General features: G+C 70.6%; 207 protein-coding genes, 2 pseudogenes and 2 riboswitches (1 of these 211 cut by a window edge). Of the genes and pseudogenes, 115 read left to right on the top strand and 94 right to left on the bottom strand.

Annotation, left to right across the window (positions count from 1 at the left end):
• The 3 genes from ACGFNN_RS05505 to ACGFNN_RS05495 form a co-directional block, all read right to left on the bottom strand.
• Positions 1-733, bottom strand: the 5' portion of a protein-coding gene (locus tag ACGFNN_RS05505) for a hypothetical protein (RefSeq protein WP_393553226.1). 2270 nt of this gene lie to the left of the window's left edge; only the first 733 of its 3003 coding nucleotides appear in the window; its start codon is at positions 731-733; the stop codon falls past the left edge of the window.
• A complete protein-coding gene (locus ACGFNN_RS05500) occupies positions 733-2595 on the bottom strand; it encodes an HSP90 family protein (RefSeq protein WP_393553224.1) in 1863 nt (620 codons plus the stop codon). Before ACGFNN_RS05500 ends, ACGFNN_RS05505 begins: the two co-directional genes overlap by 1 nt.
• Positions 2596-2714: 119 nt before the next feature.
• Entirely contained in the window at positions 2715-3692 is a 978-nt protein-coding gene (locus ACGFNN_RS05495; protein ID WP_393553223.1) for a hypothetical protein, read from the bottom strand.
• Positions 3693-3919: 227 nt separating this feature from the next.
• On the opposite strand from ACGFNN_RS05495, the gene ACGFNN_RS05490 reads away from it, so the two are divergent.
• From ACGFNN_RS05490 to ACGFNN_RS05480, 3 genes are all read left to right on the top strand, one after another.
• Positions 3920-5020, top strand: coding sequence for a hypothetical protein (locus tag ACGFNN_RS05490; protein WP_393553221.1), 1101 nt, complete (start codon positions 3920-3922; stop codon positions 5018-5020).
• A gap of 259 nt (positions 5021-5279) precedes the next feature.
• Positions 5280-6647: an MFS transporter gene (locus tag ACGFNN_RS05485; protein ID WP_393553219.1), complete on the top strand. Its 1368-nt coding sequence runs from the start codon at positions 5280-5282 to the stop codon at positions 6645-6647.
• Entirely contained in the window at positions 6638-7804 is a 1167-nt protein-coding gene (locus ACGFNN_RS05480; RefSeq protein WP_393553218.1) for an anhydro-N-acetylmuramic acid kinase, read from the top strand. The genes ACGFNN_RS05485 and ACGFNN_RS05480 overlap by 10 nt, the downstream gene beginning before the upstream one ends.
• A 97-nt stretch (positions 7805-7901) precedes the next feature.
• Here ACGFNN_RS05480 and ACGFNN_RS05475 read toward each other — a convergent pair whose 3' ends face one another.
• Both ACGFNN_RS05475 and ACGFNN_RS05470 read right to left on the bottom strand, forming a co-directional pair.
• Positions 7902-8675, bottom strand: coding sequence for an NAD(P)H-dependent oxidoreductase (locus ACGFNN_RS05475; protein WP_393553216.1), 774 nt, complete (start codon positions 8673-8675; stop codon positions 7902-7904).
• Positions 8676-8769: 94 nt separating this feature from the next.
• Positions 8770-9180 (bottom strand): FKBP-type peptidyl-prolyl cis-trans isomerase, encoded by a 411-nt coding sequence (locus tag ACGFNN_RS05470; protein ID WP_393553214.1) that lies wholly within the window; start codon positions 9178-9180, stop codon positions 8770-8772.
• 405 nt (positions 9181-9585) lie between these two features.
• Between ACGFNN_RS05470 and ACGFNN_RS05465 the strand changes: the two genes are divergently transcribed.
• Together ACGFNN_RS05465 and ACGFNN_RS05460 are read left to right on the top strand one after the other, a co-directional pair.
• Positions 9586-10407, top strand: coding sequence for a MerR family transcriptional regulator (locus ACGFNN_RS05465; protein ID WP_393553213.1), 822 nt, complete (start codon positions 9586-9588; stop codon positions 10405-10407).
• Positions 10404-10547, top strand: a complete 144-nt coding sequence (locus tag ACGFNN_RS05460; RefSeq protein ID WP_393553211.1) for a hypothetical protein — start codon at positions 10404-10406, stop codon at positions 10545-10547. Before ACGFNN_RS05465 ends, ACGFNN_RS05460 begins: the two co-directional genes overlap by 4 nt.
• A 210-nt stretch (positions 10548-10757) precedes the next feature.
• Here the strand turns inward: ACGFNN_RS05460 and ACGFNN_RS05455 are convergent, their stop codons facing one another.
• Both ACGFNN_RS05455 and ACGFNN_RS05450 read right to left on the bottom strand, forming a co-directional pair.
• The gene (locus ACGFNN_RS05455; protein WP_393553209.1) at positions 10758-11261 is read right to left on the bottom strand and encodes a hypothetical protein; all 504 of its coding nucleotides are present in this window, start codon (positions 11259-11261) and stop codon (positions 10758-10760) included.
• A gap of 20 nt (positions 11262-11281) precedes the next feature.
• Positions 11282-12307 carry a LacI family DNA-binding transcriptional regulator gene (locus ACGFNN_RS05450; protein WP_393553207.1) on the bottom strand — a complete coding sequence of 342 codons (1026 nt, stop codon included), beginning with the start codon at positions 12305-12307 and terminating at the stop codon, positions 11282-11284.
• A gap of 167 nt (positions 12308-12474) precedes the next feature.
• Between ACGFNN_RS05450 and ACGFNN_RS05445 the strand changes: the two genes are divergently transcribed.
• The 4 genes from ACGFNN_RS05445 to ACGFNN_RS05430 all read left to right on the top strand — a co-directional run bounded on the left by ACGFNN_RS05445 (position 12475) and on the right by ACGFNN_RS05430 (position 17393).
• Positions 12475-13803, top strand: coding sequence for an extracellular solute-binding protein (locus ACGFNN_RS05445; RefSeq protein ID WP_393553205.1), 1329 nt, complete (start codon positions 12475-12477; stop codon positions 13801-13803).
• The gene (locus ACGFNN_RS05440) at positions 13800-14801 is read left to right on the top strand and encodes a carbohydrate ABC transporter permease (protein ID WP_393553204.1); all 1002 of its coding nucleotides are present in this window, start codon (positions 13800-13802) and stop codon (positions 14799-14801) included. Before ACGFNN_RS05445 ends, ACGFNN_RS05440 begins: the two co-directional genes overlap by 4 nt.
• Entirely contained in the window at positions 14798-15646 is an 849-nt protein-coding gene (locus tag ACGFNN_RS05435) for a carbohydrate ABC transporter permease (RefSeq protein ID WP_393553202.1), read from the top strand. The genes ACGFNN_RS05440 and ACGFNN_RS05435 overlap by 4 nt, the downstream gene beginning before the upstream one ends.
• A 73-nt stretch (positions 15647-15719) precedes the next feature.
• Positions 15720-17393 carry a glycoside hydrolase family 13 protein gene (locus ACGFNN_RS05430; protein WP_393553200.1) on the top strand — a complete coding sequence of 558 codons (1674 nt, stop codon included), beginning with the start codon at positions 15720-15722 and terminating at the stop codon, positions 17391-17393.
• A gap of 74 nt (positions 17394-17467) precedes the next feature.
• On the opposite strand, the gene ACGFNN_RS05425 is transcribed toward ACGFNN_RS05430, so the two are convergent.
• Positions 17468-18355: a carbon-nitrogen hydrolase family protein gene (locus tag ACGFNN_RS05425; protein WP_393553198.1), complete on the bottom strand. Its 888-nt coding sequence runs from the start codon at positions 18353-18355 to the stop codon at positions 17468-17470.
• A gap of 162 nt (positions 18356-18517) precedes the next feature.
• Between ACGFNN_RS05425 and ACGFNN_RS05420 the strand changes: the two genes are divergently transcribed.
• The 3 genes from ACGFNN_RS05420 to ACGFNN_RS05410 all read left to right on the top strand — a co-directional run bounded on the left by ACGFNN_RS05420 (position 18518) and on the right by ACGFNN_RS05410 (position 22432).
• Positions 18518-19429 (top strand): LysR family transcriptional regulator, encoded by a 912-nt coding sequence (locus ACGFNN_RS05420; RefSeq protein ID WP_362554557.1) that lies wholly within the window; start codon positions 18518-18520, stop codon positions 19427-19429.
• 118 nt (positions 19430-19547) lie between these two features.
• Entirely contained in the window at positions 19548-20909 is a 1362-nt protein-coding gene (hisD, locus tag ACGFNN_RS05415; RefSeq protein WP_393553196.1) for a histidinol dehydrogenase, read from the top strand.
• Positions 20910-21025: 116 nt separating this feature from the next.
• Positions 21026-22432, top strand: a complete 1407-nt coding sequence (locus tag ACGFNN_RS05410) for an amino acid permease (protein WP_393553194.1) — start codon at positions 21026-21028, stop codon at positions 22430-22432.
• 5 nt (positions 22433-22437) lie between these two features.
• Here ACGFNN_RS05410 and ACGFNN_RS05405 read toward each other — a convergent pair whose 3' ends face one another.
• Positions 22438-23436 carry a LacI family DNA-binding transcriptional regulator gene (locus tag ACGFNN_RS05405; protein WP_393553192.1) on the bottom strand — a complete coding sequence of 333 codons (999 nt, stop codon included), beginning with the start codon at positions 23434-23436 and terminating at the stop codon, positions 22438-22440.
• Between the two features lie 185 nt (positions 23437-23621).
• Here ACGFNN_RS05405 and ACGFNN_RS05400 point away from each other — a divergent pair, with 185 nt between their 5' ends.
• From ACGFNN_RS05400 to ACGFNN_RS05370, 7 genes are all read left to right on the top strand, one after another.
• Entirely contained in the window at positions 23622-24761 is a 1140-nt protein-coding gene (locus ACGFNN_RS05400) for a hypothetical protein (protein ID WP_393553190.1), read from the top strand.
• Positions 24762-24766: 5 nt separating this feature from the next.
• Positions 24767-25462 (top strand): alpha/beta fold hydrolase, encoded by a 696-nt coding sequence (locus ACGFNN_RS05395; RefSeq protein WP_393553188.1) that lies wholly within the window; start codon positions 24767-24769, stop codon positions 25460-25462.
• Between the two features lie 64 nt (positions 25463-25526).
• Positions 25527-26837: a histidinol dehydrogenase gene (gene hisD, locus ACGFNN_RS05390; protein WP_393553186.1), complete on the top strand. Its 1311-nt coding sequence runs from the start codon at positions 25527-25529 to the stop codon at positions 26835-26837.
• Positions 26834-27613: an SDR family NAD(P)-dependent oxidoreductase gene (locus ACGFNN_RS05385; protein ID WP_393553184.1), complete on the top strand. Its 780-nt coding sequence runs from the start codon at positions 26834-26836 to the stop codon at positions 27611-27613. The genes hisD (ACGFNN_RS05390) and ACGFNN_RS05385 overlap by 4 nt, the downstream gene beginning before the upstream one ends.
• Complete coding sequence (locus ACGFNN_RS05380) at positions 27610-28389, top strand: HpcH/HpaI aldolase/citrate lyase family protein (protein WP_393553182.1); 780 nt, start codon at positions 27610-27612, stop codon at positions 28387-28389. The genes ACGFNN_RS05385 and ACGFNN_RS05380 overlap by 4 nt, the downstream gene beginning before the upstream one ends.
• Before the next feature lie 207 nt (positions 28390-28596).
• The gene (locus ACGFNN_RS05375) at positions 28597-29964 is read left to right on the top strand and encodes an MFS transporter (RefSeq protein ID WP_393553180.1); all 1368 of its coding nucleotides are present in this window, start codon (positions 28597-28599) and stop codon (positions 29962-29964) included.
• A gap of 84 nt (positions 29965-30048) precedes the next feature.
• Positions 30049-31047: an ester cyclase gene (locus ACGFNN_RS05370; protein WP_393553178.1), complete on the top strand. Its 999-nt coding sequence runs from the start codon at positions 30049-30051 to the stop codon at positions 31045-31047.
• A gap of 169 nt (positions 31048-31216) precedes the next feature.
• On the opposite strand, the gene ACGFNN_RS05365 is transcribed toward ACGFNN_RS05370, so the two are convergent.
• The 4 genes from ACGFNN_RS05365 to ACGFNN_RS05350 form a co-directional block, all read right to left on the bottom strand.
• Complete coding sequence (locus tag ACGFNN_RS05365) at positions 31217-32521, bottom strand: BNR-4 repeat-containing protein (RefSeq protein WP_393553176.1); 1305 nt, start codon at positions 32519-32521, stop codon at positions 31217-31219.
• A 155-nt stretch (positions 32522-32676) separates the two neighbouring features.
• Positions 32677-33978: an extracellular solute-binding protein gene (locus tag ACGFNN_RS05360; protein WP_393553174.1), complete on the bottom strand. Its 1302-nt coding sequence runs from the start codon at positions 33976-33978 to the stop codon at positions 32677-32679.
• Between the two features lie 62 nt (positions 33979-34040).
• Complete coding sequence (locus ACGFNN_RS05355; protein ID WP_362554531.1) at positions 34041-34961, bottom strand: carbohydrate ABC transporter permease; 921 nt, start codon at positions 34959-34961, stop codon at positions 34041-34043.
• Positions 34961-35887: a sugar ABC transporter permease gene (locus ACGFNN_RS05350; protein ID WP_362554529.1), complete on the bottom strand. Its 927-nt coding sequence runs from the start codon at positions 35885-35887 to the stop codon at positions 34961-34963. The genes ACGFNN_RS05355 and ACGFNN_RS05350 overlap by 1 nt, the downstream gene beginning before the upstream one ends.
• Before the next feature lie 341 nt (positions 35888-36228).
• Here ACGFNN_RS05350 and ACGFNN_RS05345 point away from each other — a divergent pair, with 341 nt between their 5' ends.
• On the top strand, positions 36229-38517 hold the full coding sequence (locus ACGFNN_RS05345; protein WP_393553172.1) for an FAD-dependent oxidoreductase: 2289 nt from the start codon (positions 36229-36231) through the stop codon (positions 38515-38517).
• Between the two features lie 61 nt (positions 38518-38578).
• On the opposite strand, the gene ACGFNN_RS05340 is transcribed toward ACGFNN_RS05345, so the two are convergent.
• Both ACGFNN_RS05340 and ACGFNN_RS05335 read right to left on the bottom strand, forming a co-directional pair.
• The gene (locus tag ACGFNN_RS05340; protein WP_362663386.1) at positions 38579-39367 is read right to left on the bottom strand and encodes an IclR family transcriptional regulator; all 789 of its coding nucleotides are present in this window, start codon (positions 39365-39367) and stop codon (positions 38579-38581) included.
• Between the two features lie 201 nt (positions 39368-39568).
• The gene (locus ACGFNN_RS05335; protein ID WP_393553170.1) at positions 39569-40591 is read right to left on the bottom strand and encodes an acetylxylan esterase; all 1023 of its coding nucleotides are present in this window, start codon (positions 40589-40591) and stop codon (positions 39569-39571) included.
• A 211-nt stretch (positions 40592-40802) separates the two neighbouring features.
• Between ACGFNN_RS05335 and ACGFNN_RS05330 the strand changes: the two genes are divergently transcribed.
• The gene (locus ACGFNN_RS05330; RefSeq protein WP_393553168.1) at positions 40803-41387 is read left to right on the top strand and encodes a DinB family protein; all 585 of its coding nucleotides are present in this window, start codon (positions 40803-40805) and stop codon (positions 41385-41387) included.
• 69 nt (positions 41388-41456) lie between these two features.
• Positions 41457-42218: a GNAT family N-acetyltransferase gene (locus ACGFNN_RS05325; protein WP_393553166.1), complete on the top strand. Its 762-nt coding sequence runs from the start codon at positions 41457-41459 to the stop codon at positions 42216-42218.
• Positions 42219-42454: 236 nt separating this feature from the next.
• Here ACGFNN_RS05325 and ACGFNN_RS05320 read toward each other — a convergent pair whose 3' ends face one another.
• The 3 genes from ACGFNN_RS05320 to ACGFNN_RS05310 all read right to left on the bottom strand — a co-directional run bounded on the left by ACGFNN_RS05320 (position 42455) and on the right by ACGFNN_RS05310 (position 44987).
• On the bottom strand, positions 42455-43612 hold the full coding sequence (locus ACGFNN_RS05320; RefSeq protein ID WP_393553164.1) for an acyl-CoA dehydrogenase family protein: 1158 nt from the start codon (positions 43610-43612) through the stop codon (positions 42455-42457).
• A 115-nt stretch (positions 43613-43727) separates the two neighbouring features.
• Positions 43728-43940, bottom strand: a complete 213-nt coding sequence (locus ACGFNN_RS05315) for a hypothetical protein (protein ID WP_393553162.1) — start codon at positions 43938-43940, stop codon at positions 43728-43730.
• 54 nt (positions 43941-43994) lie between these two features.
• Positions 43995-44987 carry an NAD(P)H-dependent flavin oxidoreductase gene (locus ACGFNN_RS05310; RefSeq protein ID WP_393553160.1) on the bottom strand — a complete coding sequence of 331 codons (993 nt, stop codon included), beginning with the start codon at positions 44985-44987 and terminating at the stop codon, positions 43995-43997.
• 314 nt (positions 44988-45301) lie between these two features.
• Between ACGFNN_RS05310 and ACGFNN_RS05305 the strand changes: the two genes are divergently transcribed.
• From ACGFNN_RS05305 to ACGFNN_RS05255, 11 genes are all read left to right on the top strand, one after another.
• Complete coding sequence (locus ACGFNN_RS05305) at positions 45302-46066, top strand: 3-hydroxyacyl-CoA dehydrogenase (RefSeq protein WP_393553158.1); 765 nt, start codon at positions 45302-45304, stop codon at positions 46064-46066.
• A 103-nt stretch (positions 46067-46169) separates the two neighbouring features.
• Positions 46170-46934, top strand: coding sequence for a crotonase/enoyl-CoA hydratase family protein (locus ACGFNN_RS05300; RefSeq protein ID WP_393553156.1), 765 nt, complete (start codon positions 46170-46172; stop codon positions 46932-46934).
• Positions 46934-48088, top strand: a complete 1155-nt coding sequence (locus ACGFNN_RS05295; RefSeq protein WP_393553154.1) for a CaiB/BaiF CoA transferase family protein — start codon at positions 46934-46936, stop codon at positions 48086-48088. Before ACGFNN_RS05300 ends, ACGFNN_RS05295 begins: the two co-directional genes overlap by 1 nt.
• 320 nt (positions 48089-48408) lie before the next feature.
• Entirely contained in the window at positions 48409-49020 is a 612-nt protein-coding gene (locus tag ACGFNN_RS05290) for a TetR/AcrR family transcriptional regulator (protein WP_393553153.1), read from the top strand.
• A gap of 513 nt (positions 49021-49533) precedes the next feature.
• Positions 49534-50715 carry an acyl-CoA dehydrogenase family protein gene (locus ACGFNN_RS05285; protein ID WP_393553152.1) on the top strand — a complete coding sequence of 394 codons (1182 nt, stop codon included), beginning with the start codon at positions 49534-49536 and terminating at the stop codon, positions 50713-50715.
• On the top strand, positions 50712-52079 hold the full coding sequence (locus ACGFNN_RS05280) for a phosphotransferase family protein (protein ID WP_393553150.1): 1368 nt from the start codon (positions 50712-50714) through the stop codon (positions 52077-52079). Before ACGFNN_RS05285 ends, ACGFNN_RS05280 begins: the two co-directional genes overlap by 4 nt.
• 45 nt (positions 52080-52124) lie before the next feature.
• On the top strand, positions 52125-52943 hold the full coding sequence (locus ACGFNN_RS05275; protein WP_393553148.1) for a crotonase/enoyl-CoA hydratase family protein: 819 nt from the start codon (positions 52125-52127) through the stop codon (positions 52941-52943).
• 103 nt (positions 52944-53046) lie between these two features.
• Positions 53047-53952: an enoyl-CoA hydratase-related protein gene (locus tag ACGFNN_RS05270; protein WP_393553146.1), complete on the top strand. Its 906-nt coding sequence runs from the start codon at positions 53047-53049 to the stop codon at positions 53950-53952.
• Positions 53949-54731, top strand: coding sequence for an SDR family NAD(P)-dependent oxidoreductase (locus tag ACGFNN_RS05265; RefSeq protein WP_393553145.1), 783 nt, complete (start codon positions 53949-53951; stop codon positions 54729-54731). The genes ACGFNN_RS05270 and ACGFNN_RS05265 overlap by 4 nt, the downstream gene beginning before the upstream one ends.
• Positions 54732-54785: 54 nt before the next feature.
• Positions 54786-55586: an enoyl-CoA hydratase/isomerase family protein gene (locus tag ACGFNN_RS05260; protein WP_393553143.1), complete on the top strand. Its 801-nt coding sequence runs from the start codon at positions 54786-54788 to the stop codon at positions 55584-55586.
• A 9-nt stretch (positions 55587-55595) separates the two neighbouring features.
• A complete protein-coding gene (locus ACGFNN_RS05255) occupies positions 55596-56489 on the top strand; it encodes an acyl-CoA thioesterase (RefSeq protein WP_393553142.1) in 894 nt (297 codons plus the stop codon).
• A 39-nt stretch (positions 56490-56528) separates the two neighbouring features.
• On the opposite strand, the gene ACGFNN_RS05250 is transcribed toward ACGFNN_RS05255, so the two are convergent.
• Positions 56529-58079, bottom strand: a complete 1551-nt coding sequence (locus ACGFNN_RS05250; RefSeq protein WP_393553140.1) for a long-chain-fatty-acid--CoA ligase — start codon at positions 58077-58079, stop codon at positions 56529-56531.
• A gap of 351 nt (positions 58080-58430) precedes the next feature.
• Here ACGFNN_RS05250 and ACGFNN_RS05245 point away from each other — a divergent pair, with 351 nt between their 5' ends.
• Entirely contained in the window at positions 58431-59951 is a 1521-nt protein-coding gene (locus ACGFNN_RS05245; RefSeq protein ID WP_393553138.1) for an acyl-CoA synthetase, read from the top strand.
• A 66-nt stretch (positions 59952-60017) separates the two neighbouring features.
• Here the strand turns inward: ACGFNN_RS05245 and ACGFNN_RS05240 are convergent, their stop codons facing one another.
• The 6 genes from ACGFNN_RS05240 to ACGFNN_RS05215 form a co-directional block, all read right to left on the bottom strand.
• The gene (locus ACGFNN_RS05240) at positions 60018-61055 is read right to left on the bottom strand and encodes an MBL fold metallo-hydrolase (protein WP_393553136.1); all 1038 of its coding nucleotides are present in this window, start codon (positions 61053-61055) and stop codon (positions 60018-60020) included.
• Positions 61056-61118: 63 nt separating this feature from the next.
• The gene (locus tag ACGFNN_RS05235) at positions 61119-62276 is read right to left on the bottom strand and encodes a thiolase family protein (RefSeq protein ID WP_393553134.1); all 1158 of its coding nucleotides are present in this window, start codon (positions 62274-62276) and stop codon (positions 61119-61121) included.
• Between the two features lie 93 nt (positions 62277-62369).
• Positions 62370-62513 carry a hypothetical protein gene (locus ACGFNN_RS05230; protein WP_393553132.1) on the bottom strand — a complete coding sequence of 48 codons (144 nt, stop codon included), beginning with the start codon at positions 62511-62513 and terminating at the stop codon, positions 62370-62372.
• Positions 62514-62875: 362 nt separating this feature from the next.
• On the bottom strand, positions 62876-64018 hold the full coding sequence (locus tag ACGFNN_RS05225; protein WP_393553130.1) for an acyl-CoA dehydrogenase family protein: 1143 nt from the start codon (positions 64016-64018) through the stop codon (positions 62876-62878).
• 20 nt (positions 64019-64038) lie between these two features.
• Positions 64039-65241, bottom strand: a complete 1203-nt coding sequence (locus ACGFNN_RS05220) for an acyl-CoA dehydrogenase family protein (RefSeq protein ID WP_393553128.1) — start codon at positions 65239-65241, stop codon at positions 64039-64041.
• Between the two features lie 284 nt (positions 65242-65525).
• Positions 65526-66218 carry a TetR/AcrR family transcriptional regulator gene (locus tag ACGFNN_RS05215; RefSeq protein ID WP_393553126.1) on the bottom strand — a complete coding sequence of 231 codons (693 nt, stop codon included), beginning with the start codon at positions 66216-66218 and terminating at the stop codon, positions 65526-65528.
• Positions 66219-66294: 76 nt separating this feature from the next.
• Between ACGFNN_RS05215 and ACGFNN_RS05210 the strand changes: the two genes are divergently transcribed.
• Both ACGFNN_RS05210 and ACGFNN_RS05205 read left to right on the top strand, forming a co-directional pair.
• Positions 66295-66738 carry a nuclear transport factor 2 family protein gene (locus tag ACGFNN_RS05210; RefSeq protein ID WP_393553125.1) on the top strand — a complete coding sequence of 148 codons (444 nt, stop codon included), beginning with the start codon at positions 66295-66297 and terminating at the stop codon, positions 66736-66738.
• Between the two features lie 306 nt (positions 66739-67044).
• Entirely contained in the window at positions 67045-67668 is a 624-nt protein-coding gene (locus ACGFNN_RS05205; protein WP_393554028.1) for an SMI1/KNR4 family protein, read from the top strand.
• Positions 67669-68154: 486 nt separating this feature from the next.
• On the opposite strand, the gene ACGFNN_RS05200 is transcribed toward ACGFNN_RS05205, so the two are convergent.
• Positions 68155-68922, bottom strand: coding sequence for an IclR family transcriptional regulator (locus ACGFNN_RS05200; protein ID WP_393553123.1), 768 nt, complete (start codon positions 68920-68922; stop codon positions 68155-68157).
• A 275-nt stretch (positions 68923-69197) separates the two neighbouring features.
• Between ACGFNN_RS05200 and ACGFNN_RS05195 the strand changes: the two genes are divergently transcribed.
• From ACGFNN_RS05195 to ACGFNN_RS05185, 3 genes are all read left to right on the top strand, one after another.
• Entirely contained in the window at positions 69198-70775 is a 1578-nt protein-coding gene (locus ACGFNN_RS05195; RefSeq protein WP_393553121.1) for an OPT/YSL family transporter, read from the top strand.
• A gap of 93 nt (positions 70776-70868) precedes the next feature.
• Positions 70869-71939 carry a DUF917 family protein gene (locus tag ACGFNN_RS05190; RefSeq protein ID WP_393553119.1) on the top strand — a complete coding sequence of 357 codons (1071 nt, stop codon included), beginning with the start codon at positions 70869-70871 and terminating at the stop codon, positions 71937-71939.
• Entirely contained in the window at positions 71932-73419 is a 1488-nt protein-coding gene (locus ACGFNN_RS05185; protein ID WP_393553118.1) for a M20/M25/M40 family metallo-hydrolase, read from the top strand. Before ACGFNN_RS05190 ends, ACGFNN_RS05185 begins: the two co-directional genes overlap by 8 nt.
• 466 nt (positions 73420-73885) lie before the next feature.
• Here ACGFNN_RS05185 and ACGFNN_RS05180 read toward each other — a convergent pair whose 3' ends face one another.
• Positions 73886-74311 (bottom strand): secondary thiamine-phosphate synthase enzyme YjbQ, encoded by a 426-nt coding sequence (locus tag ACGFNN_RS05180; protein WP_393553116.1) that lies wholly within the window; start codon positions 74309-74311, stop codon positions 73886-73888.
• Positions 74312-74449: 138 nt separating this feature from the next.
• Between ACGFNN_RS05180 and ACGFNN_RS05175 the strand changes: the two genes are divergently transcribed.
• Positions 74450-75526, top strand: a complete 1077-nt coding sequence (locus ACGFNN_RS05175; RefSeq protein WP_393553114.1) for an NAD(P)-binding domain-containing protein — start codon at positions 74450-74452, stop codon at positions 75524-75526.
• A 419-nt stretch (positions 75527-75945) separates the two neighbouring features.
• On the opposite strand, the gene ACGFNN_RS05170 is transcribed toward ACGFNN_RS05175, so the two are convergent.
• Positions 75946-76578: a hypothetical protein gene (locus tag ACGFNN_RS05170; protein WP_362554620.1), complete on the bottom strand. Its 633-nt coding sequence runs from the start codon at positions 76576-76578 to the stop codon at positions 75946-75948.
• An 81-nt stretch (positions 76579-76659) separates the two neighbouring features.
• A complete protein-coding gene (locus ACGFNN_RS05165) occupies positions 76660-78465 on the bottom strand; it encodes an ABC transporter ATP-binding protein (RefSeq protein ID WP_393553112.1) in 1806 nt (601 codons plus the stop codon).
• A 217-nt stretch (positions 78466-78682) separates the two neighbouring features.
• Here ACGFNN_RS05165 and ACGFNN_RS05160 point away from each other — a divergent pair, with 217 nt between their 5' ends.
• From ACGFNN_RS05160 to ACGFNN_RS05140, 5 genes are all read left to right on the top strand, one after another.
• Positions 78683-79129: a MarR family transcriptional regulator gene (locus tag ACGFNN_RS05160; RefSeq protein WP_362554615.1), complete on the top strand. Its 447-nt coding sequence runs from the start codon at positions 78683-78685 to the stop codon at positions 79127-79129.
• 46 nt (positions 79130-79175) lie between these two features.
• Positions 79176-82118 (top strand): FAD-binding and (Fe-S)-binding domain-containing protein, encoded by a 2943-nt coding sequence (locus ACGFNN_RS05155; protein ID WP_393553110.1) that lies wholly within the window; start codon positions 79176-79178, stop codon positions 82116-82118.
• A gap of 269 nt (positions 82119-82387) precedes the next feature.
• Positions 82388-84226: an ABC transporter transmembrane domain-containing protein gene (locus ACGFNN_RS05150; RefSeq protein ID WP_393553108.1), complete on the top strand. Its 1839-nt coding sequence runs from the start codon at positions 82388-82390 to the stop codon at positions 84224-84226.
• On the top strand, positions 84223-86004 hold the full coding sequence (locus tag ACGFNN_RS05145) for an ABC transporter ATP-binding protein (RefSeq protein WP_393553106.1): 1782 nt from the start codon (positions 84223-84225) through the stop codon (positions 86002-86004). The genes ACGFNN_RS05150 and ACGFNN_RS05145 overlap by 4 nt, the downstream gene beginning before the upstream one ends.
• A 155-nt stretch (positions 86005-86159) precedes the next feature.
• Entirely contained in the window at positions 86160-87521 is a 1362-nt protein-coding gene (locus ACGFNN_RS05140) for an NAD(P)/FAD-dependent oxidoreductase (protein ID WP_362554607.1), read from the top strand.
• Between the two features lie 61 nt (positions 87522-87582).
• On the opposite strand, the gene ACGFNN_RS05135 is transcribed toward ACGFNN_RS05140, so the two are convergent.
• Positions 87583-89118, bottom strand: coding sequence for an ATP-dependent DNA ligase (locus tag ACGFNN_RS05135; protein ID WP_393553104.1), 1536 nt, complete (start codon positions 89116-89118; stop codon positions 87583-87585).
• Positions 89119-89172: 54 nt separating this feature from the next.
• Positions 89173-89964 carry a metal-dependent hydrolase gene (locus ACGFNN_RS05130; RefSeq protein WP_393553102.1) on the bottom strand — a complete coding sequence of 264 codons (792 nt, stop codon included), beginning with the start codon at positions 89962-89964 and terminating at the stop codon, positions 89173-89175.
• Positions 89965-90120: 156 nt separating this feature from the next.
• On the opposite strand from ACGFNN_RS05130, the gene ACGFNN_RS05125 reads away from it, so the two are divergent.
• Together ACGFNN_RS05125 and ACGFNN_RS05120 are read left to right on the top strand one after the other, a co-directional pair.
• A complete protein-coding gene (locus ACGFNN_RS05125; RefSeq protein ID WP_393553101.1) occupies positions 90121-92634 on the top strand; it encodes a DEAD/DEAH box helicase in 2514 nt (837 codons plus the stop codon).
• Between the two features lie 34 nt (positions 92635-92668).
• Complete coding sequence (locus tag ACGFNN_RS05120) at positions 92669-93544, top strand: acyl-CoA thioesterase II (protein ID WP_362554599.1); 876 nt, start codon at positions 92669-92671, stop codon at positions 93542-93544.
• Positions 93545-93611: 67 nt separating this feature from the next.
• On the opposite strand, the gene ACGFNN_RS05115 is transcribed toward ACGFNN_RS05120, so the two are convergent.
• A complete protein-coding gene (locus ACGFNN_RS05115) occupies positions 93612-93839 on the bottom strand; it encodes a DUF6011 domain-containing protein (RefSeq protein WP_393553099.1) in 228 nt (75 codons plus the stop codon).
• A 134-nt stretch (positions 93840-93973) separates the two neighbouring features.
• Here ACGFNN_RS05115 and ACGFNN_RS05110 point away from each other — a divergent pair, with 134 nt between their 5' ends.
• Positions 93974-95404, top strand: a complete 1431-nt coding sequence (locus ACGFNN_RS05110; protein WP_393553097.1) for a DUF2252 domain-containing protein — start codon at positions 93974-93976, stop codon at positions 95402-95404.
• A gap of 111 nt (positions 95405-95515) precedes the next feature.
• Positions 95516-96850 (top strand): chloride channel protein, encoded by a 1335-nt coding sequence (locus tag ACGFNN_RS05105; RefSeq protein WP_393553095.1) that lies wholly within the window; start codon positions 95516-95518, stop codon positions 96848-96850.
• On the opposite strand, the gene ACGFNN_RS05100 is transcribed toward ACGFNN_RS05105, so the two are convergent.
• On the bottom strand, positions 96804-97298 hold the full coding sequence (locus ACGFNN_RS05100) for a hypothetical protein (protein ID WP_393553093.1): 495 nt from the start codon (positions 97296-97298) through the stop codon (positions 96804-96806). The genes ACGFNN_RS05105 and ACGFNN_RS05100 overlap by 47 nt on opposite strands.
• Positions 97299-97455: 157 nt before the next feature.
• Between ACGFNN_RS05100 and ACGFNN_RS05095 the strand changes: the two genes are divergently transcribed.
• Together ACGFNN_RS05095 and ACGFNN_RS05090 are read left to right on the top strand one after the other, a co-directional pair.
• Positions 97456-98007 carry a GNAT family N-acetyltransferase gene (locus tag ACGFNN_RS05095; RefSeq protein ID WP_393553091.1) on the top strand — a complete coding sequence of 184 codons (552 nt, stop codon included), beginning with the start codon at positions 97456-97458 and terminating at the stop codon, positions 98005-98007.
• A gap of 32 nt (positions 98008-98039) precedes the next feature.
• Positions 98040-98528: a glutathione peroxidase gene (locus ACGFNN_RS05090; RefSeq protein ID WP_393553089.1), complete on the top strand. Its 489-nt coding sequence runs from the start codon at positions 98040-98042 to the stop codon at positions 98526-98528.
• A 61-nt stretch (positions 98529-98589) separates the two neighbouring features.
• Here the strand turns inward: ACGFNN_RS05090 and ACGFNN_RS05085 are convergent, their stop codons facing one another.
• Positions 98590-99816, bottom strand: a complete 1227-nt coding sequence (locus ACGFNN_RS05085; protein WP_362555212.1) for an acyl-CoA dehydrogenase family protein — start codon at positions 99814-99816, stop codon at positions 98590-98592.
• A gap of 174 nt (positions 99817-99990) precedes the next feature.
• On the opposite strand from ACGFNN_RS05085, the gene ACGFNN_RS05080 reads away from it, so the two are divergent.
• The gene (locus tag ACGFNN_RS05080; protein WP_362555210.1) at positions 99991-100641 is read left to right on the top strand and encodes a TetR family transcriptional regulator; all 651 of its coding nucleotides are present in this window, start codon (positions 99991-99993) and stop codon (positions 100639-100641) included.
• A gap of 23 nt (positions 100642-100664) precedes the next feature.
• Here ACGFNN_RS05080 and def read toward each other — a convergent pair whose 3' ends face one another.
• The gene (def, locus tag ACGFNN_RS05075; protein WP_365524325.1) at positions 100665-101219 is read right to left on the bottom strand and encodes a peptide deformylase; all 555 of its coding nucleotides are present in this window, start codon (positions 101217-101219) and stop codon (positions 100665-100667) included.
• A 114-nt stretch (positions 101220-101333) separates the two neighbouring features.
• Between def and ACGFNN_RS05070 the strand changes: the two genes are divergently transcribed.
• The 11 genes and pseudogenes from ACGFNN_RS05070 to ACGFNN_RS05020 all read left to right on the top strand — a co-directional run bounded on the left by ACGFNN_RS05070 (position 101334) and on the right by ACGFNN_RS05020 (position 110798).
• Positions 101334-102572 carry a MurT ligase domain-containing protein gene (locus ACGFNN_RS05070; protein WP_362555207.1) on the top strand — a complete coding sequence of 413 codons (1239 nt, stop codon included), beginning with the start codon at positions 101334-101336 and terminating at the stop codon, positions 102570-102572.
• A 34-nt stretch (positions 102573-102606) separates the two neighbouring features.
• The gene (locus ACGFNN_RS05065; protein WP_393553087.1) at positions 102607-103335 is read left to right on the top strand and encodes a type 1 glutamine amidotransferase; all 729 of its coding nucleotides are present in this window, start codon (positions 102607-102609) and stop codon (positions 103333-103335) included.
• Positions 103336-103516: 181 nt separating this feature from the next.
• Positions 103517-104542 (top strand): 6-phosphofructokinase, encoded by a 1026-nt coding sequence (locus ACGFNN_RS05060; RefSeq protein WP_393553085.1) that lies wholly within the window; start codon positions 103517-103519, stop codon positions 104540-104542.
• Positions 104543-104654: 112 nt separating this feature from the next.
• Positions 104655-105605 (top strand): cytochrome c oxidase assembly protein, encoded by a 951-nt coding sequence (locus ACGFNN_RS05055; protein WP_393553083.1) that lies wholly within the window; start codon positions 104655-104657, stop codon positions 105603-105605.
• 75 nt (positions 105606-105680) lie between these two features.
• Positions 105681-105839: a hypothetical protein gene (locus ACGFNN_RS05050; RefSeq protein ID WP_362555200.1), complete on the top strand. Its 159-nt coding sequence runs from the start codon at positions 105681-105683 to the stop codon at positions 105837-105839.
• A 182-nt stretch (positions 105840-106021) separates the two neighbouring features.
• On the top strand, positions 106022-106273 hold the full coding sequence (locus ACGFNN_RS05045; RefSeq protein ID WP_362667831.1) for an HU family DNA-binding protein: 252 nt from the start codon (positions 106022-106024) through the stop codon (positions 106271-106273).
• Between the two features lie 19 nt (positions 106274-106292).
• Complete coding sequence (locus ACGFNN_RS05040) at positions 106293-106679, top strand: SRPBCC family protein (RefSeq protein ID WP_393553081.1); 387 nt, start codon at positions 106293-106295, stop codon at positions 106677-106679.
• 165 nt (positions 106680-106844) lie between these two features.
• Entirely contained in the window at positions 106845-107837 is a 993-nt protein-coding gene (locus ACGFNN_RS05035) for a GlxA family transcriptional regulator (protein WP_393553079.1), read from the top strand.
• Positions 107838-107989: 152 nt separating this feature from the next.
• A pseudogene (locus ACGFNN_RS05030) lies at positions 107990-108614 on the top strand (cysteine hydrolase family protein).
• Between the two features lie 357 nt (positions 108615-108971).
• Entirely contained in the window at positions 108972-109682 is a 711-nt protein-coding gene (locus tag ACGFNN_RS05025; RefSeq protein WP_362555190.1) for a lysophospholipid acyltransferase family protein, read from the top strand.
• Positions 109683-109748: 66 nt separating this feature from the next.
• Entirely contained in the window at positions 109749-110798 is a 1050-nt protein-coding gene (locus ACGFNN_RS05020; RefSeq protein WP_393553077.1) for an NAD-dependent epimerase/dehydratase family protein, read from the top strand.
• Positions 110799-110871: 73 nt separating this feature from the next.
• On the opposite strand, the gene ACGFNN_RS05015 is transcribed toward ACGFNN_RS05020, so the two are convergent.
• The 8 genes from ACGFNN_RS05015 to ACGFNN_RS04980 form a co-directional block, all read right to left on the bottom strand.
• The gene (locus ACGFNN_RS05015) at positions 110872-112434 is read right to left on the bottom strand and encodes an alpha/beta hydrolase (protein WP_393554026.1); all 1563 of its coding nucleotides are present in this window, start codon (positions 112432-112434) and stop codon (positions 110872-110874) included.
• Positions 112435-112603: 169 nt separating this feature from the next.
• Positions 112604-113389, bottom strand: a complete 786-nt coding sequence (locus tag ACGFNN_RS05010; protein WP_393553075.1) for an urease accessory protein UreD — start codon at positions 113387-113389, stop codon at positions 112604-112606.
• Positions 113386-114063, bottom strand: coding sequence for an urease accessory protein UreG (gene ureG / locus ACGFNN_RS05005; RefSeq protein ID WP_362667849.1), 678 nt, complete (start codon positions 114061-114063; stop codon positions 113386-113388). The genes ACGFNN_RS05010 and ureG overlap by 4 nt, the downstream gene beginning before the upstream one ends.
• A gap of 34 nt (positions 114064-114097) precedes the next feature.
• Positions 114098-114763 carry an urease accessory protein UreF gene (locus tag ACGFNN_RS05000; protein WP_393553073.1) on the bottom strand — a complete coding sequence of 222 codons (666 nt, stop codon included), beginning with the start codon at positions 114761-114763 and terminating at the stop codon, positions 114098-114100.
• A 17-nt stretch (positions 114764-114780) separates the two neighbouring features.
• Positions 114781-116502 (bottom strand): urease subunit alpha, encoded by a 1722-nt coding sequence (locus tag ACGFNN_RS04995; RefSeq protein ID WP_393553071.1) that lies wholly within the window; start codon positions 116500-116502, stop codon positions 114781-114783.
• A complete protein-coding gene (locus tag ACGFNN_RS04990) occupies positions 116495-116806 on the bottom strand; it encodes an urease subunit beta (protein WP_362555178.1) in 312 nt (103 codons plus the stop codon). Before ACGFNN_RS04990 ends, ACGFNN_RS04995 begins: the two co-directional genes overlap by 8 nt.
• Positions 116807-116820: 14 nt before the next feature.
• A complete protein-coding gene (locus ACGFNN_RS04985) occupies positions 116821-117123 on the bottom strand; it encodes an urease subunit gamma (protein WP_362555176.1) in 303 nt (100 codons plus the stop codon).
• A gap of 139 nt (positions 117124-117262) precedes the next feature.
• Positions 117263-117883 (bottom strand): TetR/AcrR family transcriptional regulator, encoded by a 621-nt coding sequence (locus ACGFNN_RS04980; RefSeq protein ID WP_393553068.1) that lies wholly within the window; start codon positions 117881-117883, stop codon positions 117263-117265.
• Positions 117884-117992: 109 nt separating this feature from the next.
• On the opposite strand from ACGFNN_RS04980, the gene ACGFNN_RS04975 reads away from it, so the two are divergent.
• From ACGFNN_RS04975 to ACGFNN_RS04965, 3 genes are all read left to right on the top strand, one after another.
• On the top strand, positions 117993-118988 hold the full coding sequence (locus ACGFNN_RS04975; RefSeq protein WP_393553066.1) for an ABC transporter permease: 996 nt from the start codon (positions 117993-117995) through the stop codon (positions 118986-118988).
• 682 nt (positions 118989-119670) lie between these two features.
• A complete protein-coding gene (locus tag ACGFNN_RS04970) occupies positions 119671-119979 on the top strand; it encodes a hypothetical protein (RefSeq protein ID WP_393553064.1) in 309 nt (102 codons plus the stop codon).
• 374 nt (positions 119980-120353) lie between these two features.
• Positions 120354-120518, top strand: a riboswitch (cyclic di-AMP (ydaO/yuaA leader).
• A gap of 3 nt (positions 120519-120521) precedes the next feature.
• Positions 120522-120992, top strand: a complete 471-nt coding sequence (locus ACGFNN_RS04965) for a C40 family peptidase (protein ID WP_393553062.1) — start codon at positions 120522-120524, stop codon at positions 120990-120992.
• An 18-nt stretch (positions 120993-121010) separates the two neighbouring features.
• Here the strand turns inward: ACGFNN_RS04965 and ACGFNN_RS04960 are convergent, their stop codons facing one another.
• Positions 121011-121646 (bottom strand): LysE family translocator, encoded by a 636-nt coding sequence (locus ACGFNN_RS04960; protein WP_393553060.1) that lies wholly within the window; start codon positions 121644-121646, stop codon positions 121011-121013.
• A 72-nt stretch (positions 121647-121718) separates the two neighbouring features.
• Between ACGFNN_RS04960 and ACGFNN_RS04955 the strand changes: the two genes are divergently transcribed.
• A complete protein-coding gene (locus tag ACGFNN_RS04955) occupies positions 121719-122630 on the top strand; it encodes a LysR family transcriptional regulator (protein ID WP_393553058.1) in 912 nt (303 codons plus the stop codon).
• A gap of 34 nt (positions 122631-122664) precedes the next feature.
• Here the strand turns inward: ACGFNN_RS04955 and ACGFNN_RS04950 are convergent, their stop codons facing one another.
• The gene (locus ACGFNN_RS04950) at positions 122665-123096 is read right to left on the bottom strand and encodes an ATP-binding protein (RefSeq protein ID WP_362555162.1); all 432 of its coding nucleotides are present in this window, start codon (positions 123094-123096) and stop codon (positions 122665-122667) included.
• 227 nt (positions 123097-123323) lie between these two features.
• On the opposite strand from ACGFNN_RS04950, the gene ACGFNN_RS04945 reads away from it, so the two are divergent.
• Both ACGFNN_RS04945 and ACGFNN_RS04940 read left to right on the top strand, forming a co-directional pair.
• Positions 123324-124277, top strand: a complete 954-nt coding sequence (locus ACGFNN_RS04945) for a helix-turn-helix domain-containing protein (RefSeq protein ID WP_393553056.1) — start codon at positions 123324-123326, stop codon at positions 124275-124277.
• Positions 124214-124420 (top strand): DUF397 domain-containing protein, encoded by a 207-nt coding sequence (locus tag ACGFNN_RS04940; RefSeq protein ID WP_393553054.1) that lies wholly within the window; start codon positions 124214-124216, stop codon positions 124418-124420. The genes ACGFNN_RS04945 and ACGFNN_RS04940 overlap by 64 nt, the downstream gene beginning before the upstream one ends.
• Here the strand turns inward: ACGFNN_RS04940 and ACGFNN_RS04935 are convergent.
• Positions 124413-125561 (bottom strand): 8-amino-7-oxononanoate synthase, encoded by a 1149-nt coding sequence (locus ACGFNN_RS04935; RefSeq protein WP_393553053.1) that lies wholly within the window; start codon positions 125559-125561, stop codon positions 124413-124415. The genes ACGFNN_RS04940 and ACGFNN_RS04935 overlap by 8 nt on opposite strands.
• 148 nt (positions 125562-125709) lie before the next feature.
• Here ACGFNN_RS04935 and bioB point away from each other — a divergent pair, with 148 nt between their 5' ends.
• The 4 genes from bioB to ACGFNN_RS04915 all read left to right on the top strand — a co-directional run bounded on the left by bioB (position 125710) and on the right by ACGFNN_RS04915 (position 129684).
• A complete protein-coding gene (gene bioB / locus ACGFNN_RS04930) occupies positions 125710-126918 on the top strand; it encodes a biotin synthase BioB (RefSeq protein WP_393554025.1) in 1209 nt (402 codons plus the stop codon).
• Complete coding sequence (locus tag ACGFNN_RS04925) at positions 126911-128230, top strand: adenosylmethionine--8-amino-7-oxononanoate transaminase (RefSeq protein WP_393553051.1); 1320 nt, start codon at positions 126911-126913, stop codon at positions 128228-128230. The genes bioB and ACGFNN_RS04925 overlap by 8 nt, the downstream gene beginning before the upstream one ends.
• A 2-nt stretch (positions 128231-128232) precedes the next feature.
• Positions 128233-128919 carry a dethiobiotin synthase gene (bioD, locus tag ACGFNN_RS04920; RefSeq protein WP_365096148.1) on the top strand — a complete coding sequence of 229 codons (687 nt, stop codon included), beginning with the start codon at positions 128233-128235 and terminating at the stop codon, positions 128917-128919.
• A 78-nt stretch (positions 128920-128997) separates the two neighbouring features.
• Positions 128998-129684: a class I SAM-dependent methyltransferase gene (locus ACGFNN_RS04915; protein ID WP_393553048.1), complete on the top strand. Its 687-nt coding sequence runs from the start codon at positions 128998-129000 to the stop codon at positions 129682-129684.
• 139 nt (positions 129685-129823) lie between these two features.
• On the opposite strand, the gene ACGFNN_RS04910 is transcribed toward ACGFNN_RS04915, so the two are convergent.
• Both ACGFNN_RS04910 and ACGFNN_RS04905 read right to left on the bottom strand, forming a co-directional pair.
• On the bottom strand, positions 129824-130195 hold the full coding sequence (locus ACGFNN_RS04910; protein WP_351279121.1) for a fic family toxin-antitoxin system, toxin component: 372 nt from the start codon (positions 130193-130195) through the stop codon (positions 129824-129826).
• On the bottom strand, positions 130192-130419 hold the full coding sequence (locus tag ACGFNN_RS04905; RefSeq protein WP_362555146.1) for an antitoxin: 228 nt from the start codon (positions 130417-130419) through the stop codon (positions 130192-130194). The genes ACGFNN_RS04910 and ACGFNN_RS04905 overlap by 4 nt, the downstream gene beginning before the upstream one ends.
• A 111-nt stretch (positions 130420-130530) precedes the next feature.
• Here ACGFNN_RS04905 and ACGFNN_RS04900 point away from each other — a divergent pair, with 111 nt between their 5' ends.
• The 6 genes from ACGFNN_RS04900 to mug all read left to right on the top strand — a co-directional run bounded on the left by ACGFNN_RS04900 (position 130531) and on the right by mug (position 136967).
• Complete coding sequence (locus ACGFNN_RS04900; protein ID WP_393553046.1) at positions 130531-130950, top strand: GNAT family N-acetyltransferase; 420 nt, start codon at positions 130531-130533, stop codon at positions 130948-130950.
• Positions 130951-131155: 205 nt separating this feature from the next.
• Positions 131156-132493 carry a hemolysin family protein gene (locus ACGFNN_RS04895; RefSeq protein WP_393553044.1) on the top strand — a complete coding sequence of 446 codons (1338 nt, stop codon included), beginning with the start codon at positions 131156-131158 and terminating at the stop codon, positions 132491-132493.
• Complete coding sequence (locus ACGFNN_RS04890; protein ID WP_362555140.1) at positions 132490-133509, top strand: hemolysin family protein; 1020 nt, start codon at positions 132490-132492, stop codon at positions 133507-133509. Before ACGFNN_RS04895 ends, ACGFNN_RS04890 begins: the two co-directional genes overlap by 4 nt.
• A gap of 375 nt (positions 133510-133884) precedes the next feature.
• The gene (locus ACGFNN_RS04885; protein ID WP_393553042.1) at positions 133885-134721 is read left to right on the top strand and encodes an SGNH/GDSL hydrolase family protein; all 837 of its coding nucleotides are present in this window, start codon (positions 133885-133887) and stop codon (positions 134719-134721) included.
• A 160-nt stretch (positions 134722-134881) separates the two neighbouring features.
• Positions 134882-136324 carry an adenylosuccinate lyase gene (purB, locus tag ACGFNN_RS04880; protein WP_393553040.1) on the top strand — a complete coding sequence of 481 codons (1443 nt, stop codon included), beginning with the start codon at positions 134882-134884 and terminating at the stop codon, positions 136322-136324.
• Positions 136325-136343: 19 nt separating this feature from the next.
• On the top strand, positions 136344-136967 hold the full coding sequence (gene mug / locus ACGFNN_RS04875; RefSeq protein WP_393553038.1) for a G/U mismatch-specific DNA glycosylase: 624 nt from the start codon (positions 136344-136346) through the stop codon (positions 136965-136967).
• A 20-nt stretch (positions 136968-136987) separates the two neighbouring features.
• Here mug and ACGFNN_RS04870 read toward each other — a convergent pair whose 3' ends face one another.
• The 3 genes from ACGFNN_RS04870 to ACGFNN_RS04860 all read right to left on the bottom strand — a co-directional run bounded on the left by ACGFNN_RS04870 (position 136988) and on the right by ACGFNN_RS04860 (position 139262).
• Positions 136988-137428, bottom strand: coding sequence for a hypothetical protein (locus ACGFNN_RS04870; RefSeq protein WP_393553036.1), 441 nt, complete (start codon positions 137426-137428; stop codon positions 136988-136990).
• A gap of 143 nt (positions 137429-137571) precedes the next feature.
• The gene (locus ACGFNN_RS04865) at positions 137572-138324 is read right to left on the bottom strand and encodes an ABC transporter permease (RefSeq protein ID WP_393553034.1); all 753 of its coding nucleotides are present in this window, start codon (positions 138322-138324) and stop codon (positions 137572-137574) included.
• Complete coding sequence (locus tag ACGFNN_RS04860) at positions 138321-139262, bottom strand: ABC transporter ATP-binding protein (protein WP_393553032.1); 942 nt, start codon at positions 139260-139262, stop codon at positions 138321-138323. Before ACGFNN_RS04860 ends, ACGFNN_RS04865 begins: the two co-directional genes overlap by 4 nt.
• A gap of 107 nt (positions 139263-139369) precedes the next feature.
• Here ACGFNN_RS04860 and ACGFNN_RS04855 point away from each other — a divergent pair, with 107 nt between their 5' ends.
• The 3 genes from ACGFNN_RS04855 (at position 139370) to ACGFNN_RS04845 (ending at position 142817) form a co-directional block, all read left to right on the top strand.
• Positions 139370-140542 (top strand): sensor histidine kinase, encoded by a 1173-nt coding sequence (locus ACGFNN_RS04855; protein ID WP_393553030.1) that lies wholly within the window; start codon positions 139370-139372, stop codon positions 140540-140542.
• A gap of 4 nt (positions 140543-140546) precedes the next feature.
• Complete coding sequence (locus ACGFNN_RS04850; protein ID WP_393553028.1) at positions 140547-141197, top strand: response regulator; 651 nt, start codon at positions 140547-140549, stop codon at positions 141195-141197.
• A gap of 462 nt (positions 141198-141659) precedes the next feature.
• On the top strand, positions 141660-142817 hold the full coding sequence (locus ACGFNN_RS04845; protein WP_393553026.1) for an ROK family protein: 1158 nt from the start codon (positions 141660-141662) through the stop codon (positions 142815-142817).
• 138 nt (positions 142818-142955) lie between these two features.
• On the opposite strand, the gene ACGFNN_RS04840 is transcribed toward ACGFNN_RS04845, so the two are convergent.
• Positions 142956-143723: a GntR family transcriptional regulator gene (locus tag ACGFNN_RS04840; RefSeq protein WP_393553024.1), complete on the bottom strand. Its 768-nt coding sequence runs from the start codon at positions 143721-143723 to the stop codon at positions 142956-142958.
• Positions 143724-144385: 662 nt separating this feature from the next.
• On the opposite strand from ACGFNN_RS04840, the gene ACGFNN_RS04835 reads away from it, so the two are divergent.
• The gene (locus tag ACGFNN_RS04835; RefSeq protein WP_393553022.1) at positions 144386-145966 is read left to right on the top strand and encodes an alkaline phosphatase D family protein; all 1581 of its coding nucleotides are present in this window, start codon (positions 144386-144388) and stop codon (positions 145964-145966) included.
• A gap of 225 nt (positions 145967-146191) precedes the next feature.
• Positions 146192-147595: pseudogene (locus tag ACGFNN_RS04830) on the top strand (GNAT family N-acetyltransferase); the annotation flags it as partial.
• Here the strand turns inward: ACGFNN_RS04830 and ACGFNN_RS04825 are convergent.
• Positions 147513-148799, bottom strand: coding sequence for a trans-sulfuration enzyme family protein (locus ACGFNN_RS04825; protein WP_393553020.1), 1287 nt, complete (start codon positions 148797-148799; stop codon positions 147513-147515). The pseudogene ACGFNN_RS04830 and the gene ACGFNN_RS04825 sit on opposite strands and share 83 nt — an antisense overlap.
• 59 nt (positions 148800-148858) lie before the next feature.
• Between ACGFNN_RS04825 and ACGFNN_RS04820 the strand changes: the two genes are divergently transcribed.
• The 3 genes from ACGFNN_RS04820 to ACGFNN_RS04810 all read left to right on the top strand — a co-directional run bounded on the left by ACGFNN_RS04820 (position 148859) and on the right by ACGFNN_RS04810 (position 152110).
• Positions 148859-149392, top strand: coding sequence for an Lrp/AsnC family transcriptional regulator (locus ACGFNN_RS04820; RefSeq protein WP_362553617.1), 534 nt, complete (start codon positions 148859-148861; stop codon positions 149390-149392).
• Positions 149393-149475: 83 nt separating this feature from the next.
• Entirely contained in the window at positions 149476-151161 is a 1686-nt protein-coding gene (locus tag ACGFNN_RS04815) for a DUF885 domain-containing protein (RefSeq protein WP_393553018.1), read from the top strand.
• A gap of 79 nt (positions 151162-151240) precedes the next feature.
• Positions 151241-152110, top strand: a complete 870-nt coding sequence (locus ACGFNN_RS04810) for an ATP-grasp domain-containing protein (RefSeq protein WP_393553016.1) — start codon at positions 151241-151243, stop codon at positions 152108-152110.
• Positions 152111-152128: 18 nt separating this feature from the next.
• On the opposite strand, the gene ACGFNN_RS04805 is transcribed toward ACGFNN_RS04810, so the two are convergent.
• Positions 152129-152611, bottom strand: a complete 483-nt coding sequence (locus tag ACGFNN_RS04805) for a rhodanese-like domain-containing protein (RefSeq protein ID WP_393553014.1) — start codon at positions 152609-152611, stop codon at positions 152129-152131.
• A gap of 92 nt (positions 152612-152703) precedes the next feature.
• Here ACGFNN_RS04805 and ACGFNN_RS04800 point away from each other — a divergent pair, with 92 nt between their 5' ends.
• The gene (locus tag ACGFNN_RS04800) at positions 152704-153150 is read left to right on the top strand and encodes an Lrp/AsnC family transcriptional regulator (RefSeq protein ID WP_365524205.1); all 447 of its coding nucleotides are present in this window, start codon (positions 152704-152706) and stop codon (positions 153148-153150) included.
• Positions 153151-153309: 159 nt separating this feature from the next.
• On the opposite strand, the gene ACGFNN_RS04795 is transcribed toward ACGFNN_RS04800, so the two are convergent.
• From ACGFNN_RS04795 to ACGFNN_RS04780, 4 genes are all read right to left on the bottom strand, one after another.
• Positions 153310-153672, bottom strand: coding sequence for a hypothetical protein (locus ACGFNN_RS04795; protein WP_393553011.1), 363 nt, complete (start codon positions 153670-153672; stop codon positions 153310-153312).
• A gap of 226 nt (positions 153673-153898) precedes the next feature.
• A complete protein-coding gene (locus tag ACGFNN_RS04790; RefSeq protein ID WP_393553010.1) occupies positions 153899-156949 on the bottom strand; it encodes an AAA family ATPase in 3051 nt (1016 codons plus the stop codon).
• Positions 156946-158112: an exonuclease SbcCD subunit D gene (locus ACGFNN_RS04785; RefSeq protein WP_393553008.1), complete on the bottom strand. Its 1167-nt coding sequence runs from the start codon at positions 158110-158112 to the stop codon at positions 156946-156948. The genes ACGFNN_RS04790 and ACGFNN_RS04785 overlap by 4 nt, the downstream gene beginning before the upstream one ends.
• A 133-nt stretch (positions 158113-158245) precedes the next feature.
• Positions 158246-158881, bottom strand: coding sequence for a YigZ family protein (locus ACGFNN_RS04780; protein WP_393553006.1), 636 nt, complete (start codon positions 158879-158881; stop codon positions 158246-158248).
• Between the two features lie 83 nt (positions 158882-158964).
• On the opposite strand from ACGFNN_RS04780, the gene ACGFNN_RS04775 reads away from it, so the two are divergent.
• Together ACGFNN_RS04775 and ACGFNN_RS04770 are read left to right on the top strand one after the other, a co-directional pair.
• Positions 158965-159381 (top strand): CoA-binding protein, encoded by a 417-nt coding sequence (locus ACGFNN_RS04775; RefSeq protein WP_393553004.1) that lies wholly within the window; start codon positions 158965-158967, stop codon positions 159379-159381.
• A 73-nt stretch (positions 159382-159454) separates the two neighbouring features.
• Positions 159455-160261 carry an aminoglycoside N(3)-acetyltransferase gene (locus tag ACGFNN_RS04770; RefSeq protein ID WP_393553002.1) on the top strand — a complete coding sequence of 269 codons (807 nt, stop codon included), beginning with the start codon at positions 159455-159457 and terminating at the stop codon, positions 160259-160261.
• 49 nt (positions 160262-160310) lie between these two features.
• On the opposite strand, the gene ACGFNN_RS04765 is transcribed toward ACGFNN_RS04770, so the two are convergent.
• Positions 160311-160895, bottom strand: a complete 585-nt coding sequence (locus ACGFNN_RS04765) for an XRE family transcriptional regulator (protein ID WP_362553646.1) — start codon at positions 160893-160895, stop codon at positions 160311-160313.
• A 93-nt stretch (positions 160896-160988) separates the two neighbouring features.
• Here ACGFNN_RS04765 and ACGFNN_RS04760 point away from each other — a divergent pair, with 93 nt between their 5' ends.
• On the top strand, positions 160989-161855 hold the full coding sequence (locus tag ACGFNN_RS04760) for an EamA family transporter (protein WP_393553001.1): 867 nt from the start codon (positions 160989-160991) through the stop codon (positions 161853-161855).
• 53 nt (positions 161856-161908) lie between these two features.
• Here ACGFNN_RS04760 and ACGFNN_RS04755 read toward each other — a convergent pair whose 3' ends face one another.
• Positions 161909-162673 (bottom strand): acyltransferase, encoded by a 765-nt coding sequence (locus ACGFNN_RS04755; protein WP_393554024.1) that lies wholly within the window; start codon positions 162671-162673, stop codon positions 161909-161911.
• A 145-nt stretch (positions 162674-162818) separates the two neighbouring features.
• Between ACGFNN_RS04755 and ACGFNN_RS04750 the strand changes: the two genes are divergently transcribed.
• Positions 162819-163352 carry a gamma carbonic anhydrase family protein gene (locus ACGFNN_RS04750; RefSeq protein WP_393552999.1) on the top strand — a complete coding sequence of 178 codons (534 nt, stop codon included), beginning with the start codon at positions 162819-162821 and terminating at the stop codon, positions 163350-163352.
• A gap of 42 nt (positions 163353-163394) precedes the next feature.
• Here ACGFNN_RS04750 and ACGFNN_RS04745 read toward each other — a convergent pair whose 3' ends face one another.
• Complete coding sequence (locus ACGFNN_RS04745) at positions 163395-164054, bottom strand: DedA family protein (protein WP_393552997.1); 660 nt, start codon at positions 164052-164054, stop codon at positions 163395-163397.
• Positions 164055-164189: 135 nt separating this feature from the next.
• Entirely contained in the window at positions 164190-164627 is a 438-nt protein-coding gene (locus ACGFNN_RS04740) for a DUF4442 domain-containing protein (RefSeq protein ID WP_362553753.1), read from the bottom strand.
• Positions 164628-164736: 109 nt separating this feature from the next.
• Here ACGFNN_RS04740 and ACGFNN_RS04735 point away from each other — a divergent pair, with 109 nt between their 5' ends.
• Positions 164737-165765 (top strand): hypothetical protein, encoded by a 1029-nt coding sequence (locus tag ACGFNN_RS04735; RefSeq protein WP_393552995.1) that lies wholly within the window; start codon positions 164737-164739, stop codon positions 165763-165765.
• Positions 165766-165832: 67 nt separating this feature from the next.
• Positions 165833-167143, top strand: coding sequence for an MFS transporter (locus ACGFNN_RS04730; RefSeq protein ID WP_362553660.1), 1311 nt, complete (start codon positions 165833-165835; stop codon positions 167141-167143).
• Here the strand turns inward: ACGFNN_RS04730 and ACGFNN_RS04725 are convergent.
• From ACGFNN_RS04725 to ACGFNN_RS04710, 4 genes are all read right to left on the bottom strand, one after another.
• Entirely contained in the window at positions 167105-167950 is an 846-nt protein-coding gene (locus ACGFNN_RS04725; RefSeq protein WP_393552993.1) for a spermidine synthase, read from the bottom strand. The two genes, ACGFNN_RS04730 and ACGFNN_RS04725, sit on opposite strands and share 39 nt — an antisense overlap.
• A 44-nt stretch (positions 167951-167994) precedes the next feature.
• Positions 167995-168846, bottom strand: coding sequence for a patatin-like phospholipase family protein (locus ACGFNN_RS04720; RefSeq protein ID WP_393552991.1), 852 nt, complete (start codon positions 168844-168846; stop codon positions 167995-167997).
• 67 nt (positions 168847-168913) lie between these two features.
• Complete coding sequence (gene tuf, locus ACGFNN_RS04715; protein WP_393552989.1) at positions 168914-170083, bottom strand: elongation factor Tu; 1170 nt, start codon at positions 170081-170083, stop codon at positions 168914-168916.
• Positions 170084-170174: 91 nt separating this feature from the next.
• A complete protein-coding gene (locus tag ACGFNN_RS04710; RefSeq protein ID WP_393552987.1) occupies positions 170175-170318 on the bottom strand; it encodes a hypothetical protein in 144 nt (47 codons plus the stop codon).
• Between the two features lie 263 nt (positions 170319-170581).
• On the opposite strand from ACGFNN_RS04710, the gene ACGFNN_RS04705 reads away from it, so the two are divergent.
• From ACGFNN_RS04705 to ACGFNN_RS04695, 3 genes are all read left to right on the top strand, one after another.
• Positions 170582-171328 (top strand): TVP38/TMEM64 family protein, encoded by a 747-nt coding sequence (locus ACGFNN_RS04705; RefSeq protein WP_393552985.1) that lies wholly within the window; start codon positions 170582-170584, stop codon positions 171326-171328.
• 171 nt (positions 171329-171499) lie between these two features.
• Complete coding sequence (locus ACGFNN_RS04700; RefSeq protein WP_362553675.1) at positions 171500-172372, top strand: undecaprenyl-diphosphate phosphatase; 873 nt, start codon at positions 171500-171502, stop codon at positions 172370-172372.
• 167 nt (positions 172373-172539) lie between these two features.
• Positions 172540-173319 (top strand): SGNH/GDSL hydrolase family protein, encoded by a 780-nt coding sequence (locus ACGFNN_RS04695; RefSeq protein ID WP_393552983.1) that lies wholly within the window; start codon positions 172540-172542, stop codon positions 173317-173319.
• 2 nt (positions 173320-173321) lie between these two features.
• On the opposite strand, the gene ACGFNN_RS04690 is transcribed toward ACGFNN_RS04695, so the two are convergent.
• Complete coding sequence (locus ACGFNN_RS04690) at positions 173322-177479, bottom strand: molybdopterin-dependent oxidoreductase (protein WP_393552981.1); 4158 nt, start codon at positions 177477-177479, stop codon at positions 173322-173324.
• 216 nt (positions 177480-177695) lie between these two features.
• Here ACGFNN_RS04690 and ACGFNN_RS04685 point away from each other — a divergent pair, with 216 nt between their 5' ends.
• Complete coding sequence (locus ACGFNN_RS04685) at positions 177696-178559, top strand: universal stress protein (RefSeq protein WP_393552980.1); 864 nt, start codon at positions 177696-177698, stop codon at positions 178557-178559.
• Between the two features lie 137 nt (positions 178560-178696).
• Positions 178697-180331 (top strand): apolipoprotein N-acyltransferase, encoded by a 1635-nt coding sequence (lnt, locus tag ACGFNN_RS04680; RefSeq protein ID WP_393552979.1) that lies wholly within the window; start codon positions 178697-178699, stop codon positions 180329-180331.
• On the opposite strand, the gene ACGFNN_RS04675 is transcribed toward lnt, so the two are convergent.
• The 8 genes from ACGFNN_RS04675 to ACGFNN_RS04640 all read right to left on the bottom strand — a co-directional run bounded on the left by ACGFNN_RS04675 (position 180255) and on the right by ACGFNN_RS04640 (position 187443).
• A complete protein-coding gene (locus tag ACGFNN_RS04675) occupies positions 180255-181160 on the bottom strand; it encodes a Gfo/Idh/MocA family protein (protein WP_393552978.1) in 906 nt (301 codons plus the stop codon). The genes lnt and ACGFNN_RS04675 overlap by 77 nt on opposite strands.
• A gap of 212 nt (positions 181161-181372) precedes the next feature.
• Positions 181373-181852, bottom strand: coding sequence for a hypothetical protein (locus ACGFNN_RS04670; protein WP_393552977.1), 480 nt, complete (start codon positions 181850-181852; stop codon positions 181373-181375).
• 75 nt (positions 181853-181927) lie between these two features.
• Positions 181928-182647 carry a uracil-DNA glycosylase gene (locus tag ACGFNN_RS04665; protein ID WP_393552976.1) on the bottom strand — a complete coding sequence of 240 codons (720 nt, stop codon included), beginning with the start codon at positions 182645-182647 and terminating at the stop codon, positions 181928-181930.
• A 91-nt stretch (positions 182648-182738) separates the two neighbouring features.
• On the bottom strand, positions 182739-184319 hold the full coding sequence (locus ACGFNN_RS04660) for an ABC transporter substrate-binding protein (protein ID WP_393552975.1): 1581 nt from the start codon (positions 184317-184319) through the stop codon (positions 182739-182741).
• 118 nt (positions 184320-184437) lie between these two features.
• Complete coding sequence (locus tag ACGFNN_RS04655) at positions 184438-185193, bottom strand: SDR family oxidoreductase (RefSeq protein WP_393552974.1); 756 nt, start codon at positions 185191-185193, stop codon at positions 184438-184440.
• A 22-nt stretch (positions 185194-185215) separates the two neighbouring features.
• Positions 185216-185977 carry a 3-oxoacyl-ACP reductase FabG gene (gene fabG / locus ACGFNN_RS04650; RefSeq protein ID WP_362665119.1) on the bottom strand — a complete coding sequence of 254 codons (762 nt, stop codon included), beginning with the start codon at positions 185975-185977 and terminating at the stop codon, positions 185216-185218.
• A 201-nt stretch (positions 185978-186178) separates the two neighbouring features.
• A complete protein-coding gene (locus tag ACGFNN_RS04645) occupies positions 186179-186562 on the bottom strand; it encodes a DUF3037 domain-containing protein (RefSeq protein ID WP_362665117.1) in 384 nt (127 codons plus the stop codon).
• Entirely contained in the window at positions 186559-187443 is an 885-nt protein-coding gene (locus ACGFNN_RS04640) for a HipA family kinase (protein ID WP_393554023.1), read from the bottom strand. The genes ACGFNN_RS04645 and ACGFNN_RS04640 overlap by 4 nt, the downstream gene beginning before the upstream one ends.
• A 940-nt stretch (positions 187444-188383) precedes the next feature.
• Between ACGFNN_RS04640 and ACGFNN_RS04635 the strand changes: the two genes are divergently transcribed.
• The 8 genes from ACGFNN_RS04635 to ACGFNN_RS04600 all read left to right on the top strand — a co-directional run bounded on the left by ACGFNN_RS04635 (position 188384) and on the right by ACGFNN_RS04600 (position 198584).
• Positions 188384-190399 (top strand): ATP-binding cassette domain-containing protein, encoded by a 2016-nt coding sequence (locus ACGFNN_RS04635; protein ID WP_393552973.1) that lies wholly within the window; start codon positions 188384-188386, stop codon positions 190397-190399.
• A gap of 123 nt (positions 190400-190522) precedes the next feature.
• A complete protein-coding gene (locus ACGFNN_RS04630; RefSeq protein ID WP_393552971.1) occupies positions 190523-191287 on the top strand; it encodes a response regulator transcription factor in 765 nt (254 codons plus the stop codon).
• Positions 191288-191359: 72 nt separating this feature from the next.
• Complete coding sequence (gene wecB / locus ACGFNN_RS04625; protein ID WP_393552969.1) at positions 191360-192514, top strand: non-hydrolyzing UDP-N-acetylglucosamine 2-epimerase; 1155 nt, start codon at positions 191360-191362, stop codon at positions 192512-192514.
• Positions 192515-192595: 81 nt separating this feature from the next.
• Positions 192596-193936, top strand: coding sequence for a glycosyltransferase family 2 protein (locus ACGFNN_RS04620; protein ID WP_393552968.1), 1341 nt, complete (start codon positions 192596-192598; stop codon positions 193934-193936).
• 528 nt (positions 193937-194464) lie between these two features.
• Positions 194465-195679, top strand: a complete 1215-nt coding sequence (locus ACGFNN_RS04615; RefSeq protein WP_393554022.1) for a cytochrome P450 — start codon at positions 194465-194467, stop codon at positions 195677-195679.
• Between the two features lie 126 nt (positions 195680-195805).
• Complete coding sequence (locus tag ACGFNN_RS04610; protein ID WP_393552966.1) at positions 195806-196258, top strand: Rieske (2Fe-2S) protein; 453 nt, start codon at positions 195806-195808, stop codon at positions 196256-196258.
• 73 nt (positions 196259-196331) lie between these two features.
• On the top strand, positions 196332-196793 hold the full coding sequence (locus ACGFNN_RS04605; protein WP_362553727.1) for a pyridoxamine 5'-phosphate oxidase family protein: 462 nt from the start codon (positions 196332-196334) through the stop codon (positions 196791-196793).
• A gap of 327 nt (positions 196794-197120) precedes the next feature.
• Positions 197121-198584 (top strand): cation:dicarboxylate symporter family transporter, encoded by a 1464-nt coding sequence (locus ACGFNN_RS04600; RefSeq protein WP_393552964.1) that lies wholly within the window; start codon positions 197121-197123, stop codon positions 198582-198584.
• 57 nt (positions 198585-198641) lie between these two features.
• Here ACGFNN_RS04600 and ACGFNN_RS04595 read toward each other — a convergent pair whose 3' ends face one another.
• Complete coding sequence (locus ACGFNN_RS04595) at positions 198642-199574, bottom strand: LysR substrate-binding domain-containing protein (protein WP_393552962.1); 933 nt, start codon at positions 199572-199574, stop codon at positions 198642-198644.
• A 73-nt stretch (positions 199575-199647) separates the two neighbouring features.
• Here ACGFNN_RS04595 and ACGFNN_RS04590 point away from each other — a divergent pair, with 73 nt between their 5' ends.
• On the top strand, positions 199648-200658 hold the full coding sequence (locus ACGFNN_RS04590) for a DMT family transporter (RefSeq protein WP_393552960.1): 1011 nt from the start codon (positions 199648-199650) through the stop codon (positions 200656-200658).
• On the opposite strand, the gene ACGFNN_RS04585 is transcribed toward ACGFNN_RS04590, so the two are convergent.
• Positions 200649-201980: an aminotransferase class I/II-fold pyridoxal phosphate-dependent enzyme gene (locus ACGFNN_RS04585; protein ID WP_393552958.1), complete on the bottom strand. Its 1332-nt coding sequence runs from the start codon at positions 201978-201980 to the stop codon at positions 200649-200651. The genes ACGFNN_RS04590 and ACGFNN_RS04585 overlap by 10 nt on opposite strands.
• Positions 201981-202015: 35 nt before the next feature.
• Here ACGFNN_RS04585 and ACGFNN_RS04580 point away from each other — a divergent pair, with 35 nt between their 5' ends.
• Entirely contained in the window at positions 202016-202711 is a 696-nt protein-coding gene (locus ACGFNN_RS04580; protein ID WP_393552957.1) for a pyridoxamine 5'-phosphate oxidase family protein, read from the top strand.
• 150 nt (positions 202712-202861) lie between these two features.
• On the opposite strand, the gene ACGFNN_RS04575 is transcribed toward ACGFNN_RS04580, so the two are convergent.
• The 3 genes from ACGFNN_RS04575 to ACGFNN_RS04565 all read right to left on the bottom strand — a co-directional run bounded on the left by ACGFNN_RS04575 (position 202862) and on the right by ACGFNN_RS04565 (position 205312).
• On the bottom strand, positions 202862-203893 hold the full coding sequence (locus ACGFNN_RS04575) for a DMT family transporter (protein WP_393552955.1): 1032 nt from the start codon (positions 203891-203893) through the stop codon (positions 202862-202864).
• A gap of 67 nt (positions 203894-203960) precedes the next feature.
• Positions 203961-204497: a Clp protease N-terminal domain-containing protein gene (locus ACGFNN_RS04570; RefSeq protein WP_393552954.1), complete on the bottom strand. Its 537-nt coding sequence runs from the start codon at positions 204495-204497 to the stop codon at positions 203961-203963.
• 200 nt (positions 204498-204697) lie between these two features.
• A complete protein-coding gene (locus tag ACGFNN_RS04565) occupies positions 204698-205312 on the bottom strand; it encodes a PadR family transcriptional regulator (RefSeq protein ID WP_362665088.1) in 615 nt (204 codons plus the stop codon).
• A 324-nt stretch (positions 205313-205636) separates the two neighbouring features.
• Here ACGFNN_RS04565 and ACGFNN_RS04560 point away from each other — a divergent pair, with 324 nt between their 5' ends.
• Positions 205637-206437: a phosphotransferase gene (locus tag ACGFNN_RS04560; protein ID WP_393552952.1), complete on the top strand. Its 801-nt coding sequence runs from the start codon at positions 205637-205639 to the stop codon at positions 206435-206437.
• Between the two features lie 58 nt (positions 206438-206495).
• On the opposite strand, the gene ACGFNN_RS04555 is transcribed toward ACGFNN_RS04560, so the two are convergent.
• Positions 206496-207221 carry a DUF2625 family protein gene (locus ACGFNN_RS04555; protein WP_393552950.1) on the bottom strand — a complete coding sequence of 242 codons (726 nt, stop codon included), beginning with the start codon at positions 207219-207221 and terminating at the stop codon, positions 206496-206498.
• Between the two features lie 217 nt (positions 207222-207438).
• Between ACGFNN_RS04555 and ACGFNN_RS04550 the strand changes: the two genes are divergently transcribed.
• The gene (locus ACGFNN_RS04550; RefSeq protein ID WP_393552949.1) at positions 207439-208095 is read left to right on the top strand and encodes a class I SAM-dependent methyltransferase; all 657 of its coding nucleotides are present in this window, start codon (positions 207439-207441) and stop codon (positions 208093-208095) included.
• A gap of 99 nt (positions 208096-208194) precedes the next feature.
• On the top strand, positions 208195-209016 hold the full coding sequence (locus ACGFNN_RS04545) for a PhzF family phenazine biosynthesis protein (protein WP_393552947.1): 822 nt from the start codon (positions 208195-208197) through the stop codon (positions 209014-209016).
• Positions 209017-209065: 49 nt separating this feature from the next.
• On the opposite strand, the gene ACGFNN_RS04540 is transcribed toward ACGFNN_RS04545, so the two are convergent.
• Together ACGFNN_RS04540 and ACGFNN_RS04535 are read right to left on the bottom strand one after the other, a co-directional pair.
• Positions 209066-209845 (bottom strand): CPBP family intramembrane glutamic endopeptidase, encoded by a 780-nt coding sequence (locus ACGFNN_RS04540; protein ID WP_393552946.1) that lies wholly within the window; start codon positions 209843-209845, stop codon positions 209066-209068.
• Positions 209846-209933: 88 nt separating this feature from the next.
• Entirely contained in the window at positions 209934-211439 is a 1506-nt protein-coding gene (locus ACGFNN_RS04535; RefSeq protein ID WP_393552945.1) for a glutamate-cysteine ligase family protein, read from the bottom strand.
• Between the two features lie 493 nt (positions 211440-211932).
• Between ACGFNN_RS04535 and ACGFNN_RS04530 the strand changes: the two genes are divergently transcribed.
• Both ACGFNN_RS04530 and ACGFNN_RS04525 read left to right on the top strand, forming a co-directional pair.
• Positions 211933-212544, top strand: a complete 612-nt coding sequence (locus tag ACGFNN_RS04530) for a hypothetical protein (protein WP_362555937.1) — start codon at positions 211933-211935, stop codon at positions 212542-212544.
• A gap of 287 nt (positions 212545-212831) precedes the next feature.
• Complete coding sequence (locus ACGFNN_RS04525) at positions 212832-213038, top strand: DUF5999 family protein (protein WP_362555939.1); 207 nt, start codon at positions 212832-212834, stop codon at positions 213036-213038.
• A 61-nt stretch (positions 213039-213099) separates the two neighbouring features.
• Here ACGFNN_RS04525 and gcvP read toward each other — a convergent pair whose 3' ends face one another.
• On the bottom strand, positions 213100-215985 hold the full coding sequence (gcvP, locus tag ACGFNN_RS04520) for an aminomethyl-transferring glycine dehydrogenase (protein WP_393552942.1): 2886 nt from the start codon (positions 215983-215985) through the stop codon (positions 213100-213102).
• Between the two features lie 193 nt (positions 215986-216178).
• Positions 216179-216275: riboswitch (glycine riboswitch) on the bottom strand.
• Between the two features lie 133 nt (positions 216276-216408).
• Between gcvP and ACGFNN_RS04515 the strand changes: the two genes are divergently transcribed.
• Positions 216409-216786, top strand: coding sequence for a PRC-barrel domain-containing protein (locus ACGFNN_RS04515; RefSeq protein WP_362555943.1), 378 nt, complete (start codon positions 216409-216411; stop codon positions 216784-216786).
• On the opposite strand, the gene ACGFNN_RS04510 is transcribed toward ACGFNN_RS04515, so the two are convergent.
• From ACGFNN_RS04510 to ACGFNN_RS04465, 10 genes are all read right to left on the bottom strand, one after another.
• Positions 216702-218156 (bottom strand): DNA polymerase IV, encoded by a 1455-nt coding sequence (locus ACGFNN_RS04510; protein WP_393552940.1) that lies wholly within the window; start codon positions 218154-218156, stop codon positions 216702-216704. The genes ACGFNN_RS04515 and ACGFNN_RS04510 overlap by 85 nt on opposite strands.
• 75 nt (positions 218157-218231) lie before the next feature.
• A complete protein-coding gene (locus ACGFNN_RS04505) occupies positions 218232-218849 on the bottom strand; it encodes a MerR family transcriptional regulator (protein WP_362555947.1) in 618 nt (205 codons plus the stop codon).
• Positions 218850-219017: 168 nt separating this feature from the next.
• A complete protein-coding gene (locus ACGFNN_RS04500; RefSeq protein ID WP_014044725.1) occupies positions 219018-219491 on the bottom strand; it encodes a bifunctional nuclease family protein in 474 nt (157 codons plus the stop codon).
• Positions 219492-219544: 53 nt separating this feature from the next.
• Positions 219545-220288: a MerR family transcriptional regulator gene (locus ACGFNN_RS04495; protein ID WP_393552938.1), complete on the bottom strand. Its 744-nt coding sequence runs from the start codon at positions 220286-220288 to the stop codon at positions 219545-219547.
• A 40-nt stretch (positions 220289-220328) separates the two neighbouring features.
• Positions 220329-221105 carry an FHA domain-containing protein gene (locus ACGFNN_RS04490; RefSeq protein WP_393552936.1) on the bottom strand — a complete coding sequence of 259 codons (777 nt, stop codon included), beginning with the start codon at positions 221103-221105 and terminating at the stop codon, positions 220329-220331.
• Between the two features lie 190 nt (positions 221106-221295).
• Entirely contained in the window at positions 221296-222132 is an 837-nt protein-coding gene (locus ACGFNN_RS04485) for a DUF881 domain-containing protein (protein ID WP_393552934.1), read from the bottom strand.
• A 5-nt stretch (positions 222133-222137) separates the two neighbouring features.
• A complete protein-coding gene (locus tag ACGFNN_RS04480; RefSeq protein ID WP_031069011.1) occupies positions 222138-222470 on the bottom strand; it encodes a small basic family protein in 333 nt (110 codons plus the stop codon).
• Positions 222467-223387, bottom strand: a complete 921-nt coding sequence (locus tag ACGFNN_RS04475) for a DUF881 domain-containing protein (protein ID WP_393552932.1) — start codon at positions 223385-223387, stop codon at positions 222467-222469. The genes ACGFNN_RS04480 and ACGFNN_RS04475 overlap by 4 nt, the downstream gene beginning before the upstream one ends.
• A 97-nt stretch (positions 223388-223484) precedes the next feature.
• A complete protein-coding gene (locus ACGFNN_RS04470; RefSeq protein ID WP_362555957.1) occupies positions 223485-225980 on the bottom strand; it encodes a mannose-1-phosphate guanyltransferase in 2496 nt (831 codons plus the stop codon).
• Between the two features lie 111 nt (positions 225981-226091).
• Entirely contained in the window at positions 226092-226700 is a 609-nt protein-coding gene (locus ACGFNN_RS04465; RefSeq protein ID WP_362555961.1) for a CDP-alcohol phosphatidyltransferase family protein, read from the bottom strand.
• Between the last annotated feature and the right edge of the window lie 194 nt (positions 226701-226894).

The following is a 226894-nucleotide window of genomic DNA, read 5'->3' as shown; positions in this document are numbered from 1 at the left end:
ATGCCTGCATGCCGGTGTTCCCCCGGACCCGGCGGTAGCCGGCCAGGTGGTACGAACGGGCGTCGTCGAGCCTGCCGGAGCGCAGCAGGGCTCCGAGCGCCAGCGCCTGGCTCGTCTGGGGCTCCTCGGAGCAGCCGGTCGCCTCGTCGAGGACCGGCCGGAGCGTGTCGAGCGCACCGGCGTCGTCGCCGCCGTTCATCTGATGTGAGGCCAGGTAGCGGGTCTCGCACGCCTCGCAGTCGCTCAGCCCGGTGCGCGGCCGGGTGGCCCACAGGTCGTAAGCGTCGGCGACTCCCACGCCGGTGTGGGCCGCGACGTGGTAGCGCATCGCCGCCACGGGCTGCACACCGTGCCCGGCCTTCTCGTACCTGCGCAGTGTCTCCTCGATCCAGCCCCGTACCGAGGCGAGGGAGACCTCGGGCACGTCGAGCAGCGCGGTGGCCACCCACTTGAACCGCCAGTAGACCTGGTGGGCCTCCCACTCGCTGAATTCCTCGGGGGATTCGTCCCACAGTTTCAGCAGCCGGGCGAAGACCACCGGCGACTTGCGGGACTCCGCGGTGTACTCGTACGCCTCCATCAGTTCCAGAAGAGCGGTGACGAGGACGTCGGGCTTCTCGAACTGGCCCGCCGCTTCCACGATCTCTTCGGCGGTGACGGTGCGCTGGGGGCCGTAGGGGCGGCCGTGGTTCTCACGCAGTGCTTCGATCACGGCCTCGGGGGTGTCCAGCATCAGATGTCCTTCCGGGGCTCGGAGCCGCCCGCGTGCGTGCCGGGGTTGTGCATGGCGTGGGTGAGCAGGCCGATGAAGGCCCGGTTCAGCAGGGCGCTCTCGCTCGCCTTCAGCGGGCGGCGGCTGAGCAGCAGGGCCTGGCCGTACAGTGCCTCGGCCGTGGTGACGGCCAGACCGCGCTCGGAGATCGTGATGGCCTGGCGTACCAGCGGGTTGAGGTGGTTCAGGACCAGCTGGGCGCGCGGTGTCTCGTGCCGCAGGGAGCCGAGGATGTCGGCCCACAGTCCGTCGCTGTCGGCGGCGAGGCTCGACCGGGTCCGCTCGTGACGGGCCTCCCGGTTGTCGAGCAGCAGTGCCGGGGCTGACACCGGCTGGAAGTCGCGGAGCACGACGTCGCAGTCGTGCGCTCCGATCGTCTCCCGGGCGATGAGCAGGAACGCCGCCGCCCGCAGCTCGGCGGTCGGGTCCACCGTGTCCAGATGTGCGGTGACCGCGGACGGGTCGAGGTCGCTCACCGAGGTTCCGGGGCGGATCTCCGGCAGCCGGTGCACGAGGTCGCGGTCATAGGTGTAGCCGCCGTTGACCACGCCCAGACCGGCGGCCGAGGCGATCGGGGCGACCTGCCGGAACTCCTCGACGCTGCGGGTGACCAGGAGGACGGGGTGTGTACGCGCGAACTCCTCGAGTGTGACGTTGCCGTCGGTGGTCTCGAACGGCAGCCACGGGAGCACCACCCGCAGCAGTTCGTCGTCGTAACGTGCCAACGCCTTCACGGCGAGGTGGTGGGTGTCGATGAACCGGTGCAGCAGCGCGGGGTCGCTGGCGGCGAGGCCGGTGAGCCAGTCCCGGATCCGGTCGCCCAGCGCGTCCCTCACGGCGGACAGGGTGCCGTCCTCGTAGAGCGATTCGCGTGAGGCCGTCGGCCGCAGACTCGTGGTGTCGACGACGCAGCGTACGAAGAAGGCCCATTCCGGCAGCAGTTCGGGCGCCTTGTCGGTGAGCAGCATGCCCTTCAGGTGCACCCGGTGTCCGGCGCGCTGGGCCGGGCTGACGGCCGTCGGCAGGACGTAGGCGACGCCGCGCAGGCCGGCTGCCGGGAGGTCCAGCTCGATGGTGTCCAGCGGTGTGAAGTCGAACCGGTCGCGGCAGTAGGCGGTCAGCGCCTCGCGGTGGGCGAGCGGAGAGCGGTGCGTCCGCTCCCACGGCGGGGTGTCGTTGATCCGCTCCTTCCCGCCGTGCGGGTCCACGACGGTGACCTCGTGGCGCAGCAGGCTGCCGTAGTGCCGTGCGAGGTCCACGACCTGACGGGGGCTCGTCCACTCGGCGCTGTCGGCTCGTGGGACGAGCCGCACGGTGGTGCCGGGTTCCGGCACCGTCGAGGCCGGCAGCGTACGGATGGTGTAGCGGCCGTCGGAATGGCCTCGCCACTCGACCGCGGGTGCCTCGGGGTCGGCCGCGGACCGGCTGAGCACCGTGATCTCGTCGGCCACGACGAAGCACGCCAGCAGACCGATTCCGAACTGGCCGATGAACTCCCCGCGGGCGGAGTCGAGTCCGGCGCCGTCCAGTGCGCCGTCGGCGGTCCGCTTGGAGCTGCGGCCGATGGTGGCGAGAAAACGGTGGACGTCGGCTTCGGTGAGTCCGATGCCGTTGTCCGTGACGGTGAGCGTCTCACCGGTGCGCACGGTGATGGCGCCGGGCAGGTCAGGAGTGACGCCCTGACGGGCGGTGATGGCGTCCACAGCGTTCTGCAGCAGCTCACGCAGATAGACGCGGGGACTCGAGTAGAGGTGGTGGGAGAGCAGGTCGACCAGGCCTCGCAGGTCGACCTGGAAGGTGTGGGCGGTCTCGGATGGGGACACCGGGCAGAATCCTTCGGCGGCGCGCCCGCGCCGGTCGACGGCACGGGCGGGAAGACAGAGAAAGGAGGCGGGGCGGACACGATGCCCGTCCCTGCGTAGGCGTACGCCGGAGCAAGAAGTCAGCGTCCGGCGGCCGAGCGGTGCTTGCGGTAGGCCGCGACGGGGTCGGAGCCGTTGATGTAGCTCCAGGGGGACTCCGTGACCCGCCCTTCGGTGGCCTGGAAGCACTCCCGCGCGGAGGCCCGGTCCCCGGCGAGCGAGAACGCCATCGCGAAGCTGTTCAGCAGTTCCAGCCCGGGTCCCGCCCGCTCGAAGTCCGGATGCCGGTACGAGTGCTCCGCCGCCTGCCCGAGCGAGTCCGCCACTTCGCGTGTGCGCATGTACTCGGCGCCGGGCCCGGGGTCCAGCGAGAGCCACTCCTCGATGTGCGCGTCCGGCACCAGCCGGGCGAGCGGTGTACCGCCGGGAGCCCTGGACACGGACTCGCGCGCGAACGCGTGCATCTCCTCGTGGGATCCGCCCCACTTCTTGCATACCTGCTGCAACTGCTGGACGTGCGCCCCCAGGTGGTGCGGATCCCGGCGCACGGCCGCCTCGAACCGGCGGCGCGCGGTGACCTGCCCGATCTCCAGCCCTCGGCCGGTGATCTGGAGGACGTACCAGGGAGAGGTCCAGCCCGGCTCCAGCTCGGCAGCCTCGTACAGCCATCCCTCGGCCTGCCGCAGCCGGGAGTGGAAGACTTCGAACTGCTTGCGCGAGACGTTCTCGGCGCGCGCGGAGGTCCGGGCATCCCAGCCCCAGCTGACATGGCGGATCCCCGCGACGGTCAACGCGTGCGCCGACTCGGGCTCCTTCTGCAGCACCTCGACGATCCACCGTTCGACGCCGGCTGTGTTGCCGACCGCCCACAGGAGTTGTGTCCGGTCCTGGTGTTCCGGACGTGCCTCCAGCAGGCCCCGCACCGTCGTCCAGTCCGCCGCGACGGCCGCCTCGCGCATCCGCGCCACGTCCGGATCGCCGGAGTCCCTCTCCAGCCGCGCCCCCGGCCTGCCGGTCCATCTCCCCAACGTGATCCCCCGATCACGGAGCAACGCCATCGTCCCCACCCCCTGGTCTCTCACAGGGGGCAATTGATCACCCCCTCATGGGGGTAGTGACTATCACGCGCAACCGACATTCGTACATCTTGTCGAGGGCTGCCCCGCACCCGGTCACACCGGTGCCCGCGTCCGACCGTACGGCGCCCTCACTCCCCCTCGGACCTCGCCCCACCGTTGGCCATGACTATTGCGCAAGGTGATCGGCTCGGGAATGATCTCCGGACGTGACCATCCTGCTCGCCGTCGTACTCGGCGTGTTTCTCGTACTGATCTACCGGCTCCTCATCGCCCCTCGCCGCGCCGGAGAGCACTTCGTCGCCTCCGACTACGGCCTCCCGCCACGCGAAGTGCTCGACTCCAGGCGCGCCGGACCACCCCCGCCGGCACGCCGCGCGGAGGAGCGACAGGCCGTCGCCGACGCGGCGTGGGGAGGGGACTGGCAGTCCGCCGCACGGTATGTCCGGACTGCGGGCTCGGACTGGGACGAGCGCTGGGGCCGGCTGGAACTCCTGCAGCACGTCGCCCGTGAGGACGACGCCTGGCTCGGCGCCTGGCTCGACGCCGAGCCCCGGGACTGCGACGCGGCCACCCTCAAAGCCTCCATCATGGTCCACCGCGCCTGGGAGATCCGGGGCAGCGGATACGCCCACGAAGTCATGACCTCGGACATGGAACGGTTCCGCGCCATGCTCCCGGCCGCGATCGAAGTGGCCCGGCAGGCCGCGCTGTACGACCCGAAGAACCCCGGCCCCTGGGTCGTGATGGTCACGGCCGCACGCGGAGCCCAGTACCGGCGCTCGCAGTTCAAGCCCTTGTGGGAAGGGCTGAGTGCCCGCGCTCCCCACCACTACGAGGGACATTGGCAGGCCCTGCAGTACTGGTGCGCGAAGTGGTTCGGCAGCAACCGGCGGATGATGCGATTCGCCCGCCAAGCGGTCCGCAAAGCCCCGCCCGGCAGTCCGCTGGCAGGGATCGGCCTTCACGCGCTGGAGGAACTCACCGAACGGTCCCTCTCCAGCGGGGCGGCCGTCACACCGATGACGAGGAGCCTGCTGAAGCGGATCGCTTCCTCCTTCGACCGTGTCGCACCCGACGACGAGCGCCTTCCGGCGCTGCGCCACCTGCTCGCCCATCACATGCTGCGGTCGATGATGTACGCGGCGGCACTGGAACAGTTCCGCCTGATCGGACCGTGGTGCGGCGCCGAGCCCTGGCGCCGGGACGGCCGACCGGTCTCGGCCTTCGACGCGGCCCGCGGCAGGGCCGCGAAGCTGTCCCGGACCCGTCCCACCCCACAGCCGCCGGTTCACAACATGGGCGGCTGAGAACTGACCGGTGTGCCGCTCCACCTGCCCCTCCGGGAGGACAGAACCTCGAGGGACAGAAGGCACAGGACAGACCGGAGTCTCTGAGGGAAGCCGGGCAGCCGGTGCGTCACCAGGTCCCGCCGACAGCGCCGACCTGCGGACACCACGGAACGTCACCCTTGCCATCGCGACGGTTCATGGTTCAGGCTGGGCGGGAGGTCTAGACAACCCCCCACCTGCCGTCCCCCCACCCGGCACGATCTCGTCCGGAGGCCCCATGAACACGCCCTCCCCCACGTCGTCCTCCCCCGCCTCCTCAGGTCCGCCCCGCCAGGCGCTGGTGGCCGGCGCGGTCGGCAACTTCATCGAGTGGTACGAATTCGGCGTCTACGGCTACTTCGCCACGATCATCGCCGCCAACTTCTTCACCCCCGGCGGGGGAAGCGAGGCCGAGGGGCTCATCGCCGCCTACGCCTCCTTCGCCCTGGCGTTCTTCTTCCGCCCCGTGGGTGCCGCGCTGTTCGGCAGGCTCGGTGACCGTATCGGCCGAAGGCCCACCCTGATCACCGTGCTGCTGATGATGACGGCGGCAACGACGCTGATCGGGGTGCTGCCGACGTACGCGACCGTCGGCGCCCTCGCACCGTGGCTGCTGACGCTCCTCCGGATCCTCCAAGGGCTCTCGGCGGGCGGTGAGTTCGGTGGGGCGGTCGCGGTGATGACCGAGTTCGCCCCGCCCGGCCGCCGTGGCCTGTACGGCGCCTGGCAGTCCTTCACCGTTGCCCTGGGACTGCTCGCCGGTGCCGGGGTGGCCGCGCTGCTCGCGACACTGCTCACAGAGGCCGCCCTGCACGACTGGGGTTGGCGCCTGCCGTTCCTGCTCACCCTGCCGATGGGCGCGGTCGCGCTGTGGCTGCGACTGAAGCTGGACGAGACGCCGAGCTTCGTCAAGGCGTCCACCGCCACCTCGGCCCGGCCCGCGGAGGTGACGCCTCGGGCCGCGGCCGGCGAGACGGCGAAGGCGATCCTGCTGGGTGCCGGACGGCTGATGGGCTGGTCCGCGGCCGGTTACACCTTCCTCGTCGTCATGCCGTCCTACCTGCAGTCCGTGCTGAACGCGAGTTTCCAGCAGGCGCTGGTGGCCACGGTGCTCGCCAACGCCGGCTTCGCCGCGTCGATCCTGCCCGCCGGCCGGCTCAGTGACCGGGTGGGACGGCGTGCGGTGATGCTGACCGGCGCGGTGGTGATCGCCGTGCTTTCGCTGCCGCTCCTCAACCTGCTGCAGGACCCCGGCTCTTCGTCCGTCCTGCGCGGCGTGGCCGTCTTCCTCGCCGGCGCCGCGGTGGGCATGCTCGCGGGCCCCGGACCGGCGATGCTGTCGGAGATGTTCCCGACCTCGGTGCGTTACACGGGGCTCGGGCTCGCGTACGCGCTGTCCAACGCCGTGTTCTCGGGTTGCGCGGGCCTCATCATCACCGAGCTGGTGGAAAGGACCGGGGACGCCGACGTCCCCGGGTACTACGCCGCCGTCACCTGTGCCGTGAGCGTCCTCGCCCTGTGGACGCTGCGCGGCGACGACCACCTCCGCCCGCTGCGCGGTTCGGCGGCCCCGACGAAGACCGAGGAGTCCCCCAAGTGCGTGTGATCGGCCTGATGTCCGGCACGTCCTACGACGGCATCGACGCCGCGGCGGCGGACATCCACCGAGACGGCGAGGGCCTCGTCGTCCGCCCCCTGGGGATGGTCACCGACACCTACGACGAGGATCTGCGCACCGCTCTGACCGCCGCCATGCCCCCGGCACCCACCACCCTGCGCGACGTGTGCGCCCTCGACACCGGAATCGGCCGGGCCTTCGCCCGCACCGCCGCCCGCGCCGACGCCGAGCTGTGCGACGGACGGGCCGAACTCGCCGTCTCCCACGGCCAGACCGTCTATCACTGGGTCGAGGACGGCCGGGTACACGGCACCCTTCAGATCGGGCAGCCCGCCTGGATCGCGGAGCGAACCGGACTGCCCGTCCTCGCCGACCTGCGGACCCGGGACGTGGCTGCCGGCGGGCAGGGCGCACCGCTGGTCAGCCTGGTGGACGCCCTCTGGCTCGCGGGCCGCGGAGGGACGCCCGTCGCCCTCAACATCGGAGGCATCGCGAACGTCACGGCCGTAAGGGACGGTGCTCACCTCGCCTTCGACACCGGCCCGGGCAACGCCCTGCTGGACGCCGCCGTCAGCCACGGCACCCGAGGGCGACTCGCCTACGACGCGGGCGGCGAGCTCGCCGCCCGCGGCCGGGTGCGACCGGAGTTGCTGCGGGCGCTGCTCGACGAGCCGTACTACCGCCTCCCGGCGCCCAAGACCACCGGGAAGGAACTCTTCCACCTGCCCTATCTCCACGACCGGCTGCCCGGTGCGGCTGAGGTTCCGCTGGAGGACCTGGCCGCGACGCTGACCGAGCTGACGGCCGTCACCGTGGCCGACGCTGTTCGAAGCCTGGGCGCGAGCGAGGTCATCGCCTCCGGCGGCGGGATCCGCAACCCGCAGCTGATGCGCGCCCTGCGAGCGGAACTCTCCGTGCCGGTCAGTACCTCGGACGAGCTCGGCCTGCCGTCCGCCGCGAAGGAGGCACTTGCCTTCGCCGTGCTGGGCTGGCTCAGCGTCCACGGCCTGGCCGGCACCCTGCCGTCGTGCACCGGCGCGGACCGTCCCGCGATCCTGGGCTCGCTCACCCCCGGCCGGCACGGTTTCCCCGCGCTCGCGCAGGGCGGCGGGGCTCCGGTCCGTCTCCGTGTCGAGGCGGGCTGAGGGCCACGGGCACATCCGTGCCGCCCCGCGTGCGCACTGAAAGGTGCGCGGCGGGCGGCACGACACCCGGCCGGTGCGGGTCTCCCACAGGTGTGCTTCAGAACTCGGTCCGGTAGTGGGCGGCGAATCCGCTGAGGTGGGCACCGACTTCGGGGCGCAGCACCAGGTTCTCGTCGTAGTCTCCGCCGTTCTGCCTGCGGAAGGGCAACGGCTCGGTCTGCGGGATTTCCCGCAGACGACGGCGCAGGGCGTCCGCGTGGAGGGTGAAGGTGGCGGCGTCCACGCGGTCCGCCCCGTGGACCAGCAGGGGTGGAAGGACCTCGATGCCCGCGTACCACAGGGTGCCGTGCTGCAAGGGGAAGAGCAGGTTGTTGAGTTCACCGTTGATGCCGCGCGGCCCCAGGCTCATCTCGCGGGCGCCCGCGCTGACGACGACCATGGCCCGCTTGCCGGCGAGCGCACCCTCGCCGTAGCGGAGCTGACGGCCCTGGGCGTCGTGGACGCCGAACGCGAATCCGGCGACGAAGACACGGTCGAACCAGCCCTTGAGGATGGCGGGCATGCCGTACCACCAGAGAGGGAACTGCACGATCAAGGTGTCGGCCCAGGACAGCTTCTCGTGCTCGGCGGTGATGTCGGGGGCCAGCGATCCCCGGTGGACGGCCTCCTTCCCCGCCCGGCCGACGATCAGGCGCTCGCCGCAGGCGTGGGAGAAGTCGTCGGCCGTCACGACCGGGTCGAAGTTCATCGCGTACAGGTCGCTCGTGCGCACCTGATGCCCCTGTTCCTCGAGGGACCGTACTCCTGCCCGGTGAAGAGAGCCGTTGAGGGAGCGGGGTTCGGGATGCGCGGTGAGCCACAGGACCTTCACCGTCGGTTCCTTTCTGCCGGGGTCGTGATCGTCCGCTCGTACCCGAAGGACCGTGGGACAGCCCGCACCAGGAAGGGGAGGGCAGCGGCTCGGTTCAGGCCGAGCGGGGATTCGCCCCGGCCGGCCCGCCGACCACGGTGAGCAGGTCGACGACGAAGATCAGCGTCGAGCCCGCCGGGATCAGCGAAGAGGGCGACTGTCTGCCGTAACCAAGACGCGGGGGGACGACGATCTCCCGCCGGCCGCCGGCCCTCATCCCCCTCACCCCCCGGTCCAGGCCCTTGATGGCCTTGCCGCCGCCCACGGCGAACTTGAACGGCCGGTCCTGCTCCCAGGAGGAGTCGAACTCCTTCCCGGACGCGAACGTGACTCCCACATAGTGCACCTGGACGACCCTGCCCGGCTGTGCCTCGGGACCGTCCCCGGCCACCAGGTCCCGAACCGTCAGCTCGGTGGGTGTGGCGCCTTCCGGAACCTCGACCTCGGGCTTTGCCAGTTCACTCATCACGATCCCATCCACTCGCCACCGAAACCCTGCCCCACGGGCAGCCGGAAGCATGACCACGCCATGCGGCAGAACCCACGTGACCTGCACCGGCCGCTGCCGGAGGGACACCGCCAGAGGCGGCTGCCGGGAGGTCGACCACCGACCGTCGAGACTGCGCGCCCACCGTACGAGCGATCTTGGTCAGCCCGGACAGCCCGGCCTCGTCCTCGACCTGGGATTCCGATTCCGATTCACCTGAACTTTCAGCCTATGTCAGCAGCCGAAGGTCACCCATGCGTGCCCCTGTCACACAGCGGCGCCTCACATGACCGGTGCCTGAACTACCGTCGGCGCGGTCGTCACGTGTCGCGTGAGACACCTGTTGACTCTCACACCGTGTCAGGCGCTGAACTCGGAGACATCATGTTCACCATCGGAGACTTCGCCCGGCACGGCCGCGTCTCGGTCCGGATGCTGCGCCACTACGACGCGACCGGCCTGCTGCGCCCGGCCCATGTCGACCCCGCCACCGGCTACCGCTCCTACACGGCAGCCCAACTCACCCGCCTCAACCGCGTCATCGCGCTCAAGGAACTCGGTCTCACCCTCCAGCAGGTCCGGCAGATCCTGGACGAGGAGATCACCACCGAGGAACTGCGCGCCATGCTGCGGCTGCGGCGGACCGAACTGGAGGCGGGCATGGCGGCGGCTGCCGCACGGCTCGTCCAGGTCGAGGCGAGGCTCCGTTCGATCGAGAGCGAGGGGCACATGCCCACGAACGACGTCGTCATCAAGAGCCTCCCCGCGATCCGGGTGGCGGAGCTGACCGCCACCGCCGCGAGCTTCGAACCCGTAGACATCAGTCCTGTCATCGGACCGCTCTACGAGGAGCTCTTCCGGCGCCTGAAGACCGCCGGCATCACACCCTCGGGCCCGGGGGTCGCCTACTACGAGGACGCCCCGGAGGGCGGCGGCCGCATCAGCGTCCACGCGGCCGTCGAGGTTGCCGCACCTCTCCAGGACGGCACCTTCCAGGTACGCGACCTGCCACCCGTCGAACGAGCCGCGACGATCATGCACCACGGCTCGATGGACGCGGTGCTGCCCACAGCCCAGACCCTGGCCCGCTGGATCGACGGCAACGGCTACCGTTCCACCGCGTACCCGCGAGAGATCAGCCTGGAGTGCCCGCCGAACCAGGACGAGTGGGTGACCGAACTTCAGGCCCCGGTCGTCACGCCATGACGCCCCCGGACAGGGCGGAGAATCGGCGGCTCACCGGCCGCGTCCTCGCCGAGACCTCGGACCTGGCCGATCTCTGGCCGGGTCTGGGGCCCAGGGAGTTGCTCGACGGCTCGGGGGACCTGGACCCGGTGGAGGAGTAGCGCACCGAGGTCACTCAGCAGGTCGGAGTGGGCAAGAAGGACGGCCCACGACGAGCGGCTGAAAGCTGTTCGCCCGAGCCTGTGCGTCCAGGACCGGCTCGTCACCGGCCTCCGAGCCCGTTTCCCCGAACCCGTGCGTAGCCGCCGAGCGGTACCGATGCGTCAGGTACCGGTACCGCCCGGCGAGTGCGTGCTCCCCTGCCTTGGAGGTCAGACGAGCTCGGAGAAGAGCGGCTTCAGAGCGGGCCAGCGCTCGGCCGTCGCGAAGACCGGAATGGTGCCGAGGGGTGCCTCGCGGACGACTTCCTGGCCACCCGCGACCGTCTCGCCCGTCCACACGTCGACCCAGTCCGTACCGACGGGAAGGTAAACGGTGCGGTGCGTGGCGCCCTGCTCGGTTACCGGGGCGACGAGCAGCGCCGAGCCGAGCCGGAAGTGGTCCTGGTGGTCCCAGATCCGTACGTCGTCGGTGTGGTCGAAGAACAGTCCGCGCATCAGCGGCTTGTTCTCGGCCAGGCCCGCCTTGGTCTCCTCCGCCAGGTACGGAACGAGCCGTTCGCGCAGCTTGGTGTAGCGGCGGAAGGTGTCGAGGACGGCCGGGTCGCCGGAACGGTCCGCGATGTTCCACGGAGTGCGGTCCCGCAGCGGCAGGCGGTGGTGGTTGAGCCGGCCCCCGGCTGCGGGGCCCCGGGCCTGGAGGGCGCAACCGCCCAACAGCCACCCGTGCAGGAGTGCTACGGCTGCGGGGCGGGCCCCGTGCTACCCCGCGGCACGAGTTCCACCGGGAGCACGACATGGCGTTGCCTGTCCGCCCTCGGGTCCTGGATCACGGCGTTCGCCAATTGGGCTGCGACGACCCCCAGCCGGCGGGCCGGCTGGGCCATGGTGGACAGGTCCCAGGCCCCAGCCATGGCGTGGTCGTCGAAGCCGAGCACGGATATCCGGTGCGGCACCGTCATGTTCGCGCCTCGCAGCACGGTCAGCAGCCGGAATGCGATGTCGTCGGTTTCGGCGAAGATCGCCGTCGGGGGCTCCGGGAGGGACATCAGGCGCCCGACCGCTGCGTCCAGGCTCGGCCCCTGCCACTGTGCGACCTGCCTGACCAGATCGTCGTCGCGGCTCACCCCGGCGCCCGCAAGGGCCGACCGATAGCCCTCGAGACGGGCACGACTGCTCCAGGCGAAACCGGAATCGTCTGCGGGCTCGATGTAGGCGATCCGTCGATGCCCCAGGTTGAGCAGGTGCCGGGTGCCGCGCAGGGCGGCCTCCGCGTCGTCCACGTACACGCTCGCCCGTCCCTCCTCGTGCTGGCTGACGAACACCAAGGGCATCCCCAAGCCGTCCAGACGCTCCCGCTCCTGAGGGGAGAGCGCGAAGCTGACCACGAGCAGTGCGTCGGCGTTGCGGCGGGCGGGCAGGCGGTCGAAGAACTGGGCGCGCTGTTCGGCGGTGGTGACGCTGTACACGAGCATGTCCAGCCCCACGGCGTTCAGTTCGGGTGCGAGGCCGGCGAGCACGGCGCCCAGGAACCAGGATTCAAGGTTCGGCACGAGGACGGCGACTCTGCCGGTCCGCCCGGTGACCAGGCTCGAGGCGCTGCGGGAGATCGCGAACGACAGCTCCCGGGCCGCCTGTTCGACGCGCGCACGGGTCTGCGGGGACACCGTCGACAGACCGCGCAGGGTGCGCGAGACGGTCGAGGGCGACACTCCGGCCCGGTGCGCGACATCCGCCAGCGTGGCACCCCGTTCTCCAGTCATGGACGGGACGCTAACACAGCGATCACACCGCGCCGAGTGCACCGATGGCATCGCTGTCATCAGAACACCTCCCTGTTTACATGCATCGAAACCATTGACACTCCATCTCGGCGATCTTTAACGTGCTAGCGCTGTCATTCGGCAGCGCAAAAGGGGAGGAGCATGCCATGGCCCTGCACCGCAGAAGCCTGCTGGCGGGCATCGGGAGCGCCGTCGCTGCGGGCCTGTTGGCCGGCTGCGGAGGGCGGGATCTCGACGATCTGCTGACGCAGGCCGCCACCGCGTCGAAGAAGCCCGCCAGGCTGACGTGGTGGGTCTCCGAGATCCCCTCACGCCGGGGAGCGGTGGTCGCGGACCTGATAATTCAGGCCTTCGAGCATCGTCACCCCCACCTGCGAGTCTCGAAGATCAACGCACTGTCCACCTCAGACGGCAACCGCAGCGCCATCGCCACCCAACTCGCCGCGGGCTCCCCCCAGCCCGACGTCTACCTGGGTGACACCACCTGGCCCGCCCAGTTCGGCCACTCTTCGCTCGCCCTACCTGTGGACAAGCTGCTGCCTGACGGGTTCTGGGATGCCTATCCGTCCGCCCTCCGGAGCGGTTCCACCTACCGGGACGCGGCGTACGCGGTGCCGTTCTTCCTCGACAGCACCTACCTCTACTACCGCAAGGACCTCCTGGCCAAGCACGGTCTGCGGGTACCCCGCAGCTGGGAGGAACTGCTGCGCACCTCGCAGACGGTACAGCGGGCAGGGGACACGGACGCCGGATTCCTGTGGCAGGCGGCCGTGACCGAGTCACTGACCGCGAACGTCACGGAGTTCCTCGCGGACGCGGGGGCCGCCGTCCTGGACGACCGGGGCCGGGCAGCGCTGCACGGTGCGGGGGCGGAGCGGGCGTTCTCCCTGATGGCGGAGTTCACCAGGAGTGGTGTGACACCCCGGACCGTGACGACCTACCAGGAGTCACACTCCCAGGACGCCTTCGTGAACGGCCGCGGCCTGTTCCTGCGCAACTGGTCCTACGCCTGGGTGAACGCGGCCGCTCCCAAGGTCTCACGCGTCGCGGGCAAGGTGGGTGTCGTACCGCGTCCGGGCTTCGAAGGCACGGGCCGCAACGGTGTCTCCTGCGCCGGCGGCTGGAGCAACTTCGTCAATCCCAGTTCGCGGGAGCTCGGCGCCGCCATGACGTTCGCCCGGTTCTGCGCAGGCGAGGAGGTGCAGCGGCTGCTCGCCCGGGAAGCCGGTGTCATCCCCGCCATGACCTCGGCGCTGACGGGACGCGAGGCCCGTGCGGCGGGCGATCCCACCGTGCTGCGAGCCGCCGAACTGCACCTCGTCTCCCGACCCGTACAGACCCCGCACTATCCGCAGGTCAGCAAAGCGCTCTACATACCGGCCAACGCCGTCGTCGGCGGCGACCTCTCCCCCGCGGCCGGGGTCCGGGCTGCCCAGGCGGGCCTGCGTACCGCACTGGAAGGAAGTGCGCTGTGAGTTCCACGCTCCAGTCGAAGACGATGACGGCGAGAAGCTGGGGCGCGCGCCCCAGCGGGCCGAACGCCGGGCCCGGCCGTCGGAGCGGACCGGCGGAACCACCCCGGTCCGCCTCACGCCGCCGCCGTCGAACCGGGTGGTTCTTCGCCTCCCCGGCCCTGTTGCTCGTCGCCGTGGTGACGGTCTTCCCGGTGATCTTCTCTCTGGTCCTCTCCTTCACCGACGTCCGCCTCGAGTACGGCGGAATACACATCGGCTCTCCGACGCTCGTGCACTACGAGGCGCTGCTGGGCAACCCCGAGTGGTACCGGGCGCTGGGCTTCACGCTCGGCTTCACGGTCGTCTCGGTCCTGCTCGAACTCGTCCTCGGTACTCTCGTGGCGCTGGTTCTGGAGCGGCTCGGCGCCGCCCGCGGCTGGCTCATCGCCCTTCTCCTGCTGCCCTGGGCCCTGATCAACGTCGTCGCCGCCCAACTGTGGTCGTACCTCTTCAACGGGACGTACGGGGCCGTGACCTGGCTTTTCGATCAGGTGCTCGGCACCCAGCCGGACATCCTGGGCCGGCCCGCGCCGGCCATCGCCGCGATGGTGGCCGTCGACGTCTGGAAGACCACTCCTTTCGTGGCGATCGTCGTGCTGGCGGGGCTGATGCTGATCCCCGCCGAGGTGTACGAGGCGGCAGAGCTCGACGGAGCCGGCACGTGGACCACGTTCTGGCGGGTCACGCTGCCGCAGCTGAAGCCGATCGTGGCCATCGCGGTGCTCTTCCGGATCCTGCAGGCGTTCGGCATCTTCGACCTGCCGTTCGTCCTGACCCAGGGCGGGCCGGGCACGGCCACCCAGTCGGTGGCGATGCTCGGATACCGCGTCCTCTTCCAGGACCTCGACTTCGGCGGGGGCGCCGCCGTCGCCGTGTCCACCGCGGCCATCGTCATGGCCTGCTGTCTGTTGTTCCTGCGCGTATTCCGCGCCCAGGCCGATGAGGAGGTCCAGGGATGAGCCGCCACACCCCGCGCTCCGGCGTTCGCCGGTACGTCAACGTCGTCAACGCCGGAGGTCTCCTGATCGCCGCGTGCGCCACGGTTCCACTGCTGTGGATGGTGTCCGCCTCCTTCAAGGGACCCGGCGAGATCAGCGCGACACCACCGACGCTGCTGCCCAAGGCACCGACGCTCGACAACTACACGACCGCGTTCGTGCGCAACGGTATCGGCCACTACTTCCTCAACAGCGTCGTCGTCGCCTGCGTCTCGACGACCCTGATCCTGTCCATGGCCTTTCTCGCCGGATACGCCCTCGCCCGGTTCGGGCTGCGCGGGCGGGGCGCGATCATGACGGCGCTGCTGATGCTGTCGGTGTTCCCTCCGATCGCGCTGCTCGTCCCGCTCTTCCTGATGGAGCGCCAGGCCGGACTGCTCAACAGCTATCCCGGTCTGGTCATCCCGTACGTGGCCCTGAACCTGCCGTTCGCGATCTGGATCATGCGCAACTACCTCAGCAAGATCCCGCGTGAGCTGGAGGAGGCCGCCGCGGTCGACGGAGCCGGGGCACTGCGCACCGCGCTGACGGTGATCCTGCCCCTCGCCCGTCCCGGCCTGTTCACCGCCGGAGTGTTCGCCTTCACCGCGACCTGGTCGGAGTTCCTGCTGGCACTCACCTTCAACGGCGTCGATGACCGGCGCACCGTCTCCGTGGGCATCGCTCTGTTCACCAGCCAGTACCAGGTCCCCTACGGAGTGATCTTCGCCGGCGCGATGGTGGCCACCGTGCCGATCGCCCTCCTGGTCCTGATCTTCCGCAAGTCCGTCGTCTCCGGAATGACCACGGGCGCGGTCAAGGGCTGACCAGCCCGCCCCCATGACACGCCTGCCCGCCCCCGACCCGGGGCGGGCACCGCACCATCCGAAAGGCCCTCACATGCCCCAGCGTCCCCTCTCCGTCGGCACCACCGCCGACGCCGACTGGTGGCGGCAGGCCGTCGTCTACCAGATCTACCCGCGCAGCTTCGCCGACGCCGACGGTGACGGCATCGGCGACATCCGGGGCGTCACCTCCCGCCTCCCCTACCTCGCCGACCTCGGGGTGGACGCCGTCTGGCTGAGCCCGTTCTACCCGTCCGAGCTGGCCGACGGAGGGTACGACGTCGCCGACTACCGTGATGTCGACCCGCGGCTCGGGACCCTGGACGACTTCGACGAGATGGTCACCGAGGCCGACCGTCTGGGTCTGAGAATCATGGTGGACATCGTCCCCAACCACTCCTCCGACCAGCACGTCTGGTTCCAGGAGGCGCTCTCCGCGGCACCTGGCTCGTCCGCCCGCGCACGCTACGTGTTCCGCGACGGCCGCGGTCGGCACGGCGAACTCCCCCCCACCGACTGGCCGTCCAGCTTCGGCGGCCCCGCCTGGACGCGGGTCCCCGACGGCCAGTGGTACCTCCACCTCTACGCGCCCGAGCAACCCGACTTCAACTGGGACAACCCCGAGGTCCGAGAGGACTTCCACACCACGCTGCGGTTCTGGTCGGACCGTGGGGTCGCCGGCTTCCGTGTCGACGTCGCCCACGGGCTCTCCAAGGACCTGGCGGAACCGTTGCGCGACCTCGGCCACGCCCTCAGCTACCAGCCGGACGCGCTGCCCGTCGACGGCAGCCACCCGCTGTGGGACCGCGACGCGGTGCACGACATCTACCGCGGCTGGCGGCGGGTGTTCGACGAGTACCAGCCGCCGCGATTCGCGGTCGCGGAGGCGTGGGTCCGCTCCTCGCGGCGTGCCCCGTACGCCTCCGCGGACGAGCTGGGCCAGGCGTTCAACTTCGATTTCCTCAACACGCCCCTGTGTGGGGGGGCGATGCGGGACACCATCGACACCGCGTTGGCCCACGCGCGCGAGGCCGGGGCCACCAGCACCTGGGTGCTGTCCAACCACGACGTGGTGCGCCACCCCTCGCGTTACGCACTGCCCGCCGGCGTCGGCAAGTCCGGTGTGGAGGCGTGGCTCATGGCCGGTGGACGGGAGCCTGCGGCCGACCTGAACCTGGGTCTGCGCAAGGCGCGCGCCGCGACTCTGCTGATGCTTGCGCTGCCCGGTTCCGCCTACGTCTACCAGGGAGAGGAACTGGGCCTGCCGGAGGTGGCCGACCTTCGCACCGAAGACCTCCAGGATCCGATCTGGGTACGCAGCGGGGGACGGGTCAAGGGCCGTGACGGCTGCCGGGTTCCGTTGCCGTGGACCCGCGAGGGGGCGAACCACGGCTTCGGCGCCGGCGGTTCCTGGCTGCCGCAGCCCGCGGGCTGGGGCTCGTACGCCGCCGACGTCCAGGCCGGTGACAAGGAGTCCGTCCTCGAGCTGTACCGCGCCGCCCTGCGTCTGCGCCGCGACCTGGTGACGGACGAGGCCTTGGAATGGGCAGGCACGGACGCGGACACGGAGCGGGGTCTGCTGCACTTCACCCGCGGCGGCGGCTGGCACGTCCTGGCCAACCTCTCCGACGCGCCCGTCGCGCTTCCTGAGGGCACCGTCCTGCTCTCGTCCGAAGCGCTGTCCCAGGACCGGCTGCCGGCTTGGACGACCGTCTGGACGCACGCCTAGACCGGGTCGCTGATCAGCGCACCGGGGGTGCCGACCGGGTGGGTCCCGGCCGGCACCCCCGGTGTTTCGCCGCCCTACCGCGCCTCGGAGGGGAGCCCCTGCCGCCAGCGTGCCGAGTCGATCCGGCCTCCGTACAGGGGGAGTTCGATCGCGGCCTGACCCACGAGGAAGGGGTCCCAGACCCTGGTGAGCCCCGCGGTGCCGTGGGTGCGCACCCGACGGGCCTCGCCGAGGTCCAGGACGTCCGTGACGATCTGCTGCGTGGCGGACCCCGCTTCGGCGCGCACCCGGCCCTCGGGGTCGATCACGATGCTGCGGCCGACCCCGTCCGGTTGCGCGGCATTGACGCTGGCCATGGCGACCTGGTTCACGATCGCGTTGGCCCGCGCCAGCACCAGCTCCTGGGCGCGGTCGACGGTCGGTGTGCGCACCAGGTTCAGGACCAGGTCGGCACCTTGCCACGCCAGGTGCCGGGTGACCTCGGGGAACCAGGCGTCATAGCAAATGGACAGCCCCACGCGCCCGTACCCGTCCATGTCGAAGACCACGAACTCCGATCCTGGCGCGGTCGTTTCGTAGGGCAGCCAGGGGAAGACCTTGCGGTACCAGGCGACGCGTTCGCCCTCGGGCGAGTACACGGGGGCCGTGTTGTAGATCCGGCCGTCGTCCCCGCGCTCGTAGACGCTGCCCGGCACGAGCCACACGCCGGTGTCGCGTGCGAGCCCGGCGAGGCGGGTGCCACGGGGTCCGTCCAGCGGCTCCGCGGCCGCCGTCATGACCGTACCGGGGTCCTCGTCCGGCCGGTGACCGCACAGGTGCAGCTCCGGGTAGACCAGAAGCCGGGCTCCCGGGTGAGCGCGTGTCGTACGGCGCACGTCTGCCTCGAACGCGTCGAGTGCGCCGTCGTCGGCGTGATGGTGAGCGGCCGACTGGACGAGACAGATCGACAGGGGGCTGGTCATCGGCGGGAGGGCCTTCCGGGCTCGGGCGGTGTACGGGTGAGCCCGGACGAGCCAATCACCTCGGAGACCACGGGACAAGTCCTCCATTTCCTGCGGCAAGCACAGGATTAACCTGTGGTATCGATCGAAGTCACATCCGGCACTCGGAGCAAGGCGGATCACATGACCCTCAACCAGCTGAAGGCCTTCGTGGAAGCGGAGCGGCTCGGCTCGTTCACCGCCGCCGCGCGGGCAATGGACATCGCGCAGGCATCCGCCTCGGAACTGGTACGCCGACTGGAGGCGGAGCTCGACGCGGAGCTGTTCGTTCGGGGCAGCCGCACGCTCACCCTGACCTCGGCCGGACAGGAGCTGCTGCCCTACGCCCGGCAGTCCGTGGACGCCGCCGACAGCGGCACGCGTGCCGTGCACTCCCTCGGTTCGCTGGGCGGCGGAACGGCCACCTTCGGCGTCCTGCGTAATGCCGACTACTACTTGCTCTCCGATCTGGTCCAGCTCTTCCACGCCCGCTACCCCTCGGTGCGGGTGCGGCTCGTGGGACAGAACTCCGCGGAGACCGCGGCCGCCGTGGCGGCGGGTCACATCGAGGCCGGCCTCGTCGTACTCCCCATCGACGACGAGGATCTCCAGGTGACCCCGTTGCTGCGCGACGAGGTGTACTTCGTCAGCGCGCGCGAGGAGCGCGTCCGGACACCCCTGACCATCGACGACTTCGCGAGGGCACCCCTGGTCCTGTACGACGCCCACTACGGCTGGCAGGACCCGACACGGCGGCAGCTCGCGGAGCGCGCCCAGTTCGCCGGGGTCCGCATCGACCCGCTGATCGAGCTCGAACACGTCGAGTCCGCACTGAAACTGGTGGCGAGCGGGGTCGGCGACACCATCGCCAGCCGCGCGGTGGTCGACAGCCCCGCCTTTCCCGCTGGGCTGCACACGGCACCCTTCGCGGACCCCCTGTATGACACCATCGCGCTGGTGCGGCGCCGGGGGCACCCGCTTTCGCGCGCCACGCGCGAACTCGTCCGCATCGCCGAGGACACCCTGCGCGAGATCCGCGTCGCGCGCAGCCTCTGACGGCCCGCCCTCGTGGCGGCCTCCGGGCGGCTCGACCCTCAGGCACAGGAAAACCCTGTAGCTCAGACAGGACTCGCCCCTCTAGTCCTGTGACATGGATCCATCTAGCGTCCTCGCCATGCAGATCACGCACGACGAAGCACAGGCCCTCCCTCCCCTCAAGTGGCTCAAGAAGCCGTCCGTCGACGGCCCGCCCGCCCAGCGCGACCCCAAGGTCGTCGAGCGCGTCTCCGAGATGCTCAAGGAGATCGAGCGCAAGGGCATGGACGCCGTCCGCGCCTACGCCCAGGAGTTGGACGGCTGGTCCGGCGATCTCGAGGTATCCGCGGCGGAGCTGAAGAAGTCGGGGGACACGCTGCCTCCGGACGTCCGCACCGCCCTGGAAATGGGCTACGAGCGCACCCACCGGTTCGCCGCGGCGCAGCGCGAGCACCTGACGGACTTCGAGATCGAACTCGCCCCCGGTGTGCGGGGCGGCCAGCGGTACGTGCCGGTCTCCCGCGTCGGCGCCTACCTCCCGGCCGGCCGGTTCCCGCTGCTCGCCAGCGCGTTCATGACGGTCAACGTCGCGAAGACGGCGGGCGTCCCGACGGTGGTGGCCTGCACCCCGCCGTCGGGTGAGCACGGCGCCCACCCGGCGGTGCTGTATGGCGCCTACCTCTCCCGCGCCGACCGGGTGTTCGCACTCGGGGGCGTCCAGGCGCTGGGCGCGATGGCGTTCGGGCTGCTCGGTGAGGCTCCGGTGGACATGCTGGTCGGCGCCGGCAACGCGTTCGTGACCGAGGCCAAGCGCCAGCTGTTCGGCCAGGTCGGCATCGACCTGCTGGCCGGCCCCTCCGAGGTCGCGGTCATCGCCGACGGGTCCGCCGACCCGGAGTGGGTGGCGGCGGACCTGCTGGGGCAGGCCGAGCACGGCCCCAACTCCCCCGCCGCGCTGATCACCACGTCCGAGGAGACGGGACACGCCGTCATCGCCGAGATGGAGCGCCAGCTCGCCTCCCTCACCACCCGCGACATCGCCGGTCCGGCGTGGCGCGACTTCGGTTCCGTCATCGTGGTGGAGGACCGGGACGCCGCTGTCGCGGTGGCGGACGTCATCGCGCCGGAGCACCTCGAGATCCACACCGAGGACGACGACTTCTACCTGGAGAACCTCTCCAACTACGGATCGCTGTTCATCGGCCGGTGGTCCACCGTCGCATACTCCGACAAGGGCATCGCGGGGACCAATCACGTACTGCCGACCGGCAAGACCGCGCGCTACAACGCCGGCCTCTCGGTCTCGCGCTTCCTCAAGCCGCTGACGTACCAGCGCGCCGCGAAGGAGGGCACGGCGCAGCTCGCCCCGGCCGTGGAGCGGATCTCCGCCTTCGAGGGTCTCGCGGCCCACGGCGCGACCGCGACGCTGCGCATCGACAGGATCGGCCGCACCTCCGGCGCGTTCGACGCCGTACCCGCCGCGCTGCGCGAGCAGCTCTGACAGCCGCCTCACCGCCGGGCCGGGGACAGCGGAGCCGTCCCTGGCCCGGCCTCTCGCGGGCCTGCGCCTCGTCCGGGCGCGGCTCCCCCTCGTACGCGAGCGAAGGATCCTCATCCATGCAACCCCCCTCGTCCGAGCAGGTACCCGCCACCGGAGCCACGCTCACCCAGGGCCTGAAGGGCCGCCAGATCACCATGATCTCCATCGGAGGTGTGATCGGCGCCGGCCTCTTCGTCGGCTCTTCGGCCGCAGTCGCCTCGGCCGGCCCGGCCGTGATCATCTCGTTCCTCCTGGCCGCCGCCCTGGTCGTGCTCGTCATGCAGATGCTGGGCGAGATGGCCGTCGCCAACCCCGACACGGGGTCGTTCTCCACCTACGCCGACCGGGCGCTCGGCCGCTGGGCGGGCTTCTCCATCGGCTGGCTGTACTGGTGGTTCTACATCCTCGTCATCCCGATCGAGGCGATCGCGGCCGGGGAGGTCGTATCGGGGCTGACCTCGGTCCCCAGCTGGATTCCGGCACTTGCCGTGATCCTTCTGCTCACGGGCAGCAATCTGCTGGCGGTGCGCAACTACGGCGAGTTCGAGTACTGGTTCTCGCTGATCAAGGTCGTCGCGATCGTGGCCTTCCTCGTCCTCGGGGTACTGGCCGTGCTCGGGCTGCTGCCCGCGTCCGACACCCACGGGGTGTCGAACCTGTGGAGTCACGGCGGCTTCGCCCCCAAAGGTGTCACGGCGGTCCTGGCCGGCCTCCTCACCGCCATGTTCAGCTTCCAGGGAAGCGAGATCGTCACGATCGCGGCGGCGGAGTCCGAGGAGCCTCGCAAGAACATCAAGAAGGCGATCCGCGCGGTGGTCTGGCGTCTGGGCCTCTTCTACATCGGCTCGATCCTCGTCGTGGTCTGTCTCGTGCCCTGGAACGCCGACGATCTGGCTGCAGGTTCCTATCAGGCCGTCCTGGACCGGATGAATATTCCCGGCGCCGCGCGGATCATGGACGTGGTGCTCGTCGTCGCGGTGTGCAGCTGCCTGAACTCCGCGGTCTACACGGCCTCACGGATGCTCTTCTCGCTGGCCGGGCGGGGTGACGCCCCTGCCGCCTTCGCCCGGACCTCGCCCCACGGGGTGCCCCGCAACGCGGTGCTCGCCTCCACGGTGGTCGGGATCGCCGCGGTGATCGCCGACTATCTGCTGCCCGAGGTGTTCTCCTACCTCATCGCCTCCAGCGGGGCGATCGCGCTGATGATGTACATGGTCATCGCTCTGACCCAGTACGCGGTGCGCCGCAAGGGCGGCCGGCCGGCCGAGGTGCGCATGTGGGGCTTCCCCTATCTGACGCTCGCCACGATCGTCTTCATCGCCGGGGTGCTGGTGCTGATGGCCGTACTGCCCGGGCACCGGCTGGAGCTGTGGCTCTCGCTCGGACTCGCGGCCGTCCTGGCCGTCGTGGGCGTGGTGCGCCAACGGCGTCTCGGGGAATCCCGCACCGACGCCGCACCCGTGGGCGTGGCCTCCCGGTCGTGACCGGTTCAGCGGGCCGCTGAGTGAGTGGCCCTCGGGACGAACTCGGTCGGCAGGACGAGGCGTTCACCGGCCGAGTCGACCTCTCCGCCGATGCGACGCACCAGCAACCGGGCTGCCTGGCAGGCGAGTTCTCGCAGATCGTGCCGGACGGTGGTCAGCCGGAACACCTCCCACGCCGCCATCGGCAGATCGTCGAAGCCGATGACCGTGAGATCGTCGGGGACCTTGACGCCCGCCGCCAGCGCGGCGTTGAGGACGCCGATGGCGACCACGTCGTTGCCGCAGAACACGGCGGTGGGCGGTTCGGCCGCCGCCAGCAGGGCGGGCAGCGCCGCGTAGCCGGTCTCGTACTCGAACGGTCCGCGAACCACCCGGTCCTCCGGCAGTCCGATGCCCGCGTCGGCGAGCGCCAGCCGGAAGCCCAGTTCACGCTCGCGGCCGGTCGTGGTGTTGGGCGCGCCGAAGACGCCCGCGATCCGGCGGTGGCCGAGCGCGACGAGCTCCCTGGCGACCAGGCGTCCACCGCCCTCGTTGTCGACGACCGAGGCGAAGTCGCCCGGCCGGCCGGTGTCCCGGTTCAGGAAGACAAAAGGCACTCCGCGCCGCTCCAGCAGTGCGGGCAGGTGCGAGTCGGTGGTGGCCGTGGCGAGGACGACGCCGTCCAGTGACTGGTCCAGAAGGCGCTCCTCGGCGACGGCCTCGTCGGAGCGCTCCGTGAGCAGCATCATCCGGTAGCCCAGCTGCTGCAGTTCGTCGTGGAGCGGGGCGACGACGTGCGGGTAGAACGGGTTCGTCACATCGGTCACGATGACACCGATGCGTCGGGTTGCCCTGGTCGACAAGGTGCGGCCCGCTTCGCTCGGGACGTAGTTGAGCGCCTCAGCGGCCCGCCTGACCTTCTCACGCGTGGCAAGGGACACGCGGGGGTCGTCGCGCAGAGCGCGGGAGACCGTGGGCTGCGAGACACCTGCGAGCCTCGCCACGTCGTGACTGGTGATCGCCAACACTCTCTCCTCGTCGACACCGCGTGCGGCCGGGACCGGTCCCGCGAGCACTCTCAGTATACGTATGCCTCACGTCGCGCACCTCTCGACCGGGTGCCGTGAAATCGGCTTTCACTCTTGACAAGTCGCACCACAGAGGCCTGTCATAGCAATGCATACGTATTCCAACACTTCAGGGAGTCCTCATGCCCGATGTCGTCGTGTCCACCTCCGAGCTGGAGCAGCGCACGGTACGCCGGAGCGACTTCGTCTCCTGCAACCAGGCTTTCATCGACTGCCGCACACCCGGATCGGACCGGAAGGAGAACTACGCCATGATCGGTCCGGGCGTCTCGCAGTCCTCCGGTCAGCACGTCAACCTCCGGCTGCCGCACGGCTACAACATCGGCGCCGCGGCGATGCCGCACGGCATCACCAACAACCTGCACCTGCACTACACCGCCGAGGTGTTCGTCTGCACCGACGGCGAGTACCTGCTGCGCTGGGGCGCCGACGGCAGCGAGGGCGAACTTCCGCTCAAGGCCGGCGACATCGTGTCCGTGCCCACGTGGATCTTCCGTGGTTTCACCAACACCGGTCCGGACGACGGCTGGCTGTTCACCGTCCTGGGCATGGACGACACCGGGGGCATCATCTGGGGCCCGTCCGTCCTGCGCGAGGCGGAGCGGCACGGTCTGTACCTCACCGCCGACAACGAACTGGTCGACACGGTCGCCGGGGACACCCTCCCGGCGGAGTCCGAGCTGATCACACCGATGGCGCAGGAGAGCATCGACCGGCTCCGCCACTACAGCGCGGAGCAGATGCGCCGCCGGGTCGCCGCGGCAGACGATCTCGTGTGGTCGCGGCGCCCCTTCCTGGACAGCGCCCTGCCCGGCGGCGGAGCGCGGCTGAGCTGCGTCATCGGCTACGGCATGACCGAGGACCCGCACCAGGAGCCGAGGGTGTTCAACCCCCACGGTCACAACCTCGCCTGGCTGCGCGCCGAGTCCGGCCAGGGAATGTCGGCCCACCGCCAGCACGAGACCCAGACCCTGATCGTCAAGGACGGTCTGTGGGAGGTCACCCTCAACCGCACCGACCCGGTCTCCGTACGCCTGGGCCCGCGCGACATGCTGTCGGTGCCGCAGGACGCCTGGCGCACCCTGCGCAACGTCGGCGACCAGGAGGGAGACCTGCTGGTGGTCAACTCCGGTGACGGCCGGGTCCGTCTCGAATGGGACGACGAGGTCCTCAAGGCCGCCGCAGACGCGGGTCTGGGCGTGGACCACAACGGGTACGTCGCCCCCTACGCGCTGCTGCCCCGCTCCGCGCGCCGCTGGTGACCGGCGTGCCGCTGCCCCTGGTCGTGGTACCCGGCATGCTCTGCGACGCGAGCCTCTGGGCGGATGTGACGTTTCCCGCGGGCCACACCGTCCATCACGTCGCACTGCGGCGCCCGGACATCACCGAGCTCGCCGACGACGTTCTGGACGCGACGGAAGGCCCCTTCGTACTCGTCGGCCTCAGCCTGGGCGCCATAGCCGGATTCGAGGCGCTGCGCCGGGCCCCGGAGCGCGTGGCCGGGCTGTGCGTGATGGCGACGAACGCCGCCGGGCCCCGCCCGGAACAGCACGCCGCCTGGCGTGAGCTCGACTCCCTCGTCGCGGCCGGCCGGTTCCCGGACGTGGTGGAGCACACGCTGCCGGACATGTTCCCCGACCGGCACCCCTCCTCTGCGGGCGCCGAGCGCTACCGCCGCATGGCACAGTCCGTGGGGCCCTCCGCGGCACGCGCCCAGCTCGCCGCCCAGACCACCCGGCAGGACGCGTTCGCGGCGCTCCGCACCGCGCGGTGCCCCTCCGTCGTCCTCGCGGGCGGCCGGGACACGCTGTGCCCGCCGGCCTTCCACCACTCCATCGCCGGCGCCCTGCCGAACGCCCGCGTCCTCGAACTGCCCGACGCCGGGCACCTGGTGCCCTGGCAGCGTCCCGACGCCGTGTCCGCCGCACTGCACGAGGTGGCCGCTGCGGCCACCGCCCGGTGACCTCGGCCCCACCTCGCAGAATCCCGCAATCCCTGTCATCAGTGCGCTGAAGAGAGAAGCCGTCATGCCCCGATTCCTCAAGTCCCCCGTCCCCCGTTCACAGGTGACCGCCGCCCGTGCGGACGTCACCGACCGGGTGCGCACGATTCTCGACGACATCCGCGAGCACGGCGACGAGGCTGTGCGCCGGTACTCGGAGAAGTTCGACAACTGGAGCCCGGAGTCCTTCCGTCTGTCGCCCGAGGAGATCGAGCGCATCGTCGCCGGTGTCCCGCGGCAGACCCTGGACGACATCCGGTTCGTGCAGAAGCAGGTACGCACCTTCGCACAGGCCCAGCGGGATTCGATGCTCGACGTCCAGATCGAGACGCTCCCCGGTGTCCGCCTCGGCCACCGGCACGTCCCCGTCTCCGCCGCCGGTGCGTACGTGCCGGGCGGCCGTTACCCGCTGACCGCGTCGGCCCATATGACCATCGTGACGGCCAAGGTCGCGGGCGTACCCCGCGTCGCCGCCTGCACACCGCCCATCCGGGGCGAGATCCCGGCCGCCACGGTCGCGGCGATGCACCTGGCCGGCGCCGACGAGATCTACCTGCTGGGCGGCGTCCAGGCGGTCGCGGCGCTGGCCGTGGGCACCGAGTCCATCCCCGGCGTACCTATGCTGGCGGGGCCCGGCAACGCGTACGTCGCCGAGGCCAAGCGTCAGTTGTTCGGCGAGGTGGGGATCGACCTGTTCGCCGGGCCGACGGAGATCCTCGTCGTCGCCGACGAACAGGCGGACCCTTTCGTGGTCGCGGTCGACCTGCTCTCCCAGGCCGAACACGGGCCGGACTCCCCCGCCGTGCTGGTCACCACATCCGAGGCGCTGGCCCGCGAGGTCGAGCAGCACATCGAACGGCTGCTGCCCGGCATGCCGACGAAGGATTACGCCGAACCCGCCTGGCGCGACCACGGGGAGATCGTCGTGGCCGACACACTCGACGAAGCCTTCGGTATCGCCGACTCCTACGCCAGCGAGCACGTGGAGGTGCTGACGGAGAACCCACGACAGGCGTTGGAGAAGATGCACGACTACGGCGCGCTCTTCCTAGGGGAGGGCACCTGCGTCAGCTACGGCGACAAGGTCATCGGCACCAACCATGTGCTGCCCACCCGCGGCGCCGCCCGCTACACGGGTGGCCTGTGGGTCGGCAAGTACCTCAAGACCGTCACCTACCAGGAGGTCACCGACACCGACTCGTCCGCGCTGCTGGGCGAGGTGTGCGGGCGTGCCTCCCGTGTCGAGCTCTTCGAGGGGCACGCCCGCTCGGGTGACGTCCGAGCCGCGAAGTACGGCGCCCGTGCGCTGCCGTGGAACGAGGAGGCAGGCGCGTGACCTCCAGCAGCACAGCGCCGCTCGCCGGGCGGACCGCGCTCGTCACCGGGGGCGGAAGCGGCCTGGGCCGGGCCGTCGCCCGGTCGCTGGTGGCCGACGGCGCCCGAGTGGTCATCACCGGACGGGACGCGGAAGCCCTGAAGCGCACCTCCGACGAGCTCGGACCCGACCTCGTCCTGCCCCGGGTCTGCGACGTGTCCCGCCCCGCGGAGGTCGAGGCGCTGGCCGAGGCCCTCGCGGACCTGGAGATCTCGATCCTGGTCAACAACGCGGGTGTCGCGGGGCCCGTGGCTCCACTGACCGACATCTCGCCCGAGGAATGGGACGAGGTCTTCGACGTGAACGTCCGCGGCGTGTTCCTGATGTGCCGGGCCTTCCTGCCCGCAATGACCCGCCGCGGCTCCGGCGACGTCATCAACGTCGCCTCGGTGTCGGGCAAGCGGCCGCTGCTGCGGCGCACCCCCTACTGTGCGTCCAAGATGGCGGTCATCGGCCTGACGACGACGCTGGCGGGCGAGGTGGGACCGGCCGGGGTTACGGTCAACTCCCTCTCTCCTGGCCCGGTTTCGGGCCCACGTATGGAGCGCAACTTCCGACTGGAGGCCGAGCGCACCGGAAGCAGCTACGCCGAAGCCGAGGAGGCGTTCGTCTCCCGCGCGGCACTCGGCAGGATGGTGACCGAGGACGAGGTGGGTGAGGCGGTGACGGCGATGCTCCGGATGCGCGGCTTGTGCGGCGCCGACATCGACCTGTCTGCCGGGATGGTCGCACGATGACGGTTTCCCGCACGCCCCGCCGGAGTCTCAAACAGCGTCTGGCGGAGGGCGAATCGCTGCGTGGAGCACTCCTGCGGCTCCCCTCGGAGACTCTGGTGGAGATGGCCGGCGTCGCCGGTCTGGACTACGTGGTCATCGACTGCGAGCACGGCCCCGCGGACACGGCCCTGCTCCAACAGCACATCATGGCGGCCGAGGTCCACGGGATCGACGTACTCGTACGCGTGGGCAGCGCGGAGCCCGCGCTGGCGCTGCGCGCCCTGGATCTGGGCGCGGCAGGCCTGATCCACCCGCACGTGGACAGTGCCGAGGACGCCCGAAGGGCGGTGGCCGCCAGCCACTACCCGCCCCGGGGCGGGAGGGGCTTCGCCACCTACAGCAGGGCGGGCAGGTTCGGCACGGTCGGCGCGGCCGACCACCTGGCCGCCTCCCGCGAGACGCTGGTGATCGTGATGATCGAGACGCGGCGCGCCTGCGCCGCCGCGGAAGCGATCGCCCGCACCGAGGGCGTGGACGCGGTCCTGGTGGGCCCCGCCGACCTGGCCGCGGACTGCGGCTTCCCTCCACCGGGGGAGGTCGACAGCCTGGTCGGTCAGGCGCATCGGGCAACCGCGGCGTGCGGGCGCACGGTGATGACGATCGTTCCGGGCCTCGATGCGGCGCGGGAAGCCGAGGAGACCGGCACCCGACTGGTCGTCTTCAACCTCGCCCAGGTGCTGATGGACACCTTGGGAGCTCTCGTGCGGCCGGAGGCGCCCGCACGACCCCGCGGCTGAGTGTCGTCGGTCGGGAGGGTCCGCGCAGCCTCGCCGGAGCCGGCCGCCGGGCCGTCCCGCGGGGATGCCCTCCCACGCCCCGGGCACCTCAGGAAGACCTGTGGTTCTCCCGTCGCCACCTCTTGACGGCCCACTGCCGGAACTCTAACGTTCTCGCTCAGTTCATACGTATGCATCACTCCCACCCACCGTGCGATCGGAGCAGCCATGTCCTCTGCAGCGCCACCCCGCACAGCCCCCGCGCCCGCACCCTCCGCAGCCCAGAAGAAGCGTGCGATCCGCCGGGCCATCGGCGCGGGCAGCATCGGTAACTTCGTCGAGCAGTTCGACTACGGCCTGTACGGCTACATGGCCCCGATCATGGCCCCCGCGTTCTTCCCCGAGAGCGACCGGACCGTGGCGGTGCTCGGCACCTACGCGATCATCGCCGTGGCGTGCCTGTTCCGCCCGCTCGGCGGGACACTGCTGGGCCGCTGGGGCGACCGGGTGGGCCGCAGGAAGACACTGCTGTGGACTCTCGTGGCCATGGGTACGGCCACCGCCCTGGTCGCCGCTCTTCCCACCTACCACCAGGTCGGCATCCTCGCACCGCTGCTTCTGCTGGTGCTCCGGGTCGTACAGGGCACCGTGTCCGGCGGGGAGTACGTCGGTGCGGTCGCCTTCATCGTCGAGTGGGCCGAACCCGACCGCCGGGCGTACTACACCTCGTACGCCTCGAACAGCTGTTTCGTCGGCACGCTCGCCGGCGCCGGAGTTGCCGCGCTGACCAGCTGGGTCTTCGACGGCCCCACCCTGGACACCTGGGGCTGGCGCGTGCCGTTCCTGCTGGCCGTCCCGCTCAGCCTGGTCGGCCTGTGGATGCGCAGCCGCATAGCGGAGAGCCCGGAGTTCGTGCGGGCCACGGAAGACGGCGCCGACGTCGTCGAGTCTCCCGTCCGCGAGGCCCTGCGCTCGCAGTGGCGCCCCATCCTCGTCTTCTGCGGAATCTCGATCATGTGCGCGATCCTGTCCTACACCTGGGTCACGTTCTATCCGCAGTACCTGACGGACTCACTGGGCCTGCCCCGCTGGATGGGCCTGGCCTCCAACGCCATCTCGATAGCGGTCCTCATCCCGACCCTGCCGCTGGCCGGCAAGCTCTCGGACCGTATCGGCCGCAAGCCGATGCTCATCACCGGCGCCATCGCCTGCATCGTCCTGGTCCCCCTGGCGTTCCGGGTCGGCGAGGAGGGCACGTTCGGCGCGGCGGTCGCCAGCCAGTTGATCTACCTGGTCCCGGAGTTCTTCCTCACCGGCATCGTCACGGTCTGCGCGGCCGAACTCTTCGCCACCCGAACCCGGTTCAGCGCCAGTGCCATCGCGTACAACAGCTCGTTCTCCATCTTCATGGGGATCACCCCGTTCGTCGCGACACTGCTGGTCGACACGTTCGGCACGATCTACGCCGTGTGGGCCTACCTGGCCGTCGGCGCCGCCCTGGCCCTCGTCGTCGTGACCTGTTTCATGACGGAGACCTACCGGAGCCAGCTTGGCGCGGACAAGTTCCCCCGCCAAGGGACACCACAACCTGTCTGACCACGGTCGGCAGGCTTGCCCCGAACCATCTTCATCCGCCAATCTGTACATACGCATTCACGTCGCAATCGGAACGGAAGCACCATGGCCCTGGACCCTGTCGCGTACCTCCCCTACGAGGACCCGGACGACTTCATCCGCGAGGTGACCGACCGCATCTGGGTCGAGCGCGACATCGCCCACATCGTCGACAACTACGAGCCCGACTCGATCGTGCACACCAGTCTCGGGACCGTCGTGGGCCGTGACGGCGTCATCGAGGGCAGCACGATGCGGATGGCCGCGGTGCCGGGCCACATCGGGCAGGCCGAGGACGTGGTGTGGGAGGCGCGCGGTGACGACGCCTTCCTCAGCTCGCACCTGGTCTTTTCCGCCGACGAGCACCTCACCGACGGCCGCAACATCCGTGTCCGCAAGCGCACCGTCGCCAACTGCCTCTACCGACGCGGCCGGATGGTCGAGGAGTGGGTGGTGCGCGACGACCTGGCGGACTGCCTGCAGCTCGGCATCGACCCGGACGAGGCCGCGCGCGGCCTCACGTTCCAGGGTTACAGCGGTTCGATGACCGAGGAGCCGCCCAAGGACGTCCTTCTGGAAGGCGTCAGCGGCCCGCGGCCCGACGACTTCCGTCCCGAGTGCGAGATGGTGCTGGACTTCATCGATCAGGTCTGGTCGCAGCGGCAGCTCAACAAGGTCAACGACTTCATGGTGCGCGACCTCTTCCTGCACACCATCGGTGACCGCACGGTCATCCGGCCGGAGCGCTACCAGGCGGACCTTCTGGAGATGGTCGGCCCCTTCCCTGACGCACGCTTCGCCGTCCGGGACGTACAGGCCCACCACGCCGAGCGGTACGCGGGCCTGCGCGTGGCCGTGACATGGACCATGCACGGCACGTACCGCGGGATCCCCGCGTTCGGGCCGCTGACCGGCCGGCCGGTCACGGTTCTGGGCGTCTCCCAGTTCCTCATCCAGGACGGCCGCATCGTGAAGGAGGTCCGCGTGTACGACGAGATCGCGCTTCGCGCCCAGATCAACGCCGGCCGGAGCGACGACACGGAGGTCGCGGCCAACATCTACTGACCGCTCCCGTTCTTGCGGGATGCGGGCCGGCCCGGCGCGGCACTTGAACCCAAGTGGCGGAGCCGGGCCGGCCCACGCCCGCGCGCACGGCCACCACGACGTGGGCACCGGTCGGCGGGAAGAGCCCGGCTGTCCGGTGACGGGCTCCCCGCTCCGAGCGAGGCTGCCCTCAGCGCAGTCCGTAGTACAAGGCGTTGTGAGCGGTGTCCGGCAGGTAGAGCACGTCCCGGCCGTCCGAGTCCCGTCGCACCGCGAGCCGGTCCGCGCTCACACCCGGCGCGGCCGACTGCGCGATCCAGGCGCCGTCCGCCGACTGGGTCGCCGAGAAGACCCGGTCGGTGCCCGACGTGGTCACGTAGTAGACGCGTTTGGTGTCCGTCTCGTCCCAGGTGATGCCGAGAGCGGCAGCGGTCTGTCCGCCGGCGTACACCGTCTTGCCGACCCAGCCGCCACCGCTCGGATAGGCGTAGTACACGCGGAAGTTCCCGCCGCTGTCCGCCGAGCGGTAACGGTAGGCGATCTTCGGGGTGGAGCCGTCGAGGGTGAGCTTGGCGCTCTGCACTGCGGGGCCGGTGTAGGCGTTGTCGGCGCTCCACTCCTCGCCGACGGTGAGGTCTTGGACGACGTCGGAGGTGGCGGGCGTGACCGGGGTGGTGACGGTCGTGTTCGTACTGTCGGCGAAGGCGCCGGTCGACGGGTCGTAGGACAGGTAGGAGAGTTGGTGGCGGAACGCCGTCGCCGGTGCTTTCGCCCACTCCCACAGGAGGTGTACCCGGCCGGAGGCGTCCACCGTGAGGTCGTCGGGGTACGCGGAGCGGTACAGCGCGCTCGCGAAGGTCGCGACGACGCTCCAGCGGGAGTTGGCGTTGTCCCAGCGGTACAGCTTGCCGGGGCGCTGGTCGTTGCCGGTCCCGACGCGGGCGGCCAGGTACAGGTCGCCGTTGGGCGCCGTGGTGACGACCGGGTAGGTGATTCCCACTCCCTGATCGGGCAGTTCGGACGCGTGATCGCTGACGTCACCGCCGGGGGCCTCGGTACGGAAGTAGCGCCAGGAGTCGGCGTGCATGGAGGTGAAGACGTGCAGTCGGCCGCTGCCGTCGCGGGCGATCGACGGCTGGTTGTGGCCGTTGTCGTCGGGGAACTCGGCCTGCTGCCCGTCGCTGTTCAGCAGCGGCAGCCTGCTCCAGACCCCGTCCGGGTCGCGCCGCGCGATGGCGGGCCGGTGGGTCGCGGCCGTCGAGCCCGGCTCGTTGAAGGCGAAGTACGTGTACTGTCCGCGGCCCTTGTACGTGGCGACCGGCGTCCACCAGGCGGCCTGGTTCGACGTGTCCATCGCGTACGGGACCTTCTCGATCACCGTCGCCGCGGCTGCCGTTGTCCGCGCGGTGTCGGCCCCTGCGGCCGGGGCGGGCAGGAGGAGAGCGGCCAGGGCCGCGGCAGTGGCGGTGCAGGTGCGTACCGTGGGACGTCGCAAGATGAGCTCCTTCGCAAGTGCGCGTGCGGGCGTGGGAGACGACGCGTACGGGAGCGGCCCGGGGCCGACCGGCTCGGTCGTCGTGCGGGGGCGGGGTACGGAGCGGACCCGGCGAGGTGTGCGGCGCTCGCCGGGCCCGGTCACGCTGTCGGGCCTCAGCGCTTGATGAGCGCGGCGGCCTCCTCGCCTGCCTGCTTCATCGCGTCCTTCGGCTTCGCCGTGCCGACGAGGACAGCCTGTACCTGCTTGGCGACGGCCTCCTCGATCTGGGCGTTCTGCGCGAACTGCCAGAAGGGGCTGCCGGTCGCCGTCTTGGTGATCTTCTCGGTCCACTCCGTGGTGAAGGTGTCCTTCGCGACCTCGGGGGCCGCCAGGCCCGCGGTGGTGGACGGCGGCAGTGCGCGCGCGGCGAAGTACTCGGAGGTCGTGGCCTGGTCGGTGGTGGTGTGGAGGGCGAACTCGGTCGCGGCCTCCTGTCCCTTGCCCTGCACGATCGCGATCACACCGCCCCACAGCAGCGCCTGGGGCGTGTCCCCTGCCTTGAGCACCGGACGTTCCATCGGCTGCATGGCGTCGGCCAGCGTCTTGTCCTTGGACTGGGCGGAGGTCACGCCCTTGCCGATGATCGCGTCGTCGTAGAACGCGGCCTTGCCCTGCCCGAACAGGGCGCGCGCGTCGAAGCGGTCCACGTCTGCGGCGATCAGCTTCTCGTCATGCAGCTTCTTGTACCAGGTGACGGCGTCGACGGAGGCGTCGTCGCCTATCGTGACCTTCCCGCCGTCGAGCAGCTTGCATCCGAAGGTCTGCATCCACGGGAAGATGTCCTTGAGCTGCGCGACCTTGGTGGCGGCGGCGTACGGCACGACTCCCCCGCCGAGCCCCTTGAGCTCGCGCAGGGCGGCCTCGAACTCCTCGACGGTGGTGGGGTGCTGCTTGATGCCGGCCTTCGCCAGGAGCTTGGAGTTGGCGATCACACCGATCGATCCGGTGTTCCAGGGCAGCCCGTACTGCTTGCCGTCGTACATGCCGCTCTTGAGCGCCACGTCCGTGTAGCCGCCCTTGCCGGCCACCGATCCGAGGTCGACGAGCTTGCCCATCTGCGCCATCGCGGCGAGCCAGGCGATGTCGAGGTGCACCGCACCTGTCGTCTCGCCGCCGCCCAGCTTGAGGGTGAGCTGGCTCAGGTATTCGTTGTACGGGTAGGAGACCGCGCGGATCTTCGACTTCTCGGCCTTCTCCCACGCCGCGATGATCTTCTCGATCGAGGGCTTGGCCGCCTCCTCGTTGAGCGACCAGGAGGTGAAGTCGAAGTTCTTGGACTTCGGGTCGCCGCCGTTCGAGGACGAGCCGGCGCCGGACGGCGCACAGGCGCCGAGCACACCGGCGCCCGCTGCACCGAGCACGCCGATGCCGAACATGCGCAGTGCGCCGCGCCGGCTGATGCCAGAGGTGGTCATGATCTCTCCAGGGGATGTGCGGGAAGGAAGGAACGTGAGGGGCGCGGAGCCGGCCCGCGTATTCAGCTCTTGACCGAGCCTGCGGTCATGCCGCCGACGAGGTATCGCTGCAGGAACATGAAGGCGACGATCACGGGGACCGACACCACGAGTGAGGCGGCCATCAGCTGGGGCCAGGCGGTCTGGAACTCGCCGATGTAGGTCGAGACGAGCCCGGGAGGCAGGGTCTGCTTCTCCTTGTCGGCCAGGGTCAGCGCGAAGATGAAGTCGTTCCAGCCGCGTACGAAGGCGAAGAGCCCGGCGGCGATCATCCCCGGGGCGGCCAGCGGCGCCACGACGGAGTGGAGCGTCCGCCACCGGGACGCGCCGTCGATGGCCGCCGCCTCCAGCAGGGCGTCCGGGATGGTGTCGAAGATGCCCTTCAGCATCCAGACGCACAGCGGCATGGTGAACGTGGTGAAGGAGAGCACCAGCGCGGTGTACGTGTTGAGCAGACCGAAGCTGGAGAAGACGGTGTAGAGCGTCACCAGCAGAAGGGCCTGGGGGAACATCTGGGAGGCCAGCACCAGGTGCATCAGCGACCGCCGGCCGCGGTAGCGGAACTTGGAGAACGAGTAGCCCATGTATGTGGCGACGACCACGCTCAGTACGGCGGTGATCGAGGCCACGATGAGCGAGTTGATCATGTACTTGATCAGCTGGTCGTTCTCTGCCAGGGCGGTGAAGTTGCTCAGGGTGAGGTCGGTGGGTATCAGCTTGGGCGGGAACTGGAAGGTCGACTCGGGTGTGCTCAGCGCGGTGGCGAGCAGCCAGTAGACCGGCAGCAGTCCGAACGCGCCGATGACGACGACCGCGCTCCAGGCCGCGATCCGCGAACGCAGCAGGTCCTTGCGCATACGGCGTCGGACGGTGCGTCCCGCCCGGGTGGCGGACTGCTGCGGCCGGTCGACGGCGGACAGCGGGGTGGAGGTGGTGGTGCTCATCAGGCGTCGCCCTTCCGCTCGGTGATCCTGAGGTAGACGGCGACGAGGAGGAGCAGGAGCAGCATCCACAGTCCGCCCAGTGCGGTGGCCCGTCCGATGTCGAAGCCCTTGAAGGCGGTCTGGTAGACGGCGGTCGCGAACGTCTCGGTGGTGCCCGCGGGTCCGCCGCCGGTGAGGACGTAGATGGTGTCGAAGTGCTGGAAGTTCCAGATGAACTCCAGCAGGAGCACGATCGAGGCGACGCCGCGTACCTGCGGCCAGGTAACGGCGAAGAAGCGCCGGACCGAGCCTGCCCCGTCCATCGAGGCCGCCTCGTGCAGCTCCTTGGGCACGGTCTGCAGTCCGGCCAGGAGCATCACCATCATCCAGGGGAAGCTGGCCCAGGTCTTGGTGACGATCACGGCGAGCATCGCCGTGCCGGGCCGGCCGAGCCAGGCCACGGACTCGTCGATGATTCCGGTCTCCATGAGGACACCGTTGAGCACCCCGTAGTTCGCGTTGAAGATCCACATCCAGAGGAAGGAGACCACCACGCCCGGGATCACCCAGGGGAACAGGAACAGACCGCGCAGGAAGCCGCTCGCCTTGAGCCCGGTGTTCAACGCGAGCGCGAGCGCGAAGCCGATCACGAAGGGGACGAGCGTCGCACCGACGGTGAAGACCAGCGTCTGCTGGAGGATGGTGAGGAAGTCGCCGTCGAGCCAGTAGGTGAAGTTGTCCAGGCCGACGAACTCCCTTCCTGGAAGCCGCAGATCCTGCCTGAAGAACCCGGTGAACAGCGCCGACAGCAGCGGATAGAAGATGATCGCCGCGAACAGGGCGAGTCCCGGCGCGGTCAGCAGCAGGGCGAACGCACCGTTGGAGAGCCGTCCCCCGGTCCGGTCGCGGGGCGGGGGCGCCTTCTGGGGAGGTGCGGCCGTACTCATGGGTCTGTCCTCTCAACTGGTGACGGGAGCGCCGGAGCCCTGCGTCGTCGTCCCTGCTGCAATGAATGCAAGTTGCAGCATGCGGGATCGTTCTCCATATCGTGCGATGGCGTCAACCCTTTTCGTCGGTGAATCGCCGATTCTGTGCAGGGTCGGCGAACACACTCCACCTGCCCCGAACTTGCACAACGGCTCACGACGGCCAGGTCGGTGGCCGCAATCGGAACTTACAACGCATCCCATTGGTTGAACAGTGGTTGCACAATATGGATGTGATGTACGTTCAAGGCCGCTCCGCTGCGGCGGGGAGTATCCGAGCGTCACACCAAGGAGGCCGCACCGTGCGGGAAGAAGAGGTCCATTACGACATCGCCGTGATCGGCGGCGGATTGGCGGGGACCTGCGCGGCCATCGCTGCGGCCCGGCTCGGCCGACGCGTCGCCCTGGTCAACAACCGGCCCGTCCTGGGCGGCAACGCCAGCAGCGAGATCCGCGTCTGGGTCTGCGGCGCCACCGCACACGGCGTGCACCGCTGGGCCCGCGAGACCGGGATCATGGGCGAGCTGTACACCGAGAACCAGTACCGCAACCCCGAGGGCAACCCCCACTACTGGGACCAGGTCGTCCTGGACGCCGTCCGCGCCGAGCCGAACATCGACCTCTACCTCAACACCGACGTACGCGAGGTCGACGCGACCGGCCCCGCCGACAACCGCGAGGTGCACTCCTGCACCGGCTGGATGATGGGCTCGGAGCGCCGCATCACCTTCCACGCGCGCCAGTTCCTCGACTGCACCGGGGACGGCCTGATCGGCCACCTCGCCGGCGCCCGCTACCGCATCGGCCGTGAGGCGCGGGCCGAGTTCGACGAGCCCTGGGCGCCGTCCGAGGAGGACCATGCGCTGCTCGGCTCGACGATCCTCTTCCACACCAGGGACGCGGGCCGGCCGGTGAAGTTCGTACCGCCCTCCTACGCCAAGGACTTGTCGACGACGCCCATCCTGCGCAACCGCATCCTGCGCACCGGCGACAACGGCTGCGACTACTGGTGGATCGAGTGGGGTGGCGAACTCGACACCGTCCACGACAACGAGCGCATCCGAGACGAGCTCCAGTCCGTGGTCATGGGCGTCTGGGACCACATCAAGAACTCCGGCAACTTCCCGGACGCGGCGAACCTCACCCTCGAATGGGTGGGCAGTCTTCCCGGCAAGCGCGAGTACCGCCGCTTCCTGGGCGATCACGTCCTCACCCAGCAGGACATCCTCCAGCAGCGCCGGTTCGAGGACCGGATCGCCTTCGGCGGCTGGTCCGTCGACCTCCACCCGGTACAGGGCATGTACGCCGAGGAGCCGGGCGCGCGCCAGCGGTACGCGGACGGCATCTTCCACATCCCCCTGCGCTCCCTCTACTCGGCGAACGTCACGAACCTGCACTTCGCCGGGCGCAACATCTCCGCCACCCACATCGCCTTCGGGGCCACCCGTGTCATGGCCACCTGCGCGACGCTCGGCGAGGCCGCGGGCACCGCCGCGGCCCTGTGCGTCTCCGAGAACCTCACGCCGCGGGAACTCGCGACCAAGCACGTGGACCTGGTTCACCGCACCCTGCTGCGCCAGGACGCCTCCGTGATCGGCCTCGCCGACGAGGACCCGGGAAACCTGGCGCGGACGGCCCGCGTCACCGCCTCCACCCACCTGGCCCGACTGGCCGCCGAGCCCACGCCGGAAGCACCCGGAACCCCGTACCCCCTCACCCGTGACCTCGCGCTCCTGCTGCCGGTCGACCCGGCACTCGACGCGGTCGACCTGCTCGTCCACGGCGCCCCGGACGAGGCGGCCCGTGAGCTCACCGTGGAACTGTGGAGCACGGAACGGGCCGAGAACGGGGTCCCTGCCGACCGTCTCCTCTCCACCGCGGTCACCGTCCCGCCCGGCGGCCCCCACTGGGTCACGGCCCGCCTCGGCCACCACCCCGGGACACCCCGCAACGTCATCGTCATCGTGCGGGCCTGCGCCGACACCGCCCTGGTCCTCCTCCCCGAACGCACCGACGGCGTCCTCGCCCTGCGCAGGAAGGCCGAGGGGGACGCCGGGGTCGACCACGACATCCCGGAGGAGGAGGGCCAACTGGTTCTGGAATGGCAGGCCCGAGGCCTTCGCCGGCAGACCTTCGCCTTCCGGGCGGCCCCCGACACCGGAGCCTTCCGCCCCGAACGTGCGGTGGGCGGGTTCCAACGCCCCTACGGCGGGCCGAACATGTGGTCCTCCGAGCGGGGGGACGACTCCCCCTGGCTCCGCCTCGACTGGCACGGCGAGCGGGAACTCACCGAGATCCGCCTGGTGTTCGACGACGACGTCGACGAGTACCTCAACAACCTGCACCGCCACCGCACCCCGTACGAGGTCATGCCGGAGCTCGTACGCGACTACCGCGTCCAGAGCCGTGACTCCGCCGGTACCTGGCACACGCTCCTGACGGTGTCGGACAACCGTCGCCGCCACCGCGTACACGCCCTGGAGGCACGGGAGGGCGGCCCCGTACGCACCGACGCGCTACGGCTGTTGGTCGACGCGACGCACGGGGCGCGGCACGCGCACGTGTTCGCCTTCAAGGCCTACGGCGCATAGCCGGACGGCGAAGGGGGGTGGGAAGGCCGGCCGGCCTTCCCACCCCCCTTCGCCGCGTGTGTCAGAGCGCGCCGAGCGCCTGACTGATGGCGTCGGCGGCCTCGATGACCTCGCGCACGAGGGCGAGGCGCTGCCCGTCGGTGTCGGTGCGGTCCCCGAGCACCGAGCTCGGACCCCAGAGGGAGATGGCGGCGACGATCTCCCCCGAGGCGTCGCGCACCGGCGCGGCCAGGGAAGCGCGGCCCAGGGCGCGCTCCTCGGCCTCGACGGCGTAACCGGTGCGCCGGACGGTGTCGATCTCGGCGTCGAGGAGGTCGTGGCTGGTCGTCGTGTACTCGGTGTGCGCGTCGAGAGGATCCCCCAGCAGCTTGCGACGCTCCTTGGGGCCGAGGCCGGTGAGCAGACACTTGCCGATGCTCGTGGCATGCAGCGGTGCGGTGTGTCCGGCCTGCGTGTAGGACTTGGGCGCGCGGGTGCCCTCGAAGTTGCACAGGAACATCAGCTCGCCGCCCCGGCGTACGGCCACGTTGGCCCCGAGCCCGGTGCGGGTGGCGAGGCCCTGGAGCACCATGCGGGCGGCCCTGTGCACGGGGTGGCGGTTGGTGGCGGTGGCGGCCAGCGGGAGAAGACCGAGGCTGAGGCGGTAGAGATTGCTGACCGGATCGCGTTCGACCATGTCGAGGCGTTCCAGGGTGGACAGCAGCCGGGAGGTGGTCGAGGATCCCAGTCCGGTGAGCTCGGCGACATCGGAGACTCGGAGTTCGGGCCGGCCGGAGTCGAGTGCGCGCAGCACCGAGACCGCTCGTTCGACGCTCTGGTTCGTCCCTGCATCGGTCGCCCGCGTGACCATGACCCTCCTCGTTCTGCAAATCCCTTGCACATTCTGCATCACCATATCGCGCGCGGTCGACGCCCGTACCGGAATTCGGCGACCGCGGCGGCTGCACGGCGCCCCGGGGGCCGGACGCAGATGGTCTCGCGGAACCGCCAGGTCACGGTGCGGGCACCCGTGAGCGATTCGACCTGGCGGATCCGGTCGTACGGCAGCCGGTCAAGCCGTGGGGCCCGGCGACACGGGGTCCGCCTCGGACAGGAAGTGGCGCTGAGCCTCCTCCAGGGCCGCCGTCTCGGCCGGCTCGCCCGGGTGGTCGAAGTGCCCCGCCCGGAGAACCAGGAGTTCGCGCGGCCCGGCCAGTGCGTTGTACACCGCGAACTGTCCGGGCGGGGGCACATGGGGATCGAACAAGGCTGCGGCCACATGTACGGGGATCTCGAGGTACCGGGCCGCCGTCGCGGCGTCGAAGTACGCCAGGACGTCCAGCACCGAGGGCTCCTCGGCGAACCGCGAACGCACCGACTCCCCGCTGCCCGTGCACGGAAGGGTCACCCGGAGCGGGTGGTTGCCGAAGGTCGGCACGGTCAGCCCGGCGGCCTGGAATCGGGCGTCCCAGGGGAGCGCGAGCGCGCCGATACCGCCGCCGAAGCTCGTGCCCAGGTACGTCAGCCGTCCGGCGGCCTCCGGCACCAGCAGCTGCAACGCCGTGGCCGCGCACCAGACGTCCGCCACGCACCCACCGATGAGGTATGACTCCCGGGCGCCTATGCCGTGCAGGACGTGCCCGGCCGACTTCGAGGGAACGTCCGGCAGCAGGCTCCGTGTCCCGAGCCCGCGCAGACAGGGCCAGATGGCCGCGGTCCCGGGCGGGGACTGCCGGAGGTCCGGGGCCGCCCGGCCTCCATATCCGTGAGTCGAGACGCAGCCCTGGGTGACCCGGCCACCGAGAGGGACGGTCAGCCACCCGCCGATGCGGACGCCGTCGACGGACATGTACGAGACGTCGGCGACCCGCATGCCGTCCACCGTGGTCCAGGGGCCCTCGATCCGGGGCGCCGTGTCCACACGCATCGCACGCGCGTGGCGCTCCCGCCAGAAGTCGGCGAAGTCGTGCGGGCCCTGCGGCGCCTTCACGGCGAGGAGGCGGGTCAAGTCGTAGCCGTGGGTGGGGTCGAAGGGGAAGTCGTGGGGCGGCGGGCTGAGTTCGCCCAGGTCCGTCGTGAGCGGATGGGTGGACAAGATCTCTCCTTGTTCGGTGTGCGTGGTGACCAGCAGGTGTCCGGCACGGTCGCACTGCGCAACGTACGCGACTCCGGCGGCGCCCGGCCCGCCCGACTCGGCCTGGGCCCCTGCCCACCACCCGTGTCTGCTCCCCGTCTTCGAGGCCGTCCCGGTGGCAGCGCCCACGGGATCTTGAGACCACGAACACCCCGTGGCAGGCTCGTGCCGCATGATCGATGAATTCGCGAAGGACAACCTGCACGGGAGACTGCGGCGGGACCGCGAGGCGCTGCTCTGGAAGCTCGACGGCTTGTCCGAATACGACGCCCGCCGGCCTCTGACAGCCACCGGCACCAACCTCCTGGGCCTCGTCAAGCACGTGGCCGCCGTCGAGGCAAGGTACTTCGGCGAGGTCTTCGACCGCCCATTCCCGGAATCGCTGCCCCGGTGGCAGGACTCCGACGGCAGCGACCTGTGGGCGGCCGAGGGCGAGACCCGCGATGGGATCATCGGCTTCTACCGGCGGACCTGGGAGCACTCGGACGCGACGATCAACGAGCTTTCCCTCCTCACCCCCGGCCACGTGCCGTGGTGGCCGGAGCCCTATTCGCACCCAAACCTCTTCGCCGTCCTGGTCCATGTCCTCGGCGAGTCCAACCGGCATGCAGGGCACGCCGACATCCTTCGCGAGGGCCTCGACGGCCGGACCGGGCTGCGCCCCGAACACGAGCAGCGGATCGACGCCGAAGCCCGTGCGGCCCACCGCGCCAGGATCGAGCACGCCGCCAGGTCTGCCGCACCGGTCGAGGCGTAGAGGTTGCCTCACATGATCGATGTCCGCGAAGTCGGACCATCGTTCCGCGCTGCCTGGTAGGCATGGTGTATGCGGGAACTCGATTGCTTGGGCGAGGTCGAGCAAGCCTCGGACGACGACTCGCCGGTGGTCTGGGCCGCGCAGGGGCAGGAAGGCGGGGCACTGGGGCCGGACGTACGGGCCTGGCGTCATCGCGGAGCCCTGGTGGTGGCCAGCCCGAGCCTGCAACAGAACCGGCTCATGGTCAGCGGGGACACCGCGGACGCGGCAGCGCTGGTGCGACGGGTCCTCGAGGAGGTTGGAGCGTCCTACCGGCTGCTGGGAGAGGCGGTCCTGGTCGACGAACTGGTGCGGCAGGTGCCCGGCCTGGTGCCGGTGCACCAGTTCTACTGGATGGAGACCACATCCGCCTCAGGCGTCGACGCTCCGGAGGTCCGGTGGCTGGACGCTCACGAGGAGAGGAGGGCAGCCTTGCTGTTCGACCGCTTCTTCCCCGACTCCTACGCACAGCCTGGACGCGCCGGAGTACGCCGATGGGGCGGCGTCGTCGGCGAGGTGGACGGGGGTGGCGAGCCCCGGCCGCTGGCCGTCGCGGCAGACGCGTGGTCCGCGCAGGGGTGTGGGTTCATGGGCGGGGTGATCGCTCATCCCTCCGTCCGCCGCCGCGGGCTCGCGCGGGCCGTGTCCGGGTTCGTCCTCGACGCCCTCGTACGCCGCTACGGTCGTGCCGCGCTCATGGTGATGGCCGGTAACACGCCGGCCATTGCCACGTACGAGCGCCTGGGCATGGTGAAGCGTCGCTTCGGAGCAGCGCGGCTCCAGGCCGGATGAGCGCCGGCCGACACCCACCGCGTCAGGATCTCCCCTCGCGAAGTGGTGCGTTGCCCGATCAGATGTCGCGAGATTCGGTTGGTGAAATCCATCGACGACGGATGGACGAGCAGGCACAGCTCCTGGCAGACCGGCGGTGTCCGGAGTGACACCGTGGCTTGCCAGGAGCCTGCCCTTCCCTCAGAGCACACCAACTGACACACCTCACACACAGGTTGACGGATACCAGGGCCGTGTCACAGGCCGATCGACTTGGCGATGATGGTCTTCATCACTTCGTTGGTGCCGCCGAAGATCCGCGAGACGCGGTGGTCCGCGTACAGACGGGCGATCGGGTACTCAGTCATGTAGCCGTAACCGCCGTGCAGTTGCAGGCACTTGTCGATGACCCGGGCGGCCGCCTCGGTGCAGAACAGCTTCGCCTTGGCCGCGTCGGATCCGCTGAGCTCACCCGCGTCGTGCAGTTCCAGCGCCCGGTCGGCGTAGAGCTGGACGGCTTCCGCCTCGGTGGCGCACTCGGCGAGGACGAACTTGGTGTTCTGGAACTGGGCGACCGTCTTGCCGAAGACCGTGCGCTCCTTGACGTACTCGGTGGCGAAGCGCAGTGCGGCCGTCGCGGCGGCGGCGCTGCCGAGCGCGATGGACAGCCTTTCCTGCGGGAGGTTGTGGGAGAGGTAGGAGAAGCCCTGCCCCTCCTCGCCGAGCCGGTCCGCCACCGGCACCTTGACGTCGGTGAAGGACAGTTCGGCCGTATCGGATGCCTTGAGGCCGATCTTCTGGAGCTTGCGGCCGACGGCGAACCCCTCGGACGTGGTGTCCACGCACAGGATGGACAGACCCGCGCGACGGTCCTGCGGGTCGAACGGGGCGGTGCGCGCCACGACCAGGATGAGGTCGGCCAGCGCTCCGCCGGTGATGAACGTCTTGGCGCCGTTGAGGACGTAGTGCGCTCCGTCGGCGGACAGTTGGGCCTTGGTCTGGATGTTCGCCAGGTCCGAGCCGGTGCCGGGCTCGGTCATCGCGATCGCCGTCATGAGGTCGCCGCTCGCGAAACCGGGCAGCCAGCGCTGCTTCTGCTCCTCGGTGCCGTACTTCATCAGGTAGGGCAGGATCAGGTTGGAGTGGACCGAGTAGTTACCGAAGGAGACGCCGACGCGGGCCGTCTCCTCCATGACGATCGCGGCGAACTTGAAGCTGCTCTCGGCGGCGCCGCCGTACTCCTCAGGCACCTGGATGCCCAGCACGCCCAGCTCTCCGAGCCTGCGGTAGAAGTCCCGCGGAGGGTGGCCCTGCTCCTCCCATTCGTGGTGGACCGGCACGACCTCCTTCTCTATGAAGTCCCGCAGCATCTGGCGGAATGCCTCGTGGTCCTCGTCGTACACAGAAACGCGCACAGCAACCCCTTCGTCCCGTGAGCTTGACGTGATGGCGCCCGAAGGCGCGTGATGGCTGGTCATGGTGTGCTTCGGTGGGCGCGGGCGGCGTTCGGTGCCTGCCGCGGGTGCGGTTTCATCCGGGGCCCTCGACCTGGCGAACGCGGCGCTGCCGGTAGAGCTGCTCCTGTGTGAGGCTCGCGCGCAGGACTCCGTCGACGGTGCTGACCGTGCCGGTGTACCAGCCGCGTCCGCCCGCGACCGTGTGCGGGACCAGGTCGAGCAGCACCCAGTCGTCGAGCCGGGCCGGCCGGTGGAACCACACCGCGTGGTCGAGGCTGCGGGGCACCGGTCTGTGCGGCGGGCGGGAACGCACCCGTACGGAGAGGACTCCGCGCTCTCGTCATGACGCGGGCACCGCACTCGGCGCGGTCATCGCGGCGAGTCTGCCCCCGATGATCTCGGCGGCCTCCCGGACGATCTGTCCGATCAGTTCGGCGCAGGTCGGGATGGAGTGGATCAGGCCCTGCACCATTCCGGCGGACCAGATGCCGTGGTCGAGGTCTCCGGTCTCGTAGACCCGCACCCCGCGGGCGCCGGCCACCAGTTCGCGGACCTCGCCGAACGCCGCGCCTTCCGCAAGGCGCTTCACGACCTCGCGGCTGACCGCGTTGTCCGCGACCCTCGCGGTGTTGCTCAGCTGACGGAGGATCAGCTGGGTGTTCCGCTCATCGGCCTCGACCAGACGGTCCTTGACCTTCTGGTGGATCTCGGACTCGACGGTCGCCATGAACCGCGTCCCCATGGTGATCCCGTCCGCGCCCAGCGCCAGCGCGGCCACCAGGCCGCGTGCGTCGCCGAAGCCGCCGGAGGCGATCACCGGGATGCTCAGCGCGTCGGCTGCGGCGGGGATCAGTACGAGGCCGGGGATGTCGTCCTCACCGGGGTGCCCCGCGCATTCGAAGCCGTCGATGCTGACGGCGTCCACGCCCAGCCGCTCCGCCTTGATCGCGTGCCGCACACTGGTGCACTTGTGGATGACCTTGATCCCGTGGGCGTGGAGGTGCTCCAGATGCTCCACCGGGTTCGCCCCCGCGGTCTCCACCACAGGCACGCCCGAGTCGATGATCGCCTGCCGGTACTCGGCGTAGGGCGGCGGGTCGATGGCCGGCAGGATCGTCAGGTTCACCCCGAACGGCTTGTCGGTCAGCTCCCGGCAGCGAGCGATCTCGGCCCGCAGGTCGTCCGGGGTGGGCTGGGTCAGGGCGCCCAGGAATCCAAGCCCGCCCGCGTTGGCCACCGCCGCGACCAGCGGCGCTCGGGAGACCCACTGCATACCGCCCTGGACGATCGGATGCTCGACCCCGAACTCCTCGGTGAACCTGGTTCTGATCACGTTCAGCACCCTTCAACTAAACGATCGTTCGATGGGCACCCTTCCAGTCCCACCATGAAGATGTCAACGCACCGACCGGACCAGGTGCCGCGCAATGGCCTCCAAGCCCCCAAAACCCGCCGCTGACCACTCCGTTGACACCGCCATGGCCCTGTGGTTGCCTGAGGGCACGTTGCAGAACGATCGTTAAGTCGGCAGGCCGGATGATGCCCTGCCAGCCCCTCCACCGCGAGCGGCCTTCGCCTGTCGCAGAGGCTCCCACCCGGCCGTACCTTCGTGGCAGCCGCCACATCGCGAAGAAAGTGGGTTGGTTCATGCGCAGCGACGGCGTTTCCGCTCTTGTCACCGGTGGGGCCTCCGGCCTCGGTCTGGCCACCGTCAAGAAGCTGCTGGCATCGGGGGCCGCCCGGGTGGTGCTGCTCGACCTGCCGTCCTCCGACGGCGACTCGGTGGCCAAGGAACTCGGCGAGCGAGCCGTGTTCGTCGCCGGTGACGTGCGCGACGAGGCGGCGGTGACCCGCGCGGTGGAGGCCGCGGCCGAGGAGGCGCCCCTGCGGGTGGCCGTCAACTGCGCCGGCATCGGCGACGCGGGCCGCACGGTCGGCAAGGAGGGTCCGTACGAACTGGAGCGTTTCACAGCGGTGGTGACGGTCAATCTGATCGGCACCTTCAATGTGATCCGGCTGGCCGCGGCGAAGATGGTCACCAACGAGCCGCTGGACGGCGACCGCGGCGTCGTCGTCAACACCGCGTCCGTAGCGGCGTTCGACGGGCAGATCGGCCAGGCAGCGTACTCCGCGTCCAAGGGCGGTGTCGTCGGCATGACCCTGCCGATCGCACGGGACCTGGCAAACCGTCAGATTCGGGTGACGACCATCGCGCCCGGCCTGTTCGACACCCCGCTGCTCGGCAGTGCCCCGCAGGAACTGCGTGACTCGCTGGGCCGGCAGGTGCCGCACCCGTCGCGGCTCGGCACCCCGGACGAGTACGCCTCGCTGGTCGCGCACATCGTCGACAACCCGATGCTGAACGGCGAGGTCATCCGGCTCGACGGCGCCATCCGCATGGCCCCGAGGTAGCCCGCCCCGTCCGGTCCTGTCCGCCGCGATCCGGCGGACAGGACCGATCACCCCCTTGCCGTTCCCGGCCGTGCGCGGCCGCCGATCCCGTCCGGAGCCAGAGATGTCCGATGCGGTCCACACCGAGTTCTCCGACGGCGTCGCCGTCATCACGATCAACCGCCCCGAGGCCCGTAACGCCGTCAATCTGAGCGTCGCCGAGGGCATCGCGGCCGCGCTCGACGCGCTGGACGCCCGCGACGACCTCACCGTCGGCATCCTCACCGGCGCCGAAGGCACTTTCTGCTCCGGGATGGATCTGAAGGCGTTCCTCACGGGTGAGCGGCCCAGCATCGAGGGGCGCGGTTTCGGCGGCCTCACCGACGCCCCTCCGCGCAAGCCGCTGATCGCGGCGGTGGAAGGGTACGCGCTGGCAGGCGGCTGTGAACTCGCCCTCGCGTGCGACCTGATCGTGGCCGCCGACAACGCCAAGTTCGGCATTCCCGAGGTCAAGCGCGGCCTGGTCGCCGCCGCGGGCGGTCTCCTGCGGCTCCCGCAGCGTCTGCCGTACCAGATCGCCATGGAACTGGCCCTGACCGGCGCCTTCCTCGACGCCCGGCGCGCCCACGACCACGGCCTGGTCAACCGGATCACCGAGCCCGGTGGCGCGCTGCACGGGGCCCGCGAACTCGCCGCCGCCGTCGCGGCGAACGGCCCCCTCGCCGTCTGCGTCAGCAAGGAGATCGTCCAGGGCTCCGCCGCCTGGCCCGCCGCCGAGGCCGGTGCACGTCAGAAGGTCCTGGTGGAGCCCGTCTTCGCCTCCGCGGACGCCGAGGAGGGCGCCCGCGCCTTCGCCGAGAAGCGCGCGCCTCGGTGGACGGGCCGCTGATGGCCGCCACACCCGCCCCGCCCGGCGGACCGCTCGCCGGGGTACGGATCGTCGAGCTCGGCGGTATCGGACCCGTCCCGTTCGCCGGGATGGTCCTCGCCGGGCTCGGTGCCGAGGTGATCAGGATCGAGCGGCCTGGCGTACGTCCCGGCCCCGCCGACACGGTTCTCCTGCGCGGCAGGCGCTCGGTGGCCGTCGACCTCAAGCACCCCGAGGGCGCTGCCGCCGTACAGCGCCTGACCGACTCCGCCGATGCCGTGACGGAAGGGTTCCGGCCGGGTGTCGCCGAGCGTCTGGGCCTGGGTCCGCAGGACTGTCTGACCCGCCACCCGCGCCTGGTGTACGGGCGGATGACGGGTTGGGGCCAGGACGGTCCGCTCGCCCAGGCCCCGGGCCACGACATCAACTACATCGGCCTCACCGGTGTGCTGCACGCGATCGGGCCGGCCGGCGGCGACCCCGTCCCGCCGCTCAATCTGGTCGGCGACTTCGGCGGCGGCGGGATGCTGCTCGCCCTGGGCGTCGTCAGCGCGCTCCTGCACGCCCGCGCCACCGGCACGGGTCAGGTGGTGGACGCCGCCATGACCGACGGCAGCGCCCTGCTGCTCGCCATGACGCACGGGTTCCTGGCGGGCGGGCTGTGGCAGGACGAACCTGGCGTCAACATCTTCAGCGGCTGCGCGCCCTTCTACACGACGTACCGCTGTGCGGACGGCCGCCATGTCGCCGTCGGGTCGATCGAGCCGCAGTTCTACGCCGACCTGGTGCGCGGCCTCGGTCTGGCGGACGACGCCGAGTGCGCCGTCCAGGGCGGCCAGGAGGCCTGGCCCGCCGTACGGCGGCGGTTCGCCGAGGTCTTCGCGACGCGTACGCGGGACGAGTGGGCCGAGCGCTTCACCGGCACCCAGGCCTGTGTGACCCCCGTGCTGTCCCTGACGGAGGCCGCGGAGCATCCGCACAACGTGGCCCGCGGCACCTTCCTCGACACGGACGGGCCGCTGCGGCCCGCCGCGGCGCCCCGGTTCTCCGTGACCCCGGCCGCATCCCCCGTCACCGCGCCGAAGGCGGGCGAGGACACCCGCGACGTGCTGGCCGGCGCCGGCCTTGTCCCGGCCGAACTCGACGGGCTCGCCGAGCGCGGGATCATCGCATGATCCTCGCTCCTGGCGGGGCGCCCTTCGTCCACGAACAGCCCGAGTGGCCGGGGTGACCACCCTCAAGGGGCAACCCCGTATCCCCCGATCCTGCCCGGCGTCTGGCCGACCTTGGGCAGCTCAGAGCCATGGTGTAGCCGTATACGCCGCTGCCGGCCGGTCCTCCGCCGGCCGCCCGCCCCGGGCACTCCGCCCGGATCGACGCCGCCCGTCCAGGAGCGGCTTCGGCAGCTCCGCCGCGCCGCTATCATGGGGCGGCAGTGTACGAACGTTCGGCCAGCCCAGTGGCTTCCCGGCCGCCCCTGTGTGATCGGAGTACCGTGCCCACGCGACCCACCGGTTATCAGGCCATCGTCGAGGCGGCCCGCGAGGAGATCGCCGAACGCGGTTACGGCGCGGCCTCGATCCGGGACATCGCCCAGCGTGCCGGTGTCAGCCTGTCGGCGCTCTACTACTACTACAAGAGCAAGCAGGAACTGCTCGTGGCCATCCTGGACGAGGCCCACGAAGCCTTCTTCACCGCCTGCGGGGAAGCCCTGGAGCGGGCGGGAGACGACCCGGCCGAGCAGTTGGAGGCCCTCGTCACGGCCACGATCCGGTACCGCACCTCGCACCGCGTCAAGAGCAGCATCATGGAGACCGAGCAACGCAGCCTGGAGCCTGAGCACTTGGCGCGCTACCGCAAGAACGCGGAGCAGGGCACCCAGCAGTTCCGTACGGTGATCGAGCGCGGGGTGGCGGAGGGGATCTTCCTGACGCCCTACCCCGATGACAGTCGTCGTGCGGTCATCGCCATGTGCAATGCCGTGGCCCAGTGGTACCGGCCGGGGGGCGAAATCACCGTGGACGACCTCATCGAGCGCTACGTGTCCCTCGCGCTCACCGTCGTGGAGTACCGTCCCCGCGCCCCACGGCGGGCCGCCCGCGGCTGACGCCCCGGGACCGTCCGGCCCGGCGCCCCGGCGATCACGCCCGGCCCCGGCTCATCACCCCTTCGCCGAGGAGACGTCGGCACGTCGTGCCCGTCTCGCGCACCGCGTGCTCCGGCGTCCTCGACTGTTTCCACCAGAACGGCGGCCGCTTGCACTCCGGGGGTTGTGCTTCGGACGAGGCCCAACTTAACGTTCGTTCATCGACGTACCGGTTCTCCGTACAGGCCTCTGTGGCCTCGGGACCCGGTCGTTCGGCAGCCGTCGACGGGAGTACCGCGTGTCCTTCGTGACCGACCCACCTGTTTCATGCGGTACCCGCGCCGCGCCCGGGACCGCTCTCCGCGCGGGCCGCCACCTCGCTCTCGCCCACTGAAGGCGCACCTGCGCGAGGCATCCCGTGATGCCTCCGGGACCCCCTGAACCCCGTCGCCGCGCTCTGAAGCCTGATCGCTCCCCGACGCTTCCCGTCCCCCACCCTTCCGATCCTCCCGACGCAACCGGACGGAACCACACATGTCAGACGAGATCATCGACCTGCGCACCCGGATGGCCGCCTTCATCAACGACGAGGTCATCCCCGCCGAACGAACGCTCGCAGGCCGCACCCCCGAGGCGCGGGACGCGCTCACCGCCCTTCAGGACCGGGCCAGGAAACTGGACCTGTGGATACTCGGTCACCCGGTCGAACTCGGTGGCAAGGGGCTGCCGTTGTACGAGTTCGCCCTGCTCAACGAGATCATCGGGCGTTCCGAGTACGGTCAGATGGCCGTCGGCACGTTCACCATGCAGGATTCCATCATGCTCGACCTGTACGCCTCCCGGGCGCAGCGCGAACGCTGGCTCAGGCCGCTGGCCAACGCCGAGATCAGCCCGAGCGTCGGTCTCACCGAGCCGGAGGTGGCCGGCTCCGACCCGACCCGGATCGCGACGACAGCGGTGCTCGACGGCGACGAGTGGGTGATCAACGGGCACAAATGGTTCACCACCGGAGCCAGCGGGGCTGCCTTCACCACGGTCTTCGCCCGCACCGAGGAGAACCCCGCGACCCCGCACGGCGCAGTCTCCGCGATCATCGTCCCGGCCGGCACCCCGGGTCTGGAGATCACCCGCGTCCTGGAGACGATGGGCGACACCGAGGGCGACCACTGCGAACTGCGGCTGACCGACGTGCGTGTCCCCGCCGACCATCTGCTCGGCGAACGCGGCAAGGGCTTCACCATCGCGCAGCGACGCCTGGGTCCAGGGCGCATCTTCCACTGCATGCGTTGGCTCGGACAGGCGCAGCGGGCCTTCGAATTGATGGTCGAGCGGGCCAACACGCGTTACGCACACGGTTCGCTGCTCTCCGAGAAGGGTGAGATCCGGCGCTACATCGCCGAGTCGGCCGCCGAGATCCAGGCTGCCCGGCTGATGACGCTGGACGCGGCACGCCGCTACGACCAGGACGGCCAGGCCCGTCTGGAGATCAGCCTGGTCAAGTTCTGGGGCGCGCAGGTCCTGCACAACGTCGTCGACCGCGCCATCCAGGTGCACGGCGCGCTCGGCGTCACCGCCGACACCCCGCTGGAGGCCATGTACCGGCGCGCCCGTTACGCCCGTATCTACGACGGACCCGACGAGGTGCACCGCATGGTCGTCGCCCGCAAGCTGCTCGCCGACGTGACGAAGGCGCCGTGGGCGGGGCTGCCCGCGTGAGCACACCACACGACGACATCCAGGGGTGGCTGCGGGACCGGCTGGGTTCGCTGTGGGGCGCGCCCGTGACCATCCAGGGCATGCGGCGCCTGTCGGGCGGCGCCAGCAGGGACACCTGGTCCCTCGACGCGACCACGGCCGGGGGCTCCGCTCAGCCGCTGATCCTGCGCTGCGACCCGCTGGTCAAGCCGAGCCCAGAGGTGATGGCGCGGGAGGCAGCGGCGCTGAGCGCCGCTGCCAAGGCCGGTGTGCCGGTGCCGCGTCTCGTGGATCACGGCACCGGGCTCGGCCGTGCCTATCTGCTGATGGAGCGCGTCGAGGGCGAGACCATCCCGCGCCGGCTGCTGCGCGACGAACGGTTCGCGGCGGTGCGCCCGAAGCTCGCGCGCGAACTCGGCCGGGTCCTCGCCCGCATCCACAGCCTCCCCCCGGCCGCCGTCCCCGATCTGCCCGAGGCCGATCCGCTGGACCACATCACGTCCGTGTACCGGGAGTTCGACGACCCGCGCCCGGCCGTCGAGCTCGGTCTTCGCTGGTTGTCCGACCACCGGCCGCCGTCCTCCCGCCGGGCCTGCGTCGTGCACGGGGACTTCCGCAACGGCAACCTGATGATCGACGAGTCGGGCATACGTGCCGTCCTCGACTGGGAACTCACCCATGTGGGCGACCCCGTCGAGGATCTGGGCTGGCTGTGCGTCAAGGCGTGGCGGTTCGGGTCCGCCGAGCCGGCCGGCGGCTTCGGACCGCGCGAGGAACTCCTCGCCGGGTACGCCGAGATCGCGGGTGACCGGCCCAGCTCGGCCGAACTCCACTGGTGGGAGGTGTACGGGACGCTGCGCTGGGCGGTGCTCTGCCGGATGCAGGCCGACCGGTTCCTGTCCGGCGCCGAACAGGACGTGGAATACGCCGTACTGGGACGCAAGGTCTGCGAGCAGGAGTACGACGTGCTGCTCGCGCTCGGCCTCGTCGAACCAGGCACGCTTCCCGACGTCCTCGACAGCCGCGACGACACCGCCGCCGCTCCCCCGCACGACCGGCCCGGCGCCGACGCGCTGCTCCGGTCCGTGCAGGTCTTCCTCACCGAGGAGACCACGGGCGACCCGCGGCTGCGCTTCCTGTCCAAGGTGGCGGCCAACGCCGTCGCCATCGCCCGCCGCGAGGCCCTCCTCGCACCCGCGCACACCGAAGCCCATGCCCGCCGCCTGGCCGCGCTCGGCCGGCGCGACGACCGCGAGCTCGCCGAGGCGATCCGCGACGGCGCCGTGGACCCCGGCGACCCGGCGGTCCTGGTGGCCGTAAGGGGCGGCGTCACGGACAAGCTGGCGGTCGCCAACCCCGCGTACGCGGCGCAGGCGGCACGGTGACCGCCACCCCTAACGCGTAGCGACAGAAACCGAGGGAGCACACGTATGAGCAGCACGGAGACGGCCCGGAGGGTGACCGTCAGCGTGGCCGACGGGGTCGCCGACGTACGGCTGAACCGGCCCGACAAGCGCAACGCGCTCGACCCGGCCATGTTCGAGGCACTCGTCACCACGGGTGAACGGCTCAAGGGGCAGGTGGGCGTACGTGCCGTGGTCCTGTCCGGCGAAGGTCCCGACTTCTGTGCCGGCCTCGACTTCGCCTCCTTCCGGGCGATGGGCGACGGCGAGCGGCTGTCCGGTCTCGCCGAACTCCCGCCGTCGGACGGCCCGGCGCAGGCGGCCGGGCAGCGCGCAGCCCATGTGTGGGCCGAACTGCCGGTGCCGGTGATCGCCGCGCTGCGTGGCAACGCACTCGGCGGCGGACTGCAGATCGCCCTCGGCGCCGACATCCGGATCGTCGCGCCGGACGCCCGGCTCAGCGTGTTCGAGGTGGCGTGGGGCCTGGTCCCCGACATGACGGGCACGCAGCTGCTGCCGGAACTGGTGGGCCGCGACGTGGCGAAAGAACTCACGTTCACCGCCCGTGACGTCAGCGGCGAGGAGGCGGCCCGCATCGGCCTTGCCACGTACTGCGCCGATGATCCGCTCGCCGCCGCCCTGGAGACCGCCGGCCGGATCGCGCGGCAGAGCCCGGATGCCGTGCGCGCGGCAAAGCGCCTCCTCGACCTCGCGGGCCGCGCCGATCTCGCGACCGGCTTCGCCGAGGAGCAGAAGGAGATCGGAGCCCTCATCGGCAGTCCCAACCAGGTCGAGGCCGTCACCGCGCGCTTCGGCAAGCGGGCGCCGCGCTTCACCGACGGCTGACCTGCCGACGTCGCCCGACCGGCAGCGACCAGCCGGAGCCGACCCGCAGCGACCACCCTCGACGCCACCACCCCATTCTCACGGGGACCTTGGAGAGCACCGCATGACCGAGTCCGCATCAGCGACCGACTTCACTCAGATACGACTGCGCATCGCCGACCAGATCGCCACCATCACGCTCGACCGGCCCGACCGGCTGAACGCCTTCACCCGCACCATGGCCACGGAACTGATCGCCGCGTTCGACGCGACGGACACCGACGACAGCGTTCGGGCCGTGGTCATGACCGGTTCGGGTCGCGGGTTCTGCGCGGGCGCGGACCTGGAGGGCGGCGCGGCCACGTTCGATCACCGGGCGGCCTGGAAGGTCGTCGACCGGACGGACTTCGGCACCATCGACGGCGTGCCACGCGACGGCGGAGGCTGTGTGGCCCTGCGCATCGCTGCGAGCGTGAAGCCGGTCGTCGTGGCCTTCAACGGCCCTGCGGTGGGCGTCGGTTCGACGATGACCCTGCCGGCCGACGTCCGGATCGCCGCCGAGTCGGCGCGCTTCGGCTTCGTCTTCGCGCGCCGGGGTCTGGTCCCCGAGGCGGCGTCCAGCTGGTTCCTGCCTCGCGTCGTGGGCATCTCGCAGGCGATGGAGTGGGTGGCGACCGGCCGGGTGTTCGGCTCGGCGGAGGCCCTCGCGGGAAAGCTCGTCTCCCGCGTCGTCCCCGACGACGACCTCCTGTCGACGGCGTACGCCGTGGCCCAGGAGATCGCCCGGAACACCTCGGTGGTGTCGGTGGCCTACTCGCGGCGGCTCATGTGGTCGATGCTCGGCGCGGCCTCGCCGTGGGACGCTCACCGGCTCGACTCCGAGGCCATCTTCCGGCTCGGGCAGGGGCCGGACGCCGCAGAGGGCGTCACGTCCTTCCTGGAGAAGCGCCCCGCGAAGTTCCCCGCGCGGCTCGCCGACTACGCCGATGTCCTTCCCTCGTGGCCCGGCCGGCCGGAGGACGTGCGATGAGCGCGGCGCCCGGCTCCGGCTTGTTCGACCTGTCCGGCCATGTCGCCCTCGTCACCGGCGGCAACTCCGGCATCGGCCTCGGCATGGCCCACGGCCTCGCCAGGGCCGGTGCGGACGTCTGCGTCTGGGGCACGAGCGCCGAACGCAACACGACTGCGGCCGGCGAACTCGCCGGGCACGGCGGCCGGGTGGCGGCCGTGCGCTGCGACGTGGGCGACGAGGAAGCAGTCGCCACGGGGTTCGCAGAGACCCTGGAGCGCTTCGGCCGGGTCGACTCCTGCTTCGTCAACGCGGGGGTGAGCGGGCGGATCACCCCGTTCACGGAGCTGAGCCTGACCGAGTTCCGCCGGGTGATGCGGGTGAACCTGGAAGGCTCGTTCCTGACCCTGCGCGCCGCCGCCGCGCACATGGTGGAGCGCGGGGGCGGTGGTGTCCTCGTCGGCACGTCGAGCGTGTCGTCGATCCAGGGAAGTCCTCGCAACCAGGCCTACGCGGCGAGCAAGGCGGGACTGACCTCGCTGCTCCAGGGCTGTGCCGTCGAGTTCGCACGCCACGGCATCAACACCCACTCGTTGCTGGTGGGTTGGACCGAGACCCCGCTCGCCTCGGACACCTTGCACAACGAGACCTTCGAACGCAACGTGATGCGTCGCATGCCCCAGCGGCGCTGGGGCGACCCGTCCGACTTCGCGCGCCTCGCCGTGTATCTGGCCGGCGGAGCGGGCGGCTTCCAGACCGGGGACACGATCGTGGTCGACGGCGCGTACTCGATCTTCTGACGGACCACCTGAACCGACCATCATTGAAGTGATCACGAGGAGCGTGACGACGTCATGGCCGAAGAGCCCGTAGCACCCGTACTCCTGGACGAGTTCAAGGACGGCGTGCGGACTCTGACCCTGAATCGCCCGGAGAAGAAGAACGCCGTCGACGCGGAGCTGTGGCAGGCGCTCGGCGAGGCGTTCACCGCCTGCAGGACCGACCCCGCGGTGCGCGCCGTGGTCCTCACCGGTGCCGGCGGCGCCTTCTGCGCGGGTGCCGATCTGACCGCGCCCAGCGATCCCGGGACCCACCCGAACGCCCGGATGCGCATGGTCAACGACGTGGCACTGCTGCTGCACGAGCTGCCCGTGCCGACCATCGCCCAGGTCGACGGAGTAGCCGTCGGCGCGGGCTGGAACCTGGCCCTGGGCTGCGACCTCGTGGTCGCCACTCCGCGCTCCAGGTTCTCCCAGATCTTCGCCAAGCGGGGTCTGTCGCTCGACTTCGGCGGATCGTGGCTGCTGCCCAAGCTGGTGGGTCTGCAACAGGCCAAACGGCTCGCACTGCTCGCCGAGATGATCGACGCGGCCGAGGCCCATCGCCTCGGCCTGGTGACGTGGGTCGTGGGGCCCGACGACATCGACGCGTACGTCTCGGACCTGGCCGGCCGGCTCGCCGCGGGCCCTCCGGTCGCCCTGGCCCAGAACAAGGCACTCCTCAACGAGAACGCGGACCGGACTCTGCGCGACGCCCTCGCCGCGGAGGCCCGCACCCAGGCGATCAACTTCGCCACGGTGGACGCCCCTGCCGCGTTCCTCGCCTTCGCCGAGAAGCGTGAGCCCGACTTCACGGGCCGGTGGGCCGTGGGATAGGAAGCACCCATGACCGACACGGAGCGGGACCCCACGACGATCGCCGGTTTCGTCGATCTGCTCAGGCTGAAGGAGCTCGACGAGAACCACTTCCACGGCTGGTGTCACGCGGGCGCCAAGATGCGTGCCTTCGGCGGCCAGGTCGCGGCGCAGGCACTCGTCGCGGCAGGGCGTACCGTCCCCGAGGGCCGAGGGGTGCACTCGTTGCACGGTTACTTCATGCGGCCGGGCGATCCGACACGGCCGCTGACGTACGCCGTGGACCGCCTCCGTGACGGCCGGTCCTTCTCGACACGTCATGTCACCGCCCTCCAGGACGACACCGCCGTGTTCACCCTGTCCGCGTCGTTCAAGCTCCCGGAGGAGAGCGCGGGACGGCAGCGTGCGATGCCCGGCGTGCCGCCGCCCGAAGCGCTGCCCGACCCGTCGGACGCCTGGTCGGGGGAGGCCTCCCAGGGATACTGGGGTGCCGTCGGGCGCTACACCTTCGACATGCGGTTCGCGCCCGAAACGTCCGGGGAGGTGACGGACCCCGGAACCACGCGGCAGTACGTCTGGCTGCGCACCGCACAGCGGCTGCCGGAGGACGATCCACTGCTGCACGTCTGCGCGTTGGCGTACCTGTCGGACCTGAACCTCGCGTCGACGGCGGCGCTGCATGTGCGACCGCCCCGCCACCTGCGCGGCGGTCCTTCGCGTGTCGCCGTCGCGTCCCTCGACCACGCGATGTGGTTCCACCGGCCGTTCCGTGCCGACGACTGGCTGCTCTTCGCGCAGTCGAGCCCGACGGCCGGCGACGGGCGCGGCCTCGCGCACTCGGACATCTTCACCCACGACGGCCGGCTGGTCGCCTCCGTCACCCAGGAGGTCCTGATCCGGCACCGGCCGCGTGCCGGTGGCTGACGGCGCGCGGCCGGCCGTCCCGAAGGGCGCCGGGCCTGATCAGGCGCCGTACTGCTCGCGCAGCCTGAACTTCTGCACCTTGCCGCTCGCGTTGCGCGGCAGGGCTTCGACGAACACGACGGACGTGGGCTTCTTGTACGAAGCCAGCCTGCCTCGGCAGTGTTCGACGACGTCCTGCTCCGTGAGCTTCGCCCCGTCGGCAGGCACGATGATCGCGCGCGGAGTCTGCACCCACTTCGGGTGGTCGACTCCGATGACCACCGCTTGGGCGATGTCGGGATGGGTGTCGAGCACGGCCTCGACCTCGGCGCAGTAGATGTTCTCGCCACCCGAAATGATCATGTCCTTCTTGCGGTCGACCACGTAGATGAACCCGTCGTCGTCCATCCGGCACAGATCGCCCGAGTGGAACCAGCCGCCCTTGAAGGCCTCTTCGGTCGCCTCGGGCTTGTTCCAGTAGCCGAGCATCGCCGTCGGGCCCCGGTAGACGATCTCGCCGACCTCGCCGCGGGGCACGTCCCGCATCTCCTCGTCGACGATGCGCACCTCGATCCCCGGCAGCGGGGTGCCGACCGAGCCGAACTTCCGCACGGCGTCCTCGGCCCGCAGAAGGGTGGTGACCGGGCTCATCTCGGTCTGCCCGAACGCCGTGTACGCGGGGGCGTCGGGGAATTTGTCCTGCAAGGCCTCCAGCACCGAGGGCGGCGCGACGGACGCGCCCCAGCTCGGGGCACGCAGGACGAGATCGCGGTCCTTGAGGCCGGGGAGCGCGCAGATCGCCTGCCACTGGCTCGGCACCAGGAAGCAGCTGGTGATCCGCTCCCGCTCGAGTTGGTCCACGAACGCCGCCGCGTCGAACACCGGCGAGGAGTCGATCACCACGCGGCCGCCGTCGACCAGCCCGCGCAGGGACAGGTTCAGGCCCGCGATGTGGAACATCGGCACGCCGAGCAGCGAGCTGTCGGGCTCGCTCGGGATTCCGCCGACCACGGCGATGTTGAGGAGGGTGCCCATGACCAGGTTGAGATGGGTCAGGACCGCGCCCTTGGGACGGCCTGTCGTGCCCGAGGTGTACATGATGTACGCCGGGTAGGTCTCCGGGACGTCGATACCGGGGTCTTCGGGTGAGGCTCCTGCGAGGGCGGTCTCGTACGCCTCGGCGTCCGGACCATAGGCGGCCGGGTCGTCGGTGACCAGGACGGTGGCGGGACCGTCCAGCTCGGCGGCGGCCGCGACGCAGGTGGGGGCCGTCTTCGCGTCGCAGACGAGGGCGCGGGCGCCGCAGTCGGCCAGGATGTAGGCCACCTCGTCCGCGACCAGCCGGAAGTTGACCGGCACTCCGATCGCGCCGAGCCGGGCGGCGGCCAGGAAGCACTCGGCAAGTTCGATGCGGTTGTACATGACGATCGCGATCCGGTCGCCCGCGCCGATGCCTCGCTCGGCGAGCGCGTTGGCCAGTCGGCTGACACGTACGTCGAGTTCGGCGTAGGTGAGCGAGCGGGTCCCGTGCACAAAGGCGGTGCGCTCGGGGAACTTGCGTGCGTTGCGAGCCAGTTGTGCGCCGAAGGACATTCGGCGGGCTGCGGACATGGCAGCGTTGTCGGGCGACTGCACAGGCTTATCCCTCTCCGTGCGTTCCGGGCGGAGCGGCGCGCCGGCTCCCGGCTTGAGCACGGAGAGGCGCATACCAAACGATCGTTAAGCTAACAGCCGCAGGGCTCCACCGACAGGGGTCGCGCACGGACCGATCCGTCCAGACCGTCGCGATCGGTGTCGCCATGGCGCACCACCACGGGTTCGACCGGGCCGGGCCGAGGTGCGTGGTGCCGTGACAGCCCCGTACCGCACGCCCGTTGACACTGTTTCGCAGCCCCGCCTACGGTTCACCTGATCGTTCGTTCAATTCCCTGCCCCTGTTCCGCACAAGCCCAGGAGGCATGCGTGTACCCCGGTGTGTACGCACGAACCGCCCCCGACCGCCCTGCCGTGATCATGGCGGTCTCCGGGGATCGACTGACCTACGCGGAGCTGGAGAGCCGCTCCGTACGCCTGGCTCGCTTCCTGCACGAGGCGGGACTGCGGAAGGGCGACACGGTCGCCCTGCTCAGCGACAACACCGTGCACAACTACGAGGTGTACTGGGCGGCGATGCGCTCCGGCCTCTACCTGACCGCCGTCAACCACCACCTCACCGCCGCCGAGGCCGCCTACATCGTCGAGGACTCCGACGCCCGCGCCCTGGTGGTCTCGGCCGGCGTCGCGGACCTGGCCCGACAGCTGCGCGGCGAGCTGTCCGGGCCGGAGGTCCGACTCGCCTACGGCGGCAAGGTGGAGGGCTACGAGGACTACGAGGCGGCGGTCGAGGGCGCTTCCGCCGAACCGCTGCCGGAGCAGCCGCGCGGTGCGGACATGCTGTACTCCTCCGGCACCACGGGTCGCCCCAAGGGCATCAGGCCGAGCCTTCCCGAATACCGGCTGGGCGACGAAATGGACCAGCTGACCCTGCTGGTGCAGGCTCTGTACGGCGTGGACGAGAAGACCGTGTACCTCTCCCCCGCGCCGCTGTACCACGCCGCCCCGCTGCGCTACGGAGCCTCCGTGCACGCGCTCGGCGGCACGGTGGTCGTCATGGAGCGCTTCGACGCCGAGAAGGCGCTGCGGGCCGTCGAGGAGCACCGGGCGACGTTCAGCCAGTGGGTGCCCACCATGTTCGTACGGATGCTGAAGCTGCCGCGGGAGATCCGCGAGCGCCACGACCTGTCCAGCATGAAGGCCGCCGTGCACGCGGCCGCCCCCTGCCCACAGGACGTCAAGCGCGCGATGATCGACTGGTGGGGCCCGATCGTCTGCGAGTACTACGCGGCCACCGAGGGCAACGGCATGACGTTCGCCGATTCCACGCAGTGGCTGGAGCGACCGGGCACGGTGGGCAGAGCCGTCCTCGGCAGCCTGCGGATCTGCGACGACGAAGGGCGCGAGGTGCCCACCGGCCAGGCGGGCACGGTCTACTTCGAGCGGGACGAGATGCCCTTCGAATATCTCGGCGACGCGGAGAAGACCCGGGAGGCGCAGCATCCCGAGCACCCGAACTGGTCGACCATCGGTGACATCGGCAGGGTGGACGAGGACGGCTGGCTGTATCTGACCGACCGCCGCTCCTTCATGATCATCTCCGGTGGTGTGAACATCTATCCGCAGGAGGCCGAGGACGCCCTCGCCCTCCACCCGGCCGTCCTGGACGTGGCCGTCATCGGCGTCCCGCACCCGGAGATGGGCGAGGAGGTCAAGGCCGTCGTCCAGGCCGCGCCAGGCATCGGGACGGGCCCCGCCCTGGAGGCGGAACTCCTCGCGTACGTGCGGGAGCGGATCGCGCACTACAAGGCCCCGCGCAGCGTGGACTTCGTGGCCGAGCTGCCCAGGACACCCACGGGCAAGCTCATGAAGCGCAAGCTGCGCCAGTGAGCCCAGGACCCGGCTGCGAAGGCCGGTGGGCACGAGCTCGTGCCCACCGGCCTTCGCGGTCGGGTCCTACACCGCGCTCCAGCGGACCGGCCGCCGGCCCGTGCGTCGTACTTCTCCGCGGTTGGCGAGCAGAACGAGGTGGGCCACCGTCTCGGCGAGCGCGAAGCTCTTGCTCGCCGGGTCGAAGGCCGCCCACGGCCGTGACCACTCCAGTTCGGCGGCGAGCTGCCAGGCGGTCGCCGCCGGGTTGGCCCGCACGGCCGTGTACAGCTCGGCGAGCCGCTCCGCATGGTGCCCCGCGATCGCCGCGAGGCGCCCGTCGAGCTTGCGGAAGCGGTACTCGTGGGCCGGCATGACCTCGTCGACGTCGAGTCCCGCGAGGCGGTCGAGCGACCGCAGGAAGTCGGCGAGCGGATCGCCTTCGGTACGCGAGTGAACGGCGATGGCGGGCGTGATCCGGGGCAGCACGTGGTCTCCGGAGAACAGCAGCCTGCGGTCGGGCTCGTAGAAGCACGAGTGGCCGGGGCTGTGGCCCGGCGTCCAGATCACCTCCAGCTTCCGGTCGGGAAGCCGCACCGTCTCGCCGTCCTCCAGCAGCACGTCCGGGACGGCGGGGCGGGGTCCGCGGTGGATCCCCATGGCCTCCACAACGGTGCGGGCCTCGCTCGCGGGCAGCCCGTGCATTTCGAGGTGGTCGCCGAGCACCCGGCCCAGTTCATCCGACGGCGGCAGATCACGCACGACCGCCGCGTCCAGGGAGTGCATCGCGATCCACGCGCCGGACACCTCCCTGATCCGGCCCGCGAGGCCCAGATGGTCGGCGTGGTGGTGGGTGACCAGGACCGCGCGCACGTCCTGGACGGACCCGCCGAGGGAGGCGATGCCCTCGGTCAGGGCTCGCCAGGACAGGTCGTCGTCCCAGCCGGCATCGATCAGGGTGAGGCCGTCCCGGCACTCGATCGCGTAGACGAGGACATAGCGCAGAGGGTTGTCCGGGATCGGCACCGGGATCGACCAGAGGCCGGGCCCGACGCGCTCCACGGGTGGCAAAATCTTCGCCTGCCACGCCTGCCACTGGGTGTTTCCGGTGATCTCGATCGTCATGTGCGTCCTTCTGCCTTCTTCGCCCTTCGGCGTCCTTCGTCGGAAGCTGAACCGGGTTCGCTCTCAGAGCAGTTCGAGCACGGTGGCGTTGGCCATGCCGCCGCCCTCGCACATCGACTGCAGTCCGTACCGGATGCCGTTGTCCCTCATGTGGTGCACGAGGGTGGTCATCAGGCGGGCGCCGGAGGCGCCGAGAGGGTGGCCGAGCGCCATGGCGCCGCCGTTGGGGTTCAGCAGGTCGTAGTCGGCGCCGGTCTGGCGCTGCCAGCCGAGCGAGACGGAGGCGAACGCCTCGTTGATCTCGTACGCGCCGATGTCGGCGTGGGTCAGCCCGGCCCGCTGGAGCACCTTGGCGGTGGCGGGGATCGGGCCCTTGAGCATGGTGACCGGGTCGACGCCGGTGACCGTGCCGGTGTGGAAGCGGGCGATCGGGGTCCACCCGTTGCGGGCGGCGATCTCGGAGGTGGTGACGAGCAGGGCGGCGGCGCCGTCGGATATCTGCGAGGCGTTGCCCGCGGAGATCACGCCGCCCTCCTTGAACGGGGTGGCCAGTTGGCCGAGCTTTTCCAGCGTGCCGCCGCGGCGCACCCCCTCGTCGGTGTCGACGACTGTGCCGTCGGCGAGCGTGACCGGGGCGATCTGCCCCTTGAACCGGCCCTCGTCGATCGCGCGGACCGCCCGCGCGTGCGAGTCGAGGGCGTGCTGGTCGAGATCGGCGCGGGTGAGCCCGAACTCCTCGGCGATCATCTCGGCGCCGATTCCCTGGTTGAAGACGACGTGGTCGTAGCGCTCCCCGACCAGCGGGCCGAACGGCTTGCCGAAGTTCTCCCCGCGTGTCGAGCCCATCGGGACCCGCGACATGACCTCGACGCCACCGGCGATCGCGATGTCGTACTGTCCGGCGATGACGCCGGCGGCGGCCTGATGCACGGCCTGCTGGGACGATCCGCACTGGCGGTCCACCGTGACGCCGGGCACGCTCTCGGGCCAGCCCGCCGCGAGCACCGCGTACCGACCCACACAGCCCGCCTGCTCGCCGACCTGGGACACACAGCCCCAGACGACGTCGTCGACGGTCACCGGGTCCAGGCCGTTGCGCTCGGCGAGCGCGCCCAGGACGTGGGCGGACAGGTCCACCGGGTGGATCCCGGACAGTGCGCCGCCGGGCTTGCCCTTGCCGACCGGGGTGCGCACGGCGTCGACGATGACTGCATCTCGCATGGTGTGACTCCTGTTCCGATGTCCTGATGAGGTCCGACACGCCCTGCCGGGAGGGAGGGTTCCGTCGGGAAGGTGGGACGGTTCCGGGGCCGGTCAGCCGGAGAGCGGCTTGCCGAGGGAGCCTGGAGCGATGGTGGCCCCGCGGATGCGAACGGCCGCCGGACGCCGGGCGGATGTCGGGCGGCGCCCGTGGACGCCGCCGGTGGTCGCTGCGGAGGAGTCGGTTTCGCTCTGCACGCCTTCCCTCTCCTCACGTGTCCTGCGTCGGCCGTGCGAGGCCTTGGCCCTTACGGCCCCGGCGACGCGACATGGCCCGCCTTCAACTGGCTGAACGATCGTTAAAATATGCCCGCACATGATGCCCTGTCCATGGTGTGCCGCACATCGCCCTCGCTTCGGGGGTCCCTGCACGTCCTGCACTGAACGCTCATTCAGTGAGCAGTGAGCCTTCCGGACGGGCTCCGGGAGGCGGAGGGACGCGTACACACCGAGCGGCGGCCCCACGCGATGTGCCCGGACCGGCGTACCGCCGGTCCGGGCACATCGCTGCGTGACGGGTCCGAGCTCCCGGGATCGGACCGTTCCGCGCTCATGAGGCGTCAGGTGGCGGGCTGTGGCTCCGTGGCAGCGATGCCGATCCTTCGCAGATGGTGATCGGCGGGCCCGAACATCGCGTCGATCGTGAGGATGCGCTTGTACAGGTGCCCGACCGGTAGTTCGTCGGTCATTCCGACGCCGCCGTGTGTCTGAATCGCCGCTTCGCCGATCAGCCGGCCGAGCCGCCCGGTCTGCGCCTTCAGCACGGCGATGTCCCGCGTCCCGGCCCGGCCCGCCTCGGCGAGGGCCGCGGTGTGCAGCAGGGTCGCCCGCGCCTTGACGTAGGCGATCTTCATGTCGGCGAGTCGGTGCGCCACCGCCTGGAAGGTACCGATGGGGACGCCGAACTGTTCGCGTGTGAAGGCGTATGCGGCGGTCGTGCGCAGGAGTTCACCCATGGCGCCCACGGACTCGGCCGCCAGTGCCACGATCGCGCCGTCGACGGCGTCGCGGATCACGTCGTGAGCGTCCTCCGCGAGGAGGGCGTCCGGGCCGACCTCGAGCGCGTCGAACCGCAGATGGGCGGCGCGGCGTCCGTCGAGGGTGACGAACGGGGTGGCGGTGATGCCGGTCCCCGCCGTGTCGACGACGAACAGAGCGAGACCGTCCCGGTCGCCCGGCTCACCGGCCAGGCGCGCGGACACGACCAGGGTGTCGGCTCCGTCTCCGTGCAGCACGAGCTTCTTCTCGCCGGTCAGCAGGTAGCCCTGAGGCGTCCGCCGGGCCCGGGTGCCGATCAGTGCCGGGTCGGCGGTGCCCTGCCCCTCTTCGTGGGCGAGTGCTCCGATGGCTTCGCCCGATGCGATCCGCTCCAGCCGACGGCCCGCCTCCGGGTGTTCCGGCAGGGCGGCCAGCACGCCACCGGCGAGCACCACCGACGCTGCGTAGGGCTCCACGAGCAGGTGAGCGCCGAACAGCTCGCCGACCGCGACCATGTCGACGACCGAGCCACCGAGGCCGCCGCGCCGCTCGGGGAACGCCAGCGCGTGGAGACCGAGCTCGCCCAGCTCCTGCCATACGTCCCGCGACCAGCCGAGCGAGGACGTGACGATCTTCCGCCGGTCCTCGAAGGCGTAGTTGCGCTGGAGGTACTGGGAAACGCTGTCGCGCAACAGGTGCTGTTCGGCTGTGAAGTTGAAGTCCATTCGGTTCTCCGATCGATCCGTCAGGGGCGCAGAGTGCGGGCGATCAGATCGCGCTGGACCTCATTGGTTCCCGCGTAGATGGATACCGCGCGGCTGTTGAGGTAGTAGGGCATCGCGATCAGCGCCAGGTCGTCGCCGAGCGGGGCGACGTCCGATCCGACGCGGAGTGCCTCACGCTGGTCCCCCAGTGCGTCAAGACCTGCCACCTGGTTCATCAACACCGAGATGCGCTGGGTCAGTTCGGAGCTGATCACCTTGTTGAGCGAGGGGTACGCCATGTCCCGCGCGGTCTCGTGCCCGCTGATGGCCAGCTTCTCGAAGTGCTCGTAGGAGGCGACTTCGGCCTCCAGCTCGCCGAGGTCACGCTGGAACACGGGGTCCTGGGCGAGGGTGCCGCCGAATCCGGAGGGGGCGGCGGCGGCAGCGGAGCGGATCACGTCGAGCCTGCGGCGCAGCATCGGGCTCTGCGCCGAGCCGCCGCGCTCATGCTTCAGCAACTGCTTGGCGACCGCCCAGCCTTCGTTCTCCTCGCCGACCCGCCCTGACCTCGGAACGCGGACGTCACTGAAGAAGACCTCGCACTGCTCCGGGGCACCGTCGATGCCGGTGATCGGGCGCACTTCCAGGCCGGGGTAGTCCATGCGGTCGAGCAGCAGGAAGGTGATGCCCTGCTGCTTCCTCTGTCCGCGAGCGGTGCGGACGAGCAGGAACATCCGGTTGGCCTTGTGGGCGTAAGTCGTCCATGCCTTACTTCCGTTGAGGATGTAGTCGTCGCCGTCGGGGACCGCCGACAGGCTCAGCGAGGCGAGGTCGGAGCCCGCGCCCGGTTCGGAGTAGCCCTGGGTCCAGTAGTCCTCGCCCGCCAGGATCCCGGGGAGGTAGCGGGCCTGCTGCTCCGGGGTACCCGCCTCCATGAGCAGGGGGCCGATCATCCGCAGACCGTTGGGCAGCAGCGGCGGCAGCCCGCGCTTCTGGTACTCCTCGGCGAAGACGTAGCGTTGCTCGACCGACCATCCGGGTCCTCCGTGCTCGACCGGCCAGTCCGGGGCGGCCCAGCCGCGGCTGTGCAGGATTCTGTGCCAGGCCATGACCTGGTCGAACGGGCCGAAGACGCTCGTGGTCTTGCGGCCCGCCTCACGGATCTCAGCGGTCGGCGCGGTGTCCAGGAACTCCGCCACCTCCTGTCGGAACTTCTCGAGGTCGGCGTTCGGCTCGATATCCATGTGCTCGGGTCTCCCTCCTCGTCGAGGTGGTGGACCGGACCGATGCACCGGCCGGTCCTTCCCCTCCATGACCTTCGACTGCACCCTGTCGAGCGAGCCCGATCAAGCTAGCGGCTCCGCGCTCGCGGGAACATATGCGTGCACGAACCAACGACATTGGCGCGTGCCGTCGCAGCAGCCGCCGGGCCCAGCTCTCGCACAGGCCTGGCCGGAGCTGGACGAACCCCCTCGCTCGGTCCGGCCGGCGATCCGAGACGCGAGGGAGCCCGCGGCCTCGCCTCCCACTACCCGTCCGCGCATCCCCCGACGTGGCGCATCTCAGCAGAGTGGTGAACGCCGCCGAGTGACCCTTCCGGGCTCCCGGTGCGCGCCTGCAGCCCGTCGCGGACGACCGCTCGGGCGCGCTTCGCGGAGTCAGGGTGGCCGTCCAGGTGCTCCAGCATGCGGCAGGTGCCCACCAGGATCGCCGTCAGTTCCGGCACCTCCAGGTCCCGTCGTACCACACCAGCCTGCTGAGCGCCGTCGAGGAGCGCGATGAGTACCTCACGCAGGGCACGCCCGGCTTCGGAGGTGGCGGCGCGCACATCGACTCCCGCATCGGCGAGCGCCGCGGCGAAGGCATTCTTGACCGGAGACTGATCCAGTATCAGGTCGAAGAACGCGAAGAGAGCGTGTGTCGGCCCGGTCTCGGCCATCAGGCGTTGCCCCTCCTCGGCCAGCCGTTCCAATCGCCGGACGAGCACCGCTTCGAGCAGGGCTTCCTTGGTGGGGAAATGCCGGAACACGGTGGCGATACCGACCTTCGCCTCCCGGGCGATCTCCTCCGTCGACGCACCAGTGCCCCGCTCAGTGAAGACCGCCTCGGCGACCTCCAGCAGTCGTGCCCGGTTTCGCCGCGCGTCGGCACGCAGGGGCTTCGCGCCAGTGGTGAGTGGATTCTGATCGGTCGTCAAGTCATCCTCGCCATGCCTGGACAAACGGAGTCACGCATCCGTATCGTCGGAAACGGAGTTGCCTATCCGATTGTAGGCGGCGCAATCACGGAGGTCAGCCATGTCTGCACCAGCTACGCCCCGCGAGGTCTTCGGGCGGTTGATCGGCCTCATCTCGGCAGGCAGGTGGAGCGAACTCACCGAGCTCTACGCGGAGGACGCCGATGTGGAGATCGTCTTCTCGCCGGTTCCCCCACGCCGCATCCAGGGCCGGGCGGAACTCCGTAAGCGCTTCGCCGCCCTGGGGGCCGCCGACGCGATCCGCATGCGCGCAGAGAACATCCACGTCCACGAGACCGGCGATCCCGAGGTGGTGATCGCCGAGTTCGACTACGAGGGCCTGTACCCCGCCACCGGCCGCACCTTCCGCACCGCCAACATTCAGGTCCTGCGCGTCAGGGACGGCCTGATCATCGAGACCCGCGACTACCACGACCACCTCACCTTCGCCGCGGCGGACGGACGCGTGAGCCAGTTGCTCGCCTCGATGGATCGGCAAGGGTGACTGACAGACGCCAGGCGCATGCGACCGGTGTCCGGTGCGCTGGGCGGGCGATGCGGGCATGCGCGGGCGCGGCCGCCGCCTCCCCCGGCGTCTCTGCGGCACGGCGTCGTCCCGCGACTACAGCTCGGGCCGCATCTTGACCGGGACGGGCCACATCTCGTTCAGCAGCCGCAGAAATGTCTGCTCGCCCACCAGGGGAACGCCTTCGCCGACAGCCCTGCGCAGTTCGGCGGTCCCGCAGCCAGGAATACTGGCGAGGCTTCGATCCGCTTGCCAGATGTGGGGCAGGATGGCGCCGTGACACGGATGATCTTGCCCCCGTCGGAGTCCTGGCGTCTGATCGACGCCTGGCTGGCGGCGCACGTGAGCTCTGATTTCGCACTCCTCAATCCGCCGGCGACACCTGACGAGATTCGGCATGCGGAGCGGATTCTCGGCGCCCCGCTGCCTGGTGATCTTGCTGAGTCTCTGCGATGTCACAACGGCGTGAGTTCCTGGGCATCCATCCTGCCTGAGCAGTCCCCGCTGGCGGTGAGCGGCATCCTGGAACATCGACAGACCTGCATGACCATCGCGGCGGAGAACGACGGCCTGACCCCTCGCCCGTGGGAAGACGAGCCTTGGTGGCACCCGCTCTGGGTTCCCTGGGCTGAGAGTGCCGACGGTGCGGCGCAGGTGATCGACCAGCGTCCGGGCCCGGACACGGGGCGTCTCGGCTGGGCAGGCCACAGCGGCGGCGGCGACTTCACCGATTCCTGGCCTGATCTGGCGAGCCTTCTCCACGCGGTCGCGCTGGCACTGCACGAAGGCGGAGACGTCCGCGGGCTGCACCCCTACCTCACCACTGAAGGTGGCTTGTGGTGGGACGAAGGGGACTGCTCCGAGCTGAACGGTCGCCCGCTCAGGGCCGCCCCATTCGGGCTGCACTGAGAACTCCTGACGAATTGAGCTTCGAGGTGGTTGGATCCGCCTGGTACTGGTGATCTGAGAGCAGACACCATCTGATCACCGTCGCCACCGGCATCCCCTCGCAGCCACCCTGACCGGCGGCGACCGCAACGAGTCACCCAGCTGATCCAGCTCCTCCGAGCCGTGCCTCCCGTGTGTGGCAAGCAAGCCGGCCCCGGCGCCGCCCGGCCGCGGCTACGACCACGACAAGTACCGCCGCCTGGTCTGGGACCTCGGAGCGCCTGACCGGGCGGGCTGCCGGAAGAAGCCGACCGGCCATGAGAGGGCATTTCGAACCGGTGACCCAGATTCTGGCGTTGGCTCGGGAACGGGGTGCTGTCCTGACAATCGCATGGTGCTTGTGCGGCTTCTCAGCTTCACATCCCACCACCCCGGCAGCGAGCGCACGGCCGACGGCGACGACGCTCACTGCGAGGCGATCCGGCGGTCTCGCTGACCACGTGGACGTCAGCCGCCCTCGAACGCGAGCCACGAGGGATCGCCGATGTGCTTACCGACACGCGAAGCGGCGTCGCGGACCGCCGCGCCGCATCGGGCCACCAGGGCATCGTCCCGGTCCCGGGCAGGGAACGCCAGACCGATCCCGAGGATCTGTCCCGTGCCTGGATCCGCCACCGCCGAAGCGGTCCCCGCCACGCCGGGGACGAACTCGTCGTGGGAGAAGGCCCAGCCGTCGCCGCGGATGCCGTCGAGCTGACGGAGCAACTCCTCCTGGCTGCGCGGCGCTTGACCGATGGGGTCGAAGGTGCCGCCGACGCGCGTCAGTACTTCGGCATCGCTCAGGCGCGACAACTGCACGCGCCCCATCGAGGTCGAGTAGGCGGGCGCCCGCGTCCCGACCGGCGTGTACGCCTGCAGGGTGCCGGTCCGCCCGGTGCGCATGTGGATCACGAGCGAATCGCCGCCGTCGAGCATGACGACGTAGCCGGTGTACCCGATCTCGTCGACCAGCTTTCCGAGCTCCTCCTCCAGAAGCGTGGGCGCCGACCGCGAGGCGCGGAAGTGGTACGAGGCCTCCACGACGACGGGGCCCGGGCGGTAGGCCCGCGTCACCGGATCGCGTTCCAGAAAGTCGTGCTCCGCCATCAGCGCGAGCGTCCGGGACACCGAACTCTTAGGCAGGCCGAGCCCGTTGGCGATGTCCATCACGGTCAGATCGCGACGCATCCGCGACATGAGCCGAAGCACGTCCTTCGCCTTGACCAGCGAGCTCACGAGCCCTCCCCGTCCCCTCGGTTTCCTTGCAGCGCGCTCTCACGCGGCACGGACACCGTAATTCAAGCCTTGACATCGACACCCTCCCAAGTGACTAATGTTCCAAGAATTAGATCTGGGTTGCATTTTTTGCAACTTTGAAGCTTGGCCGTCCAGAACGGTCATCGGCTTGAGGGGAGGACCGAGTGGCCGACCAGAGAGCAGTGACACGTGGGAAGCCGTCCGTCCCGGTGAGGCACCCGCGCGCACTGGCACCGGCGAATCTGGTGTTGTCCGTGGTGGTGAGCGTGTTCGGCGCCGTCGTCGGGATACAGGTGCTGACGACTCTGGGGATCACTCCGAGCACATCACTCATCGGTGCGCTCGTCGCGATGACCCTGGCGCGCATTCCTCTCGCGGTGTTCCGTCACTATCGCTCGGCGCATGTGCAGAACCTCGTGCAGACCAGCATCTCGTCAGCGACCTTCGGGGCCGCGAACAGCCTGTTTCTGCCGATCGGCATCCCGTTCGTCTTCGGGCTGCACGACATGGTGGTCCCGATGCTGATCGGCGTCTCCTGCGCGCTGCTGTGGGACGCATGGCTGCTCTACCAGATGTACGACACGCCCGCGTTCGCCGCGTCCAACCCCTGGCCGGTGGGCATTGCCGCGGCCGAGGCGATCAAGGCCGGCGACGAGGGCGGCCGTCGCGCCGCGATCCTCGGCGGCGGCCTCGCCACCGGAATCCTGGGCGCGTGGCTCTTCGCCTTGCCGATGTCGGCGTTCGGCGTCGCCATGATCGGCGGGGTGGGCGCGATGGTCGCGTTCGGCCTCGGGCTCCTCACCATCTGGTACGTCCCCGGCCTGACGGACTGGAACCTCTCGGCCGACTACGTACCGCACGGCATGATGATCGGCGCCGGCCTCGTCGCCCTGGTACAGGTCGGCCTGCTGGTGCGCAGGGAGGGCCGCGCCGCGCGCTCCGTCGCGCACCCTCAGGACGGCGCCGCGCCCGACGACACCCGCGGGGGCGACGCCGCGGGCGGCCGAACGCCCGTCGCCGCGGACACCCTCGGCCGCTCGCTCGGGACCGGCCTGGCGGGTTACCTGGTCATCGCCCTCGGGCTCTCCCTGGGCACAGGGATCGTGACCGACATGAGCACACCGATGCTGATCGGATTCGTGCTGTACGCCGGGATCGCGGCTCTGGTCCACGAACTGCTCGTCGGTATCGCGTCGATGCACTCAGGATGGTTCCCCGCGTTCGCGCTCGCCCTGATCACACTCCTGCTCGGCATCCTGATCGGCTTCCCGCCCGAGGCCCTGGTCGTGCTGGCCGGCTTCACGGCGGCCACAGGTCCGGCCTTCGCCGACATGGGCTACGACTTCAAGGCGGGGCACCTGCTGCGCGGCCAGGGGGCCGACCCCGCCTTCGAACTGGAGGGCCGTAGGCAGCAGCTGATCGCGGGAATGATCGGCTTCGCCGTCGCCATCGTGGTGGTCCTCGCGTCGTACCGCATGTTCTTCGACAACGGGCAGCTCGCTCCCATCGACGCCGCGTATGTGGCCGCGATCAAGGCGGGCATGTCGTCACAGACCGCCTGGCACCTGGCGTTGTGGGCGATTCCCGGTGCACTCCTGCAGATCATCGGCGGCTCCCGCCGCCAGCTCGGTGTCCTGTTCGCCACAGGACTCCTCATCGTCACCGCCTGGGCCGGCTGGATGATCGTCGCCGGACTCGTCGTCCGACTGATCGTGACCCGCATCTACGGCCGGGCCGCCAGGGAACACCTCGAAGTCTTCGCGGGCGGCGTCATCGCCGGCGACGCGCTCTACGCGTTCGGGAACGGCGTCCTTCGCGCCACCAGGTCCTGAACGTCCCGGTCCACATTCCTCTTTTCCGAATCCATCGCACAGCCCGTTCTCCAACTCCCTTGCCAGCCCCTTTTCCGACTCCGGAGGCAGAACATGAAGCGTGACCTGACCATTGAGGACGTCGAGCCGGCCCTGATCGGCGGCGCGATCCTCGGCGGCGGCGGTGGCGGCATCGTCGAGACCGGCCGCGAGGCCGTCCGCGTCGCCATGGAGGTCGGCACGCCACAACTGTGGAGCGCCGACGAATTCGCCGAGGACGACCTCACCGCCACGATCGCCCTGGTCGGCGCCCCGGCCGCGCCCAACCCCCTGGTCCTGCCGCGGCACATGCTGCGCACCCTGGAGCTGCTCCGCGAGCAGCTTCCGCCGCACCAGAGGCTGGCGGCACTGCACTGCAACGAGAACGGGGCCTACACCACCTTCAACGGTTGGCTTCACTCCGCCCTCACCGGCCTGCCGATCATCGACTTCGCGTGCAACGGCCGCGCTCAGCCGACCAGCGTCATGGGTGGCATGGGCCTGCACCTGCGCGAGAACTACCAGTCCCTGCAGGCCTTCGCGGGCGGGCACCCGGACAACTACGTCGAGGGAGTCCTCACCGGTGCTCTGGAGAGCACCTCCGACCTTGTCCGCCGGGCGTCGGTGGCCGCGGGCGGCTGGATCGGCGTGGCCCGCAACCCGGTGACGGTCGGCTACGCCATGGAGAACGGCGCCCCCGGCGCCATCAGCCAGGCCATCGAGCTGGGCCGCGTTCACATCGAGGGTGGCGTCGAGGCGACGGCGAAACACCTGGGCGGCCGGATCGTCGCGGAGGGCACGGTCAAGGACTTCCGCCTCGTCCCGTCGGGCGGCCGCGACCACGGCCTGGTGGCTCTGGACAACGCCGAGGCGACAACCGTGCACTTCATCAACGAGTACATGGTCCTCACCCACGACGGTGCCCGGATCTCCCGCTTCCCCGAGCTGATCATGACCTTCGCCGAGGACGGGCGTCCCGTCACGTCCGGCGAGATCGCCGTCGGCGACCGGATCACCGTCATGGTGGCGCCGGTGGAGAGCCTGATCCTTTCCAAGACGATGTTCATGCCCGACCTGTACGAGCCGCTGGAGCAGTCCATCGGGTTCCGTTTCGCTCCGGGCACCGAGGACCTCGCCCATGCCTGAGCAGTCCGACGTCCAACTCGATCCCGGCCGGGCCTTCGCGTTCTGCCGCGACCTGTGGAACGACTCCCTCCTCGCGGAACTGTCCGCCTTCATCGAGGTCCCGGCGCTCAGCCCGGCCTACGACCGGGACTGGGAACAGCGCGGCCTGCTCGACCAGACGGCCGCCGACCTCGCCCGCTGGGCCGAGTCGACGCCGGTCGAGGGTCTGACCGCCGAAGTCCTCCGGGAGCCCGGACGCACTCCCGTGGTGTTTGTCGACATCCCCGGCACGGGAGAGGGAACCATCCTCTTCTACGGTCACCTCGACAAGCAGCCGGGCGGCCAGGGCTGGGGCGACGGGCTCGGCCCGTGGAAGCCGGTCTTCGACGGCACACGGCTGTACGGCCGTGGGGGCGCCGACGACGGCTACGCGGCGTACGCGACACTGGCCGCGGTCATGGCCGTCGACGACCAGTCGGCGCCCCGGCCGCGTTGTGTCGGGGTCTTCGAGACCGCGGAGGAGTCCGGCAGCCCGGACCTCGACCACTGGCTCACCGTCCTCGCGCCGCGCATCGGGACCGTGGACCTGCTGATGTGCCTGGACTCGGGTGCGGGTGACTACGACCGGCTCTGGCTGGTCACCTCGCTGCGCGGGCACTGCGGCGGACGCCTCGACGTTCAGGTGCTCGATCAGGGGGCGCACTCAGGTGACGCCGGCGGCGTGGTCCCCTCGTCCTTCCGAGTGCTGCGCAGGCTGCTCGACCGCCTGGAGGACAGCGACACCGGCCGCCTCCTGCCCGAGTCGTTCAACGTGGCGACTCCCCCGCAGCGGCGGGCACAGGCCGAGCAGGCGGGAGCCGTCCTCGGTCGGCGCATCGCAGAGCGCTTCTCCTGGCACGGCTCGGCCGGCCCGGTCACCGAAGACCCGGCGGAGCTGCTGCTCAACCGTGCCTGGCGGCCGAGCCTCTCGGTCACCGGCGCGGACGGGCTGCCGCACGTCGCCGAGGCCGGGAACGTGCTGCGCCCGAGCACGGGCGTCAAGCTCTCGCTGCGGCTACCGCCCACCGTGTCCAGCGCAGCTGCCGTACGGGAGTTGCAGACCCTGCTGGAGGCGGATCCGCCCTACGGCATGCGGGTACGGTTCACACCGGACACCGTCCTCGCCGACGGATGGAACGCGCGGGAGATGCAGCCATGGCTGCACGACGCTCTCGACCGGGCCAGCCGGGACCACTACGACGGCGCCGGGCTGGCAATGATCGGCCAAGGCGGCACGATCCCGCTCATGGGCATCCTGCAGCGGCACTACCCCGACGCCCAGGTCCTGGCCTGCGGAGTCCAAGGACCCGGAACGAACGCACACGGGCCGAACGAGTCGCTGCATCTGCCCTACACACACCGGCTCACGGCCAGCCTGGCATCCGTGCTCCCCGCACTGTGCCGGCAGGCCGGTACGGACACTCGGAAACGCTCCGGAGCCGGACCCGCCTCGGGATCCTGACCGGTCCGTTCCGGCAGATCCTTGTGGCTGTCGGCGTCGCTCGCTCCGCCCGACGCCGGCAGCCGGAGCGAGCATCGCGCAGGCCTGTTCCGACACAGGAGCATCTCGGTCACGCCGCCGGCCATCTCGGACTTCAGCAGATGAGCGATCATCTCGGCGGTCGGTGCGGCCGGAGTGCACAGCCGACCATGTCGTGGCCTGTCACGCTGGTGTGGTTCCCGGGCTCTTCCTCGGGATCGTCCGGCGCTCAACCGGCGACCTCGATCTCCCTCAAAGCCTCGTCGTCGCCTGGCTCCAGCACTTCGATCGTGAGCTAGAAGCCGTCGGAGTCGTACGGCTCCGGAGGTCGTGGCTTCAGATCCCGCCCCCGACGGGGCTGGTGCATGCTGGCCAGCAGGTTGGGCACGCGGCTCGATTGTCCGGTTGGTTCGGCCGGACTTCCCGACCATCGTGCAGCCAGCTCGGCTCACCCACCGAAGAAGCTCAACCGAACGTGACGGTTGGCATTGTCGACGTTGGTATCCACCAGACAAACCGACTGCCAAGTCCCGAGCTCCAGCGCCCCGCCGATCACGGGCAGGGTAGCGTGCGGTGGCACCAGGGCGGGGAGCACATGGTCGCGGCCGTGGCCCGGGCTGCCGTGGCGGTGGCGCCAGCGGTCGTCGGCGGGGAGAAGGGTCTGCAGAGCGGCGAGGAGGTCGTCGTCGCTGCCTGCGCCGGTCTCCAGGATGGCAATCCCGGCCGTGGCGTGGGGGACGAAGATGTTGAGCAGGCCGTTCCGCCCGCGAGCGGTACGGGCGAGGAAGGCGGCGCATTCGTCCGTCAGGTCCATCACGGTTTCGGTCCGCCCGGTCGTCAGGCTGAGGACATGGGTGCTGAAGGTGTCGGCCATGGGCCCATTGTCCCGTCCGGCGCCGGACGCGCCCGACATCCGGGCATCGCCCCGGCCGGCCCAGCACCCGGCGCGCCCGAACGGCCTCCCCGAATCCTGTACGGGAAGATCCTGAGCTCCGCCGTAGTTAGTGGAAGCGTGAACAACTTCGGGACGCGCGAGCTGGACGTGGTCGTCATAGGCGCCGGGCAGGCCGGCCTCTCCGCCGCCTACCACCTGCAGCGCTCCGGGCTCCGCCCGGACCTGGACTTCGTCTTGCTCGATCACGCCTCCGGGCCGGGCGGAGCGTGGCAGTACCGCTGGCCGTCCCTGACGTACGGCAAGGTGCACGGCATGCATGCGCTGCCCGGCATGGAGCTGACCGGCGCCGACCCCGACCGGCCCTCCTCCGAGGTGATCTCCGCCTACTTCGATTCCTACGAGCAACGGTTCGACCTCCGGGTGCACCGCCCGGTCGACGTCGGCGCCGTGCGCGAGGGCGACGGCGGGCGACTGCGCGTCGAGACGTCCGAGGGCGTCTACGCAGCACGCGCCCTGATCAACGCCACCGGCACCTGGGACCGGCCCTTCTGGCCCCGATACCCGGGCCAGGAAGCCTTTCGTGGGCGCCAGTTGCACACGGTGGACTACCCGGGGCCCGCGGAGTTCGCCGACCTCCGGGTGATCGTCGTCGGCGGTGGCGCCTCGGGCACCCAGCATCTGATGGAGCTCGCCGGGGTGGCGGCGGAGACGTTCTGGGTGACGCGGCGGCCGCCCGTCTTCCGCGAGGGGCCGTTCGGCGAGGAGCAGGGGCGGGCCGCGGTGGCCCTGGTGGAGGAGCGCGTACGCCGAGGGCTCCCCCCGCAGAGCGTGGTGAGCGTGACCGGGCTTCCGCTCAACGACACCGTGCGACGCGCCCGCGACCAGGGGGTCCTGGACCGCCTCCCGATGTTCGACCGGATCACCGAGGACGGGGTGGCCTGGGACGACGGGCGGACCGTCGAAGCCGATGTGATCCTCTGGGCGACGGGCTTCAGAGCCGCCGTCGACCATCTGGCGCCGCTGAGACTCCGCGAGCCGGGCGGCGGTATCCGCGTCGAGAACACCAGGGCGGTGCGTGACGCGCGGGTTCATCTGGTGGGGTACGGGCCTTCCGCAAGCACGATCGGCGCCAACCGGGCCGGCCGCGCCGCGGCCCGCTCGGTCACCCGGCTGCTCGCGGGCGTTCCTGCCTGACCCCTGACCCGGCCGCCTCGCGAGTGTTCGTGCCCGACCCGACCGCCCCTCATGCCGTCGGTGCTTCGGGCGTCCAGTGAATTGCGCCCCACCGGCGCCCCTGAGGGCACACCAGCACACAGAACACACGAACAAGGGATCGGGTGTTCGCTCGAACGCGTGGCCGTTCCGGGATTGATTGCTCAACTGCCGCCAGGCGGTTGATGATTACTACACGCACACAGCGGGCTGCAGACCGCTACCGCGTAAGTCCCACAGATATGCACCACGCACTAGGAGAATGACAGATGAACTTCCTGACCAACCTGCTTGCCGGCGTCGTCCACTTCGTGGGTTGGCTCGTCTGACCGTTCCTGCACCACAGCGCCGTCGCTCCCCGTCCCACGGGAGCGGCGGCGCTGCCGTGTGTGACGCCTGACTCAGAGTCGGGGGTCCCTGGGAACGGGCCCGGCGAACGGCGGCTGCGCGGCGAAGGACGGTTCCACCGTGACCGCTTCGGCAAGCGCCTCAAGCGTGCGGCGGACCCGGGTGAGCGGATGCTCCGGGAACTCCTCGTCCCACCGGGCGTGGTCTGCGGCGTGGAAGGGCAGACCGCCCTGCACGTCGGGAGCGTAGGGGTGCGGCCGGAAGTACGCGTCGGGACCGACCTTGGCCATCACGACGGCTTCGCGCATTCCCGTCATGCCGCGCTCCGGAGCCTGGATCTTCACCACCGTGCTGCAGTCCCGCCGGGGGATCGTGAAGCTTCCTATGAAGACCTGCCCACTGGGCTGTTGAGGCAGAGGCAGCTTGAGGATCTGTCGCAGTGCCGGCAGCCCTCCCAGCTTCTTCACCGACGCCTCGATCAGTCCGCCGCCCGCCTGCGCCGTCCAGTGAGTGAGCGTGGTGCGCAACGCGGGGCCGTCGTCCAAGGCCGCCGGAAGGTCCGGCGGCAGGGCGAAGTAGTGCAGCGACACGACGTCGCCGTTGTCGTCCGTCCAGGCGTCGACGTTCTCGTCGCCGGTGTCCAGCCTCTGGTATCCGGGGAGTTCGACCCCGAGCAGTGCCCTCATGGGTGGGGATCATGCCGCACCGACCCGGGTCCGCCGTCTGCGGGGCGGGATCTGCGGTCGGGCGGGCGGGGTGCGGGTAGCTCAGGTGGCGGACGGAGCCAGGGTGCTGTCTCTCCGGATCAGGGCGGCGTAGCCGCCGTCCATGGCAAGCAGTTCCTCATGTGTGCCACGTTCGGAGGCGCGGCCCTGATCCAGTACGACGATCTGGTCCGCGTCCCGGACGGTCGAGAGCCTGTGGGCGATGGTGAGCGTGGTGCGGCCCTTCGACAGTGCGTCGATGGCCTGCTGAACGGCGTGTTCCGTGCGGGTGTCGAGAGCGCTGGTCGCCTCGTCGAGGATCAGCACCGGCGGGTCGCGCAGGATGGTCCGGGCGATGGCCAGTCGCTGCTTCTCGCCTCCTGAGAAGCGGTAGCCGCGTTCGCCGACGAGGGTGTCGTAGCCGTCGGGCAGTCCTGCGATGTGGTCGTGGATCTGCGCCGCACGCGCCGCGGCCTCGATCTCCTCCTCGGTGGCGTCCGGCTTGGCGAAGCGCAGGTTCTCGGCGACCGAGGCGTGGAAGAGGTAGGTCTCCTGGGACACGACTCCGACCGCCCGGGCGAGTGTGTCGAAGTCCAGGTCCCGGACGTCCACTCCGTCGATGGTGACCCTGCCTCCGGTGACGTCGTAGAGCCGCGGCACCAGGTAACTGAGCGTGGACTTCCCGGAGCCCGTGGGGCCGACGACGGCGAGACTGCTCCCGGCCGGCACGGTCACGTCGATACCGCTGAGTGTCCGGCCGTTGTTCTCGTCGTAGCTGAAGGTGACGTCCTCGAAGGCGATCTCACCGCGGATCTTCTCGAGCCTCACCGGCTTCTCCGGCTCGGTGATGTCGACGTCGAGGTCGAGGTACTCGAAGATGCGCGCGAACAGGGCGAGGGACGTCTGCATCTGCACCCCTGTCGAAAGCAGGCTCACCGCCGGCCGGAACAGGCCCTGCTGGAGGGAGACGAAGGCGACGAGCGTGCCGATGGAGACGGCCGTGACGCCTGACTGCAGGGTGAGACCCGCCGCCCAGTAGATGACGGCCGGCATGGCGGCCATGACGATGCCGATGGTGGACATCCGCCAGCGGCCGGCCATGTTCGAGCGCACCTCGAGGTCGACCAGGCGCTCCGACTCCTCGGCGAACGCCTTGGTGAGCGAGTCGGACCGCCCCATCGTCCGGCCCAGCAGAATGCCGCTGACCGAGAGCGACTCGGTGACCGTGGCGGCCATGGCGGCCATCTGCCTCTGACGCTGCGTGGTGATCTTCTTTCGCTCACGCCCCACCCTGCGGCTGATCCATACGAAGACGGGGAGCAGGAGTAGGGAGACGACGGTGAGCCGCCAGTCCAGCGCCAGCATCGCGACCACGGTGGCCACCACGGAGGTGAGGTTGGAGACCAGGGAGGTCGCCGTGGAGGTGACCGTGGCCTGCATCCCGCCGATGTCGTTGGCGATGCGGGACTGGACCTCGCCGGTGCGGGTCCGGGTGAAGAAGGCGAGCGGCATGCGCTGCAGCTGGGTGTAGACGGCGGTGCGGAGGTCGTGCATGACCCGCTGTCCGACCGTCGTGGAGATCAGGGTCTGCAAGACGCCGAAGACGCTGTTCATCACGGCGGTGAGGATCATGCCGAGTGCGAGCAGGGTGAGCAGGCCCGTCCGCCCCTGGGGGATCGCGGTGTCCAGCACCTCTCGGAGCAGGAACGGCGAGGCGACCGACACCAGGGAGGACGCGCCGACGAGCAGGCCCACGACGGCGAGTCTGCCGCGGTAGGGCTTGAAGAGCCGGAAGATGCGGCGCAGCTCCGCGGGTGGCTGGTCCGGGACCGCGGCCGGGGGTGTCCAGATGGGTTCGTCGGGTTTCATGGGCTCCTTCAAGAGCGTGCGGGGACCGTGCGGATCGTATGCAGAGGTTCGGCCGTGCGCGACTGCCGCGCCCCGGCCGGTCCGGGATCCGGCGGCGGGCCGGTGTGAGCCGGTCGGCCGGGGTCCGGTTCGGGTATCGGGCACGGATGCCGATTTTGAGAGCTTAGCTCACTGTTACCTCTGTTCACAATGAACGACGTCCTGATATTGTTCCCGTATGGACTCCCCAGATTCCGACGGCATGCTCGCCGAGCAGTTGCTCCGGCTCACCCGCCGCCTGCAGCGCATCCAGAGCAGGCAGCTGGAGCCGATCGGCATCACCCCGGCCCAGTTCCGTCTCCTGCGCGCGACCGCGCACTACGACGGGCCGCCCCGGATGGCCGATCTGGCCGAGCGCCTGGACGTCGTCCCCCGTGCGGTGACCACACTGGTCGACGGCCTGGAGGCGAGCGGACGGGTGCGGCGCGCACCGGACCCGACCAACCGCCGGGTGGTCCGGATCGAGATCACCGAGGAGGGCAGGGCGGTGCTCCGTTCGATGCGCGACGCGCGGAAGGCGGCCGCGGAGGAGATCCTGACTCCGTTGACCGCCGAACAGCGCGAGGTGCTCGGCGGGCTGCTCACCGCTCTGGTCGACGGGATGCCGGAGCGCCGCCGCTGCTGAGTGGCGTGGGTCCAACCGCCGGGCCGCGCCGTCGAGGGGATCTGACATGCCGCTGCTGAAGCCCGGATTCGACGCCCTGCGCCCGACCGCCGACCGGTCGGCGTCCCCCGATCGGGTGCCCGGTTCGAAGGCTTCCGGGTCCCCGGCCGATCTGCGGGCGGGGCTGACCGCCCTGCTCGGCCCGCAGAAGGTGCTGTGGAAGGTCTCCGACCTCGTGCGGTACGCCTCCGACGCCAGCCCCTACCGCTTCGTGCCGCAGATCGTGCTGCTCCCGGAGGACCTCGACGACATCTCGGCGATCCTCTCGTACGCGCACGGCAACGGCCGCAATGTGGTCTTCCGGGCCGCGGGCACCAGCCTCAACGGTCAGGCGCAGGGGGAGGACATCCTCGTCGACGTGCGCCGGCACTGGACAGGCGTCGAGGTGCTGGACAACGGTGCCCGGGCACGGATCCGTCCCGGCACGACGGTGATGCGGGCCAACGCCACGCTCGCCCGGCACGGCCGGATCCTGGGGCCGGATCCCGCCAGCGCCATCGCCTGCACCATCGGCGGTGTCGTCGCCAACAACGCGTCGGGGATGACGGCGGGCACGAGCAGGAACTCCTACCGCACGGTCTCCTCGCTGACCTTCGTACTGCCGAGCGGCACGGTGGTCGACACGGGCGAGGCCGGCGCCGACGAGCTGCTCCGTCAGGCGGAACCGCGTCTCTGCGAGGAGTTGCTGTCCCTCAAGGCCGAGATCGAGTCCGACGAGGGAATGACCGCTCGCATCCGGGCCAAGTACGAGATCAAGAACACCAACGGGTACCGTCTCGACGCGTTCCTCGACGGGGCGACGCCCGTGGAGATCCTGCGCGGCCTCATGGTCGGGTCCGAGGGAACCTTCGGCTTCATCTCCGAGGTCGTCTTCGACACCCTGCCCCTGGACCGGCACGTCTCCTCCGCCCTGTTGTTCTTCCCCTCCCTCACGGCGGCGGCAGCCGCCGTGCCGGGGTTCAACGAGGCCGGGGCGACAGCGGTCGAGCTGATGGACGGCAACACCCTGCGCGCCTCCGTCCGGGTGGAGGGCGTCCCGGCGGACTGGGCGGGCCTCCCCCAGGGGACGACGGCCCTCCTGGTGGAGTTCCGGGCGCCGGACGAGGAGACGCTGACCGCATGCGAGCGGGCCGCCTCGTCCGTGGTCGCGGATCTCGACCTCGTGGTCCCGGTCCTCTCCGTGACCAACGAGTTCACCCGGGACGCCGGCACCGTCTCCGGGTACTGGAAGGCACGCAAGGCGTTCGTCACCGCGGTCGGCGGCTCCCGTCCGTCGGGCACGACACTGATCACGGAGGACTTCGCCGTCCCGCCCTCCCGTCTGTCGGAAGCCTGCGAGGCGCTGCTCGCCCTCCAGGCAGTCCACGGCTTCGACGCGGCCGTGGCGGGGCACGCCGCGCACGGCAATCTGCATTTCCTTCTCGCCTTCGACGCGGGCAAGCCGGCCGATGTCGACCGGTACGCGGCGTTCATGGACGAGTTCTGCACACTCGTCGTCGACCGTTTCGACGGATCGCTGAAGGCCGAACACGCCACCGGACGCAACATCGCGCCCTTCCTGGAGCGGGAGTGGGGGCCGACGGCCACCGAGCTGATGTGGCGTACCAAGCAGGCGATCGACCCCGACGGCGTGCTGGCACCCCGTATCGTCCTCGACCGGGATCCACGGGCTCATCTGCGCGGGCTCAAGACCATTCCCAGGGTCGAGCCGGTGGCCGACCCCTGCATCGAGTGCGGCTTCTGCGAGCCGACGTGTCCGAGTGAGGACCTCACGACGACGCCGCGGCAACGCATCGTGCTGCGCAGGGAGATGATGCGTCAGCCGGACGGCTCCCCGGTGGAGACCGAACTGCTGGACGCCTACGGCTACGACGCGGTGGACACCTGCGCGGGAGACTCCACCTGCAAGCTCGCGTGTCCTGTCGGGATCGACACCGGCGCCCTCATGAAGGACTTCCGGCATCACCGGCACACCCCCCGTGAGGAGCGTGTCGCGGCTCTGACGGCGAGGCACTTCAAAGTCGTGGAGACCGGCGCACGGCTCGCCCTGGGTGCGGCCGCCTTCCTCACACGCCATGCCGGCGACCGGCCGCTCGAGGTCGTGACCCGCCTCGTCCGCAAGGCCGTCAACCCGGATCTCGTCCCCGAATGGCTGCCGGGGACTCCTGGCCCCGCCTCACGCGCCCTGCCGGCCACCTCCAGGGCCGGGGCGAGCGCCGTCTACTTCCCGGCCTGCGTGAACCGTATCTTCGCCGGTCCGGACGGAGCGGGGTCGCTTTCGCTCGCCGAGTCGGTGGTCTCCCTGTCCGCGCGGGCGTCGAAGCCCGTATGGATCCCCGAGGACGTCGCCGGAACCTGCTGCGCGACGATCTGGCACTCCAAGGGGTACGACAGCGCGAACGCGGTGATGGCGAACCGTGTCGTCGAGGCCGCCTGGGGCTGGACGGCCGGCGGCGCCCTTCCGCTGGTCGTCGACGCGTCGTCCTGCACACTGGGACTGGCCCACGAGGTCGTCCCCTACCTCACCGACGAGAACCGGGCGCTGCACGAGGAGCTGACCGTGGTCGACTCGCTGGTCTGGGCGGCGGACGAACTTCTCCCCCACCTGACGGTGTTCCGCAAGCAGGGCTCAGCCGTGCTGCATCCCACGTGTTCGATGGAGCATCTGGGCGATGTTGCGCATCTGCGCGCGCTGGCCGAGGCCTGCGCCGAGACCGTGGTGGTGCCCGACGACGCGGGCTGCTGCGGGTTCGCGGGTGACCGCGGCATGCTGCACAAGGAGCTCACCGACGCGGCGACGGCCAAGGAGGCGGCGGAGGTCAACACCCGGGAGTACGACGCCTATCTCTCGGCGAACCGTATGTGCGAGATCGGGATGGACCGAGCCACCGGCCACCGCTACCACTCGGCGCTCATCGAGCTCGAACGAGCGACCCGGCCCACCGTCTGAACCTGCGCGGGCGCCGCGTCACCCACCCAAGGCACGCACGAGTGGCGGCTCCCGCCTCGGTCTCTCCCTTGGGGCCCCGCCTCGCCCCGCGATGCGGGGCCGGACGGCGAGGAAGCACGGCCGGCGTCTCGGACGTCCCCGCCGCCCACGCGCGGGACCGAATAATCGGTTGCCCGGCACGGGACCAGGAAGCGAACCTTGGACGGTTTGGTCCCCCCACTGTTCCACGGGGTTTGTCACAAAACTCCGCTTCCGACCCTTGGGACGTCATGCAGATTCGCGATCTTCCGTATTCGGATCCCGGCGATCCCGACGTACGGTCGGGCCCCCGTTTCCTCCTCTGGCTCGGGCGGCGTCAGCTTTCCGGTCAGCTCAAGTCCCTCTCCTGGGGGCTGCTCCACCAGTGCGCGCTGGCCGGCCTCCCGCTGGCGGTCGGCCTGGCCGTGCAGGCCGTGATCGACCGCTCCGGTGAGGACCTGGCGAGGGCGGGTGCCCTCCTCGTCGTCCTGGGCGCTCTCATCGCGGTGGGCGACACCATGCTGCACCGCACCGCGGTGACCAACTGGATCACCGCGGCGTCCCGGGTCCAGCAGCTGCTGGCCCGCAGGACCGCCGAGTTGGGTTCGGCCCTCACGCGGAGGGTCGCCGCCGGTGAGGTGGTCGCCGTCTCCACGGGCGATGTGGAGAAGATCGGCTGGTTCGTCGAGGCGCTGTCACGGTTCCTGGCGGCTGCGACGGCGCTCGTCCTGATCTGCGTCGGGCTGGTGCTCTATCTGCCCGCGCTCGGCGTACTCGTGGCGGTCGCGACCCCCGTCCTGGCGCTGGCAGTCCTGCCGCTGCTCCCCCGCGCCACCCGCCGTGCGGACCTGCAGCGCGAGAAGGCGGGCCGGGCCACGGAGCTGGCCTCCGACACGGTGGCCGGACTGCGGGTGCTGCGTGGTATCGGCGGCGAGGAACTCTTCCTGGGCCGTTACCGGCGGGCCTCCCAGGAAGTCCGTCAGGCAGCGGTGCGCAGTGCGCGGATGTGGGCGCTCATCTCGGCGATCCAGGTGTTCCTGCCGGGCGTCCTGCTCATCTCGCTGGTCTGGTACGGCGCGACACTGGCCCGGGACGGCCGGATCGACGTCGGCCAGCTGGTCACCGTGTACAGCGCGGCGACCCTGATGCTCTTCCCGCTCCGCAACGTCGAGGAGATCGCGATGGCGTACTCCTTCTCACGGCCGTCCGCGCAGCGCGCCGTCCGTGTGCTGTCCCTGCGCCGCAGCAACGCGGCACCGGCGGCGCCGGCGGAGGTACCCGGCGGTGATCTGTACGACCCGGTCACCGGGCTGATGGCACCACGGGGCCTCTTCACCGCGGTCGTCTGTGGCGATCCCGACGAGGCGGGGCGGCTGGCGGAGCGCCTCGGCGGCCACGCCGGGCACGGAGAGGAGAACGGCCCCCTCCCCTCCGTACTGCTCGGCGGGGTACCGCTGGACGAATTGCCGCTCTCGACGGCACGGACCGCGGTGCTCGTGCAGGACAAGGACCCGGTGCTGCTCTCCGGGACCCTGCGGGATCTGCTGGACGTGCCGTCCTCGAAAAATGTGACGGCCCATGAGGCGCTCGACGCCGCGCAGTGCGGCGATGTACTGGACGCACTGGCGCGGGCTTCGGCCGACCCGGACGGCGACCCGATGAACACCCGGATCACCGAGCGCGGCCGTTCACTGTCCGGCGGTCAACGACAGCGGCTCGCCCTGGCCAGGTCGCTGGTCACCGACCCGGAGGCACTGGTGCTCGACGAACCGACCTCGGCCGTCGACTCGCACACGGAGGCCCGGGTCGCGGCCGGGATCGAGAGGCTCCGCAGGGGGCGTACGACCGTGGCGTTCGCCTCGTCGCCGTTGCTGCTGGACCTCGCCGACCGTGTGGTGCTGCTGCACGGGGGCACGGTCGTCGCGGCGGGCACGCACCGCGAACTGCTGCGGAAGGAACCGCTGTACGTGGCCGTCGTGACGCGTGAGACGGAGCACGACAGCACAGATCCAGTACCACCGGACGGGGTCGGCGCGGTCGAGGGCCTGCGGTCCCGCCGTGCGGCCGAGGAAATCGAGGAGCGAGCATGATCGGCCTGGCACCACCGGAGTACGACCCGGCCGCACCCGAGTCGGCGACGACCCTGCCGGTCGGTACGCCGACGACCGTAAGGGCGTACGTGAAAGCCCTGTTGAGGCGGCATCGCAAGCCCTTCGCCGTACTGGTCGCCACCAACGCGGTCGCGGTCATCGCGTCGATCACCGGGCCCTACCTGCTCGGCGGGCTCGTGGAGGACCTCTCCAACGGCGTGACGGACCTCCATCTGGAACGCACCGCCGCGGTGTTCGCCCTGGCGCTGGTCGTGCAGGCCGTGTTCACGCGGACCATGCGTCTGCGCGGGGCAGTGCTCGGCGAGGAGATGCTGGCCGACCTGCGCGAGGACTTCCTCGTGCGGTCGGTCGGGCTGCCCCCGGGCGTCCTCGAACGTGCCGGCACCGGTGACCTGCTGTCCAGGATCACGACGGACATCGACCGGCTCGCCAACGCGATGAGGGAGGCGGTTCCCCAGCTGGCGATCGGCGTCGTCTGGGTGGGACTGCTGCTCGGGGCTCTGACCTTCACCGCCCCGCCGCTCGCGCTCGCCGCGCTGATCGCTGTTCCGGTGCTGGTCACCGGCTGCCGCTGGTATTTCCGGCGGGCTCCTTCGGCGTACCGCTCGGAGGCGGCCGGGTACGCGGCGGTGGCGGCGGCACTCGCCGAGACGGTGGACGCCGGACGGACCGTGGAGTCGCACCGGCTCGGTGCCCGCAGGGTCGCCCTGTCGGACCGGCGGGTCAAGGAGTGGACGGCCTGGGAGAGGTACACCCTCTTCCTGCGCTCGGTGCTCTTCCCCGTCATCAACACCACGTATGTGACGATCCTCGGCGCGGTGCTGCTGCTGGGCGGCTGGTTCGTGATCGAGGGCTGGATCAGTGTCGGGCAGCTGACGACGGGGGCTCTGCTGGCGCAGATGATGGTGGACCCCATCGGTCTGATCCTGCGCTGGTACGACGAGTTGCAGGTCGCCCAGGTGTCCCTGGCGAGGCTCGTGGGAGTGCGGGAGATCGAGCCCGACGCCGGGGACGAACGGGTCGGCCCCGAAGGGCGGCGGATGCGCGCCGAGAAGGTGCGGTTCGGGTACCGCGAGGGGGCCGACGTGCTGCACGACGTCTCCCTCAGCCTCTCCCCCGGCACCCGGCTGGCGCTGGTCGGGCCGTCCGGCGCGGGGAAGTCGACGCTCGGCCGGCTGCTGGCCGGGATCTACGCGCCCCGGGAGGGATCCGTCTCGCTGGGCGGCGCCGAACTCTCCCGGATGACGGCGGAGCAGGTCCGCACCCACGTGGCTCTGGTCAACCAGGAGCACCACGTGTTCGTGGGTTCGCTCCGGGACAATCTCGCGCTGGCCCGTACGGACGCCGGGGACGCGGAGCTGTGGGCCTCGCTCGCGGCGGTGGACGCGGACGGCTGGGCGAGGGCGCTGGACGACGGTCTGGACACCGAGGTCGGCTCCGGAGGGCTGGCCCTCACCCCCGCGCAGGCGCAGCAGATCGCCCTGGCACGCCTGGTGCTGGCGGACCCGCACACGCTGGTGCTGGACGAGGCGACGTCTCTGCTCGATCCGCGGGCGGCCCGCCATCTGGAGCGTTCACTGGCACGGGTGCTGGACGGCCGGACGGTCGTGGCGATCGCCCACCGGCTGCACACCGCACACGACGCGGACGTCATCGCGGTGGTCGAGGACGGACGGATCAGCGAACTCGGCAGCCACGACGAGCTGGTGGCCGCCGGCGGGGCCTACGCGGCTCTGTGGCGTTCCTGGCACGGCTGACCAGGGGCGGACCTCGTTCGGTCTGCTCACCGGAGGGGGCCGGCCGCCTCACAAGAGGCGGAGTCGGCCCCCTCCGGTGAGGATGAGGGAGTGACTGGCTCCGGATACGGGGCAGGCGAGCGATGACCGCGTAAGCCCGAGAAGGGACGCACACCGTGGCACGACCCAGGATCCTCGTTGTCGGCGCCGGCTTTGCCGGGGTCGAGTGCGTGCGCCGGCTGGAGCGCAGCCTCGCCCCCGGAGAGGCGGACATCGCGCTCGTCACCCCGTTCTCGTACCAGCTGTATCTCCCGCTGCTCCCCCAGGTCGCCTCCGGGGTGCTCACCCCGCAGTCGGTCGCGGTCTCGTTGCGCCGCAGCAGGCGCCATCGCACCCGGATCGTGCCCGGCGGGGCCATCGGTGTGGACACCAAGGCGAAGGTCTGTGTGGTCCGCAAGATCACGGACGAGATCGTGAACGAGCCGTACGACTACATCGTGCTGGCCGCCGGCAGCATCACCCGGACGTTCGACATCCCGGGGCTGGTCGACAACGCCAGGGGCATGAAGACCCTCGCCGAGGCGGCGTACATCAGGGACCACGTCATCTCCCAGCTGGATCTGGCGGACGCGAGTCACGACGAGGAGGAGCGGGCGTCCCGGCTGCAGTTCGTGGTCGTGGGCGGCGGGTACGCCGGTACGGAGACGGCCGCGTGCCTGCAGTTGCTCACCACCAACGCCGTCAAGCACTACCCGCGGCTGGATCCCAAGCTCATCAAGTGGCATCTGATCGACATCGCGCCGAAGCTGATGCCGGAGCTGGGTGACAAGCTCGGCCGCAGTGCCCTCGAGATCCTGCGCAAGCGCGGCATCGAGGTGTCGCTGGGCGTCTCCGTCGCCGAGGCCGGCCCGGACAAGGTGACCTTCACGGACGGACGCGTCCTGCCCTGCCGCACGCTGATCTGGACGGCGGGGGTCGCGGCGAGTCCGCTGGTCGCGACGCTCGACGCCGAGACGGTACGCGGACGTCTCGCCGTGACCCCGGAGATGACCGTGCCGGGTGTCGACGGCGTGTTCGCGCTCGGCGACGCGGCGGCCGTACCGGATCTGGCCAAGGGTGACGACTCCATCTGCCCGCCGACCGCGCAGCACGCGATGCGCCAGGGCCGCAAACTCGCCGACAACATCATCGCCTCGTTGCGTGGCCGTCCCCTGTCGCCCTACGTCCACAAGGATCTCGGTCTGGTCGTGGACCTCGGAGGCCGGGACGCGGTGTCCAAGCCGCTGGGCATCGAGCTGAGCGGCATGCCGGCGCAGGCCGCGGCGCGTGGTTACCACTGGGCGGCTCTGCGGACGAACGTCGCCAAGACCCGGGTCATGACCAACTGGCTGCTCAACGCGATCGCCGGGGACGACTTCGTCCGCACCGGTTTCCAGGCGCGTAAGCAGGCGACGCTGCGGGCGTTCGAGTACACCGACGCCTATCTCACGCCCGAGGAGATCCGCGCGCACACCGCGGGGGCGGACGCCCGCGGCTGACCGGCCTCTCCTCCGGCCCCCGCCCCGCCGGGCGGGGGCAAGGGCGTGTCCTCACACCCGCTCACACCCGGCGGGAGAGAACCGTGTCGACGGTGTCCGCGTCGGCCGGCCGCTTGTCGTCGCGGTAGCGGAGCACCCGCGCGAAGCGGAGTGTCACACCCGCCGGGTAGCGGGTGGATGTCTGGAGGCCGTCGTAGGCGATCTCGACGACGAGCTCCGGGCGGACGGTCACCACGTGCCCGTCGTCTCCCGTGGACAGCTCCCGGAGGCGCGCGGTCTGCCAGGTGAGCATCGCGTCCGTGAGCCCTTTGAAGGTCTTGCCGAGCATGGCGAACGTGCCGTCCTCCCTGCGTGCGCCCAGGTGCAGGTTGGAGAGCTTCCCGGTGCGCCGGCCATGGCCCCATTCGGCTGCCAGGACCACCAGGTCGAGGGTGTGCACGGGTTTCACCTTGAGCCAGGAGGCACCCCGCCGCCCCGCGCTGTAGACCGACGTGGCGCCCTTGACCACGACGCCCTCGTGGCCGAGGGCGAGGGTGGCTTCGAAGAACGCCTCCGCGGCCGCGCGCTGCTCCCCGTCCTCGGCGTCCTCCACGACCACACGCCGTACGCGCATCGCTTCGGGGACCAGGGCGGCGAGCTCGCGGTGGCGTTCGGTGAGGGGGAGGTCGAGGAGTTCTCGTCCGTCCACGGAGAGCAGATCGAAGAAGACGGGGACCACGGGGACGGCACCCGCCGCTCCGGCGACGTCGCGGCGCGAGCCGAGGCGGCCCGCGGTCTCCTGGAACGGCCGGGGTCTGCCGTCCGCGCCGAGGGCGATCGCCTCGCCGTCGAGGATGAAGCGGTCGGCGCGGAGACCGGCGACGGCGGCGGCGATCTCCGGGACGCGGTCGGTGATGTCGTCGAGGGTACGGGTGTGGACCCGCACCTGTGGGCCGTCCCGGTGCACCTGGACGCGGATGCCGTCCAGCTTCTCCTCGACGGCGCACGGTCCCAGCCGCTCGATCGCCTCGGTGACGGCGCGCGCCGAGTGCGCCAGCATGGGCTGCACCGGCCGGCCGACGGTGAGCCGGAAGGACGCGAGGGCCGCCGGGCCCTCGGCGAGCACCGCGCGTGCGACCGGTCCGAGCGCTCCGGCGAGCATGACCGCGCGCCGTACCTCGGCGGCCGGCGCCCCCGCGGCGTCGGCCAGGGCGTCGACCGCGAGGGCGTCCAGCGCTCCCTGGCGTACCTCTCCGGTGAGCAGTCCCCGCAGGAAGTGCTGTTCGTCCTCCGTGGCGGCGCCCAGGAGCCGCGCCAGCCGCTCCTTGCGGGCGGACTGCGAGCCGGGTCCCTTCAGGGCGCCGATGGCCGTCAGCTCCGCGTCGGTCTCCGCCACCGTCAGGGAGGGGGCGTCGGCGGGTGTCACGGGCCCGCGCAGGGCGCTCCAGCCGATCCCCAGCCGCCCCTGCGGGAGCCGGCCCGCGAGATACGGGATGACCACCGGGACGTCCTCGGGCTCCGCGTCCCGAAAGATTCCCGCCAGCAGGGCGGTCTTCCGGGACCTGGCCGATGTCGCGGCCACTTCCAGGGACACGTGGGCGAGCCGGGCGAGCAGCATGCGGCCATGGTCCTACGGCGGCGGGCCGGACGCTCCCGGAACAGCGGCAGGAGGTCAGATGACGTTCAGCGCCGCCGCGGCGCCCACGCCCCCGAGGATCATGAAGGCGGGCATCAGCACCTTGAGCTCCACCCAGCTGCCGGCCCTGAAGCGCATGGCCTTCGGCGGCCCGAGGGGGTACCAGCGCTTGCGGCCGAGCGGGATCGGCCACAGGATCGGGCAGCCCGAGACCGTCAGCGCGTCCCCGATGTCGTGGACGAGCGCTCCGAGGATGATCGGCAGGCCGAGCCAGAGGTACTCCTGGCCAGGCGCGTCGAAGAGCCAGTCCGCGCCGTGTCCGGGCTTGTCCAGGACGCCCGCGAGGATCCAGGCGCTGGTCGCGCCGAGGAGCCAGACGAGGACGTCGCTGGAGACCCGGGCCGCGCGCCACAGGAGCCCTTCGACGGCGAGGACGAGGTGGACGAAGAGGATCGCCAGGACCGCCCACCGGCCGCCGGTGACGGCTGTGACGGACGCGGCCGCCCCGCACAGCACCGCCCACAGCCAGGTGTGGGTGAGAGTGCGGTGACCTCCGGTCCTGCGTGGGTCGCCCGGGCCCTTGGTCGCCTTGTAGACCGCGTAGGAGAGCTTGTCGACGATCTCGCAGACGGCCTTGGAGACCGGCCCGAAGGCACGCGAGATGGTGGCGGACTTGTGGTCGAGGTCCGGGGCGAGTGCCGCCCCCGCGGTGATCAGGGCACCGACGACCAGGACGGGCCAGGGCATGGTGTGGCCCGCGGCGGCCGCCGCGGCGCCCACCCCCAGCCAGGCCGCCGCCCCTGACAGAGAGTGTGCCGGTCCCATCATGGCTGTTCGCGCCCCCATCGTGATTCGGCCGTGCGTTCAGGCCAGGCCCCCATTGGCTGTGCGGGACAGCCGAGTTGAGTGGGAAGCGTATCGTCCGTGATCTTCGCCCCGTCCGCCGGTTCCCTCATCCGGGCACGAGGCAGGCAAGATGGGGGCGTGACCCTTATCGATCAGCTCCCCCCGACCGCCGACCCGGACGCCCTCTTCGAGTCCTTCTCGTCATGGACCGAATCACAGGGCATCACCCTCTACCCGGCTCAGGAGGAGGCGCTGATCGAGGTGGTCTCGGGGGCGAACGTGATCCTCTCCACCCCCACCGGCTCCGGAAAGAGCCTGGTCGCGGCCGGTGCGCACTTCACCGCACTGGCCCAGGACAAGGTCACCTTCTACACCGCGCCGATCAAGGCGCTGGTGTCGGAGAAGTTCTTCGACCTGTGCAAGCTCTTCGGCACGGAGAACGTCGGCATGCTCACCGGCGACGCCTCGGTCAACGCCGACGCCCCGGTCATCTGCTGCACCGCCGAGGTCCTCGCCTCCATCGCGCTGCGGGACGGCAAGTACGCCGACATCGGCCAGGTCGTGATGGACGAGTTCCACTTCTACGCGGAGCCGGACCGCGGCTGGGCGTGGCAGATCCCGCTGCTTGAGCTGCCGCAGGCCCAGTTCGTGCTGATGTCGGCGACGCTCGGTGACGTCTCGATGTTCGAGAAGGACCTGACCCGGCGGACCGGCAGGCCCACGTCAGTGGTGCGTTCGGCGACGCGGCCGGTGCCGCTGAGTTACGAGTACCGGCTGACGCCGATCACCGAGACGCTGACCGAGCTGCTGGACACCCGGCAGTCGCCCGTCTACATCGTGCACTTCACCCAGGCGGCGGCGGTGGAGCGCGCGCAGTCGCTGATGAGCATCAACATGTGCTCGAAGGAGGAGAAGGAGAAGATCGCCGACCTGATCGGCAGCTTCCGCTTCACCACCAAGTTCGGCCAGAACCTCTCGCGCTACGTCCGCCACGGCATCGGGGTGCACCACGCGGGCATGCTGCCCAAGTACCGCCGCCTCGTGGAGAAGCTCGCCCAGGCGGGCCTGCTGAAGGTGATCTGCGGGACGGACACCCTGGGGGTCGGGGTCAACGTCCCCATCCGCACGGTGCTGTTCACCGCGCTGACCAAGTACGACGGCACCCGGGTGCGCACCCTGCGAGCCCGGGAGTTCCACCAGATCGCGGGGCGCGCCGGGCGGGCCGGCTTCGACACCGCGGGCTTCGTCGTGGCGCAGGCCCCGGAGCACGTCATCGAGAACGAGAAGGCCGTCAAGAAGGCCGGCGACGACCCGAAGAAGAAGCGCAAGGTGGTCCGCAAGAAGGCCCCCGAGGGATTCGTCGCCTGGTCGGAGACGACCTTCGACAAGCTGATCCAGTCCGAGCCGGAGCCTCTGACCTCACGCTTCCGCGTGACGCACACGATGCTGCTCTCGGTGATCGCCCGACCGGGCAATGCCTTCGAGGCGATGCGGCGGCTGCTGGAGGACAACCACGAGCCGCGGCGTGCGCAGCTGCGGCACATCCGCCGGGCCATCGCGATCTACCGTTCGCTGCTCGACGGCGGCGTGGTGGAACGGCTCGACACGCCCGACGCGGAGGGCCGGATCGTGCGGCTGACCGTCGACCTCCAGCAGGACTTCGCGCTGAACCAGCCGCTGTCCACGTTCGCGCTGGCCGCGTTCGACCTGCTGGACGCGGAATCCCCCTCGTACGCCCTGGACATGGTCTCCGTCGTCGAGTCCACGCTGGACGACCCGCGGCAGATCCTCGCCGCCCAGCAGAACAAGGCACGCGGTGAGGCCGTCGGGCAGATGAAGGCGGACGGGGTCGAGTACGAGGAGCGCATGGAGCGGCTCCAGGAGGTCACGTACCCCAAGCCGCTGAGCGAGCTCCTGTGGCACGCCTACGACGTGTACCGCACCAGCCACCCGTGGGTCGGGGACCACCCGGTGTCGCCGAAGTCGGTCATCCGTGACATGTTCGAGCGGGCCATGACCTTCACGGAGTTCACCTCGAACTACGAGCTGGCACGCACCGAGGGAATCGTGCTGCGCTATCTGGCGAGCGCGTACAAGGCCCTGGAGCACACCATCCCGGACGACCTGAAGTCCGAGGACCTGGAGGATCTGATCGCCTGGCTCGGCGAGATGGTGCGCCAGGTGGACTCCAGTCTGCTGGACGAGTGGGAGCAGCTGGCCAATCCGGAGGTGGAGACGGCCGAGCAGGCTCAGGAGCGGGCCGACGAGGTCAAGCCGGTCACGGCCAACGCCCGCGCGTTCCGGGTCCTGGTGCGCAACGCCATGTTCCGGCGGGTCGAGCTGGCGGCTCTGGACCGGGTGCGCGACCTGGGCGAGCTGGACGCCGACGCGGGATGGGACGAGGACGCCTGGGGCGAGGCCATGGACGCCTACTGGGACGAGCACGACGACCTGGGCACCGGTCCGGACGCCCGGGGCCCGAAGCTGCTGAAGATCGACGAGGACCCCGGGCACGGCCTGTGGCGGGTGTGGCAGGCCTTCGCCGACCCCGCGGGGGACCACGACTGGGGAATTCGTGCGGAGGTCGATCTCGCGGCCTCCGACGAGGAGGGCCGGGCCGTCGTCCGGGTCACGGCCGTGGGCCGGATGTGACGGCGCACCGGCCAGGAGAGTGGAGAAGAACCGCATGACGAACCCCGCCGACAGCCTGGTCGATCTGCTCGACCTGGAGCGGATCGAGGTCAACATCTTCCGCGGCCGCAGCCCCGAGGAGTCCCTGCAAAGGGTCTTCGGCGGTCAGGTCGCCGGGCAGGCACTGGTCGCGGCCGGCCGCACGACGGACGGGGACCGTCCGGTGCACTCGCTCCACGCGTACTTCCTGCGGCCGGGACGCCCCGGTGTGCCGATCGTGTACGACGTGGAGCGGGTGAGGGACGGGCGTTCCTTCACCACGCGCCGGGTCACGGCCGTGCAGCAGGGCCGTACGATCTTCAACCTGACGGCGTCGTTCCACCGGCCCGAGGAGGCGGGGTTCGAGCACCAGCTCCCGCCGGCGCGCGTGGTGCCCGATCCGGACGAGCTGCCTACGGTGGCCGACGAGGTCCGGGAGCACCTGGGCGGTCTGCCGGAGGCGCTGGAGCGGATGGCCCGGCGTCAGCCCTTCGACATCCGTTACGTCGACCGGCTCCGCTGGACCCGTGAGGAGGTCCGGGACGCGGACCCGCGCAGCGCCGTGTGGATGCGGGCGGTCGGCCCGCTGGGCGACGACCCGCTCGTCCACACCTGCGCGCTGACCTACGCGAGTGACATGACGCTGCTGGACGCGGTACGCATCCCCGTCGAACCGCTGTGGGGCCCGCGCGGCTTCGACATGGCCTCGCTCGACCACGCGATGTGGTTCCACCGGCCGTTCCGCGCGGACGAGTGGTTCCTGTACGACCAGGAGTCGCCGATCGCGACCGGGGGCCGAGGGCTCGCCAGGGGGCGGATCTACGACCGTCAGGGGCAGCTCCTGGTGTCCGTGGTGCAGGAGGGACTGTTCCGGAGGCTCGGCGACGCGTAGGGCGTTCAGGCACCGCGCTGTCCCTGCCCGCTCGGGCCCCGGGCGGCGTCCGGGCGGCAGGGACGGATCAGGTGCCCGGAAGCGGTTCCTGTTCCACCTCGTGGCGGCGGTGCCGGATGTCCGGGCCCGGAGGGTGCAGGGCGGCGTCGCATGCGGGGCCGAGCCCCGTTCGGCGTGACTCGGTGCTGGTGAGGGGACGGCCGCACAGGGCGCACCGCACCGCGCGGTGGCCTGCGGGGCGCAGCGGCTCGGCGATCGGCCCGGGAACGCCGGGGAGGGGCTCGGGGGTCTCCACGGGTGCATCCTCTCAGGTGACCTGGGCATGGGCACCCGGCTCCGGAGGGCTCGGGCGGCCGGATCCGGCCCGGGCCGCGATGATGGGGTTACGGGCCGCCCGGACGGCCCGGCGCACCTTCCAGGAGGGCCGTCATGCCCGAGGAAACCGTCTCACCGCTCCGCGCGTCGCCGGGCGCGACACCCGAGGAACGGGCCGCGCTCGGCAAGGCCGCACGCAAACGGGCACCCCGCTCAGGCCATCGCGCGTACGAGCCGGCCGCGGGGCGGCCGGACCCCTTGGAGATCCTGGAAGCCCAGTCGGCCGCCCGGGTCCAGGAGCTCGTCCCCATCCGGTACGGGCGGATGACCGAGTCCCCGTTCCGCTTCTATCGCGGGGCCGCGGCGATCATGGCCTCCGACCTGGCGGGAACACCTGACTCCGGAATCCGCGCACAACTGTGCGGAGACGCCCACCTGCTGAACTTCAGGCTGCTCGCCTCCCCCGAACGCAATCTGCTCTTCGACATCAACGACTTCGACGAGACGCTGCCGGGCCCCTGGGAGTGGGACGTCAAGCGGCTGTCGGCCAGTCTCGTCATCGCCGGGCGCGCCAACGGCTTCGACCGGGAGGAACGGGCCGGCGTCGTCCGGGCCGCGGTGCGGTCGTACCGGGAATCCATGCTCCGTTTCGCCGGCATGCGCAACCTCGAGGTCTGGTACACGAAGATCGAGGCCGACCTCCTGGCGTCCCTGGCCGCCGACCGGCTCGCCGCCGGAGGCCGTCGGCGAGTGGCCCGGGCGACGGAGAAGGCACGCGGCCGGGACAGTCTGCAGGCGTTCGCCAAACTCACGGAGGTACGCGACGGGCGGGTCCGGATCGCCGCCGACCCCCCACTCCTGGTGCCGGTCGGCGACCTGCTGCCTGATGCGGAACGCCGTGTGCGGGAGGGGCAGTTCACTGACCTGATCCACCGGTACGGACACAGTCTGCCTTCGGACCGCAGGGCGTTGCTCGCCGACTACCGGCCGGTGGACATGGCCCGCAAAGTCGTCGGAGTGGGGAGTGTCGGCACCCGGTGCTGGATCATCCTGCTGCTGGGGCGGGACGGCGACGACCCTCTCCTCCTGCAGGCCAAGGAGGCCGACACCTCGGTGCTGGCGCCGCACGTGGGAGCGAGCGCCTACGGCAACCAGGGCGAGAGGGTCGTGGCGGGACAACGGCTCATGCAGGCCGCCGGCGACATCTTCCTGGGCTGGGAGCGGATCGAGGGTATCGACGGCAAGCTCCGCGACTTCTACGTACGCCAGTTGCGCGACTGGAAGGGCATCGCCCGGCCGGAGCTGATGGTGCCTCGCGACATGTCCGCCTTCGGCGAGTTGTGCGGGACGACGCTGGCCCGCGCGCACGCCCGGTCCGGCGACCGCATCGCCATCGCGGCGTATCTCGGCCGGAGCGATGTGTTCGACCGGGCGCTGCAGGAATTCGCCGAGCTGTACGCCGACCAGAACGAGCGGGATCACCGGGCTCTGGTCGGCGCGGTGGCCGCGGGGAGGCTGCCGGCAGCCGAGGACGGCCCGAGGTAGCGGGCGCCGACAGCGGGTACATCACGGGACATAGCATCACATCGTGGTATCACCAGGGGACCCGGTGAGGTGCGGAACCGGCCGGGAACCGACCTTGAGGAGACCATGCCCATGTCCGCCGAACCGGCCGCGGCGTCCGGCCCGGAGTCGCCGGATCCGCTCACGGTGATCCGTTCCCGGGAGTACGTGGCCCACCTCGTCCTGGTGGCCGCCCTCGGCGTACCCATCTCGGCCGCGGCCTTCGGGTTCCTGGCGCTCGTCCACGAGATCGAGTCCCTCACCTACAAGGACCTGCCCCGTGCCCTCGGTTTCGACGGGACACCGAACTGGTGGCCGGTACCGCTGCTCGCCCTGTCGGGCCTGCTGACCGGGCTGGCCATCCGTCACCTTCCGGGTACGGGCGGGCACAAACCGGCCGAGGGATTCGTGAACAGCGGGGCCCCCACGGCCGCGGAGCTGCCGGGGGTCGCCCTTGCCGCGCTCGCCTCGCTCGGGCTCGGCGCGGTGCTCGGCCCGGAGGCACCACTGATCGCCCTGGGGGGCGGACTGGCCGCGTACGCCGCCCGACTGGTCAGGCCCGGCATCGCACCGAGAGCCGGCGCACTGGTGGCGGCGGCCGGCAGCTTCGCCGCGGTCAGCGCACTGCTGGGCTCGCCACTGCTCGGCGCCTTCCTGCTGATGGAGGCGTCCGGCCTCGCGGGGATGACACTCGGCCTGGTGCTCGTGCCAGGGCTGCTGTCGGCAGGCATCGGGGCGCTCTTCTTCGTGGGCCTGGGGTCGTGGACCGGGCTGGGGACGTACTCCCTCACACTCCCCGACGTGCCTCACACCACCGACCCCTCTCTCTCGGAGTTCGGCTGGGCCATCGCACTCGGCGTCGTCGCCGCCTTCGCCGGACTGGGCATCAAGCGGCTGTCCCTGTCGGTCCAGGAGCGGGTCGACCGGCGCCGCGTCGCCTGGACGGTGGCCATGGGGCTCACGGTGGGCGTCCTCGCCCTGCTGTACGCCGAGAGCACGGGGAGGAACGGATCCGAGGTGCTGTACTCCGGCCAGGACGATCTGGGCGGCCTGCTGGCCGGCGAGGCGACGTACACGGTCGGGACGCTTCTGATCCTGGTCGTCTGCAAGGCCCTCGCCTACTCCGCGTCCCTGAGCGCGTTCCGGGGCGGGCCCATCTTCCCGGCGATGTTCCTCGGAGCGGCGGCCGGGCTGGTGTTCTCACACCTGCCCGGCCTCCACTTCGTCCCGGGATTCGCGATGGGGATCGGCGCCATGTGCGTGGCCATGCTGCGGCTTCCGATGACCTCGGTCCTGCTGGCCACACTGCTGCTGGGCGCCGAGGGCGTCACCGTGATGCCGCTCGTCATCGTCTCGGTGGTGGTCTCCTACGTCCTCGTCCTCAGGCTCGAACGCCCTTCTGCGGCCCCGCGCACAGCGCCCAGATGACGAAGACGTTGATCGCGATGAGGATGAGGGACCAGAAGGGGTAGTACGGGAGCCACATGAAGTTGGCGAGGGCAAGGAGCCCGGCGAGCACGACTCCGACGCCGCGGGCCCAGAGCGCACCGCTGAACACGGCGAACCCGGCGACCACGACGACGATGCCGAGGATGAGATGGATCCAGCCCCAGCCGGTCAGGCTGAACTGGAACACGTAGTTGCGGGTCGAGACGAACAGGTCGTCCTCCGCGATGGCCGCGATGCCCTCGAAGATCGCCATGGCGCCACCGAAGATCATCATCACACCGGCGAACACGGTCCAGCCGGACGCGGCCGCGCTGCCCGTCGCCGCCTTACCGGCGCTACCTCGGCCGGCGGTCCCTCGGTCGGCGGTCCCCCGCCCCGCCCCGTCGGCGCCATGGTCCCCTCGCGCCCCCGTCGTACTTCCAGACATGTCAGCCTCCTCGGCTCCACGTTTCGACGTCCGACATAAGCTGAAGTGACGCTTATGTGCCGTTCATCAGCCTGACATGCCATCACCCTGTCGGCGCGCGGAGGGACACTCCTGCATCTCCCTGAACCGTCCCACCCGAACGCGAAAGGACCACTCGATGACCGAGATCACCCCCGTGTCCGGCCCCGAACTCGTCACGTACGCCGACGAGCTCGCCGCCCTGCTGATCGAGGCGGTGGACGGCGGGGCCTCCGTGGGGTTCCTCGCCCCGCTGGAACGGACGACGGCCGCCGCCTGGTGGCGGGAGCGGGCCGCCGCTGTGGAGTCGGGGAGCCATCGGATCTGGGTCGCCAGGGACGACCAGCGGGTGGCCGGCACCATCAGCCTGGTCAGGCAGCCCTTGCCCAACGCCCGGCATCGCGCGGAGATCGCCAAACTCGTGGTCCGGCCTTCCGCGCGCGGCCGCGGGGTCGGCCGCGCGCTGCTCGACGCCGCCGAGCGGTCCGCCACCGCGGAAGGACTGACGCTGCTGGTCCTGGACACCGAGACGGGGAGCGACGCGGAACGGCTCTACCGGTCGGCGGGCTGGACCGCCTGCGGATCCGTCCCCGACTACGCGGCGGACCCGTACGGCACGCTCAGGGCGACGACGTTCTACTACCGGACGCTGGGCCCCGCGGAGGCCTCCGGTGAAGGGACGTCACAATGAAGGGTCAGGCCACGCCCAGAAGGAGACAGCCCATGACCCTGCACGACATCCCGCTCCGCACCCTCACCGGCGAACCGACCACGCTGGGCGCGTACGCGGGCTCCGCCGTCCTGGTGGTGAACGTCGCGTCGAAGTGCGGCCTCACCCCGCAGTACGCCGGTCTGGAGAGGCTCCAGAAGGAGTACGCGGACCGCGGGTTCACCGTCCTCGGAGTGCCGTGCAACCAGTTCATGGGCCAGGAGCCGGGCAGCGCCGAGGAGATCCAGACCTTCTGCTCGACGACGTACGGGGTGAGCTTCCCGCTGCTGGAGAAGACCGACGTCAACGGGGAGGACCAGCACCCGCTGTACGCGGAGCTGACGCGGCTCGCGGACGCCGAGGGCGCGGCCGGCGACGTCCAGTGGAACTTCGAGAAGTTCCTGATCTCCCCCGCGGGTGAGCCCGTCGCCCGGATCCGCCCCCGCACCGAGCCGGAGGACCCGGCGGTCGTCGCGGCCATCGAGGCGCAGCTGCCCCGCTGAGAAAGCGGTCGGGGGCCGGACCACGCACCGTGGTCCGGCCCCCGAGTCCTGCGGGGAAGCCTCAGCGGATGGGCATCCCCGACAGGGTGCGGGCGATGACCAGGCGCTGGATCTCGCTCGTGCCCTCGAAGATGGTGTAGATCGCGGCGTCCCGGTGCATGCGCTCGACCGGGTACTCACGGGTGAAACCGTTGCCGCCGAGGATCTGCACGGCCTGCGCCGTGACCGCCTTCGCCGTCTCACTCGCGTACAGCTTGGACATCGAGCCCTCGGCCGCGGTGAACGGCTTGCCCGCGCTGGCCATCCAGGAGGCGCGCCAGACGAGCAGCCGGGCGGCGTCGATGCGGGTGCGCATGTCGGCCAGCTGGAAGGCGATGCCCTGGTTGTCGATGATCGGGCGGCCGAACTGGGTCCGGGTCTTCGCGTAGTCCAGCGCCACCTCGTAGGCGGCGCGGGCCGTGCCCACCGCCATTGCCCCGACGGCGGGCCGGGAGGCCTCGAAGGTCGCCATCGCGGCGTTCTTGACGCGCTCGCCGCCGGACCTGGCCCGCTCCCTGGCGCGGGCGAGGCGCTCGTCGAGCTTGTCCTTGCCGCCGAGCAGGCAGTGGCCGGGCACCCGGACGTCCTCCAGGACGACCTCCGCGGTGTGCGAGGCGCGGATGCCGTGCTTCTTGAACTTCTGGCCCTGCGAGAGCCCGGGGGTGGCCGGCGGGACGATGAACGAGGCGTGCCCCTTGGAGCCCAGTTCCGGGTCGACCACGGCGACGACGACGTGGACGTTGGCGATGCCGCCGTTGGTCGCCCAGGTCTTGGTGCCGTTGAGCACCCATTCGTCCTTCGCCTCGTCGTAGACCGCGCGGGTCCGCATGGAGGCGACGTCCGAACCGGCGTCGGGCTCGGAGGAGCAGAAGGCGGCGACCTTCACGTCGTCGGCGTCCCCGTACATCTGGGGTATCCAGGTGCCGATCTGCTCCTCGGTGCCGTTGGCGAGGACGCCGACGGCCGCGAGGCCCGTCCCGACGATCGACAGGGCGATGCCCGCGTCACCCCAGAACAGTTCCTCCATGGCCATGGGGATGCCCAGCCCCGTAGGGTCGAAGAACTGCTGGGCGTAGAAGTCGAGGGAGTAGATGCCGACCTTGGCGGCCTCCTGGATGACGGGCCAGGGCGTCTCCTCACGCTCGTCCCACTCCGAAGCGGCCGGCCGGATCACCTCGGCGGCGAATCCGTGCAGCCAGTCACGGACCTGCTTCTGGTCGTCGTTGAGCTCGAGCGTGAACTCGGCCATGGTTCCCTCCATGCACTTCCGGATCAAACCGTTACTAGCGGTAACCGCAGTCTGTTACCAGCAAGTAGCCTCTGTCAACCGACCGGCGACGGATCCGCGCCGGTCGGAGCAGGGTGTTACGTTGCCCGGGCGTGACGAGATCGCAGGACAGCCGGGTGGGGCGGGAGAGACGACATGGAGACCACACGAGGGGCCGAGCGGCAGCGGACTGCGGCCGAGCGCCGCCGTCGGGAGCTGCTGGAAGCCGCGGACCGGGTGGTGCTCAGGGACGGCCCCAAGGCGTCGATGAACGCCATCGCCGCCGAGGCGGGCATCACCAAGCCCATCCTCTACCGGCACTTCGGCGACAAGGGCGGCCTCTACCGCGCCCTCGCCAAACGTCATACCGACGCCCTGCTGAGCGCGCTGAGAGCGGCGCTCGACGCGCCCTCGGAGAGACGCGAGCGCGTCGAGGCGACGCTCGACACCTATCTCGCGGCCATCGAGGCACGCCCGCAGGTCTACCGCTTCCTCATGCACCCGTCCGACGACGCGGCCCCTCTTCCCGAGCAGGGCTTCGACGTGGGCCGGCACTCGGCGCCGCTGCTTCGGCGCCTGGGCGAGGAGCTCGGCAAGGTGATCGTGGAGCGTGTCGACCTGGGACCGGACAGCGAGCAGATGGCCCGCATCTGGGGTCACGGCATCGTCGGCATGATGCACGCCGCGGGTGACTGGTGGCTGGGCGACCGGCCGTGCTCCCGGGAGCAACTGGTACGCAGCCTCGCCGACCTCCTGTGGGGCAGGCTGGCCGAGGCGGGCGACCTGCCCGGAGGCCGCGGCTTCTGAACCCTTTCCCGCCGGTGCGCGGATCAGCCTCCGGCGGTCGTACGGGCCCACGGGGCGCGCCGGGCCGCCCGCAACGCCCTCGTACGGCGCAGGCCCGTCAGCCGGTCGGTGTAGACCGTCCCGTCGAGGTGGTCGCACTCGTGCTGCAGGCACCGGGCGAACCAGCCGGTTCCGGTGACCCGCACCGGGTCGCCGGTCAGTGTCCGGCCCTCGACCACCGCCCGGTCGAAGCGCGGCGTGCCGGCTTCCAGCCCCGGGAGCGAGAGGCAGCCCTCCGGCCCGCGTACGGTGATGCCGTCCGCCTCGACCAGTACCGGGTTGACGATGTGGCCCACGTGCCGGACCTCGTCGTCGTCCGGGCAGTCGTAGACGAACACCCTGAGCGGAAAACCGATCTGGTTGGCGGCCAGCCCGACGCCGTTCGCCGCGTACATGGTGGCGAACATGTCCTCCACGAGCACGGCGAGCGACGGGCCGAAGTCGGTGACCTCGCCGCAGGGAGCGTGGAGCACGGGGGCGCCGAACAGGCTCATGGCCCGAACGCGTCCGGAACTGCCGGGGATCGGGCGGTTTCGCATGGGGAGAAGCGTACGTTCCACGTGACCTCCACGTTCCCCGTGGTGCCGAGGTGCGGGCGGCGGGCCGGACATCGATAGGCTGGGTGCGGACTTACGCAAGGAGGATCTAGGACGATGGCAGGCAACACGGAGCCGTTGTCGCCGCGGGCCAAGCTCGCCGTGACGGCGGGCAAGGCCGCGGCGGCGGTGTCGCGCGCCGCGGGGCGCGGCAGCGGATCGGTGATCGGCGGCCGGGTGGCGCTCAAGCTCGACCCCGACCTGCTCGGGCGGCTGGCGCAGCACCTGGACGTGATCCTCGTGTCGGCGACGAACGGCAAGACGACCACCACCCGGCTGATCGCCGAGGCACTCAGGGCCGCGGGGCCCGTCGTGTCGAACGCGCTCGGCGCCAACATGCCCGCGGGCATCACCTCCGCCCTCGCAGGGGGGTCGGACGCGCGGTACGGCGTGATCGAGGTCGACGAGAAGTATCTCGCCGGTGTGGCGCGCGACACGACGCCCAAGGTGATCGCGCTGCTCAACCTCTCCCGCGACCAGCTGGACCGTGCGGCGGAGACCCGGATGCTGGCGGAGAAGTGGCGTGAGGGCCTGTCGGGCTCCAAGGCCGTGATCGTAGCCAACGCCGACGACCCGCTGATCGTCTGGGCGGCTTCCTCCTCCCCCAACGTCGTGTGGGTGGCGGCCGGGCAGGCATGGAAGGACGACGCCTGGTCCTGCCCCTCCTGCGGTGGTGTGATGCAGCGCCCCGGTGACGACTGGTTCTGCGGCGAGTGCGGCTTCCGCCGCCCCGCGCCGAGCTGGGCGCTGAACGGCGACTACGTCCTGGACCCGCACGGTTCCGCGTGGCCGATCCACCTCCAGCTGCCGGGCCGCGCCAACAAGGCCAACGCCACGAGCTCGGCGGCCGTGGCCGCCGTCTTCGGTGTACCGCCCCAGGTCGCGCTGGAGCGCATGTACCAGGTGCAGGCCGTGGCCGGCCGCTACGACGTGGTCAGCTTCCTGGGCCGTGAGCTCCGGCTGCTGCTGGCGAAGAACCCCGCGGGCTGGCTGGAGACGTTCTCTCTGATCGACCCGCCGCCCACGCCGGTGATCCTGTCGGTGAACGCCCGCGGCGCCGACGGCACGGACACCTCCTGGCTCTGGGACGTCGACTACACCCAGCTGCACGGTCACCCGATCTTCGTGCTCGGCGACCGCAAGCTGGACCTCGCGGTCCGGCTCGAGGTGGCCGGTCTCGACTTCCGCGTGTGCGAGACCCTGGACGAGGCCGTCCAGATGTCCCCGCCCGGCCGTATCGAGGTCATCGCGAACTACACCGCCTTCCAGGATCTGCGCCGTCGTGTCGGCAACTGACCCCCGCGCGGGCAACCCCCGGAGAGGACGAAGCATGAGCAACAACAGCCTGCGGCTGGTGTGGGTCTACCCGGACCTCCTCAGCACCTACGGCGACCAGGGCAACGCCCTCGTGGTGGAGCGCCGGGCGCGCCAGCGCGGTCTGGATGTGTCGCGCGTGGACGTGCGCAGCGACCAGCCGATTCCCACCTCGGGCGACATCTACCTGGTGGGCGGCGGCGAGGACCGGCCTCAGCGGCTGGCATCCGAGCGGCTGCGCCGGGACGGAGGGCTGAACAGGGCGGCGGCCAACGGGGCGATCATCTTCTCCGTCTGCGCCGGCTACCAGATCCTCGGCCACGAGTTCATCAACGACCTCGGCGAGCGGGAGCCCGGCCTCGGGCTGCTCGACGTCGTCTCGACCCGCGGTGAGGGTGCCCGGTGCGTCGGCGACGTGCTCGGGGACATCGACCCGAACCTCGGGCTGCCGCCGCTGACCGGTTTCGAGAACCACCAGGGCATCACCCATCTCGGGCCGACGGCCCGCCCGTTCGCCCGGGTGCGGTTCGGCCGGGGCAACGGCACGGGTGACGGGACGGAGGGCGCGTACAACGACACCGTCTTCGGTACGTACATGCACGGCCCCGTGCTCGCGCGGAACCCGCAGATCGCGGACCTGCTGCTCAAGCTGGCCCTGGACGTGAACGCGCTGCCGCCGAGCGACGACCGGTGGTACGAGGCGCTCCGCGCCGAGCGCATCGCCGCGGCGACGCAGCCCGCCTGACGCGTCACGAGGACCGGCCCTTCCTGGGCCGGTCCTCGTGTGTGCGGCCGGTGTACACCCGGTGGACGTCCAGCAGTCGGACAGCGGGTTCGGTCCGGCCACCCCGCGCCGGTAGGGTGGCGGGGATCCAACCGGACGACGTGGTCCGGCGTCGGCCCACGTTGCAAAGGTTTCCCGGGCAATGCGAATTGGTGTGCTCACCTCCGGCGGCGACTGCCCCGGCCTCAATGCCGTCATCCGTTCCGTCGTCCACCGTGCGGTGGTCGACCACGGCGACGAGGTCATCGGCTTCCACGACGGGTGGAAGGGCCTCCTCGAGTGCGACTACCGCAAGCTCGACCTCGACGCGGTCGGCGGCATCCTGGCCCGCGGCGGCACCATTCTCGGCTCCTCCCGCGTCCAGCCCGCGCATCTGCGTGACGGCGTGGAGCGCGCGAAGGGCCATGTCGCCGATCTCGGCCTGGACGCGATCATCCCCATCGGCGGCGAGGGCACCCTCAAGGCCGCGAACCTGCTCTCCGAGGCGGGTCTGCCCATCGTCGGTGTGCCCAAGACCATCGACAACGACATCGCCTCCACCGACGTGACCTTCGGCTTCGACACCGCCGTGGGTGTCGCCACCGAGGCGCTCGACCGGCTGAAGACGACCGCCGAGTCCCACCAGCGGGTGCTGATCGTCGAGGTCATGGGCCGGCACACCGGGTGGATCGCCCTGCACTCGGGAATGGCGGCCGGCGCCCACGCCATCGTCGTGCCCGAGCGCCCCTTCGACATCGACGAGCTGACCTCGGTGGTCGGCCGCCGTTTCTCGGACGGCAAGAAGTTCGCGATCGTCGTCGTGGCGGAGGGCGCCAAGCCTCGTGAGGGCTCCATGGAGTTCAACCAGGGCAAGAAGGACATCTACGGCCACGAGCGCTTCGCCGGAGTGGCGACGCAGCTCTCCGGCGAGCTGGAGCAGCGCCTCGGCAAGGAGGCCCGCCCGGTGATCCTCGGGCACGTGCAGCGCGGCGGCACCCCGACCGCGTACGACCGCGTCCTGGCCACCCGCTTCGGCTGGCACGCGGTGGAGGCCGCCCACCGCGGCGAGTTCGGCATGATGACGGCCCTGCGCGGGACGGACATCACGATGGTCCCGCTGGCGGCTGCCGTGGAGACCCTGAAGACGGTCCCGGCCGAGCGCTACGCCGAGGCGCAGGTCGTTCTCTGAGCGCTACGACGCCTCGTGAACCGCCCCCGGCCGCACCTGCGGCCGGGGGCGGTTCTAGTCTGGACCGGACAACCGGCACGAATCGGGGGATGCCCCCGGCGGGAGTGGACAGATGGATCACAGCGGGCACGGCATGGACATGGACCTGCCGCCGTTCACGCTGGGACGTGGGCTCGAGTTCTCCGCGGACCCGTTCTTCCTGATCGGCTGCGTCGCGGCACTCGCCCTGTACGGCTACGGGGTACTGCGGCTGCGCGGGCGGGGCGACGCGTGGCCGGTGAACCGGACGGTGCTCTTCGTCGTCGGTGTGCTGTCCATCGCCCTGGTGATGTGCACGGGACTCAACGACTACGGCATGGTCATGTTCAGCGTGCACATGATGCAGCACATGGTGATCAGCATGGTCTCGCCCATCCTGCTGCTGCTCGGCGCCCCGGTGACCCTGGCGCTGCGTGCCCTGCCGGTCGCGGGCCGGGGCCGGACGGGACCGCGCGAGCTGCTCCTCAAGCTGCTGCACAGCCGCTACATGAAGATCATCACGCATCCGGCCTTCACCATCCCGCTCTTCATCGCGAGCCTGTACGGCCTGTACTTCACCCCGCTGTTCGACTTCCTGATGGGGTCGAAGACCGGCCACATCGCGATGATGGTGCACTTCCTGGCGGTCGGCCTGGTGTTCTTCTGGCCGATCATGGGCGTGGACCCCGGCCCCCACCGGCCCGGCTACGTGATGCGGATGCTCGAGCTGTTCGCCGGCATGCCCTTCCACGCGTTCTTCGGGATCGCGCTGATGATGGCCAGCCAGCCGATGGTGAAGGTGTACGAGAATCCGCCGTCCTCGCTCGGGATCGACGCGCTGAGCGACCAGAACGCCGCGGGCGGGATCGCCTGGGCCTTCAGCGAGATCCCCTCCGTGCTGGTGCTGATCGCGCTGGTCTTCCAGTGGTACCGCTCCGAACAGCGCACAGCCAAGCGTTCCGACCGCGCGGCCGACCGTGACGGGGACCAGGAGCTGAAGGCGTACAACGCCTATCTGGCGTCGTTGCAGGCGCGCGGGCGGTAGCGGTGTAGCGGTGGAACCCCCCAAGGGGTGACCATGTCCTCAACGGCCGTGCGGCCGGGTGAGGAGCGTGTGCTCATGCCTGGAACCACGAAAACCATGGGAGTGCTCACCATCGGAGCGCTGGTCGCCGTGACCGCGTACACGGTGGCGCTGGGGAGCAACGGCTGGCTCTGGTTCGGCTGGGTGGTCCTGGGCCTGGCCACCCTGGGGATGCTGGCCACCCGCGACACCTGAGGGGCACGGACCCGGCGGTCCGCGCGGCTCGCCGGGTCCTCGCGTACGGCGGAACGCTGCGCGTGCGAGTGTGCTGCCGCGGTGCGAGCATGATCCGTGGTGCGGAGTGCCGTTTCAGGCACGCCGTTCATCGACCACGGCGCGCTCGGTCGCGCCCATGCCGGCGGAAGCGGGTGTCTCGCATGGACAGGTCCGGACTGATCGAGGCGATCGGGCGCAGAACGGCCGACGGGGGCGAGATCCCGGCGGCCGACATCGGCCGGTTCGTCGACGCCCTTTTCGGCACCCTGGGCGAGGCCGGGGTGATCGCCGAGGCTCTCAAGGCGGGCAGGACGGTCACCCTCGTGGGCTTCGGCAGCTTCCACGACGTCGGCGGCGAGGCCACCCTGCGGCCTGGCAAGGCCCTCAACGAATTCATCCACCACCAGGCTTGAGACGGGGGACGGCGGGATCGTGACCGTCCTGACGCTGCGGGCGCAGGGCTCCGCGCCGGCCGAGGAGGTATGGCTCCGCTACGTCACCCCCGCCCGGTGGCCGTCGTGGTCACCGCAGATCAGAGCGGTACGTGGAGTCGGCGAGCGCCTCTCGCCGGGGGCGCGTGGCGAGATCGTCTCCCTGTTCGGTGTGACCGCGAGGTTCTTCGTGGAGTCCGTGGACGAGGCGCGGTGGAGCTGGGTCTGGCGGGTGAGGGCCGGGCCGGTGCGGCTGCGTCTGTCCCACGAGGTCGCGCGCCGGGCGGGCGGATCGGCCACGACACTCCGGATCGAGGGCGGTGTGCTCGCCGTCGCCGCGTACGCGGGTCCGGCACGGCTGGCTATGGCGCGACTCGTCCGCGCGTGACCTGCGGTCCGGGATCGGCCGGAGCGTCCCGGAGGGCCGTGCGTGACCTGGCGTCCGGGATCGCCCGGAGCATCCCGAAAGGCGGGGCGGCACCCGGGAGGCGTGTCCGGATGTGACAGGAAACCGTCATTGCGGCCCTGACGCGGGGGCGGCGAGGATGAGGGCATGCCCCTCACCCACCGCGTCGTGATCGCGGTCTTCCCCGGCGTCGACCTGCTCGACGTCACCGGCCCGGCCGAGGTCTTCGCCCTGGCCAACCGGGAGGCCGCGGGCCACACCCCGTACCGGGTGCTCCTGGCGGGCCCGGCGGCCGGCCCGGTGCGTACCTCGGCAGGGGTGCGACTGCTGACCGATCTGACGTTCGACGAGGTGGGCGACGGGGCGGACACCCTGGTGGTCCCCGGCGCCGCCGACCTCACGGAGGACGGCCCCACCGCGCGCGTCGATCCCGAGGTCGTGGCCTGGGTGAGGGCCACCGCGCCGCACGTCCGGCGGATCGCCTCGGTCTGTGTGGGCGCCCATGTCCTGGCGGCGGCCGGTCTGCTGGACGGAAGGACGGCGACGACCCACTGGTCGACCGCCGCGCAGCTGGCCGCCGATCATCCGGCGGTCACGGTCGATCCCGATCCGATCTTCGTCCGCGCCGACCACGGCCGGTTGTGGACGGGGGCCGGTATCAGCGCCTGCCTGGATCTCTCCCTCGCCCTGGTGGCCGAGGACCTCGGGGAGTCGGTGGCCCTGGCCGTGGCGCGCCAACTGGTGATGTTCCTCAAGCGGCAGGGCGGTCAGAGCCAGTTCTCGGTGCCGATCAGCCGTCCCGCCTCCTCCCGCAGGGACATCGACGAACTGCGGTCCTGGATGGCCGGCAACCTCGACCAGGACCTCTCCGCCGGGGCGCTGGCCGACCGTATGCGCCTGAGCGAGCGGCACTTCGCCCGGGTCTTCAAGCAGGAGACCGGGACCGGTCCGGCCGCCTATGTGCAGGCGGCCCGGGTGGAGGCGGCGCGGCGGCTCCTGGAGAGCACCGACCACTCCCTCGGCCGGGTCGCGGCCTCCACCGGGCTCGGTTCGGTGGAGACCCTCCACCGGGCGTTCGGGAGGCTGCTCGCCACCACACCGTCCGCCTACCGCCGGCGCTTCAGGACCGCGTCGGTCTGAGATCTGTCCCGCCGTACCCGGCGGGACGGCCCTCGGACGTTCCGAACCGCAGCACAGCCCCTCGGCTCCGGCCGAGGGAGCAGCACAGCCCCTCGGCTCCGGCCGAGGGAGCAGCACAGCCATGCCGAAATCCCGATCCGGAAGGACCCACGATGACCAGCACCCAGCCGTCCACGCCCCTGCGCACTCTCCTCGGCCTGGACGACACCCCTCCCCGGCTGAGCCGGTCGGCTCTGATCATGATCGATTTCCAGAACACCTACCGGGGCGGAGTGATGGCCCTGGAGGGTGCCGAGGAGGCCGTCGCAGCCGGCGCCCGTCTGCTGACGCGGGCCCGCGCGGCCGGGACCCCGGTGATCCACATCGTCCACGACGGTGGTGAGGGCTCCCCCTACGACATCCGCGCGGATATCGGCGCCATCAGCGAGGAGGTCGCCCCGCTGGCGGGCGAGCCGGTCGTGGTCAAGCAGCACCCCAACGCCTTCCACGCCACCGGCCTGGAGAAGGTGCTCACCGACCGGGGCTTCGGGGCGGGCGACGGCGGAAGCCTGGTACTGGCGGGCTTCATGACGCACATGTGCGTCAACTACACCGCCCAGGAGGCGTTCAACCTCGGATACCGCCCCACGGTCGTCGCCGACGCGACCGCCACGCGGGCGCTCCTCTCCCCCCGACGGCACCCTGGTGGAGGCGGCGACGCTGAAGGCCGCCGCGCTGACCATGCTCACCGATGTGTTCGCCACCGTGGTGGCGACCTCCGGCGTGCTGCCCGACTGACCGGGTGCCCGCCGCGGATCAGGCAGGATCCGCCCAGTGGTTCACCGGCGCGAGGCCGATGCTGCGGCCGTCCCGCCCGAGTATCCGGCCGACGTAGGGCCCGCGGACCGCGGGCCCTCGCGGGGACATCCTCGCGCCGCGGGGCTACGGATGTCCCCGAAACGAAGCTACGATCGATCATCCATGGGACAGACGGGCGTATACGACCGCCTGCTGACGTCATATCAGGTGAGAGGCCGAGGAGCGGGTACCCGTCCCTGAAGGCCGGATCGGCGGCCGACCGGGCCGGATCCGATCGCACGTGTGGCCTCGCGGAACGCGGCCACCAGCCCGGTCCGGAAGGCTAGGAGAGAAGCTGTGTTCTATTACGTACTGAAGTACGTCGTCCTGGGCCCCTTGCTGCGTCTGGTGTTCCGTCCCCGCATCGAGGGGCTCGAGCACATCCCCGACGACGGCGCGGCCATCGTGGCGGGCAACCACCTCTCCTTCTCCGACCACTTCCTGATGCCCGCGATCCTCAAGCGGCGTATCACCTTCCTCGCGAAGGCCGAGTACTTCACCGGTCCCGGCATCAAGGGGAAGCTGACCGCGGCCTTCTTCCACAGCATCGGGCAGATCCCCGTGGACCGGTCCGGGAAGGAGGCGGGCCAGGCGGCCATCCGTGAAGGGCTCGGGGTGCTGGACAAGGGTGAGCTGCTCGGCATCTACCCGGAGGGCACCCGCTCGCACGACGGACGTCTCTACAAGGGCAAGGTGGGCGTGGCGGTGATGGCGATCAGGGCCGGGGTCCCGGTGATCCCGTGCGCGATGGTCGGCACCTTCGAGATCCAGCCGCCCGGCCAGAAGGTGCCCAAGGTCAAGCGGGTCACCATCCGGTTCGGGGAGCCGCTGGATTTCAGCCGCTTCGCCGGGCTGGAGGATCAGAAGGCGGCGATCCGGGCTGTGACGGACGAGATCATGTACGCCATCCTCGGCCTCTCCGGGCAGGAGTACGTCGACGAGTACGCGGCGAAGGCCAAGGCGGCGCAGGCCGAGGAGTCCAGGAAGCTCCCGCGGCGCTCACGCTGAGCGGGGAATCTGCTGCCGGCAGATCGCCCTGTCCGGGCGGCGGGAACAGCCGTAGCGTCTGGGTCCATGAGCAGAGGACGGGCGTTCGTACTCGGTGCGACGGGACAGATCGGCAGGGCGGCCGTGCGTGCCCTCGCCCAGGACGGCTGGGAGGTGACCGCGGCCTCGCGGGGAGGGGGCCGCGACAGCGGATGGGACGCGGGCGTCCGCGATGTGGCGCTCGACCGCGAGGAGGCGGGCGCCCTGGAGGCCGCGCTCGGCGACGGCTGCGATGTGCTGGTCGACATGGTGGCGTTCGGGCGTGACCACGCGGCCCAGCTGATCGGACTGGCGGACCGGGTGGGGTCCGCGGTCGTCGTTTCCAGCGGCGGCGTCTACGAGGACGGCCGGGGCCGCAGCTTCGACACCCAGGAGCAGCCCGACGGTTTCCCGGAGTTTCCGGTGCCGGTCCCGGAGACGCACCGGACCCTCGCTCCGGGGGACACGACCTACGGAACGCGCAAGGTCAGGCTGGAGCAGGAGTTGCTGGCGTCGGGAGACGCCTGGCCGGTGACCCTGCTGCGGGCGGGAGCGGTCCACGGGGAGCACTGCCGCACACCGCGCGAGCTGTACTTCGTCAAGCGGGTGTTGGACGGGCGCAGACGGAGGGTGCTCGCCTACGGCGGCGCGAGCCGTTTCCATCCGGTCCATGTGTCCAACGTCGCGGAGCTGATCCGGCTCGCCGCGCTGCGGCCGGGCTCCCGGGTGCTCAACTCGGCGGATCCGCAGGCACCGACGGTCGCCGAGATCGGCGTGGCCGTGGACGAGGTGCTCGGCGTGGAGACGGAGACGGTGCTGATCGAGGGGGCTCCGCCGGAGGGCGTCATCGGCAGCACGCCGTGGAGCGGTGCCCGTCCCGTCGTCTACGACATGTCCGCCGCGGAGCGGGAGCTGGGGTACCGGCCGGTGACGGGGTACGCCGAGTCGTTGCCCCGTACCGTCGAGTGGCTGGCCGGGCAGCTGGACGGCCGGCACTGGACGGAGGCCTTCCCGAAGATGGCAGCCCATTACGGCGAGGCCCTGTTCGACTACGCCGCGGAGGACGCCTGGCTGGAGAAGCACGGCCACGGGGCGTGAGACCGCCGCCGCGACCGGGGGTGAGCGGGCGGCCGCCGGGATTCATCGGCCGCCCGCTCACGTCAGGGGGTGATCAGGGCTTCGGCGTGGCGTGCGGGGTGCACGTCACATCGCTCCGGTCGGTCCTTCCGGTGAGCAGATAGGTGTCGACCCGCTCGTTGATGCACGGGTTCACGAGCCCGGTGACGCCGTGCGATCCGGCGTCCTTCTCGGTGATGAGACGGGAGCCCTTGAAGCGCTTGTGCAGCTCGACGGCGCCCTCGTAAGGGGTGGCGGCGTCACGGGTGGACTGCACGATCAGCACCGGCGGGAGTCCCTTGCCGGTCCGGACGTCCAGCGGCGTCTGCTGCTGGGACGGCCAGGTGGCGCAGGGCAGGTTCATCCAGGCGTTGGCCCAGGTCATGAAGGGGTGATCCTTGTGCAGCCGGGTGTTGTCCCGGTCCCACTTCTTCCAGCTGGTGGGCCACTTGGCGTCGGCGCACTCGACCGCCGTGTACACGGCGTTGCTGTTCTCCGCGCCGATGTTGCCCGCGGTGTCCGACAGATCGGGTGCGGCCGCGTCGATCAGCGCCTGGGTGTCGCCGCCCAGGTAGTCGCTCCAGATCTGGGCGGTGGGCGCCCAGGCCGAGTCGTAGTACGGCGCGCTCTGGAAGAACCCGATGAGCTCGGCGGGTCCGACGACGCCACCGATGGGGTTCTTCTTCGCGGCCGCGCGCAGGGTCAGCCACGCCTTCTCGACCTTCTCCGGCGTGTCGCCGATGTGGTAGGCCGCGTCGTTCTTGGCGACCCATGCCTTCCAGTCGTTCCAGCGGGTCTGGAAGGCGACGTCCTGGCCGAGGTTGGCCTCGTACCAGATGTTGTCCTTCGCGGGGTTGACCACGCTGTCGACGATCATGCGGCGGACGTGCGAGGGGAAGAGGGTCCCGTAGACCGCGCCCAGGTAGGTGCCGTAGGAGACGCCCAGGTAGTTGAGCTTCTTCTCCCCGAGCGCGGCTCGGATGACGTCGAGGTCGCGCGCCGTGTTGGGAGTGGTCATGTGCGGCAGCATCTCGCCGCTCCGCTCGGCGCAGCCGTCGGCGTACTCGGCGGCCAGCTTGCGCTGGGCCCGCTTGTCCGCCTCGCTGTCCGGTACCGGATCAGCCTTCGGTGCCTTCACGAACTCCTGAGGATCGATGCAGGAGATGGGCGCCGAGTGGCCGACCCCGCGCGGGTCGAATCCGACGAAGTCGTAGGACTGCGCGACCTTCGTCCAGAGCGGGTTCTTGGTCACGATGCGCTTCGGGAACGCCATGCCCGAGCCGCCGGGGCCACCCGGGTTGTAGACGAGGGCGCCCTGTCGCTCGCTCTTGGTGCCGGTGCTGACGTGCCGGTCGACCGCGAGCTTGATCTGCTTGCCGTTCGGCTTGCTGTAGTCCAGGGGGACGCTCACCCAGCCGCACTGGATGGGTGCGGCGATCGCCCAGTCGGCCGGACAGTCCGTCCAGTCGATGCCCGTCCTGGCCGCCCTGGCCGCGGCGATCTGCACGCCTTGGGCCTGCTGGTCGCCCTGGTGCCGGCTGTCGGCACCTGCGGCCGGTGCGGCTATCGCTCCCGCTATGAGCGTCCCCGCGATCAGAGTGCCGGCCGAGCCGAGCATCGCTGTGCGCTTCACGTGGAACCTCCCCCTGTGTGTGGCGCGGCCCTTGGCTGCGCGTCTGTTCCTGTCTCCTGGCGGATCCTTTCGTCTGTGGGGTTGCTGAGAACAGGGCGTACAGGTGTTTCTTTACCGAACCAATAACCGGTACCGCCTGTCCCGCTGAGCGAACTCAGGTCTTACGCAGCGGCTTTGCCCCCTTCAGAAGCCCTTCGAACGCCTCGTCCAGAACGGCGCGCAGGAGCCGCGCGTCGGCGGCGAGCGCGGTGACGAGCACGGCGGGACCGGCCAGCGGGGTGAGCGCGGCGCTCGGACCCATCAGGCACGGCTCAGGAAGGTACTGCTCGAACATCGGGTCCACCACAAGGAGTTGCCCTACGGCTCGATGTCCGGCGAGGACTGCCGCACCGTCCCAGCCTCGTGGTGCGCCCGGCCCGTAGGTCAACTGCTGGTCGAGCAGTGGCCTGCCCGACCTGCGTACCGTCAGGCGGCTCGAGAGACGGCCGGTGCTCTCGCCGTGCCGGCCGAGGATCAGTTCCTCGCGCAGCGCCAGCCGTGCCGTGGGGGCGAGTTCGGCGCGGGTGGTCATGTCGAGCGTGCTGCCGGAAGCCGAGATGAGCTGTTCGGGGAGCCAGTGGAGCTCGGCCTCCTCCCCCACGGTCAGCCGGACGTCGTACGAGGCGGGGCCGATGTCCGTACGCGGTCCCGGCAGGGCCACGGTGGCGGCGGCCGAGTCGACCGTGACCCGTGCGCCGTCCTCGGTCCGCACCTCGACGGCGAGGCGGTCACCGGCGAGGGGAGCACTCATGGCCCCGACCACGGTCACGCGTGCGCGGGCGGGGTCGGCGGATCTCGTCCTGCGCAGGGCCAGCGGCCCCTCGCTCTCGAGCACCGGGAGCGAGGTGGACCCCCGCCCGTCGGCGGCGGCCGTGATCCGCGCGGTGGCGGTGACGCTCACGCGGCCCAGTCCGCGAGCCGTGCCCGCACCCAGTCGGCGACGGGGGCGACGCCCTCGGGGCCGGTCAGGGAGGTGAAGACCACGGGGAGCTCGCCGCGCTGCTCAGCGGCGTCGCGCCCCATCTGCTCCAGGTCGGAGCCGACGTAAGGGGCGAGGTCCGTCTTGTTGATCACGAGGAGGTCGGCGGTGGTGACACCGGGGCCGCCCTTGCGCGGAATGTCGTCGCCGCCCGCGACGTCGATGACGAAGAGCTGGGCGTCGACGAGGCCCTTGGAGAAGGTCGCGGTGAGATTGTCCCCGCCCGACTCGACGAGGATGAGGTCGAGGGGGCCGACGGAGTCCTCCAGATCCTCGACGGCTTCGAGGTTGGCGGAGATGTCGTCCCGGATCGCGGTGTGCGGGCAGGCTCCGGTCTCCACCGCCTGGATGCGCTCGGGCGGCAGCACGGCGTTGCGGAGCAGGAAGGCAGCGTCCTCGCGGGTGTAGATGTCGTTGGTGACCACGGCGATGGACAACTGGTCGCGCAGGGCGCGGCAGAGCGCGGCGACGGTGGCCGTCTTGCCCGATCCGACGGGGCCTCCCAGGCCGATGCGCAGGGCCCGCCGGGTGCCGTCGGGACGTGCCGCGTCGGCGCTGACGGCGGCGGGGGCGTGGTGTGCGTGGTCGAGATGCATGGGCATGACTCCTGGGATGGCGGAGGGGCGGGGGTCAGGACGCGAAGAGGCGTACCGGCCAGGCGGCGTGTGCCTCGGCGGAGATGTCGAGCAGGGGGGCGGAGGCTGCGGGCAGTGAGTCGATGCCGTGCCGCGCCGCTTCAGAGGCCTGCTCGGCGATCCGGTCGAGATCGGGGGTGAGCCCGGCGAGGACGGCGGTGGCCTCGAACGGGTCGAGGGAGAGCAGCCGGACCACTGCGGTGGCGGGTCCGCTGACGGATTCGTAGGCGACGCAGTGGGCCGCGTCGAGAGGGCCCAGGCCCGCCGCGCGTGCGGTGAGGCCGAGGACGACCGGCTGGTGCGCGCCGCGGGGTCTGGCCTCGGCGAGCGCGGTGAGCTCGGGGCTGGGCCAGGTGGCCCGTGCCGCCCGCATCATCTGCCGGCCGAGCTTGCGCGCGGTGGTCCGCAGTGCGGGCGAGGGCGTCCGTGCGTCCGCCGCCTCGTCGAGGGCGAGCGGGTCGTGGCCGTGGGCGGCGGCCGCGGCCAGGGCCGCGGAGGTGAGCCCGCTGGTGTGCAGTCGGCCCCGGCAGAACTCGGCCAGGCCTTGGGCGTCGCGGATACGTCCCGCCTTGACGGCCGGCTCGGCGCCACCGGAGTGGGCGTGCCCACCGGCGGGGAACCGGCCGTCTGCGAGGACGAGCAGTGCTGCTCGCGTCGTCATGAAGTGCTGTCCTGCCCTCAGAAGAGGAAGTAGCGCTGAGCCATGGGGAGTTCAGCGGCGGGGGCGGGCTCGACCAGGTCACCGTCGATGGTCACGGCGAAGCTGTCGGGGTCGACCTCGACCCGTGGCAGCGCGTCGTTCTCCCGCATGTCCGCCTTGGTGACGCCGCGGGTGCTGGTGATGGGCACGAAGGCCTTGCCGAGGCCCAGACGACCGGGCAGGCCGGCTTCCATGGCGGCCGAGGAGACGAAGTTGAACGAGTTGGAGGCCGGCGCCCGGCCCACGGCGCCGAACATGGGGCGGGGCATGACCGGTTGCGGGGTCGGGATCGAGGCGTTGGCGTCGCCCATCTGCGCGTAGGCGATCTGGCCGCCCTTGATCACGGTCTGCGGCTTGACCCCGAAGAAGGCCGGCTCCCACAGCACGAGGTCCGCGAGCTTGCCGGTCTCGACCGACCCGATCTCCCGGTCCAGGCCTTGAGCCACCGCGGGGTTGATGGTGTATTTGGCGACATAGCGACGTGCGCGGTGGTTGTCGGCGGCACCGTCGCCGGGCAGCGCGCCACGTCGCCTCTTCATCACATGGGCGGTCTGCCAGGTGCGCAGGACGACCTCTCCGATACGGCCCATGGCCTGGGAGTCGGAGGAGATGATCGAGATGGCCCCGAGGTCGTGGAGGATGTCCTCGGCAGCGATCGTGGAGGGCCGGATCCGGGACTCAGCGAAGGCGAGGTCCTCGGGCACCGTCGGGTTGAGGTGGTGACAGACCATCAGCATGTCGAGGTGTTCCTCGATGGTGTTGACGGTGTGCGGCCTGGTCGGGTTGGTGGAGCTCGGCAGGATGTACGGCTCCGACACCACGCTGATGATGTCGGGAGCGTGCCCGCCGCCCGCACCCTCGGTGTGGTACGAGTGGATCGAACGCCCCGCGATGGCGGCCAGGGTGTCCGCGACGAATCCGGCCTCGTTGAGGGTGTCCGTGTGGATGGCGAGCTGAGCCCCGGTCTCCTCGCAGACGCTCAGGCAGGCGTCGATGACGGCCGGTGTCGCGCCCCAGTCCTCGTGGATCTTGAAACCGAGCGCTCCGGCCCGAAGTTGGGAGTGCATCGCCTCGCGAGACATGGTGTTGCCCTTGCCGAGGAGGCCGATGTTGACCGGGTAGCCGTCGAGTGCCTCGAACATCCTGGCAAGGTGCCAGGGGCCGGGGGTGATGGTGGTGGCTTTGGTACCTTCGGCCGGTCCCGTCCCGCCTCCGACCAGCGTGGTGATGCCGGATGAGAGCGCCTGGTCGATGAGGGTCGGTGAGATGAAATGGACGTGGGCGTCGATGGCTCCGGCGGTGAGGAACTTGCCGTTGCCCACGATGATCTCGGTCTCGGGCCCGATGACCAGGTCGGGGTGGACCCCGTCCATGGTGTCCGGGTTGCCGGCCTTGCCGATGCCGGTGATCCGTCCGTCACGGATACCGACGTCGGCCTTGACGATCCCCCAGTGGTCGATGACGATCGCGCCGGTGATGACCGTGTCGGGGGCGCCCTCGGCGCGGGTGGTGCGCGCCTGCCCCATCGACTCTCGAATGACCTTGCCTCCGCCGAACACGGCCTCGTCACCGGCGCGTCCGGGTCCGCCGGACCGGTCCTCCTCGATCTCGACGACCAGGTCGGTGTCGGCGAGCCGGATGCGGTCGCCCTTGGTCGGCCCGAAGAGGTCGGCGTAGACGGGGCGGCTGAGCTCAGGCATCGAGGGGACCTCCGGTGTCGCCGCGCAGTCCGGGGACGATGCGCAGGCCTGCGAGCGGGACGAGTTCGACGTCGACGGGGATGCCGGGTTCGAAGCGCACGGCGGTACCGGCGGCGATGTTGAGGCGCAGCCCGTGGGCGGCCCCGCGGTCGAAGTCCAGGCCGGGGTTGGCCTCGGCGAAGTGGTAGTGCGAGCCGACCTGGACGGGCCGGTCGGCGGCGTTGAGGACGGTCAGCCGGGTGACGGGCCGGCCCTCGTTGAGCGGCACCGGCCCCTCCGCGTACAGGATCTCTCCGGGAATCATCAGCCGCTCCCCCGTCAGACGATCGGTTCGTGGACGGTGACGAGCTTGGTGCCGTCGGGGAACGTGGCCTCGACCTGGACGTCGTGGATCATCTCCGGGATGCCCTCCATGACGTCGTCCCGGGTGAGGATCTTCCGCCCCGATGCCATCAGTTCGGCCACGGTCCGGCCGTCGCGGGCGCCTTCCAGGAGGTGCGAGGTGATCAGCGCGACCGCCTCGGGGTGATTCAGCCTCAGCCCACGCGCCCTGCGCTTCTCCGCCACATCGGCGGCCACATGGATGAGCAGGCGTTCCTGTTCGTGCGGAGTCAGTTGCACGCTTCCACCCTCTTCGTGTTCCGCCCGGTACCTGCCCCGGGCGCAGCGGGACCCTATCCCGGCTTCAACACTCTGTTGAACGATGAAGAGGATTCCGCGACCAGGTATTGCACGTTAGGGCGCAAGTTTTTCCGGCGCGTTAACTGATCTTTTGCGGATCCATGGACATCAGCCCGCGAAGCCCGTTCTCCAGGACCTCGGGCCCCGCCCCACCGAACAGCGCCTCCTGCGCCAGGAAGCCTTGCGCGGCGGCGATCATCGTGCGCGCGACGTCGTCGGCCGGCACGTCGGAGCTCATGGCGCCGGCCGCGCGATAGACCTCGACCAGCCGCACCCAGGCCACACGCATGGCTGCGTACCCCTCGCCCAACGCCGTCGCGAGGTGCTCGTTGCGCATGGTCTCGGCCCACACCTGGACGACGAGCATGGCGCAGGCGCGACGCTCGAGTCCGTACATCCCCCCGTCGAGGGCGCCACGGAGCACCCTGCCCAGAAGCACGTCGGGGGCGGGTGGCGGCGTGAGGTCCGCCGCCTGCTCGAAGGCACCGCTGATGCGGCCGAACGCCTCCGCGGCGATGGCGGCGATCAGCTCCTCCTTGCCCGTGAAGTAGCGGTAGACGGCGCCCGCCGAGAGACCGACCTCCTTCAGCACGTCCTGCATGGAGGTGCCGTGGAAGCCGTTGCCGGCGAAGCAGCGCGCCGCTCCGGCAAGGATCTGCCGACGGCGGGCGTCGAGGTGCTCCTGGGATACACGTGCCATGACCCCAACTTAAAACGAACATTCATTCTTGACAACGGAGGAGGGTGACGGCGACAGTGGGAGTGTCAGTAAAACGAACGATCATTCTCTTTGAATCGAGGAGCACGCCATGCCTGCTGCAGCGAACCGTCGTGCGGTGGCGGCCATCCTGCTCGTGCCCCTGATCGCGACCCTCGCGCTCTGGGCCTTCGCCTGGCCGGCGTCCAGGATCGCGCCGCGCGATCTGCCCGTGGGCGTCGCCGGAGCGGCCCCCGCGGCGGAACAGATGGAGAAGCGATTCGAGCAGCGTCCCGGCGCCTTCGAGATCCACCGCTACGACGACGCGGACGCCGCCCGTACCGCGATCGAGGACCGGGTCGTATACGGCGCGGTGGTGATCACGGAGCAGGGTCCGCAGCTGCTCACCGCGTCGGCAGCGGGGCCGGTCGTCGCCCAGCTCCTGACCGAGGCCGTCGGGTCCGCCGCACCGCCCGGAACCGAGGTCCCGGTCACGGATGTCGTCGCGGCGCCGAGGACCGACCCTCGCGGCAGCGCTCTCGGGGCGAGCATCCTGCCGCTGGCGATCGCGGGCGTGGCCGCCGGTGCGGTCGTGACCCTGCTCGGACTGCGAGGCGTCCGGGGCATCGGGGCCCTGGTAGGCGGGGCCGCCCTGGTCGGGATCGCCACCGTGGCCGTGACCGACAGCTGGCTGGGCGTGCTCACCGGGGACTGGTGGACCGAGGCCGGCGCCGTCGGACTGACCGTACTGGCCATCGGAGCGCCGGTGGCCGGCCTCGCCGCGCTGATCGGAACGCCGGGCATAGGTCTGGCGGCCCTGCTGATGGTGCTGCTGGGGAACTCGTTCTCCGGCGTCACCAGCGCCCCCGAACTGCTTCCGGAACCGGTCGGCGTCCTCGGCCAGTGGCTGCCGCCGGGCGCGGGCGGCACGTTGCTGCGCTCAGTCGCGTTCTTCGACGGGAACGCCTGGGCCGCGCCCACCACGGTCCTGGCGGCCTGGGCCCTGTTCGGCCTGGTCGCGGTCCTGGCAGGCGGTCGCGGCAGCGGCCGTACGCAGGCCGCGCCGCGGACCACGGCCGGCAAGCGCGAGGCGGCCCTCGCCGGCTGAGGGGACCCGGCACGACGGAGGCCGCGTACTCCCCGCCGAGATGCGGGCAGTACGCGGCCTCCGCGGCGAGCACGCCCGTACGGGCCGTCAGTCGTCCCGGTCGGAGCCTCGGCGCTCAGCGGCGATCTCGAGCACCGGCCTTCGGCGGACCGCGCGCATCACCCGCCCGGCAGACCGGTCGGCGTCCGGTCCGGCCGGCGGTTCATTCCGATGGGGCGCGCCGCCCACCGGGCCGGTAGGCCTCTGAAGCAACTTGCCCGGCGGGACGTTCACGGCGACGACGGCACTCCACGACACCACGCGATACCTGACCTGCGAGGTGGAGGTTGCCGCCCGGGGCGGCCGTCCGCGTACTCCTCGGGGCGGGCGCGCCGGTGCACCGACATGCCCCGCCCGGAGCGCGGGTAGTCATCCAGCAACCCGCCCTGGGCCGCCCTGGGCGAACTCGTACAGGGCCGGCCCTCCGGCCTGGACGTCCACGTGGGCGAGTTGGCCCGCGAGCACGAACCGCTCACGGCCGTACCGGCCCGCCTCACAGGCCGTTCGCACCGGGAGATCAGCAGGGCATCGAACGGGACACCGTCCTCGACGACGCCCCGGCCGCGCTCGCGTTCGGGCTGGTGGACCACGTACCGGAAGCGCAAGCCGCCCCAGCCGCCGCAGCCCGCGAGGTGAACGCCCGATGCTCCCTTCCTCGTTCCCGCCGCTCCCCGCCCTGACCCGCGCCGAGGCCGAGTTCGTCGACTGCTACCTGGAGGTGCTCGACCAGGTCGGCCGCATCAACCCGGCTCGCGACGGCGACACCTACCGAGCACTCAGAGCCGCACAGGCCCTCGCGTCGCGGGCCGTCGCGCTGCGCGAAGCGCTCGCGTTGATGCACGAACGGGGCGAGTCGGAGATCCACGCGGAGACCCTGGCGAGGGTTCTGCGGATCCTGGACGGGGAGCGCCGCGCGGCGCGGGTCGCCGTCCCGCCGACTGCTTCGGACTGAATCCGGAGCCACCGGATCGGGCCCGTGGGTCGGCCTTTCGGCGGTTTTTCACGACACGCCCGATGGTGCGACGAGTTTTCCTCGCTCGTTCAGCGTAGGAGGTCCCCCTCACGAGGGACAGATCAACTTGCGTGACGGGCGCGGCCACGTACCGGAATCAACAGCTCCACCGCTGGTACACGGCCGGTGGGGCGCCAGGACGAAAAACTCGGCCCACGTCCGCCCACTCGATCGGACGAGCAACGACGAATGACACATATCGACATTTCCAAGAGGAAATCCGGCAGACCTTGCGTAAAGATCCCTGGGACGACAAGAGCCCCCGCCACCGCGGCGGGGCGGTCCGGGCGGACGCCGAGTCCTGCCGCCGCCCGGATGACTGGTCGACAGAAGTGGATCGGCAGGAGTGGAGGACCCGAGCACAACGGGCCGGCCGGAGTTCCGGACGGCCCTCGGGGTGAAGCCGCACCGCGCGGCCGGGCAACTTCGCCAGCCCGAACCCGACAGGTCATCCTTCACAGGCGGCTGACGAAGGGTTGCGCATGACTGCGCAGGTTCATGTCCCGTCTCTGTTCGCCCGGGTCGGCACGGCCTCGGTTCTCGCATTCGCCGTAGGCACCACGATGCTGGCCCCCGGATTCGTGAACGACGCCGAGGCCGCCGCTCATTCGGCCACAGCGCTGAAGATCGCCGCCTCCAAGAAGGGCGCTCCGTACAGATGGGGAGCCACCGGCCCCCATCGCTTCGACTGTTCGGGGCTCACGCTCTACTCGTTCAGGAAGGCCGGGAAGAAACTCCCCCGCACGGCCCAGCAGCAGTACAACAAGACCCGCCATATCTCCAGGTCGCAGCGGCAACGCGGCGACCTGGTCTTCTTTCACGCGGGGCGCAGCGTGTACCACGTGGGCATCTACGCGGGGAACGGAAGGATCTGGCACTCGCCGAAGACCGGGGCCGTGGTCCGGCTGGAGAAGATCTGGTCCGGAAACGTCTGGTACGGGAGGGTCCACTGATCCTCCCGTCCACCCGGTTCAGTGCAGCAGGGGCCCGGTCACCAGGACGAGTCCCAGCGCGGTGAGCGCCGCGCCGCTGCCGCCCTCGACGACCCGGGCGGCACGCGGCCGGCGCAGCCACGGGCCCAGTCGGTCCACCATCAGGGCCACGCCCGGGAACCAGACGAGCGCGAGCAGCACGACCACCGAGGCCAGGAGCAGTGTCCTGGGCAGCGGTGGTGTGCCGTCCGGTACGAACTGCGGGAGGAGGCTGAGGAAGAGTACCGGCGCCTTCGGGTTGAGGGCGTTGGTAAGGAAGCCCTGGCGCAACGACCGTCCCGCTCGCGGCGCCACCTCTCCCCCGGTCTCCGGCCGTGCGGCCTCCGCGGACCTCCGGCGCACCGCGTGGAGACCGCTGAGGCCGAGGTACAGCACGTACACGCCGCCGAGCAGTTGTACGGTGCGGAAGAGAGCGGGCATCGTGACGAGTACGGCGGCGAGTCCGGCGACGGCCAGCGTCGTGTGCACCACGAGACCACCGGCGACCCCGACCGCCGTGGCCAGGCCGGACCGGCGGGATTCGAGCGAGTTGCGTACGACCACGGCGAAGTCGGCACCCGGAAGGGCGACCATTCCCGCCGCCACCGCGACGAATGCGAGCAGTTGTGCGTCCATACGTCCACACTGACGGCGCCAGGCCTTTAGCGTGTACTTGGAATCTTCTGGGTCTGCCAAAAGGAACGCTTAATGTACGACCCGACGCGGCTCGCGGCCCTGGTCGCCGTGGCCGAGGCCGGCTCGATCACACGCGCCGCCGCGCGACTCGGTTACACCGCTCCCGCGCTCTCCCAGCAACTGGCCAAGCTGGAGCGGGAGGCGGGAGCCGAACTGCTCGTCCGGCACCATCGCGGCGCGCGTCTGACGCCGGCCGGTGAGCTGCTCGCAGGGCGGGCTCGGCGAGTGCTGGACGAGATGGACCAGGCTCGGCACGAACTGGCCCGCCTTGCAGGGCTGTCGGGGGGCCGGCTGCGGGTCGGCACCTTCGTGACGGCGGGGATCCATCTTCTGCCGCCGGTACTGAGCGCCTTCCGAAGGGCGCACCCCGACGTGGAACTGGCCGTCACCGACTACGAACCACCCGCCGGGGTCGCCGCCGTGGCGGCGGGCGACGCCGACCTGGCCCTGACGCACGCCTACGAACCCGCGGCCGCCGAACCGCTGCCTGCGGGAGTGACCGCCGAGCTTTTGCTCGTCGAGGAGTTGGTCCTGGTCACCGCGCCGGGACAGATCCTGTCGGAAGGCAGCGGCCCCCTGCCGGTCGCGGAGCTGGCGGGCCGCCCGCTGATCAGCAGCGCACCCGATCATCCGCCACGACGCGGGGTGGAGCGGGCGCTGGCCGACGCGGGCGCCACCACCGCCGTGGTCTGCCGGTCGCCCGGCTACGCCCTGGTGTGCGCCCTGGTGAGCGCGGGCCTCGGGGTGGCGGTCGTACCCGAGATGGTGGCCTCGATGTCACCGACCCCCCTCGCCGTGCGCCGTCTTGAGCCCTCGGCGTTCCGGCGGACCATCTCCGTCGTGCACCGGGAGGACCGGAACGCCGCCGCGGCGTCACTGGTCGCCCTGCTGCGCAACGGTTTCGGGAGGGCCGGCACCCCATGAAGCGGTATGGGCAAGGCGGCCGCGGGTGGACCGGTCAGGCCTGCGCGGGCACCGGCCACGGCAGTGCGATGGACACGGTCTTGCCCCCGTCCGGTGTGGGCGTGACGGTGAGCCGGCCGCCGTACTCCTTCGCCAGGGTCCGGATGATCACCATGCCGCGTCCGTTGTCCTGCCGTACGGCGGCGGGCAGCCGTTGGGGCCAGCGTGGGTGACTGTCCGTCACTCCGAGGCTGAACTGTCCGTCCTCGTCGAGACGGAGCCCCACGGTGAAGGTGGGCGACTGCCCGAAGGTGTGCTGGACGGCGTTGGTGGCGAGTTCCGACACGATCAGCCGGATGGTGTCGGCGGCGTCGTCCTCCTCCGCGAGTCCCCATTCGAGGAGGATCCGGGCCACATATCTGCGGGCCACCGAGACCGAGGCCGGATCGCTCGCCAGAGTGACGGTTGCTTCCTGATGGTCTGCCATGGCGACGCCGTCCCTTTCCCACCCTGACCGCCACGCGGCCTGGACTGTGCTTCGCGCCAGACTGCCACCGATACCGTCCCCCATGACGGCGATCCACCAAGATATGCATATATCTGTCGCCCATTACGGTGAACTATGCCCCGGGGACGGCGTGCGGACGCGACACTGGCCCCTTTCCAGTGCCGGACCCGTCGGGACCGGCTCTCCGTACAACGGGAGGAGGCGCCATGCGCAACGGCCCCGCGGTACGCCGCCGCAAACTCGGGGAGGAACTGCGCGCCCTGCGTCACACCACGGGCCTGACGAGCCGGGAGGCCGCAGCGGCCCTCGGCTGGCACCAGTCGAAGGTCAGCCGCATCGAAACCGGCGCCAGCGGGGTGACGCCCGGTGACGTGGCACGGTTGCTGGACGCGTACGGCGTGCGGGAAGGGCAGTTGCGCTCGCTGCTGCAGACCCTCGCGGGCTCCGCCGGCGGCGGGGGGAACGGTTGGTGGCACGCCTATCGCGGGCTCATTCCGCCCCAGTACCGGGACTTCATCAGCCTGGAGTCGCAGGCCTCGTGGGCGCGCACCCTGGAGACCTCGGTGGTACCGGGTCTGCTGCAGACCGCCGACTACGCCCGGGCGGTCACCCGTTCCTCCCTGGACGGGCTCCCGTCCGCACAGCTCGATTCCCTCGTGGAGGTGAGACTCGCCCGGCAGAGCGTCCTGAGGGCGCCCCGGCCACTGCGGCTGAGCGCGGTGCTGGACGAGGCGGTACTGCGCCGAGAGGTCGGCGGGCCCGATGTGATGAGGGAGCAATTGCGCCATCTTGCGGAGACCGCTCAACTTCCCCACGTGACGCTGCAGTTACTCCCGTTCGAGAACGGCAGCTATATCGGCCTCTCAGGGCCTTTCGTTATTTTCTCTTTTCAGACCACTTCAGACCTGGACGTTGTCGTTCTTGACCACCTCACGAGTAGCCTCTATCTGGAGCGGAGAGAAGACCTTGAGGCGTACAGCTCGGCCTTCCGCACGATGCAGGCCCACGCACTGTCGCCGGAACGCTCGCTGGACCTGATCGCCCGGATCGGCCGCGGCGGTCGGGAAGAGCCCGCAGACCGCCCGAGGGGGGCACCATGTCCGACCGTCCCGCAGAGTATGCAGCCGGATGGCGCCGCAGCAGCCGGAGCACCGGGATGAACAACTGCGTGGAGACCGCGCGCCTCGCGGACGATCAGCTCGCCGTACGGGACTCCAAGGCCACGGCTCTGCCGCCACTGCGCTTCTCCGCCGCCGCCTGGACCTCCTTCGTCTCCGGCCTGCACGGCTCGCGGGTCAGCTGACCGGCAGGGGTGCCGTCGCCACGAGCGTCTCCACCGCGGTGTCGATCTGACTGTCCGTGAGGTCCGCGCGCGCTGTCAGCCTCAGCCGGGAGATCCCGTCCGGGACCGAGGGCGGGCGGAAGCATCCCACGGCGAGACCGGCCGTTCGGCAGTCGGCCGCCCAGCGCACCGCGGTCTCCGGCGAGGGGGCCCGGAGCGCCACCACCGCGGCGTCGGGCCGTACCGACCGCAGTCCATGTGAGGTGAGCCGGCCGTGCAGCTCGAGCGCGACGGCGCCGACCCGGGCAGCACGCCCCGGTTCCCGGCGCAGTACGCGAAGAGCGGCGAGGGCTCCGCCCGCCGCCGCCGGGGCGAGACCGGTGTCGAAGATGAACGTGCGGGCCGTGTTGACCAGATGACGGATGACCGGGGCGGGGCCGAGCACCGCCCCACCCTGGCTGCCGAGCGACTTGGAGAGGGTGAGCGTGGCGACGATCCCCTTCCCGCCCGCGATCCCGGCCGCCGCGAGCGCACCGCGTCCGCCCTCCCCCATGACGCCCAGGCCATGCGCGTCGTCGACCAGGAGCGCCGCGCCCGCCTCCCGGCACACCTCGGCGAGCACCGCCAGCGGGGCCGCGTCCCCGTCGACCGAGAACACGGAGTCGGTCACGGCCAGCGCGCGTCCTTGGTGACCCGCCAGTGCGGTGCGCACGGCCCCTGGATCCGCGTGCGGCACGACGGCGGTGGCCGCCCGGGAGAGACGGCAGCCGTCCACGATCGAGGCGTGGTTCCCGGCGTCCGACACGATCAGTGAGTCCCGCCCGGTCAACGCGGTGAGCGCGGCGAGGTTCGCCGTGTAGCCGGAGGAGAACACCAGAGCTGCTTCGAACCCGCAGAAGTCGGCCAGTTCCCGCTCCAGTTCGGCATGGAGCGCGGTGGATCCGGTGACGAGCCGCGAACCGGTGGCCCCCGCGCCCCAGGTGCGTGCCGCCTCGGCGGCGGCGGCTGTGACCTCGGGGTTCCGACTCAGCCCCAGATAGTCGTTGCCGGCGAGGTCCAGCGGCCCCTGGTCGGCAGGCCGCGGGCGGAGCGTGCGGACGAGCCCGGCGTCGGCACGCCGCCGGGCCTCGTCGTCGATCCAGTCGAACGGAGCGTAGGACATGAGTGCGGGTCCCTTTTTTTGTAGGCAGCTCACAGACCCTAACCGGGTGCGCAACGGCCCAGGGTGTGGCAATACACACAGCATCCGCCGCCTCTCCTGTCCGGTTCCTCCTTGGCTGATGGCGGTGCCGTACGTCAGGATCAACGCCATGGACCTGCTGAACACGCTGGTGGAAAAGGGACTGCGGCGCGAACTGCCGACCCGTGACGAAGCGCTCGCCGTACTGGCGACGTCCGACGACGAACTGCTCGACGTGGTGGCCGCGGCCGGGAAGGTGCGCCGCCAGTGGTTCGGCCGGCGCGTCAAGCTCAACTACCTGGTGAACCTGAAGTCGGGGCTCTGCCCCGAGGACTGTTCGTACTGCTCGCAGCGGCTCGGCTCGAAGGCCGAGATCCTCAAGTACACCTGGCTGAAGCCCGACGAGGCGAAGGCCGCCGCGGCAGCGGGGGTCGCGGGCGGCGCGAAGCGCGTTTGCCTGGTGGCCAGCGGCCGCGGGCCCACCGACCGGGACGTCGATCGCGTCTCCCGGACCATCGAGGCCATCAAGGAGCAGCACGAGGGCGTCGAGGTGTGCGCCTGCCTCGGCCTGCTCTCGGAGGGCCAGGCGGACCGGCTGCGCTCCGCGGGCGCCGACGCGTACAACCACAACCTCAACACCTCCGAGGGAACGTACGGCGACATCACGACCACCCACACCTACGCCGACCGGGTGGACACCGTCCAGCAGGCCCAGGCCGCCGGGCTTTCGGCCTGTTCCGGGCTGATCGCGGGCATGGGCGAGAGCGACGCCGACCTCGTGGACGTGGTGTTCTCCCTGCGTGAGCTGGACCCCGATTCGGTGCCGGTCAACTTCCTGATCCCGATGGAGGGGACGCCGCTGGCGAAGGACTGGCACCTCAGCCCGCAGCGCTGCCTGCGCATCCTCGCGATGGTCAGGTTCGTGTGCCCGGACGTGGAGGTACGGCTCGCCGGCGGCCGCGAGGTTCACCTGCGTTCGATGCAGCCGCTCGCCCTGCACCTGGTCAACTCCATCTTCCTGGGCGACTACCTGACCAGCGAGGGACAGTCAGGACAGACCGACCTCGACATGATCGCGGACGCCGGTTTCGAGGTGGAGGGCTCCACCACCAGGACCCTCCCGGAACACCGCGCGGCGGAGGCCGGAAGCTGCGGCTCCCACGAGGGCGGCTGCGCGCCGTGTGGCGAGCCCGCGGCGGCGGCCGTACCCGCCCCGTCCGTCACGGCGGGCGCGGACACGGCCGTCGACACGACGGCCCCTGACCCCGGGCCTGTGCGTACGGATCTGGTCGCCGTTCGCCGTCGCGGCGCCGGGACGGATCTCGCGCCCAATGCCTGATCCTCTCCGCCCCGGCACGATCACCCCGGCCGAGCTCCGCGCCCTGGACCGGGCACATGTCTGGCACCCCTACGGCCCGATGCCCGGCCGCCAGGAACCCCTGATCGTGGAGTCGGCTTCCGGCGTTCGGCTGAGACTCGCCGAACCCGCATACGGGCAGGGCGAGTTGGTGGACGGCATGTCCTCCTGGTGGTCGGCCGTGCACGGGTACAACCACCCGGTGCTGAACGAGGCGGCGCACCATCAGCTGTCCCGGATGAGCCATGTGATGTTCGGCGGGCTCACACATGAGCCCGCCGTCCAGCTCGCGACCCGACTGGTGGAGATCACCCCGGCCCCCCTGCGGCATGTGTTCCTGGCGGATTCGGGCTCGGTCTCCGTCGAGGTCGCGGTGAAGATGTGCCTGCAGTACTGGCGTTCGGCGGGGCGTCCCGCCAAACACCGGCTGCTCACCTGGCGCGGCGGATACCACGGGGACACCTGGCAGCCGATGTCGGTGTGCGATCCCGAGGGCGGGATGCACGAGCTCTGGTCGGGGGCGCTCCCTCGGCAGATCTTCGCCGACGCCCCGCCCGACGGCTTCGACGCGGAGCCGGACGAGGCGTACGCCCGGCACCTGCACGAGTTGGTGGCCGCCCACGCCGACGAGCTGGCCGCGGTGATCGTGGAGCCGGTCGTGCAGGGGGCCGGCGGGATGCAGTTCCACTCCCCCGGCTATCTGCGGGTGCTCCGCGAGGCCTGCGACGCCAACGACGTACTGCTGGTGTTCGACGAGATCGCGACGGGATTCGGACGTACCGGGGAGTTGTTCGCGGCGGACCACGCCGGGGTCTCGCCGGACGTCATGTGTGTCGGCAAGGCGCTGACCGGGGGCTACCTGACGCTGGCGGCGACGCTGTGCACCTCACGGGTGGCCGAGGGCATCTCCAGCGGCGACGTTCCCGTACTGGCGCACGGACCCACCTTCATGGCCAATCCCCTTGCCGCCGCGGTGGCCTGCGCGTCGGTCGATCTCCTTATGAGCCAGGACTGGCAACTGGAGGTCAAACGCATCGGGGCCGGGCTGCGGGCCGGGCTGGCAGAGGCCTCCGGCCTGCCGGGAGTCCGCGACGTCCGGGTACTGGGCGCGATCGGCGTCGTACAGCTCGATCACGAGGTGGACATGGAGGCTGCCACCAGGGCCGCCGTGCGCGAGGGCGTATGGCTGCGGCCGTTCCGCGATCTCGTGTACACGATGCCGCCCTACGTGACCGGCGACGACGATGTGGAACAGATCTGCCGGGCCGTGTGCGCCGCGGCGAAGGAGGGCTGACCATGACGATCCTCGTGGTGACAGGTACGGACACGGAGATCGGCAAGACCGTCGTGACAGCGGCGGTCGCCGCGGCGAACCACGGCTTGCGGGTCGCGGTGCTCAAGCCCGCCCAGACAGGTCTCGCCCCCGGCGAACCGGGCGACGCGGCAGAGGTCGCCCGGCTGGCCGGGAAGCATGTGACCGCGGTCGAACTGGCCCGCTTCCCTGAACCGTTGGCGCCCGGAACAGCGGCGCGCAGGGCCGGCCTGCCGCCGGTGCGCCCCTTCGAGATCGCCGAGGCCGCCCAGAAACTGCAGACCGAGCACGACCTGGTGCTCGTCGAGGGGGCGGGCGGACTGCTCGTACGTTTCGACGACGAGGGCGCCACCCTCGCGGACGCCGCACGGCTGGCCGCGGCACCGGTCCTGGTGGTGGCTCGTGCGGGGCTGGGCACCCTCAACGCCACGGCACTGACGACCGAGGCCTTGCGGACACGAGGGCTCATGTGCCGGGGGGTGGTGGTGGGAAGTATGCCCGCCGAGCCCGATCTGGCCGCGCGGTGCAACATCGACGACCTTCCGGTCGCCTCGGGCGTCCCGTTGCTCGGTGCGGTGCCCGCCGGTGCCGGAGCGCTGGAGCCCGGCGACTTCCGTTCCCGGGCGTCGAGTTGGCTGGCAGCGGAACTCGGCGGGAATCGTCACCCCTGACGGGCGGCTGAGCGGGCGCGCACGGGGGAGAATCGAAGGAGAGCCGTACCTCACGTGCCCTCCGAGGAGGTCCGAATCATGCGTCGGCCAGGTACACACATCCCCCGGGACTCGGTGCACCACCCGGTGTTCGCCCGCTTCTACGCCCGAATGAGCGTGACTGCCGACCTGAAGGGTGGTGTGGCGGAGCGCCGCGACGAGCTGCTCGCCGGCCTCTCCGGCCGCGTCATCGAGGTCGGGGCGGGCAACGGCCTCAACTTCTCCCACTACCCCGGTGCGGTGTCCGAGGTGGTGGCGATCGAGCCGGAGCGCAGCCTGCGTCAGCTGGCGGTCCGCGCGGCACTGCGGGCGGAGGTTCCGGTCGATGTGGTGCCGGGCACCGCGGAGGCGCTGCCGGTCAAGAGCGAGGCGTTCGACGCGGCGGCGGCTTCGCTGGTCCTGTGCACCGTACGGGACCTTCCGAGGGCTCTGGCCGAGATCAAGCGCGTGCTGAGGCCCGGCGGTGAGCTGCGCTTCTTCGAGCACACCCTGGCATCCGGCCGGACGCTCGCCACCGCACAGCGCGTGGTGGACCGCACCTTCTGGCCGCCGCTCTTCGGAGGCTGTCACACCGCCAGGGACACGGTCGCGGCGATCGAGGAGGCGGGGTTCGAGGTGGGCGTGTACCGCCGCTTCCACATCCCGGACGGGGGTGTGCGGCTGCCGAGTTCCCCGTGCGTACTCGGCGTGGCGCGCCGCTCGGCGGTCGTGGACCGGGCGGCGTGAACCGCCTGAGCTCCGGTGATCACGACGCATCCGGCGAGATCAGGAGGAACAGCCGTGGTGGTCGCGTTCGCTCGCCGGGCGGAGTGGGCTCGGCGGAGGAGGCGGCCGTGCCCGGGAGCGGGCGGAACGCCGGTCCCTCTCACAGGCTCCACCGGCGCAGTTCCTCGGCGATGGCCCGGACGTCGGCCTTCCCCTCCTTGACCAGCCTGGCCAGGTCACGCACCTGCTCGGGAGAGGTGATGACCTTCAGCCCGGACGCGACCAGATATCCGTAGGCGACGGCGGAGGCGAACATGGCGTTGGAGTGCTCGAGTGCGGGCACGTGGAGGAGAAGCTGCAGCATGGCGGCCGCCCGGGAGTGCGGGTCGCTGTAGACGGGGCTGCCGAAGATCTCCGCCTCGTGCCGGCTGACCGCGGCCACGAGCGCGCCCCAGTCGACGACCTGCGGATCACCGGGCGTCTTGTGCTCGGCGACCATGAGAAGCCATGAAAGGTCGATCTGGAGATTCAACGGGTGCCTTTGCGCTCCGGGCCGAACTCTTCGGCGAACACCGACTCGTACTGCTTCATGAAGTCGGCCGCGGCCTCGACGAAGGTGTGTCCCACCTCGCCCGCATCCTGCTTGACGAGCTCTTCTATGTAGCGGTTCACGCTGATCCCCCGCTGCAGGGCGCGCTGTCGCGCCGCCTCGGCGGTGGCCTCGTCGACTCGGACATTCAGCTGGGTCTTGGGCACACCCACACGCTAGCGCGCGGACGCTAGCACCCGCAAGACGGAGCACCTCGACGCCCCGGAAACAGCGAAAGGGACTGGCGTCGCCCTCCGGACCTCTGCTTGGCTCCCCTTATGAACGATCTTGAAATCCGCCGCGCCACCACTGCCGACATCGACGCCGTGCTGGACTTCTGGCGTATCGCCGCGGAGGGAACAAGCATCACCGACGACCACGACGGGGTCGGCCGGCTGATCGCACGGGACCCGGAGGCACTGATCCTCGCCCTCGGCGACGGCCTGATCATCGGAAGCGTGATAGCCGGATACGACGGCTGGCGATGCTCCGCCTACCGGCTCGCCGTGCACCCGGACCGCCGCAGGCAAGGCATCGCAACCACCCTGATGACCGCGGCGGAGCGGCGTTTCGCCGCTCTCGGGGGGCGGCGGGTCGATGCGATGGTGCTGGAGTCCAACACCCGGGCCCATCACGCCTGGGGGTCGGCCGACTACCATCGCGAGGACCACTGGCGGCGCTGGGTCAAAACCCTCTGAGGCGACAGGACCCGGCACCCCCCGGCCAACCGCGCACCGGGCGCACGATCAGTCAATTTTGCCGATCCTTTACTATGGATTCTCGACCGTCCGACCCTTTCGAAAGGTGTGAGCGTCCGCCCATGGGCGAGCCTCCCAGTAGTAGACCGCGCCGACATCGCGCGAACCGTCCGCCCCTGTTCGATCATGGGACGGAGGTGAACCGATGACCGAAGTACTCCTGCTCCTCGTGGCGGTGCTGCTCTCCCTCGCCTGCGGTGTGTTCGTGGCGGCGGAATTCTCACTGACCACGGTCGAGCGCGGCGAGCTCGAACGATCGGTCGAGCGCGGCGAGCGCGGCGCGGCCGGCGCCCTCAAGGCCGTACGCAGCCTGACCTACCAGCTCTCAGGCGCCCAGCTCGGAATCACCGTCACCAATCTGGTCGTCGGTATGCTCTCCGAGCCGTCCATCGCCAAGCTGATCCGGGGCCCGGTGGAGGCGACCGGGCTGCCGCCAGGCGTGGCCTCCTCCCTCGCGCTGGTCATCGGTACAGCCCTGTCCACCGTGGTGCTGATGGTGGTCGGTGAGCTGGTCCCCAAGAACTGGGCGATCTCCTCACCGCTGGGCGTCGCCCGGACGGTCGCCACACCGCAGCGCGTCTTCACCGCCGTCTTCCGGCCGTTCATCAGCCACCTCAACAACACCGCCAACCGCATCGTGCGGCGCTTCGGCCTCGAGCCGGCGGAGGAGCTGGCCTCGGCCCGCAGTCCGCAGGAACTCGTGGCCCTTGCCCGGCACTCCGCAAAGGAGGGGGCGCTCGAGGCGGATACCGCCGAGCTCTTCGTACGCACCCTCAACCTGTCCGAGCTGACCGCCGAGAACGTGATGACGCCCCGAGTCCAGGTCACCGCCCTCGAGGTCCAGGCGACCGCCGAGGACGTCGCGAACGCCACCAGGGCCACCGGTCTCTCCCGGTTCCCGGTCTACCGGAACAACCTGGACTCCGTCGTCGGCGTGGCGCACATCAAGGATGTCCTGGCCGTCCCGGCGGAGGAGCGCCCGCGCAAGCGCGTGTCGGAGATGCTGCGGGAGCCGATTCTCGTGCCCGAGACCCTGACGGTGGACCGCCTGCTTGACCGGCTCTCCGGGAAGTTGGCCATGGCCGTCGTCATCGACGAGTACGGCGGCACGGCAGGTGTCGTCACGCTGGAGGACATCGTGGAGGAGGTCGTCGGCGAGGTGCGGGACGAGCACGACCCCCATGAGACCCCCGACCTGGCGGCAGCCGGTGAGGACGCGGACGGACGGACGCTGTGGTCCGCCGACGGCGCCGCCCGTACGGACCAGCTGCGCGCGATCGGGCTGCGGGTGCCCGAGGGCCCCTACGAGACCCTGGCCGGGCTCATCGCCACGGAGGTCGGCCGCATCCCCGTGGCCGGTGACACCGTCGAGCTCACCGGCTGGCGGATCGACGTGGTGGACGCCTCCGGGCATCGCGCCGCCCGTGCGCTGCTGCACGCGCCGCTGCCCGGTGACGACGACCTGACGGAGGAGGAACGATGACGGCGGTCCAGCTCTTCATCGGCCTGCTGACCCTGGTCGTCAACGCCTTCTTCGTCGGTGCGGAGTTCGCCCTGATCTCCGTGCGCCGCAGTCAGATCGAGCCTGCGGCCGAGGCCGGTGACAAGCGTGCCCGCAGCGTGATCTGGGGCCTCGAGCACGTGTCGGCGCTGCTTGCGGCGGCGCAGCTGGGCATCACCCTCTGCACCCTGGTCCTCGGAATCGTGGCCGAGCCGGCCATCGCCCATCTGCTGGAGCCGGTCTTCGACTCCGTGGGCGTACCGCACGGGCTCGTGCACCCCATCTCGTTCGTGATCGCCCTGACCGTCGCGACGTACCTGCACATGCTGCTGGGCGAGATGGTTCCGAAGAACATCGCGCTGGCCGAGCCCGCGCGCACCGCACTGCTGCTCGGACCGCCGTTGGTGGCCCTGGCCAAGGCGCTCAAGCCGGTGATCTTCACGATCAACGCGTTCGCCAACACCCTGCTCAAACTGCTGCGGGTGGAGGCCAAGGACGAGGTCGCCGCGACGTTCTCCGACGACGAACTGGCTCGTCTCGTCAAGGACGCCGAGGACTCCGGCCTCGTCGACGACCGCTCCGCCGACCGCCTGCGCCATGCTCTGGAGCTGGGCCGCCGACCGGTGCGGGACGTGGTCCTGCCGGTCGACCGGGTGCTCTACACCCGGGTCGGCACGACTCCGGAGGAGCTCGAGCAGCTCTCCCACCGGTCCGGGTTCTCGCGCTTCCCGGTGATGGACGGTGAGCAGCGCATCATCGGCTATCTCCACGTGAAGGACGCCCTGGACGCCGCGCCGCGAGATGTGCCGTTCCCGGTGACGGCCCTGCGTCCGATCGCCCGGGTACGGGAGGCCACCCCGCTGGACGACGTGCTGACCGCGCTGCGCCGGAGCCGAACGCATCTGGCAGCCGTGCTCGACGAGGACGGCCGGCTGACCGGCATGGTCACGATGGAGGACGTCCTGCGTGAACTGGTGGGCCGCCCGCAGGCACGCTGACAGTCGTGCGCATGGGAGCGGGGACGGGGTTCGGCCGAGGTCGAGCCCCATCCTCGCGCTCGGATCCGGCCCCCCGACCGCTCGGCCCGGCTGGTCCACCTGCGCGGGGCGCTCCAGATGCTCGGGCCCATAGGTCCGTCCGCCCGGCCCGGATGCCGGGGCCTCACCGACCAGCCCGGTGGGTTGTCAGGCTCTCCCCAGGCTCGGTCCTTGCGCGTGAGGCCCGGTCTTGCGCGCAAGCCCGGTTTCGGGTTCCCCACAGCCCGGCCGTCCGCTCGCTCCCGCTGCGTGCCTCTGCGCCCCGCGCACCAACGCCATGAAGTGGTTACTCCCGCGCGGGCTGCCTCCTGCTTTCGCAGTAAAATCGAGCTCGCCATGGAATTGAATGCCTCTTACACCAGTCTTGTCGCGGTCGGCGACTCGTTCACCGAGGGCATGTCGGACCTGCTGCCCGACGGCTCCTACCGCGGCTGGGCCGACGTGCTGGCCACTCGTCTCGCGACGACCACGCCCGGATTCCGGTACGCCAACCTCGCCGTACGGGGAAAGCTCATCGGGCAGATCGTGGCCGAGCAGGTTCCGGTGGCAGCGGCTCTCCAACCGGATGTCATCACCCTGGTCGGTGGCCTCAACGACACCTTGCGGCCGAAGTGCGACATGGGCATGGTGCGCGCACGGCTGGAGGAGGCCGTGGAGATCCTCGCACCGTCGTGCAAGACCCTGGTCCTCATGCGCAGCCCGGGCCGGAACGGTCCGGTGATGGAGCGCTTCCGTCCCCGGATGGAGGAGCTGTTCTCACTGGTCGACGACCTGGCCGCACGCCACGGTGCCCTGGTGACCGACCTGTACGGAGCCCCGTCGCTGGGCGATCCGCGGATGTGGGACGTCGACCGGCTGCACCTGACGGCCGAAGGGCACCGCAGGGTCGCCGAAGCGGTCTGGCAGACGCTGGGCCTGCCCGCGGAGAGCGACTGGCAGGATCCGTTGCCCGCCTCGGCACCCGCACGCTGGGTACGACGGCGCATCGAGGATGTCAGTTTCGCCCGTCAGCATCTCGTGCCCTGGATCGGGCGACGCCTCACGGGCCGTTCGTCCGGCGACGGCCGGGCGGGGTCGCAGTTCGACGCGGAGCTGGGGAAGGCCTTCTGGATCACCCCTCAGGAACTGGGAACGCCTGGCCCTGTGACCGGCTGGCGCCGCCTGGACGGCTGAAAGCTGGTTGACCGGTGACAGGTGACGCCGCCTGGACGGCCGGCCGGACCTGTTGCTCCGGCGTCGCCGCCGCGGGCGTCGGTCACCTGTGCCGTTCGTAGGAACCCACAGACCGGCCCGCGGCACGGACCTGCAGAAACCGCCAGTAGAATCAGGACACGTGACTGCTGTGTCTGCGAAGCCTCGCATCCCCAATGTCCTGGCCGGCCGCTATGCCTCCACGGAGCTGGCCGTCCTCTGGTCCCCCGAGCAGAAGGTGAAGCTGGAACGTCAGCTGTGGCTGGCGGTGCTGCGCGCTCAGAAGGACCTCGGGATCGAGGTGCCGGACACGGCTCTGGCCGACTACGAGCGTGTCATCGACCAGGTCGATCTCGCTTCGATCGCCGAGCGTGAGAAGGTCACCCGGCACGATGTGAAGGCCCGTATCGAGGAGTTCAACGCCCTCGCGGGTCACGAGCAGGTCCACAAGGGCATGACGTCCCGGGACCTCACGGAGAATGTCGAACAGCTGCAGATCCGGCTGTCCCTCGAGCTGATGCGCGACCGCACGGTGGCGGTTCTGGCACGGCTGGGCAAGCTCGCCGGCGAGTACGGCGAGCTGGTCATGGCCGGCCGCTCGCACAACGTCGCGGCACAGGCGACCACACTCGGCAAGCGCTTCGCCACCGCCGCCGACGAGCTGCTGGTCGCGTACGGGCGGCTGGAGGACCTCCTGGGCCGTTATCCGCTGCGTGGCATCAAGGGCCCCGTCGGCACCGCCCAGGACATGCTGGACCTCCTCGGTGGCGACGCCGACAAGCTGGCCGACCTGGAGCGCCGCATCGCCGGCCACCTCGGCTTCGCTCACGCTTTCACCTCGGTCGGGCAGGTATACCCGCGTTCGCTCGACTACGACGTGGTGACCGCCCTGGTGCAGCTCGCGGCGGCACCGTCGTCCGTCGCCAAGACCATCCGGCTGATGGCGGGCCACGAGCTGGTCACGGAGGGCTTCAAGCCGGGCCAGGTCGGCTCGTCCGCGATGCCGCACAAGATGAACACCCGCTCCTGCGAGCGCGTCAACGGCCTGATGGTGATTCTGCGCGGCTACGCGTCGATGACCGGTGAGCTGTCGGGCGACCAGTGGAACGAGGGGGACGTTTCCTGCTCCGTCGTCCGCCGCGTGGCGCTGCCTGACGCGTTCTTCGCGTTCGACGGCCTTCTGGAGACCTTCCTCACCGTGCTCGACGAGTTCGGTGCGTTCCCCGCCGTGGTTGCGCGCGAGCTGGATCGGTACCTCCCCTTCCTCGCCACGACCAAGGTCCTGATGGGCGCGGTGCGGGCCGGCGTCGGCCGCGAACTCGCCCACGAGGCCATCAAGGAGAACGCGGTGGCTTCCGCCCTCGCCATGCGGGAGCAGGGCGCGGAGCGTAACGAGCTGCTGGACAAGCTGGCCGCGGACGAGCGGATTCCGCTGGACCGTGGGCAGCTCGACGCCCTGATGGCGGACAAGCTCTCCTTCACCGGTGCGGCCGGTGACCAGGTCTCCGCCCTCGTGTCCCGGATCGAGGAGATCGCCAAGCAGCACCCCGAGGCTGCCGCGTACAGCCCGGGCTCCATCCTCTGATCGCTGCCGCTCCTTCCGGATGACTCCCGACGAACTCCAGGCCGCCCGCGACCGCGTCGTCCCCGACGTGGTCGCGGGCGGCCTGCGTGTCCTGTTCTGCGGGATCAATCCGAGCCTGATGACGGCAGCGACGGGTCACCACTTCGCCCATCCGGGAAACCGCTTCTGGCCGGTGCTGCACCGGTCGGGGTTCACTCCCAGCCAACTGAAGCCATCACAACAGGACCAGTTGCCGGGGTACGGCCTGGGCATCACCAACGTGGTCGCCCGGCCCACCGCGAGGGCTGACGAGTTGGAGGCGGAGGAGTTCCGCGTGGGCGGCAGGGTGCTGTCGGCGAAGGTGGGGAGACTTGGCCCGACATGGCTGGCGGTCGTCGGTGTCACCGCCTACCGGACGGCCTTCGGCGAGCGGCGCGCCGGAATCGGGCCGCAGGAGCGTGTCATCGGAGGAGCCAGGGTCTGGGTACTCCCCAACCCCAGTGGCCTCAACGCCCGTTGGACGGTGGACACGATGGCGGAGGAATACGCCCGCCTGCGGAGCGCGGTGTATCGAGCTTCCTCGTCGGAGCAGCGGGACGGCGACCCCGGCACGGCACACGACGGCGGGAGCCGTTCTGGGCGGCGCCCGCTTCCCGGTCAGTGAGCCGCTGCTTCCGGGACCGTTCAGCAGGGCGGATCGATCACCGTGACCAGGATGCCGAGCTCGCAGCCCGGCCCGCCGTCCTCCAGGTGGAGCACCAGAGCGATCCATCGGTCTTCCGCCCTCCACAGGCGGAGATATTCGCAACCGGCGACGATGTCGGCCCATGGCTCGATCATCTCCTCTCCTGCCATCATCCGTTCCTGTGCTCTCCAGAGGCTCACGACCTGTGGCTCGCCCCAACGCAGGTTGAGCAGCGTGAGCAGGGCGTCATGTTCCGCCGCGCACTGAGCGCGGAGATCGAGCCCGTCGGCCTCGTCCGAATCCCCGAGAGCGTGGTCTCCGTGGAGGAGGGCCGTGTGATAGCCGGGTCCACTGACTCCCGATCCCGACGGAACGCGCTCGGGTGGGAAGTCCTTTGCGCGCATCCCGTCGATGAGGCGGAGGTGATGTGCAGTGGTCATACCATCAGTAAACAGGCCGCCACCGACACATGGCGCCTCCGGGGAGCGACCTCGCCGGACGCCTGGCTCGCAGTGCGGCTCCATCCTCGGGAGCCGCATCCTTGTTCTCCTGGAAGGGGGTGGCCCCTTCGGGTGTGGTTTGGTCAGGCATCCCTTCTCTTCATGCACCACCAGCCTGCCGTCAGTGCCGCAGCGGACCAGACCGCGGCCACCGCCAGCCCGGCCCAGGGGCCCATCACGCCCTGAGGGCTCTCATGCAGCACCAACTGTCCTGCCTGGAACGGAAGGTACTGTGCGGCGTTTCCCGCCACATCCCCCAGCACGAACGAGGCCACCAGCAGCACGGGTATGAGCAAGCCGAGAACCACCGCGGCGTTGCGCAGAACTGCTGTCAGTCCGGCGGCAGCAAGGGCCATGAGCGCGAGGTGGACACCGCCGCCGACCGCTGCACGCAAAGCACCGGGATGTCCGAGGCCGATCGCGTGATCTCCCATGAAGGACTGCCCCACGAGAAACGTGGCGAAGCTCGTGATGAGCCCCACGAGCAGAGCAAGAGCCCCGATCACCGACATCTTGGCGCCGTACAGCAAGCTGCGGCGGGGGACGGCAGCGAGCCAAATCCCCAGAGAACCGTTCGCGTACTCCGAGGCCAGGGCGGTGGCCCCGAAGTTGATTGCCGCGACTTGGGCGAAGTTCAGCGCGTAGAAGGCGGAGAAGACCGGCTCGAAATCCGGTCCCGACGCATCTGACTGCCCCACCGTGGCGAACACGGCAACGGTGGCGGTGAGTGTGCCAACGAAGATCGCTGCCAGAGATCCCGTAACCGCTCTCACCGATCTGATTTTGATCCACTCGGAGCGCACGAGCCGCGTCATCGGCAAAGTCCTGATGCTCATCCGTCCCTCCGCCCGCGGCTGGAGTGAGGTGATGCGAACTCCGTTTCCGACATGGTGAGATCGAGGTAGGCCTGTTCCAGACTCGGCTGTACCGGTGTGAGTTCGAGAATCGGGATCGACTCCGAGGCGATTTCCGGACTCAGATCCTCTGCCCTCACGCCCTCGACCAGCCAACTCCCGTCGGCTTCCCTCACAGGCTCGTGACCCCTGCGAGCGAGAAGCTCATGCAGCCGGGTTCGCGCGGCCTCTGTGGTGCGTATCCGAACTGCGGGTCGGCCGCGAGCGGCCAGGAATTCGTCTGTCGACAGGTCGGCGAGGAGCCGGCCACGGGCGAGAACAATCAGATGGTCGGCGAAGGAGGAGACCTCGTGCATCAGATGGCTTGAGACGAGGACCGTGCGGCCCTCCGCGGCCATGGTGCGCATCAGTCGGCGAATCCAGATGATGCCTTCTGCATCCATCCCGTTGGACGGTTCGTCCAGGAGCACGACTTCCGGCTCTCCGAGCATCGCCGCAGCGATCCCGAGGCGCTGCCGCATGCCGAGCGAGAACGACCTGATCCTCTGCCCGCCGACCGATGACAAGCCCGTGTCCGCGAGGACGGTCTCCACTCGTCTCGTGGCGATGCCGTTGCTCGTGGCCAGAGCCAACAGGTGGCTGCGGGCCGTGCGTGAGCCGTGTGCCGCCCGGGCGTCGAGAAGGGAACCGACGTGCTGCAGCGGATTGTCCAGCGAGGCGTACGGTCGGCCGCCGAATGTCGCGGTCCCGGACGTAGGGCGGTCCAGCCCGAGAAGGAGTCGCATCGTGGTGGACTTGCCGGCGCCGTTGGGGCCTAGGAACCCTGTCACCCGGCCAGGACGCACACTGAAGGTGAGCTGGTCCACGACCCGTGTGGGCCCGTAGTCCTTGACGAGTTCGTGCGCTTCGATACCGATCATGTGCCCAGCGTGTCCGGTGTCGCAGGACCGGCACCTCCCCAATCCGAGGGGATCGTCTCCCCCGCTGGGGGGAGCCGCCGACTGCCCGACGCTGACACGATGGTCACATGCGTCACCCGTTCCGGCCGCTGGCCGCTCCCGTCACGTACAGCCGCTGGCTCCATCTCCTCATCCCGTGCGCTGTCGTCAGTGTGTGGATGTTCGTCTCGTTCGACACCCCCTGGATGCCCTGCGTCCTCGCCGTGCCTGCCGGGCTGCTGCCGGCGATCCGCCTTGCCGAAGGGGTGCAGGCACAGCTCCTCCTCACTCCTGGCGAGCGCGGCCGGGCGGATGCCTCCATATCTGCCGCGCCTTCCGTGAGTTGGGCTGATCGCTGGTGCACGGTTGCCTGGCTCGAGGTGAGGTTGCTCCTCGCCACTGCTGCGGGCTTCGCGACCATCTGGCTTCCGGCAACCACATTCGACCTGGTCTCCTACTCCATCAGTGCGGAGCCGAGCATGGGCTGGCTGACCGACTTCCTCGGAGCGCGATGGCTGTGCGCACTGCTCGCCCCTCTGCCTCTGCTGATCCTGCTCGGGCTGATCATCCTGTGTGGTGAGGTGGCGACTGCGGCGGCTCGCAGGCTGCTCGGCCCCTCCCCGTCAGAGCGGTTGACCGCCCTCGAGAAGCGCACGGAACAGTTGCTGGAGCGCAATCGGATCGCACGCGAACTGCATGATTCGATCGGGCATGCTCTGACGGTGGCTGTAGTACAGGCGGGCGCCGCAAGGACGTCGGACAGCCCTGAGTTCACCGCGCGGGCACTTGCGGTCATCGAGGAAACGGGGCGCAACGCCCTGGAGGATCTGGAGCGCGTCCTCAAGGTACTGCGGGAGTCCGATGCCCCTGTCAGCTCGCAATCCACGATGAGCGAAGCGGGTCGGCTACTGGAATCGGCTCGCGCCTCAGGTGCGAAACTCGATGTGGAGATGACAGGGCGGCTGGATCTGCTTCCCGGCACAGTGTCCCGTGAGGGCTACCGCATCCTCCAGGAGTCCCTCACCAATGTGCTGCGTCACGCCCACGGTGTTCCCGTTCGGGTGAGAATCGCGGTGAGGGAGGAAGAGTTGGAGCTGAAGGTGACCAATCCGCTCCCGGCCTCGCCCTGTACGCCGAGCGGCGGCAGTGGCCTGCGAGGCATACGGGAGCGGGCAGCCCTGCTCGGTGGCAGGGCCAGAGCCGGCCAGCACAAGGGGGACTGGATCGTGCAGGTGCGTCTCCCGACGGACCGCATAGGCTGAACCAGTGCCCTATACCGTGCTTCTGGTGGACGACGAACCCCTGGTGCGCGCGGGGCTCCGCGCCATCCTGGAGGCTCAGCCCGACATTGAGGTGGTGGGAGAGGCCGCCGACGGCGCGGCCGTGATTCCCCTCGTGCGAACGCTCCGGCCGGATGTCGTGGCCATGGATGTACGCATGCCGCTGATGGACGGAATCGAGGCAACTCGACTGGTACTGCGCACCGTTGTGGATCCACCGAAGATCCTGGTGGTGACCACGTTCGAGAACGACGAGTACGTGTACGAGGCGCTGCGCGCGGGCGCGGACGGATTCCTGCTCAAGCGAGCCCGACCCGCCGAGATCGCTCACGCCGTCCGGCTGGTGGCGGAAGGAGAGTCCCTGTTGTTCCCGGCCGCCGTCCGGCAGCTCGCGGCCCGGTACGGTACGGATGAGGCGCGGAACGCCCTGGACCGGGCCGCACTCACCGACCGCGAGGCCGCAGTACTCCTACGCATGGCCAGGGGACTGTCCAACGCCGAGATCGCCACAGATCTCGGGGTCGGGGTGGAGACGGTGAAGACTCATGTCAGCGCGGTCCTGGCCAAGTTGGGGGCACGGGATCGCACACAGGCCGTGATCGCCGCTTACGAGTCCGGGTTCGTGACCCCTCACTGACCGGGCAGCCCCGCCGGACGCCGGATTCTCCTCGGGCACAGCCGGACGCCCGATACTCCCCGGAGCCGCACTGGCCCGGCTCTGAGGAGGATTCCCCCCTCAGCCGACGAGAGGTCGAGAGGACACTGACGCGAGAGCCGGCCGGCAGCGACCGCGCCTTCCGAGGACGGCCGGCCCGCCGTGCGCCTCGGTCCTCCCGGCGATTCCATCTCAGCTGCCCCGCTCACCGTCTCTCGTCCGCCCCTCCCAGAACCGCCGGCGGACTCCGCCCTCTCCGATCCACACGGGAGAGGAAGGCGCTGCGGCCAGAACCCCCGGGCGGGCCGAATCGCCGAGGCGCCGAGCCGGTTGTCGGGCCTCGGTGGACGCCTTCGGGGCCGCTCCGACGCCGGGTGCTTGCCGCCGGGATCGGGGCAGCGAGTACGATCCGGCAGAAGTGCGCACGACCTGGGAGGACAGACGGTGGCCCGACTGAGCGGTGGGGACCCCTCTCTGCTGCGGAGGATCAATTCCGCCGTGGTGCTGCATGCCCTGAGAGGGGCGGACTCACCCACTCTCACGGACCTGACGAGGATCACCGGGCTGTCCCGGCCCACGGTCGAAGGTGTCGTCGAAGGGTTGTTCGCAGAAGGGCTCGTCGTGGAGGCGATGCCCGACGACGGCGGAGCGAAGCGGCAGGGCCGTCCCGCTCGGCGGTTCCGCTTCCGGGCCGAGGCGGGATATCTGCTGGGCGTCGAGATCGGCTCGCACCGCGTCTCCGCACTGCTGTCCGGGCTGGACGGCCGAGTCGTCGGCGCGGGCTCTCGCGATGTGTCGGAGACGCTCAGCGCGGACGAGAGAATCGAGCAGGTCAGGCTGGTCATCGCCGACGTGCTCAAGCGCACGGGTGTGGCGCGCAGCAGTCTGCGTGCGGTCGGCGTGGGCAGTCCAGGCATCGTCGAGGCCGACGGCACCGTACGCCTGGGGACCGCGTTGCCGGACTGGACCGGGCTCGCGCTCGGCGAGAAGCTGCGTCGCTCATTCAGGTGCCCGGTTCTGGTCGAGAACGACGCCAACGCCGCTGCTGTGGCTGAGCACTGGAAGGGTGCGGCAACCGATTCGGACGACATCGTCTTCGTCCTGGCAGGTCTGAGCCCGGGCGCGGGTTCCCTGATCGGTGGTCGCCTCCACCGTGGCTTCGGAGGCGCGGCCGGCGAGATCGGCGCTCTGCACCTGCTGGGGCGGGACGTCACCCCGGAGCACCTGCTCTCCACGACGGACACTCCGCTCGAGCCCCTGGACGAGCCCGCGGTAACCGCCGTCTTCGCGAAGGCCAAGGAGGGGGATGCGGGTGCGCAAGCCGCTGTCGCACGCTTCATACAGCGCCTGGTGCACGACGTCGCCGCGTTGGTGCTGGCCCTGGACCCCGAGGTCGTCGTGATCGGAGGGTGGGCGGCAGGCCTGGACGGGGTACTCGATCCGCTCCGCGACGAGCTGGCCCGATACTGTCTGCGGCCGCCTCGGGTGGCCTTGTCGCTCCTGGGAGAGGCCGCCGTCGCCACCGGAGCACTGCGACTCGCACTCGACCACGTGGAGGAGCAGCTCTTCGCCGTGGAGGCAACAGTCACGGCCCGCCGCTGACACGCGACGGGCCGCACGGGCGGATCAAGCTGTTCTCGAAGCCGGGACGGCCGACGCGGAGAAGGTCGCTCTCCTGCCGTCGGTCGTGTCCCTGCGCCGACGGTGCGCCGGGAAGCCCGGCACGCCGTCGACGGATCGTCAGGAGGCCTTGCGCTCCTGCTGGTCGTGGCTGATCTCCAGCGCCCCGGAGTCCCCGAAGGTGAGGCGGCAGGTGTCAGCACGGTACGTGGCGACGGAGACGGCACACGTGCTGCCGACCACGTCGAAATACCGAGTGGTGACGACGAGGACAGGGGCGCCAGGCAGCCTGTCGAGCTCCTTGGCGTCGTCCGCGCGGGCCGATCCGAGCTCGACGGAGCGGTCCTGTCCCCCGATGCCGACCCGGTACAGCTCCCGCAGGACGCTCCTCGCCCGTGCGGGCCCCGACGGAACTTCGATCGCGGAGAGCTCGGGTACGGACGACACGGGAACGTAGAGGAGTTCCGCCGCCACGGCCTGTCCCTGCGCCACACGGATACGGCGCACCATGTGGACGGGTTCGCCCCCGTCCACCTCGAGCAGAGCGGCGACGGCGGCAGGCATCTCCGTGACGGTGCACTCGACGGGCTGCCACGCCTCGTCGTCACCACCGTCGAAACCCTGCTGTGCGGTGGCGACGGCCACTCCCACGCGGGGAGGTGCGACGGTCGTCCCGACTCCGCGTCGCCGCTGCAGCCTGCCTTCGAGCTCGAGTTGTTCCAGCGCCTGCCGGAGTGTCGCCCGGGCGACACCGAAACGCGCTGCCAGGTCCCGCTCGTTGGGCAGTACCTCTCCCACCGCGAAGTCCGAGTCGAGTGCCTCACTGAGCACGGTCTTGAGGTGCCAGTATTTCGGCTCCTGCACCGATTCCAGCTGCGTGGTCCCCACCCTGTCCTCCGCATCCGCCGGTGGCTTTTCCGCGATGTTGTTTATTAAAGGTTCCTGCCTATCCTTCAGACCTTAGGGCGGCGAAACACCTTGGTCAAGACCAATCCTCATCCGGTGACGGAGCGGAACAGCTCGCTGGCGCAGAGCGTTCACAGGACGTTCGTACGGCCGTGAGGCCTGGCAACACGAAGCCGTGCGCCGGACACCTCGGCGTTCCCCCAGCCAGGACGACGGCGCCGCTGCAGGAGCCGACAGGAGGAGCGGAGACCTACGGCGCCCCTCTCCTCACCTCTCCTCGAATCGGACCTCTCCTCGGAACAGAGCCTCTCCGCGGAACGGAACCTTTCCGTGGATCGGACGGACCGGGGGCAGCCCCGAACGACTGCCGAACCGCGACAACGGCGACCCACGCCGGGTTCGCCCAGCCGGCGTGCCGGACGCACCCCCACGCTGGGTCCGTGGTGACCGGCACCTGGCCGGCGGGCGAGGCTCACCCACATGGCCCATCGGAGGCTTCGGCCACATGACGGTGATGAAGCCTCAAACATGCTCTGTTCATCTCTGGTTGGGCTGATCGCCGCCGCGAGCGACTAGGCATGGTCCCGCAACCGACCGCAGGATCTCGCCCCCACAGCACTCCTCACTCCCACGAAGGCGAATCGATGTCGAACCGTCCGCACGTCCCGGTCCCTCGTCGCCGCACCGTGCTGCGGGGTTCGCTCCTCGCCTCGGCGGCGGCCGCCGTGCCTGCGGCGTTCGCCGCGGCACCCGCCTTCGCGCTGTCCGGCCGGCCGGACGCGGCCTGGGGTGTGCAGGTGGGTGACGTGACGGCCACCTCGGCCCTGGTGTGGGTACGCTCCGACCGGCCGGCCCGCATGACGGTCGAGACCTCGGCGTCCGAGTCCTTCCGCCGGGCCCGCACCTGGCGCGGTCCGCTGATCGGCGCCCAGTCGGACTTCACCGGGACGACCGCGCTCCACGGGCTGCCGCCGGGCGAGCAGATCCACTACCGCGTCACCCTGGCGGACCCTCACGACCCCCGCCGCACCGGCAGGCCCCTGTACGGAACCTTCCGCACCGCTCCCGCGAGCCGACGCGACGGGGTCCGCTTCCTCTGGTCGGGTGATATCGCGGGGCAGGGCTGGGGCATCAACCCGGACATCGGCGGCTACTGGATCTACGACGAGATGCGCCGTCTCGCCCCGGACTTCTTCCTCTGCAGCGGGGACAACATCTACGCGGACGGCGTGCTGGAACCGAGCGTGACACTGCCGGACGGCAGGACCTGGCGCAATGTCACGACCCCCGAGAAGTCGAAGGTGGCCGAGACCCTGGACGAGTACCGGGGCAACTTCCGGTACAACCTGCTCGACGACAACCTCCGGGCGTTCAACGCTCAGGTGCCCTCGATCATCCAGTGGGACGACCACGAGGTGCGCAACAACTGGTATCCGGGGCAGATCCTCGACGACGTCCGGTACACGGAGAAGAACGTCGACCTGCTCGCGGCACGTTCGATGCGGGCCTTCCGCGAGTACTTCCCCGTGTCCACCCTGTGGGCGCCGTCATCCGAACGGCGCATGCACCGCGTCGTACGTCACGGTCCGCTGCTCGATGTGTTCGTGCTGGACATGCGCTCGTACCGCGACGCCAACTCCCCCAACAGGCAGCCGGACGACACCACCGGCATCCTCGGATCCGGGCAACTCCAGTGGCTGAAGCACGAACTGTCACGGTCCCGCGCGGTCTGGAAGGTCATCGCCGCCGACATGCCGCTGGGACTGGTCGTCCCGGACGGAGCCACGGACTACGAGGCCGTCGCCCAGGGCGATCCGGGCGCGCCTCTGGGCCGCGAGCTGCAGATCGCCGAGCTGCTGCGGTACGTCAAGCACCGGCGCATCACCGGCACGGTCTGGCTGACGGCCGACGTCCACTACACCTCGGCCCAGCACTACTCACCGGAGCGCGCCGCCTTCAAGGACTTCGCCCCGTTCTGGGAGTTCGTCTCCGGGCCGCTGGCGGCTGGCGGCTTCCCCGCCAACGCCCTCGACGGGACCTTCGGTCCTGACCGGGTCTTCGTCCGGGCTCCGGACCGGGCGAACGTCTCGCCCATGGAGTCTCCGCAGTTCTTCGGGCAGGTGGATATCGACGGCGGGAGCGGTGAGCTGACCGTGCGGCTCCGCGCCCAGGGCGGATCGGTGCTGTTCAGCAAGGTGCTGCAACCCGGGCGCACCGGGCAGTGAGCCGGCGATTCCCGGATGGACCCATGGGCGTTTCGCCCACCTCCCACCCCTGTGACGGAGCAGGCGGAACGGGCGGTGCCGCCTCGGCCGGTTGCGCGGACGGAGCTCAGGGTGCCACCGGAACCCGAAAAGGTACCGAAGGGACCAGATCCACACGTAACCCATCAGTCACAATGCGTTCGTGATCAGGCAACACCGTTCGGCCACAGTAAAGACATGACTGACGTGACATCCGCGAAGAGCGCCCGCCGTCCGCACCACTGGCGGCGGGATCTGATCGAACTTGCAGCCCTGTTCACCGCCGTGGCCGTGGCCGACGCGATCGCCAACCTCATCGGGCACCAGCCCGACGGCCCCTATCTGCTCATCGCGTCCGCCGTGGCCCTGGTGGCCACGGCCACGTTCCACACGTGGTGGGCGCGCAGGCACAGTCACGCTCCACCCCCGGCCGATGCCGGCGGCCACGCGGCCGGCGGTGCGGGTCAGGACGTCGCCTCGACGGAGGATGACGTCCCTGCCGAGACGGTGCTGTGGCGTATGCGGACGACCGTCCGGGACGCGCCCGGCACCCTGGCCGCGCTCTGCACGGCCCTGGCCCGACACAGGATCGACATCCTCACCCTGCAGACCCACCCGCTGGCCGAGGGCACCGTGGACGAGTTCCTGCTGAGGGCCCCGGCGGCCCTGCCCGCGCAGCAGCTGACCCGGGAGATCGCCGCCGCCGGCGGCACCTCCACGTGGATCGAGCGGGCCGACGCGCACGATCTGGTGGACACGCCCACCCGTGTGCTCGGCCTCGCCACCCGCACGGCCCTGGACGCGGCCGAACTCCCGCTCGCCCTGCGGCAGCTCCTGGGCAGGTGCACCATCCACTCGCTGCCCGCGCTGTCGATCACCGGCCGCCCCACAGGGGAGAACGCCCCGGTCGAAGGGGTTCTGGAGGAGACCGTGATGCGCCTGCGCGACCCGTCGGGCGGCGTCATCACCGTGGAGCGTCCCTACCTCCCCTTCACTCCCACGGAGTTCGCCCGCGCCCGGGCGCTGGTCGAGCTCGACGCACGGCTCGGCCCGCGCGTACCCCGCAGCGAGGACATCCTCACCCTGCCCGAGGGCAACGAGATCACCGTGCGCCGGGCGGACCGGAGCGACCTCGAAGCCGCTCTCGCGATGCACGGCCGCTGCTCGGACGGGACCCTGGGCCTGCGCTACCACGGTCCGGTCCGCGACGCCGACCGGTATCTGGACCACCTACTGAGCCCGCGCTTCGGGCGCACCCTGGCCGTCCAGACGGCGTCCGGCAAGCTGGTCGCCCTCGGGCATCTGCTCTGGGACGGCGACGAGACCGAGGTGGCGCTCCTGGTCGAGGACGACTGGCAGCGCAGGGGCATCGGCGCCGAGCTCCTCCGCCGCCTTGTGGCTCTGGCCGTCGAGGCGGGCTGCGAGAGCGTGTACGCGGTGACGCAGGCTCACAACACGGGCATGGTGGCCGCGATGCGGGCGCTCTCGCTGCCCCTCGACTACCAGATCGAGGAAGGCACCCTGGTCATCACGGCCCGACTGGCCCCGGTTCCCGCTCCGTCCCCGGACCTTCGGACAGTGGAACCGGTGACACGGTCGGGCGTGCCGTCGGCGCAGCGACCGCTGCCCGGTTCCGGCCGGCCGGAACGGCGTCCGGGGCACTGAGCGCCTGACAGAGATCCGCCCAGATGTCCTCGACGTCCTCGAGGCCGACGGACATCCGAAGCAGCCGGTCGCCCACACCGGCGGCCCTCCGGTCTCCCTCAGCCACGATGCGGTGGCTGATGGAGGCCGGATGCTGTATCAGGGTGTCCACGCTGCCGAGGCTCACGGCGGGCGTGATCAGGCGGACCGCGCCGATGATCCGGTGGGGGTCTCCGAACACCTCGAAGGACACCATGGCTCCGCCGACCCGCGGGTAGTGCACGCGCGCCACCCTCGGGTCGGCCGAGAGCCTGCGGGCGAGTTCCGCCGCCGAGGCCGACGCCGCCCTGACCCGCACGGGCAGGGTGGACAGCCCGCGCAGCAGCAGATATCCGGCCATCGGGTGCAGCACCCCTCCCGTGGCGAACCGCACCTGCCGCAGGGTCGCGGCGAGCTCCTCGTCGCAGGCGACCACTCCGCCCATCACGTCACCGTGACCGCCGAGGTACTTGGTGGCGCTGTGCAGTACGAGCCGGGCGCCCAGTTCGAGGGGCCTCTGCAGGACAGGGGTCGCGAAGGTGTTGTCCACGAGGAGTGGCACCGAGCCGCAGGAGTGGGCGGCGGCTCTGATGTCGATCTCCGCCAGGGTCGGGTTGGCGGGTGTCTCGATCATCACCAGACCGGTCTCGGGGCGGATCGCCTCGGCGATGCCCGCCGGATCCGTCCACGTCACTTCGGTGCCGAGCAGCCCGGCGCCGAGAAGGTGGTCGCTGCAGCCGTAGAGCGGGCGCACCGCGACCACGTGCCGGAGCCCGAGACTCGCGCGGGCCAGGAGTACCGCCGTGAGCGCCGCCATTCCGCTGGCGAATGCCACGCCGGCCTGGGCCCCTTCCAATCGGGCCAGTGCCGTTTCGAAGCGTGCCGTCGTCGGGTTGTCGAGCCGCGCGTACACGGGCGGCCCGTCGGGCCGGGCCCCGGTCGCGGCGAAGGCGTCGATGCGCTCGGCCTCGCCGCGTGAGTCGTAGGAGGGGTAGGTGGTGGACAGGTCGATCGGCGCGGCGTGCAGGCCGCGAGAGGCGAGGTCGTCGCGTCCGGCGTGCACGGCTTCGGTGGCGAGCGCCCTGGACGGGAAGGTGGGCCGGGGTGTCAGCGAGGTGACTTCGATGTCCATGCCAATAGACTGAACACCGAACGGGAGAACGGGGGAGATCGCCGTGCTACGTTCGCCCGATGCCCGAATCAGTCGCACTCGATCCGGTCGATCTGCACATTCTGCGTGTCCTGCAGAACGATGCACGGACGACGTACCGGGAGTTGGCCGCCGAGGTCGGGGTGGCGCCGTCCACCTGCCTTGACCGTGTCGCGCGGCTGCGCCGCTCGGGCGTGATCGTCGGGCACCGGCTGCGGCTCGATCCGGCCAAGCTGGGCCGTGGGCTGGAGGCACTGCTGCTGGTCCAGGTCCGGCCGCACCGCAGGGAACTCATCGGCCCGTTCGTCGAACGGATCAGGGCGTTGCCCGAGTCCCGGGCGTTCTTCCACCTCACGGGGCCCGACGACTACCTGGTGCACGTGGCCGTGGCCGACCCGACGGACCTTCAGCGCCTGGTCCTGGACGAGTTCACCTCACGACGTGAGGTGGCACGCGTGGAGACCCGCCTCATCTTCCAGCAGTGGGAGTGCGGGCCGCTGTTGCCACCGGGGCCGGGCACCCGGCACCCCGCGGGCCCCGAGGAGATCGCCGCTGGTCCGCCACACCTCGAGTGAGTCTCCTTCGGCCTGATCGGAAAGAAACGGCCAAGTCCGGTTCCCCCGTGACGGGAAGGGCCTCCTCGTACGAGGATGTCCACATGTCAGACACACCGAGCAGCGCACTGCCGCGCCAGGTCGCCGACGCCTACGTCGACGCCTACATCGATCTCGACCCCATCACCGGTACCTATCTCGGTGTCGCCGAAAGCTCCCGCAAGCTCCCCGACTTCTCACCGGCGGGCCAGGCCGCCATGGCGGCTCTCATCCGCGAGACCCTCGCCCAACTCGACGCCGCGGAGCAGGTGCCGGGTGCGGACACGGACGAGGAGAGGCGTTGCGCCCGGCTGCTCCGGGAACGCCTGACCGCCGAACTCGCCATCCACGAGGCGGAGGAAGGACTCAGGGCCGTATCCAACATCCACTCCCCCGCCCACAGCCTCCGTGACGTGTTCTCGGCGACGCCGACCGCGACGGACGAGGACTGGGCCGCTGTCGTGGACCGTCTTCGGGCCGTCCCCGCCGCGCTGGAGGGGTACCGCGCCTCGCTGGCTCTCGGTCTGGAGCGCAAGCTGTACGGCGGACCGCGGCCCACGGCGACCTTCGTCGAGCAGCTGGGGACCTGGGCGGGCGAGGACGGCACCGGATTCTTCCAGGACTTCGTGTCGGCCGGCCCCGCTTCCCTGCGTGCGGAACTGGACGCGGCGGCCGGTCAGGCGGCCTCGGCTCTCGTGGAGCTCCGTGACTGGATGCGGGACGTGTACGCCCCGGCGATCGAGGGCGCCCCGGACACGGTCGGCCGCGAGCGCTACGCCCGCTGGGCGCGGCAGTTCAACGGCACGGACCTGGATCTCGACGAGGCCTACGCGTACGGCTGGTCCGAGTACCACCGGCTGCTGGCGGAGATGAGGAGCGAGGCGGAGAAGATCCTTCCCGGGGCGGGCCCCTGGGAGGCTCTGGCCCATCTCGACGTGCACGGCAAGCACATCGAGGGTGTGGAGGAGGTCCGGACCTGGCTCCAGGGCCTGATGGACGAGGCCATCGAGGCGCTCGACGGCACCCACTTCGAACTCGCCGAGCGGGTGCGGAAGGTGGAGTCGCGGATCGCTCCGGCGGGTGGCGCTGCTGCCCCGTACTACACCGGCCCCTCCGAGGACTTCTCACGGCCGGGCCGCACATGGCTGCCCACCATGGGCGAGACCCGCTTCCCCGTCTACGACCTGGTGTCCACCTGGTACCACGAGGGTGTTCCCGGCCACCACCTGCAGATCGCGCAGTGGACCCACGTCGCCGACAGCCTCTCGCGTTACCAGGCCTCGGTGGGCCAGGTCAGCGCCAACGCGGAGGGCTGGGCGCTGTACGCCGAGCGCCTCATGGACGAGCTGGGATACCTGCCGGACGCCGAGCGCCGCCTCGGCTACCTGGACGCGCAGATGATGCGTGCCTGCCGTGTGATCGTCGACATCGGCATGCACCTGGAGCTGGAGATCCCCGCGGACTCCCCCTTCCACCCCGGCGAGCGGTGGACGCCCGACCTCGCCCAGGAGTTCTTCGGCAGCCACAGCGGGCGCCCCGCCGACTTCGTGGAGAGCGAGCTGACCCGCTACCTGTCGATGCCAGGGCAGGCGATCGGCTACAAGCTGGGCGAACGCGCCTGGCTGCTGGGCCGGGAGAACGCGAGGAAGGCGCACGGCGAGTCGTTCGACCTCAAGGCCTGGCACATGGCGGCGCTCTCCCAGGGGTCGCTCGGTCTGGACGACCTCGTGGACGAGCTGTCCCGGCTCTGACCCGATTCCGCCGGGGGCGTGCCCGTCCGCACGCCCCCGGCTCCTTCTCCCGTCACCGAAGTCCTGAAGGACCTGCCCCATGGCCGAGACCGGTTTCCTGTTCTGCTGCGACCCGTTGCGGCCGAGGCGCACGGACCCGGAGTTCACCCGCGAGGCGGCCGCGGCACGGCAGGCCGGGGCTCGGATCTCCCTGATCGACCATGACGCCCTGCTGGCGGGTGACGTCGGCAGCGCGGTCGACAGGGTGCCTCGGGACTCCGGTTCGTACCGGTACCGCGGCTGGATGGTTCCCTCCGGTCGTTACGCGGAGTTGGAGCTGGCCCTCGCGGACCGCGGCTGCTCGCTCCGTACCGGTGGGGCCGACTACCGTGCCGCGCACGAGCTCCCCGGCTGGTACGAAGTGTTCGAGGAGCTGACGCCTCGCACCGTCTGGCGTCCTCTGTCGCCGGGTGAGGCGCTCCCGGGGGCCGATGTCTGGGCCGGCCTCGCCCAGGACCTCGGATCCGGCCCCGGGATCGTCAAGGACTTCGTGAAATCACGTAAGCACGAATGGGACGAGGCGTGCTTCGTGCCGGAGCTCGCTGACCGGGACAGGCTGGCGTCGGTGATCCGGCGGTTCGTCGAACTGCAGGAGGACTCCCTGGCCGGCGGGGTGGTGCTGCGCGCCTTCGAACCGTTCGTACCCGGCGGCGAGGCACGCGTGTGGTGGGTGGACGGGGAGCCGGTGCGTGTGACGGCGCATCCGGACACCCCGGACCTGCTTTCGGCGCCACGGCTGGACGCCGTCGGTGAGGCCGTCCGCACGCTCGGCTGCGGATGGGTGACCACCGACCTGGCGCTCCGGGAGGACGGGGTGTGGCGGGTGGTGGAGGTCGGCGACGGCCAGGTGAGCGGTCTGCCCGCCGGCGACGACGGCGGGAGCCTGTTCGGCCTGCTGCTCGGGCCCTGAGTCCCGTCGCCCGGCGCCTCAGCAGCCGCAGTCGTCGGCGTCCACCGGTGCGGTGAGCGGGTCGGCGGCGCGGCGGTCCGCACCCTCCCAGGTCTCGAAGGCGAACCCCTCGCGTACCCAGTACTCGAATCCGCCGAGCATCTCCTTTACCTGGTAACCGAGTTCGGCGAGAGCCAGCGCCGCCCGAGTGGCGCCGTTGCAGCCTGGCCCCCAGCAGTAGGTGACCACCGGGACGGCGGGGTCGAGCAGGGCGGCCGCCCGCTCCGCTATCAGCGCGGTGGGCAGATGGACGGCACCGGGGACGTGCCCCTGGTCCCAGGAGGCGGTCGAGCGGGAGTCCAGGACGACGAATCCGGGGTCCCCGCCGTCCTCCAAAGCGCTCGCCACATCGGACACGTCGGCGTGGAAGGCGAGCGAGGCGGCGAAGTACGCGGCCGCAGCCGCCGGGGATGCGGGCGGGACACGGAGAACAGGGTTGCCCGTTGCGGTCTGTGAGGTCATGACCAAAACCTAGGGTTCATCCGGGGCTCCTGGAAGGGGTGATCCCCGGCACACCCCTTGTTCCGCAGGGACTTTCCCGGTTGTCTGACCGCATGACCGATGATTTCCCGGACGCCACTGACTGGCGCATCCTCGACGTCCTGCAGCGCGACGGACGAGCGACCTTCGCCGAGCTCGCCCGCGCGGTCGCCATGTCCCCGAGCGCCGTCACCGAGCGGGTACGCCGCCTCGAAGAGGCGGGCGTGATCAGCGGCTACTCGGCGGTGGTGGACCCGGAGCGGCTCGGCCTGCCGATCCTGGCCCTGGTCCGGCTGCGGTACCCGAACGGAAACTACAAGCCCTTCCACGACCTGACGGACACGACCCCGGAGATCGTGGAGGCCCACCATGTGACCGGGGACGACTGTTTCGTCCTCAAGGTCACCGCTCGGTCGATGCGGCACCTGGAGGAGGTCACGGGGAGGATCGGCGCCCTGGGTTCCGTGACCACCAGCATCGTGTACTCCTCCCCGCTCCCCCGGCGGGCGATCAGCCGCTGAGAATCCCGGCCGTCCGGTGGGACCATCACAGCGCCCGTTCCGCTCCTTCACCATCCAGGGGCTGTCCCGCGCTCCGGTCCAGGACATCCGTCACCGACCGTCTTCGAGAACGCCCCCGCCCCGGAGCGGCCGGACCGGCGCATGCCACGTGCTCCGGGTTCAGATGTCGGGATCCGCTCCCCGGCCGGGCGCCCGTTTCCGTGCGGGCGGGTAATCGATCGGCTCGGCGTTCCAGTACCAGTCCTCGCCCTGGTGAACGGCCCGACCCGGAACGGGGCTGGGTCCGCCGTCGCGGCCGGCGTGCCGGAAGACGAGGACGATCACCCCGGCCAGGAAGACGACCATGCCGAGGGCGACCCACGTCGCCGGGTCACCTTCGGCGAGTCGCGGCCCGGCTCCTGTCCACAGGAAGCGTCCGAGCCTCCAGGCCGCCACCACCAGCACATACCCGAGCCCCACGGCGAAGGGCAGAAAGAGCAGCCCGACACCGAGACAGGCCCTGTTCGTGTTCCCGCGTCCCATCGCGGCCCCCTCGTCACCCTGACGGGGGCATACCCGCCCGGGCAGGCCGGACACCGGATGCCGGGGAATCGCACTGCGGCCCGGCACGGGCGACCCCAGGCCGGTTTCGCCGGACCGCACCACCGTGAGTGCCCGGGCCGCCGGGCGGAGGCCACTGCCCGGCGCCGATCAGGGCTGGGAGACACAGGGGTGAGGACTGCCCAGGGGGACCGGATGGGCGGTGGCCTCACACGGGTGGGTCGGCCATCGCCCCGCGCTGGCGCACGACCGATCCCGTCCGTCCCTTGACGACTTCCAGTTGGGCCGGGATGCGGCGCCGCAGGTCTCCGACATGGCTGACGATGCCCACGCTGCGGTCCCGTTCACGCAGTGAGTCGAGGACGTCGAGCACTTCGTCCAAGGTCTGGTCGTCGAGGCTGCCGAAGCCCTCGTCGATGAAGAGCGTGTCCAGGCGCATCCCGCCCGTCTCGTCCGTCACGACGTCGGCGAGGCCGAGGGCCAGGGCGAGCGAGGCGAAGAAGGTCTCCCCGCCCGACAGTGTCGCCGTGTCACGCTCCCGGCCCGTCCAGGCGTCGACGACGTGCAGCCCGAGTCCCGCCCTGCGCCCCCCGCTCCGCTCGTCGGAGTGGACGAGGGTGTAGCGCCCCGCCGACATCCGCCTGAGGCGAGCCGTCGCCGCCGCGGCGACCTGTTCGAGGCGGGCGGCCAGTACGTACGCCTCGAGACGCATTCTGCGTTCGTTGTCGGCGGAGGTCCCTGCGGTCAGGCCGGCGAGTCGGGCCACCCCTTCGTACTCCTGGCGCAGCGGCCCCAGGGACCGCACCTCCTCCTCGGCCCGCCGTGAGAGCCGGCTGAGTTCCGAGCAGCGCTCCCGTGCCGCGGAGTGCGTGCCGGCGGTGTCCCGTACCTGCCTGGTGGCCAGGTGGTACGCGGCCTCCGCGGTGTCGGGGTCGGCCGGGGGGAGCGCGGCGGCGTCCCGGGCGTCGGTCTCGGCGAGCCGGTCGGCGACGGCGGCGGCCTCGGTCTGCCAGGCGTCGATCCGGTGCTGGAGTTCGCGTTGCGCGTCGTCGCCGAGGAGCTTGGCGGCGGCAGCGCGCGGTGTGTCGAAGCCGGCCTTGAAGGCGGCGTCGGCCAGCCGGCCGTCGGCTTCCTTGAGCCGTTCGGCAGCGGTGTACTCGGTCCGGAGCGCCTCGGCGGCGGCGGAGAGCTGACGGGCCCGGCGCTCGATCAGGGCCGCTCGGTCGGCCACCGTCTTGCACTCGCCGCGCGCCCTGACCAACTCGTCCTCCAGCATGAGCTGTTCACGTTCCAGAGCCTCTCGCTGGGAGGTGCGGGCAGCCACGCGCCGTTCCGCCTGCTGCCGCTCTTCGAGCCGCCCGAGATGCTCGCGCTCGGCGGCGGCGAGCGCTTCCCTGGCCGCGTGGCTCCGCGCGGCCGTACGGTGCGCGTCGTCGTGTTCCCGGGTCAGACGGTCGAAGACCTCCTGCAACCCTGCGACGGTGACGGGTTCCCGTGATTCGGAGGATTCCGCTCCGCCGTCCGGGCCCTCGGCCTCCGTGCGGGCGGCCGTCAGACGTTCCCGCAACAGGCCGAGTTCGTTCTCGGCCTCGGCGCGGGCACGGTCCGCCCGTTGGTGGGCGGCGAGCGCCTCCTCCTCGGTGGCGCGGTCCACATGCCCCTCACCCGCCACGGCAGGCTCGGGGTGGGCGGCCGAACCACACACCGTGCAGGGCTCCCCGTCGACGAGCCCGCCCGCGAGCTCCGCCGCGATGCCCCGCAGCCTCTGCTCCCGCAGCGCGAGCCACGTCTCGTGGGCCCGCACCGCGTGTTCCCGCGCCACGGTCAGGGCTTCCGCAGCCCCCTGTTCCCGCACACCGAGCGCGTCACGCCGCCGGGCAGCCTCCAGCCGCCTGCGCGCGGGCTCCAGCCGGCCGGCGATCTGTTCCGCGCGGGTCGCGGCCTCCTGCGCGCTCTCGACGCGCCCTCTGAGCACGTCACGTTCGGATTCCCAGCCGGCCAGCCACTGCGCCGCCTCCTGGATCACCTCGTCATCGGCGCGGGACTGCCGGTCGAGGGCGCTCAGTTCGGCGTCGATGCGTCCACTGCGCAGCTCGGCGCGGCGCGCGGCGTCGAGCTCACCCAGCTGAGCACGGAGTCCTCGCTCCTCGTCCGCCAACTGGTCCGGCCCCGCCGCCGCGAGTGCGGGGGGCAGGCCCGCCGAGGTGCGCTCGCGCGTCACGACCGCGGCACGGTGGGCGCGTTCGGCCTCGTCGCGCAGTTCCAGGGCCGGGGCGACCAGCTCCGCCTTGCGCGCACGGGTCAGTTGCTCGTGGCAGCGGTCGCGTTCCGCGCGGCGTTCCTCCAGTCCCGCCGCGCGTCGACGGGTCTCCTCATGGCGTTCCTGGAGCCTGGCGAGCCGACGCTCCGACTCGAGGGCCTCGCGTGCCACGGTGCCGCGTTCCTCCGCGGCGGCCAGGGCGCACCGGGCGATATCGAGGCGCTCCCCCGCTCCGGCTCGTGCCACGGCTGCCCACCGCAGCACGCCCTGGGCGAGCCCGGGCTCACCGGCCCGCGTCTCCGGCGGCGGGGCCTCGTCGGCCACGGGACCCGCCGCCTGGGCGATGCGCTGGGCGAGTGCGAGGATCTGCTCGTCGGCGGCCTTCACCCGGGACTCGGCCGCCCGGCGGAGTTCGGCGAGGCGTTCCTCCACGGCTGCGAACCGGCGGGTGTCGAAGAGCCGGCCGAGCAGTTTGCCGCGCGCTTCCGCGTCGGCGCGCAGGAACCGCGCGAAGTCGCCCTGGGGCAGCAGGACGACCTGGCAGAACTGGTCCCGGCTCATGCCGAGGAGCCCGCCGATCTCCTCACCGATCTCCTGGTGCGAGCGGCTGAGCGCCGTCCAGCCGTGCTCGGGGTGGTACTCGCGGAGCCAGCTCTGCGCCTTCTCCGTCGTGAAGCCGCCGCCCCGCTTCTTGGGTCGGGGCTGTGCCGGCCGCCTGGTCACTTCGAGACGGCGTCCCCCGACGGTCAGCTCGAGACTCACCTCGGTCGGCCGGTCGGCGGGGGCGTGGTCGCTGCGCAGGGAGGTGCCCGGGCTCTGCCGGGAGCCGGGGACCGTGCCGTAGAGGCCGTAGCAGATGGCGTCCAGTACGGAAGTCTTGCCCGCCCCTGTCGGGCCGTGGAGCAGGAAGATGCCCGCGGAGGACAGTGCGTCGAAGTCGACCTCCTGGGTGACTCCGAAGGGCCCGAACGCGGTGACGGTGAGCCTGTGCAGTCTCAACGGGACACCTCACCGACGGTGTCGGCGACGCGTACGTCGTCGAAGGCGGCGCGCAGCACCGTCCGCTCCCTCTCGCTGGGGCCGCTCCCGCCGCGGACGTGTGCGACGAAGTCCTCGGCCACCTGGTGGTCGTCGCGGCCCTCGAGCCGCTGGGCGTAGGAGGCGAGCGGGTCCTCGGCGGCACGTTCGGGGTCGAAGACCAGGCTCAGGGTGTGCGGGAAGCGTTCCAGCAGACGCGCCATCGGCTCGTCCGGGCGCGCGGGGTCGGTGAGGGTGACTTCCAGCCATGCGTCCCGGTGCCGTTCGTGGGCCGGGTCCTCCAGCAGTTCCTCGATGCCCCCGCGAATTCTCGCGAGCGGGCGCGGCACCGGGCAGTCCACTCTGTCGGCGGTGAGCGACCCGTCGGAGGCGAGGTCGATCAGCCACATCGTCTTGCGGTGAGCGTGTTCCGAGAAGGAGTAGGCGAGCGGGGAACCCGAGTAGCGCACGCGCTCGGTGACCGTCTGGCAGCCGTGCAGGTGGCCGAGGGCGGTGTAGTCGACGCCGTCGAAGATCCCGGCGGGGACGGCCGCGACTCCGCCGACGGTGATGTCGCGCTCGCTGTCGCTCGGTTCGCCGCCCGCGACGAAGGCGTGGGCGAGGACGACGGAGCGGGTGCCGTCGGGTCGGGTGGCGAGGTCGGCGCGCACCCGGTCCATGGCCGCGGCGAGGACCGCTTCATGGCTCGTCCGCGCCGCGCCCAGGCCGTCCCTGACCAGGGCGGGCTCCAGATAGGGAAGCCCGTAGAACGCCACGTCGCCGTCCGTGTCGCGCAGCACGACGGGGGTGGCGCAGTGGTCCGGGTCGGTCCGCAGGTGGATGCCCGCCCGGGCGATCAGCCCCGCGCCGACACCGAGCCTGCGGGCGGAGTCGTGGTTGCCGGAGATCATGACGGTCGGGACCCCGGCATCGGCGAGGCGGTGCAGCGCGTCGTCGAACAGTTGCACGGCGGAGAGCGGCGGGACGGCACGGTCGTACACGTCGCCCGCCACGACGACCGCGTCGACCGCCTGCTCCCGCACCGTCCTGACGAGGTGGTCGAGGAAGGCGGCCTGGGCGTCGAGCATCGGCACGCGGTGGAAGGACCGCCCCAGGTGCCAGTCCGAGGTGTGCAGAATCCTCATGCCGTCACCTCGACCGCTCCGACCTTCATGTCCCTGTTCCTCCGCCCCCGGCACACCGGAAGGTCCGGCATCCAGGCCGTCGCGGCTCTCCGCACGGCCGGATCCACGCTACTGCCGCACTGTCCCTGATCCCTCATCCGGTCCCGGCGTCCCCGTACGCCTCGCCGCCCAGTTCCAGATGCGCGGAGCCCGCCGTGGCGTCGGCGAGCCAGGCCCTGAAGGCGTCGACCTCCGCGTCGGGCAGGCCGATGGCGATGGAGACGTATTCCGCGTAGGTCACATCGTGGACGGCGGTTCCGGTGGCCCGCAGATCGTTCTCCAGCTTGCCCGCGCGCTGGTGGTCGACGGTGACGGTCGCGAGGCGGTACCGCCGGCGGGTCGTGGTGCCGAGCGCGTCGAGCGCTTCGCCGACCGCTCCGCCGTAGGCGCGGATGAGTCCTCCGGCGCCCAGCTTCACACCACCGAAGTATCGGGTGACGACCGCGACGGCGTACCGGACCTCGCGTCGCATCAGCATCTGGAGCATGGGGACACCCGCGGTCCCGCCGGGCTCCCCGTCGTCGGACGCCTTCTGCACGGACGCGTCGGCGCCGACCACATACGCGTAGCAGTTGTGGTTGGCGGTGGGGTGTTCGGCGCGGACACGGGCGATGAAGTCCTGCGCCTCCTGCTCGGTGGCGGCGGGTGCGAGCGCGCAGAGGAAGCGCGAACGGCTGACCTCGGTCTCGTGCACACCTTCATGGGCGACTGTCCGGTACTGCTCCTGCATCGGTCCACCTTATGCGCCCGCGCGCCGGGTCACTTTCACCCTTCCGTGGGGAATGGCCGGGCGGGGGCATCCGTTGTCCGGGCATGTACGCAGACGATGAGACGGTGCGGGCGATCCTCCAGGACACGGGTGACACCTGGGCGGTGGTCGGCCTGTCGGGCAACCGGTCCCGCGCGGCCTACGGCGTGGCCGAGGTCCTCCAGCGGTTCGGCAAGAGGGTGGTCCCCGTCCACCCCAAGGCCGAGACCGTCCACGGCGAACAGGGGTACGCCTCGCTGGCGGAGATACCGTTCCCGGTCGACGTGGTGGATGTCTTCGTCAACAGCGACCTGGCGGGAGCGGTCGCCGACGAGGCGGTGGCGGCCGGGGCGAAGGCCGTGTGGTTCCAGCTGGGGGTCGTCGACGAGGAGGCGTACGCGCGAACCCGCGCGGCGGGGCTCGCCATGGTGATGAACCGCTGCCCGGCGATCGAGATACCCCGCCTGAGTCCCGTGCGCTGACAGTTCCCCGGCGGCGGATGCGCGGTCGCGGGTTCCGCGGGCGTGGTGTCGCGGACGGGCCCGGGCGAGGACAATGCGCTCCGTGACAGAGCATCTCGTCCTCGGTGACCAACGCACCTCCACCCAGCTCGTCCGGCTCGGTGTCAGGCGGGGCGGCGTCCTGCTGGTCCATGCCTCGATGCGCTCCGCCGGCGGGGACGCGTGGCGCATGGCGGACGCCCTGCGCCGCGCCGTGGGGCCGGAGGGCACCCTGGTCGTGCCCACGTTCACCCCGGAGAATTCGGACACCTCGCGGACGTACCGGGAGCGGGTGAGCGGGCTGACCGATAGCGCCCGTGCCGCGGTGCGGGCGGCGATGCCACCGTTCGACCCGGCGCTCACCCCCGCCCCCTCCATGGGTGTGCTCGCCGAGACGGTTCGGCTCACCCCCGCCGCACTGCGAAGCGCCCACCCGCAGACCTCGTTCGCCGCGCTGGGCCCCGCCGCCGGGAAGCTGCTCTCCGGGCACCGTCAGGACTGCCACCTGGGGGAGGACTCCCCCATGGCCCGGCTCTACGAGGCGGACGCGCAGGTTCTGCTGCTGGGCACGGGCTTCGGGAGCTGCACCGCCTTCCACCTCGCGGAGTACCGGCGCCCCACCCGGCCGCGGCGCCGCTACCGCTGCGTGGTGGCGCGAGGCTCCGGGCGCCACTGGTGGGAGTACGAGGACATCGCCCTGGACGACGGGGACTTCTCGGCCTTGGGCGAGGACTTCGTCCGCTCCGGGACGGGCGAGGTCTCGGTCGGCCGGGTGGGGTCCGCACGGAGCCACCTGTTCCCGTTTCGCACTGCCGTGGACTTCGCCACGACGTGGCTGGAGGCCCACCGCCACGGCCGCTGAGCGTCGGCCTCGCCTCCGGCCGACCTCCGGAACTCCCCGGAGCCGAGTGCTACCTGCCTTCCCGGTGGACCGGCGGGATCGAGACCGCCATGGTCAGGTCGGTGGGCTCGGTGCCGTCGTTGCGGTAGCTGTGCGGGACGTGGGCCTCGAAGGTGGCGGAGGTGCCGGCGGGCAGCAGGTGGTCCTCCCCGTCCACGGTGAGGGTCAGTTCACCGGTCGTGACGTGGAGCAGCTCGACCGTTCCCTCGGGGTGCGGGTCGGAGGCGCTGCCCTCACCGGGCATCAGGTGCCACGACCAGAGTTCGACCGGCCCCCTGGCGTCCGTCCCCACCAGCAGGGTGGTCGAACTGCCCGACTCGGTCGACCACATGCGCACCGCCTGGCTCGCGGGGACCAGGCGCACCTGGGTGCCCTGCTCGTAGTCGAGCAGTGTGGTGATGCTGACCCCCAGCGCGTCGGCGAGTTTGACGGTGGTGCCCACGCTCGGGTTCGTCCTGGCCTGCTCGATCTGGATGATCATGCCGCGGCTGACACCCGCCCGGGCGGCGAGAACGTCCAGCGTGAAACCGCGCTCGCCTCGCCAGCGCTTGAGATTCCGGGCGAGCGACTGGGTGAGCTGATCGAGGTCAGACACATTCCGTCCAATATTCTGAATGACAGAGTCGAAAATACTGCACTACGGTGTGGTGGACCCACCGACCACCGCACTGTACTGCGAGGCGCCCCGATGACTGCACTGTTCGCCCTGGCCACAAGCCTGCTGTGGGGGCTGGCGGATTTTGGTGGCGGCCTGCTCACCCGGCGTGCGCCCGCCCTGACGGTGGTGGTCGTCTCCCAGTGCGTCGCGGCCGCGGTACTCGGGGTCGTGGTGGCCGCGACGAGCGGCTGGAGCGAGGCCGGGCCCCGGCTCTGGTTCGCCGTCGCCGCCGGAGCGGTGGGCCCGGTGGCCATGCTCAGCTTCTACAAGGCTCTGGCACTGGGGCCGATGGGAGTCGTCTCCCCTCTCGGCTCGCTCGGCGTGGCGGTACCGGTGAGCGTGGGCCTCCTCGTCGGCGAGCGCCCCGGGATTCTGCAGTTCGCCGGGGTGGCCGTGGCCGTCGCCGGAGTCGTCCTGGCGGGTGGACCGCAGTTGCGCGGCGCACCGGTACAGCGTCAGGCCGTCGCGCTGACCCTGCTGGCGGCCTTCGGTTTCGGAGCGGTGATGTCGCTGATCTCCGAGGCGTCCACGACGGTGCCCGGACTCTTCCTCGCCCTGTTCGTCCAGCGCGTCACCAACATCGTGGTCGGCGGAACGGCCCTCTGCGTGTCCGTGCGCAGGGGCGGCCGCGCACTGCCGCGTGAGGGTGGACTCGGCGCCGTGAGGTCGGCGCTTCCCGCCCTGGCGTTCGTCGGGCTCGCCGATGTGGCGGCCAACGGCACGTATTCGATCGCGGCGCAGCACGGGCCGGTGACGGTGGCCGCGGTCCTCGCCTCGCTCTACCCGGTGGTGACGGCGCTGGCCGCGCGAGGGGTCCTCGGCGAGCGGCTCCGGGGTGTCCAGGCTGCGGGGGCGACCCTTGCCCTGCTGGGAACGGTTCTGCTGGCGACGGGCTGACCGCTCGCTGCGGCCGGGCGGTGGGCCTGCCCGCGAGCCCCAGGCCGTCTGCGCTACGGGCCGGGCCGGACGCCGTCGCCCGGCTCCTCCGCCAGAAGGGCGACAGCGGCCAGCTGCTCCGGCGTCACACCGTCGGGGATGGGCATCGGCGCCGGGGTGCGCAAGGGCGGCTGCCAGCCGGTCTCAGGATCCCAGCTGCGCACCACCCGGGCCGGCGCCCCCGCCACCACCGCGTGGTCCGGGACATCTCCCCGGACGACGGCTCCGGCGGCGACCACCACATTGCGGCCGAGCCTGGCGCCGGGAAGGATCACCGCGCCGGTGCCGATCCAGCAACCGGGCCCGATCACCACGGGTTCCATACGCGGCCACTGCTTCCCCACCGGCTGGTCGCGGTCGTCGTAGCTGTGGTTGGTCGAGGTGATGTAGACGTACGGTCCGCAGTAGGTGTCCGAGCCGATGGTCACGGAGGTGTCGGCGATGACATGACTGCCCCGCCCCAGCACCACGCCGTTGCCCAGTGTGAGGACCGTCTCGGATCCCAGGTCCAGATCGGGCATCAGACCGGCCGTGAGGGTGACCTGCTCTCCGATGATGCAGTGGTCGCCGAGCTCGATCCACTCCTCGCCGAAGACGGTTCCCTGCGGGAAGGCGAGCCGTGTTCCGGCGCCGATACGACGGAATCGCAGCCTGCCGGGGTGCTCCGCGGTCACGGCCCCCGTCTCCTGGACCCAGGACCAGACTCGGTGGACGACGCGGGACATGACACCACGCCGCCGGCTTGCCAGGGAGGGGAGCGGGCTCCGGTTCTTCGGCACCCGCTCACGGTAGTCGGCCCGGCGGGGGCGGTCCGGGCAGTCGGCTGTGATGTTCACCCCACCCGTCGTCACCTGCGGGACCGTCCACTACGGTTCGTGCCGAGCAAGGGTGCCGAGGGCACCACACCCCGGAGGAGGAGCGGACATGGCGGAGCAGGCACTGGTCGTGGGCATCGGCGGCAGGGAGCCGGACATCGACGCGGACGCCTTCCTCGCTCCCACCGCCGTCGTCGTCGGCGAGGTCACGATGGCCGCGGGCTCAAGCGTCTGGTACCAGGCGGTTCTGCGTGCGGACTGCGGCCCGATCTCGCTCGGGCCCGACAGCAACATCCAGGACAACTGCAGCGTGCACACCGACCCGGGGTTCCCGCTCACGGTCGGAGCCCGTGTCTCCGTCGGCCACAACGCCGTCCTGCACGGGTGCGTGATCGAGGACGACGTCCTGGTCGGCATGGGCGCGACCGTGCTCAACGGCGCTCACATCGGCGCGGGTTCGCTGATCGCCGCGCAGGCCCTCGTACCCCAGGGGATGCAGGTGCCCCCGGGCTCGCTGGTCGCCGGTGTCCCCGCGAAGGTGCGGCGGGAGCTGACCGCCGAGGAACGCGAGGGCATCGCCTTCAACGCCGCGGGCTACGTCGAGCTGGCCAAGGCCCACCGGGCGGCGCACCAGGAGGGCTGACGCGGGCCGCTCCGGCGGTTCCGTACGGGCTTCGCCGACCGGTCAGTCCGCGGCGCGCACGGCGTCCGCCTCCGACAGCACCGGGGTGTCCGCGTGCGCGGCGGCCTTCTTGGCACGGTTCTTCAGGACCAGCATCGAGATCACGCCGATCATGACGGCGGCGAGCAGTCCCAGCCAGGAGAAGCGCTTGAGCCACGCCTCGGCGACGACCCCCACCGAGTAGATGACGGCGGTGGTCCCGCCCGCCCAGACGATCCCGCCGAGCACGTTGGCGATCAGGAACTTCCAGTACGGCATGCGCAGCACCCCTGCCAACGGGCCCGCGAAGATCCGCAGGAGCGCGACGAACCGTCCGAAGAAGACGGCCCACATGCCCCACTTCTCGAACGACCGCTCCGCCAGCGCGATCTGCGGTGCCCCGAAGTGCTTGGGGAACTTCCCGCCCAGCCAGGCGAGCAGTGGGCGGCCCCCCTTGCGGCCGATGGCGTAGCCGACCGAGTCCCCGATGATCGCGCCCGCCGACGCACAGGCGCCGAGCACCACGGGGTCGATGTCACCGTGCTGGGAGGCGAGCAGCGCAGAGCTGACGAGGATGATCTCGCCGGGCAGGGGGATGCCGAGACTTTCGAGCCCGATGACCACCCCCACGAGAAGGTAGATGCTGACCGCCGGTACGGTCTCCAGCCACTCCTGGACGTGCAACGCCGGCCCCTCCCGTAAGAAATCTCCGCCGTGCGCCACAGGGGGCGCACGGCGGGAAGCCTACCTGGCCGGGCTCGCGAAGGCGCCGCCGAGGCCCTCGTCCTGAAGGCGGACCGACGGCGCCGCGCGTGGGGTTCAGCTGTTGGGCCGCAGCGTCCAGACCACGCTCATCTCGCTGGTGACGGCGCCGTCGGCACGCCGGATCTCCACGCTGACGGGGAATTCCGGGCGCTTGCCCTCGTCCAGCTCCGCGACGACCTCGGCCACCGGGCGGCCCAGCACCGCGGTCGCTGTGAGTTCGCCCATGGCGACCTTCTTGAAGGCCATCTCGGTGGTGACGGGCAGCGGGACGGCGCGGGTCATCTGGTCGCCGAAGGCGGCGACAACGATGGCGCCACTGGCGGATTCGGCGAGCGTGAACATCGCTCCGGCGTGAGGTCCACCGAGGTGGTTGTGGTAGTCGGCACGGTCGGGGAGCGAGAGGACGGCGCGCTCCGCGGTCGTCTCCAGGTACGTGATTCCGAGCGTCCGGACCATCGGGACGCTCGCGGACAGGATCTCGCCGACCGTCATCTCTTCAGTGCTCATGGGCGTGATGTTACTAGCGGGTAGCAGTCTTTGACCATCCCCTCACAGGGGCGCCCGTAGCAGCGGACGCCCCGTCCCTCTATGGTTACTGGCCATGTGGCCAGGACAGCAGCCGCCCGGGGGCGAGCAGAACCCGCAGGACCAGAACCAGAACCCGTACCAGCAGCCGGGGTACCAACAGCCCAACCCGTACCAGCAGCCGGGTTATCAGCAGCAGGGCCAGCCGGGATACCCGCAGCCCAACCCGTACCAGCAGCCCACGGTGCCGCAGTACGCGGTGCCGGGCGGCCCCGGCGGCCCGCAACGCGACGACAGGAAGAAGACGACCGTCGTCGCCGTCGTCGCGGCCACCGCGGTCGTCGTCGCCGCGGTCGTCACGGGTGTCGTCGTGATGAACAAGAAGGACGACGGCGGCTCCTCGGTGGCCGGCGGGAAGTCGTCCTCCTCGCCATCGGCGAAGCCGTCCGCCACCGGCTCATCCCCGGCCGCGAACCCCCGGGGCGGCGAGGAGGCCGCACCGACGGTGCCGGGCTGGAAGGTCGTGACCAACCCCAAGTGGGGCACGCAGTTCGACGTTCCCGGTGACTGGGAGGTCGCGAGCACCGGGACGATCTCGGGCTTCGAGGACGAGAAGGACCCCACCGGCCCGCCGGCGGTCGGCTTCTCCGCTCCCGCCTTCTACAAGAGCAAGTGGTGCGTCGACGACAGCGACAAGGACGGCTCCAAGGAGGACACGGGCCTCGCAGGCGTCGGCACCAAGGGCGGCCAGGGCGCGAAGAGCACCGACGAGGCCGCCACCAACGAGGCTGCCAACTGGGTCTGGGCGGCCTACGCGCAGACGGACCCGAAGTCGAAGGTCAAGACCGTCAAGGCCAAGCCGTACACCACCAAGTCGGGCCTCACGGGCAGTGTCGTCACCGCCACCGCCTCGGAGCTGGCGAACAAGGACAAGTGCGACACCGACGGCAAGTCGATCGCCTTCACGTTCAAGAACGCGAAGGACGAGTACGCGTCGTGGATCCTCTACGCCAACGCGGGCGTCGACGACGAACTCCCGGACGCCACCATCCAGAAGATCCTCAGCACGGTGCGCCTCGCGGAGGGTACGGAGACCTCGTCCTGAACCTCGGCCCGCCGGGCCCGAGGCCGTCCATTTGGCGAGAGGGGGTCGCTGCGGGGATAGTCCCCTGGTGACCTCCGCACCCTCCTCCGTCTCCCCCGCGTCCCGCCCCCTTCCGGCGGGACGGAATTTCGGCCTGCTGACAGCCGCCGCGATCATCACGAGCCTGGGTTCCAACGGCGCGTTGATCGCGGCGGCTTTCGCGGTCCTGGAGTCGGGCGGCGACGCCGCCGACGTCGGCCTGGTCGCCGCGGCGCGTACCGCCCCGCTGGTGCTCTTCCTCCTGGTCGGCGGCGCGGTCGCGGACAGACTGCCGCGCCACCGGGTGATGGTGGCCGCGAACACGCTGAACTGCCTGTCGCAGGCCGTGTTCGCCCTGCTCGTCCTGACCGGTTCCGCGGAGCTGTGGCAGATGATGGTGCTGACCGCGCTCTGCGGTACCGGCCAGGCCTTCTTCGGCCCCGCCTCCGAGGGCATGCTGCTGTCCAGCGTCGGACCCGAGCAGGCGGCCCGGGCCTTCGCCTTCTTCCGCATGTCGATGCACGGCGCGGCCATCGGTGGCGCCGCTCTCGGCGGCGCCATGATCGCGGCCATGAACCCGGGATGGGTGCTGGCCGTGGACGCGGCGGCCTTCGCGGTCGCCGGTGCGCTCCGGGCATTTCTGGACGTGGGGCACATTCCTCCGCGCGCCCAGGGCGGCGGGCTGCTCGCCGACCTCCGGGAGGGCTGGAAGGAGGTCGCCGGGCGCCCCTGGTTCTGGGCCGTGGTCCTTCAGTTCTCCGTGGTCGTGGCGGTGGTCGGTGCGGCGGAGGCCGTGTACGGGCCGCTGGTGGCCCGGGACGAGCTCGGTGGCGCGCGCCCCTGGGGGTTCGCCCTCGCCTCCTTCGGAGTCGGCACCCTGGGCGGCGCCCTGCTGATGATGCGCTGGAAGCCGCGGCGGCTGCTGCTGGCCGGCACGCTCTGCGTCTTCCCGCTGGCGATGCCGTCCGCGGCGCTCGCGGTCCCGTTGCCGGTCGTCGGCCTCTGCGCGGTGATGTTCGTGACCGGGATCGCCATAGAGGTCTTCGGGGTGTCCTGGATGACTGCGCTGCACCAGGAGATCCCGGAGGACAAGCTGTCGCGGGTCGCCGCGTACGACTGGTTCGGCTCGGTGGCCATGGTGCCGCTGGCGACGGCGGCGGCCGGGCCGGTGGAGACACTCGTCGGCCGCAGCGCCGCCCTGTGGGGCTGTGCCGGGCTGATCGTGCTGGTGACCGCGGGGGCTCTGCTCGTCCCCGACGTACGCAATCTGACACGCCGGGGCACGGTGGCGAAGGTCAGCGTGCCTGAGCCTTCCCAGGCGTCAGCCGATGCTGAAGGCGCCCTCGGGGGGCTGAGGTGAGGCCACGGCCTCACTGTCACGGACCGGCACCGCGTCACCGATGAACCGGTCGAGCGCCGCGCCGTGCTCGACACGTGCCGGGAACGCGTCGGAGGCGCACCGCCTGGTGAGCTCGGCGATCCCTAGGGGGACGCGCGAGGCCAGCAGTACGGCGTTGCCGAAGCGGCGTCCGCGCAGGACCGCGGGCTCGGCCATCAGGGCGAGCTCGCCGAAGACCTCGGCGAAGTTGGCCAGCTGTGAGCGCAGGAAGACGAAGGGCGCGCCGTCCGCCAGGTTGGCCGCGTAGACGCCGTCCTGCCGCAGGACGCGGCCCGCGGCCCGCGCGTATTCGAGCGAGGTCAGATGGGCCGGGACCCGTGAGCCCCCGAACACGTCACCGATCAGCAGATCGGCGGAGGCGGCGGGGACGGCCTCCAGCCATTCCCGGGCGTCGGTGGCGTGCACCGTGATCCCGGACCGCTCGGGCAGCGCCAGGTGCTCGCCCACCAAATCCACGAGCCCTTTGTCCGCCTCCGCCACCTCCTGCCGCGAGCCCGGGCGGGTCGCGGCGACGTAGCGCGGCAGTGTGAGCGCACCGCCACCGAGGTGCGCCACGTCCAGCGGCCGCCCGGGCGGGGCGGTGAGGTCGACGACGTGGCCGAGCCGGCGTACGTACTCGAACTCGAGGTGCTCCGGTGCGTCCAGGTCGACGTACGACTGCGGGGCGCCGTCGACGGTGAGCAGCCAGGCCCGGTCCCGGTCCACATCGGGCAGCAGCCTGGCTGTGCCGTGGTCGGTGTCGCGGAGTACGGGGATCGGCTCGTTCACTCCCTCATTGTCACCGGCGCCGGCCGTGTCCCCGACCGTCCGGCTCAGCCGTTCCACACCGCGGCGACCGCTTCGGTGTGCGCCGCGGACTGGGCGAGGCCCGCCCTGGCCGCCGCGGCACGGCGTGCGGGGTCCAGGGAGTTGTGGCCCACCGCCTTCTTGCTGCCCGCGTCCGGGGTGATCACCTCGACGCGGGCTCCCGCCGCCTCCAGGTCGGCGGCCTGCGCCCTGGGAGCGGCGATCACCCGGGTGCCGGTGGCGGTGGGGGCGATGACGACGACCCGTTCGTAGCCCGCCGCGAGATGGGCGTTGGCCGTGGAGTGCACTCCCCCGTCGATCCAGGTCCCTCCTCCGGCGCTGACGACGGGCCAGACCAGGGGGATCGCGCAGCTGGCCGTGACCGCCTCGGCGAGCGGGACCCGGCCCGCCCTGTCGAAGGTGTGCAGCCTTCCGGTGGACGCGTCGACGGCGGTGACGAGCAGGGGCCGTTCCGGCCAGTCGGCCGACGGGAGCCGCCCGGCGATCATCGCCAGTCGTCGGGCGCCCGTCGCGACGGTCCGGCTGTCCCTGGCCGCAGCGCCCAGCCTCCTCCCGTACTCCTCCGGAGTACGGGAGGAGAGCACCGCTCTCGCGTAACGCAGGAGCGTGACGGGCCCCGGCCGGGCCGCGGCCCTTCTGTCGTCCTCCGGGTCGGCGAGCTGGCGCTCGTAGAGGTCGCCGACGGCTACGAGTCCCGAGGCGAGCTGAGCCCCGACGAGAGCTCCGGCCGAACTTCCGACGATCAGGTCTGCGGTGGAAAGGTCGACGCCGGCCTTGGCGAGTCCGTGCAGGATCCCGGTTTCCCATGCGGTGCCGGTGACTCCTCCGGCACCCAGGACGAGTGCTGTGTCTGCCATGTGCCCCAGTCTGCATCAGGCGGTGTGGCCCGCCCTCCCGGGGCGGGGAGGGCGGGCCACGTGGAGCTCAGAGCAGACCGGTGACCGCACCGGCGCCGACGGTGCGTCCGCCCTCGCGGATCGCGAAGCCGAGGCCGGCCTCGAGCGGGACGTCACGCCCCAGCTCGACGGTCATGGTGACCGTCTCCCCGGGCCGGGCGACGGCCGCATCGCCCAGGTCGACGTCCCCCACGACGTCCGCCGTGCGGATGTAGAACTGCGGCCGGTATCCGGTCGTGACGGGCGTGGTCCGGCCTCCCTCCCGCCCCGACAGGACGTACACCTGCGCGGTGAAGCGCCGGCTCGGGGTGACGCTGCCGGGCTCCGCCACCACATGGCCTCGGCGGACACGGTCGCGCTCGACGCCTCGCAGCAGCAGCGCGACGTTGTCGCCGGCCTCCGCGGACTCCATCGGCTTGCCGAAGGTCTCCAGGCCGGTGACGACGCTCTCGACGTCCGCGCCGAGCACCGACACCCGGTCCCCGACCCGCACCGTGCCACGCTCCACGGCGCCGGTGACGACGGTGCCGCGGCCGGTGATGGTCAGCACGTTCTCCACGGAGAGCAGGAACGGCGCGTCGGTGTAGCGCACCGGCATCGGTACGTAGGTGTCGACGGCGTCCAGCAGGCCCTCGACGGCCGCCGTCCAGCGTGGGTCCCCCTGGAGCGCGCCGAGTCCCGACACCCGTACGACCGGCACCGTGTCCCCGCCGTAGCCGTGCGCGGACAGCAGCTCGCGGACCTCGAGCTCCACCAGGTCGGTGAGCTCCGGGTCGCCGGCGTCGGCCTTGTTGAGGGCGACGACGATGTGGTCGACCCCGACCTGACGGGCCAGCAGCACGTGCTCCGCGGTCTGCGGCATGATCCCGTCGAGCGCCGAGACCACGAGGATCGCCCCGTCCAGCTGCGCCGCCCCGGTGACCATGTTCTTGATGTAGTCGGCGTGACCGGGCATGTCGACGTGCGCGTAGTGCCGGGTGTCGGTCTCGTACTCGACGTGCGCGATGTTGATGGTGATCCCCCGCTGGGCCTCCTCCGGGGCTCGGTCGATCCGGTCGAACGGCACGAAGGTCCCGGTGCCGCGGTCGCTCAGCACCTTGGTGATGGCGGCGGTCAGCGTGGTCTTGCCGTGGTCCACGTGGCCCATGGTGCCGATGTTGAGGTGCGGCTTGGTGCGCACGTATGCCGTCTTGGGCATGGCTCGTCCTTGGTGTTCGAAGCTGAGAGAGAAGACCCCAGGGCCCCGCCGACCCTCCCCTTGCGGGGTCCGCCGGACTGTCGGGGGAGGGTCAGCTTCGGGCGCCGCCGAAGGGCGCCGTGGCAGCGGTGAACGCCGCGTCAGTTGCTGCCGCGGGTGCGGTCGCGGGGATGACGGCAGCCTTCGGCGTGGCCGCGACTGCGGACCGCGCTGCGAGGAAGGCGTACCGGAACATGCCCTGATCATGGCGGAGCGGTGCGACGGCGTCGAATGCTTTTCGCGTGGCGGCCGCGAGCCGGGGAGCGGCGACGACTCCGCCGCGGGCCGGGCGCTGTGGACGCGCCCTCACCTTCCCTCGACGGCCGCCCCGGGCAGCCGTTCTCGCGCAAGGTGCCCGTGCGCGGGGGAGGTTGTGGCGCACGGTACGGGACACGTGATGAGTCGGCCGTCACTCGCACATTACGGCGATCACACACACGTTTCGGTTACGCTCCCCAGATGTTCGACCCCGTCCCCGCAACACGGCACTCCGGCGGCCTCGCATTGCGCTGTACGAGGGCGCTGCTCTCCCCCTGGTCCCGGCTCTCCCTGCTCGTGGTGGTCCTGCTGGCCGCCGCCGTCACCATGCTGCGGTTCGAACCGCAGCGGCTGCTGGCCTCCGGCTGGCCACCCCAACTGACCGGCTCCGCCGCCGCGATGCTGTTCGGGCTCGCGTACGGCGTGTGCACCGTGGCCTTCGTGCCGCGCCCGCTGCTCAACCTGGCTGCCGGGGCGCTCTTCGGCGCCCAGACAGGTCTCGCCGCCGCACTGGCGGGGACCGTGCTCGGCGCCGGCGTCGCCTTCCTCCTCGGCAGGGTGCTGGGGCAGGACGCGCTCCGGACGCTGTTGCGCGGCAAGTACCTGAAGGCGGCGGACGGGCTGCTCAGCCGCCACGGATTCAGATCCATGCTCGCCCTGCGGCTCTTCCCCGGGGTCCCGTTCGCCGCGGCCAACTACTGCGCGGCGACGTCCCGCATGGGTTACCCGCCGTTCCTCCTGGCCACCGGACTCGGTTCGATCCCCAACACCGCCGCCTACGTCATCGCGGGCAGCACGGCCTCCTCGCCGACCTCGCCGGTGTTCCTGGCCGCGATGGGCTTCATCGTGCTGTCCGGTGCGGGCGCCGCCCTGGTCGCGTGGCGCAGGCGGCACCGGCTCGGCCGGGCGGCGGGGGCAGCGCACATGGAGGCGGGCGGCGCGGCGTAGCAAGGGGCAGGCGGGACTCCGTTCACCCGCAGGCGATACGCTGCGCGCAACCGACAGAGGATGTCCGGGGCCGTGGCGTCCCGTCCCCCTTTCTGACCGCATACGCACGTTGCCGACGGCCCACGCGTCCGTCGGCCGTTGCATGAGTACCTCCGGGATGGCCTAAGCCCCATGAGCTGGTTCGAATCATTCGTCCTGGGCCTCGTTCAGGGACTGACCGAGTTCCTGCCGATCTCCTCCAGCGCCCATCTGCGGCTGACCGCGGCTTTCGCGGGCTGGCACGACCCGGGAGCCGCGTTCACCGCCATCACCCAGATCGGCACCGAGGCCGCCGTCCTCATCTACTTCCGCAAGGACATCGCCAGGATCGTCTCCGCCTGGTTCCGGTCCCTGACCGACAAGGCGATGCGCAGTGACCACGACGCCCAGATGGGCTGGCTGGTCATCATCGGCTCGCTCCCCATCGGCGTCCTCGGTCTGGCCTTCAAGGACCAGATCGAGGGGCCCTTCCGCGACCTCCGGCTGATCGCGACGACCCTGATCGTCCTCGGTATCGTCCTGGGTGTCGCCGACCGGCTCGCGGCGCGTGACGAGACCGGCGGCAAGCACCGGGCGATCAAGGAACGCAAGTCGCTGAGGGAGCTCGGCGTCAAGGACGGTCTGATCTTCGGCTTCTGCCAGGCGATGGCCCTGATCCCCGGCGTCTCCCGCTCGGGTGCGACGATCAGCGGCGGTCTCCTCATGGGGTACACCCGTGAGGCGGCGGCCCGGTACTCCTTCCTGCTGGCGATCCCCGCGGTGCTGGCTTCGGGCGCGTTCGAGTTGAAGGACGCGGGCGAGGGGCACGTCTCCTGGGGGCCCACGATCTTCGCGACCGTCATCGCCTTCGCGGTCGGCTACGCGGTGATCGCGTGGTTCATGAAGTTCATCACCACCAAGAGCTTCATGCCGTTCGTGATCTACCGCGTGCTCCTCGGCATCCTGCTGTTCGTCCTCATCGGGGCCGGTGTGCTGAGCCCGCACGCGGGCGAGTCGGCGGGCTGACGGAACGCCTCTCGGAGGTGGCTCCCGGACCCGGTCGGGTCCGGGAGTCAGTCATTTCGCCGATGACGTGGCGGCGTGGCGGCGGGAGGTTGGGAGGCGGTCGCCCGGTAGTGGGGCGGCCGTCGACAGCCACCCCGCTTTCCCCACCACCGGGAGTCCATATGCCCATGTCCCGTTCGGCCGGCGCCGCCCTCCTCGCCCTCGCCCTCGCCTCGGTCGCCGTTCCGGCCTCGGCCGCACCCTCCACCACCTCGGCGGGGGTGAACTACGTGGCCCTCGGCGACTCGTACGCCTCCGGAACCGGCGCGGGCGACTACTCCGATCTGGCGTGCACCCGCAGTCGCAACGCCTACCCGGCGCTCTGGGCCGACGCCAACGACCCGGCCTCGTTCACCTTCGCCGCCTGCGGCGGTGCGAAGATCCCCGATGTCCTCGACGACCAGATCGGCGAACTGGACGCGGACACCACGCTGGTGAGCCTGAGTATCGGGGGCAACGACTCCGGTTTCGCCTCGACCATGCTCAGCTGCCAGTACTCCACCCAGTCGGCATGCGAGCGGGCACTGGAGACGGCCGGCGAGTACGTCGTGAACGAGCTGCCGGGCGAGCTGGACGGCCTCTACGCGACCGTCCGCGCCCGCGCTCCGCACGCGGAGGTCGTGATCGTCGGCTATCCGCACCTCTACAAGGAGGGTGGTCTCTGCCTGGGCGGCCTCAGCTCCGCGAAGCGCTCGGCCGTCAACCAGGGGTCGGACCTCCTGAACGAGACCATCGCGGACCGTGCCAGGGCGGCCGGGTTCGCCTTCGCCGACGGCAGGCCGGCCTTCGCCGGGCACGAGATCTGCACGAGCGACGCGTGGATCAGCAGCTCGAACGTCCACCCGACGGCCGAGGGCCACGCGTCCGCCTACCTCCCGGCCTTCGGTGCGGCGGTCGCGGCGAGCTGAGCTCAGTAGACGTCGCGCACGTACCGCTTACCGGCGGACAGTTGTTTGACGTACGCGGCGGCGGCGTCCTCCTGGAGTCCGCCGTGGGCCATCGCGATGTCGCGCAGGGCACGGTCCACGTCCTTCGCCATCCGGGAGGCGTCGCCGCAGACGTAGAAGTGGGCACCGTCCTGGAGCCATGACCAGAGCTGGGCGCCGTGTTCCCGCATCCTGTCCTGGACGTAGACCTTGGCTCGCTGGTCACGGGAGAAGGCGGTGTCCAGCCGGGTGAGGGTGCCTTCCCGTCTCAGTGCGTCGAGCTCGTCCCGGTAGTAGAAGTCGGTCGCCTCGCGCTGCTCCCCGAAGAACAGCCAGTTGGGCGCCCGGTGGCCCAGGGCCCGGCGCTCGCCGAGGAAGCCGACGAACGGGGCGACCCCGGTTCCGGGACCCACCATGATCATGGGGGTCGCGGGGTCGGCCGGCGGCCTGAAGTGAGTGGCTCGCTGGACGAAGAGCGGGACGGTGCTGCCCTCTTCGGCGTCCGCGAGGAAGGTGGAGGCCACGCCCTTGCGGAGGGTGCCGTGGCGGTTCTCGTAGCGGACGACCGAGACGGTCAGCCTGACCAGACCCGGGTCCGTGAGAGGACTGGACGAGATGGAGTAGAGCCTCGGCCTCAGGCGGGTGAGGGTCTCGGTCCACTCGGCGGCGGTCGCGCGCACCGCGTGCTCGGCGATGACGTCGACCGCCTGCCGCCCCCAGGTCCACTGCGCGAGTTCGCCCTTGTTGTCCGGGCGCAGAAGCTTCTTGAGGGTGCGGTCCCGGGTGCGCTCGGCGACCAGTCGCAGCAGTCCGGGTGTGATCCTTGCGATGTCCAGGTGGCGGTGGAGTGCCTCGGAGAGGGGGACGGATCCGACGCCCTGCACGTCGACGGGCTCTGCCGGGTCCAGACCGGTGACGGCGAGCCACTCCGACACCAGCCCCGGGCAGTTGAGGGCCTCCACGCCGAGCGCGTCGCCCGCGTCGTAGGTCAGGGGGACGGGGCTGTCCTGGGCGTCGAAGGTGAACCGCCGCACTTCCTTGGTGGCGCCGGGGAGGCTGAGCAGTTCGTTGCCCACGAGCCGTCCCGTCACGGTCCTCGCCGCACGGGCCGGTACGGGCGGCGCGGCAGACGGTCCCATGGGGGCGGGCGGCACGAGGACGGGCGGCACGGGGGCGGCGGCCGGGGCAACTCCCAGCGCGGCGGAGACCTCGTCGAGCCACCGCCCGGCCTGTGCCTCGTAGTCCGGTTCGCAGTCCGTTCGGGGCACGAGGCGTAGGGCACCCAGTTCGCCGAAGCGTTCGTCGAGCCGTCTTCCGTGGCCGCAGAAGTCGTTGTAGGAGGAGTCCCCGAGGGCGAGCACGGCGTAGCGGACGCCGTCGAGCCGGGGCGTGTCGGGGGTGTTGAGGGATTCCCAGAACCCTGAGCCGTTGTCGGGGGCGTCACCGTCCCCGAACGTGCTGGTGACCACGAGGAGGTCGGCCGTGCGCGGAAGTCCGTCGAGCGGTCGCTCGTCCATCTCGACGAGGGTGGCCGCGCGGCCCTCGGCGATCAGCCGTCGTGCCGCCTCGGCGGCGACCTCCTCGGCGTTGCCGGTCTGCGAGGCCCACAGGACGACGACCTCGCGTGCCGGCCGGTCCCCCCTCACCGGGGTCTGCGCCTCCCCATGGTCGGCGGGCCGGGCGTACATCCCTGCCAGCACCCCGTTGACCCACAGGGCGTGATCCGGGTGGAAGGGCGCGTTTCCGGGCAGTACCGGGGCGCCGTCCACCGGCCGCGTGGCCAGGCCCGCGAGGAAGCCGGACAGATAGCGGCGTTCGGTGCCGGTGAGGACGGGAGGGGCCGTGTCCACGATGCCGAACACTTCGGCGGACGGGGAGGGTGACGCGGTGGCGTCCACCAGGGCAGGAACCTCGGCCGCGGGCAGCGGGACGGGTACGGGTTCGACGGCCGCGACCTTGGCGAGGGTCACCGCGCAGACCTTGAACTCGGGCTGGAGGGAGACCGGGTCCACGGCGTCGTTGGTGACGGCGTTCACGCTGAGGTACTCGCCGAAGAGGTCGTTCCAATGGAAGGGCGCGAAGCAGTCGCCGGGCCTCACTCGGTCGGTCACCACGGCGGGGAGCACGGCCCTGCCGCGACGCGATGCCACCTCGACCGAGTCCCCTTCCACGATCGCGAGGGCGGCGGCGTCCCGCGGGTTGATCTCCACGAACGGGCCGGGGTTGAGCTTGGTGAGCTTGGCCACCTTCCCCGTCTTGGTCAGGGTGTGCCACTGGTGCTGCAGACGGCCGGTGTTGAGCACGAAGGGGAAGTCGTCGTCGGGCAGCTCGGCCGCCGGCATGTGCGGGCGGGCGTGGAAAATCGCGCGGCGGCTCGCCGTGGGGAAGGCCAGCCGGGGGACGCTCCCGTCGGGGCGTACGGCCAGAGTCTGGCTGACTCCGTCGTTGAGGTAGCGCACCGGGTTCCGGGCCGGGCCGTCGGGGGATGCGCTCGGCCACTGCACGGGGGTGCGGCGCAGCCGCTCGTAGCTGACTCCCCGCAGGTCGTAGCCGGTCTTGGGGTTGTGGGCGCGCTTGAGCTCCTCGAAGACCTCCTCGGCGCTGTCGTAGCGGAAGGCGTCCTCGTACCCCATCTCGCAGGCGATCTCGGCGATGATCCGCCAGTCCGGCCAGGCCTCGCCCGGGGGATCGAGGGCCCTGGTGGCGAGGGTCAGATTGCGCTCGGAGTTGATCATGACGCCCTCGGCCTCGGCCCAGAGTGCGGCAGGCAGGGTCACATCGGCGTAGGCGTTGGTCTCGGTGTCGGCGAACACGTCCTGGGTGACGACGAAATCGGCCGCCTCCAGCCCCTCGATGACGGTGCGCCGGTTGGCGACGGAGGCCACCGGGTTGGTGCAGATGATCCAGCAGGCCTTGATCGCGCCTTCCGACATCCGCCGGAACATGTCGACCGTCCCGGCACCCGGGGCGTCCGTACGCAGGGTTCCGGGCTCCAGACCCCACAGCTCCTCGATGTGGGCTCGGTCGTCCTCCGCCCCGAGGACTCGCTGGCCGGGGAGTCCTGGGCCCATGTAGCCCATCTCCCGGCCGCCCATCGCGTTCGGCTGGCCGGTGAGCGAGAAGGGGCCGCTGCCGGGCCTGCAGAGGGCGCCCGTGGCCAGGTGGAGGTTGATCAGGGCATTGGTGTTCCAGGTGCCGTGGGTGCTCTGGTTGAGGCCCATCGTCCAGCAGCTCATCCACTCCCCCGCCTCCCCGATCCACCGGGCGGCGAGGCGGATGTCTTCCTCGGGGACGCCGGTGATCTCCGCGACCACGGCGGGCGGGTAGTCCCGCAGGAACGCGGGCATCGCCTCCCAGCCCTCGGTGTGCTCGGCGATGAACTCCGGGTCGGTGTGGCCGTTCTCCACGAGGAGGTGCAACAGGCCGTTGAGCAGGGCCAGGTCCGTACCCGGGCGGACGGGCAGGAAGAGACCGGCCTTCTCGGCGGTGGCGGTGCGCCGGGGGTCCACGACGATCAGCCGGGCCCCGGCCTTCACCCGTTCCATGAGGCGGAGGAAGAGGATCGGGTGGCAGTCCGCCATGTTCGAGCCGATGACGAGGAAGGTGTCGGCGTGGTCGAAGTCCTCGTACGAACCGGGCGGGCCGTCGGCGCCGAGCGAGAGCTTGTAGCCGCTGCCCGCGCCGGCCATGCAGAGCCTGGAGTTCGACTCGATCCAGCTGGTGCGGACGAAGCCCTTGGCGAGCTTGTTGGCCAGGTACTGCGCCTCCAGCGTCATCTGCCCGGAGACGTAGAGCGCGAGCGCGTCGGGCCCGTGCTCGTCGACGATCGCGCGCAGCCGCCTCGCGGTCTCCTTGACCGCGGCCTCCGTGGACAGCGCCGCGGGCTCCTCGCTGCGGTCGGCCCGTACCAGAGCCGTGGTGAGCCGGCCGGGCGCGGCGAGCATCTCGGCGCTCGTCGCTCCCTTGGTGCAGAGCCTGCCGCCGTTGGTGGGGTGGTCCTTGTCGCCCGTGGCCTTCAGGACCTTCCGGCGGCCGTCCGGCCCGCTGCCGATGTCGAGGACGATGCCGCAGCCGACGCCGCAGTACGAACAGACCGTCCGCGTCCGGGAGGGAGCGTCCGGCTGCGGATCCGGTGCGTTCATGGAGTCCCTTCCCGAGGAGCGGTGGTACCACGAAGGTAGGAAACGTCCGTTTCCCGGGTGTCACACCGGACGATCAGGCGTGGTTACGTCCCCTGCACAGACTGCGGACCGCTGCGGTGAGGCCCGCCGGGCTTCCGGGATGCGATCGGGCGATAATCACCTTTCCGGGCTTTTCGACCCGGCCCGGGAGTTCCCTCGATCGCCCAGGAGGCCCGTATGAGCGCCGACGACCTTCCTGTCATCGCGGCGGTGGACGGCTCCACCCACGGATGGGAGGCACTCGACTGGGCCGCCGCCGAGGGGCTGCGCCGGGGGTTGCAGTTGGTCATCGTGCATGTGCGTCCGTACACCGGGCGTACGGTCGCGGAGAGCGATGTGCGGGAGGCCGAGGAACTGCTCGGCGAGGCCGTGGCACGTACCTCGCGGTCCGCTCCCGGGCTCCCCGTCTCGACCCTGGCTCCGCTGGACTTCCCCTCGGCCGCGCTCACCTCGCTCAGCCGGGACGCCTCCATGGTCGTGGTGGGATCCCGTGGTCTCGGCGGATTCCGGGCCCTGATGATCGGTTCGAACAGCCTGGCAACCGCCTCCATGGCGCACTGTCCCGTGGTCGTGGTGCGCACCGGCCGGAGCGACGAGGACGCGGGCGGTTCTCCGGAGTCCGCGAAGGACGTCGTGGCGGGGGTGGCGGCGGACGAGAGCAGTGGGGCGGTCCTGGATTTCGCCTTCGAGGCGGCGGCCTCTCGTCCCGGCGCACGGCTGAGGGTGGTGCACGGATGGACGATGTTCTCGTCGCTGCTGTCGGGAGGCCCCGTCTTCGACAGTGAGGCTGCATCGGCCTCCGCCGACCTGGCGCTCGCCGAGCTCACCGCGGGCCGGGGCGAGAGCCATCCGGAGGTGCAGGTCGTGCGCGAGCCGGTGCGGGGCTCGGCGTCACGGACCCTGGTCACCGCTTCGGCGACGGCCGCGTTGACCGTCGTCGGGCGGCGCAAGGGCGGTGAGGCCCTCGGACTCGGTCTCTCCCCCGTGGCGCAGACGACCGTGACCCACGCCCTCGGCCCGGTGGCCGTCGTCCCCGCCTGATCGCCCGTCCGGGACGTAGGCGGCTTCGCCGCCCGCCTCCGGGGTACCGGCCCCGGTGACGGCGGCACGCCCCCTGTGCGCTGCTGATCTTCTGGACCACACTGGGAACGGACGGACGAAGGGCGAGGAGGGCACGCATGCCGATGTGGGGCGGGCGGCGATCCGGCGTTCGGGCCGGCGGGGACGACGGGCGGCCGTACGAACGGCTGCTGCGTTCCCGGGTCGGCCGCGGAGCCACCGCTCTGTGCGCGGGGGCGCTGCCCGCCCTGGCGTTCCCGGCGCCCGCCCTCTGGTGGTTCGCGTTCGTGGCGCTGGTGCCCTGGCTGCTGCTGATCCGGTCGGCCGGCACCGGGCGTCGCGCGGCGGTGGACGGCTGGCTCGGGGGCACCGGCTTCATGCTCGCCGTGCACCACTGGCTGATGCCGAGCCTGCACGTGTTCATCCTGGTGCTCGCGGCCCTGCTGGGGCTTCTGTGGGCACCCTGGGGTCTGCTGGTGTCCCGGCTGCTGAGCGGCTCACCGTCGGTCCCGCGTGCGGTGGCCGCGATCGCCGTGGTGCCCTCGGGATGGCTGATGATCGAGCTCGTCCGCTCCTGGGAAGGGCTCGGTGGGCCCTGGGGTCTGCTGGGCGCGAGCCAGTGGCAGGTCCCGCTCGCGCTGCGCACCGCTTCGGTGGGCGGGGTGTGGCTGCTCAGTCTGGGTGTGGTGGCGGTGAACACCGTGCTCACCGTACTGATCGCGCTGCCCGCGGCCCGGCGCGCGGCGGGGGCCTGTGTGGTGGCGGGCGCGGTCGCCGTGGGTGTGATCGCCGTGTGGGCGCCGCGCCCCGAGGAGACCGGCAGGACGAGGATCGCGGTCGTCCAGCCGGGCGTGGTCGACGGCCCCGGCAGCGTGGAGCGCCGGTTCGCCCGCAGTGAGCAGCTGACCCGCGAACTGGCCGGCCGTGAGGTGGACCTCGTCGTCTGGGGTGAGAGCAGCGTGGGCGTCGACCTGTCCCGGAGCCCCGGCACCGCGGACCGGCTCGCGGCGCTGTCGCGTCTGGTCGGGGCGGACCTGCTGGTCAACATGGACGCCCGGCGTACGGAGGGGCCCCACAGCGCGGGTATCTACAAGTCCGCCGTACTGGTGGGCCCGCAGGGTCCGACCGGTGACCGCTACGACAAGATGCGGCTGGTGCCGTTCGGTGAGTACGTGCCGGCCCGCGGGGTGCTCGGCTGGGCGACCTCGGTGGGAAAGGCGGCGGGCGAGGACCGGCTGCGCGGCACCGCGCCGGTGGTGATGGACGTGCCGGGGGCCGACGGCCTGCGCGTCGGCCCGCTGGTGTGCTTCGAGTCCGCCTTCCCCGACATGAGCAGGCAGCTGGTGAGGGACGGCGCGCAGCTGCTGGTGGCGCAGTCCTCGACCTCCACCTTCCAGCACAGCTGGGCACCCGCGCAGCACGCGTCGCTGGCCGCCCTGCGTGCCGCCGAGACCGGCCGCCCCATGGTGCACGCCACCCTCACCGGCGTGAGCGCGGCGTACGGCCCGCGGGGGGAGCGGGTGGGCGCGCCGCTCGGTACCGACACGGCCGGGGCGGCCGTCTACGACATGCCGCTCAGCCGCGGGACCACCCTCTACGTCCGGCTGGGTGCCTGGCCGGTGTACGGCGCGCTGGCGGTCCTGGCCGTGTTCTTCGGAGCCGCGGGTGTGCGGGCCGTCAGGACGCCCGCTCCGAGGCCTCCAGAAGGATCCGCTCGCACAGCCGGTGGGTCTCCAGGGCGTCCTGCGCGCTGAGCACCGTCCCTGCCCGCACGGCGTCCAGGAAGGACAGCACGCTCTGCTCGATGCCCCGCTGCCGGGCGACCGGCACCCAGTCCCCGCGCCGGCGCAGGGTCGGCTGACCCTTGTGGTCGACGACGTCCGAGAGATTCAGGATCTGCCTCTTGGAGTCCTGCCCCGAGACTTCGAGTACCTCCTCGGTCGACCCGTTGAGCCGGTTCATCATGCCGATCGCCGTGAATCCGTCACCGGACAGCTGCAGGACCACGTGGTGCATGAGGCCGTCGGCGATCCTCGCTCGCACGACGACGTCGGACACCGGGCCGGGGGCGAGGAATCGCAGGGTGTCGACGACGTGGATGAAGTCGTCGAGCACCATGGTCCTCGGATCCTCCGGGAGCCCCACCCTGTTCTTCTGCAGGAGGATGAGGTCACGCGGGTGCTCGGCGCACTGTGCGTAGGCGGGCGCGAGCCTGCGGTTGAAACCCACGGCGAGACCGGTGCCCCGTTCCTCCGCGAGGGTCACCAGCCGCTCGGAGTCGTGGAGTTCGTATGCGAGCGGCTTGTCCACGTAGGTGGGGACACCCGCCTCCAGCAGCCTGCCCACGATCTCGGCGTGCGCGGCGGTCGGTGCGTGCACGAACGCCGCGTCCAGGCCTTGCCCGAGAAGCGTGGTGAGGTCCTGGTGACGGTGCGCCGGGGGGATCCGGTGCGCCGCGCCGACGGCTTCGAGCGTTGCCGGGGTGCGGGTCTGGAGGTGCAGTTCCACACCGGGCAGTGCCGTGAGTACCGGCAGGTACGCCTTCTGAGCGATGTCGCCGAGTCCGATGCAGCCGACCTTCACGAGGTTCTCCCTGTCGCCTTGACCAGGGGCTTTTCACGGTCGTGTCCTCTGCTCCCCCTGGTCACGGCAGCATACGTGCGCCGCGGCGGCTCCCGGTCGGAGATTGCCGTCGAACGTGCGCAGGACGATCCCCGGGCCGAGGCAGGAGGCGGCGGACATCAGGCCGGGCGCGGAGGGCCACGGCCGGGGTGGACGAGAGCCGCGTCAGCCGTTCATCCGTCGGGCGTGCCGCCCCGGAGCCGCTGCTCCATCCGCCCGAGGAACGCGCGGACCGTATCGCCGTAACCGTCGTCCTCCAGCACCCCCGCCGTCCCCCACGCACGGTCCAGATGGATACCGGCCGCCTCGAAACGCTGGAGCTTGACGTAGTCCGCCGCGAGGTTGAGATGCAGCAGGGGCACGAGCGCCCGCACGGCGGACGCGTCCCGTTCGGCCGCCGGGCCACCTGTGGGGGCCTCCGCCGCCGTCAGCGCCCTCAGGTCCCATGCCAGCTCGTCCCCGGGATCGTCCTGGGTGTCCGCCATGTAATGCGCGAGGGTGCAGCGGTGCAGGGCGTCGCCGCACTCCCCGATCTCCGACCAGAGGGCCCCGAACCGGTTCCGGGCTTCCTCCCGGTCCCCGGCGTGGAGCAGCATGATCGCCTGACCGATCCTGGTCATGACGGTGTCCCCCGACATCTCCCGCTGCTCCACGTCAGAGGTCTCCCTGGTCAACGCCCGGCCTGTTCCGGTCGCTCAGACGCTAGCCGCAGGCACCGGGAATCAGGCTCAGGCGCGGGCCTCGGCCGCCGGCCGGGTCACCTGCTCGCCCAGGTCCGGGATCCGCCAGTCGATGGGCTCGTGCCCCTGGGCGGCGACCGCGGCGTTGATCTGCGTGAAGGGACGGGAGCCGAACCACTTCTTGGCGGACAGCGGGGAGGGGTGCGCGCCCTTGACCACCACGTGACGGTCCTGGTCGATCAGGGGAATCTTCTTCTGGGCGTAGTTCCCCCAGAGCACGAAGACAGCCGGGTCGGGCCGCTCGGCCACCGCACGGATCACCGCGTCGGTGAACTTCTCCCAGCCCTTGCCCTTGTGCGAGTTGGCCTGGCCACCGCGGACCGTGAGCACGGCGTTGAGCAGGAGAACGCCCTGCCCGGCCCACGGCATCAGATATCCGTTGTCCGGGACGGGCAGGCCGAGCTCGTCGTTCATCTCCTTGTAGATGTTGCGCAGCGAGGGGGGTGTTTTGACCCCGGGCCTGACCGAGAAGCAGAGCCCGTGTCCCTGGCCCTCGCCGTGGTACGGGTCCTGGCCGAGGACCAGCACCTTGACCTGGTCGTAGGGGGTGGCCTCCAGGGCGGCGAAGACCTGGTCACGCGGCGGGTACACCGGCCCTTCGGCCCGCTCCTTCTCGACGAAGTCGGTGAGCTCCTCGAAGTAGGGCTTCTGAAGCTCTTCGCCGAGTACGCCGCGCCAGGATTCGGGCAGCAGGTCGGTGTCGGTCACGTCCACAACCTCCGGTAAGCAATCGGTTCTTGTCCACAGAACCTACCGGGAGCCACTGACATCGACACCGGACCGGCCCGCCGCAACCCTCCTACCAGCTGGTCTTGCGGTACAGCTCCCACATCTGCATGACCGTCTGGGGGTCGAGAGCCCGCTCACCGCCGCCTATGTCCTCCCTCGACGCGACGTAGAGCTTGCCCTGCCACAGGGGCAGCAGGCGCACGTCCTTGACGAGGATCTCCTGGGCTCGCTTGAACTGCTGGGAGACCGCGCCGCGGTCGCTCTCCTCACGGGAGGAGGGCAGCAGCTCGTCGGTGATCTCACGGTTCAGGTACGGCATGCCGGTGACGCTCTCCTGGCCCACGAAGGGCGCGACGAAGTTGTCCGGGTCCGGGAAGTCGGGGAACCAGCCACGCCCGAAGACCGGGTACTGGCCCTTGGTGAAGCCCTCCTGGAAGGACTTCCAGGGGGCGCTCTTCAGCGTGATCCGGAAGAGGCCGGACGCCTCGAGCTGGCGCTTCAGCTCGGCGAACTCGGGGGCGGTGGAGGAGCCGTAGCGGTCCGTGGTGTACCACAGGGTCATCTTCACCGGCGCGGTGATGCCCGCGTCGGAGAGTATCGCCCTCGCCTTGCCGACGTCCGGGTCACCGTAGGTGTCGAAGAAGCTGGTCGCGTGCCCGGCGATGCCCTTGGGGACCATCGAGTAGAGCGGTTCGGCGGTGCCCCGGTAGACCTTGGCGACCAGGGCGTCGCGGTCCACGAGCTGGGCGATGGCCTGGCGGACGGCGGGCTTCCCGGCCGCCGGGTCCTTGGGGTTGAAGACGAGGAAGCGGATGTCTGCCCCGGTGGACTCGACGACCTGAAGGCCGTTGTTGTCCTTCTTGTTGTCCTCCAGACCGATGACCTCCTCGGCGGTCAGACCGCGGTAGGTGGCGTCGATCTCCTTCTTCTTCAACGCGTCGACCATGCGGGCGGAGTCGTCGAAGTAGTGGATCGTGACCGCGTCGTTCTTACGCTTCGCGAACCCCTTGTAGCCGGGGTTCCTGGTCAGCTGCGCCTGCTTGCCCGGCTCGTACGAATCCAGGACGTAAGGTCCCGATCCGGTGACCTTGCCGTCGTCGCGGACCCGGTCCGCCGGGTAGTCGCCGGGGGCGACGAGCGACATCGCCGGGGTCGCCAGGATGAACGGGAAGGTCGCGTCGGCCTTGGAGAGGTGGAAGATGACCGTGTCGTCGCCCTTGGTCTCCACCCGGTCGAGAGATCCGAGGAGGCCGGCGGGACCACCCTTGACCTTGATCTTCGATATGCGGTCGATGGAGTACTTCACCGCCTCGGCGTCGACCTTCTCACCGTTGGAGAACGTCAGTCCGGAGCGCAGTTTGCACCGGTACGCCATGCTCGTGGCATCGGTGAACCGGCATTCCTCCGCCGCGTCGGGATCCGGGCTCGTGCTGCCGGTCGGGAAGCTGACGAGGGTCTGGAAGACGTTCCTCATCAGCTCCCAGGAACCGTCCCAGGCGGCCGCGGGATCGAGGGTCGAGGGCGAACTCGTCGTTCCGACCGATATCTTCTGATCGACTTCCGAGCTGCTGTCGGACAGCAGACCGCAACCGGTCAGCACAGAGAGGGAAGCAAGGGCTGCAGCAACCTGCAGGCCGGCCCGGTAGAACACGTGCACGCTCCTCGATCAGCCGTGGGTCGGCAGACCATATCGCAGTGCCCCGCCGGAGCAATCCGCAGGCCCGGCGGGGCACTTGACTCAATCAGGACCAAACCGACGCAGTCCTACCTCAGGCGACGCCGGCGTTCAGGAAAATACCGCCGTCGACGACGAGCGTCTGCCCCGTGACCCACTCGGACTGCCCGGAGGTGAGGAACGCGGCCGCGCCCCCGATGTCCTCGGGAACACCCAGACGCCCCAGCGGATAGGCGGCGGCGGCCTCGGCCTCCCGGCCCTCGTACAGCGCCTCCGCGAACTTCGTCTTCACCACGGCCGGCGCGATCGCGTTGACCCGCACGACCGGCGCGAATTCGTGCGCCAGCTGGAGGGTCAGGTTGACCATGGCGGCCTTGCTCATCCCGTAGGCGCCGATGAACGGCGACGCGGAGACACCCGCGACCGAGGCGATGTTGACGATCGCACCGCCGTTCTCCCGCTGCCACGCCTTCCAGGTCTGCTGGGCGAACCCGAGCGCCGAGATCACGTTGGTCTCGTAGACCTTGCGGGCGACGTTGAGGTCGAGCTCGGCCATCGGCCCGAAGACCGGGTTGGTACCGGCGTTGTTGACCAGGTAGTCGACCCGTCCGAACGACTCCATGGCGCGCTCCACCGCGGCAGCCTGGTGGGCCTCGTCGTGGGCCTTGCCCGCGATTGCGACGGCACGGTCGGCGCCGAGCTTCTCGACGGCCTCCTTGAGGGCGTCCTCGCCGCGGCCGGTGATCACGACGCGGTCGCCCCGGGCGACGAACGCCTCGGCGATGCCGTACCCGATGCCCCGGCTCGCACCGGTGATCAGCGCGACCTTGCCACTGTCCTGCACAGTCATGTTGTCCGCAGCCCTTCCGGGGTCAGTTGAGCGGTCCGCCGGCGACGTACATGACCTGGCCGGACACGAAGCCCGCGTCCTCACCCGTGAAGAAGGCGATCGCGTTGGCGATGTCCTCGGGACGCCCCACGCGCTGCACCGGGATCTGCGTCGCGGCGGCCGCCTGGAACTCCTCGAAGCCCATGCCGACCCGTGCGGCCGTCTGGGCCGTCATCTCGGTGACGATGAAGCCGGGCGCCACGGCGTTGGCGGTCACGCCGAACTTGCCGAGCTCCTTGGCGAGAGTCTTGGTGAAGCCCTGGAGGCCCGCCTTCACCGCCGAGTAGTTCGCCTGACCGCGGTTTCCGAGCGCGGACGAGGAGGAGAGCGAGACGATCCGGCCGAACTTGGCCTCGACCATGTGGGACTGGACGGCCTTGGCCATCAGGAACGCACCCTTGAGGTGGACGTTCATCACCATGTCCCAGTCGGACTCGCTCATCTTGAAGAGCAGGTTGTCGCGGAGCACGCCCGCGTTGTTGACGAGGATCGTCGGTGCGCCGAGCTCGGCGGCGACCCGCGCGACGGCGGCCTCCACCTGGGCGCTGTCCGACACGTCGCAGCCGACGGCGATGGCCTTGCCCCCGGCGGCGGTGATCTTCTCGACCGTGTCCTTGCACGCCGCCTCGTCGAGGTCGAGTACGGCTACGGCGCGGCCCTCGGCCGCCAGACGTACGGCGGTGGCGGCGCCGATGCCCCGTGCCGCTCCCGTCACGATGGCGACGCGCTGCTCGGTGGTGGACATGCTTGGTTCTCCTCGCCCTTGGATCGCGGCTCAGCGGACGTCAGGAAGTTCCCGATAACTGAGCAACCGCTTAGTACCTTCAGCAGACGAGACGCTAGAAGCCCTGGCACCCGGTGTCAACGGCCCACGGGTGTACGGGCGTATGTCACACCTGTCGGCTCCGCCCGCCGTACGGCCGGGGAAGGCGGAGCCGACAGGGATTCAGCGCACCATCAGGTCGAAGAGCCGCTCGACCTCGGCCTCCGGGTCGGCGGTCAGACCGCTGTGCACCACGCCCGGCTGGACGACCGTGGATCGCGGCGCGATCAGCCAGCGAAAGCGCCTGCCCGCGTCGTCGCCTGCCGCCTGCCCCGCCGCCTCACCGCCGCCGCAGACGCCTTCCACGGCGCGCAGCGCCGCCCGCACACCGCGCACGTCGGCCTGCGGATCCAGCGCCATGAGCTTGCCCTCGTCCAGGTGCGTCCGTGCGGCGACGAACGACTTCGCCCGGCAGTAGACGAGCACCCCCGCGTTGAAGCACTCGCCGCGCTCGACGCGGGGAACGACGCGGAGTACCGCGTACTCGAAGACATCTCGCCCGCTCATCGGTCGCCGCCCTTGCCGTCTCGCGCCACGCCTGTCCGCGTCTCGCGGTCCTTCCTGGTGGGGTGGGGCCAGGCCGCCAGGTGATCGGTGAGCCACCCCGGGACCTGGGAGGGACGGGGCTTCGACGGCCCTTCAAGGACGATGCGCCGGTGAATGCCCTCGGCGCGGGCCAGCAGCGGCTCCACGTATGCCCTGCGCAACTGGTCGGTGGTCTCGAATCCCGGCTCGCCCTCCAGCCAGGCGTCGGGGACCTGCGCCGTCACCTCGGCGAGCAGTGCCTCCGTGACGAGCGGGGCGAGCTCGGCCGCCGCGGTGGCGATGTCGGGTCCGAAAGGCGCGAGGACATGGTCGGAGGCGTTGTAAGGCTTGGCCGCGGAGGCCTGCGCTCCGGGCCAGTTGTGGTGCCAGATCATGGTGGCGCCGTGGTCGATCAGCCAGGGCTCGCCGTGCCATACGAGCATGTTGGGGTTCCGCCAGGACCGGTCCACGTTGTTGATCAGGGCGTCGAACCAGACCACCCTCCCCGCCTCCGCCGCGGAGACCTCGTAGGCGAGGGGGTCGAAGCCGATCGAGCCGGGCAGGTAGTCCATCCCGAGATTCAGCCCGGCGCTGGCCTTGAGGAGCTCCTGCACCTCCTGGTCCGGCTCGGCGAGCCCGATGACGGGGTCGAGCTCGATCGTCACCAGCTCCGGGACACGCAGCCCGAGCCTCCGGCCGAGCTCCCCGCAGATGACCTCGGCCACCAGCGTCTTGCGCCCCTGCCCGGCCCCGGTGAACTTCATGACGTACGTGCCGAGATCGTCGGCCTCGACGATCCCGGGGAGCGATCCGCCCTCACGCAGAGGCGTGACATAGCGGGTTGCTACGACCTCTTCCAGCACTTTCTCAGGCCACCCATTCTCTTCGACCTTGCAATCCACGGACGACTTCTCCGGGGCCTGGAGGCGGGCATCACCGGTCGACGACGAGGGGAATCCGTGGAGCCCCGGCCGGCGAGCCGGTCTCCCCGCCCCGATCGGACCGTCGACGGCGCCGCGCCCCATGCTGCCTGCTTCCGGCATGAAGTGAGCATAGTAACCGAGGGTGACCGTCAGGCGATGAGCGCCCGAGCCATCGGCCGACGTCACGTCGGAGTCCCTGTCTCCGATGTTTCGATGGGCAGGAGTGCCGAATCGCTCGGAAAGCGTCCACGAAGACCACCAGGAGGACGAGGAGCGAAGGTTACCGAGGTTGACGGTCCAGCCGAGGCCGACGCGACGGGCCGCCATTCGCCGGGTCGCCGGTGTCCCCGGAGCCCGGACATCCGGTCGGCCTCCGCGGCAGGTCCGATCGCCGCCCGAGCCTTGCCCCGGCACCCGCGCCTTCTCCCCCGAAGTGCGCCCCTCACGACGCCGTCCGCACGAGGCCGCTCGGTCGTGCCATGCATGACCGATCAGACGGCACTCGGCATCCTCCTCCAGGGTTACCGCGACCCACACGATTGATCGAACACAGCATCACGGCCCGCCGCACCCTGCTGTCACACGCCGAATCCCCATCAGTCGGAATCCAGTTCGAGGAATCGCCCGCCCTCACCCGTTACGGCGACAGAAGAACCATCGTTACCCGATCACCTGTCCGCATTTCGTTCCGAGGAGGCCCGATGCATCCCGTACACCGCTCTGTGCCCTTACACCCTGCGTTCGAAAATGCCACCGCCGTCCACACCGCCGACGGGAAACCCCGGCCGACCGCCCGGCCCCACCCTTCCGCCGTCCCCCGACCGCCCGACCACGGTCCGTCCCACCGGAGCGCGAGCCGGGATCAGAAGGGAGGCCGCGAGTGAAGCGGTTCCTCGGCAAGGTCCGCATGGCGGAGCCTCAGATCTCGGATGCGGAGCGCGAACTCTTCGGCGGGCCGCTGCGCTACGACACCGGCTGGGCCCGGCACGAGCACGCGAACCTGGACCTGACCATGCGCTCGGCACTCCGTCAGATGCCCGCCCTGATCGGTGCCACGCTGCGGATGGCCTGGAGCGCGGACCGACGCGCGCTGTCGGCGGTGGCGGTCAGCGAGCTCGGCCAGGGCGTCGCCGCCGCGGTGGGCCTGCTCGCCGTCAACGCGGTCATGCACGCGCTCCTGGGAGCCGGAGACGCCGTCGGCCGACTGCACGCCCTGCTGCCCGGTCTGGTGGCCGCCGCGGCCGTCGCCGTGGTGAACTCCGCCCTGGCCGGCTGGTCGACATCCAGGGCGGGGCGCCTGGAGCCCAAGGTCGAGCGAACCGCCACCACGCAGTATCTGGCGGCGGCGACCGCCGTCGAGCTCGAAGCCATCGATGATCCGGACTTCCGCCGCCTCCTCGACATCGCCCAGTACGGACCCGCCTCCGCACGGCGCATGATCGGAGCCTGTGTCTCGGCGCTGAACAGCGGCATCTCGCTGATCGCCACCGCCGGGGTCCTGACCGTGCTGCACCCGGCGCTGCTTCCCATGCTGCTCGTCATCGCGGCACCCCGGGGCTGGGGGACCATGAGGGTGGCGCAGGAACGCTATGTGTCCATGATGAGCTGGGTCGAACACCTGAGGGCCAGCCGGCTGATCGGCAGTCTGCTCACCGAACGGACGGCGGCACAGGAAGTACGCATCCATGCCGTCGGTCCCTTCCTCCTCGACCGATACCGGAGCATGGCCACGAGCGCGGAAGCCGAACAGGAACGCCTGGCGTCGAACAAGGCGGTCACCGAATGGTTCGCCTCCGCGCTGTCGGGCCTGGCGATGGCCGCCACCTACGGGACCATGATCTGGCTGATCATGGCCGGTCACATGAGCCTCGCCGTCGCGGGCACCGCCGTGATCGCGGTGCGGACCGGATCCGCGAGCCTCGGCGCCCTGGTGATGAACGTCAACCAGTTGCACGAGGAGTCCCTCTACGTCAGGGACCACGGACAGTTCCTCGTCGAGGCCGCACGGCGGGGCATCCCGCGGACCGGCGGCCCGGTACCCGCCCAGGTCGGCCAGGTCTCCCTCGACCACGTCACCTACCGGTATCCCGACCGCGACACACCGGCCCTCGACGACGTGACGCTGGCCTTCCCCATGGGGGCGGTCACCGCCGTGGTCGGCGAGAACGGTTCCGGGAAGAGCACCCTGATGAAGATCCTCTCGGGTCTGCTCCTCCCACACGCCGGGACCGTGAGGTGGGGAGCGGCCGACATCACCGAACTGGACCGTGCGCAGGTCTTCGACCGTGTATCGCTCCTCACACAGGACTTCCAGCGGTGGCCCGTGACCGCCGCGATGAACATCCGCATCGGCCGTCCCGGCCATGCCTCCTCGCCCCGCGACCTGCAGACATCCGTCGACTACGCCGGAGCGGGTTCCGTCACCTCCAAACTCCCCAACGGTCTGGACAGCATGCTGGGGCGCATGTTCCGCGGAGCCATCGAACTCTCCGGCGGCGAGTGGCAGAAGGTGGGGCTCGCACGCACCCACTGGCGCAGTTCGACGGCAGGGACGGACGGTGTCCTCATCGTCGACGAACCCACCTCCGCCCTCGACCCCGAAGCCGAGATCGAAGCATTCGACCGCATCCGGCGCCTGGCCGCCCCACACCGTGCCGTCGTCCTTGTCACCCACCGCATGTCCGGTGTCCGCCACGCCGACCGTATCTACGTGCTCGGCGGCGGGCGTCTCGTGGAGCACGGCACACACGACGAACTCATCGCCACGGGCGGCCGGTACGCCGCCATGTTCGACACACAGGCGGCCCAGTACGCCCCGGCCCCCGACATCCCCAAGCCCAGCACCCCCGTCGCACCCACCAACCCCACCAACCCCACCGTTCCGGACCCCGCGTGACCCGCTCCCCCGAAAGGGCGGGTGTGCGGTGCCCTCATCTGCGGCCCCGCCCCGCCCCTGCTTGACTGGGCGGGGCGGGGCCGGGACAGCGCCGGTCCGTACACCCCAGGACGGCGGTGCACGATGCCCAAGCTGCTGATCGTGGACGACGACGACGCGTCGGTGCGCGCGCTGCGTGAGGTCCTCGTGCGGCACGGGTACGACGTGGTGGCCGCGGCGGACGGGCGCGACGGCCTTCGGCTGCTGTTCGAGGAGACACCCGACCTGATGATCCTGGATCTGCTGGTGTCCGGTCTGAACGGATGGAGGGTCCTGGCGCGCGCCCGCGACATGAGCGATCTTCCGGTCCTGGTGCTGTCCGGACTGAGTGCGGTCGAGGACAAGGTCCGGGCACTGCGGGCGGGTGCGGACGACTACGTGGGGAAGCCGTTCGACGACGAAGAGCTGTCGGCACGGGTCGAGGTGCTGCTGCGCCGTGCCGGCCGGAGGAACTGGGCCGGAGAGCGGGCGGGCGAACACCTGCGGCTCGTGCCGGAGCGACGGGCGGCGGTCTGGTACGGCAACGAGGTCAGACTCAGCGACCTCGAGTACCGCCTCCTGCAGTTCCTCGTCCGCAGCCGTGGCCGGGTGGTCCCGTCGGAGCAGCTGCTGGCGCGGGTCTGGGGCGACAGCACGGCGGTGGGACGGGACAGGGTGAAGTTCGGGGTACTCCGCCTGCGCCGCAAGCTGCGTGACGCCGCGGGGCCTGAGGGCCGGGACCCGGTCGAGGCGGTGAGGGGTGTGGGCTACCGCTTCGTCGGCGGTGAGGAGACGGTCCCGGGGGAACGGGCCGGAGCTCCCTCTCGCACGGGACCAAAGACCCGGGCAGAACGCCCCGAAAGCGACTAAAACGGAAAGGGCAACCGTTCGACAACCGTTGCGCAACGGTTGCGACAACCGTATTCAGTGACGCTCGTACTCATGAGCTTCCTCCCTGATCGCAGCGTCGCAGTCGTCCTCGGAACCCGTCCCGAGCTGGTGAAGCTCGCCGAATTGGTCCGGCTGCTCGGCCCCGCCGCCCGAGTCGTACACACCGGCCAGCACTTCGACGACTCCCTGTCCGGGGACTTCCTGGACGAGCTCGGCCTGCCCGAGCCCGAATACCTGACAGGAGTGGGCGGACGCCCGCGGGCCGTCCAGGTGGCCGAGGCCCTCGCCGCGCTCGACGAGCGCTTCGCGGCGGACCCGCCGCTCGCCGTCGTGGTCCAGGGCGACACCAATGCCGCTCTGTCCGGCGCGCTGGTCGCGAACGCGCGGGAGATACCACTGGTCCACGTCGAGGCGGGGTTGCGAAGCCATGACCGCGCCATGCCCGAGGAGCACAACCGGGTACTTATCGACCGGCTGGCGGACGTCCTGTGCGCGGCGACGCCCCAGAACCGCTCGCTGCTGCTCGACGAGGGCGTGGCCGACGACCGGATCTCGGTCACCGGCAACACGGTCGTGGAGGCGGTCCACGACCACCTGCCGCCCCCGCGGGAACGCGCACGGCTGCTCGCCGGGCACGGCCTCGCACCGGACGGCTACGTCCTCGCCACCGTGCACCGTCCGGAGAACACGGACGACCCGGCGGTGCTGGCGGTCGTCCTGCGCGAACTCGCCGAAATCAACCGCGAGCTGCCGGTGGTGATGCCCCTCCACCCGCGCACACGGGCCCGCGCGGAGGCCGCCGGTCTGCGGCCCCTGCTGGACGAACTGACAGTGCTCGCCCCAGCGGGCTACGGCGCTTTCCTCGCTCTGGCCAGGCATGCCGCTCTCATCGTCTCCGACTCCGGGGGGATCCAGGAGGAGACCACCGTGCTCGGCCGGCCACTGGTGGTGGTCCGCCGGTCCACCGAGCGGCCCGAGGCGCTCACCGACTTCGCCGACCGGGTGGAGCCCGGCCCGAGGATCGAGGAGGCGGCACACCGGCGTCTTGCCGCGGGTCCCGAGGAGCTGCGCCGGCTGGGGTCCCTGCCCAGCCCCTACGGCGACGGAACGGCCTCCCGGCGAATCGCGGACCTGGTCATGGGCCTGTCCCGGCCCTCGGAGCCACCGGCTGCGGTTCGCGCCGACCTCACGCCGGTCGCCGCCTGACCTGCCACCGACTGCGATCGGTGCCACCGGTTCACCCCGGCGACCGCTCCACCCGCCCCCACCTGCCTCCTGGACGGCCACATGATTCCGGAGTTCTTCCTCTACGTCCTCCCCTTCCTCCTGCTGGGCGCCTTCCTCCTCTACTGGACCGGTTCCCGCCACGCCTACGCCCGTCGCCGCCCCTCCCCCGGCGGTGACGCGTCCGCCTGGGACTGGCACTTCTTCGTACCGTGCCGGGACGAGCAGGCCGTGATCGCCGCCACGGTCCATCGGCTTCGCACCAACTTCCCCCGGGCCCATGTCTGGGTCGTCGACGATGCGAGCGACGACCGCACCGGCGCGATCGTGTCGTCGCTGGCCGCCGGGGACCAGCGCGTCCGGCTGGTCTCCCGCCGCAGGCCGGACGCCCGGATCGGCAAGGGCGCCGCCCTGAACGCCGCGTACGACGCGCTGAACGCACATCTGGGCCGGACGGACCGCGACCGCGTCGTGGTGTGCGTCGTCGACGCCGACGGGCGACTGGCGCCCGGGGCGCTGACCAGCGTCAGCGGGCCCGCGGGCTTCGCGGACCCGGAGGTGGGCGGCGTGCAGATCGGGGTGCGCATGAGGAATGTCGACGAACACCGCCCCCTGGAGGGCCGCGGCAGGCTCGCCAACGCGTACGCACGCCTGCTGATCCGGATGCAGGACATCGAGTTCGCGGTGTCCAACAACGGCATGCAACTGCTCCGCGGGCGTACCGGATCCGTCGGGCTGGGCGGGAACGGCCAGTTCACCCGCCTTGCCGCACTCGACCGGATCGCCGCCTCCGAGCTCCGCCCCTGGCAGCAGGACGCCCTGCTGGAGGACTACGAACTCGGCCTGCAGATGCGTCTGGCCGGCTACCGGATCACCCATCTCGCCGACACCTGGGTGACCCAGGAGGCACTGCCGTACACCCGGCGATTCCTGACCCAGCGCACCCGCTGGGCACAGGGGAACATCCAGTGCGTGCGCTACGCAGGCAAGATCGTGGGCTCCCGGCACTACCGCGCCCGTGGCGTACTCGAGTCGCTGTACACGTTCTTCCAGCCGGTCGCACATGTGGCGATCCTCGTGATGAACGCGGTACTGCTGTCCGTCCTCCTGGCCGGAGTGGCCGCCGGCGCCGTGCTGTTCGCCGCCTGGCCGCTCGCCCTGACGCTCGCGGCGCTCTCCATCGTGCCCTTCCTCACCTGGGGACCCGTCTACCGGCGTGACTTCGCCCCGGACCGTTCGCGTGCCGCGGGCCTGCTGTGGGGAGCCGCCCTCTGGCTGTACGCGTACCACCTGTTCATCGTCTCGGCGAGGGGCTCCGTGCGGCTGCTGCGCGGGCGCACGGGCTGGGCCAAGACCCGCCGCAACGCCGAGCCGGCCGGCGGTCCGACGGCGGGTGAAGCGTGATGGACAGCGGCTGCCACCACCGGAAACGCCTGTCGACCCGATTGCGAGGTGTGCTTCGTGCACGACTGCTCCGTCCGGCAGACGTCGAGGAGCCGGGGAGAACCGGGGAGAGCCGGTCGGTGCACGCACCGGCTGACTCGGCGCGGACCGGCCGAGTCATTCCCTGACCGACGCCCGTCCGGGTCGCGCCGTCGTGATGACCTACGACATGCACGGCGCCTGGGACGCGACCGGTCCCATCAACCACCGGGACCCGGTGCTCGACAGGCCCGCAGATCCGACCGCGCCCGTCGAGCCGGGAGACGCGGGTACACCACCGACACGGCCGCGGAGACGGACCGTGTGCCGAAGGAAGGGTCCGTCACATCAGAGCCGCGCTACCCTTCGGATGTCGTCCGCCTCGTGGAGAGTTCCGGTGCCGAAAGCCGTGGTCCCGCACCGCGACACGCTCCGTGCCCCGCCCGTCTGCGACTTGGAGCCCCGTTGACCACCTCCCCGGACCGCCCCGGACCTGTCGCGCCACACCGGATGGATCCGTCCGGAGCCTGCCCGCACGCGGTGAACGCCCGGCTGCTGAGCGACGGCGCCGTCGCCAGGGTGCTGCTCCCCGGGGAGGTCGAAGGTGTGGCGGTCCTCGGACACGATGCGCTCAAGGAATTCCTCGCGCACCCCCATGTCGCCAAGGACGCAGGGCACTTCGCGGCTCTGCGGGATGGTGCGATCCCGGACGGCTGGCCGTTGAGGACCTTCGCGACGGTGCAGGGGATGACCACCGCCGACGGCGCCGATCACCGGCGCCTGAGGTCCTTGGTGAGCAAGGCCTTCACCGTGGGACGGGTGGAGGAACTGCGGCCCCGGATCGAGGCGTTGACGTCCTCACTGCTGGACGGACTCGAGAAGGCGGCGCTCGCGGGTGACGGGGTCGTGGACCTGCGCACGCACTTCGCGTTGCCTCTGCCCATGGGGGTCATCTGCGAACTGCTGGGGGTGGACCCCGAACACCATGCCCGGTTGCACCGGCTCTCCAACCTGGTCGTCGCCACCGACATCGGGCCCGCCGAGGCACTCGCGGCCAACCGGGAGATGGTGGAGGTTCTCGGCGCGGTCGCGGCCGCCCGCGCCGAGAACCCCCGGGACGATCTCGTCAGCGCACTGATCGCGGCCCGCGAGGCCGACGGCGACCGGCTGGGCGAACACGAGCTGATCGGCACGCTGATGCTCATGGTCATCGCCGGGCACGAGACGACGCTCAATCTGATCACCAACGCGGTGCGGGCACTGTGCACCCACCGCGACCAGCTCGACTCGGTCAGGTCGGGCGAGGCCGGCTGGTCGGACGTGGTGGAGGAGACCCTGCGCTGGGACAGCCCCGTCAGCTACTTCCCCTTCCGCTACCCGACCCGCGATCTGATGCTCGACGGCACGCTGATACCCAAGGGCACCCCCGTACTGGCCGGTTACTCCGCCGCGGGCCGCGATCCGGAGGCCCACGGGCCGGATGCCGACCGCTTCGACGTCACCAGGCGGAGCGGGACGAGGCACCTCTCGCTCGGTCATGGTGCCCACTACTGCCTGGGGGCGCCTCTGGCCCGCACGGAAGGTGTGGCCGCCCTCGCCCAGCTCTTCGGGCGCTTCCCCGACCTCGATCTCGCCGTACCGGACGCCGGACTTCCGCGCCACGCGTCCTTCGTGGGCAACAGTGTGCGGGAACTGCCGGTGCGCCTTCATGGCCTCGCCGGTTGACTCGTCGTCTCAGGCCGCAGGGCGATCCGAACCGGGGGCCGGGATGAACGGCCGGACGTCCCCGCCCGTACTCCCTTCTGAAACAGCCTCATCCGACGGACGCATCCGACGAAGGGAACACCGGGCATGAGTGCATCGCAGGAGATCCAGGGCCGTCCCGGCCGGCGCGCTGTCGTCGCGGCCGGGGCGACGGCACTGGCCGTGGCCCTGACCGCATGCGGCAACGGGTCCGCCGGGAGCGGAAGCACGGATGCGGCGGGGCCCGCGGGCGACGAGGATGCCGCGCCCTCCGGCGCCGCTCTCGCCCGGACGGGCGACATCCCGGAGGGCGGCGGTATCGTCCTCGCCGAGCAGCAGGTGGTGGTGACACAGCCGACGGCAGGCGAGTTCAAGGCCTTCTCGTCCACCTGCACCCATCAAGGCTGCGCGGTGAAGAAAATCGCCGACGGGATCATCACCTGCCCGTGCCACAACAGCACCTTCGACGCCTCCACGGGCGAGGTGACCGGAGGCCCGGCGACCCGGCCCCTGCCGGCCAAGCAGATCCGGGTGGAGGGCGACTCGATCACCCTCGTGTGACGGGCCCGTTGCGGCGATGCCGAGGAGCCTCCATGCTTCGTCGTGCAGCCGACCGGAGGAGGGACGCCCCCCTGTGACCGTTTCACAACGCCGTGGCCGCCGGATCATGATGTCCGACACGGAGCGGGACGCCTTCCTCACCACGCAACGCACCTGCCGGGTGGCGACGGTGTCCTCCGACGGCATGCCACACGTCGCCGCTCTCTGGTTCGTCTGGGACGGCTCGTCCCTCTGGCTCTACTCCCTCACCCGGAGCCTTCGCTGGTCACAGCTCAGGCACGACCGGCGGGCCGCTGTCGTCGTGGACGACGGGGTGGAGTACGGCGAACTACGCGGCGTGGAGCTCTCCGGCGAGGTGGACTTCGTCGGAGAGCTCCCGCGCACCGGCCTGGCCTGTGCCGAACTGGACGAACCGGAGCGCCTGTTCGCGTCGAAGTACTTCGGGATGGACACCTTGCCGCACGACGGTCGGCACGGCTGGCTCCGGCTCACACCACGGACCGTCACGTCCTGGGACTTCCGCAAGCTGTCCTGACCGCACGCGGCCGGAAAGGCGGTCAACGGCACCACGATCCTGCCGCGACCATCCCTGCCCTCAGGCCTGCCGGACCCCGGGCCGGGTGTGCCGGCCCCCGGGCCGGGCGCCCCCCCCTGGTCCGGCGGAAGCCGGAGGCACCCACCCGTCCGGCTCGGCCACCCTCGCTCCGCGCACCCCTCTCCGGTGTCGTTGTAGCTATCACCAAAATCGATTCCTCTCCCTTCTCATGCCTTCCGCCATGCCGTGCGACCGGCCATAGTGGCGGACAGTCCACGGAAGTTAGATTCCGCAGAGTGGAATTCTTCGAGTCTGGAGAGTACGCACATGCCGGATGCCAGCCCGTCATCACTGGCCCGACGCACCGCCCGTTTCCTTCGCTCGTCACTGTTCGCGCAAGTGGCCGTCGCCCTGCTGCTGGGGGCCGTCGTCGGACGGCTCTGGCCCGAGGTGGGTTCGGCCGTACAGCCCCTCGGCGACGGCTTCGTCCGGCTGATCAAGGCGATGATCGCGCCACTCGTCTTCTGCGTGGTGATCGCCGGGATCGCGAAGGCGGGTGACCTCAAGGCGTTCGGGCGCATAGGCATCAAGGCGCTCATCTGGTTCGAGGTGGCGACCACCCTGGCTCTCGCCGTCGGTCTCCTCGCGGGCAATCTGTTCTCACCGGGCAGCGGCATGAACGTGGACCCGGCGTCGCTCGACGCCTCGGCCGTCGACGAGAAGACCGGAGGTGAGTCGCTGCCGTCGACGTCGGAGTTCCTGCTCCACTCCCTGCCGGACAGCGCGGTCGGCGCGTTCGCGGAGAACTCGCTGCTCCAGGTCCTCGTCCTCGCCTGCCTGGTGGGCGCCGCCCTTCTCCATCTCGGCCAGAAGCGGGTGCCCGCGATCCTGCCGGCGATCGAGCAGGCCCAGGAAGTCGTGTTCGCGGTGGTCGGCTTCATCATGAAGCTGGCCCCGGTGGCGGTGTTCGGCGCGACCGCCCACCTGATCGGTGAGTACGGGCTGGGCGCACTGTCGACGTACGGCAAGCTGATCGGCGTCTGCTACGCCGTCGCCCTGGTGTTCCTCGCCCTTCTCGGCGTGGCCCTCAAGGCATTCACCGGGGTCAGCCTGTGGAAGTTCGTGCGCTACACCCGCGAGGAGATGCTCCTCGCCCTGGGCACCGCGTCCAGCGAGGCCGTCATGCCCCGCATGATGCAGAAGCTTCGCCAGGCAGGCTGCCGCGAGGACGCCGTCGGGCTGGTGCTCCCGACGGGCTACTCCTTCAACCTCGACGGCGCGTCGATCTACCTGTCCATCGGCACGCTGTTCATCGCTCAGGCCGTCGGGGTGGACCTGACTCCGGGGCAGCAGATCACCGTGGTCGTCGTGTTGATGCTGACGAGCAAGGGAATGGCGGGCGTGCCCGGATCAGCCTTCCTCGCCCTCTCGGCGACCGCGTCCGCCCTCGGTGTGATCCCCGCCGGAGCGGTCGCCCTGCTCCTCGGGGTGGATCGCATCATGGACACCATGCGTGTCGCGACGAACCTCCTCGGCAACTGCGTCGCCGTCTTCGCGGTCTCCAAGTGGGAAGGTGCCCTGGACAAGGACCGGATGCGCAAGGTGCTGGACGGCGAGATCACCTTCCAGCCCGAGGGCGAGCCGACGGCCGCGGCGGGCACCGGCCCCGCAGCCGAACCCGTCCCGGCCGCCGTCACCGCCTCCGGAACGGAGACCAGCATCCCGGACGGTGAATGCGGCGCCCGTGGTGACACGCCCTCCTCCGTGGCCGGACAGCCGCGCGGGCTCTGACCATCGGGCGGGAACGCCCCTGGCGCGTGGCGGCCGGAAGCCCGTCCGCCACGCGCCTCACCCCTCCGGTGGATCATGGGTGACCGGCGGGTGAAGCGCCCTGCCCGCCTCGCGCAACGCCTCCACAGCGGCGCGGATCGACGGCCGCCGATCGGCGTCCTTGCGCCATACAGCGTGGACATGGCGGCGCATCGGCTGACGTACGGGCACCAGGCGCACCCCCTCCGGCACAGGGCCCCGCCCGAGTTTCGGAGCGACGCAGACTCCGAAACCGGCAGCGATCAGCGCGAGTTGGGTGTGGTGCTCCCCCGCGAGGTGCGCAATGCGGGGCTCGACCCCCTTGGAACGCAGGGTGAACATCAGCCACTCGTAGCAGAATTCTCCTTCCGGCCAGGACACCCAGTCGTCGTCCGCGAACTCCTCGATGTCGACCTCGTCCCGGCCGGCGAGAGGGTGACCGGTCGGCATGGCGATATCCGGTGCGTCGTCGAGGAGTTCAGCCTTGGCCAGCCCGCCCGGTACGGGCAGCCGCTTGTTGCTCCAGTCGAGAACCACCGCAAGGTCGACATCCCCCCGCAGCACCGCGCGGACCCCGTCGTCCGGCTCCAGTTCGGTGGTGCGCAGCGCCAGTTCCGGATGATCGGCGCGGAGCGCGGAGAGCGCCGAGGGGAAGAGCCCCCGGGCGGCCGTGGGGAAGGCCGCCAGACGGACCTCGCCCACCACCAGGCCTCGCTGGGCCTCGATGTCCGACTGGGCGACCTCCACCTGGGACAGGATCTTCGCCGCGTGATCCGCGAGCAGCCGGCCGGCGTCGGTGAGGCGCACGCCCCGCCCGCTCCTGGCCAGAAGCCGCTGACCCACCTCGCGTTCGAGCTTCGCCATCTGCTGCGAGACGGCCGACGTCGTGACGTGGAGTCCGTCGGCGGCGCCGCTCACCGAGCCGTGCCGGGCCAGGGCGTCCAGGGTCCGCAGGCGCTCCAGATTCAACATGTAAGCGATGCTACGCAAACATGCGAAACAAGTCTCACTTGTTCTACGCCTTTGCGTCGGTCAAGGTGGTCGCATGAGCGCCTCGGCCACCACCCCGGAAGTCCCCGCAGCCGTCCCGGCCCCCCGTATCGCCCCCATCGGCCGCCCTTCCGGTGCCGCGGCTCCGCGGCGTGCCGTGGACTGGCGCCTCCGCTTCGCCGCGCTCTCGCTCATCTGGGGCTTCAGCTTTCTGCTGATCAAGGTGGGAACCGATGGGTACGCCCCGCTCCAGGTGACCTTCGGCAGACTGCTGTCCGGCACGCTGGTCCTCGCCGCCGCGATGGCGGTGCGCCGGGAGCGTCCGCCCCGCTCGCTCCGGACCTGGGGCCACCTCTGTGTCGCGGCGTTCTTCCTCAACGCGCTCCCGTTCTCGCTGTTCGCGTACGCGGAGCTGACGATCCCGTCGACCCTCGCCGGGATCTGCAACGCGACCTCGCCACTGTGGGGCATGGCGCTGTCCGTCGTCGCGCTCTCGGAGGACCGGCCGACCCGCCGCCGCGTGGCAGGACTCGGCCTGGGGTTCGTCGGCGTGCTGACCGTGCTGGGCGCTTGGCAGGGGTTCTCGGGACTCGATGCGACCGGTACGGCGATGGCCCTGCTGGCTTCCCTCAGTTACCCCGTCGGCTGGATCTACGTCCGCAGGACGCTGGCGGGGACCGGTAGCTCCACCCTCGCCCTGACGGGCAGCCAGCTGTTCCTCGGCACCGCACAACTGGCCCTGATCATGCCTGCTTTCACGGCCCGGCCGGAGCACTTCCCGCTGCCGGCGACACTGGGCGTCCTGGCCCTGGGAGCACTCGGCACGGGACTGGCCGTCCTCCTCCAGTACGGACTCGTCGAAGAGGTCGGCCCCACGACGGCACAGATGGTCACCTATTTCATCCCCGTGATCGCCACGGCGGCAGGAGTGGGCCTGCTCGGTGAACGACTGAGCTGGAACACCCCCGTGGGCGCCCTCGTGGTCCTGGTGGGAGCGGGCCTCACGCAGAGCCGGGCCCGGGCCACCGGCACCGGCCGCCCCGACCGCCGACGCGCTCAGCCATAACTGACCGGAGCGGCCGGCGGCGCCGCCGCCGCCAGCGCGTCCGCCAGCGGTTCGACATCTCCCAGGGACAGCGGCGACACGGTCACGCGCACCCCCTGCCGCGACGCCATCCGGAAGCGCGCCCCCGGAGCAACCGCCCAGCCCGCGTGCAGCATCCTGGCCACCGTTCCGGTCTCGTCGCCCACCGGTACCCACACGTTCATGCCGGTCCGCCCGTACGCCTGCACCCCTCGCTCGGCCAGCGCCCCGACCAGGGCGTTCCGGCGCTCACCGTAGGAGCGGGCGACCGCCGCCACGTCGACCGCGCCGGTCTCCCACAGGTGCGCCACCGCACACTGCAACAGGGAGCTGACCCAGCCCGGTCCGAGTCTCTGACGTCCCGTCACCCGATCGACCGTCAGCTCGTCCCCGGTGACCACGGCGAGCCTCAGGTCCGGGCCGTACGCCTTGGAGACCGAGCGCACGAACGCCCAGCGCTCGGTGACGCCCGCGAGCGGGCGCACCGGGACGTCGACGATCGCGTGCCCGTGATCGTCCTCGATCAGGAGCAGGCCGGGATGTTCACGCAGAACGGACCGCAGCTCCCCGGCCCGCTGTTCGCCCACGGCGGCCCCGGTCGGGTTCTGCGCCCTGCCTGTGACGACCAGCGCCGCGGCACCGGCCCGCAGCGCCCGTTCGACCTCGCCGGGCAGCGGGCCCTCCTCGTCCAGGGCCACCGGGACGACACGCATACCGAGTGCCGGTACGAGGTCCAGCAGGGCCCCCCACCCCGGGTCCTCCACCGCGACCGCGTCACCCGGCTTGAGATGGGCCATGAGCACCCGCTCGATGGCGTCGAGAGCCCCGGAGGTGACCGCCACCGGCCCGCCGGGAATCCCGTCGGCGTCCAGACCGGAGCGAGCCGCCGCGGCCAGTCCCGGGTCGACCGCGGTCTCCCCGTAGAGGCGAGGACTCCGGGCGTGTTCGGCGGCCGCCGCCGCCAGCGCCTCGCCGAGCCCGGGGAGGAGGGCCGGATCCGGATTGCCGGCACCCAGGTCCCGCACGCCCGCCGGAGCCTCCACCCTCAGCGAACCACGGGCGGTACTGGCGGGACGTGGCCGCACCCTGCTCCCCCGCCGTCCCGCCGTCTCGATCACCCCGCGCTCGCGGAGTGTCCGGTAGGCGGCGGCCACCGTATTGGGATTCACACCGAGGAGGGTCGCCAACTCACGCATGGGCGGCAGCACTTGGCCCGGAGCCAGCTCTCCCGAGGCCACCCCCCGCTCGACGCTCGCGGCAATCTCGGCTGCACGTCGCCCGCTGATCAGATACTCTCCTAGCACAAACAGGATTATGCACTAGTGCAATGGAGTACGCAATGCCGGAGACCTCCACGCCGGACAGCACCGGCCTCCCCCGGGAAGCCGCCTACGAGCCGACGGAACGCACGGTCCCGAGCCGCGCCAGGCAGCGCGCCTCGTACGACCACGAGACGGTCCACTCGATACTCGACGCCGCCTACCTCTGCCACCTGGGCTTCGTCCGGAACGGGGCACCGGTCGTCCTGCCCACGCTGTTCGGCCGCGTGGGCAGTCGGCTGTACGTGCACGGATCGACCGGATCACGCCCGCTTCGTCTGGCCGGCGGCTCCGACCCCGGACTGGCCGTCTGCCTGACCGTGACGCATGTGGACGCACTGGTGCTGGCCCGGTCGGCCTTCCACCACTCGATGAACTACCGCTCCGTGGTGGTGCACGGGACCGCTCGTACGGTGACCGACCCGGAGGAGCGGCGCGTCGCACTCGACGCCATCGTGGACCAGGTGGTGCCCGGCAGGTCCAAGGACTCCCGCCCCGCCGACGCGAAGGAGCTGGCGGCCACGGCGGTGATCCGCCTGGACCTCGACGAGGTCTCCGCGAAGATCCGCACCGGTGGCCCGAACGACGAGCCCGAGGACCTCGCACTCCCTCACTGGGCGGGCATCGTCCCGCTGGCCAGGGGCTACGCGGCGCCGGTGCCTTCCGACGACCTGGATCCCTCGATCGCGGTGCCGGACTACCTCGCCTCTCTCTGACCCGCCGGGCGCCCCGCGCGCCGAGCGCCGAGACCCACGGTCCTGAGGACGGGGAGAAGCGGGCGGCACGGGCGCACCCGGCGCGGCCGTCACCGGCCCGGGCGGGGAAACGGCAGGGCGCCCCGCCCTGCCGACCCGGCCGGTGGTCCGCTACGAAGCCGGAGGCCTGCTCAGTTCGCCCTCGCCACCGGCCGGCTCGTACACGGCGGCCGCCTCGAGGGCGGGACCACCGACCCCGGAGGCCACCGGTCCCGACGGCGGCTTGGGAGCGGAGGACTGCGCGATGAAGGCTCCGATCAGGACCACGCAACCGCCCACGAGCTGGGGAGCGGAGAGGTGCTCACCCAGCAGGAACCAGGCGAGCACGGTGGCGATGACGGCCTCGAGGCAGGCGACGACACCGGCGACCTGCGGGGACAGCAGCCGTACCGACACCACACCGGTGACGTAGGCGAGTACGGTCGCCAGAAGCACGATCCAGCCGAGCAGCAGCCACGCGGGCACCTCACGCCCGTCCATGGTGGCGCTCGCGCCGAGTACCGCCCAGTCCATACCCCAGGGCCTGGCCACGACGGTGAGCACCGCCGCGCCGACCAGCAGACCGTACGCGATCACACCTACGGGGTGCGGGGGCTCGGCCTCCGAGGCCCCACCGTGCCCGGCGCCCTGGTCGGAGAGGACGAAGTAGCCCACCTGACAGCAAGCCGCCCCGAGGGCCAGCAGCAACCCCACCGCATCGAAGGTCAGACCGGCCCACACCTCGACGACACAGGCGAGCCCGCCGGCGGCCAGCACCACGCCCACAGCGGCGGCGCGGGTGACGGGCCGCCTCTGTACGAAGCGCACCCAGCCCAGTACGAGTGCGGGCGCCAGGTATTCCACGAGGAGCGCGACACCGACGGGGATGCGGGAGATCGACGCGAAGTAGAAGGCCTGCACCCCGGCAACGGCGAAGAGCCCGAAGCCTGCCAGCAGTACGGGCCGCTCCCGGACGAGGTTCCGGTGCCGCCAGGCGACCGGCAGCATGACGAGTGCCGCGCCGGCCACCCGCAGCCAGACGACGTGCAACGGGTCCAGGCCCGCTTCGATCAGCGGCTTCGCCGCCACTCCTGAACCACCGAACGCGAAGGCCGAGACAAGGGCCAGGCCCAGTCCCACACTTCTCCCCTGAGACACCTGCATCGGCACATCATGGCAGCAGCGGTCAGCAGCGTCACCCCCGTGACACCTGTCCGTTGCGTGTTCATGATCACCCTTGCGCGTCCGCCTCCGCCCGGACCGCGGCGCGCGCGGCCGGCAGAGGGACGGCGACGCCGGCCCGCCTCAGCACCTCGACCGCCCTGCTGTCCGGATCGGCGGCGAGCGCCACCAGGAGGTCCAGCCCGTCCGCGTGCGTCGCCCCGCGGAGCCGCGCGGCGTCCGTCGCGCGGTCCATCGCCGCACCGGCCGCCGGCGACCACCCCTCACCCGCCGATCCCCGCACGGCCGGCGCGCCGCCTCCCTCCTGGGTCCGCTGCCAGCGCAGCCCGTATCCGATGCTGCGCTGCACGAGATACCCCAGGACCCTGGCCACCTCAGGCCCTCCGCCGAAGGCCTCCCGGACCTCGGAGTCCGCCTCGATGAGTGAGTGCAGCAGGTGAGCCGTGTCGACCAGGCGGTCGCCGTCGCGCACCGCCCTCCGGCGCGCCGCGGCCGTCACCGCGATCATGGCCGCGCTCAACTTCTCACCGGCCGCCGGGTAGCTCTGCGGGACCTGCTCGGGGAGCTTCTCTGTCCGGAACTGCACCTCCCCACCCCACCAGCCGCCGGTCATGAGCGCATCCCCGGCGCGGCCCATCCGCCATCCCGCGAAAGGCGGGCGCCGGCGGCGTACTCCTCATCCCTGCGGATGAGACCGCCCCTGACCCGACGCGCCGCCGCACGGGCGGGGAACGCGTGAAGGGCCCCTCGGAAGGGGCCCTTCACGTCGTGCGCGCACGGCACGGCTCAGTGCTCGTCGGCGAGGATGAGGTACAGCTTCTTGCGGGCATCGTTGATCACGGTGAGGGCCTTCTGCCGCTGGTCGGCCGAGCCGGTCTTCCAGACCTGGCCGAAGGCCTCCATCAGACCGAACCCGGCCTGCCGGATCTCGTTCACGCCCTCCCAGTCGACACCGCGCCCCGCCTCCTCCCAGGGAGCGTCAGGGCCGTTCTCGGCCTCTTCGCGCCCCAGATCGGTCAGGGTGAAGAGCTTCTTCCCCCCTTCGCTGGCGCTGACGATCAGCCCCTCGTCCTCGAGCATCTGGAGCGTGGGGTACACCGAGCCGGGGCTCGGCTTCCACGCTCCCCCACTACGCTCGCCGATCTCCTGGATCATTTCGTAGCCGTGCATCGAGCGGTCCTTGAGCAGCGCGAGGATGGACGCCCGTACGTCGCCGCGCCTCGCCCTTCCCCGTCCGCCGCCGCGTCCGCCCCGGCCGCCGCCGAACGGCGGTCCGCCGAAGGGGCCTCCGCCGAAGGGCGGCCCGAACGGGCCGAACGCGGGGCGCCCGCCTTCGAAGTCGCCCCTGCCGACGCCTCGGCGTCCGGGGCCGTGTCCATGTTCGTGTCCATGTGAACGCATGATCGCGCTCCTCTCTCGTTTCAGTGTTCACGCGACTCTTCGTTGAACTGTCGCGATGTCTCGACGATATATCGGAAACAGTCGCATCGCAAGCGTCTGCCGAACAGGACTCCACCGACCTGTGCCGGTGAACGTTGATCGACGCCCCCTGTAGGGCCATCGATGGCTGTCTGTGCCGGTGGAGGATGACGACGTGCAGATTCGTGTCGGTCGCGGCCGGCCGCTGGCGGCTCCGCCGTTCGCACCGGCAGTTCTCGTCGGCACTGATCCACGTCCTGTGCGACCCGGCCCGCATGGGGTCGATCGGTCGCTAGCGTGACCCTCATGACGGCTGAGGACGAGGCGCTGACCGGCGGGATGACGAACACGGGGGCGGTGTTCCGCCGAGGTGAAGTGGTGGAGCGTCCGGCACCGCGCAACGCCCGCACCCTCCATGCCCATCTTCTTGCGCTGAAGGAGCACGGCTTCGACGCGGCGCCGACCCCCGTCGGCCTCACCTCGGACGGCCGTGAGCAGCTGAGTTTCATCCCCGGCGACGTGGCTCTGCCGCCCTTCCCGGACTGGGCGATGACGAGTTCCGCCCTCGAATCGGTGGGGAGCCTGCTGCGGCGTCTGCATGAAGCCGGCGCGGCGGTCACGGTCGACACCCGCGCCGCCTGGCCCCCGGACCTTGCCGACCCGGAGGGGGGAACGGTGGTGTGCCACAACGACGTGTGCCCGGAGAACGTGGTCTTCCGCGACGGTCGTGCCGCGGCCCTGATCGATTTCGACTGGGCGGCGCCGGGCCGTGCTCTCTGGGACATCGCCATGGCCGCCCGCTACTGGGTGCCCATGCTCGATCCCGAATCCGCGGCCGCTCTCCATCCCCGCGGGCTGGACGCGGCCGCACGGCTGCGCGTTCTTGCCGACGGCTATGGCCTCTCCGCGGATGACCGCGCCGAGTTGCCCGGCGTCGTCGAGCAGGCCACGGAGGTCTGCCGGGCCTTCGTCGGCCGCCGCGTGGCCGAGAAAGACCCCGTCCGCCTCCGGGCATTGGCCGAACGTGGCGGATGGGAACGCTGGGACCGCGCGCAGTCCTGGCTGGTGGACCACCGTCAGACGTTCACAGCGGCCCTGCTGAACTGACCGTCTCGCAGAGCCCGAGTCCGGCCCCCGCCTCCGTCAGGAGTCCACCGACCGATGGTCAGACGTTTCCGAGGAAGCCGGGATCAGCCGGCCCCATCTGCCGGGCGAAATCCGCAGCGACTCCGACGACCTCACGCATGGGCACGGCCCGCCGGCTCGTGGCTGCCAGGTCTTCCCGCGCCTCCTTGGACCAGAGGAACGGGTACACCGAAATACCCTGAGTGAGGTCGAGGGCAGCGGTCTCCGCACGCCATCCCGGCCACCGCAGCCCGTCGTAGAACGTCTCCAGACGGCCCGAGAGCAGCCACGAGACCCACCCCGCATGCCCCATGTCCATGGGCTCCCACTCAAGGGTGTCGGGAGCGAAGTACGTCATCCGCCCCGGTGCACCCGGGCGCCCCGCGGCCGACGGGTCGCCTCCGTTCAGCGCGAAGACCCCACCGAGCACGTCCTGGCCGACGACGAGACCCGCCTCGGGCTGCCATGCCGGATCGACGTCCGGTGGAAAGCCGTTGACCTGCGCCAGGCTCGGGAGACCTCCCTCCGGGCCGGGCCCTCCCCCGAAGACACGGACCCACCCGTCGTCCAGCAGCAGGCCGCCGGTGTTCAACGCCAGCGCCCCCAGCATGGATCGCGCGCTGACCTGCATCTGGAGAAGGGAACGGCGCCCTTCGCCCGCGTCTGCGGGCAGCACCTGTACGGGAACAGCGCCGGACTCCAGCATTTCCTGAAGCACGGGCCACGCCGGATCGTCCACACGGACCAGTTCGTCGAACTCTCGCATCCGAGGATGATCGCACCGTCCCGCACGGCTTCTCACCGCTGTCTCGCCACGGCCCCTCTCCGCAGGAACCAGAACCTCCCGCTGCCGAACCGCAAGGAGGACAGGAGGTGTTCGGCGTCGCGCCGGTTCAGGCGGCATTCAACGGACCGCATCCGCGGTGTCCCTCGCTCCCCACCCGGCCGGTGGCTGTCGGCCGGCCTTCCCGTAGGGTCCCGCCATGACGCAGCCCTCCTACCTCGCGGCGGTGCGGACGTCGTACGACACCGTCGCCACCGCCTACGCCGAGCAGGTCAAGAGCCCGGCGGAGCTGGATCCGCTGTCACGAGGGATGCTCGCCGTCTTCGCCGAGATGGTACGGACGGAGAATCTCGGGCCCGTCGCGGACCTGGGATGCGGCCCGGGCAAGGTCACGGCGCATCTGGCGGAGCTCGGGGTCCGCGTGTTCGGCCTCGACCTGTCCCCGAGGATGATCGGGCTGGCCCGGCACGCGCATCCGGGCCTGGACTTCGTCGTCGGCTCGATGACCGCGCCGCCGGTGCGGGAAAACAGCCTCGGCGGCGTGCTGGCCTACTACTCCACCCACCACACACCGCTGGAGACACTGCCCCTCGTGTTCGAGGGAATCCGCCGAAGCCTGGCACCGGGTGGGCTGCTGATGATGGCCGGCCATCTGGGAGACGACGAGCTACGCCGTCCCACCCAGGCGTACGGAGGCCTCCCCGTCTCCTTCGAGACGCATCTGCTGCGTCCGGACCGGATCGTCGCCCTGCTGGAACAGGCGGGCCTCACCGTCGTGGCACGCCTGCTGGAACCCGGCACGGTGAAGGGGAGGACCGGGGGCACGTTCCTGGCCCGGAAGCCCGGAAGCGCATGAACCGGCAGCCGATCCTCCGAGGGCCCACGCCGGTCCGGGGGCCGCACATCCCCGATTGGCCTTGGACCTCCGCCCGACGGCCCGCCTACGGTCGGTGCCATGAAGATCCGCATCGTCGACGCCTTCACCGACCGCCCCTTCGCCGGCAATCCCGCCGGAGTGGTGCTCCTTGATTCCGGTTCCTTCCCCGACGCCGCCCGGCTCCAGCGGGTCGCCGCCGAAGTCAACCTCGCGGAGACCGCCTTCGCGCACCGCCTGCCGCCCGGCGGCGAGGCGGACTGGGCCCTGCGCTGGTTCACCCCGGCGACGGAGGTCGATCTCTGCGGGCACGCGACCCTCGCCACCGCCCATGTCCTGAACACCACGGGGGCCGCACGCGGGACGGTCCGGTTCGCGAGCCGTTCCGGTGTCCTGCGCACCTCCGCGCACGAGGACGGCACGCTGACGCTCGACTTCCCGACAGCACCGCTGACACCCGTACCCGCCCCTACCGGGCTGGCGGACGCGCTCGGCGCCTCGCCCCTGTCGGTCCACGACACGGGTCCGCGGGTCGGGGACCTGCTGGTGGAGCTTCCCGACGAGGCGACCGTACGGGGCCTCCGGCCCGATTTCCGGGCCCTCGTGGCCTGCTCCCGGCGAGGTGTGATCGCGACGGCGACGGCCGAGGATCCCTCCGCCGGGTACGACTTCGTCTCCCGCGGTTTCTTCCCGGCGGTCGGCATCGACGAGGACCCGGTCACCGGCAGTGCGCACACCGCCCTGGCGCCCTTCTGGTCGGCCCGCTTCGGCCGGGACGTCCTCACGGGGCTCCAGGCCTCGGCACGCTCGGGCCTGGTCCGCACGGCGCTGCGCGGGGATCGCACCCTGCTGACCGGCGGCGCCGTCACCGTCATCGACGGCGAGCTGCTCACCGGGCTGTGAGCACGGCGGGAGCGCCCGCTGCCGTGAGCGGCGCCTGCTCCCGTCCGCCTCACGGAGTGGGCAGCCAGCCCACCTTGCCCGCGAGCAGCGCGTATCCGACGAAGGCCCCGATGTCGAGCAGGGCATGGGCCACGACCAGTGGCCCGACCCGTCCCCAGCGCCGGTAGAGCAGCACGAAGACGACGCCCATGACCACGTTCCCGATGAAGCCGCCGATCCCCTGGTAGAGGTGGTACGAGCCGCGCAGCACCGAGCTCGCGACCAGGGCGGCCATCGGTGTCCAGCCCAGCTGGCCGAGTCTTCTCAGCAGATAACCCACCACGATGACTTCCTCCACCAGGGAGTTCTGCACCGCGGAGAGGATCAGTACGGGGATCTTCCACCAGACCTCGGGGAGCGATTCCGGGACGACCGTAAGGTTGAACCCCCAGGCGCGCGCGGCCAGGTAGAACGCCAGCCCGGCGCTGCCGATGCCGGCGGCAACCAGGGTCCCCCGGCCCAGGTCCCGCCACGGCCTGGTGCGGTCGAGGCCCAGGGTCCGCAGGCCGGCGCCCTCCCGCAGGAGGAGGTGGGCGACCAGGGCCACCGGCACCAGAGCGGTCGCGATTCCGAACAGCTGCCAGGCGAGATCCAGCCAGGGCCGCCCGGGTGCGTAGGACCCGTTCAGCGTGGCGGCCTGGTCCTTGAGGCCACCCGGCTTCGTCAGCGAACCGATGAAACTGATCAGGGCGGAGACGCCGCTGGCTCCGAGCGAGAGAGCCAGCACCAGCAGGGTCTCCGACCTCAGGATCCTCGGGGACACCCCGGTCTGGGGAATGGATTGAGCCACGCGTCCCGCCTCACCTTGGAACCTGCCGTCGGTCGTGCGTCATAGCTTGCCCGACGAGGTCGGCGGGGCGGGACACCGGGCACCTGCCTCAGGGCGCCGGGAAACCGATCGGCCAGGTGTGCACGGGTTCGCCCGCCTGCATCAGCTCTCCGTAGCGCCGTGTGGTGGCCGCGAGGGCGCCCTCGCGTTCAAGGCCCGCGTCGAGTGCGCGGTGATAGGTGTCGACCTGCCACGAAGCACCGTTGACCCCGAGCCGGCAACGCTCCTCGATGACCCCCAGGTAGAGGTCGCGGTCGGAGGGCTCGATGTTCCAGGCGTCGAGCCCGGCGGCCGCGAGCGGAAGCAGTTCGTCCCGTACGAGTTCGACGGCCGGGACCTTCTCCACCCCGCCGGCGCGGCCCGGGCGCGGCCAGAGCAGTTCGGCCCGGATGCCGTGGCGGCAGGCCGCGTCGAAGTTCTCGGCCGCCGCCTCGAAGGGCAGCTTCGCCCACACGGGGCGGGGCTCGTCGGCGAGTGCGCGCACCAGGCCGTAGTAGAAGGCCGCGTTGGCGATGACATCGACCACGGAGGGGCCGGCCGGCAGTACCCGGTTCTCGACCCTCAGGTGGGGAACTCCATCAGCCAGCCCGTACACGGGTCGGTTCCAGCGGTAGACCGTGCCGTTGTGCAGGACGAGCTCGGCGAGCGTCGGGACGCCTCCTTCGTCGAGCACCCGCAGCGGCTCCTCCTCGTCGCAGATGGGCAGCAGCGGCGGGAAGTAGCGGACGTTCTCCTCGAAGAGTTCGTAGGCCGAGCTGATCCAGCGTTCCCCGAACCAGGTCCTGGGCCGGACGCCCTGGTTCCGGAGTTCGGGCGGCCGTACGTCGGTGGCCTGCTGGAACAGCGGTGGCCTCGACTCCCTCCACAGTTCCTTGCCGAAGAGGAAGGGGGAGTTGGCCCCCAGCGCGATCTGCACGGAGGCGATCGCCTGAGCCGCGTTCCAGACGTCCGCGAAGCGGTCGGGCGTCACCTGCAGGTGCAACTGGACCGAGGTACAAGCCGATTCGGGCGCAATGGAAGGAGAGGTCGAGACCAATCGCTCGACGCCTTCGATATCAAGGTCGAATTCCTCGCCGCGCGCGGCGGCCATTTGGTCGTTGAGGAGCGTGTACCGCTCGGCGTCCGAGAGGTTCGCCGGAACCACGTCGTCCCGTCCCAGCGTCGGCAGGATACCGATCATCACGATGCCGGCGTCGACCTCCGCGGCCTTGCGGTGGGCATAGGCCAGCCCGGTACGCAGCTCCTCGGCGAGCTGATCGAAAACCCGGCCGCTGAGCCGGTGCGGCAGAATGTTCACCTCCAGATTGAACATCCCCAGTTCCGTCTGAAAATCCCTGCTGGCGATGCGCTGGAGAACTTCCGCATTCCGCATCCTCGGCAATCCGTCCGGTCCCGCGAGATTCAGCTCGATCTCCAGCCCCATGAGATTCCTGGGTCGATCGAACCTCCGCTCCGACAGGAGCCTCTCCAGCCCCGTCAGGCACTGGGTGAGCTTCTCGCGGTACGTCTGCCGATCGGACGGGGCAAAGGCACCCGCCACGACCTTCTCGCCCATCGAAGGGTCCCTCCTCGAGTGGGCGGCCCGCGGCACAGGCCGCTCGTATCACGATCGATAATGCCCCGGTGAGATGATCCGTAACGCCTCCACGCCTCACGCCTGCCCGGTAGTGTGGTGACGGAAGCCGGAGGCACATTCCGAAGGCATGAGGCATATGCAGGGTGCAAAATCGACTTGCACCGCTCGCACGCCGACGAGTTTGAGCCTACCGCCGGACCGGGAAAGTTCCTGACGGCAGGGTCCAGGAGGAGCCCGGATCCACATATTCGGCGTAATTCAAAGGCTCAAAAACACCTTGCGCGTAATATCTCGGACGAGTACCCGAAACACCGTGTGAACATTTGTCGTATAAACTCTGCGCACGAGGCAGAGAGTTGACGCATCGGCCCGTCCGCCCCGTCACCGGCCTTCCTCTGGCCCCGCACGCCGACAGCGCCGTCTGCACCCGCCCACGCACCACCGTGTCTCCGAAGTGAGAGGCGACCCACTTATGCCGCTGCATGTTTCTCCGGCCCCCGCGCCCGCACTGCGCAGCGTTCTCGCGGCACTCGGTTCTCCTACCGCAGTCCGCGAGTCCCACACGCCCGCTCTCCGGTCCGTCCAGGGATCGCTGAGCCCCGAACTACCCCTTCCCGTCCATGTCCTGGACCGGATCGTGCCCGACGAGGCAGCACCGCGCACCCGCCTGGCGGGCTGGCGCTTCCTGATCCGCAGCGGTGAGCGCGCAGTGGCCGCCGCGGACACCATGTGCACCGCCGACGGCTGGACCTTCTCGCACTTCTTCGAGGGCCCGTACATCGTCTCCACCGAACTCGCCGTCCGTCAGGCCGAGTCGACGAAGACGCCCTACCAGCCGCGTCTGCTGTCCGTGCCGGAGCTCTACATGTTCACGCTGTGGCTCCACCACGACATCGAGGACGACCCCGGCTCGGGCGCGCTCGCGCCGACCGACCTCCTGGTGCCCCTGGCACCGGCCCCGCCCGGGATCACGGCCTACCGCCCGCACCGCGTCGCGGACCTGCTCCCGGTGATGACCCTGCGCCTCGCGCCGCCGGCCCTTCCGGGCCTCCCGGAGCCCGGCCTGCTGGGCTCGCCCGCCTGACCCACGACCCAGGCGCCCCTCGCCGAGCCTCTCGGCGGGGGGCGCTCCACTGCCCGTCCGGACTAGTCCGGTCAGGTCACCCCGAACCATCCGAACGGACAGTGCAGTTGGATCGAACCGTCCGGCCGGGTGATGCGTCATGGGTGGAGAAGAGCAGCTGCCGCGAAATCCCTGCGGAGAGACGCCCGTAGGGCAACACTGGAACCGGACCGACTGATACGGGGGCGGCCATGAGCACATCGTCCAGCCGCAGGGCATTCGATTCGACGCAGCGAAAGAACCCATCCATGTGTAAGCACCAGCCACCCTGCCCGACCGCAGACTCCAACGACCGGGAAGCCGCCCGTCTGACGGCTCACCACCCGGAACAGGGCTGGAGCCTGCTGTGCAACGGCGTCCTGCTCTTCGAGGACACCGGTGAACTGCTCCCGGACGGGCAGGTCATCGCACCTCACCGCCCCCTGAGGAGCGGACAGGTGATGAAAGCCGCCTGACCGCGGCCGATGGAACACGGGGGCCGGCCGGAGACTTCTCCGTACCGGCCCCGACGCGTGCCTACTGGTCGTACGCGTCCAGCGGCGGGCAGGAACAGACCAGGTTGCGGTCGCCGAACGCCCCGTCGATACGCCGGACCGGCGGCCAGTACTTGTCCGACGGAGTCACCCCGGACGGGAAGACCGCCTCTTCACGGGTGTAGGCGTGCGCCCACTCCCCGCCGAGCGCACCGGCCGTGTGCGGAGCGTTGCGCAGCGGGTTGTCGTCCGCGCTCCACGCCCCGGAGGCGACCTTCTCGATCTCGGCGCGGATCGCGATCATCGTGTCGCAGAAACGGTCGAGCTCGGCGAGGTCCTCGCTCTCGGTCGGCTCGATCATCAGCGTCCCCGCCACCGGGAACGACATGGTCGGCGAGTGGAAGCCGTAGTCGATGAGCCGCTTGGCGACGTCGTCGATGCTCACCCCGGTCGCCTTGGAGATCGGCCGGAGATCCACGATGCACTCGTGCGCGACCAGACCCGCCGGGCCGTTGTACAGAATCGGGAAGTGCGGCTCGAGGCGCTTGGCGATGTAGTTGGCCGCGAGTACGGCCACCTGCGTCGCGCGCTTCAGGCCCTCGCCCCCCATCAGCCGTACGTAGGCCCACGAGATCGGCAGGATGCCCGCCGAACCCCACGGGGCGGCCGAGATCGGGCCGACACCCGTCTCCGGGCCGGCGGCGGGCTGCAGCGGGTGGTTGGGAAGGTACGGCGCCAGGTGGGCCCGTACGCCGACCGGCCCCACGCCCGGCCCGCCACCACCGTGCGGGATGCAGAAGGTCTTGTGCAGGTTCAGGTGCGAGACGTCGCCGCCGAAGTGGCCGGGCTTGGCGAGACCGACCAGCGCGTTGAGGTTGGCACCGTCCACGTAGACCTGACCGCCGGCGTCGTGCACCTCGCCGCAGATGTCCGCCACGTGCTCCTCGAAGACACCGTGGGTGGAGGGGTAGGTGATCATGAGGACGGCGAGCTCGTCGCGGTGCGTGGCGATCTTGTCCCTGAGGTCCGCGATGTCGACCTCGCCGTCGTCGGCGGTCTTCACCACGACGACCTTCATGCCGGCCATCACGGCGCTCGCGGCGTTGGTGCCGTGTGCGGAGGACGGGATCAGGCAGACGGTGCGCCCGTGATCACCGTTGGCACGGTGGTAGGCACGCACCGCCAGCAGCCCGGCGAACTCGCCCTGCGAACCCGCGTTGGGCTGGATCGAGACGGCGTCGTACCCCGTGACCTCGGCGAGGCGCTCCTCGAGCTCGCGGATGAGGGTGAGGAAGCCCTGCGCCTGCTCGGCCGGCGCGAAGGGGTGCAGTGCGCCGAACTCGGGCCAGGTGATCGACTCCATCTCGGCGGTCGCGTTGAGCTTCATCGTGCAGGAACCCAGCGGGATCATGCCCCGGTCCAGCGCGTAGTCGCGGTCGGCGAGCTTGCGCAGGTAACGCAGCATCGCCGTCTCGGACCGGTGCTGGTGGAAGACAGGGTGGGTGAGCACGGTGTCGGTGCGCAGCAGCTGCTCGGGCAGCGCGTCGGCGGACTCGGCGTCCAGTGCGTCGATGTCGCCGTCGGCCCCGAAGGCCGCCCAGACCGCCGCGACCTGGGCGCGGGTGGTGGTCTCGTCGCAGGCGATGGAGACGTGGTCGGCGTCGACCAGGCGGAGGTTGACCCCGCGCTCACGCGCGTCCGCCACGACCTCGGAGGCCTTGCCCGGGACGCGCACCGTGAGGGTGTCGAAGTACGCCTCGTGCACGACCGCCACACCGGCGGCACGCAGCCCCTCCGCCAGGATCGCCGCGAAGCGGTGGGTGCGGCGGGCGATCGTCCGCAGCCCCTCGGGGCCGTGGTAGACGGCGTACATGCCCGCCATGACGGCCAGCAGCACCTGCGCGGTGCAGATGTTGCTCGTGGCCTTCTCACGGCGGATGTGCTGCTCACGCGTCTGAAGCGCCAGCCGGTAGGCCTTGTTGCCGTCCGCGTCGACGGAGACACCGACGAGCCGCCCGGGAAGGCTGCGGGCGAACTTCTCACGTACGGCCATGAAGCCTGCGTGCGGTCCGCCGAAGCCCATCGGGACGCCGAAGCGCTGGGTGGTGCCGACCGCGATGTCCGCGCCCAGCTCACCCGGCGAGGTGAGCAGAGTGAGGGCCAGCAGGTCGGCGGCGACGGTGACGATCGCGCCGAGCTCGTGCGCCCGGTCGATGACGGGCTTGATGTCGCGGACGGCGCCTGAGGCGCCCGGGTACTGGAGCAGCACACCGAAGACGCCCCGCTCGGCCAGCTCGGCGGGGATGCCCTCGCCGAGGTCGGCGACGACCACCTCGACGCCGGTCGGCTCGGCGCGGGTCTCGATCACCGCGATGGTCTGCGGCAGGGTGTCGGCGTCCACCAGGAAGACGCCGCCCTTCACCTTGCCGACACGGCGGGCCAGGGCCATGGCCTCGGCGGCGGCGGTGCCCTCGTCGAGGAGGGAGGCGCCGGAGGTGGGCAGTCCGGTCAGGTCGGCGACCATCGTCTGGAAGTTGAGGAGGGCCTCCAGCCGGCCCTGGGAGATCTCCGGCTGGTACGGCGTGTAGGCCGTGTACCAGGCGGGGTTCTCCATGACGTTGCGCAGGATCACCGGCGGGGTGAAGGTGCCGTAGTAGCCCAGCCCGATCATCGGGGCGAGGACCTGGTTGCGGTCGGCGAGGCTGCGCAGCTCGGCCAGGACCTCGGCCTCGGTACGCGCTTCGGGAAGGTCCAGCGCCTCGGCACTCTTGATGACGTCGGGGACGGCGGCGGCGGTGAGCTCGTCGAGGGATCCGTAGCCGATCTGGGCCAGCATCTTCGCCTGAGCCTCGGCGTCGGGCCCGATGTGGCGCTGCTCGAAGGGAATGCCCTGCTCCAGCTGGGAGAGCGGAGTGCGACGGGGGGTCATGATGGAGGCCTCCTGGTCTGCCACGACCTGCGGGGGGCGCCACGGCGTGGCTGCCCGAACGGCCTCCCCCTCTGTCATCTCGACCTGAGAGCTTCACCGGCACGCCCCGGGGCACACCGGCTTTCACCGTCGGTGAGGGCGGCGCCCGCGGCGGCACATGCCGTACGGATTCCGCCCTGCTTTCCAGAGTGACCTCGTCCGTGCGGTACGGGGGCCTGAGAGATTCCGGGGAGGAGTTGCTCCTTCGGCGCCTCCGGAATGACTCCGGAGAACTCTCCCGCACAGGGTCAGCAGCCATGTCCCAGCCTACCAGCGGGGTCGCGGCAGGCCTTCTCGAGTGGCCGATGCCCGGGATCTGGCCTTTCGTAGAGCCTGTGGAGCAGTAGCGACCACCTGACGCAGTTGTGACCAGTGGGAGGCACCGTGCAGACCGACATCGATCCGCGCAGCCTGATCGGCCGCAAGGCCTTCGACCGTCGAGGTGCCAAGATCGGGACGGTGGACGAGGTCTATCTCGACGATGCCACCGGGGTCCCCGAGTGGGCCGCAGTACGTACCGGTCTCTTCACCAGGGACGCGTTCGTCCCTCTGGAGCCGAGCGAATTCGTCGACGGGGCACTCGTGATCCCCTTCGACCGGGCGCTGATCAAGGACGCCCCCGACTTCGGCGTGGGCCGCCACCTCTCCCCCGAGCAGGAACTGCAGCTGTACCGGCACTACGGCCTGGACGCCTCCCCCTCCCCCTCCGGCGGCAAGGGCCCCGACAGGGACTTCGGGAAGCTCGCCGGCCACGACGAGTAGTCCACCGGGTCCTTAACCAGGGGCAGCGGATCGGCCGGCCGCAGCTCGGGATCGTCGACGCGGAAGGTCCGCACCCTGCCGGGTGCCGTCCACGGTTCCTCGAACCGCACGGTGACCCGGCCGATGCCGCTGCCCTGCACCCATCCGTGACCGTGGACGTCGTGCCGTACATCGTGACCGGCGGACCAGCGGCGCTCCGCCGGTCTCTCCTCCAGGACCGGCCCGGCGGGCTCATCCGCCCCACCGCTCCCCTCGTCGTCACCCGGCCCGGTGGCGCTCCCGGCGGCATGCTCCGCTTCCGCGGCCTGGGCGAACAGATCCTCCTGGGTGAAGTCCGCCAGCCCCGTGACGCCGACCCCGAGCAGCCGTACGCCGCCGGTGGTGTCCACGGCCTCCAGAAGGCGCGCAGCGGCCTCTCTGACGACCGCGGGATCGTCGGTGGGGCCTCGCAGGGTCTCGGATCTGGTGAGCGTGGAGAAGTCGTACCTGCGGACCTTGAGGACCACGGTGCGCCCTGACCTGCCCGCGCCGCGCAGTCGGCCCACGCACCGGTCGGCGAGCCGCTCCACCTCGTGCCTGACCCGGACGCGGTCGTGAAGGTCGACGTCGAAGGTGTCCTCGACGGACACCGACTTGGCGTCCCGCTCGGCGACGACGGGCCGGTCGTCGTACCCCTGGGCCATGCGATGGAGCGCGACGCCGTGGGCCCTGCCCAGCAGGCGCACGAGTTCCGCCTCGCCCGCCTCGGCGAGGTGGCTGACAAGGGTCATTCCCGCCCGCCTGAGGTGGTCCCCCGTGGCCGGTCCCACGCCGGGAAGGATGCGCACGGACATCGGCGCGAGGAGCTCGCGCTCGGTACCGGGTTCGATCAGCAGCAGCCCGTCCGGCTTCGCCTCCTCCGAGGCGATCTTCGCCAGCATCTTGGACCCGGCGAGCCCCACGGAGCCGCTGAGTCCGGTGACAGCGCTGATCACCTCGCGCAACTGGGCGCCCACGGCACGCGCGGACGCCGTGTCGTCGGCGACACCACCGGCTTCCAGATCGACGAACGCCTCGTCCAGGCTGAGCGGCTCCACGAGCGGCGACAGCCTGCCCAGGAGTTCCATCACCTGGTCGCTCACCGTCCGGTAGAGCGCGAAGCGCGGCACCAGATAAGCGGCGTTGGGAGCGAGCCGCCTGGCCTGGGCCATCGGCATCGCCGAGTGCACACCCAGCCGTCGCGCCTCGTACGACGCGGTGGCGACCACTCCGCGCATCCCCAGGCCGCCCACCACCACCGGCTTGCCCCGCAGGCTGGGCTTCGCCGCCTGCTCCGCGGAGGCGTAGAAGGCATCCATGTCGAGATGCAGAATGGTCGGCGCGGCTCTCACGTGTACCGATGCTGCCCTACGCCACTGACATCCGGACCGCCCGGCACACGGACCTGGCCGGGCTCTCCCCGGTACTCAGCCGGCGCGATTACGCCGCCGCGCCAGTTCGTCGGCGGGATTGTGGCCGATGAGGGTCTCCCCCGTGTCCACACGCTCCCCGTGGAGCTGGGACAGCGCCGCGTCGACGTCCCGCCAGACGACCCCGACCGCGATTCCGAACACCCCCTGGCCCCCTTGCAGCAGGTTCACGACCTCGTCGGGCGAGGAGCACTCGTAGACGGTGGCTCCGTCGCTCATCAGGGTCATCCGCTCGAGATCCGTGAATCCGCGGGCCCTCAGGTGCTGCACCGTGGTGCGGATGTTCTGCAGAGCGACCCCGGTGTCCAGGAACCGCTTGACGATCTTGAGCAGAACCACGTCGCGGAAGCTGTACAGACGCTGGGTTCCCGAACCGTAGGCGGGGCGTACGCTCGGTTCCACGAGGCCGGTACGCGCCCAGTAGTCGAGCTGCCGGTAGGTGATCCCGGCTGCCGCGCATGCTGTCGGCCCCCGATAGCCGATGTCCCCTGTCACTGCCGCACCGTCCGCTGCCACCACCGCCGGCTGAGCCGGCTGCCTGATGGAGTGGTCGGCCGCACTGCCGTGCTGCCGGTACGGCCCACCCGCAGCCGCACCGTCGCCGCTGATCCTCACGCCGACCTCCGTCCTTGACCTGCCATCTCGAAGGTAGGCAGTCACCAGGGGTGCGTCAACGATCGCCACACTCGGCACGCCGAGTGATAATCACCCTGAGGGTGGTTTCCCGTGACTGGTTTCCGGGAACGGCTTGTCGGATGCGCTGACGCACCACCTGCCGGACGGTCACTGGCTGTTGGTATCGAAGTCCTCCGGCGAGATCTGGTCGAGGAACTCGCGGAACTTCTCCACCTCGTCCTCCTGCTCGTCGGGGATGGCGATACCCGCGTCGTCCAGCACCCCGTCACTGCCGTAGATCGGAGTACCGGTGCGCAGGGCGAGCGCTATGGCGTCGGACGGCCGCGCACTCACCTCGACACCACTGGCAAAGACCAGCTCCGCGTAGAAGACCCCTTCTCGGAGGTCCGTGATGCGGACCTCGGTGAGCTCCTGGCCTACGGCCTCGAGCACGTCCTTGAAGAGATCGTGGGTCAGCGGCCTGGCCGGAGCCATGCCCTGCTGGGCGAAAGCGATCGCGGTCGCTTCCCCAGGGCCGATCCAGATAGGGAGATACCGGTCGCCTCCCACTTCACGCAGGAGCACGATCGGTTGGTTGGAGGGCATTTCCACCCGGACACCCACAACGTCGAGCTCGTTCACACAGCAACCCTAGGACGTGCCCGCCATGTTTGGATAGTCGGGCTCCTCCCAGGTCAGTGGAAACCGACCTTCAGGGCGCTCTGGACCAGTGCGGCGTGGAGCCGGACGGAGAGGTCCGCAAGCTCCTTGGCAGTGGCCTCCGCATGGGCCCTGGTCTGCGGATTCCTGTGCCGACGCAAGGGCGCGACGATCTGTTCCACCAGCCCGGCCTCACGGTCGGCGGCCGCCTTCACCGACCGGAGGTGCCGCGGTTCCAGACCGAAACGGCCGAGATCGCACACGAGCCGGGCGATCGTGACCGCGTCCGCGTCGTAGCTGCCGCCGGAGGCGGGCGCCAGGAGACCGTAGGCCTCCCACTCGTCGAGCTGCTCCTCGGTGGCCTCGGTCGCCGCGAGCAGCTCCGAGCGCCCGATACGGGCCGCCGTGGCCGTGCCGGCCTCCTGGTCCCATCGGGTGTCGCCGGAGTCACCCCGGCCACCGGCGGACGGCAGAACCGCCTGCTCGCCCCTGGCGAGCGCCTCCAGGTGCTCACGGATCACCTTCAGCGGAAGGTAGTGGTCCCGCTGCATCCGAAGCACCTGAGCCAGCCGCTCGACGTCGGCGGGGCTGAACTTCCGGTAGCCCGAGGGCGTCCGCTCGGGCTCGATGAGTCCCTCCGCCTCCAGGAAGCGGATCTTCGAGATGGTGACTTCGGGGAATTCGTCGCGCAGCTGCAGAAGCACCGTGCCGATGCTCATGGCGCGCTGGCCCGGGGCGGCGGTGCCGTTGCCGGCACCGCCTGTCGGTGTTCGCAGCATGGACCTTCCTCAGGTCCCCCGGACAGTGTCCGGGGGACGGTCACACGCCCCGCTGGCTCGCGTAGAAGACCAGCCGGTACTTACCGATCTGGACTTCGTCGCCATTGGTCAGCGCGACGGAATCGATGCGCTCGCGGTTGACGTAGGTGCCGTTGAGGCTGCCGACGTCGCCCACGGTGAAACTACCGTCCGGACTCCTGCGGAACTCCACATGACGCCGCGACACGGTCACGTCGTCGAGGAAAATATCGCCCTGCGGGTGACGGCCGGCCGTGGTCAGGTCGCTGTCGAGCAGGAACCGGCTTCCCGAGTTCGGGCCGCGGCGGACCACGAGGAGCGCGGAGCCCGCGGGCAGGGCGTCGACCGCCGCCTGGGCCTCCGGCGAGAGCGAGGGAACGGCCGCCTGGCCGGTCGCCTCCGCCTCGTACGCCTCGATACCGGAGATGGAGATGGTCGAGGTCGTCTCCGAGGCGCGCTCCGGAATCCCGGCCCGCAACGGCGCGCCGCAGTTGGAGCAGAAGCGGCTTGCCTCCGCATTGTTATGCCCGCACCTGGTACAGACCGGCATGGACGAACCCTCCGGAGCGGGGGCGAACCCTCCACCCGTACTTGAGGTCGGTGAGTCCCCGAAACCTATGCGTCCCGCACCGGCGGGGTCAACAGACGACGCGCCGGGGCCGTGGACCTCGTCACGGAACAGCGGGCGCTCCGTGCCCTGCTCCTCGGCTCCCTGGCCCTGACGCGGAGCTCGGTGGCGGGCAGCGCTGTTGCTGTCCTCGCGGGAGCTCTTTCCGAACAACTTCGCAAACAACTTCACGGGCGTTTCCCCTTGACCGAAATAGACCCGCCCGTGGGGCAGGACGAACCCTGAATGAACACACCTGCCGACCCGGACATCCTCACAACGTCCGTATCCACCCGACAGTTTCCACCACGCGTCACCGATCCGTTGCGCCGACCCCCCGCAACCCGCGACCCGTGTCCCGCGAGACCGCCGAAGCTGTGTCTCACGGGGACGACGACCGAGCGTAATCAGGCTGTTTCGCCGGACGCAAGGCGTCCACGACGATGTCGTCGACGCGTGCCACCTCAGCCGTGGCCTGCTCCTTCTCCAGCGTCTGCACCACACCACCGGGGATGTTCAGCGCAGGTTCGAGGTCCTGGGGCTTGCCGATGACCTTGAACTCGTAGGGAGCCTCGACCTTGCGGCCGTCGACCTTCAGGTCTCCCCCGTCGCCGGAGAAGTACGTGTCGGCCACCACCCGCACACCGTTGATCTCGATGGCCTCGGCGCCGGCGGCGCGCAGCTCCTGGATGGTGTCCAGGAGCATGTCCGCCTCGACCGCGCCGCTCGGGTCGCTGATGGTCAGCGTGATTCCGGGGCCGTGCGCCGCGACCGTACCTGCCAGGATACCGAGCTGGCGCTCCTTCTCGAGCGTCTGCTTGCGGGCCTCCTCCGCCTGGTCGGAGCTGTTCTCCAGCTCCGTGCGCTGGTCGTCGAGCCGCTGCTTCTCGTCCTCCAGCCGCTGGGTGCGGTTGTCGAGTTCGTCGAGGATGCGGACGAGGTCCTCCTGGCGCGCCCCGCGCAGGGCGCTGTTGTCGCTGTTGGACCTCACCTGGATGGCGAGCCCCAGGCCGAGGACGAACAGCAGGAGAGCCACGATCAGTTGGGCTCTGCTCACCCTGGGGGGCCACAGGCCGGCCCGGAGCCGCTGGCGGCCGGACACGGCGTTCTCACGCTCAGGGGGAGGTGGTGCCGGCGTCGGCTGCTCGGCCGGGAGCTCACGCGCCGGGTAATGGTTGCCGGGGTTCTGTCCGTCGTGCGGGTTCGGTGTGTCGTTCATCGGCCTCACGCCCGGAATACGTGCCGGCGGATGGCCGCGGCGTTGGAGAAGATCCGGATGCCGAGCACGACCACGACCCCGGTGGACAGCTGGGCTCCGACGCCCAGTTTGTCGCCGAGGAAGACGATCAGCGCGGCGACCACGACGTTGGACAGGAAGGAGACGACGAAGACCTTGTCGACGAAGATCCCGTCGAGCATGGCCCGCAGACCACCGAAGACGGCGTCGAGCGCGGCGACCACGGCGATCGGGAGGTAGGGCTCGACCACCGCCGGCACTTCGGGCCGGACGAACAGTCCGACCACGACTCCCACGACGAGGCCCAGTACGGCGATCACGATGTGCCCTTCCCTGTGTCTGCCGCACCACTGCCCGTGTCTGCGACCTGAGGTTCTGCTGTACGTACGATCAGGCTGGGCGCGGCCGGCAACCGCACCTTCTCCTGCTCGGAGATGCTCGTGCGGATGTCGAAACTCTCGTGCAGCGCCTGCAGGTAGAGGCCGTCAGCGCTGTCCTGGAAGGCTGCGGCGAGGTTCTTGCCGTCCCCCACCGCGAGCACCGTGTAGGGCGGCACCAGCGGCCTGTTGTCGACCAGTATGGCGTCGCCCGCGGCCCGGATCGCCGAGAGGGCCGTGAGGCGTTGACCGTTGATGGCGATCGCCTCGGCGCCCGACTGCCACAGGCCGTTGACCACACGCTGCATGTCCCGGTCGCGCACTCGCCCGGTGTCGGCGAATCCGGTGGACTCCCGGGGTCCGCCGCCTCCCTGGTCGGTGTCCTTGGCGTCGTCCACGACCAGCTTGACCCCTGGGCCATCTACCGGGGTGGCGCCGGAGAGCAGGGCGACCAGGCCGCCTTGGTCGCCGCCGTGCTTCTGAAGGGCCTTGCGCTGCCGTTCACCCACATCCGCGCGCAGTTCGTCGACGTCCTTCTGGAGCGCGTCGGCCGTCGAGGTCTCCGCGTTCACACGGTCGATGAGCTCCTCGCGCTCCTTCGCCACGACCGGAGCCGCAACCTGCGCCTCGGCGGCTCCGAGCGTCACGACGAGCGCGGCGATGACCAGACCTCCGGCGAGCGCCAGCTTCGCCTTGAGGGTGCGGGGCATCCCCTCGCGCCCCTCCGCCCGGCGGCGGGCCGACGCCTCGGCGTACCCCTCGTCGAGGCTGTGTTCCATCACGGTGGTCAGCAGCGACATGGACGCGTCGGGGCGGGGACGCGGCGGGGCGCTACTCCGATCGGGGGGCGGCTGCGACATGCCGCACATCGTCGCACGTCATGCCTGCCGCCGCCGAATGGCCCCATCGCCGGCCCTGAGCCGCGGCGCGGACCGCAGGGCCGGCGGGTTCCTCAGCTCAGTCTCCCGTGCTGTCCACGACGGCCGACCATTCGTCGAGCAGTGCCTGCGCGGAGGCGTCGTCTGGGCCCTCGGCCCAGAGGTGTGTGACGGCTTCCGCCCGGTCGGGCAGCACCATGACCCAGCGGCCGTCGGACTCGACCACGCGCACCCCGTCCGTGGTGTCCACGCTCCGGCCACCGGCGGCCTCGACGACCCGGCGCATGACGAGCCCCTTGACCGCCCAGGGCGTGGCCACGTCGCGTCGCAGGACGTGGGCGCGCGGGATACGGGCGTCGATCTGGCTCAGGGTGAGCTGTGTCCTGGCGACCAGGCCGATGAGCCGGACGAAGGCGGCCGCTCCGTCGAAGACGCTGCTGAACTCGGGGACGATGAACCCTCCGCGGCCGTCGCCGCCGAAGATCGTGGCGTCCTCTCGGCCCACGCGCGTCAGGTCGTCCGGGGACGTGGTCGTCCATTCGACCTGGGTGCCGTGGTAGGCGGCGACCTGCTCCGCGACGCGGGTGGTCGTCACCGGCAGAGCCACCCGTCCGCTCCTGCGCTCCGCCGCGACCAGGTCGAGCATGACCAGCAGGGCCCGGTCGTCCTCGATGATGCGGCCCCGCTCGTCGACGAGGGAGAGCCGTTCGCCGACGGGGTCGAACCGCACCCCGAACGCGGCCCGTGCCGAGGAGACGATCTCCCCGAGACGCACCAGCCCGGCACGCCTGGACTCGGCGGACTCGGTCGGCCGGGACTCGTCGAGCCCTGGGTTGATCGTCAGCGCGTCGACACCGAGACGTCCGAGCAGGCTGGGCAGAACGAGCCCGGCGCTGCCGTTGGAGGCATCCACGACCACCTTGAGGCCCGCGTCCGCGATGCCGCTGGTGTCGACGTTGCGGAGCAGGGAGCCCGTGTAGGAGTCGAACACGCTCGACGGGAAGTGGAGGTCGCCGATCTCCCCGGGGAACGCCCTGCGGAACTCCTGGCGTGCGTAGACGCGGTCCAGTTTCTTCTGACGCGCCTGGGAGAGATCCGCTCCCCGCTCGTCGAAGAACATGATGTCGACCGAGTCCGGCACCCCGGGAGAGGTTCGGATCATGATTCCGCCGGCGCTGCCCCGCGCCGTCTGCTGGCGGGCGACGGGCAGCGGGACGTTCTCCAGGTCCCGGACATCGATGGCGCTCGCCTGCAGGGCCGAGATAACCGCCCGCTTGAGCGCGCGGGCGCCACGGGAGTGGTCACGGGCGGTCGTGACGGTCGCGCCCTTCTTCAAGGTCGTCGCGTACGCGCCGGCGAGCCGTACGGCGAGTTCCGGAGTGATCTCGACGTTCAGGATCCCGGAGACGCCCCGGGCTCCGAAGAGGTGGGCCTGCCCGCGCGACTCCCAGATGACCGAGGTGTTGACGAAGGCGCCCGCCTCGATGGTCTTGAACGGGTAGACGCGGACGTTTCCCTGAATGATCGATTCTTCGCCCACCAGGCATTCGTCGCCGATGACGGCGCCGTCCTCGATGCGGGCGGCGCGCATGATGTCGGTGTTCTTGCCGATGACGCAGCCACGCAGATTGCTCTGTTCACCGATGTACACGTTGTCGTGCACCACGGCCCGGTGGAGGAAGGCACCGGACTTCACGACGACGTTGGATCCCACGACGGTGTGCTCGCGGACCTCCGCACCGGATTCGACCTTGGCGTAGTCACCGATGTACAGCGGCCCCCTGAGAACCGCGTCGGGGTGGACCTCGGCACCTTCCGCGACCCAGACGCCGGGCGAGATCTCGAAACCGTCGACGTCCACGTCGACCTTGCGCTCGAGCACGTCGGCCTGGGCCTTGACGTAGCTCTCGTGGGTGCCCACGTCTTCCCAGTAGCCCTCGGCGATGTAGCCGTAGATCGGCTTCCCGTCCTTCATGAGCTGCGGGAACACGTCTCCGGACCAGTCCACCGAGGTGTCGGCCTGGACGTAGTCGAAGACTTCGGGCTCCATGACGTAGATGCCGGTGTTCACGGTGTCCGAGAAGACCTGTCCCCAGGTCGGCTTCTCGAGGAACCGTTCGACCTTGCCTTCTTCGTCGACGATCGTGATACCGAATTCCAGTGGGTTGGGCACCCGGGTCAGGCACACCGTGACGAGTGCGCCCTTCTCCTTGTGGAAGGCGATGAGATCGGTCAGATCGAAGTCGGTGAGTGCGTCGCCGGAAATGACGAGGAAGGTGTCGTCCTTCAGGGCTTCCTCGGCGTTCTTCACGCTTCCTGCGGTACCGAGTGGCTTCTCCTCGTTGGCGTAACTGAGCTCCATACCGAGCTCCTCGCCGTCGCCGAAGTAATTCTTGACGAGGGACGCGAGGAACTGGACAGTAACAACTGTCTCGTTGAGCCCATGCCGTTTGAGCAACCGAAGCACATGCTCCATGATCGGCCTGTTGGCCACGGGCAGGAGCGGCTTGGGCATGCTTGAGGTCATGGGGCGAAGGCGGGTGCCTTCACCGCCTGCCATCACGACGGCCTTCATGTCGGAAACGTCCTCCTCGAAGAGACGACGGTCGAGCCGACTTCACCCGTCGGGGCAACACCTCAGCATCAGGTGCGGGCCGGCGACACTGCACGGCACCACATCAACGAGCTAATCGGCTACTTCATCCGCCTTGACCAGACGGCGGACTTGGACCACGTAGAGGATCCCTGCCCACCAATAGAGGGTTGTACCCCATCCAGCGAACGCCCATCCGAAAATGGTGCCCAGCGAAGCAAGCCAACCACTTCCGTCGCTGAGCAGCAACAAGGGGAAGGCGTACATCAGGTTGAAGGTTGCAGCTTTCCCGAGGAAGTTCACCTGCGGGGGCGGGTAGCCGTGCCTGCGGAGGATTCCGACCATCACGAGGAGCATCAGTTCACGGGCGACCAGTGCGGCGGTCAGCCAGAGGGGAAGGATCTCCCGCCAGGTGAGTCCGACGAGGGTCGACAGAATGTAGAGGCGGTCGGCTGCCGGGTCCAGGAGCCGGCCCAGACTGCTGATCTGGTTCCATCGGCGCGCGAGCTTGCCGTCGAGGTAGTCGCTGATTCCGCTCAGCATCAGGACCAGCAGGGCCCAGCCGTCGCTGTTGGGCCCGCCGAACACGGGGCGGAGGATCAGCCACAGGAAGAGCGGTACGCCGACGAGGCGAGCCATGCTGAGGATGTTGGGGATGGTGAGTACTCGGTCCGTCTGAACTCGAGTCTCCTGGACCTCCACCCGGGGGCCTCCTGTGAAGAACGTGCCAATGATGCCCCCTGACCTTACCCTCAGCTTCCGATGCCTGATGCACGGGGGTGGACGAGGTCGGCCTGGGTGGGTCGTGAACGCAGAAAAGCCCCGTGCCACAAGGGCACGGGGCTTTCCCGGAATAATTGTTCGGCGGCGTCCTACTCTCCCACAGGGTCCCCCCT

This window comes from Streptomyces sp. NPDC048590 (assembly GCF_043199535.1).
In the GTDB taxonomy this organism is placed as follows: Bacteria; Actinomycetota; Actinomycetes; order Streptomycetales; family Streptomycetaceae; genus Streptomyces.
This window is presented reverse-complemented; position numbering and strand designations above follow the sequence as displayed.

What these genes read in the sequence shown, in the direction of transcription:
- def (WP_365524325.1), bottom strand. Translation starts at nt 101,219, where the DNA reads ATGCGAAACCGCCCGATCCCCGGCAGTTCCGGACGCGTTCGGGCCATG.
- ACGFNN_RS05145 (WP_393553106.1), top strand. Translation starts at nt 84,223, where the DNA reads ATGATCGGCCTGGCACCACCGGAGTACGACCCGGCCGCACCCGAGTCG.
- ACGFNN_RS05135 (WP_393553104.1), bottom strand. Translation starts at nt 89,118, where the DNA reads ATGCTGCTCGCCCGGCTCGCCCACGTGTCCCTGGAAGTGGCCGCGACA.
- ACGFNN_RS04780 (WP_393553006.1), bottom strand. Translation starts at nt 158,881, where the DNA reads ATGCAGGAGCAGTACCGGACAGTCGCCCATGAAGGTGTGCACGAGACC.
- ACGFNN_RS04590 (WP_393552960.1), top strand. Translation starts at nt 199,648, where the DNA reads ATGAGCGCCTCGGCCACCACCCCGGAAGTCCCCGCAGCCGTCCCGGCC.
- ACGFNN_RS04575 (WP_393552955.1), bottom strand. Translation starts at nt 203,893, where the DNA reads ATGCAGGTGTCTCAGGGGAGAAGTGTGGGACTGGGCCTGGCCCTTGTC.
- ACGFNN_RS04525 (WP_362555939.1), top strand. Translation starts at nt 212,832, where the DNA reads ATGTGTAAGCACCAGCCACCCTGCCCGACCGCAGACTCCAACGACCGG.
- ACGFNN_RS04865 (WP_393553034.1), bottom strand. Translation starts at nt 138,324, where the DNA reads ATGAGCATCAGGACTTTGCCGATGACGCGGCTCGTGCGCTCCGAGTGG.
- ACGFNN_RS05235 (WP_393553134.1), bottom strand. Translation starts at nt 62,276, where the DNA reads ATGCGAGATGCAGTCATCGTCGACGCCGTGCGCACCCCGGTCGGCAAG.
- ACGFNN_RS05370 (WP_393553178.1), top strand. Translation starts at nt 30,049, where the DNA reads ATGGCCCTGGACCCTGTCGCGTACCTCCCCTACGAGGACCCGGACGAC.
- ACGFNN_RS04990 (WP_362555178.1), bottom strand. Translation starts at nt 116,806, where the DNA reads ATGATTCCCGGAGAGATCCTGTACGCGGAGGGGCCGGTGCCGCTCAAC.
- ACGFNN_RS04955 (WP_393553058.1), top strand. Translation starts at nt 121,719, where the DNA reads ATGTACGACCCGACGCGGCTCGCGGCCCTGGTCGCCGTGGCCGAGGCC.
- ACGFNN_RS04825 (WP_393553020.1), bottom strand. Translation starts at nt 148,799, where the DNA reads ATGGACATCGAAGTCACCTCGCTGACACCCCGGCCCACCTTCCCGTCC.
- ACGFNN_RS05085 (WP_362555212.1), bottom strand. Translation starts at nt 99,816, where the DNA reads ATGGCCGAGTTCACGCTCGAGCTCAACGACGACCAGAAGCAGGTCCGT.
- ACGFNN_RS05080 (WP_362555210.1), top strand. Translation starts at nt 99,991, where the DNA reads ATGGAGACCACACGAGGGGCCGAGCGGCAGCGGACTGCGGCCGAGCGC.
- ACGFNN_RS04775 (WP_393553004.1), top strand. Translation starts at nt 158,965, where the DNA reads ATGTACGCAGACGATGAGACGGTGCGGGCGATCCTCCAGGACACGGGT.
- ACGFNN_RS04935 (WP_393553053.1), bottom strand. Translation starts at nt 125,561, where the DNA reads ATGTCCTACGCTCCGTTCGACTGGATCGACGACGAGGCCCGGCGGCGT.
- ACGFNN_RS05260 (WP_393553143.1), top strand. Translation starts at nt 54,786, where the DNA reads ATGGCCGAAGAGCCCGTAGCACCCGTACTCCTGGACGAGTTCAAGGAC.
- ACGFNN_RS04925 (WP_393553051.1), top strand. Translation starts at nt 126,911, where the DNA reads ATGCCTGATCCTCTCCGCCCCGGCACGATCACCCCGGCCGAGCTCCGC.
- ACGFNN_RS04970 (WP_393553064.1), top strand. Translation starts at nt 119,671, where the DNA reads ATGCTCCCTTCCTCGTTCCCGCCGCTCCCCGCCCTGACCCGCGCCGAG.
- ACGFNN_RS04595 (WP_393552962.1), bottom strand. Translation starts at nt 199,574, where the DNA reads ATGTTGAATCTGGAGCGCCTGCGGACCCTGGACGCCCTGGCCCGGCAC.
- ACGFNN_RS04760 (WP_393553001.1), top strand. Translation starts at nt 160,989, where the DNA reads ATGACTGCACTGTTCGCCCTGGCCACAAGCCTGCTGTGGGGGCTGGCG.
- ACGFNN_RS05070 (WP_362555207.1), top strand. Translation starts at nt 101,334, where the DNA reads ATGGCAGGCAACACGGAGCCGTTGTCGCCGCGGGCCAAGCTCGCCGTG.
- wecB (WP_393552969.1), top strand. Translation starts at nt 191,360, where the DNA reads ATGAGCTTCCTCCCTGATCGCAGCGTCGCAGTCGTCCTCGGAACCCGT.
- ACGFNN_RS05420 (WP_362554557.1), top strand. Translation starts at nt 18,518, where the DNA reads ATGACCCTCAACCAGCTGAAGGCCTTCGTGGAAGCGGAGCGGCTCGGC.
- bioD (WP_365096148.1), top strand. Translation starts at nt 128,233, where the DNA reads ATGACGATCCTCGTGGTGACAGGTACGGACACGGAGATCGGCAAGACC.
- ACGFNN_RS04560 (WP_393552952.1), top strand. Translation starts at nt 205,637, where the DNA reads ATGACGGCTGAGGACGAGGCGCTGACCGGCGGGATGACGAACACGGGG.
- ACGFNN_RS05465 (WP_393553213.1), top strand. Translation starts at nt 9,586, where the DNA reads ATGTTCACCATCGGAGACTTCGCCCGGCACGGCCGCGTCTCGGTCCGG.
- ACGFNN_RS04685 (WP_393552980.1), top strand. Translation starts at nt 177,696, where the DNA reads ATGAGCGCCGACGACCTTCCTGTCATCGCGGCGGTGGACGGCTCCACC.
- ACGFNN_RS05185 (WP_393553118.1), top strand. Translation starts at nt 71,932, where the DNA reads ATGCCTGAGCAGTCCGACGTCCAACTCGATCCCGGCCGGGCCTTCGCG.
- ACGFNN_RS05430 (WP_393553200.1), top strand. Translation starts at nt 15,720, where the DNA reads ATGCCCCAGCGTCCCCTCTCCGTCGGCACCACCGCCGACGCCGACTGG.
- ACGFNN_RS05100 (WP_393553093.1), bottom strand. Translation starts at nt 97,298, where the DNA reads ATGTCTGGAAGTACGACGGGGGCGCGAGGGGACCATGGCGCCGACGGG.
- ACGFNN_RS05000 (WP_393553073.1), bottom strand. Translation starts at nt 114,763, where the DNA reads ATGACGACGCGAGCAGCACTGCTCGTCCTCGCAGACGGCCGGTTCCCC.
- ACGFNN_RS05180 (WP_393553116.1), bottom strand. Translation starts at nt 74,311, where the DNA reads ATGGCCGACACCTTCAGCACCCATGTCCTCAGCCTGACGACCGGGCGG.
- ACGFNN_RS04485 (WP_393552934.1), bottom strand. Translation starts at nt 222,132, where the DNA reads ATGAACGACACACCGAACCCGCACGACGGACAGAACCCCGGCAACCAT.
- ACGFNN_RS05270 (WP_393553146.1), top strand. Translation starts at nt 53,047, where the DNA reads ATGACCGAGTCCGCATCAGCGACCGACTTCACTCAGATACGACTGCGC.
- ACGFNN_RS04820 (WP_362553617.1), top strand. Translation starts at nt 148,859, where the DNA reads ATGCCCGAATCAGTCGCACTCGATCCGGTCGATCTGCACATTCTGCGT.
- ACGFNN_RS04535 (WP_393552945.1), bottom strand. Translation starts at nt 211,439, where the DNA reads ATGGGCGAGAAGGTCGTGGCGGGTGCCTTTGCCCCGTCCGATCGGCAG.
- ACGFNN_RS04655 (WP_393552974.1), bottom strand. Translation starts at nt 185,193, where the DNA reads ATGACTGTGCAGGACAGTGGCAAGGTCGCGCTGATCACCGGTGCGAGC.
- ACGFNN_RS05165 (WP_393553112.1), bottom strand. Translation starts at nt 78,465, where the DNA reads ATGAAACCCGACGAACCCATCTGGACACCCCCGGCCGCGGTCCCGGAC.
- ACGFNN_RS04855 (WP_393553030.1), top strand. Translation starts at nt 139,370, where the DNA reads ATGCGTCACCCGTTCCGGCCGCTGGCCGCTCCCGTCACGTACAGCCGC.
- ACGFNN_RS05435 (WP_393553202.1), top strand. Translation starts at nt 14,798, where the DNA reads ATGAGCCGCCACACCCCGCGCTCCGGCGTTCGCCGGTACGTCAACGTC.
- ACGFNN_RS05400 (WP_393553190.1), top strand. Translation starts at nt 23,622, where the DNA reads ATGCCCGATGTCGTCGTGTCCACCTCCGAGCTGGAGCAGCGCACGGTA.
- ACGFNN_RS05160 (WP_362554615.1), top strand. Translation starts at nt 78,683, where the DNA reads ATGGACTCCCCAGATTCCGACGGCATGCTCGCCGAGCAGTTGCTCCGG.
- ACGFNN_RS04995 (WP_393553071.1), bottom strand. Translation starts at nt 116,502, where the DNA reads ATGCCTGAGCTCAGCCGCCCCGTCTACGCCGACCTCTTCGGGCCGACC.
- ACGFNN_RS05330 (WP_393553168.1), top strand. Translation starts at nt 40,803, where the DNA reads ATGATCGATGAATTCGCGAAGGACAACCTGCACGGGAGACTGCGGCGG.
- ACGFNN_RS05255 (WP_393553142.1), top strand. Translation starts at nt 55,596, where the DNA reads ATGACCGACACGGAGCGGGACCCCACGACGATCGCCGGTTTCGTCGAT.
- ACGFNN_RS04900 (WP_393553046.1), top strand. Translation starts at nt 130,531, where the DNA reads ATGAACGATCTTGAAATCCGCCGCGCCACCACTGCCGACATCGACGCC.
- ACGFNN_RS05485 (WP_393553219.1), top strand. Translation starts at nt 5,280, where the DNA reads ATGAACACGCCCTCCCCCACGTCGTCCTCCCCCGCCTCCTCAGGTCCG.
- ACGFNN_RS04580 (WP_393552957.1), top strand. Translation starts at nt 202,016, where the DNA reads ATGCCGGAGACCTCCACGCCGGACAGCACCGGCCTCCCCCGGGAAGCC.
- ACGFNN_RS04550 (WP_393552949.1), top strand. Translation starts at nt 207,439, where the DNA reads ATGACGCAGCCCTCCTACCTCGCGGCGGTGCGGACGTCGTACGACACC.
- ACGFNN_RS05275 (WP_393553148.1), top strand. Translation starts at nt 52,125, where the DNA reads ATGAGCAGCACGGAGACGGCCCGGAGGGTGACCGTCAGCGTGGCCGAC.
- ACGFNN_RS05015 (WP_393554026.1), bottom strand. Translation starts at nt 112,434, where the DNA reads ATGCTCGGCTCGGCCGGCACTCTGATCGCGGGGACGCTCATAGCGGGA.
- ACGFNN_RS05045 (WP_362667831.1), top strand. Translation starts at nt 106,022, where the DNA reads ATGGACAGGTCCGGACTGATCGAGGCGATCGGGCGCAGAACGGCCGAC.
- hisD (WP_393553196.1), top strand. Translation starts at nt 19,548, where the DNA reads ATGCAGATCACGCACGACGAAGCACAGGCCCTCCCTCCCCTCAAGTGG.
- ACGFNN_RS04750 (WP_393552999.1), top strand. Translation starts at nt 162,819, where the DNA reads ATGGCGGAGCAGGCACTGGTCGTGGGCATCGGCGGCAGGGAGCCGGAC.
- ACGFNN_RS05170 (WP_362554620.1), bottom strand. Translation starts at nt 76,578, where the DNA reads ATGAGGGCACTGCTCGGGGTCGAACTCCCCGGATACCAGAGGCTGGAC.
- ACGFNN_RS04835 (WP_393553022.1), top strand. Translation starts at nt 144,386, where the DNA reads ATGTCGAACCGTCCGCACGTCCCGGTCCCTCGTCGCCGCACCGTGCTG.
- ACGFNN_RS04800 (WP_365524205.1), top strand. Translation starts at nt 152,704, where the DNA reads ATGACCGATGATTTCCCGGACGCCACTGACTGGCGCATCCTCGACGTC.
- ACGFNN_RS05210 (WP_393553125.1), top strand. Translation starts at nt 66,295, where the DNA reads ATGTCTGCACCAGCTACGCCCCGCGAGGTCTTCGGGCGGTTGATCGGC.
- ACGFNN_RS04530 (WP_362555937.1), top strand. Translation starts at nt 211,933, where the DNA reads ATGCCGCTGCATGTTTCTCCGGCCCCCGCGCCCGCACTGCGCAGCGTT.
- gcvP (WP_393552942.1), bottom strand. Translation starts at nt 215,985, where the DNA reads ATGACCCCCCGTCGCACTCCGCTCTCCCAGCTGGAGCAGGGCATTCCC.
- ACGFNN_RS04620 (WP_393552968.1), top strand. Translation starts at nt 192,596, where the DNA reads ATGATTCCGGAGTTCTTCCTCTACGTCCTCCCCTTCCTCCTGCTGGGC.
- ACGFNN_RS04735 (WP_393552995.1), top strand. Translation starts at nt 164,737, where the DNA reads ATGTGGCCAGGACAGCAGCCGCCCGGGGGCGAGCAGAACCCGCAGGAC.
- ACGFNN_RS05380 (WP_393553182.1), top strand. Translation starts at nt 27,610, where the DNA reads ATGACGGTTTCCCGCACGCCCCGCCGGAGTCTCAAACAGCGTCTGGCG.
- ACGFNN_RS04690 (WP_393552981.1), bottom strand. Translation starts at nt 177,479, where the DNA reads ATGAACGCACCGGATCCGCAGCCGGACGCTCCCTCCCGGACGCGGACG.
- ACGFNN_RS05035 (WP_393553079.1), top strand. Translation starts at nt 106,845, where the DNA reads ATGCCCCTCACCCACCGCGTCGTGATCGCGGTCTTCCCCGGCGTCGAC.
- ACGFNN_RS05285 (WP_393553152.1), top strand. Translation starts at nt 49,534, where the DNA reads ATGTCAGACGAGATCATCGACCTGCGCACCCGGATGGCCGCCTTCATC.
- ACGFNN_RS04610 (WP_393552966.1), top strand. Translation starts at nt 195,806, where the DNA reads ATGAGTGCATCGCAGGAGATCCAGGGCCGTCCCGGCCGGCGCGCTGTC.
- ACGFNN_RS05375 (WP_393553180.1), top strand. Translation starts at nt 28,597, where the DNA reads ATGTCCTCTGCAGCGCCACCCCGCACAGCCCCCGCGCCCGCACCCTCC.
- ACGFNN_RS04965 (WP_393553062.1), top strand. Translation starts at nt 120,522, where the DNA reads ATGACTGCGCAGGTTCATGTCCCGTCTCTGTTCGCCCGGGTCGGCACG.
- fabG (WP_362665119.1), bottom strand. Translation starts at nt 185,977, where the DNA reads ATGTCCACCACCGAGCAGCGCGTCGCCATCGTGACGGGAGCGGCACGG.
- tuf (WP_393552989.1), bottom strand. Translation starts at nt 170,083, where the DNA reads ATGCCCAAGACGGCATACGTGCGCACCAAGCCGCACCTCAACATCGGC.
- ACGFNN_RS04720 (WP_393552991.1), bottom strand. Translation starts at nt 168,846, where the DNA reads ATGGCAGACACAGCACTCGTCCTGGGTGCCGGAGGAGTCACCGGCACC.
- ACGFNN_RS04950 (WP_362555162.1), bottom strand. Translation starts at nt 123,096, where the DNA reads ATGGCAGACCATCAGGAAGCAACCGTCACTCTGGCGAGCGATCCGGCC.
- ACGFNN_RS05105 (WP_393553095.1), top strand. Translation starts at nt 95,516, where the DNA reads ATGTCCGCCGAACCGGCCGCGGCGTCCGGCCCGGAGTCGCCGGATCCG.
- ACGFNN_RS04495 (WP_393552938.1), bottom strand. Translation starts at nt 220,288, where the DNA reads ATGCTGCGAACACCGACAGGCGGTGCCGGCAACGGCACCGCCGCCCCG.
- ACGFNN_RS05250 (WP_393553140.1), bottom strand. Translation starts at nt 58,079, where the DNA reads ATGTCCGCAGCCCGCCGAATGTCCTTCGGCGCACAACTGGCTCGCAAC.
- ACGFNN_RS05495 (WP_393553223.1), bottom strand. Translation starts at nt 3,692, where the DNA reads ATGGCGTTGCTCCGTGATCGGGGGATCACGTTGGGGAGATGGACCGGC.
- ACGFNN_RS05150 (WP_393553108.1), top strand. Translation starts at nt 82,388, where the DNA reads ATGCAGATTCGCGATCTTCCGTATTCGGATCCCGGCGATCCCGACGTA.
- ACGFNN_RS04915 (WP_393553048.1), top strand. Translation starts at nt 128,998, where the DNA reads ATGCGTCGGCCAGGTACACACATCCCCCGGGACTCGGTGCACCACCCG.
- ACGFNN_RS04770 (WP_393553002.1), top strand. Translation starts at nt 159,455, where the DNA reads ATGCGCTCCGTGACAGAGCATCTCGTCCTCGGTGACCAACGCACCTCC.
- ACGFNN_RS05050 (WP_362555200.1), top strand. Translation starts at nt 105,681, where the DNA reads ATGCCTGGAACCACGAAAACCATGGGAGTGCTCACCATCGGAGCGCTG.
- ACGFNN_RS05065 (WP_393553087.1), top strand. Translation starts at nt 102,607, where the DNA reads ATGAGCAACAACAGCCTGCGGCTGGTGTGGGTCTACCCGGACCTCCTC.
- ACGFNN_RS05360 (WP_393553174.1), bottom strand. Translation starts at nt 33,978, where the DNA reads ATGACCACCTCTGGCATCAGCCGGCGCGGCGCACTGCGCATGTTCGGC.
- ACGFNN_RS04615 (WP_393554022.1), top strand. Translation starts at nt 194,465, where the DNA reads ATGGATCCGTCCGGAGCCTGCCCGCACGCGGTGAACGCCCGGCTGCTG.
- ACGFNN_RS05220 (WP_393553128.1), bottom strand. Translation starts at nt 65,241, where the DNA reads ATGGATATCGAGCCGAACGCCGACCTCGAGAAGTTCCGACAGGAGGTG.
- ACGFNN_RS05340 (WP_362663386.1), bottom strand. Translation starts at nt 39,367, where the DNA reads ATGGTCACGCGGGCGACCGATGCAGGGACGAACCAGAGCGTCGAACGA.
- ACGFNN_RS04870 (WP_393553036.1), bottom strand. Translation starts at nt 137,428, where the DNA reads ATGACCACTGCACATCACCTCCGCCTCATCGACGGGATGCGCGCAAAG.
- ACGFNN_RS05445 (WP_393553205.1), top strand. Translation starts at nt 12,475, where the DNA reads ATGGCCCTGCACCGCAGAAGCCTGCTGGCGGGCATCGGGAGCGCCGTC.
- ACGFNN_RS05120 (WP_362554599.1), top strand. Translation starts at nt 92,669, where the DNA reads ATGACGAACCCCGCCGACAGCCTGGTCGATCTGCTCGACCTGGAGCGG.
- ACGFNN_RS05470 (WP_393553214.1), bottom strand. Translation starts at nt 9,180, where the DNA reads ATGAGTGAACTGGCAAAGCCCGAGGTCGAGGTTCCGGAAGGCGCCACA.
- ACGFNN_RS05155 (WP_393553110.1), top strand. Translation starts at nt 79,176, where the DNA reads ATGCCGCTGCTGAAGCCCGGATTCGACGCCCTGCGCCCGACCGCCGAC.
- ACGFNN_RS05450 (WP_393553207.1), bottom strand. Translation starts at nt 12,307, where the DNA reads ATGACTGGAGAACGGGGTGCCACGCTGGCGGATGTCGCGCACCGGGCC.
- ACGFNN_RS04700 (WP_362553675.1), top strand. Translation starts at nt 171,500, where the DNA reads ATGAGCTGGTTCGAATCATTCGTCCTGGGCCTCGTTCAGGGACTGACC.
- ACGFNN_RS04565 (WP_362665088.1), bottom strand. Translation starts at nt 205,312, where the DNA reads ATGCGTTCACATGGACACGAACATGGACACGGCCCCGGACGCCGAGGC.
- ACGFNN_RS04740 (WP_362553753.1), bottom strand. Translation starts at nt 164,627, where the DNA reads ATGACGGTCGGCGAGATCCTGTCCGCGAGCGTCCCGATGGTCCGGACG.
- ACGFNN_RS04630 (WP_393552971.1), top strand. Translation starts at nt 190,523, where the DNA reads ATGCCCAAGCTGCTGATCGTGGACGACGACGACGCGTCGGTGCGCGCG.
- ACGFNN_RS04960 (WP_393553060.1), bottom strand. Translation starts at nt 121,646, where the DNA reads ATGGACGCACAACTGCTCGCATTCGTCGCGGTGGCGGCGGGAATGGTC.
- lnt (WP_393552979.1), top strand. Translation starts at nt 178,697, where the DNA reads ATGCCGATGTGGGGCGGGCGGCGATCCGGCGTTCGGGCCGGCGGGGAC.
- ACGFNN_RS04470 (WP_362555957.1), bottom strand. Translation starts at nt 225,980, where the DNA reads ATGAAGGCCGTCGTGATGGCAGGCGGTGAAGGCACCCGCCTTCGCCCC.
- ACGFNN_RS04980 (WP_393553068.1), bottom strand. Translation starts at nt 117,883, where the DNA reads ATGGCACGTGTATCCCAGGAGCACCTCGACGCCCGCCGTCGGCAGATC.
- ACGFNN_RS04545 (WP_393552947.1), top strand. Translation starts at nt 208,195, where the DNA reads ATGAAGATCCGCATCGTCGACGCCTTCACCGACCGCCCCTTCGCCGGC.
- ureG (WP_362667849.1), bottom strand. Translation starts at nt 114,063, where the DNA reads ATGCATCTCGACCACGCACACCACGCCCCCGCCGCCGTCAGCGCCGAC.
- ACGFNN_RS05300 (WP_393553156.1), top strand. Translation starts at nt 46,170, where the DNA reads ATGTCCGATGCGGTCCACACCGAGTTCTCCGACGGCGTCGCCGTCATC.
- ACGFNN_RS05055 (WP_393553083.1), top strand. Translation starts at nt 104,655, where the DNA reads ATGGATCACAGCGGGCACGGCATGGACATGGACCTGCCGCCGTTCACG.
- ACGFNN_RS05410 (WP_393553194.1), top strand. Translation starts at nt 21,026, where the DNA reads ATGCAACCCCCCTCGTCCGAGCAGGTACCCGCCACCGGAGCCACGCTC.
- ACGFNN_RS04885 (WP_393553042.1), top strand. Translation starts at nt 133,885, where the DNA reads ATGGAATTGAATGCCTCTTACACCAGTCTTGTCGCGGTCGGCGACTCG.
- ACGFNN_RS05095 (WP_393553091.1), top strand. Translation starts at nt 97,456, where the DNA reads ATGACCGAGATCACCCCCGTGTCCGGCCCCGAACTCGTCACGTACGCC.
- ACGFNN_RS04555 (WP_393552950.1), bottom strand. Translation starts at nt 207,221, where the DNA reads ATGCGAGAGTTCGACGAACTGGTCCGTGTGGACGATCCGGCGTGGCCC.
- ACGFNN_RS05295 (WP_393553154.1), top strand. Translation starts at nt 46,934, where the DNA reads ATGGCCGCCACACCCGCCCCGCCCGGCGGACCGCTCGCCGGGGTACGG.
- ACGFNN_RS04785 (WP_393553008.1), bottom strand. Translation starts at nt 158,112, where the DNA reads ATGAGGATTCTGCACACCTCGGACTGGCACCTGGGGCGGTCCTTCCAC.
- hisD (WP_393553186.1), top strand. Translation starts at nt 25,527, where the DNA reads ATGCCCCGATTCCTCAAGTCCCCCGTCCCCCGTTCACAGGTGACCGCC.
- ACGFNN_RS04705 (WP_393552985.1), top strand. Translation starts at nt 170,582, where the DNA reads ATGTTCGACCCCGTCCCCGCAACACGGCACTCCGGCGGCCTCGCATTG.
- ACGFNN_RS05305 (WP_393553158.1), top strand. Translation starts at nt 45,302, where the DNA reads ATGCGCAGCGACGGCGTTTCCGCTCTTGTCACCGGTGGGGCCTCCGGC.
- ACGFNN_RS04945 (WP_393553056.1), top strand. Translation starts at nt 123,324, where the DNA reads ATGCGCAACGGCCCCGCGGTACGCCGCCGCAAACTCGGGGAGGAACTG.
- ACGFNN_RS05110 (WP_393553097.1), top strand. Translation starts at nt 93,974, where the DNA reads ATGCCCGAGGAAACCGTCTCACCGCTCCGCGCGTCGCCGGGCGCGACA.
- ACGFNN_RS05090 (WP_393553089.1), top strand. Translation starts at nt 98,040, where the DNA reads ATGACCCTGCACGACATCCCGCTCCGCACCCTCACCGGCGAACCGACC.
- ACGFNN_RS05190 (WP_393553119.1), top strand. Translation starts at nt 70,869, where the DNA reads ATGAAGCGTGACCTGACCATTGAGGACGTCGAGCCGGCCCTGATCGGC.
- ACGFNN_RS05425 (WP_393553198.1), bottom strand. Translation starts at nt 18,355, where the DNA reads ATGACCAGCCCCCTGTCGATCTGTCTCGTCCAGTCGGCCGCTCACCAT.
- ACGFNN_RS05205 (WP_393554028.1), top strand. Translation starts at nt 67,045, where the DNA reads ATGATCTTGCCCCCGTCGGAGTCCTGGCGTCTGATCGACGCCTGGCTG.
- ACGFNN_RS04890 (WP_362555140.1), top strand. Translation starts at nt 132,490, where the DNA reads ATGACGGCGGTCCAGCTCTTCATCGGCCTGCTGACCCTGGTCGTCAAC.
- ACGFNN_RS04860 (WP_393553032.1), bottom strand. Translation starts at nt 139,262, where the DNA reads ATGATCGGTATCGAAGCGCACGAACTCGTCAAGGACTACGGGCCCACA.
- ACGFNN_RS05130 (WP_393553102.1), bottom strand. Translation starts at nt 89,964, where the DNA reads ATGATGGGACCGGCACACTCTCTGTCAGGGGCGGCGGCCTGGCTGGGG.
- ACGFNN_RS04805 (WP_393553014.1), bottom strand. Translation starts at nt 152,611, where the DNA reads ATGACCTCACAGACCGCAACGGGCAACCCTGTTCTCCGTGTCCCGCCC.
- ACGFNN_RS04475 (WP_393552932.1), bottom strand. Translation starts at nt 223,387, where the DNA reads ATGTCGCAGCCGCCCCCCGATCGGAGTAGCGCCCCGCCGCGTCCCCGC.
- ACGFNN_RS04815 (WP_393553018.1), top strand. Translation starts at nt 149,476, where the DNA reads ATGTCAGACACACCGAGCAGCGCACTGCCGCGCCAGGTCGCCGACGCC.
- ACGFNN_RS04810 (WP_393553016.1), top strand. Translation starts at nt 151,241, where the DNA reads ATGGCCGAGACCGGTTTCCTGTTCTGCTGCGACCCGTTGCGGCCGAGG.
- ACGFNN_RS04695 (WP_393552983.1), top strand. Translation starts at nt 172,540, where the DNA reads ATGTCCCGTTCGGCCGGCGCCGCCCTCCTCGCCCTCGCCCTCGCCTCG.
- ACGFNN_RS04895 (WP_393553044.1), top strand. Translation starts at nt 131,156, where the DNA reads ATGACCGAAGTACTCCTGCTCCTCGTGGCGGTGCTGCTCTCCCTCGCC.
- ACGFNN_RS05350 (WP_362554529.1), bottom strand. Translation starts at nt 35,887, where the DNA reads ATGAGTACGGCCGCACCTCCCCAGAAGGCGCCCCCGCCCCGCGACCGG.
- mug (WP_393553038.1), top strand. Translation starts at nt 136,344, where the DNA reads ATGACTCCCGACGAACTCCAGGCCGCCCGCGACCGCGTCGTCCCCGAC.
- ACGFNN_RS05265 (WP_393553145.1), top strand. Translation starts at nt 53,949, where the DNA reads ATGAGCGCGGCGCCCGGCTCCGGCTTGTTCGACCTGTCCGGCCATGTC.
- ACGFNN_RS04710 (WP_393552987.1), bottom strand. Translation starts at nt 170,318, where the DNA reads ATGTTCCGGTACGCCTTCCTCGCAGCGCGGTCCGCAGTCGCGGCCACG.
- ACGFNN_RS05060 (WP_393553085.1), top strand. Translation starts at nt 103,517, where the DNA reads ATGCGAATTGGTGTGCTCACCTCCGGCGGCGACTGCCCCGGCCTCAAT.
- ACGFNN_RS04795 (WP_393553011.1), bottom strand. Translation starts at nt 153,672, where the DNA reads ATGGGACGCGGGAACACGAACAGGGCCTGTCTCGGTGTCGGGCTGCTC.
- ACGFNN_RS05355 (WP_362554531.1), bottom strand. Translation starts at nt 34,961, where the DNA reads ATGAGCACCACCACCTCCACCCCGCTGTCCGCCGTCGACCGGCCGCAG.
- ACGFNN_RS04645 (WP_362665117.1), bottom strand. Translation starts at nt 186,562, where the DNA reads ATGAGCGGGCGAGATGTCTTCGAGTACGCGGTACTCCGCGTCGTTCCC.
- ACGFNN_RS05225 (WP_393553130.1), bottom strand. Translation starts at nt 64,018, where the DNA reads ATGGACTTCAACTTCACAGCCGAACAGCACCTGTTGCGCGACAGCGTT.
- ACGFNN_RS05240 (WP_393553136.1), bottom strand. Translation starts at nt 61,055, where the DNA reads ATGACGATCGAGATCACCGGAAACACCCAGTGGCAGGCGTGGCAGGCG.
- ACGFNN_RS05020 (WP_393553077.1), top strand. Translation starts at nt 109,749, where the DNA reads ATGAGCAGAGGACGGGCGTTCGTACTCGGTGCGACGGGACAGATCGGC.
- ACGFNN_RS05325 (WP_393553166.1), top strand. Translation starts at nt 41,457, where the DNA reads ATGCGGGAACTCGATTGCTTGGGCGAGGTCGAGCAAGCCTCGGACGAC.
- ACGFNN_RS05460 (WP_393553211.1), top strand. Translation starts at nt 10,404, where the DNA reads ATGACGCCCCCGGACAGGGCGGAGAATCGGCGGCTCACCGGCCGCGTC.
- ACGFNN_RS04940 (WP_393553054.1), top strand. Translation starts at nt 124,214, where the DNA reads ATGTCCGACCGTCCCGCAGAGTATGCAGCCGGATGGCGCCGCAGCAGC.
- ACGFNN_RS04600 (WP_393552964.1), top strand. Translation starts at nt 197,121, where the DNA reads ATGCCGGATGCCAGCCCGTCATCACTGGCCCGACGCACCGCCCGTTTC.
- bioB (WP_393554025.1), top strand. Translation starts at nt 125,710, where the DNA reads ATGGACCTGCTGAACACGCTGGTGGAAAAGGGACTGCGGCGCGAACTG.
- ACGFNN_RS04975 (WP_393553066.1), top strand. Translation starts at nt 117,993, where the DNA reads ATGCCTGCTGCAGCGAACCGTCGTGCGGTGGCGGCCATCCTGCTCGTG.